We start from the raw sequence: 227899 nt of genomic DNA, 5'->3' as shown, positions 1-227899 counted from the left end.
GTCATGGAAGGTCCACACTCGGAAATGAAGGTGGATCGTTACAAGCTTGATTATGAGATCAAGCCCAAATATTCCAAATGGCTGAACCTGGAAGCCAGCTTGTGGCATACCAAAACAAATGGGTCTCGATATCAGACGGGGATTTCTCCATACATGCTTGATATGGATGACGATACCTACGCTCGCCTCAATATGGTTGATCTGATGTCGAACGATCCGAATTTCGACCCTAGTATGCTGCCCCCAGGGTTTACCGACCATGATGGAACCATTGTTGCCAGAGGGCGACAATGGACCAGCCATGATCGTACCGGCCTGGATTTGAGCAACCAAATCAAGCTGGCGGATAATATGCAGTTGGTGGTGGGCATCAATTACCAGCGTGAAAAACTGGATGACCGGATACAAGACACCAAAATTTCCATGGCAAGCGGCGGCCTGGGGATTGATGGCAGCACGGTACACGCCAGCACCGATTTCTTTGGTCCGCGCTCTGGCGAACGCAAGGAATATTCAGCCACCATGAACATGAGCTACCAGCCAGCCGCCTGGTTGACGCTGACGGCGGGCACCCGTTATATGCGCTACACCGGCAAGGATACGGGTAAGGCCAAATATTCAGGTGCGGTGCGAAAGAAATCAGGCATGGCTCTGGAATATGGCGAAGCGGTCAATGCTGCAGATTTGGCAAAAATTATTGATTTAAGGGAAAAGCAAACTAATGCAATGAGCGCGCTCACACAAGCTGACCATGACGCCTTCATGAATGGCGTGACAACCCCTGTCATGCAGGCGGTTCAGGATGCTGGCAAAGCCTATGCTGCTTTTATGGGAGGGCGTCAAACGTGGAGTCCCAGTGTGGAAGAGAATCAAACAGAATACTGGGTAAATACCGCCTACCTGCCATTGGTGAATGGAAAGCCGGATTCTTCCAAGAATCCATTTGCCCAGGGGGAAATGGATGTGCATGAATCTGTGGATGGCACGCTATGGCAGCAAGCAGCCCTTTCTGGAAAAAAAGTCCCCAAAATAATTCCTATCAGCCAAGAGGATGTGTATGAACAACTGGATGCCGGCCAATCCTGGGAAAATTCCGGTGACCAATCCGGCCATGCATGGAGTCCAGTTTTAAGCGCTACAGCCAGAATCGGTAAGTTCGGTACCGGATTTGTGCGCTATGCGCAGACCACCCGTTTTCCTAGTATTTATGAGCTGTCCAGCAGCTCCGTCATTGACGGCGCTGGCACGCTGGGCACGCTGGCGGTGAATGGGGCCAGCAAGCCCGAACGGAGCACCAATTTTGAAATTGGCTATGCCCACAACCTGACGCATATTTTCCCCGGCCTGGTAATGGCGGATGCACGCATCAGTTATTACAACACCGAGATCAAGGATTTCATTGACCGTACCGGGTATATGGACACCATCCAGTTCGACAAGAAGAAAACCAGCGGGATCGAATTGCAATCGGGTTTCGACAGTGGATCCATTTATGGTGGCCTGGGCGGCACTTACCGCTTGAAGCAGGAAATATGCGACAAGGACTATGCCAGCAGCATGGACCCTTTCTACAACCGGATTCCAAGCTGTATGGAGGGCGGGTTTCCTGGCAGCTATAGCGGCATGAGCTTGCAGCCCAAATACTCCCTCAATATGGAGCTGGGAGCGCGGATGTTGGGTGGACGCCTGCAAGTTGGCTGGCGCGGTACTTACCACACCGGGGCGGAAAACAAACAGCTGAACGGTTTATTGTCGAACGCAGATATCCAGAAAGTCTGGTTCCGGGGCGGGCGGGACGCGCTGTATTGGAAATCGGTCATGCTGCATGATTTGTACGCGCATTTCCAGGTGGATAAAAAGGTGGCGCTCAACCTGAATATCATCAATTTGACCGATCAATACTATATGGACCCCATGTCCAAGAATGTGATGCCTGGGCCAGGCCGCACCATTACGGTGGGTATGACCATCAAGTTCTGAGTTTTTTCTTGTTTTTTTAAAAACAAGTTTTTCCAACCTTAAATGAAAAGGGTCTTGATATGACGAAATCCATGATCGCTGTGGCCGCAATGGCGTTGCTGGGCAGTGGCGCAGCCATGGCTGCATCGGGGGGCAGCTCCAATGCAGCCAATGTGGCAGTCGGTAACTCCAACCATGCGTTGTTTGGCGGTGGAAATGCCGGCCTGAAATTCGAGAACAGCCTTCTGGGCTTTATCGATATCGCCAAAGGTCCGGTCAATGGCTCCAACACAGCCATTGCCAGCAAGGGGCAAGGCGCCATCATGACCGGTGCAGACGCGGGAGCGCCTGTGTCCATGGATATTGCCCAGGTGTGGAATGCTTCGGCTACCCAGGGCACATCCAAGTTCATGGTCAATAGCGTGCGCCAAGTCAACACCTTCTTCCTGGCACCGCAGTTTGGCGGACTGGTCATCGGCCAGGTGGCCGATGCCGCTGGCAAGCCCTTGGCCGTTGGCAGCGGTGTGTACTTTGGCGAGTGGGCACCCCGCGCCGCCGGCACGCCGCCTGCCAACAGCACCAACCTGAACATGGCCAGCAGCAGTCGCACCGTGTGGTATGCGGGGGACAACCCCACCACGGCCATGCCCACGCTGGTTGGTGCCACCTACAACGTGATTGGCATCCAGGGGGTGGGTACGGCCGCTGACAACCTGCCGACGGCACCCAAGCTGTATGGCGGCACTTTGACGGCCAACTACGTGCCCGGCGGCGGTGCTGGCAACACGCTGACTGGCTCCATTGCCAACGGCACCAATACCCTGACCTTTATGGGCACGACCATTGGCTCGAACGGCAAGTTTTCCAACGCTACTGGGATTGAAGGCCAGTTCTACAACAACGCATCCGCGCTGGCTGGCATCTACAAGGGCGGAACCGCTGCCTCCAGCATTGCTTTCGGTGGCAGCCGCAGCAACTAATGCCTGAACTCAGCAAATAAGTCCCAAATGAAATGGAGGCCGGTTCCGCCGACCTCCATTTTTGTTGCCCTGCACTGCGCGCGCTGATATGGCCGCCGATGCTGGGGCTGTTTTGTCGGGAATGGGGGCGCAAGAGGAACGTGATGCCGTACCAAAGATTGAACCGTTTGCACCTGCTGGCCTTGCTGTTGGCGTTGATGCTGTTCATGCCAACCGCACGGGCGGATGAGGAGGACACCCGTTTTTTGCTGCACCAGCAGTCGCGCCAGGCGGCGGAGCGCATGGCCGGACCGGAAGATGGCCTGGTGTTGCAAGCCCCGCCGGGGACGTTGCTGTATGAGGGCAAGGTACACACTGTGCCTTCCACCCGGCAGGCGCTGGAGCCGGCGATCTACATCGCCATCAACAGTGGTCAGTGGGAGCGGCTGGCCGAATTTGTCAGCCGCTACCGTCTGCTGCAAGGCCACCGGCCTGCCTTGGTGCAGATGGCCCAGGCTTTGCTGGCCCGCCAGCAGGGCGATGTGGCGCAGGCACTGCAGCTGATGCAGGCCGCCCAGTCCGCAGAGCCGCACGATGCCCGCATTGCCCTGGAGCTGGCGCGGCTGCTGTTCGAGGACAACCGGGATACCGAGGCCCGTGCAGTCTTCGCCCAGGCGCAGCAGGCCGGGCTGCCGAAGGAGGTGCAAGCGCTGGTGCAGCAGTACCAGCAGGTATTGCTGGCACGTGGCGACTGGCACGGGAGCATGGCTGTGGGCCTGGGGCACAACAGCAATATCAACCAGGCCAGCGGGGACGTGACCTGCTTCCTGGAGTTGGGCGGGGTGTGCGCGTTCGAGCGCCGCATGCCCCAGGCCATTCGTTCGGGCTTGCTCAATTACGAGCTGGCCTTGCAACGGCGCTGGCATTTGGGCGGCAACCACAACCTGCAATTGCGCCCGGTGAGCTATGGCAGCTATTACCAGCGCCAGGGAGAAAGTGGCAGCGCGTCCATCAGCGACTATGGCAATGCCACCAGCGTGCTGTATCTCGGCTACCAGTGGCTGGATGCCAGACGCACCTTGAATGTGACGCCGTATGTGGAGCATTTCTACCGCAACCGCCATACCGACTATGTGGCGCACGGCCTGCAGGTGGAAGGGCAGTTCATGGCCGGCAGCCGCTGGCGGCTGGGGGCCAGTGCCGATACCAAGCGTTATGTCCATACCGACCAGGGGCGGCGCGTGAGCGGCAGCGACTACACGCAGCACCAGGCGGGGCTGTCGGCCAGCTATGCACTTTCGCCCCGCTTCACGGTCTACGGCGGGGCGGACATGGTCCGAAAGAAATACGCCGTGGACCAGGCAAGCACACGTGACAAGGTGCTGCGGGCTGGCGTTTATTACGGGTTTGAGGGCGCGGCCGGGCTGTTCGTGAACGCTACAGGCATCTGGCGCAACAGCCGCAGCGATGCGTTCGATGGCTTTCTGGGAGCACGCCGCCATGACAGGCAGCAGGTGTTCATTGCCAGCATAGGTGCGAACCAGTGGAAGCTGGCGGGTCTGGCTCCTGAGTTGCGCGTGCGCTATAGCCGCAACCGGAGCAATGTGGACTGGGCTTTTGGCTTTGAACAGACCGAGGTGAGCGTGATGCTGCGCCGCAATTTTTAAGAGACGCGCTGTGCCTGCGGCCCTGTCAGGCCGGGTAGGGTAGTGAGGCATGTGGTGGCGCGGAGTACACCAAGGAGGTGAATGATGAACCAGAAGGACTGCTTGGTTTTGCCCCCAGGCGCACAGGCGTACAAGCAAACGCCTGTGTTTACGCAGGACACGGTGCCTGCAGGCCTGCTACGCGATCATGTGACGAGAGAAGGCACGTGGGCGCTGCTCCATGTGCTGGAAGGGGAGTTGCTCTACCGCATTCCTGGATTGGATATGGAGCAGGTTTTGCACCCCGCCGCTGCACCGGGGGTGGTGCTGCCGCAGGTGCCGCACAGCGTGCAGCCTGTGGGAAGCGTCCGTTTCTTTGTGGAGTTTTATGCGCTGCAACCGCAGGAACAAGCGAGCCGGCCAGGGCTGCCCAGTACGGGACTGGTGGAATGAGGCGCGCGCATGGTTCCAAGTTTGTCATCCAGAAAAGCAGCACCAAGCAGTGCTGCACGGAGTTTTGAATTGAAGAGTGCGTACCTTCCGTCTTCGCGTCGTGGCTGGCTCAGCAGTGTCTGTGCCTCTGCCTGGATGCTTGCCTCGCCGCTGCACGCGGCGCAAGCGGCCAAGCGGCCCCGCCTGCGACTGGCAGGGCCCATGGCGACGGTGTCATTTCCGCTGATGCGGCTGGTGGACAGCGGGGTGTTGACGGGTCTGGCCGAGAAAGTGGAGTTTGTGTCCTGGACGAATCCCGACCAGTTGCGTGCCCTGGTGCTGGGAGGGGAGTTGGATTTTGTGGCTGCGCCCAGCAACGTGGCCGCCAACCTGTACAACCGCGGGGCTCCGCTGCGGCTGCTGGATGTGTCGGTCTGGGGCATGCTGTGGCTGGTGTCGCGCAATGCACAGTGGAAAACACTGGACCAGTTCAAGGGGCAAGAAATTGCCATGCCATTTCGTGCCGACATGCCGGACATCTTGTTTCAGCTGCTGGCACGCCAACAGGGCCTGGACCCTGCGCGTGATTTCAAGCTGCGCTATGTCGCATCGCCGCTGGAGGCCATGCAACTGCTCCTCACGCGCCGTGTGGACCATGCCCTGCTGGCCGAACCAGCGATTGCCATGGCACTGCGCAAAACGCAGTCGTTTCCGGTGTCGGTCGTGGCGCCACAGCTGTTTCGCAGCGTGAACTTGCAGCAGGAATGGGCGCGGGTGTTTCAGCGTGCACCGGAGATTGCACAGGCCGGCGTGGCGGCCGTGGGGGCGCTGCGGCAGGATGCCGCGCTCTTGCAGCAGGTGCGCGCCGCGCTGGCCGAGGCGCATGCCTGGTGCTGGGCCAATCCGAAGGCCTGCGGCGAGATGGCAAGCCGCTATGCGCCCATGCTGCAAGCCGATGCGGTTGCAGATTCTCTGTCGGTTACGCCGGCGGTCTGGCGCTCGGCGCGGGATGCCCGCCCGGATTTGGAGTTCTTCTTCGGGCACTTGATGCAGCACCAGCCTGGGGTGATCGGCGGAAAGTTGCCCGATGATGGGTTTTATTTCTGAGGCACTTTCCATGCGGAGAAAGGAGCGGCAATGAAAAATACCACGATGGGATTCCGCCTGGCGCATCGATCGCAGCGTGTGCTGGCTGCTGTGTTGGGCTACTTGTGGAGTGGCTGGGGCGCGATCGCAAGCCTGCTGCTGTTTTGCGCGCTGTGGGAGTGGGGGGCTCAGCGCTATGGGGAGCTGCTGCTGCCAGGCCCGCAAGCCACCATGCTGCAGTTGCTCCAGATGCTGCGCGACGGTGTTGCGCTGGAGCCGCTGCAGATTTCGGCGCGGCGTGCGCTGTATGGGCTGGCGGCTGCGGTGCTGGCCGGAAGCTTGCTGGGCATGCTGGCGGGGCGCTCTATGACCGCCGCCATGGCGGCACGTCCCTTGGTGACGCTGCTGTTGGGTATGCCTCCCATTGCCTGGCTGGTGCTTGCCATGCTGTGGTTTGGCATGGGCGATGCCACACCGGTTTTCACCGTGTTCATTGCCTGTTTCCCTTTGGTCTTTGCGGCGGCCATGCAAGGGGCTCGTACGCTGGACCACCAACTGCGCGATGTAGCGCATGTGCTGCGGCTGCCTTGGTGGATGAGCCTGACGGACATTTACCTGCCACACATGCTGTCTTACTTGTTTCCCGCCTGGATCACTGCGCTGGGCAGTTCCTGGAAAGTGGTGGTGATGGCCGAGCTGCTGGCCACGGCAGACGGGGTGGGGGCTGCACTGGCTGTCTCACGCGCGCAATTGGACAGCTCGGCATCACTGGCGTGGATCCTGGCAGTGCTGGCGCTGCTGCTGGCGGCGGAATATCTGGTCCTGGAGCCTATCAAGCGTCTGGCTGAACGCTGGCGGCAGTGACAAGCCGGGGTCACAAAAAATCCATGAAAAAACGATGAGAACATTCCATGCAATTGCAGATAAGGCATTTGACGCACCGCTACGCCCTCGCGGATGTATTGCAGAACGTGAGCTTGGACTTGCATGCGGGTGAGACGCTGGCGCTGGTAGGGCCGTCCGGCTGTGGGAAAAGTACCTTGCTGCACATTGTGGCGGGCTTGCTCACGCCTGCAGAAGGTGAGCTGCAGTCCGGCTTTCGCGGATTGGGCTGCATGTTCCAGCAACCACGGCTGATGCCCTGGAAGGACACGCTGGACAACATCGCACTGGGGCTGAAGGCGCTGGGCGTGCCCAGGCGCAGCCGCCGTGCCCAGGCGGCGCAACTGGCGCAGCGACTGGGACTGGCTGAGCAGGACTGGAGCAAGTATCCGCATGAGTTATCGGGCGGCATGCAAAGCCGCGTGGCGTTGGCACGGGCGCTGGTCACACAGCCAGATCTGCTGCTGATGGACGAGCCATTTGCCGCATTGGATGTGGGGCTCAAGCACGAGTTGTATGGCTTGCTGACGGAACAGGTCGCGCAGCGCGGTACAGCGGTGCTGATGATCACCCACGATTTGATGGAGGCGGTGCGCTTGGCGGACCGCATTGTCGTGATGACATCGCAGCCTGGCCGCGTGCTGCGGGCGTTCAGAGTGGCCTTGCCACAAGCACAGCGCAGCGAAGCATGGATTTACGATCGCACGGCCCATCTGATGCAGATGCCGGACGTGCGCGCAAGCTTTGGCATGCCGCCTTTGCCTCCAACCGAGGAGGCTGCCGCAACCTCTTCTGCTGCCATCCGTTGCGGCAAGAAAGGCGGGGATGAGGGGTTGGTGCTCACTACAGGAAGCTGCAGTGCCTCTGACGCATTGCCACGCCAAGGAGGCTGTACCGTATGAAGAAGCTTGCTGCATGGCCCTTGTTTATGTGCGGTTTTCGCCCATTTTTTCTGGCAGCTGGCGCGTTGGCATGTGTGCTGATGGCTGCGTGGTTGCTGATGCTGGGCGGAGGGTGGCCGGCGTTGTCGCGGTGGTCACCGCCCGGAGGAATTGCACTCTGGCACGCCTATGAGCTGGTCCTGGGCTTTGGCAGCGCTGCAGTAGCGGGTTTCTTGCTCACGGCAGTTCCGGAGTTCACGCAAACAGCTCCGGCGGCAGCGAAGCGCTTGGCACCCCTCGCCTTGCTGTGGCTGTGTGGGCGACTGGCCTGGGTGATCGCCGCAGGGTTGCCTGCACCTTTTGATGTGCTCGCCGTGGCACTGCCGCATCTGGTCTTTACCGCCAGCCTGCTTCTGCTGCTGCTGCCGTCTTTGGGCCGCGATGCACGTGCCCGACGCCACTTCAGCTTTGCGCTGGCCTTGATGGCCCTGCTGCTGGTGCAACTGGGATTCTTTGCGGATCTGCTTTGGCGGTGGAACGATCCCCTGGCCTGGGTGCGGCTGGCCGTGGGCTTGATGATGGTGCTGATCATCCTGGCGGGGAGCCGCATTTCCATGAATGTGGTGAACCGTCTGGTCGAGCTTGGCAAGCCCGGTCTGGCCGAACACGATACCGTGGGCTACCTGGCCCGCCCACCTCGGCGAAATCTGGCGATTTTTTGCATATGTTTGTGCAGCGCCGTCGAGTTCTGGAAGGGGTATGACCTCGTGACGGCATGGCTGGCACTCGCTGCGGCCGCGGCCATGCTGAACTTGCTCAACGACTGGCATGTCGGCAAAGCACTGTTTTACCGTTGGGCGCTGATCTTGTATGCCAGCTATTGGCTGCTGGCATTGGGTTATGCGGCGATGGGCATGTCCATTCTGGGAGCGCCTTGGTTGCCGTCGGCAGGGCGCCATTTGCTGACAGTCGGAGCCATGGGCTCGTCCACCTTTGCCGTGATGAATGTGGCTGGCCGCATTCATGCAGGCCAGTGGCTGGATGGGAGCCGCTGGGTTCCGCTGGCCATGGCGGCCCTGGTCGGGGCTGCGCTTTTGCGCTTCATGGCCGGAAGTTTCGGCTTTGCACACTGGTCGCTGGAGCTGACCGTGGCTGCCGGCCTGTTGTGGATCACAGGCTTTGCTGTTTATCTGGGGCGCAACGCCCGCATGCTGGTGGTCCAGCGAGACGATGGCCTGCCAGGCTGCTCAGAGCCACGGGGACAGGAGGAGGGGCCGGGCCAGCAGTCGGCAGGGCACCGGCATTGATCGCGGTGACCAAATTTTGCTTGGCCACCCCGACCGCATGGGGATTGTGTATTTGTTGATACGTTACATTGAGAATGATTCTTATTAAATTTGCGGAGGGGTTACGTCCATGGGGTACCTAGGCTTTGTGGTGAGAGCGCTCATATGACGGTAAGTAAAGAGTCTCTGGAGCTTGCTCTTTCAAGATCTCAGATCTTTGCCAAAGCGGACACTTCCTTGTTGGCAGAACTGGTGCAGCATGCGCGACCCGTCAGATTGCAGCCGCAGCAGCATCTCTTTTTGGCGGGCGATGAGGCCAGGCATTTTTATTGGATAGAGACCGGGACCATCACCCTGTACAGCCCCAGTCTGACTGGCGAGGAAAAGATCTTCAGGGTCTTGGGATCAGGCACTTTGCTGGCAGAAACCATGATGTATGCCCAGCCATCCCTGTACCCGCTTTCGGCCCAGGCAACGGAAGACAGTTTGGTCTATCGCATGCCGAGAGAGGAGCTGCTTGCGCTGACCCGGCAGTCGGCGGAATTCGCTTTTTCGCTGGTCGAAATCCTGGCGTCCAGAATCACCCAGGCGGTCAATCGCATCGACCTGCTGACAATGAGCAATTCGCTGCAACGTCTGGTCAGCTATCTGATGGACATGCATGTCCAGCAAGGCACTGCGTGGCTGCGGCTGCCAGCGAGCCACCACATCATCGCCAGGCAGCTCAACATCACCCCTGAAACCTTCTCTCGGCACCTGGCCCAATTGAAGCGTCGCGGCCTTATCGGGCATTGCCGTAATCGTGAGCTTGTGCTGCTGAATACAGAAGGTCTCTGCCAAGAGGCCGGCTTGCCAGTACCCAGCTTTGATTTTCTGCAAAGCCGTCCGCTCACCAATCTCAATGGCAGTATGTTTGAGTGCTGCAATCTGCTGTAAGCGCAGCCAGCGGTCTTGAATCGTTTTCGTTGCCAGGCCGGCCCGTCACCGCTGTGCAACGCACGGTCCACCGTTTCTCGGTGGGTTGAGCCAGGGCGACCGTGAGGGGCCGTCCTGTCATCCGCCGGCCATGCCACGGGCAGGGCCGCAACGGGTCGGTAGCGGCACTTCCAGAAACGCAAAAGCTGTCACTCGAGCCTGGCATATGCCCAGCGACCGAGTGACAGCTTGGAGGTGTGAAGCCGCCCTGAAAGGCGGTCTCAGTTCAATGGCGGTTGTTTTGGCGGGGGGAGCCGCAGTCACTGGCTGTGCGCCGGTGGCACATGGCAGCCGGCCTGTGAACGCTTACTCTGCTGAAAAAAATCAGCTGTGCAGCAGGAAAACGGTCTAGTCGATCAGCTTGCCATTGCTATCCCAGAACGGGTGTGGGCCATCAAAGGCGCCGCTGTATGCGGTGTGACTGACCATCCGCCCTGACGCCGGCAGCGCATGCAGCATGAACCCGGGAGGCTCCAGCGTCCAGGCGGACAGCGCATCCTCCGACAGGTCCAGACACACCTGGTGTGCAGGTGCCGGCGAAGTCATGGCGACCGTGCCCCCGAATGCCACCTGGATGCTGCGGTGCAAGTGGCCGCATATGACACGCTCCACATTGGGGTGGCGGCTGACGATGGCCTCCAGCTCCGGGGCGCCTTGCAGCAAGCCAATGCGGTCCATGTGCCCAATCAGTGTCTGAAATGGCGGATGGTGCATGGCAATCACCACCGGGCGACCTTGGGAGGATGCCAGTTCATTCTCCAGCCATGCCAGGCGCTGGGCGCACAGGCTGCCCTCGCTTTTTCCTGGCGTGACCGTATCCAGTGCCAGCAGCCGCAGATCACCGATGTCCACCGCGTATTGCAGAAACTCCCCATCCGATGGCAGATAGGCAAATTCTGGAAATGCATCACGCAGGCCGTGGCGCTCGTCGTGGTTGCCGGCCAGCAGGTAGATAGGTAAGGACCCCAGCGGGCTGAGCAGTTCACGCAGGTGCGCGTACTCCGCCGCTCTGCCAAAGTCCGTGAGATCGCCTGTGATCACCATGGCGTGCGGCTTCTGGGGCAATCGCAAGATCGCCTGGATCGTGTTGCGCAGATAGTCCGCCGTGTCAATGCGCCGATAGGTGAGCCTGCCTGGTTCGCGGATATGCAGGTCGGTGATTTGTAGCAGCAAAGTTGTCATGTCCAACATCCCCATCAAACGCGGCTGGCCATCCAGTGGTGGTAGGCGATCTGGATGCCGACCAGGTCGCCAGCGTTGGCGGCATGGTCACGGCCCACATCGGCAATCAAGGGGTTTTGCCCGCCAACGTACAGCGTCAGCTGGACGCGATCGCCCAGAAACACACGGCGAGACACCGCACAGGTGACGGCGCCAGCGGCGCCTGCAGCGCAGACTTCGATGTCCTCCGGGCGCAGCAGCACCTGCGCAGCCCCTGCACAGGAATCCGGGCAGTGCAGCACCACATCACCCAGCATGATCTGGTTGTGGGCAAGCAATTCGCCACTGCGCTCCAGCTGATTCACACGTCCCAGGAACGTGGCCACAAAGGGATGGGAGGGGTTGCGGTAGAGGCTTTCCCCATCGCCGATCTGCAGAATCTGTCCTGCTTTCATCACCGCCATCCGGTCTGCAATGGCCATCGCTTCTTGCTGATCGTGGGTAACGTGCACTGCCGTGATGCGCAACTGCCGCAGCAGCTGGGCCAGTTCATCGCGCAGTGTTTCCTTCAGCTTGGCATCCAAAGCCGTCAGCGGCTCGTCCAGCAGCAGCACACGGGGCTTGGAAGCCACCGCCCGCGCCAGTGCCACACGCTGGCGCTGACCGCCGGATAGCTCTGCGGGGCGCTTGTGTTCCAGGCCGTTCAGACGCACCAGATCCACCAGCTCGCCGACGGTGCGGCGCTGCTCTTCGGCGGAGGCGCCACGAATGCGCAAGCCATAGCCGATGTTGGCCTGGACGCTCATCTGCGGGAACAGGGCATAGTGCTGAAACACCATGCCGACCTCACGCTGCTCGATCGGCATGTGCGTGACGTCCTGGCTGCCAAAGCCGATGTAGCTGCCTGCATCCGCGCTCTCCAGGCCGGCAATGATGCGCAGCAAGGTCGTCTTGCCGCATCCCGAAGGCCCGAGCAGCGCGAGCACTTCTCCAGGCTCCACATGCAGGTCGGTGGGTTGCAGCCCGCGCGTTCCGTCGGCGTAGGTTTTGGCGCATTGGCGAATGTCAATGCTGGTGCTTTTATTTTCCATAGTGCTTTTCAATAACGTGACCGATCGCTTGCAGAGCCCACATCACAGGCAGGATGACGATCAGAAAAATGATGGTGTAGGCCGAGCCAATCTCGAGGCGCATGGAGGCATAGCTGTCCGCCAGACCCACGGGCAAGGTGCGCGTCAACGGGGTGTGCAACATCCAGGTCAGGTTGAATTCACCGACGGACAAGGTGAAAACCATGAGGCACGCGGCAACGATGGCCGGAAGCACGGCTGGAATGAGGATGCCGACAAAGCGCTGGCAGAAGGACGCCCCCAGCGAACGAGCCGCTTCTTCCAGCGAAACAAGCTCCTGCCTGCGAAAAGCAGAGCCCACCATGCGCACCATGAAGGGCAGAGTGAAGATCACATGGCCCACCAGAATGAACGCAAAGCTCTGGCGAAAGTGGGTGACGCTGCCGTAGGCCAGCAACAGTGCCAAGGCGCTTGCCAAACCTGGAATGGCCACAGGCAGCGTCAACAGCTCTTCAAAATGGCGGGCCCAGGGCGAGCGGCTGCGCGCCAGGGCATAGGCACACGGAACGCCCAGAACCAATGCGAGCACCACGCAGGCGCATGCAATGAACAAGGACATGAGTACCGTATTGCCATAGCCTGTCCAGACTTCAAGCAACCAGCGCGTCGTGAAGCCGCTGGAGATACCCTGGCTGTAATTGACTACCACGCCCGCTAGAATGGACAGCAGCATGGGTGCCAGCATGAAGGCGGTGACGATCAGTGTCACGGCCCACATGAACGGTGGCATTTTTTGAGAAGTGCGGTGCATGGTCAGACCCCCGATGCATTCGGCCCGGCACAGCGTCGGGCCAGCCAGAGCACCAGCCAGGTAATCAGCCCCAGGCTGATGGACAAGCTGGCTGCCAGTGCGAAATTGGCGTAGTTGGTGAATTCGTTGTAGATGCTGATGGGCAGCACCTCAAACTTGCTGGACAAGGTGAAGGCCGTGCCAAAAGCCCCGATGGCCGTGGCAAACACGATGGCGCTGCAAGCCATGGTGGTGGGCATCAGCTGCGGCCACCACACATCACGTGCAACGGCCCAGCCGCGGGCACCCAAGGAGCGGGCGGCTTCCTCCAGGTGGGCATCCATGGCTTCTGCCGCGGCCGTATACGAAGCGATGGCGCGTGGCAGCGAGAAATACAGATAGCCCAGAAACAATCCCCAGAAGCCATAGGCAAAGGTGATGCGCTCCATGCCCAGGGCGGCGGAGAGATCGGCCACCACACCTTGCCGGCCCCCCACCAAAATGATGAAGAAGCCGATGATCACGCCGGGGAACGACAGGGGCAGCGTCAGCAATGACAGCAGCAGGCCCCGTCCTGTAAAGCGGCTGCGGGCCATGGCAATGCCCATGATGGCCCCGATAAGCAAGGTGGCCAACGTGACCAGCAGGGACAGCCCGACGGTCTGCAACAGGCTTTGCAGATACAGCACATCGGTGAACGTGGCGAAATAGGTCTTCCAGCCCTCCTTGGCAGGCAGGGCAATCAACATCACGGCGGGAAGCAGCCAGAATGCGGCAAAGAACGCCACAGCAGGGGCACTGCAGGCAATCAAAAGGAAACGGGGAGAGACAGAGCCCGAAATACTGTGGCGCGTCATGAATCAGCCTCGTGTTCCTTAGCGAACTTCACGCAGGTAGCGTGTGGAGAAGCTCTTTTGCACCTCGGCCATCTTGCGGTAGTCGACGGACTTGGCGCGTGCATATTCCGATGCAGGCAGGAAGTGGCTGGCCACTTCCTTGGGCATCTTCACATTGCGAACGGGGCGAAGGTAGGCATTGGCCCACAGCGACTGCCCTTTGTCCGAGAGCACGTAGTCCAGAACCTTCTTGCCGTTTTCAGCGTTGGGAGAGTTCTTGACCAGGCTCATGACATAGGGCATGACCACGGTGCCCTCTTGGGGAATGACAAATTCCACATTGGCGTGGTCTTTGTATTTGGCCCGGTAGGCGTTGAAGTCATAGTCCAGCAAGATGCCAAACTCTCCCGACAGCAGCCGCGCGTACGAGGTCTGCTTGGGAACAATTGGCTCGTTCTTCTGGAGCTGCTTGAAATAGTTCAAGGCGGGGGTGAAGTTGTCCATGCTTCCGCCCATGGCCTCATTCACGGCGACTGCGCCCACATAGCCCACGAAAGCAGACGAAGGGTCCAGGTAGGCAATCAGCCCTTTGTATTCAGGCTTGAGCAAGTCCGCCCAGGACTTGGGCACAGGCTTGTTGCCCAAGGCGGCCTTGTTGACCATGAAGCCCAGGGTACCGGAGTGGATGGTGAACCATTCTCCCTTGGGGTCCTTCAGGCCATCCGGAATCTCGTTCCATGTGGCGGGCTTGTAGGCCGTCACCACACCATCCTTTTGCGCCTGGATGGCAAACGTCACGCCCACATAGGTGACGTCTGCCACCGGGCTGGATTTCTCGGCCACCAGCTGCGCCAGCGACTGGCCGGAGTTCTTGTTGTCCGGCGGGACGGTAATGCCCGTATCTGCCTTGATGGCCTTGATCTGGCTGCCCCAGTCCGCCCACTCAGGAGGGCAGTTGTAGCAAATGGCGTTTTGGGCCAGTACGGCACCGCACATCGTGGTGGCAGCCGCCATCACGGCCAGGCCACGAAAGTTCGCTTTAGGCAAAGACATCAGATTTCCTCGGTTGGTAAAAGTAAAAGCACCGCCTCACAGCGGTAAAGGTGAACAAGATTCCCCGGCACGCCAGCCGTATGGCAGCTGCACGCTGTGCGAAGGCAGAAGCGGAATGCCATCCGTCAGTGCGTTGCACAGAAGCGCCACGCACTGCTGACCGATGGCCTCATTGGGTTGTGTGATGGATGCGAGCGAGGGGGTGAGGTCGCGGCCCAGGCCAATGCCGTCAAACCCCACGACGCACAGATCCTGGGGAACGCGCAATCCGGCCAACGTGGCTGCGCGGATGCTGCGAATGGCAATCACGTCATTGCTGCACACCAGGGCCGTCGGCTTGGTGGTCTTCATCAGGTCCTGCTGCAGGTGCTCCAGCGCCTGTTCGGCAAATGGCAGCTCCCAGACGGGCAATGGCGACAGGTTCTGCGCCTGCATGCCCTCCACATAGCCTTTGCAGCGCTGTTGGGCGCGGTCAGACGCACGCAACTGGCCCGTGACCATGCCAATGCGCTCGTGGCCGGCGGCATGCAGGCGCTCAATCAGCTGGAAAATCGCACCATGGTTGTCGACGGAGATGCAGGTGTGCTCTTGCGCCTGGTTGTACGCCAGCACATAAGGCAATTTCGTTTGCTGGGTGCGTTGCAGAACCTGGGAGGTGGCTGGGTTGGACACCACCAGGATCAGCCCTTCCACCCCGGCATTCAGCAACCGCTCCGCTGCTGCGGCCTCCCGCTCCGGGCTGTATTCCGTCGTCGTCAGAACAATGGCATACCCACGTGTTTCCGCTTCTTCCGCAATGCCTTGCAGGCACTGTGCAAACACGGGGTTGGCCAAGGTGGGCAGCATGACCCCCAGCACCTTGTTGCGGCGGGTCCGCAAGGTGCGGGCGCTGCTGTTGGGCACATAGCCCAGCTCATGCGCTGCACGCAGAACATTGCTGCAGGTCTGCGTATTGACAATGCCCGGGTTGTTGAAAACCCGCGATACCGTTGCGACCGATGTCCCCGCACGCCGTGCCACTTCTGCAATGCTCATGAATGAAATCGTTTTCTGTAAACGTTTTCATTTCACCCGTCGCACATGACATGGGGGTGATGTTTCCAAGAAGCTTTTGTGACACAACCTCGATTGCGTCTGCCCACTGTTGCTGCACAGTGACGCGACGACAGTGGCTGGAGACTGGTTGGATGCAGGCGCCTGGCCCTTGGCGCAAAGTCATGGACGCCGCGCTCACCGGCTGGAGCAGGGCAGTCCACCTTGCAGCGGGAGGTGCCGATGACGTAGATGGCGTCGATGGCAGCTTGGCGCGCACCACGGCTTCTTGCGCCTTCCCCGCTGAGCGCCAGCCGCCGGCCTGAAGCGTTCGCGAGTCAGGCCGCCATGGCGGAGATGCCTGTTTTCAGGCTAGTTCAGGCCAAGTCAGCCAACCGTGCCAACCGCGCCAGCTGGGGGGCGGTTGGAGCCCGCCTTCAGCGGGGCCTATTCCATGCCTTCACAGGGCTGTGCTCATGGGGCCAGGGTGCCCAGCCGTATCAATGCGTCAGAGGACAGCTCCACGATGCCTTGTGCGGCAGGAACGCTGCGCACCAGCGCCAAAGCAACGGCCCGTGCATGCACGGGCCGGTAGGTGCTCGGCAGAATGGGTGCGAGCAGCTTGGCCACCGGAATCGCAATCCGCTCGCCCAGCCGTGCCGGCTGATCCAGGTGCTCTCGTGTGTCGAGCAGCACAGAAGGGCGCGCAATCACCAAGCCCTCAAGGCCCAAGGTCTTGAGCGCATCTTCCAGCTCACCTTTTGTGCGGTTGTAGAACACGGACGATGTGGAATCCGCACCGGCCGCACTGACCACACCCACGCGGCGCGCACCGGCGGCCACCGCTGCCACCGCCACCGCAAGATTGGCATCCAAGTCGACGGCGCGGAATGCGGCCTGGCTGCCTGCCACCTTGATCGTTGTTCCCAGTGCCAAGTACACCTCGTCCACCTGCGGCAGCGCTGGTAGCTTCTGAAAGTCGACGATATGCACGCAGAGCTTGGCGTGGCTGATACGCAGCGCCCTGCGGCTCAAGGCATGCACCGTCGTGACCTGCGGGTCGGCCAACAGTGCCTCGATCATCAGGCCACCGACCAGGCCCGTAGCCCCTGCCAGCAGTACGGTTCGTTGTGTGTGCATACGGTTTCCCTCAGTTCAGGCGCATGGACTGGCGTGCGCCGCCGGGTGTCTGCCCGGCCCAGTCATGGAACGTGCGATAGAAGGATCATTGTCACTTGTTGGCGGCAGGGCTTTTGCCTGTGGCGTTTGAACAGACCTTCGCGACGTCCGCTAGCGACCCTGAGCCGACATTCAGATAAACGCCGCAAAGATGTCATTCAGCAAGAGGCAGTAGCTCCCTAAACAACTAGCTCTATTCTCAGAACCTCAACGTCCTCCTGTCGAGCCATTGAAATCTTCGGTCCACCTCTAGCTCTGGCGCTGCTTGCAGGATGCGGTCAAGGGTTTCGGCAATGTTGAATCCTTCGGCAAAGCTTTCACTGAGAACTACCCAAAGCAGATCAAGCACCTTATGGGGAAACTCTTCAGGATGCTTGCTATCCATAAAAAGGAAATGCGAATCCAGTGTTTCCAGGGGCACGAGATAGGGTCTAACATAATCGAGCGCTTCTGGGAAAGCGTCACCTGAGCAGATTACCAAGCGTACAAGATGACGAGTAGTTTGCTGCGTTTTGAACACCTTCTCTTTTGGCCAAACTTCCTCCAGTAATGGTCGAACTAGCGTACGCCATGTGACCTCGGGAGCCCCTTCAAATGTTGAATTCCACTTCACAAGTACTCCGGCCGCAGCGGCATGAATTTCCGGCATGGAGTTTCGTAGTGTCAAAGCTGCGTCAGCAGAGGAAATACCCCAGGCTTCTGCTGTCGATGTCTTGCGTAAAATGGATAGTGCCGGCGCCAAAATCTTTGCTGCAGCGTTTTGTGCTTCGTTTCCTGTGGCCTCACACTCCATGACTCCTTGGAGAACGTGTGCGTGAAATGCGTGGGAAACACGCTCTGAAACCGCTGCGTTACAGACCAATATTTTGCGCAGAAACTTCCCTTCTTGACTTTCGGATGACAGTGCTAAGCAAAGTCGTTTTTTCACTCTAGGGAAGTTGAGCGATGTTACAAAGTGCGAATGTCGTACAAGCACAGCTCGCGCAAAGCTACCCTGGATACCCAATCCGTTGGCGCAGGCGTAGAGTGCTGTGCCTAATCTAGGCGCAATTTTTACACCGTCTTCTCGGGCTTTTTCGATGTCCTGAAGTACAACGGTTGCAAGTCGTCCGCCCGAACTGTTGATTGCAGAGAAGTAGAAATCGTCTGGAGCTTCAATAAGCTCGACTTCACTCGAAATGGCTAGGGAAAAGAGTCTCTGCCACCATCCCCGGAGCGAAGGAGTTTGGTCACGAGGTGAGAGCTCGTAAAGACTGCATAGAGCGCGAACAAATGTACTCAGGAACTCATCTGTTGCCTGCTTAAGAATTTTGAAGACCTCGACGACCAAATCCGTGCGAATATTCTTGCCTCCTGCATCTGGGATGCTCAATGCCGAGACATAGCTTTCCCAAAGTGGTGCGTTAGCAATATCCAGCGGGGCGCCCCGGAGCGTCTGGAATGCGCCATCGGGGTCGAGATTGCAGTACGCCCTCCAGCCGTGGCGCTGCTCTATGTCCTGACTTAGCTGTGAAGCCTTTGCGACCTCAAGACGATTTAATTCCGGTGCATCGATGAGCGGCTGCGCATCTCCACGGACCACTTGCACTCCAGAGGAATAGGAGCTGAAGAAGTCACTCTCTTCCACTGGCCTATTAAGGTAGGGCCTTCGCTTTTTTATTTGGGCAAGCTCGTGTGTTCCCCGTTCGGAGATTCTGTGCGCAGCATCAAGCATGTTCAGCCTTAGCCATACCCCCGCATCTTGTGCCTGGGCTCTCCAGTCGACTTGCCCCGTTTCAATCTCGAATGCTTGGAAGTATTTCTCAGCGTCATTGAGAATTCGCTGCTCAAGCGCTGAAACAGCGGAATCATTTGCCTCAGGAGCCCTTTCTTTAATCAACAGCGGTACCTCGCGGTCCGTATTCCAAAAGACGTTGTCTGAAGCATCAAGTAAACAAGCCAGTGCCTCATCGGCAGTGAAGAGCTCGGCATTTCTCTGAGCATTAAGCCAGAGCCTAGTACCTAAGAGACCAGGCGCAGTCCTCCATGTGCTTGCTGCACTCAGCGCGGCATTTCGGTTTCGCTGCGCTGCTTTTGGAAGGACACTTGTTAGCAACTGTGCGAGGAGTACCAAGCCTCCGTGACAATCGTTCTGTGCGTGGAACTCGACTGATGGAACATCATGGTTAGTTCGATCGTAATCGTCCTCAATGGCCCCTATGTCGACTGCAAGACGGACGCTCTCGTGGAACTTCTCTGTTGCAATGTTAAGTATGGAGTCTGCATTTCCGTGGTTTGAGAGTACATTTGAGAGTTCAGAAAGTTCTCCCTCATGCGGAATTGAAAGTCTGGCCCACACGATTTCATGAAGGCTCTTTGGCTCCCCGGCCGGCGGTTGCGCATATGCAGAAAAAAAGCTGGCTCTGAGCTTCAGCTTAGGGGACAGCATTTCGATAGCGAGCTGCAAGTCACTATTGAGCACAACATCAGTATTTAGTCGACGAACTACGGCGTAAGGTTGATTTACCCAGTCTGCTCTGGAAGACAGCTTCAAATGAGACATCAGGCGCCACGCTCGCTTCCAAGTGCTAGGAAGCTCTTCTTTTCGAATTACCAGTTGAAAAACTCGGTCAACAAAGTGTTTACCTAGCTTCTCTAACCAGTCTATTGCGACTTGATACCTGTCGATCGACTGCAGGTCACTTGCAATCCATCCCGTGATGATGACCGTAGCATCCTCATCGGACCAGATGCCTTCATCATGGAAAAACTTGAACCAAGCCTTGTCCGTAATGGTCTTGATGGCAACTAAATTCAAGTCTCGTTGTCCTTTGAAAAGCCAACGAATACTCTGCCGTTCAAATTTATCGATGCTCTCCAGTGGCTTGGCTAGGACAGCGCTCGCCATTTCCCTTCTGCGTATCCTTGGGCGCTCAATAATATCGGCCAGATGCGCTAGGTCACGCCAAAGTGCTGCATGGCCTTTATTGCCGGTTGAAGGTTCCACCTCCTTCTGATAGACGAGAGGGACGACGCCTAGAGCCTCCCACCCAGGAGATGGCTTATTCGGCTCTGGCTCAGAATCAAGGGCGTAAACCTTATGCAGGTCGGAAAAGCGCTCACGGTCTGCCTCCAGAACGTTCAGGAAATACCTGACTGGGGCATCACTCGCGCTATAACCTACCAGAACAATCGTCTTGCAGCGACATAGATCAAACAGAAACCGTGAGGCCCAGCCAGAACGCATGTAGGCATCGCCATACTCCGAGCTAGTAACAATCAATGGAGTCTGTGACAGACCAAGCTGATTATCAGAGAGTCGTCCATGCAAATGGATGATTCCGCTGAACTCAGCGGTTCCTGGTCGCGGTATTTCTTGGCCGGCTAAGCTTTGGGCTTGGGTATCAGTTTTACTCTTGGACTTTTTGAAATATGCCTTCTCTAAAAGAATGTCAAAGTTGGTTGTGACAACACATGGCCGGTTGTTCAGGTCCCTCGACAGCCTCAAAATAGTCGCGTGATTGGAGAGGTTTGGCTTTGCGGGCGCAGTCAATTGCTGAGCGATTGTTCGGGTGAAGAGTGCAGGCTCCGCTAAGCGTCGCTCCAGTGACCCAAGCACCTCTTCATATCGACCGGCGTGCAGTGCCGCCTGTTCCGCCAAGGTGTGCTCCACATTCAGTTTCTCAAAGCACTTAGTGACCAATGCCCAGAACCCCGGAAGCATCGGCGCACTGATACCAGCGCCACATAGAAATACAACCTTACCCTCCAGCATGGCATCGACAAGTGCAAAGGGGAAACCAGGTCCTGTTTCGGAGAAGCGAAGTTCCATAGAGAAGATTTGTCTTTTAGCTGCCGCGGACAACCACATCGATGAAGGCAGGCATGTAGGGCTTACCTCGATGCATGTCTATCAAGCAAAGTGTCCTTGGAGCGAATTATGTGGCCCCCCCGTTCTCCAAAGGGGACAGTGGATCAATGCCCTGAGTTCCTGTTGCACAAACCTGTGCCGTGTGAGTAACCAGATTTCACATCATCGTAAGTTATATTTTGCTCGGCGCATGCCTGCATCGATTTTGCGATTTTTATACTTGAATTTTTGCAATTTAAGGCGGTTGCATACCCCGGGTTGAAGTCTCTGAGCGTGTGAGGCCGACGCTCAACGAGGGGTTCCAAGGGATGCTCGGAGACAAAAGCGCCGTTACGCACACCTGAAAGTTGAGGGGCGGTTCTGTCTAATGGTTATTGCCTGCTCTTGGCCGGGAACAGACCTTCGCGACGTCCGCTAGCGACCCTGAGCTGCCACCCCGCTAAAGGCTCGAAAGCCGTCACTCATTGGCCAATATGCCCTGAAAAACCTCAACTTTCTGCAGCCCCATGTCTCGCGACGCTGCAAACCGTGCCATTGCACAAACAGTCGTACCCATTGCAGGTAGGCATGCTCCGTGCGTAGGATATAGTGCTTGTTACAAATTCGCTCGCGGATCTGATTCAGCAACCGCGTAGTGCGTAACACAGGAGAGGCGACGGGTTCATAGCTAAATTCAGTGCTGAATTTTCATACAAAACACCTGCCACCGAGTCAGGCGACAAGTCTCTTGCGGCTCTTTTTGCATGCCAATTTAGACCGCAAGCGTCAGACTGAATTTCGTTCTTCTATCAATCAACAATAGTTTTGCTGCTCCTTCGAAACAGCGGCTATCCATGAATGCGCCCTGACCATTCATTCCAGCGGGCCGCCTCCGGCGGCCGCTGAATTCAAATCCTAGGCGTAAAGAACATGCCAACCCAACCACCCAAGCTCATCGCTATCAACCACGACGACTACGCAGCGGCATTCGTTGGCCAAACGGCAGACGGTCGTCAGTTCTTCCTGACGACACCGTTTGAGCCTGCAATCAGAGGGAAAGCGGGGGAAGAATTCGTTGCGCTCTACCTGTTCGACAAGAAAGGGGCGCTTGTCGAAGCCAAGATCGACAGTTTCGGCCCTCGCGATGCCATGGATGAAGCTGCGCGCCAAGCGTCTCACAAGAAGCTTTTGTCCGAGATAGAGCCGGTGAAGTACCAAAGAATCAGCGTGGCACCGTTCTCGGTCGACAGGTTCGGCACCACCTTTGGCTTGGTTCTTCGCACACCCGAAGATGAAGAGGATGACTGGGCCGTTGAGGCGCAACCGGGCAACTACATGGCGTTCTTCGAGCCTTGGGACAGTGGTGACTATGACACCTGACCCGCACGTGACGCCTAACCCTGCCATTGAGCACACTCGCCCAAGGCAGGCCGCTCATGTCAAGCGTTGGATGTCTGCTTGTTGATTCCATCGGCGACGGCTCATGACCGTAGCCATAGCGGTCCCCACCGGCCGGATGGCCTCCGCCAGAACCGGTACTGCAGATAGAGGTGACGGCATGCCCGGCATGTCCTTGAACTGCGTGGCCGGGCTCCACTGGCCTCTGGCCATGTGCGCGGCCGGAAAGCGGGGGTACCCGCTCGCCTTATGTCTGAGGCAGTGATTCCCCGCGCACAAAAGCCACCACGGTCGGCAGTATCGGGGCCAACCAGCCCAGGGGGCGGGCCAGGGCTGCGACGGTCGTCACGTGGCCTATGTGGTCAAAGATTCGCATCTCCACCTCGGTACCCCCAACCCGCAGCCGGTTCGCCAGGCCGACGGTGTTGCGCTGCGCATCTACCACGGTATCGTTGCGCGCGGCCAGCAGCAAGGTGCGGGGAGCTTTGGCGTTGGCGTGGAAGATGGGCTGGGAGTTGGCCGGGGTGTGCGGCCAGCCGAAAGCAAGCTGTACCTCGGGGTCGACAATCGGTAAAAAATCGTACGGCCCGGCCAGGCCAATCCAGCCGGCCAGGCGATCAGGCGTCAAGCCCAAAGGCGCCAGCCAACGCGGGTCCAGCGCAAGCATGGCAGCGTTGTAAGCCCCGGCGGAATGGCCCATCACCATCACCCGCCCAGGGTTGCCTCCCAGGCTGGCGGCATGCGACAAGGTCCATTGCAGGGCCAAAGCACAATCACCCAGAAAGCCGTCGTAGTGCACCTGGGGACTCAGCCGATAGTCGGCCACCACAGCGATGATGCCGTTGGCTGCCAGGGCTTCGCCCACGAAGCGATACATGGCCCGCTCGCCGCTCGTCCAGTTGCCGCCGTATAAAAACAGCACCACCGGTGCATTGCCGGGCACGGTATCCGTGGCTGGCTGTGGCTGGTACACATCCAGCAGATGGCGCGGATCGGGCCCGTAGGACACGCCGGTGGGGCCGTGGTAGGTGTCATGGGGCACCAGATGGTCAAGCACCTGGGCACCAGAACAGCCTGACACCAAAGCCGCGATGGCGGACCCGATGCCCATGAGGCCTATGCGACGGCTCATTGGTGTGGAAAGCTTGGAAAAGATAGGCATGCAGTCCATACGCCATTTAACGGCTTTTGGATTCACACGTGTACTTCAACGTGGAGCTAGTGCTGAAACCGAAACATCAACCAATCACTAAGAGCCGCTCTCTGCGACACATTGCTGACCGGCACCTTTCTCCACAGCCCAGAGACTTCGGCCAGTCGTACCACAACACCACCCCATGACACTCCCCGGCCGCTCAAGCCTGCGCGCAGGATCTCTGCGGGGGAGTGCGCTCACACCTTGGCGAGGAAGGCTGCCGCATCACCCGCTTCACACTTCCAGTCTGCAAAGACCCCCACCAGATTGCATTCCACGCAGTGGCAAGCGATGTAGTACCAGCGCACGTCATGTGTGCCCTCGTACACGGAGACGCCGGACACCAGCTCGAACACCTCGTTCTCGCACACGCACTCGTGCGCTTCGGGGGCGGCCTCTTCAATGTGGTCCGCGCTGTCGCCCATCAGGTGTTCCTGCCCGCAGTCGGTGCAGGTGCGGATTGCCACGCCGGCTTCCTCATCCGTCTGCAGCGCAAAAGTCCGGCTCCCGCAATTGCATTTGGACGAGGCAAACCGGACGGCCTCGTAGCCGTTCGCAACGCTGTAGCTGCGCAGCTCGGCTTGGGTGTCGCCGGACGTCGTCCCGTACCAGAACTCGCCCTTCTTCGTCAGTGCCATTGATGTTGTTCCATTCTTCAAGGTGGGCTTCCCGGCAGACCTGACGCCAAGCTTGCCCCGATCCTCTGGATTTTGCCTGAAGGCACGGTGAATCGTCGCCAAGGGGCCGGGGCAGGGCCAACAAGGGCTAAGGGCTGCGGAAATCCTGGAATGCCGGTTCTGGGAGACTGCAGCCAGAGTCCATCCAGTTCGGCTGTTGATCGCCGCCGACATTCGGTGTTGAAGTCCCTGCGTCAGCGCTCAGCTGGAAGCATTCGGCCAAGCAGCCTGCGCGAACGGCTGTTCCTGGCCGAGAAAAGACCTCCGCGGCGTCCGTTAGCGACCCAAGGCCGTCCTTTAACTACCGCGAAAGCGGGCGTTCAATAGGAGGGGCTATATGGCATTGGCCACTTACTCAAGCCTTCCTTGCCGTACTCGCTCAATGCTGAATTACCTTGCCCCGCAAAGTGTTCAAGAACTTGACGGGATTCCAGTGTTCCGATGCGTGCAAGGGCATATGCGCACTTGCGTTGAAATGGGTGGAGGGTCCATTCCCCTGCATCTGCGATGTAGGTGGGAGGTGCCTCCGCTACTTTCGCAATCGCGGGGATGGCCGTTGGGTCTCCGAGTAGCCCAAGGTCAAACACGATGTCTTCATGACGGTCGTGGCCGTCAAGCAGCAATAGCTCGAGCAACAAAGGCACTCGCGACCTATCGTCCTCGGGTAAGGAATCCAACGTAGCCTCAATTGAAGCGAGATCTTTACAGCTAGTCATACGTTCCTCTCGATGTCCGGTTTTGTCCGAAACCAGGCAGGCCGGCTCACCACCGTCACTGAACCGCCTGGTGGAGGGCGCTCCACACGCCGTGATGGCTTGCCGGCGCAAGCGGGGAGCCTTCGGTCGTCGCGCTGCTGGCGCAGCATCGGTCCCGGTGCTGGCTTCAGGCGGCCAGAACAGCCCATCCAGACAGACTGCCACTACACGTACTCTACCCGGGCTGCCAGTGCGGGGTACTGCTGCTGCATGCGCTCCAGGCATTGCTGCAGCACGCGGGCATCGCGGGGGAGGTGTGCCTCCAGTGCCTGCCATCCTTCCAGCCGCAGCGTGTGGGGCATCTCCACCAGCCCGGTGATGGCGTCCCAGAAGGCATCCCAGTTGCGGCCGTAGAAGCCCGGAAATGCCAGCGCCGTCATCAGGCGTTGATGCAGCTCCTCTATCTTGAAAACATCGCCGACAGTGACCACCACCTGCTGCGCGCGTGCCATGTGTGCAGAACTCCTTTGGAGAAAATTTTGCCAGTTGCGCAAAAAAGACCCGGCATGTGGCTGGGTCCTCTGCGGTGCCCATGCCGCTCAGGAGGCCGGCACCGCATCGGCACCATGGCTGGAAGGCTCCAGGGCGCGCAGCAAATGGGACAGCTGTGCATCCAGGTCGCGCAGCACATCCGCAGGCAACACCGACAGCATCGTGCGTTCGTTGTCCACATGCGCCTCCACCGCGCGTTCGATCAGCGCCAGCCCTTCTGCGGTGAGCTGCACCAGGGTGCTGCGCGCATCCTGGGCGTTGGGCACGCGTGCCACCCACCCCCGGGCCTCCAGGCGCTTGAGTCTGTGGGTCATCGTGCCCGAGGTGACCATGAGGGTGGAGAACAGCTCCGTGGGGCTGAGGCAGTAAGGGACGCCAGACCGCCGCAGGGCGGCCAGCATGTCGAACTCCCACACGCTCAGGTCGAACTCCGCAAAGCCGGCTTCCAGCTGCTGCTCCAGCAGCGCCGCACAACGTTTGATGCGCCCGATGGGGCCCATGGGGCTCACATCCAGATCGGGGCGTTCGCGCCGCCACTGGGCCAGGATGGTGTCCACGGCATCGCGCGGCGGAGAAAGCGTATGGTCTTTCATTTGTCTTGACTTCAAGATAACTGACTTGCACAATGAATTGTCTTGATTTGAAGATAACACATGCCTGCCGACATTTCTCCCCACCCCTGGCGCGACGCCTTGCTGACCGCGGGCGCCCCTGTCATCTGGGGCTCCACCTACATCGTGACGTCCGAGTTTCTGCCGCCGGACCGGCCCTTCACCGCCGCGCTGATCCGGGCGTTGCCCGCCGGCCTGTTGCTGCTGCTGATCACGCGGCAGCTGCCGCACAGGCAGCACTGGTGGCGGCTGTGGGTGTTGAGCGCGCTGAACATCGGGGTGTTCCAGGCGCTGTTGTTTGTGGCGGCCTACCGTCTGCCCGGTGGCCTGGCGGCGGTGCTGGGGGCGATTCAACCGCTGCTGGTCATGCTGCTGGCCTGGGCTGTCGATCGCCGTGCGCCGGGCGTGGTGGCGGTGTGCTGCGCTGCGGCCGGTGTGTTTGGCATGGCCGTGCTGCTGCTGGCGCCGCAGACCGTATTTGAGCCGATTGGCATGGCTGCGGCCTTGCTGGGGGCTGTGTCCATGGCCACGGGGGTCTGGCTGACCCGGCGCTGGCAGATCGGCTTGCCTGTGCTGTCCATGACCGGGTGGCAGCTGGTGCTGGGGGGGCTGATGCTGGCGCCGGTGGCGTGGCTGGCAGACGCCCCGCTGCCCACGCTGACCGGGGCGCAATGGGCCGCCTATGCCTACCTGAGCGGAGCGGGTGCACTCGTCGCCTATGTGCTGTGGTTTCGCGGTGTGGCCCGTCTGCCTTCGGTGGCCGTGGCATCGCTGGGCCTGCTGAGCCCGCTGACCGCCGTGGTGCTGGGCTGGGCCTTGCTGTCGCAGTCCATGACCGGGGCCTCGCTGCTGGGGCTGCTGGTCGTGCTGGCCAGTGTCTTTGGCGTGCAATGGGCCTCCAGCCGCAAGCCCTAGAGCGGCTGGCAGTGCCGCGGCCAACTTTTCTCCCTGGATTCGTCCACCTTCGCGATCACTTCCTCGATCACTTTTCCCCGATCACTTTCCCGATCACTTCGATCATTTTTTCTCGACCCCTTGTTTTCAGTAACTTCTATGACCCTGTCCGTCCAAGCTACCATCGCATCCCGTATTTCCGTCAACAGCTTCCAGCCCGACCGTCCTTTGGACGATGCCACCATCGCGTCGCTGGTCGACCTGGCCACCAAGGCACCGTCGGCCTACAACCTGCAGAACTGGCGCTTTGTGGTGGCCCGCTCGCCAGAGGCGAAGGCCCGCCTGCAGGCGGCGGCCTATGGGCAGCAGAAGATTGCCGATGCCTCGGCCGCCTTCCTGGTCTGCGGAACGCTGGAGGCGCACACCCAACTGGCATCGGCCCTGGCGCCCAGCGTGCAGGCGGGATTCATGCCTGTTGCCATGGCCGAAGCCTGGCAGTCGCAGGCGCAGCGCAGCCATGCGGGCAATGGCACGCTGCAGCGGGATGAGGCCGTGCGCTCCGCATCCCTGGCGGGCATGACCCTGATGCTTGCGGCCGAAAGCATGGGCCTGGGTTCGTGTGCCATGAGCGGCTTTGACGCCGCGCAGGTCGCGCAGGCCTTGGGTTTGGCAAGCACGGAGCTGCCGGTGCTGATCGTGGTGGTGGGCCATCCAGAGCCGGGCAACTGGCCCCAGAAGCCCCGCAAACCGGTGGCTGATGTGCTGACCATCGTCTGACGGGGCACGCGCAGCGCGACCAGAGGGGCGCCAGCGAGGCGCTGGCGGGGGTGGGGCAGGAGAAGGCAGAGTGGCCGCTGCCTTGGCTTTCTGCCCCAATCCTGGCCCTGCGGAGGGGCCGCCCCGTCAGAGCACGGTCACGCCCAGAGAGGCGACGATGGCCGCCGCCTGGTCCGTGGACATGATGGCGCCTTTGAAGTGGTGCTGCAGGTCCCCGACCTGGACTTTGCCAAGCTCCACATCCCGCACATCGGCCGAGGTGAAGTTGGCATTCCGCAGGTTGGCATCCCGCAGGCTGCCGCCCGCAAACACGGCCTGGGAGAAGTCGCAGCCGCCCAGGTCGGCGCCCGCGAAGTTCAGGCCTTCCAGGCGCAGCTTGCGAAACGACATGCCCCGCAAGTCCGCATTCACCAGCAGGCAGCGCTGGAGGGTCAGCCCCAGAGACTGCACCTGGTAGAACTTCGCGCCGGTCAGTTTGACCTCGCTGAACGTGGCGGCCGCCAGGCGCGCGCGCGTCCATGACGCATTGTTGAAGTCGCCCCCGTCGAACCGGGCTTCGGTCAGGTTGGCCATGTCGAACTGGGCAAAGGCCGCACGGCAGCGGCTCCAGGTGGTGCGGGACAGGTCGGCCTTTTCAAGCTGGGCCCCGGAGAACGTGCACTCGTTGAACTGCATCCCGCTCAGGTCCAGGCCCGACAGGTCTGCATCGTCCAATTCGCAACCCTCCAGGCGAACGCCCTGGCCGCCGCGGGTGCGCTGCAGCGCTTGCAGGTCAGTGCGGTCCAGTGGGCCGCCTTTCAATGTCAGCAGATCGGTCATATCGTGTGTTCAGGCTGGGCCGGTGAGGTTACCGCGTCGCTGGCGGGTTGGTGTGCCATCGTGCGCCAGCGCGCGCCATCGCAAAAAGACCCGGCGCGTGGCCGGGTCCCCTGCGGTGTTTCAGAAGGCCGCCAGAAGGCCGCCGCTTGTATGCAGCAGGCTGCATGGATGGGTCTGTGGGGCAGTAGGGGAGTGGGGCAGGGCGCTGCCCTACGCCCACCCCCATCCCGCCCCGTGCAGCGGTGTGCTGCACCGCCATCAGCTGTTCCCGGCATCCGCCTTGGGGGCGGCCGACCAGCTACCGCCCAGGGCACGGAACAGGCTCACCAGGGCCGTCTGGCGCTGGGTCGTCACCTCGATCAGCGCCACCTGGTTGGTGTAGTTGCTGCGCTGCGCATCCAGGTAGCGCAGGTGGCTGTCCACCCCGGCGCGGTAGCGCGCCTCGGACAGGCGCATGGTCTCGGCACTGCTGGCGGCCAGGGCCTGGCGGGCGGATTCTTCCCGGCGCAAGGTGTCCGTGGCGGCCAGTGCGTCCGCCACTTCCCGGAACGCCGTCTGGATGGTGGCTTCATACTTGGCCACCGCCATGTCCTTGCGGACCTTGGCTACGTCCAGATTGGCGCGGTTGCGGCCGCCATCGAAGATGGGCAAGTTCAGCTGCGGGGCAAAGGACCAGGCCTGCTGCCCGCCTTCAAACAGGCGTGACAGGTCTGCGCTGGAGCTGCCGAAGAAACCCGTCAGCGAGATGCTGGGGAAGAAGGCCGCCCGCGCAGCGCCGATATTGGCGTTGCGCGCCTGCAGCTGGTGCTCTGCCGCCAGAATGTCCGGTCGGCGGGTCAGCAAGGCGGCCGGCATGTCCGGCACCAGCTGCTGCAGCACCAGCGGACCGGTGGCCACTGATCCTGGCAGTGCAGCGACGGCCTGGTGGTCGCCCACCAGCAGCGCCAGCGCATTGGTGGCCTGGCTGAACTCGCGCGCATTGCGCTCGAAGTCGGCCCGGGCCTGCTCGGTCAGGCCCAGGGCCTCCTGGTAGTCCACCGCGCTGGAGGCGCCGTTGCGGCGGCGCTGTTCGATCAGTTCCAGCGAACGTTCCCGGGCCGCCAGCGTCAGCTGCGTCAGCTCCAGCCGGCGCTGGGCGCTGTCGCGGGTCAGGTAGGCCTGCACCACCTCGGCCACCAGGCTGAGCTGGGCGGCGCGCCCGGCTTCTTCGGTCGCCAGATAGTCCTGCAGCGCAGCGTCTGACAGGCTTTTCACGCGGCCAAACAGGTCCAGCTCGAACGAGGTGATGCCCACCCCGGCCTGGATGGTGTTGCCGATGCTGGCCGCACCACCGGCCGACAGATCGGCAGGGGTGCGCTGGCGGGTGCCGCCGGCCTGGGCGTTGAGGCCCGGCAGGCGGTCGGCCCGCTGGATGCGGTACTGGGCGCGCGCCACTTCGATGTTCAGCAGCGTCTGCCGCAGATCGCGGTTGTTGTGCAGCGCCTGCTCCACCAGCTTGCGCACCGTGGGGTCGGTCACAAAGTCCTGCCAGTCCACGGCGGCGCTGGCCGCAGCGGTGGGCACGTTGCCGGCCCATTGCGTGGGAATGGGGGCTTCGGGCGTCTGCAGGGTCGGGGCCAGGGAGCAGCCCCCCAAGGCCAGTGTCAGCGCCAGTGCCAGGGCCCCGAGGGGCATAGATTGAAATGTCCGTTGCTTGTTCATTGCCTAGTTACTCCGCTGCCGCAGGGGCAGTTTGTCCGTCGGCTGCATCAGCCTGCTGCTTCTTGCCCTTGCGGTCGCCCAGCAGGGACAGCACCCACACGAAGAAGACCGGAACGAACACCACACCCAGCAAGGTGGCGCTCAGCATGCCGCCGATCACCCCTGTACCCAGCGAACGCTGGCTGGCAGCGCCTGCACCGGTGGCAATCACCAGCGGCACCACGCCCAGGATGAAGGCCAGCGAGGTCATCACAATCGGGCGGAAGCGCAGGCGCGCGGCCGTGACGGCAGCTTCCACCAGGGAGAGCCCTTGCTCGCGCAGCGCCTTGGCGAATTCGACGATCAGGATGGCGTTCTTCGCCGCCAGGCCGATCACGGTGATCAGCCCCACCTTGAAGTACACATCGTTGGTCAGCCCGGCCACCGTGACGGCCAGCACCGAGCCCAGGGCACCGATGGGGACGATCAGCATGACGGAGGCGGGGATCGCCCAGCTCTCATACAGCGCCACCAGCAGCAGGAACACCACCAGAATGGCTAGGGCAAACAGAATGGGTGCTTGGGCCCCGGCAAAGCGTTCCTGGTAGGACAGGCCGGTCCACTCGTAGCCAATGCCTTCGGGCAGCTCTTTCATGATGCGTTCCAGCTCGGCCATGGCCTCGCCGGTGCTGTAGCCCGGGCGGGCATCGCCGCCGATCTTGAAGGCCTGGTAACCGTTGTAGCGCGAGATCTGGACCGGGCCGTTCTCCCACTGCGCGGTCACAAACGCGCTCAGCGGCACCTGGTCGCCGGCCCGGTTGGGCACGTGCAGGGTGAGGATGCTCTCCGGGGTGGCGCGGTCGCGCACATCAGCCTGCACCACCACCCGCTGCAGGCGGCCGGCGTTGGCAAAGTCGTTCACGGTGGCAGAGCCAAAGGCCGTCGACAAGGCGGTGCTGATGGTGTCAAAGCCCACGCCCAGCGCCTGCGCCTTGGCGCGGTCCACATCCAGGCGCAGCTGGGGCGCGTCGGCCAGGCCTTCCATCATCGCGTAGGCAATGACCGGGGAGGTGTTGGCCTTGTACAGCAGCGTGCCCAGGGCCTGGGTCAGCACCTCACGGCCCACGCCGCCCCGGTCCTGCAGGCGCAGCGAAAAGCCGCCCGCATTGCCCAGGCCTTCAATGGGCGGCGGGGTCACCGCCATCACCGTGCCGTCGGGGTTGCCCGCAAAGCGGGCGTTCAGCGCGCCGGCCTCGTCGGCCGCAGACTCGCCCGCACCCTTGCGCTCGGACCAGTCCTTGAAGGTCGGGAAACCCAGCGCCGCGTTCTGCCCGGTACCCGAGAAGCTGAAGCCCAGCACCGAGAAGGACGACGACAGCGTCTTGCGCTCTGCCAGGTACTGCTCCACGTCCTTGACCAGTGCTTCCGTGCGGGCGTAGCTGGCGCCAGGGGGCAGCTGCATGTCCACAATCATGTAGCCTTGGTCTTCCGAAGGCACAAACGACTCGGGCACGCGCACATACATCCAGCCCAGCACGCCCACCAGGGCGGCGTAGATCACCATGTAGCGGCCGGTGCGGCGCAGCAGGCGGTGGTTCAGCGCTTCAAAGCGGCCGGTCAGGCGTTCAAAGCTGCGGTTGAACCAGCCAAAGAAGCCGCGCTTGGTGTCGTGGTGGCCCATGGCCACCGGCTTGAGCAGGGTGGCGCACAGCGCGGGCGTGAACGTCAGCGCCAGGAAGCCCGAGAACAGAATGGACACCGCCAGCGACAGCGAGAACTGCTGGTAGATCACGCCCACGGAGCCGCTCATGAACGCCAGCGGCAGGAACACGGCGGCCAGCACCAGGGTGATGCCGACGATGGCACCGCTGACCTGGGACATGGCCTTCACCGTGGCCGCGGCCGGAGACAGGCCTTCCTCGGTCATGATGCGCTCGACGTTTTCCACCACCACAATGGCGTCGTCCACCAGAATGCCGATGGCCAGCACCATGCCGAACATGGTCATCATGTTGACGGAAAAGCCCAGCAGCGACATCACGGCGAAGGTGCCCATCAGGCATACCGGCACCACGATGGTCGGGATCAGGGTGTAGCGCAGGTTCTGCAGGAACAGCAGCATCACCAGGAACACCAGCACCATGGCTTCCAGCAGGGTGTAGATGACCTTCTCGATGGCCACCTTCACGAACAGCGAGGTGTCGTAGGCGATGGAATGCTCGATGTCGGCGGGGAAGGCGGCCGACAGCTCGTTCAACCGGGCCTTGACCGCATCGGCAGTCTGCAGCGCGTTGGCGCCCGGCGCCAGCTGCACGGCAGCGGCCACGGCCTTGCGGCCGTCCTGGCGGCTTTCCACGCTGTAGTCCTGGCGGCCGATCTCCAGGCGCGCCACGTCGCCCAGGCGCACGGCGGAGCCGTCGGTGTTGGCACGCAGCACAATGCGGCCAAATTCCTCTGGCGACTCCAGCATGCCCTTGACCGCCAGGGTGGCCGTCAGCTCCTGCTCGGCCGTGCCGGGACGGCTGCCAAAGCTGCCCGCTGGCACCTGCACGTTCTGCGCCGCAATGGCGCTGTTGACGTCGGCAATGGACAGGCCGTAGCCCAGCAGCTTCTGCGGATCCACCCACACGCGCATGGCGGCTTCGGAGCTGAAGAACTGCAGCTTGCCCACGCCGGGGATGCGGCGGATTTCGTTGTTGATGCGGCGCGCCGCGTAGTCAGCCAGCTCGACCACGTCCTTGCTGCTGTCCTCGGCCTTGTAGCGCAGCGAATAGATCAGCAGAAAGCCGGCATTGGCCTGCTCCACCTGCAGACCCTGCTGGGTCACGGCGGACGGCAGGCGTGCTTCGGCCTTCTTCAGACGGTTCTGCACGTCCACCTGGGCCAGGTCGGCGTCCAGACCCGGCTTGAAGGTGACCGTGATTTCGGCCGAGCCATTGGAGCTGGACGACTCGAAGTACAGCATGCCCTTGGCACCGTTGATTTCCTCTTCGAGGATGCTGGTCACCGATTCGGACACGTCCTTGGCCGAAGCGCCAGGGTAGGTGGCCGCCACGGTGATCTGCGGCGGGGCCACCACCGGGAACTGTGACACCGGTAGCGACGGAATGGACAACACGCCAGCCAGCGTGATGAAGATTGCGACAACCCAGGCAAAGTTGGGCCGTCCAATGAAAAATTTGGACATGGATGCTCAGTGCTTGAAAGCGCCCGCAGGCGCGTGCCCCGGAAACCCGGGGACTGGGTCACGACTCAGGTGCCGGCAGATCCTTTGGCATCGGCCTGTGCCGCAGGCGCACCGGCGGCGGTGGCCGCATCGCCGGGGTTGACCGGGGCACCGCCCACAATCACCTGCTCGCCGCCCTGCAGGCCGGTGGTGATGTGCCAGTCCGGGCCCACCATGCGGCCGGTCTCCACCGGCATTGCCGCCACCTTGCCGTCCTGGCCCAGCACCATCACCAGCGGCTTGCCGTCGGCAGCACGCTTCACGGCGCGCTGGGGCACCATCACCGCCTGGGTCGGTTCGGCGTTGGCCATCTTCACGCGCACATACATGCCGGGCAGCAGCAGGCCGTCGGGGTTGGCGAACTCGCCGCGCAGCGCAATCTGGCCCGTGGTCTTGTCGACCGAGGCATTGGCAAACAGCAGCTTGCCGTCGCGCGTCTGGTCGGTGCCTTCAATGGTGACCGACAGGCGCGTGGCCGCCGTACCGGCGCCCTGTGCCCGGGCCTTCATCACCTCGGCAGCGGCCTGGGTGAAGTCCACATAGACGGGATTCAGCTGCTGGATCACGGCCATGGCCGTGGCCTCGTTCTGCCCCACCAGCGCGCCTTCGGTCACCAGCCCCCGGCCAATGCGCCCGGCAATGGGGGCCACCACGCTGGTGTAGTCCAGGTTCAGCTGCGCCGTGTCCACATCGGCCGCCGCAGACTGGCGCGCCGCCTGGGCGCTCTTGAGCGTGGCCTGGGCGGTGTCGAACTCTTGCTGGCTCACGGCCTCCAGCTTGGCCAGCGGGCTGTAGCGCCGCACCACGGCATCGGCATCGGCCACAGCGGCTTCCGCTTTTGCCAGCTCGGCCTTGGCGCGCGCCAGCGCCGTCCGGTAGGGGGCGGGGTCGATCTTGAACAGCAGCTGCCCGGCCTTGACGTCCGAGCCTTCCACAAAGTTCTTGCTTAGCACAATGCCGGCCACCCGGGCGCGCACCTCGGCCACACGCGTTGCTTCCACGCGGCCGGGCAGTTCCTCCCCCAGGGACAAGGCGCGCTTGCCCGCAGCCTGTACCTCCACCACGGCCGGGCCGCCCGGTGGGCCTCCGGCTTCCGTATGCCCCTGGCTGCAAGCCGTCAAAAAGCCCGCCACCGCCATTGCTGCCATCGCCACCGGCAACCGCCGTTCATTCCACGCCATCTTCTTCCCTCATGCTGTTCTGTGCAGGACCCGTGAATCGGGTAGGGAAAAATTATCACTCATTTGCATCAAATGAATCAAATGTGATTCACATGATTCTTTGTAAGGTCATTGCGGGTGCGAGGGCGTAAAATTGAACCCGTGTGTGCAAAGTTGGGGGCGCAGATCCCCTGTTGCCGCGACTTTTCCCTCCACCACCTTGGAACTTTGAGATGACCGTGTCCGCACCGGATGACAACCGTTTGCTCGCCGCCCTGGCGTTGGCGCTGGTGCAGAAGCCCCGCGCTTCGCTGCAGGAACTGGCCAAGGCGGTGGGCATCAGCAAGGCCACGCTCTACCGCTTCTGCCGCACGCGGGAGGAACTGATCGACCGGCTGATGGCACACGGCACGGCGCTGCTGCACGCCACGGCCGATCTGGTGGAGATTGAAGAGGGCTCGCCCATCCAGGTGCTGCCCAAGCTCATTGCGGCGCAGCTGGAACACCGCGAGCTGATGGCGTTCATGATCTTTTACTGGCGGCCCGATGCGCTGGACAATCCGGCCCAGGCCGCGCAGTGGGATGAGTTCACCCACCGCATGGACGCCTTCTTCCTGCGCGGCCAGCGCGAAGGGGTGTTTCGCATCGACATCTCGGCCGCCGCCCTGAGCGAGGCCTTTGGCGGCCTGTTCTGCGGCCTGGTCGACGCTGAACGCAATGGCCGCGTGGCCCGCACCAGCATTGCGCCCACGCTGGAAGCTCTGTTCCTCAAGGGCGCGTCGGCGTAAAACTCCGGCTAGTTTGGGTTTTCGCCACATCGCGGTGACCCAACGGGTGAGCTTTTGAGGGAGCTTTACCGGTCCAGGGTGGGGCGTTGCAGCCCTTAGCGTGCCGTCGTCCTAGGTCTGTTTTGTAGCGGTTACTGCTGCTCATGGTTGCACCATGACCTACTGGTTCAGCTACATAGCGGCCACCGGAGCACCAAGGCTGGCAGCGGCCCAGCGATGGGTTTCAGATGAGTAGCCGACAGGGGCCATCAGGGCAAGCCGATGGGCTGCTAGAAGTTCGCTATAGCCGCTCAAGAATAGACGCTGCCGGGCCGTTGTGAATCCAGCTTAAGTAAATACTTAATCACACGGGCTTAACTGAGACATAAGGCGGCAGCGTGTGAATAGCTGCCCTTGTCGATGGCACAAACCAGACTTGATGCATCGATTTACCGAGCCCGTCAAAACGGAGCTAAAGCAACGTTCCATCGGAGAGCGTGAATTGGTAGGTTCATTCTTGCTCGAAGCTGATAACCATATTTCTCCCCCTGAAAGCTGCACTGACAAGTCATTTGTCTTGCCGTTGGAACCTTGGTTAGCGTTTCCTATCTGATATTCAGTGGGCAGTGTTAACCCGCGCTCTTCAGACTTAATCAAACAGGGTGTTGAGCCTTCTCAAGACCCGGAGCGATTCACCGCGTAAAAGGTCCGCATAAACAGGGTGCTAAGAACCCCAAAAAACCGGGGCGACATCAAAGGGAGGGAGACATACCATGTGTATTCAACGGAGGATAGTCGAGCATTGCTCAGTGTCTCGATGCTGTGCATCAGAGAATAGGTGAGGACATCGCGCCTAATTTCACCCCGCGCGAACTTGATGTGCTCGAAGCGATGGCAACAGGCCTCAGTTGTAAAGACATCGCCCAGATGCTCGGTATCAGCGAGCACACGGTACGCAAGCACCGCAGCAACATGTGCAGCCGATTGGGTCTGCGAAATGCTGTTGAGCTCGTTACTCATGCACGAGAGCATGGCTGGCTGAAGTTGCCTAGAGCACCTCCAGCCCCTTCCTCTTTCTCCTCGTGAAAAAGAGGTAATGGCGTACGTGCTTGCTGGTCGCACTAGCAAGGAAATTGCACGTGCGCTGTATCTCAGCGACCTCACTGTGCGCAAGCATCGCGAAAATATTCTGCGCAAGCTGGGTCTGAAAAGCACGGTTCAATTGCAGGCCCTCGCAATTCCGGTATCCAATGGCGACGGAGCTGCTGGATGAATTACGGTTTCTCAGTCGGTAGGATTTAGGCATAAGTCAAACCCGCTGCCGCACTACGGATCAAAAGCAATTCAAAGCATCGCTCAAAGCATGAGGTGACTGGATAAGCGCATCTCTTGGCCTGTCGCTGGAAGCGGTAAACGCGGACGTAGCCCGAAGTTCTCGGATGCGGCCATTCAGTTTTGCTTGATGCTCAAGAACTTGTTTGGCCTAGCGCTTCGGCAAGTGACATGAATTTTGCAATCGATGCTGCAATTGTCAGGGCTTGCTGGCCAGCACGAGACTTCAACACTTTGTGTCTGCGCAAATTGGGACTGAATGTTCAAGAGCCTTACACACGCAGCCAAAGTGGATTGCTCCTGTTGCTGGATTCGGCGGGGATTGCGCTCCTGGGCAAAGGTGGGTGGAAGTGCCAGCAACAGGGGGCTGAACGTCGCTGCCAATGGCGCAAGCTGCACATCGGTATTGATGCCTAGACGCTACAGATTATTGCTATCCGCGTGACCTCGAATAATGGAAGTGATGCTGCAGTCGTACCTGACTTTTTGCAGTAGTTACTTGCAGGTGTAGTGCTGAAGGGGCTGACAGGCCAGGGTGCTTATGTCACGCAGTCAGTCTATGAGGCGGCCCAGTTTTTTGTCCTCGCAAGAACTTCCGAATACGCCAATGCAATGCCTTTTGCAGCGCAATGCAGCCATCGTTGCATAAACGCAGGCGGTGAGGTCGAAAGACCTGGAAGCACTGGGTGGCGACCTCCGGTGAGGTTTGTTGGAAACCAAGATGTGCTGCATCACGCGACAGGGCGAACGCCTGATGTCCAAAACCCTTGAGCGCCCAATCAACGAGCTGCAAATTCGTGCAGCCATATGGCCTTAATTCACTGAAATCGATCGTCCTGAGGCACCAACCGTGGCATAGCCACGGCTGGTGCCAGGGCTAAACCGCCTCAAACTTGATTTGCACAAAAAGCCGTGGTGACGCCAGCACCTGATGTCCAAACCTACGTGTTTCACAGGCGTGTACTCAATAAATACGACATTGGAAGTATTCCGTCCTCCTGGTGGTGCTGGGCATCATGAGTCCAACGAATCGCGGACTCTGAGATCTGCGGAATTAAATCAACAGGAGGGCTCCATCGTGTCGAAAAAAGCCTTATCGCAAATCACATCAAAGTTTCTATATCCAGCTATCCCGAGCAGGGAGGCAATGGATGATGAATTGATGTTTTTTCGCCCGGTGTATCTCACCGATGGAGCCCGATCTGTACTGCCTGACTGTGCTCATGCCGAAGTACAGAACGCCCTAATCAATATCACTCCGATTGCCACGACCTGCAGCTGCTCTTCTGTGGTTCGCAATACGTGCACATGACGGTGCCCATTACTTTCATTGTCGGTGACTTAAGCAGTCTGGTGCCCGTGAGCACTTTGGCTCTGCACTCCCTGCACGTGCGCTGAATACCCCTGATGTCACGGTTTTCGCCTCCACGGCTTACGCCTGCCGAGGCATTTCACCGACGCCTTCGCGTCGGATCTTTGTCCGCACCTCTATGGAGTGCATTGCTATGAGTCATTCGCCACGTTCCCCACCTGTTCTCGCTCAAAACCTGCAATCGCGTAGACCCGCGGCCGATAGGCCGGTCTTATAGATCAAGGCGAGCGTTCATTACTTCACTTATCCATGTCGCTCACCGTCCATTCAATTTCAGGAGCTTCAACTATGTCAGATCAAACTATGTTCAGCCAGTTGTACAACGCCCTCGTAGGGAATCTAGGCACACCGAATTTTCAGTTGCTTGGGAATCCCAAGGATTTTAGCTGGAGCACTGCCCCGACCGGGCAATGGGATCCGGCTGCTTATCAGGTCATCAGCGGCATGCCGCAATGGTCTCCGGTTGGTCAGTCCGGTAGCCTCGACTCGACGCTGTTCGATGCAGTCCGCCAGATTTTTGGTCACGTGACCTTCAAGGTCAGTCCGGAGCAGCAAGCCAGCCTGAACGCTCTAGCCGACGCATGCGTTCAGAAAAGCAATGCGATGGTCAAGGCCAACAGCGACATGAATCAGGTCTACCTGTCCTCCAAGCAGAACGGTGGTCTGATCTTCGCAGCGCGTTACCCAGACATCAACGCGTGGATCGACAAAGCGCCGGAGGCTGCGGCCTACGTTCAGACCATTCAGGCTGCCACCGACGCCTATAACCAGGCCGTCAAGATGAAGCTCGAGCTGGAACGAGCAAGCATGCCTAGCGACCTGCAGCGTGCCATCGACATGATGCAGATGCCCTCGGGCAACCCCGCCACGGACAGTGCGCCGGCTGGGTGGACCAAAGTCCCAGACGGTTCGGGCATCTTGCGCTGGCAGCCGGACTTCCGCATCGACACCACGGGTACAGACTGGCGTGCGGCGCTCAGCAATGGCAATGCTGGCGCATTCTCGATCACCATGAATTCGTCCGAATCGAGCAGCGACTTCAAGTCCTCGTTCGCGAAGGGTTCGGCCAGCGTTGGCAACTGGTTCTGGAGCGCCAATGCTTCCGGAGGTTGGAGCAAGTCTGATCTGTTCAATCAGGATTCGAGTTCGTCAGTGACGATCAGCTGCGAGTCCTCCACGCGTGTGAAGGTTAATCCCGGTGATTGGTACCCCGGTGGGTTCATGAGCGAGCTGGCCAAAGCTCAGCAGGGAGCAAGTGGCCAGGGCTACACCATCGTCGCCCCGTGGGTGGCAAACGGTGGTCCAGGCACGAGCTCACTGTTTGGTCCCAACGGCATTGTTGCTGCACGCGTATCAGAGCTGCTGGTTGTTTACAAGCCTTCGTTCGAGATCACGATGAGCGCCAACAGCTATCAGCAGAACAAGCAGGCCTTTGAGGCCAGCGCGGGCGTGCGCATCGGGCCCTTCACCTTTGGTGGATCGGGCGGGCATGAGTCTGAGTACACAAAGACCACTGCAAAGGCCAATACGTTCAGTGGAGGCAGTACCTCGGAGAACCCCCAAATCATCGGCGTGATTGTCGATTTCCCAGGCATCAATTGATCTGAAGACCACCGGGCGGGCGGACCGTTGAAGTGAGTCCAGCCCGCCCGTTAACTGGAGACAGTGAACATGAGTGTGATTAATCAGTTCCTCGGAGGCCTAGGCAGCATGATGCCTCCTTCCACAAGCGTATCAAGTCAGTTGAAAACCTGCGCGGTGTTGAAGCAATCGGTTGCTGCTTCGGCTCCGTTGGTGCGGGGGCAGATGTTGATGCCGGTGACCGCGTGGAACTGGCCGGATCCGGTGACTGGCACGATGGCCAACTCACAGTTCAGCTTCGCAGACACGGTGCCCCAATCCGCTGACAACGGTAACCTGTATCAACCATCAGGTCGCAGCTTTTCACAGGGATATATGACCTTCCTGCAGGTACTCGAGACCTGCAAATTTCCCTATCCGGCGATGCTTGCGAGCGCGATGCAAAACATTGCCCGCCCTGTGGGCGACCCTGCAACCTCTCCCACCCCCGCAGGATGGACCAAAGTGAACGATGCCGGCTACTTGCGGTGGCGGCCCATCTGGACCCTGCCTGAGAGCTCGACGGATTGGCGGGCTGCAGTGGCCGCTGGCACGATTGCAAACCCAGGAACTTTGCGACTGAATCTCAACGACACATCTGGATCAGGACAGCAGTCTCCGGCTTCTTTACGGGCCTTTGATGCTGATGGGCAGGATCTTTCGCTGCCGGCGACTCCGTTGGAGACGGTCACGATCACTGCTGAGTGCTGGGACCAAGTGTCCATTTTCCCCGGTAGTTGGTACGACGCGTCGATGGTGGCACTCGGTCGTGGCTTGGTGCCCGATGCAAATATGTTTTTCGGCCCCAGTGGCCTCATGGCCTGCCGAGTCTCATCTTTCTATGTAGCTTTGAAGCCTAGCTTCGACTTCACGGCTGCGGCGCCTATCCCCCTCTCACTGCGTCAAACGCTAGACGACGCTGACACTGTGCAAGCAATGGGTGTGCCTGTCCGCCGATCACGCCTCGACGGAGGAACGAGTCAGCTACTGCGCCTTGAGAACACCGATCCTGCGCCGGTCATTGTCGCTGTGAGTCTCGAAACCTTGGCGTGATTAGTCATGTGCGCGACGCGTCACGCTGTGTGCGTTGGGCTGTCTAAGGGTAACGAGGCTCGGGCAATTGGCCATGGAGCAAATGAGTACACCGCAGACCGAAAGCCGACCAATACCCAAAAGGGTACGCAGACCACTAGACATGATTGGCGATGGCAGCATCAGAGTCGCAGTACGCCAATTATTCCGATACTACCTTCGCAAGCTGGGCTTAAGCACGGCTGCAAGAAATTCGAGCAAAGCGGACGTCTAAGCCGGTTTTGCGAATGTGTGTCCACTCATTCACATGCGGATTGTGAAGAACCGCCCTAGTTTTTTCTGTCACCAGGCAAGCACCAGCGACGCCAATCCCTCGTGTCGCTAGACATTGTGGAACGCCAAGCGCTTTCCTCGCAGATTTTTCTTATTTCGGTGGTGCGCGCACAGTTAGACAGCAGGTGTACGTGCCACACCCCATTCACATCAGTAACGGAGAACATTATGCCAAGTCTCGTCAATATCAGTCCCCAAGGTCCTAGCCAGGTCGGCATCTGGGGGTTTCACGATGCAATCAGCGTCCAGCATGTCGCGGCAGCGGTCAAACAGATCGGTGGACAACTCCACGGCCGCGGCCACACTATTCACATCATGTCGGGTACCCATGGGTACTGCTCAGGAAAAATTGGTCAAGTGGCGTCCCGCGAGGAGAAGTTCGCAGACGAGGATCGGCGTCTCGCAGCACCACAAACCGCAGACAAACAGTCCGTCACTCTGATCGTCCACGATTTCAATAACAAGGTTCCTACAGAGCCAGACCCGCAGACAGCAGTGATGGCTAAGCTAAACAGCACCATTCGAAGCCTTGTCCCCAAAGGTAAGGAGGGGTACCACACCTTTTTGCTGGCTTATTGCTGTAGCGCGGGCACGCGATAACACTGCACTGGTGCGGTGAGAAAAGGTGCCGAGGCATTGTTTCCCCAAGCATAACCCTCGGCACCAATCTACGCTGCCATCTTTCTCTCCTTCAAGTGAATCGACCAGAGCGTTCCAGATTAATCACGGATTGATTGCGCTATCTGCCCATTGTCCGAACCTGCACCTTTTATGACCGCCACATGTAGATGGGCTACGCTGATGTCAAGCCACCAATCATCCAGTCGTAAGCATTCAGTGTTGTATCAAACAGGAATTGCACATAGCGATTAGCGTGAATTCATGTTGGGTATCACGCGACATGCTCTTTTCGAGCACTGCAATTGGTGCTCGCGATTGCTGCGCGATGACACACCTGAGACCGGCGCGCAATGACGCGCTGATATAAGCGTGCCTTTCCCCGAAATGGTGGCACTCAGACCGGCCGTGACCGTCGGACTCCTGAGCACAGCGGCTTTCCTTGGCTGAATTAGCTCGAGGTCTGGTATCAGAATCTGCTGCAACTCATTCCCAAAACCTGAAGGGCAGAAATCAGTCTGTATCAGTCACAGGAGAAGAAGCGGCAAAGGGCTGCTTAAGGTCGATGGGCGATTACCGAAGGTCGCCCCGCACGCGGTTTTCGCATCAACCCGGGGCAGCCCAACAAACGCTGCACGTAGCGCCGTGGGCTGGTTCGACTCAGCATGCCCAACCACAGGCCGCCCAGCGGCCTGCGTCCCAAAGCTATGGGCGTTGCCCTGCCCAAAACTCAGGGCACAGCCCTCGGCTGGGGCCCTTCATAGGTCCACAGATATTCGCGCGGGATCGGGCCTTTGTTGCGGCCGCCTTGTCCGGTCTGCTCCCAGGCATGGGAGAGGATGCCGACCGAGCGTGACAGGCAGAACAGGCCGCGCGCCAGGGGGGCGGGAAAGCCCAGCTCGGCATAGATGACGGCGGTGGCGCCGTCGATGTTCATGGGGATGCGACGGCCGTCCTTGCGGCGGGCCAGCTCGGCTTCGACCGCGCGGCCGATGGCGGCGAACTTGCCGTCCACCACGCCGGCCTGGGCGGCTTCGTCCACCAGCTGCAGCAGGCGCGGCGCGCGCGGGTCAACCGGGTGAAAGCGGTGGCCAAAGCCGGACACGAACTTGCCGTGGCGCGCGATGGCGCTGTCCAGGCCCAGGCGCGTGGCGGCCTCCAGGTCTGCCCCTGCCGCCTGGTGCGCCGCAATCTCCTGGTACATCTCCACCGCCTGCTCGCCGGCGCCGCCGTGCACATCGCCCAGCACGTTCACGGCCGAGGCCATGGCGTTGTTCAGGCCCACGCCGCAGGTGGTGGCCATGCGGGCAATGGCAATGCTGGGCGCTTGCGGGCCGTGGTCCACGGCCGACATCAGCGCGGCATCCAGCAACCGGCCCTGGCCTTCGCTGGGCAGCTCGCCCCGGGTCATCAGCCAGATCATCTGCGCAAAGTTCACGCGGCCGATCAGGTCTTCGATGGCGTAGCCGCTGTAGCGGATCACGCCGGGTTGCATGTCGATGATGGAGGTGCGCCACCAATCGCTGACGCGGGGGTCTTGCGTGCTCATACCACTTTCTCCTTTACCAGGGTGTCAATGTCGGTCTGGGAATAGCCCAGTTCGGCCAGGATGTCGGCCGTGTGCTGGCCCAGTTGCGGGGGCGGGGTGTCCACGGTCGGCGCTTCGCCGTTGAGCTTGAAGCCCGTGCGCAGCACCCGGATGTCGCGGCCCACACCGGGCACATCCTCGAACGTGCCGATCATTCCGCGCTCGGCAATCTGGGGAATGTCCAGTGCCTGGGGCACGGTGTAGACCGGCCCGGCGGGGACCCCCGCCGCGTTCAGCAAGGCCCACCAGGCGTTGGCGGACTGGCTGGCCAGCGCGCCTTCCATCAGTTCCTTGAGCTGCGCGCGGTGCTGCAAACGGCCCTGGCGTGCGGCAAAGCGCGCATCGCTGATCCACTCCGGGTGGCCCAGCACCTGGCAGACGGCTTCAAACTGTTCCTGCTTGTTGGCGGCAATGTTCAGCAGCCCGTCCCCGGTGCGGAACGTGCCGGAGGGGCTGGCGGTCACGTTGTCATTGCCCAGCGGCTGGGGTTCGCGCCCGGCGATCAGGTGGTTGGAGACGGCCCAACCCATGGTAGCCATGGCCGCTTCCAGCATGGACACGTCGATGAACACCCCCTGGGTGCGGTGGCGGTCGGCCAGGGCGCTGGCCACGGCAAAGGCCGCGGTGATGCCGCCGATGGTGTCTGCCACCGGGTAGCCCACGCGGTAGGGCGCGTTCTCTGGGGCGCCGGTGATGCTCATCATGCCGGACATGCCCTGGATGATCTGGTCATAGGCGGGCAGGTCCCGCAAGGGCCCGTCCTGGCCGAACCCCGAGATGGCGCAGTAGATCAGCTTGGGGTTCTCTTTCAGCAGGTCTTCGTAGCCCAGTTCCAGGCGCTGCATCACGCCCGGGCGGTAGTTTTCCACCAGCACATCGGCCGTGCGCACCAGGCGCCGCAGCGCCTCTTTGCCCTGCGGGTGCTTGAGGTTCAGCGTGATGGAACGCTTGCCAGGGTTTTGGGCCAGAAAGGAGACCCCCATGTGGACCTGGTTCAACGCGGGGTCCGCGCCCAGCTGCCGGGCCAGGTCGCCGCCCTGGCAGGCTTCGACCTTGATGACATCGGCGCCCATGTGGGCGAGCTGATGGCATGCGAACGGGCCGGCCAGTACGTTGGTCAGGTCCAGCACGCGGATGCCGTGCAGGGGTTTGATAGCCATGGTGGGATTCCTTATTCCGCCTTGATGCCGGCAGCCTTGATGACGGCTGCCCAGCGTTGCATTTCTGACGCGGCCAGCTGGCCTGCCTGCGCAGGGGTGTTGGCCACCGGCGTCAGTCCTTGTTCCGCCAGCCGCCGCTTGCCGTCCGCCGAGGTGAGGGTGGCTGCAATCGCGTGGTTCAACTGGTCGATGATGGGCGCCGGCGTGCCGGCGCGCACCGCAAAGCCCACCCAGAAATCCATCACAAAGCTGGGCAGGTTGGCCTCTTTGGCGGACGGCACATCGGGCAGCAGCGGTGAGCGCGTGTCGCTGGTCACCACCAGGGCCCGCAGCTTGCCGGACTTGATGTGCGGCAGCGCCGTGGGCAGCGATGTCACCAGCGCCTGCACCTGGCCGGCCATCAGGTCGGTCAGCACCTGGCCGGCGCCCTTGTAGGGCACGTGCACCAGCTCCACCCCGGCGGCGCTTTTGAACAGCTCCCCGCCCAGGTGGGTGTTGGTGCCGTTGCCGCCAGATCCGTAGTTCATGCTGCCGGGCTTGGCCTTGGCCAGCGCCACAAACTCCTGCACGTTCTTGGCGGGCACATTGGGGTTGATGACCAGCACGTGCGGCGCCGCGGCGGCGGTGATGACATGGGCGAAATCCTTGCGTCCATCGAACGGCAGCTTGGGGAACAGGCCCGGGGCAATGGTGAAGGACATCTCCGTGGTCAGCAGGGTGTAGCCGTCCGGGGCCGAGCGCGCGGCCGCACTCCAGCCGATCTGGCCGCCGCCGCCCACGCGGTTGTCGGCGATCAGCGATTGCCCCAGGCTGTTGCCCAGCTGGGTGGTGACCAGGCGGGCCACGATGTCCGTGGTGCCGCCCACGGAATAGGGGACGATGACCGTGATGGGTTTGGCCGGGTAGGTGGGGGTCTGGGCAACGGCCGCTGCAGACACGGTCAGCGCGGTGACGGCGGTGGCGACAGTGGCTGCCGCCGCCAGGGCACGGGTGAAGATCATGGTGTTCTCCTGGGTGGCGGGGCGTTCAGTCGAGCTTGGCGTTGCTTTCGCGGACCACGGCGGTCCAGCGCTTCTGCTCCGCCGCCAGCAGCTTGGCGGCTTCCTGCGAACTGCCGCCCATGGGCGTGCTGCCTTCGGCCTGCAAGGTGCTGATGGTGTCCGGGCGGGCCAGGGCCTTGGCCACTTCGGCCTGCAGCTTGGTCAGGATGGCGGGCGGGGTGCCTGCCGGGGCGACCAGCATCTTCCAGTCGCTGGTCTGGAAGTCCTTGTACCCGCCTTCGGCCACGGTGGGCACTTCCGGCAGGGCGGGCAGGCGCGCCGACGAGCTGACGGCCAGGGCGCGCAGCTTGCCGGCCTTCAGAAACGCCAGCACCGTCTGCGGCGTGGCAAAGTAGTAATCCACCTGGCCGCCCAGCAGGTCATTGGCGGCGGGGCCTGCGCCCTTGTAGGGCACGTGCAGGGTCTTGATGCCGGCCTGGCGTGTGAACACTTCCCCGGTCAAATGCCCCACCGTGCCGTTGCCTGCTGATGCCATGGTCAGCGTTTCCGGCTTGGCCTTGGCGGCGCTGACCAGGTCGGCCAGCGTCTTGTATTTGGAGTTGCTGTTGACCACCAGTACCACGGGCTGGCCGGCCACCGTGGCCACCGGCGCGAACGCCTTGGCGGCGTCGTAGGGCATCTTGGCGTAGAGCGAGGGGTTGATGGCCAGGTTGGCGGTTTGCCCCATGCCCAGGGTGTAGCCGTCGGGCTGCGCCTTGGCCACCCCGTCCATTCCGATGTTGCCGCCGGCGCCCGGCCGGTTTTCCACAATCAGGTTCCAGCCGGTGGACAGGCGGATTTTTTCCAGCACCATGCGCGTCACGATGTCGGTGCCACCCGCCGGCGGAAACGGCACGATGACCTTGATGGGCTGGTTGGGGTAGGCCGGCTGGGCATGGGCTGCCAGCGCCAGGGTGGCGAGCGCGCACGCCCCTGCAATGCGGGAAAGAATGGCCATGGTTTTGTCTCCTTCGTTGATGTAGTTGCCGCGGCTACCGGCCCAGCCCGTACACGCGGCTTGCCGTGCCTTCAAAAAGCTGCTGTCGCTCTGCGGGCGAAAAATCCTGGCTCAGCCTTTTGAATGCGTTCCATCCGTTGACAAAGCTGTAGGAGCCCTTGTCTACGGGGAAATTGCTCTCGAACATGCAGCGCTCGGGACCGAAAAGGTCGATGCACGTCCGCATCCAGGGCGCCCAGTGCTCTGCCAGCTGCTGGGAAGAGGGGGGCAGGGCGCCTTTGTGGAAACCGAAGCCGTTGATGCGCATGCCCAGGCCGCCCAGCTTCACGTACACATTGGGCCGGCGTGCCAGCGCCTGCATGGCTTGGCGCCAGTGGTGAAAGACCTCCGGGCCCCGGTCCGTATAGGCCCCGATGCGCACGATGCCGCCGCAGTGGTTCACGATGATCGGCAGGTCCGGAAAGGCGTCGGCCACCTCGGCCAGTTCGGCCAGCTGGGGCCAGAACAGCCAGGCGTCGTACGACAGCTGGCGCTGTGCCAACTGCGCCAGACCGGCGCGGTAGCTGGCATCCCGCAGCAGGTGGGGCGGTGCGGCGGTCAAGGGGTTGGCCAGGGTGGCATCGGCATCCCAGGTGACCAGATGGCGCACACCGCGCAGGCGGCCCTGGCCGGCCAGCTCGTGCGCCTCCAGCACGGCGGCCACTTCGCTGCCCAGGCGCAGATCCGCGTAGCCCACGATGGCCTGGGCGATTTGCGGTTCGGCGGATTGCGCCGGGTCAGTGGGATCAACGGGATCAGCCGGCGTGGAGGCCACCACAAATTCGGTCTCGCCCACCGGCCGCAGTGCTTCAGGCCCACCGGGGCGGTAGCGCGTCAGGGCCTGCATGTAGACCGAGGCGCGGATGTGGTGCCCCGACGTTGCATCGGCCAGGTAGTCGTCCTTCAGGTACGACCAGCCCGGGCGGTCGTAAAAGTGGTGGTGGGCGTCGACGATGGGCAGCTGCGGCTCCAGGGCGGTTTCCGCCCCCAGCGCCAGCCAGTCTGCGCGCACGGGAAGGTAGTTGGTGCTCATGGGTGCAGCCCTCCTGCGGCGGCCGGCAGCACCGCCGTGCCCAGCCGCCATGTGCCGGCCGGTGCCAGGCGGGTGGCGCCATGGCTCACCGTGCTGGCGGCCGCATCCGGCGACGCGGTTGCGCAAACACGGCCACAGGCCATGGGCTCCGGTGCCAGTGCCACCACGGCGGCCATTTGCTGCGCCAGGGTCCGCACCGTGTGGGTGATGACCGTGCCGTAGCCGGGTGCAAGCAACATTCCTGTCTCCACTTTCAACTGCCTGAAATCCAGCCAGCGCATCTGCAGGGTGCAGTGTGCTGGTTGTTTGTTCTATCTGATAGAACTATGTTCTGTGTAGAAGAACTATAAAACCAAGAAAGCCCAATCGATTCAGGGTAAGTACCTAATCTGGGATCAAATCGAAATCATGTTCTACTAGGCAGAACAGCCCCCAGAACCGCACACCGAGCCCTTTGCATGCCCAGTGAACCCCCCATGACCGCACCGGACACCGCTGAATCCAGCAGTGGCGTGGCCGTGCTCGACCGAGCGTTTGCCATCCTGGGGGCCTTCAGCCCCACGGACGACCGCCTGACCCTGACCGAGCTGTCCAAGCGCACGGGGCTGTACAAAAGCACGGTGCTGCGCCTGCTGGTGGCGCTGGAACATGGCGGCTTCATCCGCAAACTGGAGGACGGCCTGTACGCCGTGGGCCCCCAACCCATGCGCCTGGCCGCGATCTACCAGCGGTCGTTCCGGGTGGACTCCGTGATCGAGCCTTTGTTGGCCGAGCTGAGCGCCGCCTTGAACGAGACCGCGTCCTTCTATGTACGTGCCGGCGAGCGGCGCCTGGTGGTCAGCCGCGTGGAGCCTGCGCGGGCGGTGCGGGTCTCCATCCGTGTGGGGGAAGACTTCGACATCCGGCACGGTGCGGCAGGCAAGGTGCTGCTGGCCTTCACCGAAAGCGAGTTGCAGCCTGACATGGTGGCGGTGCGCGAGCGCCTGTGGGCCACCTCCTATGGCGAACGCGATGCAGAGTCCTGCGCCGCATCGGTGCCAGTGTTTGGTGCCCTGGGTGAACTCAAGGGGGCGTTGACCGTGTCGGGGCCGCTGTCCCGCCTGGGCGTGCCGCAGGCCATGCATGCGGCCGTGGGTGCGCTGCTGGACATGGCCGTGCGCGCCACGATTGCCTTCGGCGGAAATCCGGCCCGTTTGCTGGTTGCGGGTAAGAACCTTCAGCTAGACAGCGTCAGCGCAGCAAGGCCAGACTGAGCCTGCCGCATGGGCTGCAGACGGGGTGTTGATGGTCGAAAGCGATGATCCGTTTTGCAGGGTGGATGGCTGATGGCCGTCGCCACTTGAAAATATAGACTAACCAGTCTATATTTGCCGCATGCAAACCGACCCACTCCTGAAACCCCGGCGCGGCAGGCCGCCAAGGCCCCGGGTCGAGGACGTTGACACGCGCGAACTGCTGCTGCGTGCAGGTCTGGAGACGCTCACCGAAAAAGGGTTCGCCACCGCCGGAATCGATGAAATCCTGGCCCGGGTGCGGGTGCCGAAAGGTTCGTTCTACCACTACTTCCCCAGCAAGGAAGCCTTTGGCCTGGCGCTGATTGAACGCTACGCCCACTACTTTGCCTACAAGCTGGACAGCCACTTTGGCAATGAGGCGCTTGCGCCGCTGGCAAGGTTGGATGCCTTCGTCGCGGATGCCGTGGCCGGTATGGAGCGGTACGACTTCAAGCGGGGCTGCCTGATCGGCAACCTGGGGCAGGAAATGAACGGCCTGCCCGAGTCCTTCCGGGAGCGGCTGACCGAGGTTTTCAGCGACTGGGAGGGGCGCACCGCCGCTTGCCTGGACGCCGCCAAGGCCCAAGGCCAGCTTGCCCCTGACGCGGATACGGCCCAGCTGGCCTGTGCATTCTGGATTGGATGGGAAGGGGCGGTGCTGCGCGCCAAGCTGGAGCGCAGCGCCCAGCCGCTGCACACCTTTGCCCGTTTTTTTGTTGCGGGCCTGCCCAGGGCCTGATTTTTTGGCCTTTTTATAGACGATCAGTCTAAATGTGAAGGAGTGGCGATGTTCAGTGGAATCTTGATCGGCAAAGACGACGGCGGCTACCACGCGAAGCTACAGCGCATCGACGAGTCGCTGCTGCCGGAGGGTGACGTGCTGGTGCGCGTCTCCCATTCGACGATCAACTACAAGGATGCGCTCGCCATCACCGGCCAGGGGCCCGTGGTGCGCAAGTTCCCCATGGTGCCGGGGGTGGACCTGGTCGGTCAGGTGGAGCATTCGTCCCATACCGCTTTCAAGCAGGGGGACTGGGTCTTGCTCAACGGCTGGGGGGTGGGTGAAACCCACTGGGGCGGCCTGGCGCAGATGGCGCGCCTGAATGGGGACTGGCTGATTCCTTTGCCCGCCGGTTTCACTCCCCAGCAGGCCATGTCCCTGGGCACGGCGGGCTACACGGCCATGCTCTGTGTCATGGCCCTGGAGCGCCACGGTGTGAAACCCGGCGATGGCGAGATTGTGGTGACCGGGGCCGCCGGCGGCGTGGGCAGCGTGGCCATCGCCATCCTGTCCCGGCTGGGCTATGCCGTGGTGGCGGTGACCGGGCGCACCGATGAAACCGACTACCTGGTCGGCCTGGGGGCCAAAGAGGTGCTGCCACGCGCGCAGTTTTCGCAACCCGGCAAGCCGCTGGGCAAGGAACGCTGGGCCGGGGCGGTGGACGTGGTGGGCAGCCATACCCTGGCCAATCTGTGCGCCACCACCCGCTACGGCGGCGTGGTGACGGCCTGCGGGCTTGCCGCCGGCATGGACTTCCCGTCCACGGTGGCGCCTTTCATTCTGCGGGGCGTGACGCTGGCGGGCATCGACAGCGTCATGCGGCCCACAGCCGACCGGCTCGAAGCGTGGTCGCGGCTTGCGGTGGACCTGGATCTGAAGCAACTGGGCACCATCGGCCGCGAGGTGCCTTTGACCGAGGTGATTCCGCTGGCGACGGAACTCCTGCAAGGGCGGGTCAAGGGCCGCATCGTTGTTGATGTGAACCGCTGACCCGTTCCCCCACAACGCCTGACAACCACTGGAGACAAGCCATGACCATGACCCCAACCCATGCTGGCGCAATCAGCCGCTTTCCTGTGCCCCTGCTGGAAGACATGCCCGCAGACATCCGCGAGCGGCTGGTGGCGGTGCAGGATAAATCAGGGTTCATTCCCAACGTCTTTCTCACCCTGGCCTACCGTCCCGACGAGTTCCGCGCCTTCTTTGCCTACCACGATGCGCTGATGGAACGTGCCAGCAACCTCACCAAGGCCGAGCGCGAAATGATCGTGGTGGCCACCAGCGCAGTGAACCAGTGCCAGTATTGCGTGATCGCCCATGGGGCCATCTTGCGCATCCGCGCCAAGAACCCTTTGATTGCCGATCAGGTCGCTACCAACTATCGCAAGGCCGACATCACGGACCGCCAGAAGGCGATGCTGGATTTCGCCATGAAGGTGTCGGCCACGGCACACCTGGTCGGTGAGGCGGATTTCGACGCCCTGAAGCGGCACGGTTTCACCGAAGACGACATCTGGGACATCGCCGGCGTATCGGCGTTCTTCGGCATGTCCAACCGCCTGGCCAACGTCACCAGCATGCGTCCCAATAAGGAGTTCTACGCCATGGGGCGGGGCTGAGGAGGGAAGGGGCAGGTTCCGCGACTGGAGTGCGTATCTGCAGACGGGCCGCAAGGCGGGAGCGGCCTTGCACAAGGCCAATCCCAAGATGGTGGCCGGATTCCAGGCCCTGAGCGCCGGGCAGAACGGCAACGGCGCCCTGGATGCCAAGACGAAAGAGCTGATCGCTCTGGCAGTGGCCGTGACCACGCGCTGCGACAGCTGTATTGCGGCCCATGCGCAAGCTGCCCGGCGCGCAGACGTGTTCACGGCGAGCTGGCCGTGAAGGTGACCTGGCCCGTGTAGGTGCCTGCCGTGCGGCTGGCCAGGTTGGCGTAGGAAAAGGTCCAGTTGGCGGTGCGCACCGTCACGAGGTTGGTGAAGGCCGTGCCTACCACGTTGACGGCCGTGCCCGTGCCGGTATTGGGAATGGTGGGGGCGGGCAGGTTGCTGTCGCTGCTGGCGACGAGGATTTCGGACAAGGGGATGGTGTTGGCACCGCTGGCCAGCGCCGTCGTGGCCGTTGCGCGCAGCGTGACCTGCCCGGCGTTGCTGCGCACCTCGACCGGCAGCACGTTGCCGCTGGACGCTACCGTGAATGCGGGCGCGCCGCCACTCCAGGCCACGGCGGTGTTGTTGCCCGCCGCAGGTGTGGTGGGCACGGCGGGAATCGAGGGCGTGAGCACGAAGCCCACGCTGCTGACCGCGCTGCTTAGCGTGGGCCACGCGCTATCGCCGATGCGAAAGAAGAGGAACTTGTCGATGGCGATGGCAAAGTCCAGGGTCACGCTGGCGGTCAGCGGGGCGGCGGCGCTGGGGACGGCAGCGCTGGGGCCGGCGGTGCTGGATGCCGCATGTGCCGCTGACAGGGGGATGCAGGCCAGGCACAGCAGGGGCAGGCGCGCCGCGGCGCTGGCATGCATCATTTCAGTTCCACATCCACCTTGAAGCTGCCCCTGTCCCAGTCCAGCACGCCGCGGGCCTTGACCGGATAGGCGGGCGCCGGAGCGGGCTGGCCGTCCTCCGCCTTGGGCAGCAATGCCAGCGTGCGGGTCTGGCCCGGCAGGATGGGCGTGCCCTCGGGCACGAGTTCAAAGCTTTTTCCCCGGTTGTCGGTGGCGTCCAGGCTGCCGTCGAGACGGCCATGCGCATCGCCCGTGTTGGTCACGGTCACCAGGGCGCGGCGCATGCCCTGGTCCTCGCCCATGGAGATTTGCCGTATGTCCAGCCGGGGCTGGGCGCCGCCGAGGGTCACGTAGACGGCGACGGCGATGCGGCCCGTGACAGGCAGGGTCAGGCTGGTGCCGCCGCTGCGGATGAAGGTCTGCTGGGCGGGCTCCATGCCTTCTATGGCGATCATGAAGCGGCATTCGCCGCGTGCCGCATCGGCGGGCGGCTCGATCTGGAAGCGGAAGGATTTCCTGCTGCGCGCGGGCAGGGACACGCTGCGCCGCTCCAGCACCACCCAGGGCCGGCAACTGCCGGGCAGCAGCTCATCGTGGTAGGTGATGTCGCCGGAGTCCGAGTAGCTCCAGTCGATGGTGCGCATGGCGACTTCGGTCGTTGCCGACGCAAGATTTTGCAGCTCCAGCGCCTGGCCGATCCGGGATCCGGGCTTGCCCGACAGCTCGAAGCGGGATGGGCTGATGGCCAGCTCGAAGGGGGCGCTGGCGCAAGTGCCGCAGGCCAGCAGCAGCGCGAAGCAGGAGACGATGGCTTTCATGGCAGGGTCTCGATTTCGAAAAAGGACTCGAAGCTCAGTGCGCTGCCTCTGGACAGCCGGAACTGGCGCGGATCGATGCGCAGGTTCAAGTCCAGCGTCTCGATCATCCATGGGGTCTGCACGAGGCCGTTCCAGACCTGGACCCGGTCACCCGGGCGGCCTGCGCCTGCCGTGAAGCTGCCGTTGCCGCGCCATTGCACCTGCAGGCCTGCCGGTGAGAGCATTCCTGCAACGGACAGGGGAATCACGTGGAAAATCCTGGCGCGCTGGCCCAGGTAGGGCGCCGTGGCCAGCCGGTATTCGACGCGGCCGAACGGCAGCTCCAGCACGCCGCCGTCGATGACCCGGGCATGGCGCGTGTCCACCTGAACATGGGGCCGGGGCGATGTGGAATCGTCGAGCCGGGCGACCAGTGCATGGCCCGGGGCGGACCAGGCCGGCGCAGCGCAGGCCCACAGCGTGATGGCCAGGGCCCGGCACGCACGCAAAGCAAGGACGGGGCCTGGCATCGTGCTCATTCCATCGTCGCGGTGAAGCGCACCGTGCCTCTGTAGTTGCCGGCCGGGTAAACGACGTCGTTGGCGTAGATGAACTGCAGGCGCGTGGCGCTGATGCCAGAGGACTGGTAGTTGCAGACGACGAGGATGCAGGTCGTGGCATTGGCATTGAAGCCCGCGGCCGGGCTGGTGATGTATTGCATCGGGTTCGTCGGATTGAAGGTGCCGCTTTGTATGTCGCCGCTGCCTGCCGCGCCGTTGTTGCTGGCGGTCCAGGAAATCTTGCTGAATGGAATCACCGTGGTGCCGCATCCGCCGGACTGGCAGGCCAGCCCCGTCGAGGAGTCCACCCGCAGCTTGATCGGCCGCACTTCCCCGACCATCAACAGGTTGACGGGGCGCAGGGGCGTGACCCAGACATCGATGGGCGCCGTCGCCGCGACGGCCGTGGGCGTCAGCCCTGCATTGTTGCCGGTGACGTTGAACTGCACGGTGTCCACGCCGCTGGCCGCGCCCACGCGCAAGGTCAGGCTGTAGGAGCTGCCCGTGTCGGTGACCGCCAGGATCACGGCCGCCGCAGGGCCCGGCAGGCCGGCGGCCAGCACCGCCGCGGCCAGCATGCACGCGCGCCGGTGCGGTGTCCGTGCGGAACCGGGTTGTGGCAGGGCGGTCCCCATCAGATGCCTTGTGCGGTGTAGGTGATGGTGTTGGTATAGGTGTTCGCCGTCCAGCTGGCCGGCGTGCCGCCCAGGGTGTAGGCCCAGGTCCCGGTGGCGACCACGTTGGAGGGAAAGCCCACGGAGGCGCATGCGCCCAGGTTGGCGCCGGGGTGGGGCAGCGTGCCCGTGGCCACGATGGTGAAGTTGGCATTCGTCGGGCCACCCGTGGCGTTCCAGGCGCCCATGGAGCAGTTGATGGTGCCGGCCCCGGCATTGGTCCAGGCATAGACCGTCAGCGTGTTGGCTGCGGATGTGGTGGTCACCGTGGGCGCGCCGCCGCTCCAGTCCACATCGGTGTTGTTCACCGAGGCCAGCGGTGTGGTCGGCACGCTCGGAATGCTCAGTGTCGAAGTCCAGGTCACGGTATCTATCGTCGTGTTGGTGGAGCCCACGCGCAGCAGGATCAGCTTGGGCACGGTCACGCTGAGATTGACCCGTGCCTGGGCCGTGATCGTGCCCGTGCCGGAGCCGTACTGGCTTTCGGCCAGCGCTGGTCCTGCCGCGAGGCTGGCGCTGGCGATCGACACGGCCAGCAGGTGGCGGGCAAGAAGGGGGCGGTTCATGGCATCTCCTTGGGTTGGGCGCGAGGCAGGGCGGTGCGGGTCATTCGCCCACCTTGACCACGGCAATTGCCGCCACGGCATGGCCGCGCAGCGGGACATGGATGGCGACCCCGTTGTCGCCCGCTGCGCCCCAGGGCAGGGGCACGCTCTCGAGCGTGAGGGACAGGCGGTGGTGGCCCGTGGTCACCATAGGGAACTCGAAACGGCCGTCTCGGTCTGTGAGCGTGCGGTAGCGGCCATCCAGCAGCACTTCGACACCGGCCACACCCCCTTCTCCGGCCTGTTGCTCGCCGTCGCGGTTGGCGTCGTAGAACACGCGGCCCGACAGGCTGCCGCCGCCTGCGCCTGCGCCTTCACCGGGCACGCCGGCCGTGGCAAAGGCGGTGCCGGCGCTGCCTTCCCAGCGCAGGTAGACATAGGCCGCCTTCTCGTTGCTGCGGTAGACGTTGGGCAGCGCGGAGGGCGTGGGCAGCAGCGAGGCCCGTGCCTGGTTGAAAAGGGCCGAAAAGCCTATGCGCCAGCCCTGGCCGAGCGACTTCTCCGCCGTCAGCGACCCCGAAAGGCCCCGGCTGGTGTACAGGCCGCCGCTTTGCGAGGTATAGCGCAGGTTGCCGGCCAGATGTGTGCCGCTGTCCATCCAGTAGCGCCACTGCAGGCCTGCGGTGGGGTAGCGGCGCGACGTTCCTCCGCTGCGGTCGCGCGCGTAGCCGATGGTGGACGTGAGTTCGGGCCGCATGGTTTCATAGCGGCCGCCGATCCAGTCCTGCTCCCACTGCAGTTCCTGGCCGGTGGCCGCACTGTCGCCCAGCACGATGAGTTCGTTGCGCTGCAGCGTCAGTGACAGGCGGCTGCGCGGTGCCTCGAAGAAGCGTGTCTGGTAGAAGGCCGTGGCCCACAGGCTGCGCCCGTTGGCGCTGCTGCCCCCCGCGCCTGCGCCGTCATAGCGGGTCTGGTGCACGCTCAGGCTGCCGCCCACCGAGCTGCGGCGGTCGAACAGGTACTGGAGGTTGCCGCTGGCGCCGGTGCGTTCGTACCCCGACAGTCCGAAATCTCCACCCGGGCGCGCCCGTTCGTAGTCCAGGCCGGCTCCCCAGGCCAGGCGGCTGGCGCTGCGGTCCACGCGCCAATAGGCGCCGCGCGATGCCGTGGCCAGTCCGTAGTCGCCGAAGTAAAGGCGGGGGCGTGTGACGTAGGTGCCGAATTCATGGCGGTAGGCGCCGGCGCGCACTCCCGCTTCCACGAACAGCCCTTGCGAGCTGCCGCTGTCGCCCGGCATCGATGAGCGCGACTGGCTGCCCAGCACGGTGGCGCGTAGCTTGAAGTCCCCCTCGCGCAGCAGTTCGCGGCCGCGGCCCAGCGATGCGGCCCAGCTCGAGACATTCCTTCGGCCGATGCCCTGCGCCGTCAAGGGGTCGTAGTAATAGGCGGGGATGGCCTGTGCCTGATTGATCTGCAAGGCCGCGAACCAGGGACCCTGCAGGCGCAGGGTGCCACCGAGCCAGGCCAGCGTTCCCTGGCTTTTCTCGAAACCTGGATAGGGGCCGCCCGTGAGATTGCCACGCTGTCCCAGGCCCGCGCGAACGTCCCACCCGGAGGAGTAAAGCCGCAGCGAGGCGCCGCGCACCGGCGTCGAGCCGAACGACAGCCGGTAGTTGCGCGTCAGCCCGTCCGTCAGTTCGCTGAAGACGTCGCCCACGGCCGTGTCGGCGAAGCTGCGGGGCGTGAGCGGAAACGCGAGGTTGCGCAGCGTGAACCGTGCGCTGCTGGCGTCGCGCGCATAGCCCAGAGTGCCCATGCCCAGGCCGCTGGAGGAGTTGTCCCCGCTCAGGTGGCGAGCGTCGAGCTGCAGCGCGAACTCGCCATGGCTGAGCGTTTCATGGCGGTACTCCAGGCGCTGGCCGAACTCGGCCGCACGCTGGCGCCCATAGCCCGTGGCCGAAGAATCTCCCAGGCCGACGCGGCTTTCCAGCAGCCAGGCGCGCAGGCCCTGTGGCTGTTCGGCTTCGGGAATGGCCTCGACCTGCGTGGCCAGCACATCCAGGTCCATGAAGCGGTCCTGGTAGACCGGTGGCGCGGAGTCGAGCTGCATCCTCAACCGCAGCTGCTCGGCCTGGGCTGGATCGAGGGATTCGATGCGCGCGTCAGCCATGGCCTGGGCCTGGGCGCCGGTCGGACCCGCCAGGCAGATTGCCATGCCCCAAAGCCATGCAGTGCACCAGATGCCAGGCAGGGTCTGCGGCGGCATTCGAATCATCAACCCGTATTCCTGTCCTATTCATTGGGATCACAGCCCGCGGGCCGGAGCAAAGGAATGGGTGGCAAGGATTTATTGCCTTGAGTTTCTGTGTCAAGGCAATGGGGGCATGCATGGCGAAAAACATCAAATCCAGTGGAGGGGTGCATAGGCGTGTCATCGTCTTATTCAAATACCCGGTCCGCTGCCCCAGCCCTGATTCAGCGGGAGCGCACGCCATGCCGCACTGCTGCCCGAGAAATCGCCGATGGGGCCCTGTGGTGCATTGGGCCGGTAATCGGTAAATCAATCGCCGCCAAGGCCATCGGTTACCACCATGACAGATTTTTCTCGTAAAACGTTGACCGATGATCGGATAATGCAGTGCGATAGCACTATCAATATCTTCAAACCGTTTGTTCATTTATTCATTTATTCATTTGTCCATTTATTGCAGTCCAGTTGCGAGAGCGGCCCGCGTGCGGGCTATGGCGGCTACCAGCGCAGGCGTGGCAGCAAGGTGCGCATGGCCGTGGATACGTTGGGCTGCCTGCTCGCCGTGCATGTCACGCCAGCTGACGAGCAAGAGCGTGCCCAGGTGCGCAGGTTGTGTGAGCAAGTGCAGTACAGGCCACCGGCCACACGATGGAGCTGGCCTGGGCTGACCAAGGCTATACGGGTGGACAGGCCGCGCCAGGCGGCTCAGGACAACGGGATTGATCTATAGACCGTGAAGTTGCCCGAGGCGAGGAAAAGCTTGGTATTGCTGCCCAAGCGCGGGGTGGGGGAGCGCAGCTTCGGGTGGCCGGCAAGATTTCGCCGTCTGTCGCATGGCTATGAGCGGCTGCCACAGGTTCTGAGTGGCTTGTACTTTGTGGTCTTTGCCGTGCTCATGCGACCGGCCGCGGCTCAGATATTGGCTTCGACGGGAAGTTCATCACACGCTCTGGAGGGTGTGGCCTTGGACTGCAGAGGCACAGAAAACAGAAAGCGGCCTCAGTGGCCGCTTTTTTGGGCGCCCGGCCATCCTCCAGGGCGGCCGTTCCTGCCCGCGCTGCGGCGGCGGTCACACCGCGTCGGAGGGAAAGGCGATGAACTCTGGTGGGACCGCTGTGGTGAGCCAGACGCCATTCTCGGCGCGCCAGAAGACCTGTCCGCTGGCGTGCATGGCCTGCGCGTCCACCCACAGCACGCAGGGCTTGCCGTGGCGTCGGCCTACGGTTTCTGCCGTCTGCGCGTTGGTCGACAGGTGCACATGCTGCCGCTCCATCGGCTGCAGGCCCGTGCGGCGAATGGACTCCAGGAACCGGGATGCAGTGCCATGAAACAGGCGTGCTGGCGGCTCCTGCAGCGGCAGCGCAAGCTGCACTGGAACAGAGTGGCCTTGGTTGGCGCGAATGCGTTCCCCGTCGTCGCTGAAGGCAAACCGTTGTTTGTCGCTGCCGGCCACCATCTGGCTCAGCGATGCGCGGTCGAGTGCCACGCCGTGGGCATTCGCGCGTTCCAGAAGATCGTCAACCTGCGCCCACCCCGTACTGTCCAATGCCAGCCCGATGGTCTGTGGTGCATGGCGAAGGACCAGGCTCAAAAACTTGCTCTTTTCCACCACGCTGCCCATGCCCATCGCTCCAACGCCATCGCTTCAACGCCATCGCTCCAAGGTTCTTCTATTCCAGCCACTCACGGCTCTCCGGAACCATGTGTTCCGTTCGCCAGGCTTCAAGGCCGGGAAAGATGGCGGTCGCTGGCCATGGCGGTGTTTGCTGCCCTTGCCAGACCAGATGGACCAGGGCCACCCGGCCGGTACCGTCCAGCAGCGCGAACAGTGCATCGTCCCCATTGCCGCGGCCGATGAGCTGGACGGGAACCCCGTGCAGTGCATGGCCCGGACTGGTTTCGCGCGCCAGCTGCTCGGCGAACGTGCGCAGGTAGCGGTCCCTTGCGCCAGCGGTCGAGGTCCAGGGTTCCAGCCAATCCGTTTCTTGCATCTTGGGATTCTATTTCCCATGTGCCCATGCTCCCTTGTGCGGCCCCCAACTGCACGCGGGGCGGGCGGACTGGGCGCCCTGGGCCAAGATCAGCTTCGGGCCTCCTGCCGCCTTTATCGTTCCCCCGACATTGCAGACAAGGCAGACGACCGTCGTGGCGGGAGCTTCGTGCCCACCATGCCAGGGAGTGGCGGTGGGCTCTGCGGTCACATCAAAGTCAGCAGGCCAGCGTTGCGTCAGCCACCGGCAGCCCATTCAGGAATGCGGCCACCTGCCGGTTGCCGCGCAGGTGCACCACGGGCACCTGGGGGCCTTGGGCCAGACGCATGGCTTCAATGCCCGGGCGGTTGGCGTTGTCGTAGTGCCAGACGTATTTCAGAAAGGTCAGGAACGCGCGGTTGTGCTGCTCCTGGCAGCCAGCGGCCAGGTCGGTGCGGGGCCGCTTGCTGAAGCTGCGCGCAATCACGCGGCGCAGGCAGGTCCAACGCGGGGTGTCCAGCCAGATGACCAGATCGGCGCGGGGCAGGCGCAGATCGAAGGTGCGGCGGGCGTAGTTGCCCTCGCAGACCCAGGTGTCGGGCGCCACCGCGTGGCGCACCCGTTCGCGGAAGACTTCGGCATCGGCCTCCACCCAGCCTGGCTCCCAGAACAGCGTATCCAGGTGCACCACCGGCAGGCCCAGGCGCGCACCCAGGGCGCGCGCCAGTGTGGATTTGCCGCTGCCTGCATTTCCCAAAATCACAATCCTCTGCATGAACGGCTTCCCATCGTCAAAAGGGTGGCGATTCTGCGGATTGCGGGCCGCCTGTCAACAGCTCAGTGCAAATAAATGGGCCTGTGCACGCCCGCAGACCGCCAGCCTCAAGCGCCCGGATTGAACCGCTGGGCCACCTGGGACACCCGCGCTCCGTAGCCGCGTGCCGTGGCGATGTCCCCGTCGGGAATGGCGGCGGCGTCGGCATCCGACGGGGCTTGCACCAGCAGGCCCACGGAGCCGCCCAGGTTGTTCACATCGTTGCGGGTGGCCGCCAGGGTGTTGGAGGGAGGCACGCCCAGGCTGACCCAGATGCCGCCATGCTGGGAGGCCAGTGTCTGCATGCCGATCAAGGTCACCTGCTTGTCGCCGTTGAGGCTGGCGCTCACGGAAAAGCCTCCGAAGACCTTGTCCTGCCAGGCGCGGGTGAACCACGCCTTGGAGCTGGCATCGGCAAACTTCTTGAACTGCCAGGGCGCGGAGCCCATGTAGGTGGGGGCGCCCAGCACAATGGCGTCGGCCTGGGCCAGCGCGTCCCAGGCTTCGTCGCTGAGGTTGCCTTCGGGGTCGATGCGCAGCAGTTGCGCCTGCGCACCCTGTGCCACGGCCTCAGCGATGCGTTGCGTGTGGCCGTAGCCGGAAAAATAGACCACTACAGTTTTTGCCATATGTCCTCCTGCGGATTGGCGGTAAAGATGGGGGTGGGCTGGGGAAAGCGGCTGCGCCGGGTGCACGCCGGGGTGCCCGGCTCAGGGGATTTGCACCAGGCTGCCCTTGCGGCGGGATGCGGTTCCATCGGGCAGAAAAATGTTGGTGTAGGCCACACCGTTGCGGAAGTCGTCCACATGGACCACGTGCTGCCCTGCGCGGCGCGACCAATAGATCATGTAGACGCCGTCCCCCACCGGCGTGACCGTGATGGGCACGTTGGCGGTGTTCTTGCCATCGGGAGAGGTGAACACCATCTCCCGGGCCGACTTGAAATCCAGGCGGAATTTCTGGTCGCCGAAGTCCACCAAGTAGGACTTGCCGGCGGCAATAAACTCGCTGTCCGAGGCGATGGCGACGGCATGGGAATCGGCAGCGGGCGCTTGGGCGCCGGCCCAGGGGGCCGACAGCAGCGCTGCAGTGCCCAGGATCAGGGAAGCAGCGGTGGGGGAAAAAAAGGTCATGGGACAGATTCCAGAATGGCGATTCAAAGGCCGCATCGGCGTTGCGCAACGCGGCCTTCACCCGTAGTGCTGCCCTTGAACCTGGCCCATCCAGTCGCGATGTGCCCGCCACTTGTGTGGCGGGGCGCACGTCCGGCTTCTGGGCACGCAAACCCGTCGGTGGCGGGCTGTCTTGGGCATCGGTTCAAAGGTATTCAGCAGATACTTGGTATATTTTTCATCGTTGTCTGTGCATGCCCAAGAACGCACCTGGAGGGCACCAGATACCCTGGAGGAAACCTATGACCGATGACGCACTGCGGCTGCATGCAGGCCGCTATGCCTACAACGTCTACGAAGACCAATGCCCGACCCGCCAGGTACTGGAGCGGCTGGCGGACAAGTGGGCGCTGCTGATCCTGGACCGTCTGGAAACCGGCCCGCAGCGCTTCAATGGGCTCAAACGCGAGATCAAGCAGATCACGCAAAAGGTGCTGACCCAGACCCTGCGCAAGCTGGAGCGCGATGGCCTGGTCACCCGCACGGTGTATGCCACCAAGCCCGTCACCGTCGAATATGCGCTGACGGCCCTGGGTGCCACCTTGACGCAAACCGTGGCCGCGTTGGCGCACTGGGCTGAGCAGAACATGGATGCGGTGGCCGCGGCACAGGCCGCCTATGACGCGGAAGAGGCCCGCCAGGCCGAGCTGCAAAAGCGCGTGCACAGGCTCTGAGCGCAACGGGAAAGGCACGGCTGCAGAAGGCTGCAGGGCAGATGACGGCGTTGGGAAGACCCAGGCCAGGCGCGGTCTGCCGAAGGTGGTGGGTGCCACCAGGCTGCGTGCCGCCCATGCAGCTGGCGTGCTGCAACCGTGGCATAGTGTTTTGGCTCAATGGAGGATCCCATGGCTAAATTGCAGTGTGTTCCCGGTATTTCCACTGCGCTGCTGGCGCTGGCCTGTGGCGTCTCGTACGCGCAGACACCTCCCGATGTGGAAGATCTGGTCGGCGCGCGAGCGGCTGGCGGAGAAACCCAGCTGCAAGCCCGCGGCTATGTCTTTGTGCGTGCCAACCGCGTGAGGGACCAATCGTGGACTTTCTGGTGGAGCGATGTGCAGAAGGCGTGTGTGGCCGTGGCAACGGCCGATGGCCGCTATGCCAGTCTGCAGCGAGTACCCGTTCAGAACTGCCGCCCTGGTGGCGCGGCCAGCGGTGCTGACCCGGTGGTCTCCGCACCCCCGCGGGCCGAAGCGCTCACCCTGGTTTGTTACGGCCAGGGGCAACACGCCACCTATTCCTCCCACTATGGGTACGAGTGGAACAACGACTCCAAGCGCTATGTGCCCATGCAACGCATGGAGTCCGGCAACGAGCAGTTCAACTCGGGCGTGCAGTTCGACTTCCGTGACGGTACCGGGCGCGTGCACCTGACCGGCAAGCCGGTACCCCCGCTGAACTCTGGCGGCACGGATGGCTGGTGGCCCCTGGAAGACATTCAGATGACGCCGGACCGCATCAGCGCGCGTTACCGCCTCAACGCTTTGAGCCATCCCACGGTCTCCATCGACCGCCACAACGGGCTGGTCGAAATCAAAGGCTCGCCAGGGTTCAGTGGCAAATGCGATTCCGGGGACTGGGGGGCGGAACGCCGTTTCTGAGCCAGGGCCTGGACTTGGACTTGGACTGCCGACGCATCACGCAGTCGGCATTGCTGCCGTTGCCTGTGCGCCAGAGAGGCCCGAAAGTGCCTGGCGGGGGGCCGGCATCGCCGGGCTGTTTCGGGTCGACTGTGCCTGTCGCAGACCGATCCTCCGCAGTGGTCTGGTGCGGCGGCGGTGACACCGGACCGTACGCCTGGAATCCAGCGACAATGGCCGGCATGACCGACCACCATGCCGATGAACGCCCCGTCTACCAGGCTGCGTGCCACTGCGGGACGGTGCGCTTTTCCCTGCGTCTGACCGATGGACTGCGCACGGTCCGCCGATGCAACTGCTCGTACTGCCGCATGCGGGGAGCCGTGGCGGTGTCCGCCAATCTGAGTGACCTTGCCGTGACGCAGGGGCGGGATGCCCTCACGCTGTACCAGTTCAACACTGGCGAGGCCAAGCACTATTTCTGTTCGCGCTGCGGCATCTATACCTTCCACCAACGCCGTTCTTCGCCGGAACAGTACGGGATCAATGTGGCCTGCATCGAAGGCATGAGCCCCTTTGACTTCGACAAGGTGCCGGTGAGCGAGGGCCGGGTGCACCCCAAGGACCGGCCGGGTGGTACGTCGAACGTTGCCGGCTGGGTGCTGTACCAGGCCAACCCCGAAGCCGCCGGAAACTGATGGCGTGAATGGGGCAGGTCGCAGCAGTGCGGCCTGCAGGGTCCCCACGGGTGAGGAGGGGCTCACGGCCCGTGGCTTGGAGAGCGGCTGTCAACTTCCCTGGTTTACGGCTGGGCCCGCAGGCCGCGCAGCAGCAGTGCCAGGGCGGCGCTGGCATGCTGCAAGCGTTGGTCGCTGTCGCTCTCGTGGTGCTCACTGTCCGCAATCCAGAACGCCGCTTCGGCCAGGCTGCCGTAGATCAGCGACGCCAGCGCCTGGGCATCGGCCTGGGCCACCGTGCCTTGCTGGATCAGGGTTTCCAGCTGGCGCTGCATGGACTCCACGCAGTGGCGCTGGGACTCTGGCGATGCACCGCCCAGCACGGCCTTGGCGTCGCGCAGCACGATCCGCTGGTACTCGGGCTCCATGGCCATCTCCAGGTAGGCGCGGCAGCGGTTGCCAAAGCCTTCCCACAGGTCCTGCGCCGATTCGGAAATGGCCACCAGGCGCGCATCCATCTCTGCATCGATCTGCGCCACCACCGCCGCCAGCAGGCCTTGCTTGTCACCGAAGTGGTGGTAGAGCGCGCCGCGCGTGAGGCCGGCCTGGGCGGTGAGATCGTCCATCGAGGTGGCGGCATAGCCGCATTCGCTGAACACTTTGCGGGCGGTGGCCAGCAAGGTGGCGCGTGTTTCTTCCATCTCGGCGCGGGTGCGGCGGGCCATCGGCCTTCTCCTTACATACGGGTTGCATGATTGTTTACATACGTGACGTATGTATATATGATTTTATTCATACGCCTTGTATGTATTTTCTGCGCACCGCGCCCGCGTGGCAAGCGTGTGCCTTTCTGGAGAGCGAGATGAATCCCTACCGAGAGCTGTTGCGTGCGCCGCAGGCCAGGGCCTTGGTGCTGGCAGGTCTGCTGGCCCGGCTGGCATTGCCCATGACGGGCATCGGCACCATCACCATGCTGTCCCAGCTGCGGGACGGCTACGCCCTGGCCGGGGCGGTGGCTGCCACGGTGGTGCTGACGTACGCGCTGCTATCGCCCCAGGTCTCCCGCCTGGTGGACCGCTACGGCCAGCGCCGGGTGCTGCCCGGGGCTGCGGCCCTGAGCGCCGTCGGCATGCTGTGCCTGCTGGCGGCCACCTGGCAGCAGGCCCCGGACTGGACGCTGTTTGCCAGCGCGGTGCTGATGGGCTGCATGCCCAGCATGTCGGCCATGGTGCGTGCGCGCTGGGCGTTTCTGTACCCGGGGCAGCCGCGCCTGCAGACGGCCGGTGCGCTGGAAACCGTGCTGGACGAGGTCAGCTTCATCGTCGGGCCGCCCCTGTCCGTCGGGCTGGCCGTGGCGGCGTTTCCCCAGGCCGGGGTGCTGGCCGCCGCCGTGCTGCTGCTGGCGGGCATGGGGGCCCTGGTGGCGCAGCGCAGCACGGAACCACCGGTGCCGGTGCAGGCTGCCAGCCGCCAGGGTGCGGCGCCATCGGTGATGCGCACTCCGCAGATGCGGCTGCTGGCCGCGATGGTGCTGGCCATGGGGGTCATCGTGGGCACGGTGGATGTGGTCAGTGTGGCCTTTGCCACGGCGCTGGGGCAGCCCGTGATGGCCAGCCTGGTGCTATCGGCCTACGCCATCGGCTCCTGCGCCGCCGGGCTGTTCTTTGGGGCCCGGCCGCCGCAGGTGCCGCTGCACCGCCTGCTGTGCTGGGGCGGGGCTGCCACGGCGGCCACCACCATCCCCTTGCTGGGCGTGGGCCACATTGCCGCGCTGGCCGGCGCCGTGCTGCTGGCCGGGCTGTGCTTCGCCCCAACCCTGATTGTGGCCATGTCCCTGGTCGAGCAGCTGGTGCCGGCGCAGCGCTTGACGGAGGGCATGACCTGGCTGCTGGCCAGCCTGAATGCCGGGGTGGCGCTGGGCGCGGCCGCATCCGGCCATGTGGTGGATGGCGGTGGCCCCCGCGCTGGATTTGCGGTCGCCTGCGGTGCCGGCCTGGTGGTGGCTGCGGCTGCGCTGTGGAGCTCCCGGCGCCTGGCGGCCCGTGCGGTGCCCATGTCCGCCGCCGCGTGAGTTGCGGCGCGCTGTTCTCTGATTGGCTTCTGTAAGGAACCACTGCCGATGTCTGTTTTGAACCCTTCCCCTGGCGCTGCTGTCCGGCGCCCCTGGCTGGCCGTCACTGCGGCCGCCCTTGCCACCTTCTCGGTGGTGACCACGGAAATGCTGCCCGTGGGCCTGCTGACGGCGATGGCCGCCGATTTGGGCAGCGCCACCGGCAGCACCGGCCTGGTGATCTCGCTGCCCGCCTTGCTGGCGGCCCTGTTTGCGCCGCTGGTGGTGCTGGCCGCCGGCGGCATTGACCGGCGCCGGCTGCTGTGCGGCTTGCTGGCCCTGCTGGTGGTGGCCAACATCGCGTCGGCGCTGGCGCCGGGTCTGGCGTGGATGCTGGCCGCGCGCGTGCTGGTGGGCCTGTGCATGGGGGGCATCTGGGCGGTGGCGGGCGGCCTGGCCGCGCGGTTGGTGCCTGCGGCATCGGTGGGGCTGGCCACGTCCCTGATCTTTGGCGGGGTGGCCGCGGCTTCGGTGCTGGGCGTGCCGCTAGGCGCCTGGGTCGGGGAGATGCTGGGCTGGCGCTGGGCTTTTGGCGGCATGGCCGCCCTGAGCGGCGCCGTGTGGCTGCTGCTCATAGTGGCGCTGCCGCCGCTGCCGACCCACCATGTGGTCCGCCTGCGCCAGTTTGGCGCGCTGCTGGCGTTGCGCCCGCTGCAGTTGGGGTGGGGGCTGACCTTGCTGCTGGTGGCCGGGCACTTTGCGGCGTTCACCTTTGTGCGGCCGCTGCTGCAGTCGGTGTCGGGCTTTGGGGCGCAGTGGATAGGCCCCTTGCTGTTCGGCTACGGCATGGCCGGCATTGCCGGTAATTTTCTGGTGGGCATGGTGGCGGCGCGCCATACCTGGCGGGCCCTGGCGGTGATTGCGGCCGGCCTGCTGCTGGTGCCGCTGCTGTTTCTGGCGGTGGGCACATCGCCCGTGGGCGGGGGCGCCGCGCTGCTGGTCTGGGGGCTGGCCTACGGTGGTGTCTCCGTGGGGCTGATGACCTGGGTGATGAAGGCGGCCCCGCAGGCGGTGGAAGCGGCCACGGCACTGTATGTGGCCCTGTTCAACATCGGCATCGGGCTGGGGGCCTGGCTGGGAGGGCAGGTCATCGACCGCGCGGGCCTGACCGCGAACCTGTGGTGTGCGGCAGCGCTGGCGGGCGGTGCCGGTCTGCTGGTGCTGGGCATGGCGCCTGCGATACCGCGGCCTACTAAACTCGAAAATCGCTAAGTCCTTGATTGACAGCGGGGAAGCTGCGGTTTCTGGAGAGGCGGCCTCGCCGGCCGCATCCAGAGATAAACGGCCAGCACCCAAGACCCGGCTACGCCGTGCCCGGCAGGCCCGGCAACACCTTCCCCGGATTGAGCAGATGCTTCGGATCGAGCGCACGCTTGACCTGCCACATCAGTTCAAGCTCCACGGACGACTTGCAGTCGAGCAAGTCGTCGCGTTTGGCCACGCCTATGCCGTGTTCGGCGGAGATCGAACCATTCTGGCGCGTTGCCAGACCGTCGACGGCGTGAGAGACGCGCGCATAGTTCTCGGCGAGAAAGAGCGCAGGCGTCACGTCCTTGGGGCGTAGCGGGTTGAAGTGCACATTACCGTCGCCCATGTGGCCGTAGATCACCATGCGTGCATCGGGCGCGAGCGCAAGCACCTGGGCCGACGCGACGGCGATGAAGTCGGCGATCTTCGACAGCGGAATCGAGATGTCGCACTTGATGCTGCCACCGGCGCGCGTCTGTGCATCGGAGATTTCCTCGCGCAGCATCCAGAACGCGCGCGCGTCGGCAAGGCTGGCGGCCACGGCCGCATCGGTCACGAGGCCACGCTCCATGCCCTGCTCGAGAATGCCCATCAGCATCGCGTCCAGGCTTTCGGCATCACCTCCCGAAGTCAGCTCGATCAGCACCATCCAGTCGTGCGCGGCGGGCAGCGGCGCGCTCAGTTGCGGCATCGATTCGAGCACCAGCGTCAGCGCCGGACCCGAAATCAGCTCGAATGCGGTCACGGCCTGGCCAGCGACGCGCTTGGCTTCGGTGAGCAGTTCCACCGCGGCATGCGGGTTGTCCACGGCAACCCACGCTACGGCGCTCGCCGTGGGGAGGGGCATCAGCTTGAGCACGGCCGCGGTGATGATGCCCAGCGTGCCTTCGGAGCCGATGAACAGTTGCTTGAGGTCATAGCCCGTGTTGTCCTTGCGCAGACCACGCAGCGACGAATAGATGCGCCCATCGGGCAGCACGGCTTCAATGCCCAGTGTGAGATCGCGCATATTGCCGTAGCGCAGCACCGCCGTGCCGCCTGCGTTCGTCGACAGATTGCCGCCGATCTGGCACGAGCCCTCGGAGCCGATGCGCAGCGGGAACAGCCGTCCGGCGTCTTCCGCCGCGGCGCGCGCGGCCTGCAGCGTGACACCGGCCTGCAGGGTCATGGTGTCGTTGAGGAGGTCGATCTCCTGCACCTGGTTCATGCGGCGCAGGTTCAGCACCACGGCATTGCCCGCGCCGTCGGGCACAGCGCCGCCCATGAGCGAGGTATTGCCGCCTTGCGGCACCACGGGAATGTTGTGCTCGAAGCACAGCGCGAGCACGGCGCTGACCTGCTGCGTGTCGGCCGGCAGCACCACGGCCAGGGCCTTGCCATGGTAGAGCTTGCGGTAGTCGGTCGTGAACGGCTGCATGTCGCTGGCGACTTCAATGCAGGCTTTCTCGCCGACGATGGCGCGCAGGCCTTCCAGTACGCACGCATCGGAAGCCTGGAGAAGGGGAGATGTCACGGACATGGTCAATAGGCTCCGCGGGTATCGACATCGGCATCGGCAGCCGCGCCGCTATCGGCGGGCTTGCCGAGGAAATCGCCCGCCAGGCTGCGCGCGGCCTTGGCGTAGAGCAGGATATCGACGCCAACGGCCACAAACGTGCAGCCCAGATCCAGGTAGCGCCGCGCCAGGGTAGGGTCGGAGGTGAGGGTACCGGCCGCCTTGCCTGACGCGATGATGGTGCGCATCGCACCTTCGATCGCGGCCTGCACTTCGGGGTGGCCGGGGCGGCCGCGAAAGCCCATGGACGCAGCGAGATCCGCCGGGCCGATGAACACACCGTGCACGCCGTCGACCTTGCAGATGGCTTCAAGGTTGGCGAGCGCGGTCACGGTCTCGACCTGCACCAGCAGGCAGACTTCCTCATCGGCGACATCCAGATAGTCGGTGCGCGCGCTCCATTGCGAAGCGCGTGCGACCGCGCTGCCCACGCCGCGAATGCCCAGCGGCGGATAGCGCGTGGCCGAGACCAGCGCGTGCGCCTGTTCGGCGGTATCCACCATGGGCACGAGCAGCGTCTTGGCTCCAATGTCGAGCAGCTGCTTGATGAGGGCCGTATCGCCCTGCACCGCGCGCACCACGGGCTGGGCCGCATGCGGCGCGACGGCCTGCAGCGCGCCCAAGGTCGATTGCAGATCGTTGGGCGCGTGTTCGCCGTCGATCAGCAGCCAGTCGAAGCCCGTGCTCGCACTGACTTCGGCCATGTAGGGGTCGGCCATGGACAGCCACAGACCCACCTGGGGCTGCTTGGCGGCCAGCGCGGCCTTGAAGGGATTATGAGAAGGCATGGGGGTGTTTCCAATCAATCCAGATCAATCCAGTTGTCCCTGGCAGACGTACTTGGTGTGCAGGTAATCATCGAGCCCGTGCACCGAGCCTTCGCGGCCATAGCCCGAGTCCTTGACGCCGCCGAACGGCGCGGCTTCGGCTGCAAGTGCGCCTTCATTGACACCGACGATGCCGGTTTCCAGCGCATCGGCCACGCGCGTGACGCGGCGCAGGTCATTGGTATAGAAATACGCGGCCAGGCCGAACGGCGTGTCGTTGGCCTGGGCGATGACTTCGGCTTCATCGGTGAAGCGCGTCAGCGGCGCGACCGGGCCGAAGGTCTCCTCGCAGGCGCAGGCCATGGTCGCATCGGCATCGACCAGCACCGTGGGTGCGAAGTAGTTGGCGCCCAGCGCCGTGAGGCGCACACCGCCGGTCACCACGCGTGCGCCGCGCGCCACGGCGTCCTGCACATGGCGCTCGATCTTCTCGACCGCACGGTCGTTGATCATCGGGCCGATCTGCGACGCCGGGTCGCTTGCCGGGCCCACCTGCAGCGCGGCGACGCGCGCCACCAGCAGCTCAGCGAAGCGATCATGCACGGAGGCATGCACGAACACGCGGTTGGGGCATACGCAGGTCTGGCCGCCGTTGCGGAACTTGGCCTGCATCAGGCCTTCGACGGCGGCTTCGAGGTCGGCGTCTTCAAACACGATGAATGGCGCATTGCCGCCGAGTTCCAGCGACAGCTTCTTGAGCGTGTCGGCCGAACGGCGTGCGAGGTGCTTGCCCACGGGCGTCGATCCCGTGAACGTGATCTTGCGCACGCGTGCGTCGTCCAGCCACACATCGACCACTTCGGGCGTGCGTTCGCGCGATGCACTGATGATGTTCAGCACGCCCGGCGGCACGCCGGCTTCATGCGCCAGCGCGACCAGTGCCAGCGAAGTCAGCGGCGTGTCTTCGGCGGGCTTGCAGACCACGGTGCAGCCTGCCGCCAGCGCGGGCGCGATCTTGCGCGCGATCATGGCTGCGGGAAAGTTCCAGGGCGTGATCGCGGCCACGACACCGACGGGTTCGCGCAGTGCGTACATGCGCCGGCCGGGCACCGGTGCGGGAATCACTTCGCCGTTGGCACGCGTGGCCTCTTCGGCAAACCATTCGATGTAACTCGCCGCATAGGCGACTTCGCCGCGGCCTTCGGCCAGCGGCTTGCCCTGCTCGCGCGAGATCAGCCGACCCAGGTCTTCCTGGTGGGCCAGCACCAGATCGTTCCAGCGCTTAAGAATCTGCGCGCGCTGCTTGGCCGGCGTCTTGCGCCAGGCCGGAAACGCCGCCTGCGCGGCGTCCACGGCGGCGCGCGCATCGGCGGCGTTCGAGTCGGGCACGGCGGCGATCACGGCGCCGGTCGCCGGGTCGGTCACGTCGAGACGGCGGCCGGCTTCAGGCTGCAGCCATTCGCCGGCGATGAAGTTGCCCGTGCGTTGCAGCTCGGGCCGGGAAAGATTCAGAGACATGAGGGATCGGGAAAAAGAGGAAAAAGAGAAAAAAAAAGACTGCCTGTCAGCTCACGATGCCCAGATGCCACGGCACGAACTCGTGGTCGCCCAGACCCAGCAGCTCGCTCTTGGTGGGCTCACCCGAAGCGTGCCAGAGGATCTGCGCGAAAATGCGCTCGCCGAGTTCTGGCACAGAAAGCTCGCCGTCGATCACCACGCCACAGTTGATGTCCATGTCTTCCTCGAGGCGGCGGAACATCGGTGTATTGCTGGCGAGCTTGATCGTCGGTGCGGGCTTGCTGCCGAACATCGATCCACGCCCCGTGGTGAAGCAGATCAGCTGCGCGCCGCTGGCGATCTGTCCGGTCGCGGCCACGGGGTCGTAGCCCGGCGAGTCCATGAACACGAAGCCGGGCTCCGTGATCGGCTCGGCGTATTCATAGACCGCGCGCAGTGGTGTGGTGCCGCCTTTCATGGCCGAACCGAGCGACTTCTCGAAGATGTTCGCCAGGCCGCCGGCCTGGTTGCCGTGGCCCACGACGCCGTTGAACTGCGCATTCTGGCCGGCGGCATAGCGCTCCCACCACGCGAGGCGGTCGAGCAGCTTCTGGCCGACTGCGGGCGTGATCGCACGCCGAGTGAGCATGAACTCCACACCGTGGATTTCAGGCGTCTCCGACAGGATCGCGGTGCCACCGTGGCGTACCAGGATGTCCATTGCTGCGCCCAGCGCGGGATTGGCGGTGATCGCGGAGAAGCCGTCTGAGCCGCCGCATTCCAGCCCGATCTTGAGGTGGGCGGCGCTCACGCGGGTACGTTGCGCCGCATTGGCTTCGGGCAGCATGTCCTCAATCGCACGGATGCCGGCTTCGATCGTATGGCGGGTGCCGCCCACGTCCTGCATCACGAGGGTGCGCATCAACCGGCCCGATGTGAGGCCCTGCGAATCGACCAGCGCATTGACCTGATTGCGCTCGCAGCCCAGGCCCACGATCAGCACGCCTGCCAGGTTGGGGTGGCGCGCATAGCCCGCGAGTGTGCGCCGCAACACATCGAAATGCTCGCTGGGCGAGGACATGCCGCAGCCGCTGGTCTGCGCGAACGCCACGACGCCGTCGACATTGGGGTATGCGGCCAGACGCTCGGGTGTGAAATGCGCAGCAATGCGCTTGATGACCGTGGCCGAACAGTTCACCGACGACAACAAGCCGATGAAATTGCGCGTGCCCACGCCGCCACCCGCGCGCTCGAAGCCCAGAAAGGTCGCGCGCTCGGCTTCGGGCACGAAGTCCACCGGGCGCACGTCCTGGCAGAACCCAGGATCGCGGTAGCTGTCGACCAGCGTCAGATTGTGGCTGTGCACATAGTCACCGGCCTCGAGGTCGCGCGATGCGACCCCGATCACGGTGTCGTACTTGAGCACCTGCTCGCCCGCAGCGATGGCGCGCGCAGCGATCTTGTGGCCGGCGGGAATCTGCGCCCGGGCGCGTACGTCGAATTCGGGGATCGCCTCGCCCAGGGCAATGGCGTTCTTCGCGACCAGCACATTGTCGTTCGGGTGCAGGCGCAACAGGGGACTGTGGTTCATGGCAAAACGAGGCCGACGGTCTGGGGCTTCAACCCCGGGCCATCAGTTCCTTGAGGTTGAGCTTGCGGATCAGGTCGGTTTCTTGCTGGTAGATCGACCGGATGTACTTCTGGTAGTCGGGTGCATCCAGGTACATGACCGGGGCATCGATGCTTTGCGCGACCTGGCGGAACTCGTCGCTGTTGACGGCCACGCGGAACGCGTCACGCAAGCGTTTCTCGATCGCCGGCGGAAGGCCCTTGGGCGCGCCGATGCCGTTGGGCGCTTCGACGACCACGTCGAAACCAAGCTCCTTCAGCGTGGGCACGTCCTTGAAACGCGGCGTACGCGCTTCGCCCCACGTCGCAAGCAGGCGCATCTTGCCGGCTTCGACATGCGGTGCCCAGGAGCTGCTGTCGGCCAGCAGTTCGACCTGCCCGCCGAGCACGTCCTGCAGTGCGGCAGAGCCACCCTTGTAGGCAATCGCGTTGAACTTGATCCCTGCGGCCTGGGCGAACTGTTCCATGCCCACATGCGTAGCGCCGCCAATGCCCGCGTGGGCATAGGTCACCTTGCCGGGCTGGGCCTTGGCGCGCGCAACGACATCGGCAATCGTCTTGAACGGCGAGTTCTCGGACACCGCAATGCCGAAGGTCTGGCCCGACGTGCGTGCGATGTAGGTGAAGTCCTTGAGCGGGTCGATCTGCACCGAGCCGAGCTGCGAGAAGCGGGTCACCGAAATCGGGATCTGGCCGATGGTGTAGCCATCGGGGCGGGCCGAGGACAGCGCCTTGGTGCCAATCATGCCGGATGCGCCCGCGCGGTTCTCGAGCGCGATGGGCTGGCCCAGCTCACGCGATGCGATCTGGCAGATGATGCGCATCGACCGGTCGGCCGTGCCGCCCGCAGGCCAGGGGCAGATGAACGTGATCGGACGCTCGGGGTAGGTGGATGCGAGAACGCGTGCAGGCGCTGCGGCTATGGCAGCCGCACCGAGGCCTCCGAGCACGAACTGGCGCCGTGCCATGGAACGGGATGTCTTCATCGTTGTCTCCGTGTGGTTGTTATGGAATCCGTTCAACCGATTATTCGAGAGATGAAGATTGCTATCCAATGAAATAGCAGACTGGCTTCATAATTAAACAGTTATGAATAACCGCAGCCGCCGACGCCCTACACCATGAGCCAGATCGACCGCGTTCTTCGCTCCAACCTGAAGCTGCGCCACCTGCAATTGCTGGTCGCGCTCGACGAGTTCCGCCACATCGGACGCGTTTCCGAATTCCTGTCGATCACCCAGCCCGCTGTCTCCAAGATGCTGGCGGAAATCGAGAAGATGTTCGAGCTGCAGTTGTTCGTGCGCTCGACGCGCGGCACCGAGCCCACGGCCCATGGCCGTAGCGTGGTGCGCTTCGCGCGCTCGGTGCTGGCCGACTACCAGCGCACGCGCGACGAGATCAGCGCGGCCGAAAGCGGCGGCGTGGGTCGCACCAGTGTGGGCGCGATGGTTGTCGCACTGCCCAGCCTGCTGATGCCGGCGATACTGCGGCTCAAGCAGCGTTCGCGCTTGACCACCGTCATGGTCGAGGAAGGCGATCTGACGCGGCTGTTGCCGCGGCTGCGCGTGGGCGAGCTGGATCTCATCGTCGGCCGGCTCGAGCCCGGCTATGCATCACCCGACCTCGAAACCGAATCGCTCTACGACGAGCAGATGTGCATCGTCGTGAGTCCCGATCACCCGCTCGCGCACACCGCCCAGCCGAGCTGGGCCATGCTCGCCGAGCTGCCCTGGGTCGTACCGCCGCCCTGGGCCTCGTCGCGCTCCAAGCTCGCGCAGATGTTCCACAAGCACTTTCTCGAGCCTCCCGCGGACATCATCGAAACCTCGTCGTTTCTGGTCACGCTGTCGGGCATGCAGCAGCGGCCGGCGATCGGCTTTCTGGCGCGCAGCGTCGCCGAACATTTCGAGCACCAGGGGCTGGTTCGCATCCTCAAGCTCAAGGTGCCGATTGAGCTGCCCCATGTGGGCATCATCACGCTGCGCGGGCGCGCACGCACGCAGGCGAGCGAACTGTTGATGGAGAGCCTGCGCGCCACTGCGGCCGCACGGACGTAGTTGCTTCTCGCCGGTGTCGCATGAAACTCACACCGCTGCGCCGCGCCTTCCGCTTGCAGTCATGCAGTCGTGCAGTCATGTCGCCACAACACTGGCCGTGTGCTGCGGGCGCCGCCGTGTCTGGAGGCCCGGAGCTGAACGCAGCCCGGGGCAGTGGCAGCGGGTATGACCGCACCCGGCCGGTCTGCGTTGGTGGCGGGCCGGCCGGGGCTGTCGTGCAGGGGGGTGCCCTGCGAGCCTACGCTTGCGCGGCCCACTCGGCCGCTCTGCGGGCCCGGCGCTTGCGCACCCAGATCACCACGCCGGTCACGCTGAGCATGGCCACCAGCACGCCCATGGCCGACATCGCCACGCGCCCCGGTGTGCCCAGGATGCGGCCGGAGTGCAGGGGCAGCTGGGCCTGCATGAAGACATCGCCCGCACTGCCGTGGCCGGGCACCTTGTCGCCGACGATGGCGCCGGTATCCCCGTCCAGGTAGAGCACCTCGTTGCCCATGCCGTTGTCATCCCGGTCATTGTCCGGCGTGAAGAAGGCCACGCCGTAGATGCCGAAGCGCTGGGCATAGAACAGGGAGCCTGCGGGCGCGCTCCAGCCGCGGCGGCGGCCTTCGGCTTCGGCCGCGGCAATGGCCTGTTCCCGGTTCAGCAGCGGATCGGCCCGTTCCCGTTCGCGGCTGCCTGCGCGCATCTGGAAGGGGGGGGGCGTCAGCGGCGAGAACACCGACACCAGCGGGCGCATCACCTGGTTGCCCAGGTTCAGCGACACCGAGGTCACGGCCAGCATCAGCAGCAGCCCCCAGACCCACACGCCGCCGGAGCGGTGCAGGTCGAAGTTCAGCTTGGCGCCGCCCTGGCGCAGCCGGAAAGCGAACGACTTGCGCCAGCTGCGTGCATGGGGGAACGAGATCCACAGCGCCACCAGGCAGTCGACGATCCACACCGCCGACACCACCCCCATCAGCCACACGCCCCATTCAATGTCCCAGGCTTTGGGGATGTGCATGGTGTAGTGCAGCTTGTAGAGGAAGGGCAGCAGGTGCTCGCGCGACAGCGAGATGCGCCCCCACTGCCGCCAGCCCTGGGCCAGGCCGGTGGCAGGGTCCATGGCCAGCTGGTTGAAGCCGAGCGGGTAGGGCGCGCCGGTTGCGGGGTCGATGCGCGCGGCCACGCCCAGCATGGCCGTGTGGCCGGGCTCCAGCGCCAGCGGCACAAAGCTGACCCGCAGGCGCGGGTCGGCCGCTTCGGCCCGGCGCGCCAGCTCCAGCGGCGCCAGCGGGGTCTGCGTCACGCCGGAGGCGGCCTGGAACAGCTGGGGGTTGACCCATTCGTCCAGCTCGTGGTCCCAGGCGATCACGGCGCCGGTCAGGCCGGCGACGAACAGGAACCCGGCAATGAACAGGCCGCACCAGCGGTGCAGCACCACCAGTGCGCCGCGCATGCTGCCGCGCTTCAAAACTGGTAGCGCGCGGACAGCATCACGTTGCGCGGCTCACCATAGACGTTGCTGGGGAAGCTGGCGCTGCCGGACAGCGCGTTGTAGTACTTCTGGTCGAAGAGGTTGTTGATGTTGAGCCGCAGATCCAGCTGGGGCGTGGCCTGCCAGCCCACCACCAGGTCGGCCACGGCGTAGGCCTTCTGCGTGATGTTGAAGGGCACGCCGCTGGTGGTGCCCTTGTTGTAGATGAAGCCCTGGCGGTAGACCGAGCCTCCGATGCGCCAGCGCTGCAGGTCACCGGGCAGGCGGTACATGGTGGACAGCTTGAACAGGTGCCGCGGCGTGTCGGTGTCAAACAGCGCACCCACATTGCTGGCGGTCGCATCCTTGCGGTAGCGCGCAATGGCCACCGTGTAGCCGGCGCCCACCTGCCAGTTCGGCGTGATGGCGCCTTGCAGCTCCAGCTCCACACCTTCGCTGCGGACCTCGCCCGCGGCCGAATAGCAGGTGACGGTGGGGTAGCCGCCGCACTGGGTCTGGTCCGTGCTGCGGAAGGCGCGGTTCTTCTGGTCCATGCGGAACACGGCGGCCGACGCATTCAGCGCGCCGTCAAAGTACTCGCCCTTCAGACCGATTTCGTAGTTGCGGCCCACCACGGGGTCCAGCAGCTTGCTGCTGGCGTCCAGGTAGTTCTGGGGCTTGAAGATGTCGGTGTAGCTGGCGTAGAGGGCATGCTGGTCGTTCAGATCGAACACCAGGCCGGCGTACTTCGTCAGGTGGGTGTCCACGCTGTAGCGGTTGTGGACGCTGACGGAAGGCGTGTTGGCAGCAAAGTTCGGGTAGGTGTTGACGGTGTCCTTGTAGTCGAACCAGTCCAGCCGCCCGCCCAGGATCAGCTTCAGCCGGTCGGCCAGGTTCAGGCGCGTGGTGGCGTAGATGCTTTGCTGGGTGATCTTGGCGTCCATCCAGTCGCGCAGGGGGATGTGGGGGTTGGCCACGGCGCTGGGGTTGAAGCTGTACAGGTTCAGGTTGCTGTTGAGCGCCAGGCCCTGGCGGCTGTTGCCGTCAAAGTCGATGTTCCGGTAGCTGGCACCCAGCACCAGCTCATGCTTGCGGCCCAGCAGCTGGAAGGGGCCGTTGGCATACAGGTTGACGCTGGCCTGCTTTTCCTCGTGGGCGTTGCGCGCCCCCAGCTGGCTGTAGGTGCCGGTGGTGACGTTGTGGCTGAGGTAGTGGCCCTGCATGTCCACTTCGGCCTGGGCGTAATAGGCCGACAGGTGCACCCGCCAGTCGTTGTCGAAGCGGTGGTCTAGCCCTACGAAGGCCGAATTGGTGGTCTTGTTCCAGTGCTCCCAGTCGTTGGCGTAGGAGGTGGAGCGGGACAGTCCCAGGTCGCTGCCATCGCGGGCCACCGGCAGGCCGGTGAAGCCGTTGCCCTGGAGCCTACTTTCCTGGTGCAAGGCGCTGAAGGTGAGGGTGGTGGCGGCGCCCAGGTCTTTTTCCAGAATGCCGTACAGCGTCTGGCCCTTGCTGCTTTCGCCGCGCTTGTAGCTGCCGTAGTCCTGGGTGGCGATGACGGTGCGGCCGCGCAGGCTGCCGTCTTCCGACAGCGGGCCCGAGGCATCCAGCTCCGTGCGGTAGCGGTCCCAACTGCCGGCGTTCACGGCCACGGACACCTGCGGCACCTTGGTTGGGCGCTTGCGCACCAGGTTGATGGCGGCCGAGGGGTTGCCCGCGCCCTGGGACAGGCCGGTGGCGCCGCGCACGATTTCCACCCGGTCGTAGATGGCCATGTCGGTGGCCAGCAGGTCCTGCGACAGGTTGGAGCTGTCCAGGCTGACCGGCAGTCCGTCGTACATGATGTTGTCGACATACATGCCGCGCGCATAGAAGGAGGCGCGCTCCGGCCCGAAGCGGCGGAAGGTCAGACCCGGTGCAGTCTGCACCACATCGTTCACGGTGGCCAGGCCCTGGTCCTGGATGCGTTCACGGGTGATGACGGTGACGGCCTGCGGCGTATCGCGGATGGACAGGTTGAGCCGGGTGGCCGTGCTCATGCTGCCTGTGGTGTAGGAGTGCGTGCCTTCGGTGGTGCCGCTGGCCGCCGCAGCGCCGGTCACGGTGACTGCGGGCAGGGTGGCGGCAGCGCCCGCGCCGGCCGCCGGGGCAGCGGCTGCGGAAGGGCTGTCGGCGCGCAGCACAAAGGCACCGTTGTCCAGTTGCACGGCGCGCAGGCCGGTGCCGTGCAGCAGCACGGCCAGGGCACTGGCGACAGACTGGCGCCCGCTGACACCGGCCGTGTGCTTGCCGTCGCTTTGCTGCGCGGTGAAGCTCAGGATGATGTTGGCCGTGCTGGCCAGCTCGCGCAGCGCCGGGGCCAGGGGGCCGGCGGGGATGCGGAAGTCGGCGACGGTGGCGCCGGCGGCCTGCGCAGCGCTCTGTGCGCGTGCGAGCGATGGCGCACCGCCCATGAAGCCCAGGGCCAGTGCCAGGATGGCGAGCGCGACGGGAGATGGCTGGGGACGCTCCACAGAGCGGGTGCGTTGCAAATTCGACATGGTGTTCCTCTGGATGGGACCTCTGGAAATTCCGGTCCCTCATGAGGTAGGTGCCGCGAGACAGTGGATCGGGCAGTCCGTGCGCAAAAATAATTGAAAAATAATGCAGCGGGCCCGCTACGCCGCCACCACCGTCACCCAGTACCGGGTGCGCCACTGCACGCGCACCGGCAGCACGCTGGGCAGGGTGGCCAGGATGCGGTCGGTGTCCGCCAGGGGGAAGACGCCGGACAGGCGCAGATCCGCCACCTGCGGATCGACCCGCAGCATGCCCGGCCGGTAGCGGCCCAGCTCGGCCAGGAAGTCGCCCAGGCGCTGTTCGTCCGCCAGCAACTGGCCCCGCGTCCAGGCAGCGGTCTGTTCACCGGCCGTACCGGGGGTGTCGATGGCGTCGCGGCTGAACCGGGTCTGCTCGCCCGCGTGCAGCACGCGCGCCTGGCCGGGGGCGCCCCAGGGCGCAATCTCCACGGCGCTTTCCTGCACCGCCACGTCGGTGTGCTCGGTGTGCTCGGGGTGCTGGCGCACGGTGAAGCGGGTGCCCAGCGAACGGATGCTGCCTTCGGCCGTCTCCACCCACAGCGGCCGGGGATCGGCGGGCACGCCCGGCCCGTGGCGGGTGGCGACCATGATTTCGCCTTCCACCAGCAGGATGCGGCGTTCGCTGGCATTGAAGCGCAGGTTCACCGCACTGCCGGTGTTGAGCAGCAGCTGCGTGCCGTCCTCCAGCGCAAAGCGGCGCTGTTCGCCGGTGGCACTGCGGCAATCGGCCAGCCTGGCATGCCAGGTGTTGGTACGGGACGCCAGCAGCCCGGTGCCGGTGGCCAGACCGCCCCACAGCAGCACCTGCACGGCCCGCCGGCGGGCCGCGGAAGCAGGGCGGCCACCTGTGCCATAGGAGGACAGGGTCGTGTACGCCGGTTGGGGACCAAACGACTTCATGCGCCCGGTGACGGACTCCACATGCTGCCAGGCGGCTTCATGATCGGCATGCGCCTTGCGCCACTGGCTCCACTGCTTTTGCTGCTCCGCACTGGCCTCGCCGGACATCAGCAGGGTGAGCCAGTCCGCGGCGGCGTCTGCCGTGGCCCGGCTGATCACCTGCCCGCCGGGCAAGGTCAGGGTATCGCTGTGCGCGGCCACGGTGTCAGAACGCCATGGCGAACAGGCATTCGCGGTTGGCCCGGGTCAGGTACTGCTTGACGGAGCTGGCGGAGACTTCCAGGCGCTGCGCGATCTCGGCATAGCTCAGCTCGGCCAGGTGTGCCAGCAAAAAGGCTTCGCGCACCTTGGGGGGCAGGCCGTCCAGCACGCGGTCGATTTCCTGCAGGCTCTGCACCGCCATCAGCTGGGTCTCCGGCGACGGGGCGGTTTCCTCGGGCAGGCAGGCAATGGCTTCGAGGTAGGCGGTTTCCAGCAGCTGCCGGCGGTGGCGGTGGGCCAGCAGCCGGTTGGCCACCGTCGCCAGAAAAGGGCGTGGCTCCCGGATCTGCTCGGCCGCGGTCTTGCGGTCCAGCAGGCTCAGGAACGTGTCCTGCGCCAGATCGGCCGCCGCAAACGTATCGCCCATGCGCCTGCGCAGCCAGCCTTGGAGCCATGTGCTGTGTTCGGCATACAGGCCGGACAGGTCATCAGCGAATGGGGGATCCTGGGCAGGCATCGGGGCAGGAAAGCAATGGGTTATAAATGAGAATTAATCTCATTTTAAACCGTCAGTCCGGTGTTCGCAAGCCAAAGGGCCATGGCCCGGGCCCCGGCACCCTCGGCAACCCGGGGCATTTCAGGCGGTGGGGAGGCATGCCCCGGGGGCGCGCCCCTTTCAACTGCTGCGGCGGGCAGTGGCCAGCACGATGCCCAGCAAGACCATGGTCCCGCCTGCCAGGCGGTTCAACAGCCGGGCGCGCGCAGCCCGTGCCGTGCTGGAGGCCAGCAGACGGGCAGCACCGAACACCGCCAGCACATCCACCAGGGTGTTCAAGGCCACACACATGCTCCCCAGCAGCACCAGTTGCAGCGCCAGCGGCGAGCCGGTCGTTGTGAACTGTGGCAGGAACGCCAGAAAGAACAGGGCTGTCTTGACGTTGAGGGCCTCGACCAGAATGCCTTCACGGAAGGCGCGCCGTGCGCCCTGTGCCTGGACCGTGGGCAGCGCATCCACCGGGCTGCGGCGCACCAGCATGCGCACGCCCAGATAGACCAGGTAGGCGGCGCCCACGTACTTCACCAGGGTGAAGGTCCACGCGGATTGCGCGATGAGCAGCGACAGGCCCAACGCGGCGGCCAGCACATGGACCAGGCCGCCCAGCGCGGTGCCCAGGCAGGAGGCCATCCCTTCCGGGCGGCCGCCGGCCACGGTGCGGGCGACGACATAGGCAATGCCCGGGCCCGGCGTGATGGCCAGCACCAGGGCGGCAAAGAGAAAAGCAAGCAACGACATGGAGGATGATCAAGGATGGTGTGAGGGGGCTGCGGGAGCTGTCCCAGCTGCTTCAACTGCCACAGCTGCCCCTGAAAGCGGGTGGGCAATGCCGCCATCACCGTGGGCGCGAAGCACCTGGGCGATGACGACGTGGTAGCCCTTGATCCACTGCGCCTGCCGCTGCTTGGCGGCCAGGTGGGCGGGGTGCTGCATGAGCTGCTGCAAGGCTTCCAGGCTCTCCCAGTAGTAGACCGTGGAGACCAGGCCTGCCGCAGGGTTCTCCCACGCTTCCTCACCCAGATAGCCCGGGATACCCCTGGCCACGTCGGCGATGATGGCGTCGAGCCGGTGGAACGCGTCGTCGTAGTCGCCCGGGGCGAAGGTGAAGGTGGCGCTGTACATCTCACCCTCCGTCCGGTGCATGGGCGCGGCGGCCCAGGCCGCCACCAGGCGGGTCAGGCAGGTGCAGGGCCCTCATGGCTGGGGCGCGGTGTTTTGCATGGCCTGCGCCAGGCCATGGTTGCCCACGGATTCCAGCCCCCGGATGGCGCCTTCACGGTCCTGCACCTGGTGGTGCTGGTTGAGCTTGCGCTTGCATTCCAGCCGGCTCAGCCGGATTTCGATGCCCACGATGTGCTGCAACTGCTGGGCCATGTAGTCCGAAGGTGCGTCCCCCATCTTCCAGGGCACGGGCTGGTCGGCCTCGTGCTGCCGCGTCAGGCGGCCAACCACTCCCCGCACGAACTTCTCGTCATCGCGGACGTGGATGGTGCCGTGGGCATGCACCACCTCGTAGTTCCATGTGGGCACGCGCCGGTGGGTTTCCTGCTTGCCGGGATACCAGTTGGGGGAGATATAGCCTTGCCCCCCCCGAAACACCACCAGCACCTGCTCATCGTCGCAAACCTCCTGCCAGAGCGGGTTGGCCCGCGCCACATGGGCCAGCAGCACACCGGCGCCGCCGCCACTGGTGTCCAGCAGAAAGGGCAGGTGGTTCGCCTCCAGGCCGCTGGCGGTGTGGGTCACCAGCATGCCCAGAGCGTTGTCGCGCACGATGCGGTGAAGCTCCTCGGTTCGAGGCTCGGTGAATTGCGTGGGAAGGTACATGGCGCTTGATGGCGTGTGCAGCGGGCAGCGCCCGCGAAGCCACCACTGTGCCGCCATTGCGGCTGGTGGAAAATAGCCAGTTTGGAGCAATTCAACCAGACCAGTTGACCGCCATGGCCATGCACAACGAGCGACGGACCGGACTGAGCCGGGCCCTCTACGAGGAATTTCGCGCACGCATCGCGGACGGCACCTACGCCGCGGGGACGGTGCTGCCCTCCACCCGGGCGCTGGCCGCGGAGCGCGGGCTGTCGCGGGCGACCGTGACCCTGGTGTACGAGCAGATGGCCGCCGACGGGTTGATTGACAGCCGTGCAGGGGCCGCAAGCCGGGTGGCCGCCGGTGCTGCGGCTCCGGCCCCGCCCAGGCGGACACGTGCCGCCGCCACATCCGCCGCAACGGTCACCGCCACGGCGGCGGGCGGGCTGGCCGGAAGACTCTCGCGCATCGGCCAGCACATGCAGGCCTTGCAGCTGGCAGATCCCTGGCCCACGCAGCCTGCAGAGATCGATTTTGTCTACGGGCCGCTGGCGGGCCGCGATTTCCCGACATCGACCTGGATGAAGGCCCTGCGTGCCGTGGAACGCCAGCGCATGCCGAGGCTGGAGTACGAAGACCCGCGCGGCAACCTGGAACTGCGCCGTGCGCTGCAAAAGCACCTCAGCCAGTCCCGGGGGCTGACCTGCGCGGTGGAGCAGATCCTCATCGTCAACGGCTCGCAGCAGGCATTGGATCTGTGCGCGCGCCTGCTCATCAATCCCGGTGACCCGGTGATCGTGGAGAACCCGGGGTACCGGATGGCCCACCACGCATTCGAAGCCTACGGGGCCCGGCTGTGGTCTGCCCCCATCGATGCGCAGGGGCTGGTCACGCAGCGGCTGGCCGCAGCGGGCGACGCGAAGCTGGCCTATGTGACGCCCACCCACCAGTTCCCGCTGGGCGCCTTCTTGCCTATGGCACGCCGCCGGCAGCTGCTGGACTGGGCGGCCCGGCACCATGCCTGGATCATCGAGGACGACTACGACAGCGAGTACCGCTACACCGTGCGCCCCGAGGCCACCCTGCAGTCGCTGGACGCGTACGGCTGTGTGATCCACGTCGGCACCTTCTCCAAGACGTTGTCGCCGCAGTTGCGGCTGGGCTATATGGTGCTGCCGCCGGCGCTGGCCGAGACCTTTGCGGCTGCCAGGCGCGTGAGCGACCGGCACGGTGCCACCGGCATGCAGCGTGCCTTGGCGCGGATCCTGGAGGACGGCAGCTACGACCGGCATGTGCGCCGCATCCGGCGCCTGCAACAGGCACGGCAGCATGCCCTGGTGCAGGCGTTGGAGCGCCATCTGGGCCCGCAGGTCACGGTGCAGGGCGCTGCCAGCGGCCTGCACCTGGTGGTGTGGTTCAAGGACGTGCCTGCGGCCATGGAGCCGGCGCTGGTGGACGCCGCGCGCGCATCCGGTGTCCGTGTCTACCCCATCAGCCCGCTGTATCTCCCGGGCACGGACGAGCGCCGGGCGAACCCTGCCGCCGGACTGGTGATGGGCTATGCCTTGCTGGAGCCGGACACCATCGCGGAAGGCATTCAGCGCCTGGCCGAGGCCGTGGTGCGCATCCAGCCCCACCAAGGCCGGTGAGCGCTCTGCGCCCGCGCAGCACGTACTGCGCAGCCGTTGCCGCACAGCCTTTGCATGCACTGGCCGTAATGGCCGCAAGCCCATGGACGCGCATGCGGCGGGGCAGGCCATGGCAGAACGCAGTGCGCGCGTTGAAGAGGGGATGGGGTGATGGGGGCCATGTGGGGTGATGCAGATCACAGGCCTTGGCGGCGGGCTGGCTACCATGGTCGGGCACCTGGGTGCATCGCATCCACGCCGCAAGCGCTCCGGTACGGTCAACAGTCCGGCGCGGTCAGGCCCACACAGAAAGCCCTATGCAACCCCTCTACCTCCTTCTTTGCCTGGCGGGCGCAGCCTTGCCCCTTTCGCAGTTCGTGCCCTGGCTGGCCGCGCACGGCCTGGATCTGCCGCTGCTGCTGCAACAGGCCAGCGCCAGCCCCATCGCTGCGTTTGCCTGGGCGGATGTGTTGGTTTCGGGCATTGCAGTCGCCGTGTTCGTGGTGGTGGAAGGGCGAAGGCTGGCCATCCCCCGGTGGTGGCTGCCGCTGTGCTGCCTGGCCGTCGGGCCTTCGCTGGCATTACCGCTGTTCCTGCTGCTGCGGGAGCGGTATCTGGCAGCGGGCAGGCTGCGCGCGGGTGTGGCGTGATGGCGGCGCTTGGCGTCCACGGACGGTGCATGGGCGAACTGCGGTTGTTGCAATCTGGCTTCGGGCAGGCTTTCAGGTCGTGGCACCAGCATGCGTCAGTTCGGGGATTGGCGCGGTAGCAATTTGCTTGCATGAGGTCCCGGGGCATCTTTGACCGGCGTTCTGCTCCGGGTTGAACGGCATGCTTGTACTGCCCCTTGACAGCAGCCGACCCGCAGCAGACTTCGTGGGCAAGCGCCCTAAAGCAGCCAGCTAGGTCGACTCTGTTACATTTCGTGCAAATCAACCTATGGCCCAGAGTGAGTAGTGCCCCAAGCAGGTAACGGTTTTATGAAGGATTTTATGTTCTATTTTCAATAGCGTAATAGGCATGGAATCATATAATTGTGAATTTTGTGGATCTATTTGAGTCGTATAGTTAGCGCCTGAGATTCATATCTGATAAATAAAATTAGAGACGCTAAAGCGCGTCGGTTATTTCAAGCATAGATCCCGGTCCCATGAAATATTTGTCACTGTTCCGTATGCCAACCCCAATAAAAATCACGGGGCGCTCTTCGAGTATTACGAACGCATTCATCAACTCGATAATTCCGGTTGTACCACCCAGTGCGGAAGAGGTAAAGCAGGCATTGGAAATACTTGGGATGACACCTGAAACATTTCAGTGCGCATACTGTGGCGGTGTGGCCTCGGAGTGGGATCACCTCCGCCCGCTCGTCAAAGACAAGAAACCAACGGGCTACATTTCAGAAATCCACAATCTTGTTCCATCTTGTGGAAAATGTAATCAATCCAAAGGGAACAGGGATTGGAAAACATGGATGCTAAGCACTGCAAAAATGTCGCCCACTACACGTAATATCCAAGATGTCCCAAAGAGAATCAAGCGTCTGGAGGCATATGAAAATATCAAGGCTCCAACAAAAATGGATTTTGCAGCGATTGTCGGTTTCGATGTGTGGGCTGAGCATCAAAATAATCTAGAGCGAGTGCAGTCAATTATGCGTGAATCGCAGCCTCTTGCTACAAAGATTAATATCGCGGTTGCCGATGCATACAAAGCGCTCTAAATAGGCGGTCAAGAAGGATAGTCAAAAACTGCGCTTTTTTATTCCTTCAGCGATTCGCTTTTATGCCACAGAGGCTCAGAATTAAGCTCAATGTCGTCGCCATTTGAGTCACGCCCGGAGCGTTCATCGTACCTCTGATTTTTCCAGCGTTCTTGGTCCGATGTTTGTTGAAAATCCGCGAGACTGAGTTCAAGGGCTCGCGGTTTGAAGCCTAATATGCACTGGTGTATGGCATCAGTTCCGGCACGAATGAGAGGGCGTCATGAAGCTCACTCGGCGGCTGCTCTTGGCAGAACTCGGCCGGTCATAACCAGCAGCCTAGTCAAGCGAAACCGGCACAGGTGGTCAATTCAACCGGAATACGCAGGTTCGCTCAGCGCAAACTGCTGTTCACCTAAGCGACTGACCACCACTGCGTCCGAATCGGGAAAATAAGGCAACTTGCTTCTCAGCCCTTCCTGCTGCCAGAGGTTATGCTCGTCATGCATGACGCATTCGAAGCTATAGCCCGGGTCACGTGCGATCCAGTAGTTCGGAGCGCTATCTCCTGCAGGGAAGCTAATTGAATACACCCGCAGCGGGTGCTGGGGTGTTGTGGCCTTGTCCCAAGCATTCCAAAACGCAGGATGCTTTGCCCGAAACCACGGCTCGGCAAAGGCGATGGCATGCTGAGAGTCATCCCAGACTTGCTGAATGATTAACTGAGCAGCCTGTAGAGCGGGTACATGGCTTGTCTCCTTGAGATGCTCTACATAAATCAATCGCTCCCCACACTGAAACTCGCACTGGTTTTTCGAACCATCGATGTCCCAGTGACCGAGCAGGGGTGCATTTAGCAAGTCGATGAGCATGGGCAAATTCCTCGGTCGGGATGGAGACGACATCTCTGCATGAACTTCCGCCTCTGACGGAAAGCACGAAGGCATGCCATAAGCTGCTGGACTATCTGGAAAACAGACACCGTGGTGGTCGTATTCGAGTCCGCGCAAGAGCGCAGGCTGGCGATCCGCGCGCTGTGGCGCCGCGGTGCAGCCCGGCGAAATCTTTTAGGCGGGGATGCCCGGAGCCGGGTCGTTCTGCACAGGGTTCTGGACCCGGTAACGCAACTCCGCCATGCCGCTTCCCATCTGCTGCACGGACATCAGCTTGAGCGCGGGGTAAAGAGCCTGCCGGGGGAACAACGGCTTGCCCTTGCCAAGGGTGGCCGAGCCGATCTGCACGATGATTTCATCCAGCAGCCCGGCATCAAAGAACTGGCCGGCCAGGTCGCCGCCGCCCACAATCCACAGGTTCCGAGCGCCCGCTGCCGCGCGCATGGCTGCGTGGACGGTGCGCACATCGCCGCTGGCGAATTGAATGTTGGCCCCGTCGATGGCGGGCAGGATGCGGCTGGTGAACACCCAGGTGGGCTGGGTGTAGGGCCATGGAGAACCTGTTTCGGCTGCCACCTTGTCAGCATTGCGCAGCATCCATTCATAAGTGGCGGAGCCCATGACCAGGGCCCCGACGCCGGAGATGAATTCCGGATAGCTGGACTCATTCAGCTCGCCCAGGGAGAACAGCCAGTCCAGGGAGTCGTCCTCGGTGGCCAGAAAGCCGTCCAGGCTGGTGGCGGTGTAGTAGGTGGTCTTCATCCACCAAATTGTAGGCAGCGGTTGCGTTCAGAGCCTGCGGGCAGCGTCCCGCAGCGCCTCTTTTTTCACAGCCGGATACCAAGCCTCGAACTTGCTGCGCCAACCTTCCGGAGGTTCCCGCAAAGGCCTGTGGGGGGCTTCACTCAGCGCATACGCCATGCCTTCGGTAAACCACTCTGGCGCGAAGAGCAGGGCGTGAAAGCTTCCGATGTGCTCCCTCTGAACGTGGTGTATGACCTCGTTTCGTACGAAAAACGGCTTTGAGAACAGCGGAACGTTTCGCGCAGCGTATGGCAGGTGTGGCTCGCAGACCTCAGGGCTTAACAAGGAACGTGCTGCTCATTCGGAATTCACACAACTGACACACCTGCTACATGTATCAGCTGACGGTAGCGTCTTATCAGATTGGCACAACGAATCCATGACGGAATACCCATGGCCGGTGAAAAACGCTGCCAAGCCGGCAGGCTGGCAGCACCACTGATGCAAGCCCGCCACATGTCGTCAGCCAATGGGGATGAACCAGATTGCTTTTTTGTGACTGTCACAATCGAATGCGATATTGCCGAAGTTATTAGTTACGAAAACCGATAGGATTTTCCATGCAGTTCACGCTTCGGACACGCCTCATTGCACTGAGTGTCGCAATTGTCACCGTGGCCATGCTGGCTTTGGCGGCGGCCAATTTTCTGACAATGCAGCGCCATGTCCAGTCGACCGTGGACGCACAGAGCCGCCAATTGGTTGCCGCCCAGGCGCGTGCACTGGGCGACTGGGTCGAGTCCAAACGCTTGCTGACCCATACGCTGACGCTGGCCATCGACCAGACAGACCCGCGCGGCGTGGTCCAGGCGCTGCGCGACGGGGGTGGGTTTTCAGATGCCTATGTGGGCTTTCCGGACAAGCGAACGATCTTCCTGAACCCCATGCCGGACACCTACGACGTGACCTCGCGTCCCTGGTACAAGCAGGCCGTGCAGGAGGGCAAGCCGATAGTGACTGCACCCTATCTGTTCACTTCGCCGCCCGAGGTGGGTGTGACCTTCGCCGAACCGATCGGCCCCAAGGGCAATCCCACCGCCGTGGTGGGCTCCGACGTGCTGCTGACCACCGTGGTGCGCACCGTGGCCTCCATCCGCCCGACGCCTGACAGCTTCGCGTTTCTGGCCAACCAGGCCGGAGCCATCGTGACACATCCCGACACCGCTCTGACGCTCAAGCCCGTGTCCACGCTTTCGCCCAGCCTCCAGCCGCAAGCCATGCAAGCACTGGAGCAGTCCACGAGCGGCATGCGCACGCAGATCAACGGCACCGACTATCTGCTGTACAGCCACGCCGTGCCAGGCACCGACTGGCAGCTCGTGACCGCCGTGCACCGGGGCCAGGCGCTGGCATCCCTTGGCACCCTGCTGCAGGTGTCTGCCGTCACGGTGATCGTCTCGCTGGCCGTAGCCATCCTGCTGCTCGGTGCGGTCATCGCGCGTTCGCTGCGCCGTCTGGCCGTGGTGCGCGATGCGCTGGAAGACATCGCCTCGGGGGAGGGCGACCTGACGCGCCGCCTCTCCACGCATGGCAATGACGAACTCACGCAGATCGCGCGCGCCTTCAACCACTTCGTGGACAAGATCGCGGCCGTGCTGGTACGCATCCGGGAGTCGTCGGAATCCGTGCGCGTGGCCACCACAGAAATTGCCAGCGGCAATCAGGACCTGTCGGCCCGCACCGAGCAACAGGCCAGCTCGCTGGAAGAGACTGCGGCGGCCATGGAACAGCTCACCTCCACCGTGCAACAGAACGCCGAGAACGCACGCCAGGCCAATCAACTGGCCTGCAGTGCCTCCGACGTTGCCACGCACGGCGGCAGCGTTGTGGGCCAGGTGGTGCAGACCATGGGCGGCATCGAGACCTCGTCGCGCAAGATCGCCGACATCATTGGCGTGATCGACGGCATCGCCTTCCAGACCAACATCCTGGCCCTGAACGCAGCCGTGGAAGCCGCCCGCGCAGGCGAGCAGGGCCGCGGCTTCGCTGTGGTGGCCAGCGAGGTGCGTACGCTGGCGCAGCGCAGCGCCACGGCAGCCAAGGAAATCAAGGCCCTGATCGATGCATCTGTGGAACAGGTCAACGTCGGCAGCCAACTGGTGCACGACGCCGGCGTCACCATGAACCAAGTGGTGGAAAGCGTGCGCCAGGTGACGACCATCGTGGCCGAGATCAGCAACGCCAGCCAGGAACAGAGCACGGGTATTTCCGAGATCGGCGGCGCCGTGACCCAAATGGACCAGGCCACGCAGCAGAACGCCGCGCTGGTGGAAGAAGCGAGCGCCGCCGCGCAGTCGCTGCAGCAGCAAGCCGCGCAATTGGCGGATGCGGTGGCCGGGTTCAAACTGGATGCACCAGCTTCTGTTCGGATTCGGTGACGCTGCCTGCCCCCTCCGATGTCCGCTTTGGGGCGATTGCCAGCCGACAGGAACGAGTGCTGATGGACACCTCAGATTGGTCGACCAGCCCCATCAAGGCTGACGACTGACCGCTTGAGTCTGCCGCAGCCCGCCCGAAGGTGCACTGCTGCCTGCGCTGATTGCGGCATATGGCAGCCTGTGCACTGCCAGCGTCCATATCGATCTGGATGAGGCCGGCCGCCTGGGCGGCGAACTGCTGCTGGAGCGCAGCGTGCAAGCCGTGCAAGACATCGCTGACGTGTCCGCCACCACCATGGACATGGCCACAGTGGCCGTGGCGACCAGTGAGCGAACGCGCGGCCGCGCTTGCCGTGCAGCGTTATTTCAAGCCTTCGGCATCCAGAGCTTTTCTCACGGCAGGCCGCTCGCGCATGCGCAGGTACCAGGCCTTGAGGTGTTCGAGACCATCGAAGCGGATATTGGCCTGGTAGGTGGGAACCAGCCATTCGGCCTGTCCCCATTGGGTGAGTGCATAGAGGTAGCTGTCGGCCACGGTGTAGTGCCCCATCAGATAGTCCTTGCCTGCAAGCTGCGCGTCGATCCAGGCGTAGCGCTGCGCCAGCTTGGGCGTGGCGGACTCGGTGGCATACCTGCCGGCCTGCACCGGGTAGAGCAGGGGGATGAAGCCCTTGTGGATTTCAGAGGTCAGGAAATTGAGCCACTCCTGCAGCCGGTAACGTGCCATGGTGGTGTACGCGGGGGCAAGTTGCGCGCCGGGCTGGAGGTCTGCCAGGTACTGCAAGATGGCCGGGCCTTCGCGCAGCAGGCTGCCATCGTCCAGCTCCAGCAGCGGGGCATATCCCAAAGGGTTGAGGTCCAGGAAATTGCGCCCATCCGCGGTCCTGTGTGTTTTGTAGTTCACCTGGATGGGGGTGAAGTCCAGTGCCAGTTCGTGGAGCACGATATGGGGGGACAAAGAGCAGGCTGCAGGGATGTAGTACAGCTTCATGGAAGGCTTCCGATCGTTGACGTACGCCGTGACATACGGCGCTGCCGCGAGTTTTCACCGGCAGGTATCAAACTGGAAGAAGGCAAAAAAACTGCAGATAGGTTAAAAAACGATACCTAGAAGATCGCCTGGAAAGTTGTGCTATGAAAGTGAGTGTCAGTGGCTGCTCTGTGGAAGATGCCATGCGGCTGCTGGGAGGGCGGTGGCGCCTGCTGATCGTTTCCTACCTGGTGGATGGGCCCAAGCGGTTCAACGCATTGCGCCGGGACATGCCCGGCATTTCGCAGCGCTCGCTGACCCTGGACCTGCGCGCCCTGGAGGAATCGGGCCTGGTGCAACGCACGGTGTGGCCCACGGCACCCGTTCGGGTGGATTACGCGCTCACGCAAGACGGCGAACGTCTGAAACCCGTGGTCGCTGTGATGAAAGAGTTCGGGCTGTGGCTGAAGGAACGGGGCTAGCACCTCGGCTTTGCAGGCGGCTGGCGCCGGATTGGCACCGCCGCCCGCTTGACCGAGGCGGCACCAGCAGCCCTTAAGATGCTGCGCTGTCTTCGATTGCCCTGGCGCCATGCTCACTTCTGCTCTGCACCCCTTGGTGCGCGTTCGCACTGTCACTGCCTTCCTCACGCTCGGCCCTGAACCCGGCAGCTGGCCCGCTGCGCTGGCCCAGGCCAAGCGCCAATGTGATTGCCTGGCGACGGCGCTGGAGGAGCAGGCAGGCTATGCGGTGCAGTCCATCCGCATTGTCAGCAACCCGTTTGGCGAGTACCTGGACACCCGCAGCGCCGCCAGCGCGCAGGCCGGGCTGGCCCACATTACCGAGCTGCTGGCCCAGCTGAACACCGGCAGCCGCCGCATCCGTTTTGCGATCGGCGAGGCGTGCACCACCGCTGAAGTCGCGCTGCTGCCCGCGCTGATTGCCGCGTATGGCGACCTGTGCAATGCCTGCGTCAACATCGATCTGGACGAGGCCGGCTACCTGGGCGGCGAGCTGCTGGAGCGCAGCGTGCAAGCCGTGCAGGAGATTGCCGCGTGCACGCCACGCGGCGAGGGTAATTTCAACTTCACCGTCAATTTCAACTGCGCCAGCGGCATTCCCTATTTCCCTGCGGGCTATCACCGTGGCGAGCTGGATGGCTGCCTGGTGCTGGGCCTGGAGACGCCGGACCTGCTGGTCGATGTGCTGCACACGCTGCAGCCAGAACGCCAGAGCCTGCCCCATGCCGCATGGATGGCCCGCGCCGCGCAGGCTCTGGGCGATGCGCTGTCCAGCCATGTGGAGCGCATCAACGCCTGTGTGAACGCCACCGCGCTGGATGCCGGCTGGCGCGTCATCGGCATGGACACCTCGGCCGCGCCCTCCAAATCCTGCGCCTCCATGGTGCAGGTCTATGAACTGCTGGGGGTGCCGTTCTTCGGGGCCTCCGGCACGGTGGAGGCATCGGCCTTGCTGACTCGCGTGTTCAAGTCCGTGCAGCACATGCCGCAGATCGGCTTCAGTGGCCTGATGCTGGCCGTGACGGAAGACACCGGTCTGGCGCAAGGCACGCAAAACGGCCATTTCGACATTCGCGCACTGCTGACCTACAGCAGCGTCTGCGGCATCGGGCTGGATACCGTGCCCGTGCCGGGCGATACCAGCGCCAGCCAGATCGCCGCCGTCATGCGCGACACCGGCACCATGGCGTTTCGCCTGAACAAGCCGCTGACCGTGCGCCTGTTCCCGGTGCCCGGCCTGCAGGCCGGTGAGCTGACCGCTTTTGAGAGCGCGGACCTCTGCAACTGCGCGGTGCTGGCCCTGCCTTAAGGCGGCCACACCGCCGTGCCTGGCCCGGTACGGCATAGCGCAGCAGATTGGCGGGCTGAACAAGGGCTAACGCCCCGGCCGTGCATCTTGGTTCGACCCAGCAGGGCAACGATGTAGCGAGGGGTGGTGTGGGCGGCGCAGGGTCCCTGCCTAGGGCTCGGTTAGCTCTACCGTATCGGTAAGCCCCAGCGCCTCATCGATGAGGCACCGCAACGCCACGGCCGCCACCGTGCGGTCCACCAGGTGGTCAACAAAATAGAAGCCGTCCGGTTCTATGGCGTACTGGTAGCTGTCGCCCTGGGCCGCGCTGTGAATCGGGCTAGGCAACTTCTGCTGCAGTGCGGTGGCGTCGTAGTTGCCGGGCACGGCAAATTTGATTTTGTACTCTCGTCCCATGGGGGGCAGTGGATCTTCGGCCTGGGTGAATTCTTGAGATTGTGTAGCGGTCCAAAGCGGCCAACAAGGAGCTCTGGGCCGATAGAAAAATTCGGCGAACGTAGGCTTCTAATCCAAAGTAGTGAGTATGGGATGGTACTGGTGCCATTACATTGGACAGCCATGAGACACCTCTTTGAGTATGAGCGCCCATTGGTCCAACACCTGTTCACTCAAGCCGGGGCATCTCTTGAAATCAGCGCACTTATTGTTCGACCTATGTCGGGAGGAATGGGCAGCCTCTCCATCGCACCATTTAACATATCTCGCAAGCTAGGCGCATCGCCAGCGGAGTGTCATTTCTACGATGCAGATGGCACCCCCGTCTCCGTGGTGCTCAATCTCGATCAGGACGGCAAACCGTTTGAGATCGACATCTGGCGTGTGGACTTTCAGGCAGTGATGAGCTGGCCTTTGGAGAGACAGATCCTGCCAGGATTTCCTGATCGTTGATTCCACACAGGAGTCCCGTAGCCTCATCCTTTAAACCGAAGGCACACATACGGCGATCCGGAAAAAGGGGAATGGAGCCCCTTCTCATATTCCACACTGCCCACGAGCGAATAGTGCCAGCCAGATTGCCGCTGTCATGCGGGACATCGGCACTATGGCTTTTCGCTTGAACAAGCCGCTGACCGTGCACCTGGTACGGCCTGTCAGGGCGACGACGTAGTGCTCGTCAGCGTTTACGTGGCTCGACTCCTTGACGCAACAGCAAGAGCAAGATGCGTTTCACCAAGCCGCACTTATATCAATTTTCCTTGGGGATTGTTGTTGCACAATCTTTCTAAAAACGAGATTCAAGACAGGAGGGCAGAGCGCTCATGAATGCAAGTTGCGCCTTGATTAAGGTCAAATATCAGCAGTCGACCGGCAGGCGATTTACGCAGGTGATCGGGTGAGGTACGCCCCTCGGGCTATGCAGTCCAGATACCGTTTACTTCCGGATGGCCACATTGTCGTGACCGGAGCAGCCGGGGACTTTGCGTTTTTTGATAGCGAGGAATTTGATCAATTTCGCACATCCCCGCAAAGGCTCGACCTGCGAAAACAAGCCGACTTGCGTGCCCGTTTTTTGCTTACCGATGGGACTATGTCAAAGGGCATGCAACGCTTACTGGCTTCGCGTGTTGCAGCGAAACGGGAGACCGTTACCGCAGGTCCGTCGCTTCATATCATCGTGCCCACTCTGCAATGCGCTCACTCCTGTAAGTATTGCCAGGTAAGCAGGTCCCTTGACGACGAGGGACATACGATGTCGCTCTCTAACCTGAATGCTGCATGCGACACCATTCTCGAAAGCAAATCCGATCAGCTCACCGTCGAGTTTCAAGGGGGCGATCCGTTGCTGCGCTTCGATCTGGTCAAACATGCCATCCTGCGTATCCGCGAGGGAGCATCGGCGAATCGTCGAATTCGATTTGTAGTCGCTTCAACGCTTCATCAGCTTGACGACGCGATGTGTGCTTTTTTCAAGGAACACAGCGTATACATGTCGACCAGCTTGGATGGGCCTCGCGCTCTACATAACGTCAATCGACCGATCCCAGGCCGAAATGCTTACGAACGTACCCTTGCTGGCATCCAATTGGCACGAGAAAAAATTGGAGCTGATGCTGTCGCCGCCTTGATGACGACCACCAAAGCATCTCTGGCTTTCCCCGAGGAAATCGTGGATGAATATGTCCGTCAGGGGTTTCGGGAGATCTTCTTGCGACCGCTCAGCAGCTATGGGTTCGCCAAACGCAATCAAAACCTGCTTGGTTATTCTGTCGAGGATTTCCTGAACTTCTACCGGCGCGGCCTGGATCGCATCATGTATTGGAACCAGCGCGGGGTGGAGCTGAGAGAGGTGTACGCATCGATCTTGTTGAACAAGATGCTTTCCACCTTTGATGCGGGCTACGTGGATCTTCAAAGTCCAACAGGTGCTGGCTCTAGCGTCCTGGTCTACAACTACGATGGGTTCGTTTATCCCAGCGATGAAGCGCGAATGCTTGCAGAGACAGAGGATCAATCGTTGCGAATGGGGCGTATTGGTGAATCTTTGGGCCAGCTATTGAACTCCTCAGTGCGGCAGCAATTGGTGGAGGCCAGCGACGTTCGATCCATGAACGACTGCCGCGACTGCGCCTACAGTTTGTACTGTTCGCCCAATCCCGTAGATGCCCAAGCTCAACATGGAACAATGAATGTCGCTGCAGGGGAAACTGAGCACTGCCAGCGGCATATGGCTCTCTTTGATGCCATGTTCTCGACCCTGCGCGCTGCTGACGAGGATACGTCTTCGCGGATGCACGAGTGGGCGCAAGTGCGGGAGGCGTGCGCTGATGCGTAAAGTGTCTGCTGACCTCGACGAGAGATGCGGTCTGCGCGTACGCAGGGTGGTGGATTTCGAGGGCTTTGCGGCCCAGTGGGAGCCGTCTCTCTATTTCTTGGTACGAGTCCAGAGTCCGGAAGAAAGGCGCTCCATCGAGGGCTTGCAGCGTGCAGGCCTCGACAACCTCGCATGGACCGTAAGCGATCAACTGGAGATTGGGGACATCGTCGTTGCGCGCCCATCCAAGGGAGAGCTGATAGTCCTGCTACGTGCAACTGACATCCATCACGCGCTGTTTCTCACAAATCGATGCAACAGCAATTGTTTGATGTGCTCCCAACCGCCGACCAAAGAAGACGACGGGTGGCTCGTTGAGGAAGCGCTGGAGGCCATCCGGCATTTGAACTGGCATCCTCGGGCTGTTGGTCTCACTGGTGGCGAGCCATTGCTGCTAGGCACAGGTCTACGGAGGATTCTGGACGCCATAGATTGCCATCTTCCACAAACGGCAGTGGAAGTTCTGACTAATGGCCGGTTGTTTGCAGATGCATCAGTCGTCGAGAAGGTCCTATCCGGGCTCAGAACAAAGGTCCGTTGGTTGGTACCTCTGTACGGCCATGCCAACTTCATGCATGACTTTGTGGTGCAGGCTCCCGGAGCTTTTGATGAAACCATTGATGGATTGCTCACGCTCCAGGAGCACCAACAAGAGATTCAGTTGCGCTCCGTTTTGATTTCTCCAGTCTTGGAGGTACTACCGGAGATGGCTCTATTCGTCGCCCGAAACCTCCCATTCATCCGAGAGTGGGCATTGATGGGGTGCGAGCCAATCGGGTTTGCTCTTGCGAATCGAGACGCATGCGAAGTGGACCTAGTCGCTTGGGCCCCAACACTAGAGCAAACCCGCGCAGTGCTTCGCACCTACCGGATTCCACATGTCTGGATGAACACGCCATTGTGCGCATTGCCTCAGTCTCTTTGGCCTCAGGCACAGAAGAGCATCTCAGATTGGAAGAACGTCTTTGCACCTGAATGTGAGGGGTGTGCAGCAAAGGGGAACTGCTCTGGACTGTTTGCCTGGCATGAGCGGGGCTGGAAACCTGCCCCCCTAAGAACATTGGAGACCATCGAGGTCAATTTATGAGTAAGTTCGTTCGAAATCTCTCTCTTTTCGTGGCTGGGTTGCCTTTACTGGTCACGAAGAGCCTGTCAGCGGCTCCCGCACCTAGAGCAGAGATGGAGCCGCTCGACACAACCGGCGCCGTGCCGTTGCGTCCATTGAACTTGGAATCAGACAACCTGTTTGCAGGACATCGTTCGCACTCCAGTCACAGATCGCATTCAAGCCACAGCTCTCATTACTCGGGATCCAGTGGAAGCTCAAGCTACCGGGCGCCTGCGTATGTAGCGCCAAGTCCTGCTCCCGCCTACGTGGCACCATCTCCTGCTCCCGCATCTCCTCCTGCCACGAGCCGCTATGCGCCCGAGCCTGTGCCGGCACCGGGAGCACCTCGACAGTTTCTGGGTTCGAACAACGCATCGGGTTCCAGTACCTCAGCAAACAATGGCGTGTCTCAGTCATTGCAACCTGGAAAGCAGACTAACGCGTCAGATGTGCTGACTCACTCAGAGAAACTGCGGCTGCAGATCATGCGAGTTCAGATCAAGCTTCGCAGCCTGGGCCTTTACGAAGGACCGGTTGATGGGGTGATGAATGACGGCCTGCGTGAGGCACTGAAGCACTTTCAAGAGCTGAAGGGATTTCGGAAGACCGGGACTATGACAACGCCTACGCTCAATGCACTTGGCATACCTGCCGTCAACTGATGGCGCACGCGGAAGGGTTCATTGGTGAACGGCTGTTAGCCATGACGATTGCGGCCAGGATGTGGCCATCTGAGTTGCAGCGAATGTCCGATGCTGGCCCCGGCTGGCGTCTAGCCTATCGGAAACGAGTGACTGCTCTCAGCCTAAAGCAGCCAACAAAAAAACTGCCTGGCTGCTTCTCGCCGAAAGCAGTCATGAACTTATGCTGTATCACGGTCCGCAACGGCATGCATCGACGTTTGGGGCTTGAAGCCGAAAAAGGGGACGACCAAGCATTCCCAAGATTGGGGTGCATGCCTCTCAGATAGCAGCCCAACAGAATAAGTCCGTGGTGCGAGTCGATCACATAGTCCGCTGGAATGCGGCACAGCAGTTGCCTATCGACTTCCAGCGGACTCACCCCGCGCCAGGCGAGGCCTGTTCAACCCACGCCCAGCAAACTATCCACCAGCTCCTGAACGCTGGGAATGGACTGGATGATGTCGATGCCGGTGTTCACGGAAATGATGCCTTCGTCCATCTGGCCCAGCAGCATGCCGGGCCGGAGGCCGCCGAGTTGGCGGATTTCATCGTCCAGGTCGAGGGCGTTGTGCCGGTCCTGGAGCAAGGTAGCCAGGTGGTCGGCCGTGCGTGTGCGGATGGAACGCTGCACGGGAGAGACAAAGGCCATGTCGTCATAGCCTGAAGACACGATCCTGTCCTTGACGCTCTGGGCCGCCGGGGACTCCTGGGTCACGATGAAGCGCGTGCCGATGTAGACCCCTTCGGCGCCCAGGGCGAAAGCAGCCTGCACGCCGCGCCGGTCGTTGATGCCGCCGGTGGCCATGACGGGGACACGGACCGCATCCACCATGGTCGGCACGATGGTGAAGGTGCCCCAGGCGCTGGCTGGAATATGGCCGCCTTCGTCGTGCCCGGTGGCCACTAGCACATCGGCGCCCAGGGCTTCGGCCTGGCGCATATTGGCCACTGTGGGGGTCAATGGGCGGTGGATGAGTGTGGCGCCTTGCTGCTTCATCAGGCGGAAGGCGCTTTCGGTGGCGTTGCCGACCGAGACAAAGTGCGTCACCCCTTCTTCAAGGGCCATGATGATCCATGCGGTGTTGAACGCATCCGGGGCTTCGCTGCCCGCCAGGATCACATTCAGACCGAAGGGCTTGTCGGTCATGCCGCGTGTCTTGCGGATTTCCGCGCGCATGCGTTCGACAGTCTCTTCCGTGCTGCTTGGCGTGGTGGTGTGGCCGGCATGCGGGCCGAGGACGCCCAGGCCCCCGGCATTGGACACTGCGGCGACCAGGCGCGCATTGGTGACCCAGGACATGGGCGCTTGAACCAGGGGATACCGGGTGCCGAGAAGTTGGGTGAGGCGTGAAGTGGGATATGGCATAGGTGGGTACGTGCGGGTGCACGGGTGTAGGAGGGGATGGGTGAGCGATGGACAGCGCGGCGATGTCTTTGCGTTGGGGTAGTGGCGGGACAAAGTTGGGGCAGGGCTTCACCGGCCCCGAGGGCGTTGCGTGGCGCCTGGTGGCAGCGGGTGGGCAGGGCTGCGACGGTGGGCGGCCGTGGTGCGGTAGCCTGTCGGCCGGCTTCAGGCGGCCTTCAATTGGTTTTGCTTGCTTGCCGGGGCGGCGCAGGGTGCAGGCGGTTGACGGTCGCTGATGGACTCCACGTGCCACCCCGTGCGACCGGCTACAGCCCATTGGCGCTGGCCGACCCGGGCTGGCGTGCGGCTACCTGTTCAAGAGGGGGAGGGTACGCAGGGCCTTGGCCAATTGGATGGCGTCCCATGGCAGGTATTCGGCAATGGCCAGGCCCACGACCTCCGCCACTTCGTTGGCCTGCTGGAGGATGCGTGCGATGTCCTCCAACCGCATGCGGCCTTGCGCGACACCGTCCCAGGTGCCGGCCGCAGCTGCGGGGTCGTTGAAGAGCAGAAAGCTGTACCGGGCGGCATCCAGCACGTCCAGGTCAAAGTGCACGGCCACCTTGGTGGCGCCGGTCTGGCGCAGCCAGGACGCCACGGCATCGGGGGACTGGGCAATCTGTTCCGGGCTCAGCCGCTGCATCTGGCGCTGGTCCAGAAATTCCGTCTCATGAGGGGTGGTTTCCGTCAAGCCCACATACAGCACCTGCTGGGGGCGGATGGGGCGCTTCACCAGCCGGCCAAAGTCAGGATCGCCTTCGCCCATGAGCATGCCCAGTACATGGGCGTGCGCGTTGCGCATCGGGGCGGCGCCCATGATGTCCGGGTGTGCATCCACCCACAGGATGGCCAGGTCGTCGCCGTACTGTTCGTTCAGATAGGCCATGGGGGCCAGGTCCACCAGGCAGTCGCCGCCCAGGGTGACGATGGCTTGGGGCTGGTGCTGGCGGATGGCGGCCATGGCACGTTCTGCGATGGCCAGCAGCTCGGCCTTGGACGCGATGCCATCTTCGACGGGGCGCACGGCGGCGGCCGAGGGCGGCACATCGATGGTGACTTCAGGGCCGGACGCTACCGGGGCCAGGGCGGCCAACACGCGGCCCCCGATCAGGTAGTCGGGACGGTCGCTGCCCTGCCATTGGGCGATGTTCAGGCGCAGGGTGCGGGACGGTGAAATAGGCATGTCTGCAATGGATCTGGAACAGGAAAGAAGGGACCACAAGGCACACGAAGGCACATGACGGCCCCAAAAGAGCGCGACACAAGCGCAAAAAAGCGCCAGTGCTGGGCCGCACCCGGCCAGCGGAGAGGGGCTGTGGGGCGCATGAAAGGAATGTAGGGATCCCGCTGCCATTGCAGAAGATCGATATAGTGAATCGTTTTGTTATCAATATGGATAACAAAATGGATCGCTCCAAATCTGCCAATCCGGCTCCTTCAACCTCTCCAACCTCCTCAATACCCGCGCCCATGGACTTCATCGACAAACTGCGTGTCTTCACGGCGGTGGCTGACCACCAGAGCTTTGCGCGCGCATCCGAGGCGCTGGCGATGTACCGGCCGCGCGTGACCAATGCGGTCACCGAGCTGGAGAAAGAGGTGGGCGCCCGGCTGCTGCACCGAACCACCCGCAAGACCACGCTGACCCGTGAAGGAACGGCCTTCTACGACCAGGCGCGCGCCACGCTGACCGCGGTGGGCGATGCCCGAGGCTTCTTTGACGGCGGCAACGCGATCCCGAAGGGCCGGGTGCGTGCGGACATGAGCAACTCCATCGCCCGCTCGACCATCATTCCCCGGCTGCATGAGTTCCAGGCGGCGTATCCGGAGATCGACGTGGTGCTGGGCGTGAGCGACCAGCAGGTGGACCTGATTGCCGAAGGCGTGGACTGCGTGCTCCGGCTGGGGCAGCAGGGCAACACCAGCATGGTGAGCCGCATCCTGAGCAAGGTGCCCAGGATGGTGTGCGCTTCGCCCGCCTACCTGGCCCGCCACGGCACGCCGCGCACCGTGGAAGAGCTCAAGACCCACAAGGCGGTGACGTACTTCTACGGCCGGGACCAGCGGGTCAGGGAGTGGCAGTATTTTGTGGAGGGGGAAGCCGTGGCGCTGCGGCTGCCTGCTGCCGTGCAGGTGAACGACCATGAGGGCTATGTGAGCTGTGCCCTGCACGGACTGGGGGTGGCGCAGCTGCAGGAGATCGGCATACGCGAGCAGCTGAAAGCGGGCACCCTGGTCCAGATCCTGGACACGGTGGACTGGGGAACCATGCCGCTCACGCTGATGTACCCGGCCCGCGCCCATGTGCCGCTGCAGGTGCGCGTGTTCATGGACTGGACCGTCTCGCTGTTCGAGTCTGCGCCGGCTGCGCGCCCTGCACGCGGGGGCGCCGCACCATGCCGCTAGGGGAGGGGGCCAGCCTCAACACGCTGCCAACTGCAAGGCCAGGGCTATCGAGCCGATACCGATAGCCCTGCAGCACCTGCGAAAGACCGATCCGTGCATCCCTGCGCATCCCCGCATGTCTGCACAGGCCCGCGCAATTGCTGCTTTATGCGGTTTAGGCGCTTCATGCGCTGTATGCAAGGACGCAGGATCGGGGGCGTCAGCAGTTAAAAGGTTTCCCAATCATCGTCATGGGTCGTGGTGGCTGCAGGCGCAGCTTTGGCAATGGGGGCGGGGGCGATCGCAGCCGGAGACTTTTTTGCCAAGGCAGCAGGCTTTCCAGTGGGGCGTGGTGCAGGAGCTGCTTTCGGCGCTGGGGTGCGGGTGGGCATGGGCACTGCAGCGGCGCCCAAGGCCTGGCGCTGAGCGGTGCGGCTCTCCCCATCGCCCAGCTTGAATACGGACACCACTTGCACCAGGTCCTGGGACTGGGATTTGAGGCTGTTGGCTGCAGCGGCCATCTGCTCCACCAGCGCCGCATTCTGCTGGGTGACTTGATCCATTTGCATGACTGCTTCGCCGACTTGCGAGACTCCGGCGCTTTGCTCGGTGCTGGCGGCACTGATTTCACTCATGATGTCGGTGACGCGGCGTATGGATTGCACCACCTCTGTCATCGTCTCTCCCGCCTTGTCGACCAGGGTGGTACCTTGTTCCACACGCTCCACGCTGGCGCCGATCAGTGTCTTGATCTCTTTGGCTGCTTCGGCCGATCGCCCGGCCAGGGAACGCACCTCGCTGGCCACCACCGCAAAACCGCGTCCCTGCTCGCCAGCCCGTGCGGCTTCCACTGCGGCGTTGAGGGCCAGGATGTTGGTCTGGAAGGCGATGCTGTCGATCACGCCAATGATGTCGCTGATCTTGCGGCTGGACTCGTTGATGCCCTTCATGGTTTCAACCACTTGCCCCACCACCTCGCCACCCTGCGCCGCGACCTGGCTGGCATTCCCGGCCAACTGGTTGGCCTGGCGGGCGGACTCGGCATTTTGCTTGACCGTGGAGTCCAGCTCTTCCATGGACGCTGCGGTTTCCTCCAGCGCGCTGGCCTGGTTTTCGGTGCGTGCCGAGAGATCGTGGTTGCCCTGGGCGATTTCAGAACTCGCCGTGGCAACGCCATCGGCGCCCTGGCGCACGCTGGACACCACTTTGATCAGGCTGTCACGCATGGCCACCAGGGTATGCAGCAGGCCCGCCACCTCGTCCTTGCCGGTGATTGCCACCGGCGTGCTCAGGTCCCCGGCTTCAATCGCGCGAGAAAGGTTCTCGGCCTGCTTCAGCGAACGCAAAAGCCCGGTAATGAGGAAATAGCCGACGCTGGCGGCAAACAGCAGTCCGAGCACGATGGACAGGGTGGAATACATGCGCACCGAACCGTAATGCGCCACTGCTCCGTCGTATTCCGACTTGGCGACATCAAGCTGCAACTGGATCAGCGCATCAACCTGCTCTTTGGCAGGCGCATACAAGGCCGGCAGCACCTTGGTAGACAGGCGATGGCTTTCCTGCATATCGGCTGAGCGCAACGCTGCCAGAGCGGGCCTCAATCCTTCCCTGACATACTTGCCACGGGCTTCGGCAAACTTCTTGGCAATCCCAGCCTCATCCGCCGTGAGGAAGGTGGTCATGTACTCATCCCAGCCCTTGGTGATCGTGCCGATATTGGCTTCGACCGAAGCGGTGAGCTGACTCACCACCTCCGGGCTCGCATCCAGCGTGGCCGCACTGACCAAATAGGCATTGGTCATCATCAGACTCTGGATCTGCCCCAGCTTCCCCAAGGCCACTGTCCGATCTTCGTACACGGTTTTCAGCCCGTCATTGCTGGCCCCCATCCCACGCAGGCCAAGCAGACCGACGCCCAGGAGCAGCATGGACATGGCGCCCACCAGCAAGATCAATCGCGTTGAAATTTTCATTCTTGAGCCCCTTGCACTGAAAAATACATTCTGTGGTCACCAGGCAGCGCCATGTCCCTGCGCAGTGCGTTTTTGCAAATTTTTTTGCTGATGCTCAAGCAGGTTGGATGGGGTGCTGTGCGCTTGGCGAACACCTGACGGGCTGCGACTGGACAGACCACTTGACGCCCGCCTGGGGCCGAAAGCAGATCCAGCGCAGGCCGGCACTGCGGCAGCCACGCCGGCGGTGGCCCTAAGCTGGGCAGTCCTGCGGAACCCTTGTGCCCTTGTGCCCTTGTGCAGCAGGCGATCAGCTGCTGCGCTTTTTCGCGGCAGGCATGGGTGTCTTGGGCTTGAAGTCGCAGTAGGGCGTGACCAGGCATTCCCAGCATTTGGGCGTGCGGGCCTGGCAGACATAGCGGCCCAGCAGGATCAGCCAGTGGTGGGAGTCGACCGCGAATTCCGCGGGAACGCGCTTGAGCAGCTGCTTTTCCACTTCCAGCGGGTTCTTGCCCGGTGCCAGGCCGGTGCGGTTGCTGACGCGGAAGATGTGCGTGTCCACCGCCATCGTGGGCTGGCCGAAGGCCACGTTCAGCACCACATTGGCGGTCTTGCGGCCCACGCCGGGCAGGGATTCCAGCTCTTCGCGCGTCTGGGGGACCTGGCCGCCGAAGCGCTCCACCAGAATCTGGCAGGCCTCCATCAGGTGCTTGGCCTTGCTGCGGTACAGGCCGATGGTCTTGATATAGCTTTCCAGCCCTTCCAGGCCCAGATCCAGAATGGCCTGCGGGGTATTGGCCACGGGAAAGAGCTTGCGGGTGGCCTTGTTCACGCCCACATCGGTGGCCTGGGCGGACAGCAGCACGGCGGCCAGCAGCTCGAAGTCGCTGCTGTATTCCAGCTCGGTTTCCGGGTGCGGGTTGGCCGCTTGCAGGGTTTGGAAGAAGGGGACGATCTGCGTGGTTTTCATGCTGGTGCGCATTGTCGCGCAGCATGGGAGGCGGCGCACGGGGTGGGACACCGGGCTGCTTTTACTTCTGCTGCTGCCAGGGCTGACCCTGGCGCTGGTCTTGGCGCTGGCCGTGGCCTGCTTCAGCGATTTCCAACTCCAGGCCGGCGCACACCCATGTCCGTGACTACCGGCCAATGCCCGCCAAGGTCCGCATGGACTGCCCTGGCGGGCCATGTCCCGGCGATAGGGCTGTCCCAGTTATCCAGCTACCCCGTTACCCAGTGACCCAGTTGCCCCGCTGCTCAGGTACTGGCAGCCTGGAGCAGGGTGTGCTTGAGCCCGGCCGGAAAGAGCGCCGGGCCGCCGGGCAGGTCCAGCTCTGACAGCGCAAACCAGCGCGCGGTGCAGGGTGTGCCGTTGTCTTCGTGGAACTCAATGCAGGTGAGGTGGGCAAAACAGTCCGTGCTGAACTGCACTTCGCCAATGAACTGCACTTCGCCAATGAACAGCACCTCGTGGCCGGTTGCGCCATGGTGGGTGTAGATGTTCTCCATCACCAGCGGTGCGCCGGTGAGCTGCACGTCCACGCCCAGCTCTTCCTTGAATTCGCGCACTAGCGCGGCCTGCCAGCGCTCGCCAAACTCCACACCGCCGCCCAGCGGGCGCACGCCGACCAGGCGGCCCTGGTCGTCAAATACTTCCGCCGCCAGCAGCTTGCCGTCGCGCCAGTGCAGTCCCAGTGCCTTGACCTTGACGTGCTGGGGTGGTCTCCATGGGGTCACTGCCATTGCATGCCCCCGTTCCTACAGATTTGGTTGCTTGTTGCCATGGCGCGCATTGTCAGGCGGCGGCGCACTGGTGGGCAGCAACATCAGCACAAGATTTTGTGTTCCAGGGCGCTTGGATGGCCGGGCTGGCAGTTGTGCGCGCCTGCTTTGGAGGCTTGCCGCCATGCGGCCGTGCGATGTGGCCGTATCAGACCGCTAGGTCCAGCCGGTAGCCCACCCCGTAGACCGAGCGGATGGGGTCTTCCTGGCCGCCGGTTTCCGTCAGCTTGCGCCGCAGGTTCTTGATGTGGCTGTCGACCGTGCGGTCGATGACGACGCGGTGGTCGGGGTACAGGTGGTTCAGCAGCTGTTCGCGTGGCCAGATGCGCACAGGGCTGGAGGCCAATGCGCAGAGCAGGCGGAACTCCACCGGCGTGAGGTCCAGCTCCCGCCCGTGCAGCTGGGCGCGGAAGTTGGGTTCGTCAATCTGCAGCGGCTGCGCCCGGGGCGCCGGGGTCTGGCGGTAGCGGCGCAGCACGGTGCCCACGCGGGCAATGACCTCCCGGGGGCTGAAGGGCTTGCACACATAGTCGTCGGCACCGATCTGCAGGCCCAGCAGGCGGTCCACTTCGTCGACACGCGCGGTGACCATGATGATGGGCACCTGGCTGTGCGTACGCAGTTCCTGGCACAGGCTGATGCCGTCGCGGTGGGGCAGCATCACGTCCAGCAGGATGAGGTCGTGCTGGCGCTGGGCATAGGCGGACATGACCTGGGCGCCGTCGGCAATCCATTCGCAGCGGTAGCCGCTGGCGCGCAGGTAGTCGCAGAGCACGGCGGCCAGCCGGGGCTCGTCTTCCACGACCAGGACCAGGGCGTCGGTGGCGGCCGGGGTGGGGGAGGTGGGGGTATTCATGGCGACACCAGGGCGGGCAGGCGGACCACGATGCGCAGACCGCCCAGAGGGGACGGTTCGGCCGCAATCTCTCCGCCATGGGATTCGACGATGTTGCGGCAGATAGCAAGGCCCAGCCCGCTGCCGCCGCTGCTGCGGTTGCGCGAGGCATCCACGCGGTAGAAGCGCTCGAACAGGTGCGGGCGCGCGGCTTCGTCCACGCCGGGGGCGGAGTCTTCGATGCTGAGCTCGGCCATGCCGGTGCTGCCTGCGGTTCCGGCACTGCTGGCCAGCGCCAGCCGGATCTGCCCACCGGGGTGGGTGTAGCGGATGGAATTCTCCAGCAGGTTGGACAGCAACTGCTGCAGGCGTGATTCGTCCCCCTGGATGAACAGGGGCTGGCCGTTGCTGGAGAAGCTCAGGCTCAGGCCGCTGTCCTTTGCGCGGGCCTGGATGGTCATGGCGCAGTGCTGGGCGATGCGGTGCAGGTCCAGCGCTTCAAAGGTGTAGCGGAACTCGCCGGTCTGGGTGACGGCCAGCTCATGCAGGTCGTCCACCAGCTTGTTCAGCTGGGTCACTTCGCTTTGCAGCGGCGCCAGTGTGTCCAGGCGCAGCGGGCGTATGCCGTCCTGTATGGCTTCCAGCTCGGCCTTGAGCACGGCCAGGGGCGTGCGCAGCTCGTGCGAGATGTCGGCCATGAAGGCGCGGCGGTTGTGTTCGATGTTCTCCAGCTTGCCGGCCAGCTGCGAGATGTCGCTGGCCAGCTGGTCCAGCTCGTCCCGGTCGCGCATGGGCAGGCGCTGGGAATAGTCGCCCAGGGCCAGGCGGTGCACAAACTGGGCAATCACCTTCAGCCGCCGCAGCAGCGTGCCGGTCAGCAGCCAGGCCAGCAGCGCGGCGACCACGACCGAGGCCGCGCCATTGAGCCAGCGGGCGCGCAGCTGCGCTTCGTAAAAGCGCACATCGCCGGCCGCAATGGCGTTCTCGAACGGCACCATGGCCAGCCAGCCGACCCGCTCGCCCTGGGCGGTCTGCAGCGGCAGGCGTATGGCGTCGGCCGCCGCCGCGTTGGCATTGCCGATGACGATGTGGCCATCCCGGTCCAGCAGGGCAAAGCGCAGGATGGCGCCGGTCTGGTCAGACACCGGGGGCACGATATTGGTGAACTCCTGGCCCATGGCGGGCGGGCGCATCAGCGCAAACCAGGCCTCCGGGTTCTGGCGGGCAAATTCCCAGCTGTTGCCGTGGCTGGCGTAGGCGGCATTGATGCGGGGGATCACCTCGTGCATGCGGGCCACGCCCTGCTCGTTGAGGTAGCCCATGAAGTCGCGCACAAAGGAGATGCGTACAAAGACGGCGTTGACCACCAGCACCAGCACGCAGGCCGCCAGAATGGCCAGAAACAGCTTGAAGGACAGCCTGAGCTTGATGCGCATGGGACAAATAAGGACGCGGAAGGTGGTGGGGCAGGGCTGTGGCGATGGGTGCAGAGGCCGGGACCGCCATTGGGCGCCATCCCCGGAGCAGCGTCAACCGGCGTGACTGGTGCGGGCAGCGGCGCCGGGTCTTCCATATTTCCTGCACATTTGCGGGCGAGCATGGGGCATCTGCATTGATGTCTTATCTCCCATGGCTTTGTCTGCATCCACTTTTTCGCCCCAGCGGTCCTGGTGCCGCCTGTCTGTTGTTTCCATTGCGCTGGCCAGCGCGGGCTGGCTGTCCGGCTGCCAGCCCCAGCAGCAGGGCCTGCCGCCCCAGGGCGAGGCCGTGGTCGGGGTGCAGGTCATCCAGGCGCAGTCGCTGGTGATGGAGCAGTTGCTGGCAGGGCGTTCCGCCGCGCACATGGTGTCTGAGGTGCGCCCGCAGGTGGGGGGCATCATCCTCAAGCGCCTGTTCGACGAGGGCCAGCAGGTCAAGGCCGGGCAGGTGCTCTACCAGATCGACCCGCGCACCTATGAGGCCAGCCTGGAGAGCGCCAAGGCCCAGTTGGCCCAGGCCGAGGCCGCCGTGCTGGCGGCCAAGCCCAAGGCCGAGCGCTACCAGAACCTGGTGGGCATAGACGCCATCAGCAAGCAGGATGGTGACGATGCCCTGGCCACGCTGCGCCAGAACGAGGCCGCCGTGGTGGCGGCGCGCGCGGCGGTGAAGACGGCGCAGATCAATCTGGACTACACCAAGGTCACCGCGCCCATCAGCGGGCGCATCGGCACCTCCACCTACACCCCCGGCGCCCTGGTGACGGCCGGCCAGACGGCCGCGCTGACCACCATCCAGCAGCTGAACCCGATCTATGTGGACGTGACCCAGACCAGCGCCCAGCTGCTGGCGCTGCGCAAGCAGATTGCCAGCGGGGCGCTGAAGGCCGTCAACGGCAAGGTGGCGGTGCGCATCATTCTGGAAGACGGCAGCGAACTGGCCGACAGCGGCACGCTGGAGTTTGTGGGCACTTCGGTGGACACCGGCACCGGCAATGTGTCGCTGCGCGCCGTGGTACCCAACCCCGACGGACTGCTGCTGCCCGGCACCTATGTGAAGGCGGTGGTGCCCGCAGCGGTGAACGAGCAGGCCATTCTGGTGTCGCAAAGCGCGGTGACCCGCAATACGAAGGGGGAACCGGTGGTCAAGCTGGTGGGCCAGGACGGCAAGGTGGAAGAGCGCCGGATTGAAACCGGCGATGCGATCAAGGACCAGTGGGTGGTCACCAACGGGCTGAAGGCGGGTGAGCAACTGATCACCAGCGGGGCCACCAAGGTGCGCGGCGGGCAGCAGGTGAAGACCGCGCCGGCGGAGCAGGCAGCGCAGGCCGCCGCTGCAGCGGGCGCGCCCACTGCGCCCACGGCAGCTGCCGCACCCGCCGCATCCACCGGCACGCCGCAATAAGAAGGAGCTTCCATGTCACGCTTCTTCATCGACAGGCCGATTTTTGCCTGGGTGATTGCCATTGTCATCACGCTGTCGGGTCTGCTGTCCATCACCACCTTGCCGGTGGAGCAATACCCCGACATCGCCCCACCTTCGGTCACCATCCGCGCCACCTACACCGGTGCGTCGGCGCAGACCACGGAAAACTCGGTCACGCAGGTGATCGAGCAGAACATGACCGGGCTGGACAACCTGCTGTACATGAATTCCAGCAGCACCTCCTCGGGCTCGGCCCAGGTCACGCTGACCTTTGCCTCCGGCACCGACCCGGACATTGCCCAGGTGCAGGTGCAGAACAAGCTGCAGCAGGCACAGTCCAAGCTGCCGGACACGGTGCAGTCCACCGGGGTGACGGTGACCAAGTCCTCGGGCAGCATCTCCATGGTGCTGGCCTTCTATTCCGAAGACGGCAGCATGGACGGCACCGACATTGCCGACTACATGTCGTCCTCCATCAAGGACCCCATCAGCCGCCTCAACGGCGTGGGCAATGTGCAGATCATGGGAGCCGAGTATGCGATGCGCATCTGGCTGGACCCCGAGAAAATGCGCACCTATGCGCTGATGCCGTCGGATGTGACCGCCGCGCTGCAGGCGCAGAACGCCGATGTGTCTTCCGGCTCGCTGGGTGAGGTGCCGGCGGTGGACGGCCAGGCGCTGAACGCCACGGTCAAGTCCCGCAACCGCCTGCAGACGCCTGAGGAGTTCAAGAACATTGTGGTCAAGTCCGACAGCCGGGGCGCCGTGGTGCGCCTGTCGGACGTGGCGCGGGTGGAGCTGGGCAGCCAGTCCTATGCCACGGTGGGCAAGTTCAACGGCAAGCCCGCCGCCGCCCTGGGGGTGGAGCTGGCATCGGGTGCCAACGCCATGAAGGTGTCGGAACTGGTGGACGCCAAGCTCAAGGAACTGCAACCGTATTTCCCCAGCGGCCTGCACTACGAGGTGGCGCACAGCACCACGCCGTTTGTGAAGATCTCCATCCAGGAAGTGGTGCAGACGCTGGTGGAAGCCATTGTGCTGGTGGTGGCCATCATGTACCTGTTCCTGCAGAACTGGCGCGTGACGCTGATCCCGGCCATTGCCGTTCCAGTGGTGCTGATGGGCACCTTCGGCGTGCTGGCCAGTCTGGGGTATTCGATCAACACCCTGTCCATGTTCGCCATGGTGCTGGCCATCGGCCTGCTGGTGGACGATGCGATTGTGGTGGTGGAAAACGTGGAGCGGGTGATGAGCGAGGAGGGCCTGTCCCCCTATGAGGCCACGCGCAAGTCCATGGGCCAGATCACGGGCGCGCTGGTGGGCATTGCGCTGGTGCTGACGGCGGTGTTCCTGCCCATGGCGTTCTTTGGCGGCTCCACCGGGGCCATCTACCGCCAGTTCTCCATCACCATCGCCTCGGCCATGCTGCTGTCGGTGCTGGTTGCGATGACGCTGACCCCCGCGCTGTGCGCCAGCATGCTCAAGCCGATTGAAAAGGGCGGCCATGTCACGCAGCGCGGCCCGCTGGGGCGCTTCTTTGCCTGGTTCAACACCCGCTTTGACGGCCTGTCGCACAGCTATGCGCGCGGCGTGGCCGTGCTGACCCGGCGCCGCTGGGCCGGGATGGCGGTGTTCGCCGTGGTGCTGGGCGTGATGGCCGTGCTGTTCATGCGCCTGCCCACATCCTTCCTGCCGGAAGAAGACCAGGGCGCGCTGTTTGTGCAGGTGAAGCTGCCTTCCGGATCCACCCAGCAGCAGACGCTGAAGGTGATGGACGAGGTGTCCGCCTATGTGCGCCAGCAGCCCGAGGTGGATTCGACCATGGCGGTGTCCGGCTTCAGCTTCAGCGGCGCCGGACAGAACGCGGGCATGGCCTTTGTGCGGCTGAAGGACTGGAGCCAGCGCCAGGCCGATGCCACGTCCATCGGCAACCGCATCACCATGGCCATGATGCAGAAGTACAGCGACGCGCAGATCTTTGCCATGGCGCCTTCGGGCATTCCGGGGCTGGGGCAGAGCGCGGGCTTCACCCTGCAGCTGCTGGACCAGGGCGGCGCTGGCCACGAGGCCCTGGTGGCCGCACGCCAGCAGCTGCTGGCGCTGGCCGCCAAGAGCGACAAGGTGCAGTCGGTGCGCTACGGTAGCCTGGAAGACGCGCCCACCTTCGATGTGCAGATTGACGATGCCAAGGCCGGTGCGCTGAGCCTGTCGCAAAGCAATATCAACAGCACCTTGGCCACGGCGCTGGGCAGCACCTATGTGAACGACTTTGTGAACCGGGGCCGCATCAAGAAGGTCTATGTGCAGGGCGAGGCGGATGCCCGCATGCTGCCCGGGGACCTGGGGCGCTGGTCGGTGCGCAACAACAACGGGGACATGGTGCCGTTCTCGGCCTTCTCCACCACCAGCTGGAGCAGTGCCCCGGCGGCGCTGGCGCGCTTCAACGGCACATCGGCCATGGAAATCAGCGGCCAGGCCGCCCCGGGCGTGAGTTCGGGCGAGGCCATGCTGGAGATGGCGCGCCTGGTGCAGGAAGTGCCGGGCGGCTTTGGCCTGGCGTGGTCCGGCCTGTCCTACCAGGAGCAGCAATCGGGTTCACAGGCGCCGCTGCTGTATGCCATCTCGCTGCTGTTCGTCTTTCTGTGCCTGGCCGCGCTGTATGAGAGCTGGTCCATCCCGTTCTCGGTGATGCTGGCGGTGCCCATCGGCGTGGTCGGGGCCTTGCTGTTCACGGCGGTGCGCGGGCTGTCCAACGACGTGTACTTCCAGGTGGGGTTGCTGGCCACCATCGGCCTGGCGGCCAAGAACGGCATCCTGATTGTGGAGTTTGCCAAGGAGCTGCAGGACAAGCATGGCATGCCCCTGGTGCAGGCCACGCTGCAGGCGGCGCAGCAGCGGCTGCGCCCGATTGTGATGACCTCGCTGGCCTTCATGCTGGGGGTGCTGCCCCTGGTGGTCAGCTTGGGGGCGGGCTCGGGCGGGCGCCATTCGCTGGGCACGGGCGTGCTGGGCGGCACCTTGGCCTCGACCCTGTTCGGCATCTTCTTTGTGCCGCTGTTCTATGTGATTGTGCGCAGCCTGATGCCGGGCCAGCGCAAGGCGGCCCGGCAGCAAGCTGACGGCACGCAGACGGGAGTGAACCCATGAAAGTGAATGCAAACCCCATGCCCCGGCGTGCGCTGCAGGCCGTGGCCTGCGCCGCGCTGCTGGCGCTGGCCGGTTGCGCCAGCATGGCGCCGGTCTATGAACGCCCGGCCTTGCCGGTGCAGCCCAGCCTGGGCGGCGAGGCGGGAGGCGGCGTTACTGGCAGTGGCGCTGCGGGTGGTGCCCAGGCACAGGAGCAGGCCGCCGCACTGGCCGCGCTGCAGTGGCAGCAGGTCTTTACCGACCCGCGGCTGCAGCAGGTGATCGATGCCGCGCTGGCCAACAGCCGGGACCTGCGGGTGAGCCTGCTGAATGTGGAAAAGGCCCAGGCCCAGTACCGCATCCAGTCGGCCAGCCTGTTCCCCAGCGTGGCGGCCAGCGCCAGCCAGACCAATGCGCGCAGCGCCGTGGTGGCCGGGGGCGAGGCGCAGGGCCAGACCAGCCGCAGCGGCGGTCTGAGCGTGGGCTTTACCAGCTGGGAGCTGGACCTGTTCGGCCGCGTGCGCAGCCTGAAGGACGAGGCGTTGGAGAACTACCTGTCCCTGGCCCAGACTGGGCGCAGCACCCGCATCAGCCTGATCGCCCAGGTGGCGAGCAACTGGCTGAATGTGGGCGCCTACGGACAGCGCCTGGAGCTGGCCCGCGAGACCCTGGCCAGCCAGCGCAAGACGCTGGAGCTGACGCAGGCCAAGCACCAGTTTGGCGTGGCTTCCGCCGTGGATGTGAGCCAGGTGCAGACCAGCGTGGAAAGCGCCCGCGCCGATGTGGCCAGCTACACCACCGCGCTGGAGCAGGCGCGCCATGCACTGGACCTGGCCGTGGGCTCACACGTGGCCGATGCGCTGCTGCCGCGCACCACCAGCACCGGCGATGTGGCGCTGGCGCGCCTGCCCGATGCGCTGTCGTCCGAAGTGCTGCTGCAGCGCCCGGATGTGATGGCGGCCGAGCATGCGCTGAAAGCCGCCAACGCCGACATCGGCGCGGCGCGCGCGGCCTTCTTCCCCAAGGTGTCGCTGTCGGCATCGGCGGGCTACGGCAGTGACACCCTGGGGAATCTGTTCGATGCCGGCACGCGTACCTGGTCGTTTGTGCCCAGCATCTCGCTGCCCATCTTCAATGCGGGATCGCTCAAGGCCTCGCTGGATGTGGCGCAGATCCAGAAGAACATCTATGTGGCGCAGTACGAGAAAAGCATCCAGAGCGCCTTCGGCGAAGTGGCCGACGCGCTGAGCGCTCGCCGCCACATGGCCGAGCAGCTGGATGCGCAGCAGGCACTGGTACAGGCCGCACAGACCAACTACGACCTGTCCGACGCGCGCTGGCGCAACGGCGTCAACAGCTACCTGCAGGCGCTGGATGCCCAGCGCTCGCTCTACAGCGCACGCCAGTCGCTGATCAGCCTGCAGCTCAGCGATCTGGTCAACCGGGTCACCCTCTACAAGGTGCTGGGCGCGGTGTGAGCTGGGGGCAGGCACCGCAGGGTGACGCAGAGGGGGCATGGGAGTGGCTGCTGGCTTGCAGCCTTTGGCACGCTCACGCTGCGCATCCGCGGTGAACGCCGGCAGGGTATCCACACAGCGCTGCGGGAGGGGGCGGCAGCCATCCTCTGCGCACGCTGTGTGGACCGGCCGAGTTCGATCCCCCCAGCCAGAGCCGGCTGCAAAGGTGGTTCGTGTCTAATACGCCGGATTACTTTGAGGGGGCTTGTCGATGCGAATGCTGGTGGGAGCTGTGTGGCTCACGATCTCGTCTCTGTCTCTGGCGCAACAGGCGCCCATGCTGAATCAGCCCCTGCTGCGGGAGGCGATGGAAAATCTGGTGGAGAACCCATCGAGCGCCGCATTCGACTATGTGACTTACAAGCGCAACAAAGATGCTGACGACTGGACCATGTGTGGCCGCGTCAGCTTGAAAACCGCACACGGAAGTGATGCGGGCACCGAGTACTTCATCGGCATGGTTGCTGCGGGCGAGGACAGGCCCTACTACTATGTTTTTAGCGTGGGCGGCCTCTCCGACAAGTTGTGCCAATTGGAAGGGCTGTGACGCCCCCCGACTTTTCCGTCGGCGCTCCTGAAAATCGGGGCAGTCCTGCTCCGCGCCATGCAGGCCTTCCCGGCGCGGAGGTAGCTGCGAGGACAAGGCACGCGCCCTCGGGCCGGCCTCAGGCAGCAGCTGCGTCCAGCATGTGCCGCACCGTCCTGCCGGTCCCGTAAGATCGGCGGGATATATAGCGCTGGGGCCTGATGCATGAGCGGATTTGATTGTCGAACCTGTGGGCAACACCACGCCGAAATGCCGATGTGCCTGGGCGCAGACGCGCCGGCCCTGTGGTATGCGCTGCCTGAAGGGGAGCGTGCTGAACGCGCCTTTCTGTCCTCCGATGAATGCGTCATCGACGACGAGCATTTCTTTGTGCGCGGCCGCGTGGTGCTTCCCGTCGACGGCGGTGCGGATTTTTTTGTCTGGCTGGTGTGGGTATCGCTGAGTGCAGCCAACTTCCAGAGAATGGGGGAGCTGTGGGAGACGGAAGGGCGTGAATCCGAGCCGCCGTACTTTGGCTGGCTGCAAAGTGCTTTGCCCTATGACGAATCCACGCTCAGCTTGAAAACCGCCGTGCACACCATGCCGCTGGGCGAGCGGCCTGAGATTGAAATCCAATCGGAAGGGCACCAACTGGCGCTGGAGCAGGCCCACGGCATCTCCATGGCAAGGGCCCAGGAAATCGTGGAGCGCGCGCTGCATGGATAAAGATGGGACGCCTTAAGGGGAGGACAGGCAGCTGTTATGTGGCAACCAATGCAGCTGCTCCGACTGCAGCTGTGCGACGTTCAGTTGGAGATCTTATGGGTCGTGCTGCGGTGTCAGGTGGGACACAATCGACTGGGAGATCTTCGCTCCGTCGTATTCGTTGCGAATAGCTGCTGCTGGTCGATAAAAAATCTCAGCGGGCATCGGCTCTGAGGCATGGCTGCCAATCAAACAGACAATATTCTCATCTATCGGCAGCCGTTCAATATCCGTGCTGGCAATGCTGGCGACGGGCAGAAGCGGGACCGCCCCTCTAGTCGTGCTTCATTGCACGCTGGCTCTTTTGAGTGAGAACTTGCCCCAGCGGTTCATCGGGACACTTGCGCCACTCTCGCGGCTTGGTAGAGCGAACTTCGTTTTCAATTGCGTCCAACTGATCCTCATCTTTTGCTGTGGTGAATTTTGCCAAAGTCGACTCTTGCGCACGACGTTCAGCCCGAATATCCAGAGCCTTGGATAGAGGAATGTTCTTGCGCGAAGACTTGCTGTTCTCGCCGTAGGTGTTGCGGCGATCCTTCGCGTAGCTCAGCTGCTTTTTCTGTTGAGGAGTCATGGGGTTCAGCTTACACAAACGGGTGGTAGATGCCGCAAGTGCTTACCGTTTGCCTTGAATAGATGGAGCTTGTGCATCAGCCCCTGAAACCTGCGATTCGGGAGCAACTGCAATTGGCTGAAAGCCGACTGCAGTGAATGGCCGCTCCGATCAGCGCCAGAAAGCAACGCAGCCATTTCCCTCCGAGTGGACTGATTCAAAATGGGACATGCGCATCGCACTTATCTCCGACATTCACGGAAACCTTGCAGCCTTGGAAGCGGTTGCGGGTGACCTCCGGCATCGTGGTGTGGACCAGGTCGTGAACCTGGGTGACAGTGTGTCTGGGCCTTTGCTGCCACTTGAGACCGCGCAGTACATCATGGCGCAAGGCTGGTGGAGCCTGGCGGGAAACCATGAGCGGCAAATCCTCAACCATGGTCCTGAGCGCAGAAGTGCGTCTGATGAATACGCCCATTCCCAGCTCACTGCCAAAGAGTTTGCCTGGCTCCAATCGCTTCCGCCGAGCATTTCGCTGACAGCGGAAGTGTTTTTGTGCCATGGCACGCCGTCCAGCGATACGGCGTACTTTCTGGAAACAGTAGAGGTCGGCGGTGTCAGGGCCGCCAGCCCTGAAGAAATAGAACTCCGACTTGGGCGACAGCGTGCGCCACTTGTTGCCTGCGGCCACACACATATTGCGCGCACCGTTCGCACCAGACAGGGACAACTCGTTGTCAACCCAGGCAGCGTGGGCCTTCCTGCATACGATGACGCGCATCCGTTTCCGCATGTGGTCGAGACGGGCTCTCCGGATGCGCGCTATGCCATCGTTGAAAAATCACGCCATGGGTGGGGCGTGCTGCAACTCTCCGTTTCCTACGACCACCAGTCCATGGCTGAGTTGGCGCGGCGAAGAGGTCGGGCCGACTGGGAGCATGCCTTGCGGACGGGCTATATGCCGTGACGCATGGCATGCGCACCTGGGGTCGTTTGTGCCCTGCATCTCGCTGCCGTATCGTAAACGCGGGATAGCTCAAGATGTCGCTGGATGTGGAGCAATACCAGAAAAGCATCCAGAGCGCGCTCCGCTATACAGCCGACAAGCTGGACGCGCGGTCAGCGCTGGGCGACCAACGCTTACTTTACGTCGAGCAGCAGTCGCTGATCAGTCCGTTGCTCTGCAATCTGGTCAAGCGGATCACGCTCTACAAGTTGCTGGCGCAGGGCTTGCTGCATCTGTGTGGGAGGGATGGGCAGCCAATCACCAGCAGACTGATCAGTCACAACTGGTATAAATGGTCAGCTCAATTGAATTTTTAGCAACTTAAGCAGCGGACCCGCAAGATGTGCATGAGCCCTAGCAAAAAAAGAAAATTTTTTAGCTCTAGCGCGGTCGACAGAAAAGAGGCGGACTTCTAACCTTAGTTACGTTGCCACTTTGTGCAACGTCTATCAAGGAATGGAATAACTCAATGCCTAAAAAAAATGATTCTAAATCGACTCCAATGACCTCGGCGGCGCTCTCTCGTATTCATTCATCAGAAGCCAAGTCCGGTGGGGGTCAAGTCTCAAAGAGGTCCTTTACTTCGCGTGTACAACGCACACTTGCATCTAATCAAGAAAATTTAAAAGGTGGATCTAAGTAAGTAGGGGTGCGAAGGACTCGATCTTATACAAGGTTGAGTCCTCATCCTATGCGCTATAGCAAAGATCTATGCATTTAAGCTTTGGTGAATCAGTTAGTCACCAGCGGTTGGAAATTCAGCACAGAGAAAAAACAGAAAATTTCATGCACCATATGGCAAGATAGTTTCCTTGCCAAGAGTGCCTATTAATAGCCATGCACACCTGATTTTCAGACGAAATATTAAACGCATTTCATTGGTATGAAACCAAACCTTCCTCCGTACCCTAGACTTGGTGAGTGTATTCGTGCGCTCATAGCAGCTTTCGATATTTCAAAAATCAGCTCAGATGTCGGCCGCCTTGCACGCGAAGGTGATTTCGATTGGGCGAAAATTGATTCCATTTTCGAGGAAACATTAAATGCATCGAAAAAAATTGGCGGTGATCGGTTTGGGGATATTTTTGGAAAATGGATTTTTGAAATAAAGGATAGCTATACCAACCTCATCCTTGGTATATCGCTTGATAATTTGGATCGCAGCGACAGTCTGCCAATTCTAATTTCTGATTTCTTGCCTCCACATATTGCACGGCTATTGATGGATATGGAGGCGGCAATCCCAGGACCTGGTGTTTTAAATCTTCTAAATCCTGATGCGAACCCTGTTGATGTAGTGCTTTTATGGATTGATGAAACTTTAAACGTTCCTGCTGTAACTCTAATTTTCCCCGAAAGCACTAGTTCGCATAGGGTAGAAAAGGAAAAAATAAGAAAATGGAAAAATGGTGTCGATGAGCCATCAAGTCAGAGCATCTTGCTGTTTAGCTCTGCATTAAAAAGCGTTGCTGCGAATAAATTAATTACAGACACGGATTTTGTTTCGGAAAAATTATTAGGAGATGGGATTTCTGCATGGCTTTTAATTGCAGCAGCACTTGCTCGGCTAGAAAAAAAATCTCAGATCATAGTGCGTCCGCTAATAAAGAAGTGCCTAGAAGAAAATTTTTTTGCTGACGATACGTCATTTAAGCTTGCAAAAAAGGTGCAAGAGGTCGGTGAGTCTTGGCCAGAATTGCGGGAGCTGGGAGTGCAAGTCTGGAATGAGCTCTGGCGTACTACTGAGAAAAAAATAGGGGCTCAAAAGCGAACTTACGCTGCGATCGAGAGGCTGCAAACATTGGCTGAGCAACAAGACCCGAATGGAAAAACTGTCTACCACTACTTTTGGATGAGAGCTCGTTGGAGTGTACTTTCGGGTCAATATGAAGAAGCATTGGCTTTATACAAGCAGGCCTTTGATCTTGCGACATATCGCGCTGGAGCACAGACAAAGGAAATTATCCAGGAAGCAGTTTGCTTGGCTGGATTATTCGAAAAGAAAACGTTTCTAAAACAACTCAAAAATGTAGGTATTGCCGTTGGTCTTTTTCACAAAAATAAAGGAGAGCAAGCGTTTGAAGACTGGGAGTCAGAACAATTTTCCGAGCAACTTCTATACATATTTCCGATAACAGGACGCTTTCCAGAATCAATTCCCTCCTTGCTTAGAGATAAAGCCGATACGCATGAAATATGCCCGTTAAATGAACCTGATACGCTTAAGCCAGACCTTAAAAGACCTGATAGAGTGCGTGCTATAAATTATGCAGATGGTTCTGTATGCCGTTGGCCGCAGTTACGATTTTTTGTTGCGCAGAACAATTACGAAGCAGTTAATTCACTTATCACCGCTGGCGCCGACGTTAACCAGTTAGACAACAAAGGAGCTACAGCATTACTCGTGGCTATAAAACTGGCATTAAAAACGGGTGACCGAAGGGTATTAGATCGCTTACTCGTTCCTCCATATAAAAGTGAATCGCTGAATACCCCTACGCCACGGCAAAGAATAACACCTCTTTATAGAGCCATCGAATTAGGGGAGCCTGATGTAGTTCGGTGTCTTTTGCTTAAAGGTGCAAATCCTGATTGCCATTTTTTGCCTGATAAGCAAACGGCTCTTTATTATGCGGTTAGCTTGTTGTGGCGACTCACATATCCTAAGAGGCTGCATAAGCAATTACTTCAAAGAATGTTGGAATGCCCAGACCTTATGCAAAAAGACGTGCTGCGGCGTCATGGCGTCAACTCTGCTGGAATCTATGGAGAAAACCAAAAATTTCTTTATGAAAATTCAGAGCTACTTAATGAAGTTGTGAAAACCATTTTGGAGGATGAGTTAGGCCGGCATTCCAAGCCTAACATGATGCAAATTATTAGATGGCTTTTGATCGCTGGAGCAAATCCAAATGCAGGACATCAATATCCAGTTCCGGGGCGTACTCCACTTATGCTTGCTGCAGAGAGTAATCTGGTTCAAGTGTTCGCTTTGATGGTCGAAAAATTCGAAGGAAATCCATTGCAAAGAGATGCTGATGGTCAAGACAGCTATGATATTGCTAGGTCTTTTAATGCTTTGGATATAATGGCATATATGGGATGAAGCAATATTTATTCAATAGTTACTGAAGCTATATTAAGTTATGCATCCAGCTTGCCGGCCTGCGGCTCTGCGAACGGGTCAGCCTGGTCTCGCTCTACGAGGCGTGGGGAGCGGTGTGAGCAGGGGGCGGGAGTGGCTGGGACTGTGAAAATCGGCTGATTGTGGGGCAGCCATGCATCAGCGCGAGCCACTGGCCAGTCCCAGCAGGGCCCCAAAAACGATCAAGAGTCCGCCAAAGGCCCGGTCAATCCAGTGGCGCACGCCCAGCAGACGGGCACGCATGGCCCCGGACGAGAAACACAGCGCCAGCAAGGCAAACCACGCGATGTGCGCCACCGAAATGAAAATCCCGTAGCCAATTTGTACGCCCATCGGCGTGTCGGGCCGCACCACCTGCAGGAACAGACTCACGATAAACACCGTGGTCTTGGGGTTCATGGCGTTGGTCAGAAACCCGGTGCGCAAGGCCGCAAGGTCTGACATGGGCACCGCCTGCGTACCGTTCAGCTCGCCTGCAGGGCTGGATCTGAGCATCTTGACGCCAAGGTAGACCAGATAGGCCGCGCCCAGCAACTTGATGGCATTGAACAGCCACAGAGACTGCAGGATCAGCAGGCCCACACCCACCAGGGTGTAGGTGACATGGACCAGCACGCCCAGCCCGATTCCCAGCGCTGTCAGCACACCGGCACGCCGGGACAGCAGCAGGCTGTTGCGGGTGACCATTGCAAAGTCGGGCCCAGGGCTCACCACGGCGAGCAAGGTGATGGTGATCACAGCTATCAGTTCAGTCATTCCAGTTATATCCGCAGAATTGAAGATATAACCAATGCTATGGATACTTGAACTGAATGAATAACGATGTTTTCTGACAAGGATGGTGAGTCTGAATCACCATTGAGCGATGCGCGACTGCCTTCGCTGCTGGCACTGCGCTGCTTTGAAGCGGCAGCACGCCTGGAGCATTTCAGCCGTGCTGCCGATGAGCTGCATTTGACGCACGGGGCGGTCAGCCGTGCCGTGCGCCTGCTGGAAGAGGAATTGGGCGTGGCCCTGTTTGAACGGCGTGCCCGGCGGGTGTATCTGACCGGCGCGGGGCGTACCCTCGCGCAAGCGGTCAGCGGCGGCTTCACCCTCATGCGGAATGCGGTGGGCGAATTGCGCGCCAGCGCACGGCAGGAAAGACGCTGGGTGCTTTCCTGCGAGCCCACGCTGCTGATGCGCTGGCTCATTCCGCGTTGGCCGGACTTTCAGTCACGCCATCCGGAAATCGATGTCCATTTGGTGGCAGGCGGCGGTCCAGTCTCGTTTGCCAACGGTATTGACCTTGCCATACGCCGTGACGATTTCGCCTGGCCTGCGAGCTACCACGCGGCCCCGCTTTTTGCGGAAAGGGTCGGTCCGGTCTGCCGCCCTGATAAGGTGGCGACGTGGTGCACCACCAAGGGCAAAAAAGCGGCACTGGGCCCCAAAGCGCATCTGCTGCACACGCGCACCCGGCCGGGTGCGTGGCAGGACTGGGCCGCTGCCACCGGGCGGACCTTGGCTGCTGGAACGGGACAAAGCTTCGAGCATTTTTACTTCAGCCTGCAGGCAGCGGTTGCAGGCCTTGGGGTTGCCATCGGTTCCTGGCACATGGTGCGGGACGATATCGACAACGGTTTGCTGGCTGCGCCACTGGGCTTTGTGGAAGACGGTTCGCACTACTGCCTGCTTTCGCCGCATGCTCTGGATGCGCACAGCCCCCAGGCGTCGCTGCTGGAATGGCTGAGGCACATGGCGTGACCAGCGCACCCCGCAATACCGGGGCCGGCAAGCCCGCAAATGCAGATATGGCGCCCCATGGCCGAACGCAGTCGGCCACCCAACCGATGTCGGTAGGCATAGGCAGCACCTCAAGCGGTGTGCCACCCCGCCATGGCTCAAACCGCCGCTGTCAAAACGCTGCGCCGGATGGATGACAGGATTCTTTGGCGGATCAGCCCGCTGACGGGCCGGATCAGATACCAGTAGGGTGCGAATTTCTTGTGCGCGGCACCGCTCAGGCAGTGGACCCGGGTTTCGGTGGTGAGCCGGGTGCGGTCGTCGCCCAGCTGTTCCAGCTGGAAGCCGACGGTCAATTTGGCGAAGTCGGGCTGGTCAAACGCCAGGAACTCGGCGGCGGTGGTGAAAGGGTGCTGGCCGTAGTCCAGTTGCCAGAACTTGCCGATCAGACCGAACACCAGTTCCTCGTCGCCTTGCTGTTCCAGCACGGTGAAGTTCTGCATGCCAAAGCTGCTCGGGTTGACCTTCTTGCCTGACAGCGCGCCCAGCGCGCGCATGGGCAGTTCGCGCAGGGCAATCATCTGGCGGAAAAACGGGTCGCTGCCAGCGTCGTAGCTGCGCACGGCGGGCATCACTGCATGGGGAGGGGCGGGTATGTCCAGGGCGTGCCGCTCGCTGAATTGGTAGCTGCCGAGATAGTGGTCCATCAGTCTCACCAGAGCGCTCTCCCATGCGTTTCGAAAGCGCAAATCTTACAAGCGATGTGGGCCGGCCTTCCCGGTCGTGCAGCTCTGTCTGGCCTGGATGGGACCTTCGCGGGTTGCCGGGGCTGGGATTTTTGATCCAGGTCGTGGCCGGAGGAGGGCGGTGGCTGCGTGCCTGGGGCTGCCTGCTAGAGTGGGCCGCATTACAAGGACAGGGAGGCAGGCACATGACCCAGGCAGACGGCAGCCAGGACCGGCTGTATGCACTCGACAACCTGCGCGCCGCGATGATGTGGCTGGGCATCGTGCTGCATGTGGCGGTGATCCACATGGCCGGGGCGCAGCTGCTGCCCTGGCGCGACAACCAGACCACGCCGGCGGCCGATCTGCTGGTGGCCTTTATCCATGCGTTCCGCATGCCGGTGTTCTTTGTTCTGGCCGGGTTCTTTGTGGCCCTGCTGCTGGCCCAGCGTGGCGCAGCCGCCACCGTGCGGCACCGGCTGCGCCGGCTGGCCTTGCCGTTTGCGCTGTTCTGGCCGCCGCTGTTTGCTGCCTGCGCGGTGCTGGCCATGCTGTTCATGCACCGCATGGCGCGCGGCACCTGGGGGCTGGACCCGGGGCTGGCGCCCGCCGCCGAGGGCATGGCGGCGCACACCGGGCCCAATACCTTGCACCTGTGGTTTCTGTGGCTGCTGCTCTGGCTGAGCTTGCTCACCCCGCTGGTGCAGAAGGTGCTGCAGCGCTGGGCGCCCAATGTCGCCCCCGCGCTGGGGTGGTGGCTGGCTGCCATGGGGCGCACGCCCTGGGGTGTGGCCGTGCTGACCACGCTGCTGGCGGGCATAGGGGTGCAGTATGGCGCGGGGCTGGTCAGTCCCGGCAATGCGTTTGTGCCGCCCTGGATGGAGTGGGCGCACAACGACCTGTTCTATGTGTTCGGCCTGGCGCTGTATGCCCACCGACAGGTGCTGCTGGCGCACTATGTGCGGCGCTGGCCCTGGTATGGCGTGGCCGGGCTGCTGTGTTTTCTGGCGTCCGGCGGGGTGCTGGAGCAGGTGCCTGCCGATGCCCGCCAGACCCTGCCCATGGGCGTGCGCTGGGCGTTTTCCTGGGCGTACAACGCGGCGGCATGGTGCTGGAGCTTTGCGCTCATCGGCCTGTTCACGGCCCATCTGGGGCGGCACAGCCTGGCCATGCGCTACCTGGCCGATAGCTCCTACTGGGTGTACCTGGTGCACATGCCCATGACCATCGGCTTTGGGGCGTTGCTGTTTGGCCTGCCGTGGCCGGCCGGCGTGAAGATGCTGCTGAATATTGCGGCCACCACGGCGCTGAGCCTGGCCAGCTACCACTGGCTGGTGCGCTCCACCGCCGTGGGCCTGCTGTTGAACGGCAAGCGCCATGGGCGCGCTCCAGGCCCTGGTGCAGCATTGCCCACGGCCTGAGCCGGAGGGTGGCGGGGATGGGGATGGGCATGGGCGGGCGTGGGCCTGCACCGGCCGCTACGGGCCGCCCCTGCATCGCCGCTGGCGACGCGCGGGGTGCTGAACAGCGGGTACGGCCGGGCGTGGATATGTCGCCGTTCTGCGCGCAGTGGCGGCAGAAAGGCCGACAATGGTGTCCGTTGCCTGTGGCGGCGGGGGATGCCCGTTGCGCAGTGCGCCCCCATTCTTTTCCCCTTACCGACCCTCTTTTGACTGGAAGTCTGTCCCCATGCAATTCGCCGAGCGTCTGAATAACGTCGAAACCTCTGCCATCCGCGAGCTGTTCAAGCTGTTGGGCAAGCCGGGCATTGTCAGCTTTGCCGGAGGCTTTCCCGATGCGGCGCTGTTCGATGTGGAGGGCATGAAGGTCGCCGCCCAGGCAGCGCTGACCGAAGAGCCCGGTGCTGCCCTGCAGTACGGTGCCACCGAAGGCTACCAGCCGCTGCGCGAGCAGCTGGCCGGCTTCATGCACAGCAAGGGCGTGGCCGATGTGGCGGCCGATCAGCTGATCGTCACCACCGGCAGCCAGCAGGCGCTGGACCTGCTGGGCAAGACCATGATCTCCCCGGGCGACAAGGTGATTGTGGAAGGCCCCACCTTCCTGGCCACCATCCAGTGCTTCCGCCTGTATGGTGCGGAAGTCATCAGCGCGCCGGTGGATGCGCAGGGCGTGCAGGTGGATGTGCTGGAACGCCTGATCGTGGAGCACCGCCCCAAGCTGGTGTACCTGATCCCCACCTTCGGCAACCCCAGCGGTGCCACCTTGAGCCTGGAGCGCCGCAAGCGCGTGCTGGAGCTGGCGGCCCAGTACCAGGTGTTGGTGGTGGAAGACGATCCCTACGGCGATCTGTACTTTGACGCGGCGCCGCCCGCCAGCCTGCTGGCCCTGTCCAAGGATGTGCCGGGCAGCCGCGAATGGCTGGCGCATTGCGGGTCGCTGTCCAAGGTGCTGAGCCCCGGCCTGCGCATTGGCTGGCTGATTGCCAACTCCGAGCTGCTGTCCCGTGCCGTGATGTGCAAACAGTTCAGCGATGCGCACACCAGCACCTTTGCCCAGGCCACGGCGGCCCAGTACCTGAAGGCCGGCCACATGCCGGCGGCGCTGGCCAAGGTGCGCAAGGTGTATGCCGCCCGCGCCCAGGCGATGATGGATGCGCTGCGCAGCGAGCTGGGCGATGCGGTGGAATTCACGCCGCCCGCTGGCGGCCTGTTCCTGTGGCTGCGCCTGACCGGCGAGGGTGCGGACGCCGGTGCGCTGGCCAAGCAGGCGATCGAGCAGGGCGTGGCCTTTGTGCCCGGCGCGCCGTTCTTCAGCCAGAACCCGGATACGGCCACGCTGCGCCTGTCGTTTGCGACGGCCGATGAAGCCCGCATCCGCGAAGGGGTGCAGCGCCTCAAGCGCGCGCTGGAGGCCGTGCATGCCTGAGCAGGACCAGAACGCCGAGGACGCGCGTCTGATGGAGCTGGAGATCAAGCTCAGCTACATGGAAGACCTGGTGGAGCAGCTGAATGTGAGCGTCTACCGCCAGCAGCAAGCGATTGATGTGCTGGTGGAGGAGGTGCGCAATCTGCGCCGCCAGACCGCCCCGGCCGAAGGCGCCACGCACATGGCCAATCTGCGCGACGAGCTGCCGCCGCATTACTGACAGCCGACCTGGCAGCCAGCTCTGCTGGCCGCCTGCATCCCTGCTTGCGGGCGGGCTCGCTGGCAGAGGGTGAGCGGGCGAACCAAGCAGGGGGCTGCCGGTACCCACTGCCTGCGCACTCCCAAACCAGGAGCGGCTGTGGCACATGCACAACGGATGGCCGCTGTTTTTGTATCTGAAAGTCAGGTGCAGGGCGCGCAGACGGGGTGTGGTGGCGCTGCCGTCATGGCATGCCGCACCAGCAGTCTGCTGGCGGAATAGAAAAAGGCCCCGAGGGGCCTTTTTTTCATGGGCGCGGGATACGCCTGTGCAGGGCGTATCCGAGGGGGCTCAGTTGCCTCCGGCGTGGCCCGTATGGCCGGAAAGGGCCTGCAGGCGCGCATACAGGCCGCCGGCGGCCAGCAGTTCGGCGTGGGTGCCTTGTTCGGCCACGCGGCCGCGTTCCATCACCACCACGCGGTCGGCGTGTTCGATGGTGGACAGGCGGTGGGCAATGACCAGGGTGGTGCGGCCTTGCATCAGGTTCTGCAGGGCCTGCTGGACCAGGCGTTCGGATTCGGTGTCCAGCGCCGAGGTGGCTTCGTCCAGGATCAGGATGGGCGCGTTCTTGTACAGCGCGCGTGCAATCGCCAGGCGCTGGCGCTGGCCGCCCGACAGCTGGGCCGCGTTGTGGCCCACATTGGTGTGGATGCCTTCGGGCATGGCGCGCACATGGTCGCCCAGGTTGGCGGCTTCCAGGCTGGCCCAGATGCGGGCTTCATCCACCGTGGTGCCCAGGGCCACGTTGGCGGCAATGGTGTCGTTGAACATCACCACATCCTGGCTGACCATGGCGAACTGGCTGCGCAGATAGGCCAGGTCCCAGTCCTGGATGGGGTGGCCGTCCAGCAGGATCTGGCCTTGCGTGGGCTGCAGAAAACGCGGCAGCAGATTGACCAGCGTGGTCTTGCCGGCGCCCGAGGGGCCGACCAGCGCCACGATCTCGCCGGGTTGCACGGTGAGGTTGACGCCGTCCAGCGCAGGCGCCTTGTCCGGGCCGAAGCTGACGCCCACGTTCTGCACTTCAAAGTGGCCGGTGACGGGGGCCGGGCGCAGCGTGCCACCGCTTTCGGGCTGGCTCTGGTCCAGCAGGCCCAGGCCGCGTTCCAGCGCGGCCACGCCGCGGGTGATGGGGTTGGCCACGTTGGCCATGCGGCGCAGCGGGGCGATGAGCATCAGCATGGCGCTGATGAAGGCCACAAAGCTGCCCACGGTCACGTCCTGGCTGCCGGCGCCGCCGGTGCGGCCCTGCCACAGCGCGATGCAGATCACGGCGGACAGGGCGAAGGCGGCCAGCAGCTGGGTCAGCGGTGTCATGGCAGCCGAGGCGATGGTGGACTTGATGGCCATGCCGCGCAGCCGGCGGCTGAGGTCGAAGAAGCGGTTGAACTGCGCGGTCTGGGCGCCGTGCAGGCGCACCATGCGGTGGGCCAGCACGTTTTCTTCCACCACATAGGCCAGGGAATCGGTGGCTTCCTGGCTGTTCTTGGTGATGCGGTACAGGCGCTTGGACAGGGTCTTCATGATCCAGGCCACGCCGGGCACCACAAAGGCCACGGCCAGGGTGAGCTGCCAGTTCAGGTACAGCAGATAGCCCAGCAGGGCGATCAAGGTGAAGCCGTCGCGCGAAATGCTGAGGAAGGCGTTCACCAGCTGGGTGGCGCCGGTCTGCACCTCATACACCACGGTGTTGGACAGTGCGCTGGACGACTGGCGCGCGAACAGCGACATATCGGCCGACTGCACGCGCTGGAACAGCACTTCGCGCAGGCGCAGCATGCCGTCATTGGCAATCTGCGACAGCGCGTACTGGCCCACGAACTGGGCGATGCCGCGGATCAGGAACACGCCGATGATGGCCACGGGCACCATCCACAGCGACAAGGTGCCGTCGGTAAACCCGTTGTCCAGCAGGGGTTTGAGCAGGGCCGGAATCAGCGGCTCGGTGCCCGCGCCCACGAGGGTGGCCAGAATGGCCAAAACCCATGCAAGACGTTGGTTTCCAAAATAAGGTGCGATGCGGCGTAGCCGCTGGGTGAGCGTCAAATCGGTGGGGACTGACATTTTGGTGTGATCGGGTGTCTGCATGTGAGGGCGGATTCTACGGGGCCGTACTATGATGGCGGGATACACATGGACACAGGCATTTCCGTCTTCACTTCCATGCTCTGTGTGTAACATCACAATCTGGATGGCCGGGATGACCCTGGCACTTGATGGCTGACAATGACTATTGAACGTACACCAACCACCCCCTCTTTGACAGCGGCGGTGCCGCTGGCGTCACGCCGCAGCGTTCTGGCTGCCATGGCTTCTGTTTCTGCACTGCCAGCATTCGCCCAATTCCGCGTGGAAGTGACCGGGGTGGGCCTGACCCAACTGCCTATTGCGCTGCCCGCGTTCCGCGGCGAAGACACTGCGCCCCAAAAGATTGCCGCCATCATCAAGGCGGACCTGGAGCGCAGCGGCCTGTTCCGCAGCGTGGATGCCGCCGGCGTGCAGCTGGACGAAACCACCCGCCCGGACGTGGGCGTGTGGCGCCAGAAGGGCGCAGATTCGCTGGCCGGTGGCTCCATCACCCGCCTGGCCGATGGCCGCTATGACGTGCGTTTCCGCCTGTGGGATGTGGTCAAGGGCCAGGACCTGGGCGGCCAGGGCTATGCCGTGACGCAGGCCGATCTGCGCCTGGTGGCCCACCGCATTGCCGACTACATCTATGAAAAGCTGACCGGCGAGAAGGGCGTTTTCTCGACCCGCATCGCTTATGTGACCAAGGCCGGCAAGCGCTATGTGCTGTGGGTGGCAGATGCCGATGGCGAGAACGCCCAGTCGGCGCTGTCGAGCAACGAGCCCATCATCTCGCCCGCCTGGTCGCCCAACGGCAGCCAGCTGGCGTATGTGTCGTTCGAGTCGCGCAAGCCGGTGGTCTATGTGCACGACATCGCCTCGGGCCGCCGCCGCCTGATCGCCAATTTCCGCGGCTCCAACAGCGCGCCGGCCTGGTCGCCCGATGGCAGTTCGCTGGCGGTGACCTTGACGCGCGACGGCTCGTCGCAGCTCTACACCATCTCCGCCCAGGGCGGAGAACCGCGCCGCCTGATGCAAAGCAGCGGCATCGATACCGAGCCCGCTTTCTCCAGCGACGGCCGCACGATTTACTTTGTCAGCGACCGGGGCGGTGCGCCCCAGGTCTACAAGGTGGCCGCATCCGGAGGCGGCGCGCAGCGCGTGACCTTCAGCGGCAACTACAACATCTCTCCCAGTGTCAGCGCAGACGGCAAATGGCTGGCCTACATTTCGCGTGTGGGAGGAGGCTTCAAACTGCATGTGATGGATCTGGCATCCGGATCCGTGACGGCAGTGACCGATACGTCGGAAGATGAAAGCCCAAGTTTTGCCCCGAATAGCCGACTCATTGTCTACGCCACCAAGCAGGGCGGTCGTGAAGCACTCATGACTACAACGCTCGACGGAAAGATCAAGGCGCGACTGGCGGGTCAGAGTGGAGACATACGGGAACCCGACTGGGGTCCGTACCAAAAATACTGAGATCAGTACCTTTTTTCGCAACCTAAAACAAACCACTATTTGGAGAAAATCCAATGATCGATTTCAAACGTCTTTCCCTCGCAATGGCCGTCGTGGCCCTGATGGCTGGCTGCAGCTCCGGCGTGAAGCTGGATGACTCGGCCAACAAGGACGGCACGCTGGCTTCCGGCGGCGCCAACGGTGCTGGCACCGGTCAAAGCAGCGTGGCTGGCGTGGACCTGTCCGGTTCCGCTGCCAACGGCCAAGGCCCCGTGGGCGTGAGCCGCATCGTGTACTTCGACTTTGACAGCTACAGCATCAAGTCGGACGCACAAGCCCAGATCGAAGCCCACGCACGCTTCATGAAGGAAAGCGGCAACCGCAAGGTCGTGATCGAAGGTCACACCGACGAACGCGGCGGCCGTGAGTACAACCTGGCCCTGGGCCAAAAGCGTGCCGAAGCCGTGCGCCGTGCACTGGGCGTGCTGGGTGTGAACGACAGCCAGATGGAAGCTGTGAGCTTCGGTAAGGAAAAGCCTGCCGCCACCGGCAACACCGAAGACGCCTTCGCCCAAAACCGTCGCGCTGAGCTGTCCTACCGTTGATGATGTCTGCTAGCTCCGAACTCCGTCTGCCGCGCCTGCGTGGTGTGTGTGCCGCCGCTTTGCTGGCGATCACTGCAACCGCATCCCAGGCTGCCCTTTTTTCCGACGACGAAGCGCGCCGTGCCATCCTGGAGGTGCGCCAGCGCGTGGACGCCATGCAGCAGCGCCACAGCGACGAAATGTCGCAGGTGCGCCGCAGCGTGCTGGATCTGCAGCAGCAGATCGAGTCCTTGCGCTCGGACGTCGCACGTCTGACCGGTCAGAACGAGCAGTTGGTGCGTGAGGCGTCGGAGCTGCAGCGCAAGCAAAAGGACATGGCGCAAGGGGTCGATGACCGCCTGCGCCAGTTCGAGCCGGTTCAGGTGACGGTGGATGGTCAGCAGTTCACTGCCGACCCGGCCGAGAAACGGGACTTCGACGCCGCTCTGGCGCAGTTCCGTGGCGGCCAGTTTCCTGAAGCGCGCAAGGCGTTTGCCGCCTTCGTGAACGCCTACCCCAAGAGCGGCTACGTGCCCTCGGCCCGTTTCTGGCTGGGGAACACGCAGTACGCCGGGCGTGACTACAAGGAGGCGATTGCCAACTTCCGCTCCATGCTGGCAGCGGTTCCCAACCACGAGCGTGCGCCCGAAGCCACGCTGTCGATTGCGAACTGCCAGATCGAGATGAAGGACACCAAGGCCGCGCGCAAGACACTGGAAGACCTGCTGAAGGCCTATCCGAATTCGGAAGCCGCCGTGGCGGCCAAAGACCGTCTGGCGCGACTGAAGTAATGGGCGACAACCTCGCACAAGCGCTGCCGTCTTCGGCGGCGCTTTCTTTTTCCGAGACCCCGGAGGATGCCGATCTCCAGCGCCGCTTTGGCGGGCTGGAGCGGCTGTACGGGGTAGAGGGCGCTGCGCGCATTCGCGCCGCCCATGTGGTGGTGGTCGGCATCGGCGGCGTGGGTTCCTGGACGGCGGAAGCGCTGGCCCGCAGCGGCGTGGGCACCCTGACGCTGATCGACCTGGACAATGTGGCGGAGTCGAACATCAACCGCCAGATCCATGCGCTGACATCCACCGTGGGCATGGCCAAGGTGGACGCCATGCGCCAGCGGATTGCACAGATCAACCCGCACTGCGTGGTGCACTGTGTGGAAGATTTCGTGACGCCCGAGAACTGGCTGGAGCTGCTGCCCGCAGGCGCCCATGCCGTGATCGATGCCTGCGACCAGGTCAAGGCCAAGCTGGCCATGGCGGTGCATGCACGCAAGCGCCGCTACCCCTTCATTGCGGTGGGGGCCGCTGGCGGCAAGCGCCTGGCGCACAAGGTGGATGTGGACGATGTGTCCGCCACCACGCACGACCCCCTGCTGGCACAGCTGCGCTACCGCCTGCGCAAGGAATATGGCGCGCCGCGCGACGGCAAGAAGATGGGCGTGACCTGCGTGTTCAGCCGCGAGGCCGTGGCACCGCCCGATGCATCGTGCCAGCTGTCGCAGGGTGACGGCAGCCTGAACTGCCATGGCTATGGTTCCGTGGTGGCCGTGACCGCCACGTTCGGTCAGTGTGCGGCGGGCTGGGTGCTGGAGCAACTTTCTGCCGGATCTTCCAAGACCACCTAAATCTTCATGCTACAATCGAATTCTTCGCTGAACAAGACAACCTCTTGATTTGCAAGGCGTGTGGGTCTTTAGCTCAGTCGGTAGAGCAGCGGACTTTTAATCCGTTGGTCGCGAGTTCGAATCTCGCAGGACCCACCACAAATAGCAAGCCGCTACAGCTCTCAAAGTTGTAGCGGCTTTTCTATTTTATTCCCACGGTGGGAATATGCGTCACTTCAAAGAAGACCGCTTCACGACCTTGGAGCGGTCATAGACCCGGGCCGTCTTGGCCGAGTTCGCATGCAGCTCTGGCATGTCGTCTTTTCTTTGCGCTGTGTCGTGTAGTAGGCGCGCAGGTCGTGGAGGGTGAACCGTTTGGTGATTCGCCTTTCTTGATTGCCTGCCAGCATCAAATCGGTGGCGGGAACGCGGCTCCAGTCGGCCTGGTGCAGATCCCGGCACAGGTGGTCCGCAGCTGGATGATTGGCTGCGTGGTACTGCACAGCCACTAGCCAGTGGTTTGCAGCCCAGACAACCTGGGCGCCGGCCATGGCGGCACCGGTGCTGAATCCACCGGCACCGGCAAAGAGGTCGATTGCTTTCATGGGGCCCCAAAAAAGACAAAGCCCGCGCGGCTTGGGCCGGGCGGGCTGGGGTTCAGGGAAATCAGGACAGGCGCAAGGCCTGTGCTCATGCTCCTGGTGGGGACAGTGTCGCCCCGGCCGAAGCCAGGGCGACTGGTTTAGGGCTTGAAGTCCAAGCCGTTGTGCACAGCATCACGCATACGCTGGTCCCGCACATCACCGGGAACCGGCTTGCTGTTGCGATCCTCGATGCTGGCGCTGGACTCCGTGAAGGCCGGGACCTGGCTGCGCTGCACCGTGCCCTTGGGGGCATACGACGGCTGGGCCATGTTGTAGATGGCCGCCAGGGCCAAGGCGGCCAGGAAGATCCAAACCTTGCGCAGCTTGATGCCCAGCAACAGGCCGGCGGCCACCACAAGGTAGGGCAGAAGGTTCAGCAGCAGGATCATTTCAGCTTGACCATGGGGGTGGAGTCGCCCAGGGTGGTGGTGGGCAACTGACCATTCCACTTATCGATCCAGGCGCGCTGGTTCTCCAGCTTGCGCAGCTCCAGCACGCGGCCGTCCACCGACTGGGCCAGGACGGCTTGAGCCATGGCTTCAGTTTCCGCCTTCTCTTTTTCGATGGCGCGGTTCAGGCGGGCTTCCTGCAGCTCGCGCTCTAATTGGGCCTTGCTGATGGCCAGCTGAGCCTCTTCCTTCTGGATGGCTTCGCGGCGCTCGGCTGCAGACTCCTGGGCGTCGGTGATGATCTTGGGGTACTTGAAGTTCGTGATGCCCACATAGCGCACCGAGAACGGGGTGCGCGCCTCGATCACTTTACCCAGTTGCAGGCGCAGGTCAGCGTTGATCTTCTCGTTGCTCGAGGCAATTTCGCTGATGCTGAACTTGCTCAGGTACTCGCGCACCTCGGCCTGGATGATCTGGCTGGCGTAGGTGCGGTACACCTGCTCATTGCCAATCACAGAGATATCGCCATCATTGCCTTCAGGGCTGATCGCGTTGAACAGCTCGCCCGTCTTGGCCGGGTTGATGCTCAGCGTGGCGCGCACCGCGACGTCCAGGTTCAACTTGTCCTCGGGAATGAAGATGGACAGAGCTTCCTGGTAGGCCTTGTCCGAGACGTCCAGTAGGACGAGGCGGTCGCAGTAGGCCCAGCACGCGGAGAGGCGGAATTTGGACGTTGGGATCAGGGCCTCCTGGTAGCCGTCCTTGGTCATGATTTTGCCCACATGGGCGGGCGGCACTTCGACCTTGCTGCCGCAGGCGGCCAGGGTCGCCAGGGCAGCAACAGCCAAGAACAGTTTGAGCTTGCGCATAGTTCGCCGCCTCCTTCGCGGCATGAAAAAACCCGCTCGCTGCGGGTGATAAGGGGAACGGCGGCCGGTGTTATGCGGCCGCGGTGATCAGATAGGCCTCGCGGTCCTGACCACGAATCCACACTGGCTCCTTGCCGCGCCCGGTCCAGGTATCACCGGTTTCCGGGTTGCGGTACTTGGCCGGCACGCTGCCAACGGCGCGGGGCTTGTCCTTGCTGGCGCTGGGCGCCAGGTCGGCGGCGGTGATCCCGTGCTCGGCGCACAGCTCACGCACGGGTGGCCAGGGCCGTAGGCCGCGCGGCGGCGCGCTCGGTTTCGATCTTCTTGTCCAACTCGGCGCGCTGGGCCAGCAGTGTAAGGTAGGTGTTCATGGAGTTTCCAGGGTGGTGGTTAATCGGTTCCGCCGCCTTCGGTGTCGTCGGCGCGTTTGCGCTCGAAGGGGGGTAGGGTGCGGCCGTGGCCGGAGCCCCATTTGGGGCCAAGCGCAGCAATAGGGCTGCGCGAATCAGGCGCAGGGCATCTGCGGGGTAGATGCGTGCGGTGCGCAGCGGCTTGGCCGCCTCAGGCGGCAGGCCCTCGCAGACGGCCCGGTTATCCAGGGGCTGGAAACCCAGTTCCGCCAGCTGGGCCGCGTTGACGGTAGCGAAGTGCAGGGCCTCGTTGATCTGGCCCAGGGTGATGATGGCTGTGTGGTGCATTGGTGGTCAGGTGGGCTGTGCCCGGATGGCAAGGCCGGCCCAGGGGGAGGTGGTGGCCACGTGCGGCACGCCGGAAAGCTCGCGATAGGTCCGGTTCTGCCGGCAGGCGTGCACAACGCTGAAATTCCGTCCCAGCTCCCGCGCCGAGGTGTCTGTTTCGGTTTTGATGCGCAGCGCCTCTTCGTCGGTCAGCACCCGCAGGCCGCTGGCCTTTTTCTTTGCCAGGATGCGGTCTTTGCGCAGGGCATTGAGCACCGGGTTCATTTCGGCCATGGTCCGGGTCATGAGGGCAGAACGCGGCAGGTAGCGTGCGCAGTCGGGGCAAACGCAGGCACCGTTGCGGCAGGTGGCCGTCACAACCACCGTGCGGGGCGTGGTGCCGGCCGGTGGGCGCTTGTGCGTGCACAGCTCCAGCAGCAGGGTGCGCACGCGGATGTGACTGGGGGCCTGGCTACCAAGGCCAAACCGGCGATAAGGCATGGCCATCACCGGGCTGCCCGCGTCGATGGCGCCCTGCCAGGGCAACTTGGTAGGGCCGGTTTCTATGTGGAAAGCCCTGTAGGCGGGCAATGACGGAGCGCAGTGATTCTGGATACAGCACCCCCAGATCCGGGCTGCTGGCCAGTGCTGCAGGCCCAGGTAGTGTCGGCAGGGGCATGGTTGCCATGCGGTCTTCCACAAGAAAAACCCCGCAGTGGCGGGGTTGGGGAAGGGGTGAAAGCGGTGAACGGTGCGACGTGTGTATGCTGGATTGGGTCATCCACCCAATGAGTACCATGCGCACAAAAAGTCATTCACGTTTGCTTCCAGGCTATCTTTTGGGAGGCCATTCGCTGCGGACTGTGTTCTGGGGCGGTGTGGGTGGTTTCGCCGTCTGGCTTGCCGCCATGTACATCGCGGCCACCATGGTTCCGTTTCTCAAAGCCATGCTCTGGGGGTATTTCTTCGTCTTCATGTTCGCATGGTGGGCTGCGACCTGGAAGGCTGCCGACAGATACGCGGGCCCGGTGGTATGGCAGCGAAGCGCAAAGACCGTAGTGGTTGCGAAAGCACTGCTTTTGGCGTCACTGGTTCTGTACGGCGGCTTGGTGGGGCGTTAGCAGGCACACAGGGCCCCAGACCCGATAGCATGCTGCAGCACTGGATGGATGTGGCTGCTGGGATTGTTGGGGCGTGGCGTGGCCACGGGGCAGAAACAGAAATCCCCGCAAGTGGTGGGACTGGCGGAGCGGTGGTGTGGGAGGGCGTTCAGTGAGACTGCATGGCCTGTATCAGCCTGGTGGTCTCTGCGTCTATGTCTGCCTGGCTTTTGGCCCGTTGGGCCTTGGACAGCTGACGGGCCAGTTCCGCATCGCTGATGCCGATGGCTGCCGCGATACCTTCGCGAATCCTGGATGCGTCACGCTGGCTCAAAGCCAGCCCCTGTTTGGTCACGGGGCCCAAGGCGCGTATGAAGTCGGCCGAGTCGGCGTGGACGTTGTGAGGCGTGTCTCCGGTCATGTAACGAAGTCTCCATGTAGGCCGGCAAATCCCAGTATGGGTTTCCTTTTTAAAATGGGTCTGTGGGGCGGTGGGCCGGGGTTGTGCGGTCAGCCGGGGTGTCGGTTGTCAGCAAGGCCGATGTGTGGCCTGCAGCTTCGCTCAGGGCTGGTCTGATTTCGGTGTCTGTCTGGATACGCTGCTTTTGGTCAGCATGGGAATCACGCTCAGGATCAGGAGCGCAAAGATGGTGCTGATGACGGCGGTGGCCTCTTCACCCAGTCCTGCGCAGACGCCGATGGCGGCGGTGAGCCACAGTCCGGCGGCAGTGGTCAGGCCTTTGACATGGGGGGCTGCATTCTCGCCATCGGATTTCAGGATCGCTCCGGCACCGAGAAAGCCGACGCCCGTAATGACCCCTTGTACGACGCGTGCCGCATTCGCGGTATCCACCCCGGACTGCAGCGACACCAGCACGATCAATGACGATCCCATGGCCACCAGCATATGGGTGCGCAATCCGGCGGCTTTGCCGTTGGCCTCCCGTTGCCAGCCAAGCAGCCCGCCCAAGACGGCGGCCAGGAACAGGCGCACCACGATTCTGGTGGCCTGGGCAGCGTCTGGTACATCGGAAAACTCACTGGCAATGGTGCTGGTGATGGCGTTGAGCGTGTCATTCATGGATGGGTCCTTGGATGGGCGCACAAGCGACCTTGAAGCAAGGTGCTGGCAAGCAGTCCAAGCCATTTTGGTTGCGCTGTAGACATGGTGGGGTAGGCCTAGGGCGCCAAAAGACAAAGCCCGCGCGGCGCGGGCCGGGCGGGCTGGTGGACAGCGGGGCACAAGGGCACAGACTGATTCCCGTCGCGCAGGGGTGTGCCGACTGCCCATTGCAGGCAGATCCGGATGGCGGCGCCGTACGGCCTGGCCAGCAGGCTTTGGGCGGTGGGGCGGCCTCTGCGTCTTATTTAAAGACGCGCAATGGCATGTGTATCTGCATCTGCATCTGCATCTGCATTTGCATGCGCCCTGGAGTGATCTTGAGCGCGGCAGGGGACTTGCGAGCCTTGGCGCTGGTCAGCGGCGTCCGTGGTCCCAGCCACCGCGGTGCAGCATCCAGCGGCCATCCGGGCCGTGCGTCCAGCCTGGTTGCCGGTAAATGAAGCCTGGGCGTGGCCGTTCATAGTGGCCAGGGCGCCATACATGGCGTCCACCCGACCAATCCCAGAAGCCGCCAATCCAGATGGCACCCGCAAACGGGGCGATGGGAATGCTCTCCACATAGGGGGATGGCGGCGCCACATCGGCGAACACTGCGCCGTCGTCGTAGTAGCCGGTGGCATAGGCAGGCCGCGCGGGGGCCACGACGCATCCGCTGAGGGCTGACACTCCCAGCACTGCCGCTGTGAGCCAAGGTACAGATCGCCGATGGGCTCTGGTAACAATTGCATCGCCTTGCATGGTCGACTCCTTCCTGTGCATACGCTTGATGCAGAACGCTTCTGCAGCTGTATTGGGCGTTTGCCAGACTTAGGAAAGACTTAAATCCGCCCGGCTTCACAGAACGGTGACCTGGCTTTACCTGCCAGCCATATTCATGCGTTGGGCCCTGCCTAGACTGCGCCCACAGCCTCATTGGAGATACGCATGGAGCTCAAGCGCAAAGCACTGTTGTTAGGCTTGGTCCTGTTAAGCCTTTTGTTGAGCCTGCTGTTCAAGGACCTGGTGGTTCCGGCCGAGTTTCTTGAAGAGTGGTTGGGCCGTTGGTGGCGGCGTTAGGCCGGATCGGTCGTGCGATCCGGCGGCGCGCCGGGCGCCCATGGGCCATGTGTGAGCGCCCCATCGCCCGGCATGGGCTGCACATGCAAAAGATCTTGTGGGGGCTTTGGTTCGATGCGCAGACCGGCTTCAGCGATTCACCGCTTCCCGTGCGCGCTTGGCCGCGATCACGCTGCGGCGCCAGGCCGCAAGACCGTGGGTGTACCACAGCGTGTAGCCCGCAAACAGGCCCAAGGCGCCCAGCGACAGCGGGCTGCTGACAAATTCGCGTGCGCTGCGATGTACCTCGGGTGCCAGCCAGAAAACCTCGACCAGTCGATAAGCCAGCCGGGCCAGAAAAAGCATCGCAAGACCGAGTGCGATGGGTTTGTAGGGGGTGTACGTCAGCAAGCCAGGCTTGGCCTCAAACCGGGTCTGGCGCAGTGCCACCGCTGCCAGGGCGGCGCCTGCTGCCATGAACCCCAGCAGCTCGGCAATCAGCACCGGCCGGGGAGCCAGTGCCCAGAGGACCGCGAGGAGGAGCGGTCCGTAGATGGCAAACGTGAGTGGAGCCCGGTAGCGCGAGAGCCGCTGGGGGCCTATCGCACGCTTGAAGCGGGTGAACACACGCCACAGGACGAGCAGGCCGAGTGCGGTGTAGCCAAGAAGTGGTGAGATGGGTGCAGCCACGGTTTGCCACCTGGTTCAGAAAGCGACGCAACCTAGTGTAGCGAGATGGACTGCCTCTGGTTCGGCAGAAGTACGGTGGACTCTTGCTTGCCCGCCAAACCCCATGCGCAAGCGGTTCTCGACAACGCATTCTTCCGGCATTTTTCGGGGGGCACAGTGGCTTTGCCTGCCAAGGCAGCGGTGCTTGGCATGGGGCTGCCCGCCCCACCCGCTCCGTCCAGGTCAGGCGCTGCCACAGGCCCCGCCATTTCCCATTACGCCGCTGCCGATGAGGAGGGGAGTGCTGCAGGGCAGGGTGGCGTCACTCTTCTTTCAATTCGCACTTGGCGTATTTGACAGCGTCCTCCGCGTAGGTGTGGGCGGCCTTGTGCGCCTGCTGTACATAGCGCTTGAGCTCTTCCACGTAGTTCTCCATCTCGCGCTGGTATTTGTCCACCTCCCATTGCAGGCAGGTCTTGATGGCGGCGCAGTACGGCTTGAAGGGTCTGGATGGCGGCGAGGGCTCTGAATAGGAGCTCATCGATGGCTTGTAGCAGGACGCCTGCGCCGACAGCGGCGCCAGCAGCAGGGAAGAGATCAGCGTCAGCAGCAAGGGCCAGGGCAATGGTGGGGTGGGGCGCATCGTGTTTCTCGGGTTGGGCATGCAATCCATACAAGCTATACAAGTCATACAGGCAGAGCAAGCAGAGCAAAAGCGGCCGGGGTGGAGGCATGGTGCCCGATCTGCGCTCTGCGAGCATGCCGCTTGCATGTGTTGGGCGCAGATTCCCCGTATCTCCCAGTGCGCAGAACCCCGCAAAGCATACAAGCCGCTGCAGCCACGCCGTGGCTTTTTATTTGGCTTGATGTGCCTGTGCGTGCATGCGTGTGTGCGGGGGACATGCGCAGTGGTGGCAGTGCCCATTGCGGCCATGGGATGCGGGACAGGATAGGGCAGAGCGGTCGCTGGCAGCATGCCCTGGGTCAACAAGGAAACACCCATGAATGCCGGTAGAAGCCGGCAAGCCTGGAAGCTGGGCGTGTTGCTGGTGCTGGCCGTAGTGAAGGGCAGCAGCGCGGCATCCGCACTGCAGTCACTCGCGGCGTCCAGTGTGCCGGTGGTGGCGGTGCGGGCGTGGTAGGGCGCATGTCGGTCTGGTCAAACAGCGCGATACGGAGGGTTTCGCCTTGATAGGCCCGCCGAGCGCGGGTCGCTATTTGCCGAGTGGCCCAGAACGCACCCGAGGTGCTGGATGTTGCCGGGATGCTGTGAGTGAGCGGCAGCAGGCCTGCTGGCTCGCAGCAACGCCACATTCAGCGCGCAAAAAATACCTAAGTTTAGGTATATACACCGTTGTAAGTGGTTGTTACTTTCAGTCCGTTGTGAATGACCAGAGTCCGTGTCCAAGCGGTCTTGGGTGCACATGCCGACAGCAATACACACTGACTGAAAGTTTTTCGTTCGTATGAACCACATTTACCGCTCTATCTGGAATGCAACCCTGGGCTGCTGGGTGGCAGCGCCTGAAAATGCCCGCGCTGGCGGCAAGGCCAGCCGCAGCACGCGGTGCGCCCGCACCACCGTTGGCGAGAAAAGCCGCGCGGTGTTTGCCGTCATCCCTCTGGTTGTGGCTTGTTCTTTGGCATGGCCGGTGCTGGGTCATAGCGGGGCGCTCACTTCGGTGACAGGCGAGGAGACCGTTGCACAAGGTGACACGCTTTCGTATTCAACCAGCAGCGATGCGTGGATTGGTGGCACGGGGGGGACAGGGGGCACTGGGGGGGCGGGTGCTTACTCTGCCCCGACTTTCCCAGGCACACCTGGCTCCGCTGGCATGGTGGGGGTCAATGGTGTCTTGAATGTGTTGGGGACCGCAAATTTGGACCCAGGCTCCTGGACCGTCGGCGGTACAGGCGGTACAGGCGGTACAGGTGGTGCCGGTGGTCAGGGTGGAAGTTACATATTGCCAAGTGCTGGAGGGCCTGGTGGCTCAGGTGGGGTTGGAGGCACAGGTGGTAGCGGCACATTGAACATAGCAAGCGGTGGCGTCGTCAATGTGGTCACCGGGGCTGCCTTGGCGCTGGGCGGTAGTGCGGGTAGCACGGGTAGCGGGGGGAGTGCGGGTAGTGCTGGAAGTAGTGGCACATTGCCGGGCTGCATTGGAACTTGCCCGACCATTTCTGGTGGTTCTGGTGGTAGCGGCGGGCAGGGGGGGCAGGGTGGTGCAGGCGGCAGCGGTACGCTGAATCTGTCGGGCCATCTGCAATTTCAGGTTGACAGTAGCTTCACCATCCACAGCAATGGAACGCTGAACATAGGCAATGCCCTGGTAAATGACGCCGTGGCCGGAAGCATTACCGGGCTGGCGTCCATCACCAACAATGGACTGATTCAATTTAACCAGTCCGACGCTGCTTATACCTTGGACACCGCCATCACGGGCGTGGGCCGGGTTGTCCATAACAGCAGCGGCGTCACCACCCTGGCTGGAGTCAACACCTACAGCGGCGGCACCACGGTCACTGCTGGCACGTTGTCGGTCAGCAGCGACAGCAACCTGGGGGACGCCTCCGGTGCGCTCACCCTGAATGGCGGCATTGTGCAAGTCACTGGCACGGCTTTTACCGGCAATGGCAGCCGCAGCTGGGTGCTTGGCAGCGCGGGTGGCGGTATCGACATTGCCGATGCCACAAACAGCTTTACCCTGGGCAGCGCTTTGGCTGGCGCCGGCCACTTGAAAAAAACCGGCGCGGGCACATTGGCATTGACGGGAGCCAATACCTACAGCGGCGGCACCACACTCAACGCTGGCGGACTCGTACTGGGCAATAACGCGGCACTGGGCACGGGGGCGTTGGTCGTGGGGGGCGCCGCCACGCTGGATGCCAGCACGGCCATCACCTTGGCCAACAACGTGACGCTGAATGCCGGGCTGACTGTGCAAGGGAGTAACGCCCTGAACCTGGCGGGCGTGATATCGGGCACTGGCGGCTTGTCTAAAAACGGCGCGGCCACTCTGACGTTGACGAGAGCCAACACCTACACCGGAGGCTCCACCATTAATGCGGGCACGTTGGCCATTGGTGCAGGCGGCAGCTTGGCGGCCGCCGGAGCGGTGAATCTTGCCGGTGCCGGTACGCTGGACATCTCCGGTGGCGGTGGCAACCAGAGCATCGGTTCGCTGGCCGGCGTGGCCGGCAGCAGCGTGGCGCTGGGCGGTAACTCGCTGACCTTGGGCGGCGCCACCGACAGCAGTTACAGCGGTGTGATCAACGGCAGCGGCGGGTTGACCAAAAATGGCGGCGGCGTGCAGACGCTGAACGGAGCCAATACCTTCAGTGGCGGTGTCACCCTCAACGCCGGCGGCTTGGTGGTCGGCAACGATGGGGCCCTGGGCATTGGTGCCTTGACGGTGGACGGCGCTTCCACACTGGATAGCACCCAGACCGTCACACTGGCCAACAACATGGTGCTGAATGCCGGGCTGACGGTGCTGGGCAGCAACAAGCTCACCCTCAATGGCAATCTGTCCGGCCCTGGCAGCCTGACCAAGGAAGGCGCCGCAACGCTGACCTTGAACGGCACCAACACCTACACCGGCGACACGACCATCCACGCCGGCACGCTGGCCCTGGGCGCAGGCGCCAGCCTGCATGCAAGCGGCATCGTCAACCTGGCCAGTGGAGCGACCTTCGACCTGTCGGCCGGCAACGGCACGCAGATGTTCGGCACCTTGATCGGCAGCGGTACGGTGAACATGGGTGCTAACACGCTGACCATCGGTGATGCCACCAATGGCACCTTCAGCGGTGCTGTCGCCGGCAGCGGCAGCCTGATTAAGGAAGGCACCGGCACCCAGACCCTGACCGGGGCCAGCACCTTCACCGGCGGCACCACCATCAATGCAGGTACGCTGGCCATTGGCGCAGGTGGCAGCCTGGCCGACACAGGGGTGGTGAATCTGGCTGGCGTAGACACAGGCTTTGATATTTCAGCGGGCGGTAACCAAAGCATTGGCACCCTGGCAGGGGTGGCGGGGGCCACTGTAGCCTTGGGCGGCAACACGCTCACCTTGGGTGGTGTGGGCAATACCAGTTTTTCCGGGGTGATTGACGGCGCAGGGGGCCTGGTCAAGAACGGCACTGGCGTGCAGACGCTGAATGGTGGCAATACCTATGAGGGTGGCACCCAGGTCAACAGCGGTACCCTGAAGGTGAATGGCAGCCTGGCCAGCAGCCAGGTTACGGTGGCCAGCGGTGCTGCTTTGAGCGGCAGCGGCACTATCGCTGGAGATGTCACGATCAGCGACGGCGGTCATCTGGGCTTGGGCACCGGATCGGTGCTGAGTGTGGGTACGTTGAGCTTGAGCGCCGACTCCCGCATTGATGCCGCTCTGGGCGTGGCCAGCACCACGGCGCTGGCCAACGTTACTGGTGATCTGGTGCTGAACGGGTCTCTCAATATCACCGATGCCGGTGGCTTCGGGCTGGGGGTTTACCGTCTGTTTGACTACGCTGGCAGCTTGACCGACGGCGGCCTGGAGCTGGGCACTTTGCCCACAGGGGTGGAATCCAGCGACTTGCAGGTACAGACCAGTGTGACCAAACAGGTCAACCTGGTGGTGGGCAGCGGCGCCAATGTGCGCTTCTGGGACGGTGTTGCCACAGCCAGCGATGGCGCCATCGCGGGCGGAACCGGGGTGTGGAACAGCAGCAACACGAACTGGACAACAAGCAGCGGGAACCTGAACGGCGCATGGAATGATAGTTTTGCCGTGTTCCAAGGCACAGCGGGCACGGTGACGGTAGAAGGAATACAGCGCGCCACGGGCTTGCAGTTTGTCAGTAATGGTTACCACCTGGTGGCTGACTCCGGCACCGCCGGTGGACAGGTGGAGCTGGTCGGCAACAGCAATGGCGATGCGTTCATCCGCGTAGACCCCGGCGCGACAGCGACGCTGGATGTGGCACTGAGCGGCAGCGCCACCCTGGTCAAGGTGGACAGCGGCACCCTGGTGCTCAATGGCGATAACAGCTACAGCGGCGGCACCCGCCTGAATGGTGGCACGCTGGAGGTGGGCCACCACCATGCGCTGGGTTCGGAGGCTCTGCTGGTCAACGGCGCCGGTACGCTGCAAAGCAATACTGATGTCACGCTGGGTAATTCGGTCACGCTGGGCGCGGATCTGACGCTGGGTGGCAGCCACGATATGACCTTGAGTGGTAATGTCAGTGGCAGCGGCAACCTTATCAAGGACGGTACAGGCACGGTCACCTTGACTGGTGCGAACAGCGCTACCGGTGGAACGTTGATCACAGCGGGGCGCCTGGTGGCTTCTGCGGCCAATCTGGCCAGCGGTGCCATCACCAACAATGCGGACCTGGAGCTGCACCAGATCAGCGATGCCACCTTGGCCCAGGCCATCAGTGGCAGCGGCACCTTCACCAAGACCGGTACGGGCAAGCTGACTGTGACAGGCGCCAACACCTCGACCGGTGAGACGATCATCAGCGCCGGCAGCCTGGTGGCATCGGCAGCCAATCTGGCCAGCGGCGCCATCACCAACAACGCGGTGCTGGAGCTGAACCAAACCAGCGATGACACCATGGCCCAGAAAATCAGCGGGAGCGGCAGCCTGACCAAGACAGGCGCCGGCGTATTGACGCTGACGGGCAACAGCAGCAACTACACCGGCAGCACCCTGGTTGCCAATGGCGGCCTGCTGCTGGGCAGCACCGGCAAGCTGGGTGGTACCGTGACGGTGGCCAGCGGCGCCACGCTGGCAGGTACGGGCAACGTGGGCAGCACAGGCTCGGTGGTGACCGTGCAAAGCGGGGCCACCATTGCGGCGGGGGATGCGTCTTCTGCCTACGGTACCTTGCGTGTCGCGGGCGATCTGGTGCTGGAGCAAGGTGCCTTGTACCAGGTGCAGGCAGATCCCAATTCTTCTGCCAGCAGCCTGCTCAAAGTGGCAGGCAAGGCCACACTGGCTGGCAGTGTGCTGCATGTGGGCAATGAGTCCAATGCCGCCACCGACTTCCAGGTAGGCAAGACCTACGCCATTCTGCAAGCCAGCCAGATCGAGGGGACGTTTGGCTCCGCCATCTCCAACTTTGCCTATCTGGACACCAGCCTGGGTTACTCCGCCAACGAAGTGACACTGCAACTGCAGCGCAAGGGCAGCAGCACCGGCGGCGGCAACATGGGCTTTGCCGAGCTGGCTGAAACGCGCAATCAGTCTTCCGCTGCCAATGCCATCAGCAGCCTGCCCAGCAGCAGTGCGCTCTACCAGTTTGTGGAGAAGCTGCCAGCAGGCACACCGGCAGCCGCATTCAACAGCCTCTCGGGTGATACCCATGCCACCGTGGGCGGCAGCCTGGCGGGCCTGGGCGCTTTTGCTCCGGGCCTGAGCAGCAAGCACCTGCTGGGCAATCTGACTGCTGGCATGCACCCCGGCGCCGCTGTGGCGCAAAGCGATGGCGCCTTGCCGGCATCGGCCTGGCCGTCGTCCAAGGCGCTGCCCGCCTGGGCTGAGGTCGTGGGCCACTGGCAGCGTTATGACGGTGACGGCAATGCCGCGCAGCTGAAGCAACGCACCACCGGTCTGTTCCTGGGCATGGACCAGGAAGTGGGCACCAGCGGATGGCGCCTGGGTGGCTCTGTGGGCTACACCAACGCCGACGGCAGGGTGGCAGACCGCTCCTCTGAATCGGACGTGAACAGCTACAGCGCAGCCGTCTATGGTGGCAAGAGCTTTGGCACGGGTACCGGCCCACGCATCAATGTGCTGGGTGGTCTGGCTTACACCTGGCATGACATCGAGACCACACGCCGCGTGACCAGCCTGGGCCAGACCCTGAAGGCCGACTACAGCGCCCACACCGCGCAGCTGTTTGCCGAAGTGGGCTATGCCATTGGCCAGTACGACAAGGTGGGGTTTGAGCCCTTTGCGGCAGTGAGCCTGGGCCAGCAGCGCACCGGCAGCTTCCAGGAGCACGGCGGTTTTGCAGCCCTGAAGGGCCGCAGCAGCACCGACGACCTGGCCAGCACCACCTTGGGCCTGCGCGTGCACAGCGACTTCCAACTGGCCGGCAAGGAAGGCCGCCTGCGTGCCACCGTGGGCTGGCGCCATGCCTTTGGTGATGTGACGGGCAAGAAGACCATGGCGTTTGAAGGCAGCCAGAACTTCACCGTGGCCGGCACCCCGCTGGCGCGCAACACCGCCGTGCTGGGCCTGGAGGCCGATGTGGCACTCAGCCGCACTGCAGCGCTGGTACTGGGCTACCAGGGCGAGATGGGCAGCGGCCAGCGCGACCACTCTGCCAGCGTGAAGCTGCGCTGGGCTTTCTAAGCGCGGAGCGCATTGCCTGCCAACCCCTCTGCCGGTGCAAACCGTCAGGGGTTTTTCATGGGCGAGGATACGGGCGAGGACATGGGCGCCGAGAGGAATGAGAGAGAAACGCGATACGGCATGCGCCCTAGCTGGGCGGCAACTGTTTCGTATGTGTCTGGTTTGTTGTGCGCGCGCAGCGGTGGGGCTTTCCGGTCATACGACCGTGGGTGCAGTACTGGTGGGCTGGGGGTGAAGGCTCAAAGCAATCTGGTTCGGCAGTGACTGCTTACGACACCCATGATGGATTGGCGGCGCTTATAAAAATACCCAAATTCAGGTATTTGCACTCGGATACATCTGCGCTAGATTGCAAACATTTGTAATTTTCTATTGCATGTTTCATTCTCATAGAGGTGCTGACGGTTCCCGTCACCCTGGCTATGGGACACCACAACAAGCGCATTGAGGGACTGTCAGCATGAATCGCATTTACCGGAGCATTTGGAACGCCACACTGGGAGCCTGGGTGGCAGCACCTGAGACGGCGCGCACGGGCGGCAGCGCCGCTGCCAGCACCGTGGAAGGGCATAGTGTGTCGTCGGCCGACCGGCTGCTGGTGAGCTGGCGCGGTATTGCGAGCGCAATTGCCGTAGTCTGCGGGGGCGTAGCAGCAACGCCCGCCCATGCAGTGTGCACAACAGTTGTACCTACCGTCTCCTGCACTGGTGTGACGATCGGCTTGGTCTCCTCGACCAGCAACCTGACGGTCAACGTGCAGAACGGCGCGCAGATCTATCCCGGCGTTGTCGACGTAGTCAACGCGGTGTCGCTCACCGGTACCGGCATCACCGTGAACAACGCCGGGCGTATCGACCCTTCGCTGCTGCCGGGCCTGGCTTCCCTGGCTTCCGGTCTGAATCTCAGCAACGCAGCCGGCAGCACGGTGACGGTCAACAACCTGGCCTCGGGCCAGATCATGGGCACGTCCTCGCAGCTTGGAGTCAACCTGCTGGGGCTTGGCGGCATTGGCTTGGTGGTGCAGAACGGCGCAGGTGGTGTCACCACCGTTACCAACACCGGGCTGATCAGCGGCACGGCCATACTGAGTGCGCCAGTGTTGGCCGAAGACATTCCTGTGATGGCACTGCGCGGCGGCGCAAAGAATGTGGTGACCAACAACGGCACCATCATTGGCCGGGTGGCCATGCAGGCGTCCTCCGCTGGGAACGTCTTCACCAATGTCGGCACGGTCAACGGCAGTATCCACCTGGGTGCGGGCAGTGGGGCCAACACGTTCAATGCGGTCACGGGGTCGTCGGTCAGTGCGGGGGCCGGAGTAGGTGTGGACCTCGGCGTTCTGGGTGGGCTGGGCATTGCCTATGCACCAGCTGGCGTGGTCAACGCCGGTACCCTCAACAACGGCAATACCCTGAACCTGGTGAATGCCATTGGCGGTGGCTCAGGAACCGCCGGTTCGGGAGTCATCGACGGTAGCAAGTACATCAACTTCAACAAACTGAACGTCCAAAGCGGTACTTGGACGATGACCAATCAGTTGTTCGCGGGTGGTAGCTCAAGCACAGAGGTTCAGCTCAATGGTGGTGTCCTGAACGTCGACGCCAACGCGCTGAATGGTGCTGCCACAGTGACCGCCAACGGCGGTGGTCTGGGCGCTGCCAGCAGCAACGTGACCATCGGTAAACCCATCACCCTCGACACCAACGGCCTGACGGTGACCGGTTCCAGCAATGCCCTGACTCTGTCCGGTGAGCTCAGTGGCAGCGGCGGCCTGACCAAGACCGGTAGCGGCAATGTGACGCTCAGTGGCGCCAACACCTACACCGGCACCACCACCCTGGCAGCCGGCACCCTGACTCTGGGCAATGCGGCAGCCCTTAGCGCGCAAGCCCTGAGCGTGACCGGTGCCAGCACGCTGAGCACCACCTCGGCAATGACCGTGGGCAATGGCATCTCGCTCAATGGCGCCAACCTGACTGTCAACAGCAACTCGGCTCTGACCCTGAGCGGTGCGGTCAGCGGTACCGGTTCGCTGACCAAGACCGGCAGCGCGGACCTGACCCTGAGCGGCGCCAACAACTTTGGCGGTGGCCTGAATATCAACGGCGGCAAGCTGATTCTGGGCAACGCTGGCGCGGCTGGCGCAGGGACTATCACCGCCGGTGTCGGCGGTCCGGCGGCTCTGGATACCGCCACTGCCCAGACCCTGAACAACCTGGTCCAGCTCAACGGCAACCTGACGCTGACTGGTACCAACAACCTGACACTGCAAGGGAAGATCAGTGGTACCGGCGGCCTGATCAAGACGGGTGCCAATACCCTGACCCTGAGCGGTGCCAACGACTTCACCGGCAACTCGACCCTGGCCGGCGGCACCCTGGTGCTGCAGAACAATACGGCCCTGGGTACCGGGCAGCTGACGCTGACCTCCAACTCCACTCTGGATGCCAGCGGGCTCAGTATTGCTAACGCCATCAACGTGGGCACCCGCACCCTGACGCTGAGCAATACCGCGGCCACCACCTTCAGCGGTGCGCTCAGCGGTACCGGCGCCATCATCAAGAACGGCGCCGGCGACCTGACGCTGAGCGGGTCGAACACCTTTGCTGGGGTTCTGTCCCTGGCCAGCGGCAAGGTGATCGTTGGCAGCAATACCGCGCTGGGCAACGGCAGCCTGCAGGCCGGCGCCAACACCACGCTGGACGCCGACGCTGCGCGCAGCGTCAGCACCAATGTGGTCCTGCTCGGCAACCTGAATATCGCAGGCAGCAATGACCTGGCCCTCAACGGCCAAATTTCCGGCGCCAACGGCAGCCTGACCAAGAATGGCGCGTCAACCCTGACCCTGGGTAGCGACAACCTGTTCCAGAACGGTGTATTGCTCAACGCCGGCACCCTGGTCGTGGGTAGCAACTTTGCAATGGGCACCGGCACGCTTTCCACCGCCGCCAATACGACCCTGGATGCCAACACCGCGGCAACCCTGGGTAACGCGGTCACCCTGGCGGGCAACCTGTTCATTGGCGGTACTTCCGCCCTGGCCCTCAATGGCGTCATCAGCGGTACCGGCGACTTGATCAAGAACGGCACTGCCGACCTGATCCTCAACGGCAACAACACGTTTACTGGCGATATCGCGCTGAATGCCGGCAGGCTGGTGCTGGGTGGAGACTTCGCCCTCAACGGTGCGCATCTGACCGCGGCTGCGGGCAGCACCCTGGACAGCAACACGGCCGTCGGCGTCGGCAACCGCATCACCATCAATGGTCTTGTGAACATCGGTGGTACCGCCGATCTGACCCTGATCGGGGACGTCGACGGCACGGGCGGCCTGGTCAAGAACGGCGCCGCCAATCTGACCTTGTATGGCGCCAAGACCTACCAGGGTGGCACCACCCTCAATGGCGGGACACTGAGCCTTTGGCAAGCCGAGTCCTTGGGTGGCGGAGCGGTCACCGTGGGTGGTGATGCCACGCTTCTCAATCAAAATTCCTTCGCACTGGGTCAAAACGTTGCGCTGCAGCGGAATCTGACTGTCGCCGCCGATTACGACCTGGACCTGCAGGGCACCATCAGCGGAACGGGTGGACTGACCAAAGCCGGTATTGCCGAGTTGACCTTGTCCGGCAACAACAGTTTCAGCGGGAAGGTCGATGTCGCTGCAGGCACCCTGAATGCCGCTGTGGGTGGGGCACTCGGCCACGCCACGTCCGTCAACGTGGCATCTGGCGCGGCGCTCAAGCTGGGCACCAGTACCGTCTTGGACACGCTGACTGGCGGCGGCGCTGTGCAACTGGCTTCCGGTGCCGACATCACCCTGGGCACAGGCAACCACAACAGTGTGTTTGCTGGCAACCTCATGGGCAGCGGCAACCTAGTCAAGATGGGCAGCGGCGAACTGGCACTGACCGGCGTCAACCTGTTGAGCGGCCATACTGACGTTCAAAGCGGTACGCTGAAGGTCAGCGGCTCGCTGGCCAGCGACCTGGTGCAGGTCCATGGTGGGGCCACCCTGGCTGCCAGGGGCGCGCTGACCGGTGCCGTGCAGGTGGCGGATGGTGGACACCTGGCCGTCAACACGGCCCATTCCGTCAGCCTGGGTTCGCTGACGATGGCGCCCAACGCCAACCTGGATGTGGACATCAGCACGCAGGGCAATACGCCGCGTGCGGCCATCACGGTCAATGGCGATGTTTCGCTGGATGGCAAGCTCAACGTCAACCAAACCGCAGGTTTTGCCACCGGCGTCTACCGGCTGGTGAACTACGCAGGCACGCTCAGTGGCAACGGCCTGCAAATCGGCACGGTGACAGGAGGCTTGGCAGCCAGCGACCTGGATCTGCAGACGGCCGTGGGCTCCCAGGTCAACCTGGTGGTGGGCGGCTCCAACGTGCTGTTCTGGAACGGGACGCAGACGACAAGTGACGGCACCATCCAGGGTGGCTCCGGAACCTGGGATGCAGCGGGCAGCAACTGGACCACGCTCAATGGCGCCGACAGCCACAACTGGGCCGACAAATTCGCCGTGTTCCAAGGCACGGCGGGCACGGTGACAGTCAACGGGAACCTGTCTGTCAACGGCATGCAGTTCCTCACGAACGGCTACAGCATTATTGGAGCCAGTACCGGGAACAATACATTGAATTTGGCTGGCAGCTCTACGCCGGTGCGCGTGGACCCCGGTGTCACTGCGACGTTGGGTGTCACGCTGGCGGGTAGCGGCGAGTTGCACAAGATGGATGCTGGCACCTTGGTGCTGAACGGCGCCAACACCTACAGCGGTGGTACCACGCTCAACGGCGGTACTGTGGTGCTGGGTAACAACAGCTCGCTCGGTACCGGCGCGGTCACCGCCAATGCAGCAACCACCTTGCGTGCCAACCAGGCACGTGACCTGACCAACGATATTGCGGTCAACGGCGAACTGACCCTGGAAACCAACGCACCCATCGTTTCCTTCGGCAAGATCAGCGGCAGCGGCACCCTCAACAAGACGGGCAATGATGAACTGCTGCTGATCGGCAACAATGCTTTCGACGGCAAGCTGAACCTGCTGGGGGGTTATGTCACGACGGTAGGGACCAGTTCGCTGGGTAGCTTGGCTTCGGCCAGTCTGGCGTCAGGTACGGTGCTGAACATCGGCGGCAATCTGGCGATTGGCAGTCTGACCGGCCCCGGCATCGCCAATCTGTCCGTCAATACCGTGTTGTCGCTTGGCGGCGACAACAGCGATAGTCTGTTTGCCGGCCAGATCACCGGGATCGGCGGTCTGAACAAGGTTGGCAGTGGTGTGCTGGAGCTGACTGGCAATAGCACCAACAGCGCCTTGAACCAGGTCACGGCTGGTACCCTCAAGGTCACTGGTACCCTGGGCCCGACCAGCGGTGGCGCCGGCTTGAACGTCGCATCCGGCGCAACACTCACGGGGTCCGGCACCGTCAAGGGCACCACCACCATCGCCGACGGCGGGCACCTGGTGGGTGCCACCGGCCAGGTGCTGAACATGAGCTCGCTGGTGCTGTCGGCCAATAGCAATATTGATGTCCACCTGGGCTCGCCGCTTGCGTTGTCTGACGCAATGTTCAACGTGTCCGGCAACCTGACGCTTGCTGGCACGCTGAACGTCTATGACGCAGGGGCCTACGGCAACGGCGTCTACCGCCTGTTCAACTATGGAAATTCTTTGGTCAATAATGGGATCACCTTTGGCCATGTACCGAATGGTGCCACTGCCGCCAACATGACCCTCAATGCCGCAAACGGCCAGGTCAATGTGGCGATCTACTCGCCAGACCTGATCATGCAGTTCTGGGACGGCACCGATACGACCGATAACGGCCTGGTTGAAGGCGGCAACGGGGTGTGGAATTCGACCTCCAACAACTGGGTCGAGTTTGACGGATTTACTAACGACACTTGGAAAAACCAGTTCGCGGTTTTCCAGGGGGACACAGGCACTGTTACCGTAGAGGGCAAGCAAACCGTTACCGGCATGCAGTTCATGACCGATGGCTACCAGCTGGTCGCAGGAACCAATGGCTCGCTGAACATTGAAAACCGCAATGGCACCGCCTTTGCTGTGCGCACCGATGCGGGCGTTACGGCGACCCTGGACTTGCCGCTGACCGGCACCGGTACCCTGAACAAGCTGGATGTGGGCACCCTGGTCCTCAACGGCAACAATAGCTACACCGGCGGAACGCAGCTCAACGGTGGCACCCTGGTGCTGGGCAATGACAGCGCCCTGGGCACAGGCGGCCTGACCACCGCGACCGGCACCACCCTGGACAGCAACCAAGCGGTCACTCTTGGCAACGCGGTCGCTGTGAACGGCGCGCTGAAGTTGGCAGGCAGCAACGACCTGACCCTGAACGGCGTGGTCAGCGGCAATGGCAGTCTGGTCAAGAATGGCAACGGCTTCCTGACTCTGGGCAACGTGAATACCTTCGAGGGTGGGGTTGCGCTCAATGCGGGTCGCCTGATTCTGGGTGTCGACGGTTCGCTGGGATCGGGTGCCCTGACTGCTGGCAACGGTACTTCGCTGGGCACCCTGGGCGCGGTGGCACTGGGCAATACCGTCAATCTGGCGGGCACCCTGGCCGTGGTCGGCAGCAACGACCTGACCCTGAACGGCCAGGTCAGCGGTGCCGGCAGTCTGCTCAAGCAAAGCAACGGCACGCTGGCCCTGAACAGCGCCAACAGCTTCAGCGGCGGCGTAACTCTTCAGGCCGGCACACTGAACCTGGGCAATGCCGATGCGCTGGGCAGCGGCACCTTGACCGTGAGCGGACTCTCTTCATTGGATGTGAGCAGCGCACTGACGGTTGTCAACAAGGTTCTGCTTGATGCTGATTTGGCGGTGGAAGGCAGCCATGCCTTGTTCCTGGAGGGGAAGATCAGCGGCGCAAAGGGCCTGACCAAGAACGGCGACGCCAGCCTGGTGCTGAATGCCGCCAACGACTTCTCCGGCGGTGTCACGGTCAACGCCGGTAGCGTGAAGCTTGGCAATGCCAAGGCATTGGGCTCTGGCACGTTGGCCATCAACGGGAATGCAGAGATAGATGGCACCACCGCCTTGAATATTGCCAACGACATCGCTGTGGGCGGCACATTGTCCTTGGCGGGCGACAAGGACCTGACGCTGTCCGGTACCGTCAGCGGCCAGGGCAGCCTGGTGAAGAATGGTGTGAGTACCCATACCCTGGCGGGCGTCAACAGCTACCTGGGGGATACCGATATCAATGCCGGTACGCTCCACTTCTCGGGTGCCAACAGCAACCTGGGCGGCAGTGTCAACGTGGCCGGGAATGCCCACCTGAGTGTGGCCTCCAGCGCCGTGGTGAACATAGGGGATGCGCTTGTGCTGGACAACGCCTCTGAACTGTCCATCAGCGCGCATGCCACCGGTGCCAGCCTGCATGCTGCCAGTGCGCAGATTGGTAGCGGCGTGGGCTTCAATCTGACGGGGATCAGTTCGCCCAATCAGCTGAATCAGGTGCTGATTTCCACGGACAACGGCATCAGCGGTGATTTCAGCACCGTGTCCGTTGGCGGCTTTGCGGGGCCGGTGGACTATCTGACGCTCAATACGCGCAAGTCTGCCGACAACACGCAGTATCTGGCCACCTATGACCTGAGCTGGACGGCCAAGAACAACCTGGCCCACGGTGGCTTCACGCTGGCGGGTGCTACCGAGCAGTTTGAAGTGGCTGTGGCCCTGGGCGATGAAGCGGCAAACCCCAGTACCCACTGGGATGGCAAGTCCTTGACCAAGAACGGCGACGGCACGCTGGTGCTTTCCGGAGCGAACAGCTACACCGGCACCACGACCATCAACGGCGGTACGCTGCAGATCGGCAATGGGGGCACCAGCGGCAATCTGGGCACTGGCGCCGTGGTCAACAACGGAACCCTGGCCTTCAACCGCAGCGACGCTGTCAGCGTGGCCAACCTCATCAGCGGCAGCGGTGCGGTGAGCCAAACCGGGGCCGGTGTGCTGACCCTGTCTGGCGCCAACAGCTACAGCGGTGGTACCAGCATCAACGCCGGCACGCTGGTGGCGGCCCACAACAGCGCACTGGGCACGGGCAACGTCACCGTGGGCAATGCCGCTGCTTTGGAGGTGGCCAGTGGCACCACCTTGGCGGTGGGTAGCCTGGACTTCCAGGCCGGCTCGACCTACCGGGTGAATGTGGACCCCAGCTCGGGCGCCAGCAGCCGTATTGATGTGGCAGGTACTGCCAATCTGGCAGGCAATGTGCTGCATGTGGGCACGGTGTCCAATGCCGCCACCGACTTCCAGGTGGGCAAGACCTACACCATCCTGCATGCGGGCCAGGTCAACGGCACCTTCAGTGCTGCTGAATCCAACTATGCCTACCTGAATGTGGGGCTGGACTATCTGAAGACCAACGAGGTCACCACCGATGTGACGCTGACCTTGGCACGCAAGGGCAGCAGCACCGGTGGCGGCAATATGGGCTTTGCCGAGCTGGCCGACACGCGCAACCAGTCTGCTGCGGCCAACGCCATCAGCAGCCTGCCCAGCAGCAGCGCGCTCTACCAGTTTGTGGAGAAGCTGCCAGCAGGCACGCCTGCTGCCGTGCTGGCCAGCCTGTCCGGCGAAGTGCAGGCCAGCGTGGGCAGCAGCCTGGTGGGCCTGGGCGCTTTTGCCCCCGGCATCAGCGGCCAGCATCTGCGCAACAACATGACGGCCGGCTTCCGTGCCGGTGCACCTGTGGCGCAGAGCGATGGTCCGCTGCCGGCATCGGCCTGGCCGTCGTCCAAGGCGCTGCCCGCATGGGCTGAGGTGGTGGGTCACTGGCAGCGTTATGACGGTGACGGCAATGCCGCACAGCTGAAGCAACGCACCACCGGCCTGTTCCTGGGCATGGACGAGGAAGTGGGCACCAGCGGATGGCGCCTGGGTGGCTCTGTGGGCTACACCAATGCCGACGGCAGGGTGGCAGACCGTTCCTCCGAGTCGGATGTGAATAGCTACAGCGCGGCGGTCTACGGCGGCAAGAGCTTTGGCACCGGCACGGGTCCGCGCATCAATGTGCTGGGTGGCCTGGCTTACACCTGGCACGACATCGAGACCACACGCCGCGTGACCAGCCTGGGCCAGACCCTGAAGGCCGACTACAGCGCCCACACGGCGCAGCTGTTTGCTGAAGTGGGTTACGCCATCGGCCAGTACGACAAGGTGGGGTTTGAGCCCTTTGCGGGCGTAAGCCTGGGCCAGCAACGCACCGGCAGTTTCCAGGAGCACGGCGGCTTTGCTGCGCTGAAGGGCCGCAGCAGCACCGACGACCTGGCCAGCACCACCTTGGGCCTGCGCGTGCACAGCGACTTCCAGCTGGCCGGCAAGGAAGGCCGCCTGCGTGCCACCGTGGGCTGGCGCCATGCCTTTGGCGATGTGACGGGCAAGAAGACCATGGCGTTTGAAGGCAGCCAGAACTTCACCGTGGCCGGCACCCCGCTGGCACGCAACACCGCCGTGCTGGGCCTGGAGGCGGATGTGGCGCTGTCGCGCAGCGCCGCTCTGGTGCTGGGCTACCAGGGCGAGATGGGCAGCGGCCAGCGCGACCACTCTGCCAGCGTGAAGCTGCGCTGGTCGTTCTAAGCGCAGCGGACACACCCTGGTACGCCGAGGCTTGGCCTTGTCGTACGGGGGTGCGCCGCCAGCGGCTTCACGCCCGGTCTTGGCCGCGAATCTGCGGTTCACCCCGGGCGTGTGGGCTGCGCCAAAGCGCAGTACATCGCCTGAACCGATGACCCCTGTTGGTGCACGCCGGCAGGGGTTTTCTCATGGGCGAGGCAGAAAAAAGACGTGGGTGCAGTCCTTGCACGCCATGGTGTGCAGGGCTGGAGGGAAGGGTGTGAAGGCTGGAGAGGTGTTGGTTTAGAAGTGACTGCTTGCAATGGGCCACGGATGGGCGGCGATTTTCAAAATACCCAAGTTCAGGTATTTGCGGCAGGTCATATTTGCGTTAGATTGCAAATATTTGTAATTTTCTATTACATATACCCATTCCATAGGCGTGCATGACGGTGTGCGTCACAGCGCGTGTCGCCGGGCCTATGGGACACCACAACAAGCGTATTGAGGGACAGTCAGCATGAATCGCATTTACCGGAGCATTTGGAACGCCACGTTGGGGGCCTGGGTGGCTGCACCCGAGACGGCGCGCATGGGCGGTGGTAGCGGTCGTTCGACCGTGGGAAGTGAAGCCGGTGGCGGCGCAGCTGCGTCGACCCGTATGCTTTCCGGCTGGCACGGCATTGCCGGCGCGATTGCCGTGGCCTGGGGGCTGATGGCAGCAACGCCTGCGTACGCCGCATGCGTCCTGGTTTTTCCGAACGTTAACTGCAGTGCTGCGACCATCGGCAACCAGTCCTTCGCGAACAGCAACCTGACCTTCACCGTAGCGACCGGTGGGACCATCACGCCCACAAGTTCGGTTACCCCGGTGGTCAACCTCACCGGGACCGGGGTCACGGTCAACAACAACGGCCGTATCGATCCGGCCCTGTTGGCCAACCTTTCGGCGGTGACCACTGGCGTTCGAATCAGCAATGCCGCAGGCAGCACGGTCACGGTCAGGAACAACCTGACAGGCGTGTTGATGGGCTCAACCCTGACGCTGCCCGGTGGTCTGCTGAGCAGCCTGGACGGCAATGCGCTGGCCCTCGAGAACGGTGCCGGCGGCACGTCGACCCTGCTGAATGATGGAACTATTGGCGGGAATGTCCTGCTGGGGCTGCCTGTGCAGCTCGAAGACGTCCCGGTGATTGCGATGCGCGGCGGCGCACGGAACATTGTGACCAATACCGGCACCATCACCGGCCGGGTGGCACTGCAGGCCGTTTCCATAGGCGCCACCGGCAACACCTTTACCAACAGCGGCACCATCAATGGCAGCGTCAACCTGGGGGCCGGCGGCTATTCCAACAGTTTCTACGCCAGCACCGGGTCGTCGGTGAACAAGGGCAGCGGCGTCGCCCTGGACCTGCCGGGCATCATCAGCCTGGGCATTACCTATGCCGCCACGGGCTTTGTCGACGGCGGTACCCTGAACAACAGCACCAACGGCGGCAACACCCTGTACCTGCAGCTGAACCCGGACGGTACCAAGCCCACCACCGGCAGCATCAACGGCAGCCAGTATCTCAACTTCAACAATCTGGTGGTCACTGGCGGCACCTGGTCGCTGACCAACCAGCTGTTCAGCAACAGCGCCACCACCCGTAACGTCCTGCTCTCTGGCGGTCAGCTCAACGTCGACTCCGCCGCACTGACCGGCGCCAGCATCACCGCCAACGGTGGTGCCCTGGGCGCTGCAACCACCGGTGCGGTGGTGGCCAGTGGCATCACCCTTGGCACCCTTGGCCTGACGGTCAACAACAGCACCAACGACCTGACCCTGAATGGCTTGATCACCGGCAGCGGTGCCTTGACCAAGACCGGCACGGGCACCCTGACCCTCGGTGCTGCCAACGACTTCACCAGCACCACCACCCTGGCTGGCGGCACCATCAATCTCGGCAACGCCGCAGGCCTGAGCAACCAGGCTCTCAACGTCACCGGTGCCAGTACCCTGGCGACCACGGGCGCGATGACGGTGGCCAACGCCATTGGCCTCAACGGTGCCAACCTGACCGTGGACAACACCGGGGCTACGACCCTGAGCGGCGTGATCAGTGGTACTGGTTCGCTGACCAAGTCCTCCAGCAGCGGGGACCTGACACTGAGCAACGCCAACAGCTTTGGCGGCGGCCTGATCAGCAACGGCGGCAAGCTGACCTTGAGCGGTGCCAATACCATCGCCGGTGGGCTGGCCATCAACGCTGGCAACGTCACCCTGGAGGCAGACAACGATGTCAGCGGGGGGGTGTTCATCAACGGCGGCAAGCTGACCCTGGGCGATCAGGGCAGCATCGGTGCCGGCAATACCATCACCACCGGTGTTGCAGGCACGGCGGCCCTGGATACCACCTCTGATCAGACCCTAGGCAGCCAGATCCAGCTCAATGGCAACCTGACCCTGGCGGGCAGCAGCGACCTGACCTTGCAAGGGAAGGTCAGTGGGCCTGGCGGTCTGATCAAGAACGGCACCGCTACCCTGACCTTGAGTGGAGCCAATGATTTCACCGGTTCGGTGGATGTCAATGGGGGCCGTCTGGTCAGCACTGTCGCCACCGGTCTGGGCGCGTCGGGCCAGGTCAACATTGCTTCGGGAGCGACGGTGGAGCTGCAAGACGGCGGCACCATCGGCAGGCTCAACGGCTACGGCGATGTTGATCTGGTGGCCGGTACTTTGAAGCTTGCCGGCGGCAGCTTCCATGGGATCTTGAGTGGAGACGGCCACCTGGACAAGGTGGACACCGGTACCTTGCGGCTCACGGGCAACAACAACAGCCTCGCTGGCAATACATCGGTCAGCGACGGCACCCTGCGCGTGGACGGCAGCCTTGGCAGCGGCAATGTGACGGTGCATAGCGGCGGGACCCTGGCTGGCGGTGGTGTGCTGGGGGGCGCAGTGACTGTGGAGGATGGCGGCCACCTGAGCCTGTCCTCTGGCTCGGGGCTGAGCCTGTTTTCCATTTCGCCGCTGAGCGTGTCTTACGGCTCTACGCTGCACATGGCCGCGTTGACATTGAACGCCAACTCCCATGTGGATGCCGAGCTGGGTGTGGCTAGCACCACGGCGCTGGCCAATGTCACCGGCAATCTGGTGCTGGACGGGTCTCTCAACATCACCGATGCCGGTGGCTTTGGCCTGGGGGTTTACCGCCTGTTTGATTACGGCGGCAGCTTGACCGACAACGGCCTGGAGTTGGGCAATTTGCCCGCAGGCGTGGATCTTGTCGATCTGGAGGTCCAGACCAGCGTGGACAAACAGGTCAACCTGGTGGTGGGCGGTACCTCCACGGTGCGCTTCTGGGACGGAGCAGGTAGCACCAACGATGGCTCCATCGCAGGTGGGAGTGGGGTGTGGAACAGCAACAACACGAACTGGTCCATTGCCAGCGGGAACTTCAACGGCGCATGGAATGAGAGTTTTGCCGTGTTCCAAGGCACTGCGGGCACAGTGACGGTGGAAGGCACACAGCGTGTCACGGGCTTGCAGTTCGTCAGTGATGGTTACCAGCTGGTGGGGGGATCAGGCAGCCCAGGGGGGCAACTGGAGCTGGTCGGTAACGTCAGCGGCGACGCAATCATCCGCGTAGACCCTGGCGTGACGGCGACGCTGGATGTGGCGCTGAGCGGCAGCGCCACCCTGGCCAAGGTGGACAGCGGCACCCTGGTGCTCAATGGCAACAACAGCTACACCGGTGGCACCCGCCTGGATGGTGGCACGCTGGAGGTGGGCCACAACAGCGCGCTGGGTTCGGGCGCTCTGCAGGTCCACGGCGCTGGCACGCTGCAAAGCAATACTGATGTCACGCTGGGCAATGCCGTGGCGCTGGATGCGGATCTGACGCTGGCGGGCAGCCACGATCTGACCCTGGGTGGCGCGATCAGCGGCGCGGGCAATCTCATCAAGAGCGGCACGGGCACGGTCACCTTGACCGGTGCGAACAGCGCTACGGGTGGAACGCTGATCACAGCGGGGCGCTTGGTGGCTTCTTCCGGGAGCCTGAGCCGCGGTGCCATCATCAACAATGCCGCGCTGGAACTGCACCAGACCAGTGATGGCACCTTGGCCCAGGCCATCAGCGGCAGTGGCAGCTTCACCAAGACCGGTGCGGGCACGCTGACCTTGGCAGGTGTGAATACCTCGACCGGTGACACCACCATCAGCGCCGGTAGCCTGGTGGCCTCCGTCGCCAATCTGGCCAGTGGGGCCATCACCAACAACGCTGCGCTGGAGCTGAAGCAGGCCAGCGATGCCACTTTGGCACAGACCATCAGCGGCAGCGGCACGGTCAGCAAGACCGGCGCCGGTGTGCTGACGCTGTCTGCAACCAACACCTACAGCGGTGGTACCAGCATCAACGCCGGTACGCTGGTGGCCGCCAATAACAGTGCACTGGGTACAGGCCATGTGACCGTGGGCAATGCCGCTGCTTTGGAGGTGGCCAGTGGCACCACCTTGGCAGTGGGAAGCCTGGACTTCCAGGCCGGCTCGACCTACCGGGTCAATGTGGACCCTGACTCGGGCGCCAGCGGCCGTATCGATGTGGCGGGTACCGCCACCTTGGCGGGGAGTGTGTTGCATGTGGGCACGGTGTCCGATGCCACCACCGACTTCCAGGTGGGCAAGACCTACACCATCCTGCATGCCGGCCAGGTGGATGGCACCTTCAGCGCTGCAGCATCCAACTATGCCTACCTGGATGTGGGGCTGGGCTATCTGAAGACCAATGAGGTCACCACCGATGTGACGCTGACCCTGGAGCGCAACGACACCGCATTTGCCAGCCTGGCACAGACGCCGAACCAGGCGTCTGCGGCGCGGGGTATCGAAAGCCTTCCGCGCACCCACCAGCTGTATCAGTACGTGCAAAAGCTGGCCAATGGAGCCCCGGCCGCTGTGTTTGCCAGCCTGTCCGGCGAAGTGCAGGCCAGCGTGGGCAGCAGCCTGGTGGGCCTGGGCACTTATGCGCCCAGCGTCAGCGGCCAGCATCTGCGCAACAACATGACGGCCGGCTTCCGTGCCGGTGCACCTGTGGCGCAGAGCGATGGTCCGCTGCCGGCATCGGCCTGGCCTTCGTCCAAGGCGCTGCCCGCATGGGCCGAGGTGGTGGGCCACTGGCAGCGTTATGACGGTGACGGCAATGCCGCCCAGCTGAAGCAGCGTACCACCGGCCTGTTCCTGGGTATGGACCAGGAAGTGGGCACCAGCGGCTGGCGCCTGGGTGGCTCTGTGGGCTACACCAATGCCGACGGCAGGGTGGCAGACCGTTCCTCCGAGTCGGATGTGAACAGCTACAGCGCAGCCGTCTACGGCGGCAAGAGCTTTGGCACCGGCACGGGCCCCCGCATCAATGTGCTGGGTGGTCTGGCCTATACCTGGCACGACATTGAAACCACGCGCCGCGTGAGCAGCCTGGGCCAGACCCTGAAGGCGGACTACAGCGCCCACACGGCGCAGCTGTTTGCCGAAGTGGGTTATGCCATCGGCCAGTACGACAAGGTGGGTTTTGAGCCCTTTGCGGGCGTGAGCCTGGGCCAGCAGCGCACCGGCAGCTTCCAGGAACGCGGCGGCTTTGCCGCGCTGAAGGGCCGCAGCAGCACCGACGACCTGGCCAGCACCACCTTGGGCATGCGTGTGCACAGCGACTTCCAGCTGGCCGGCAAGGAAGGCCGCCTGCGCGCTACGGTGGGCTGGCGCCATGCGTTTGGCGATGTGACGGCCAAGAAGACCATGGCGTTTGAAGGCGGCCAGAACTTCACCGTGGCCGGCACGCCGCTGGCACGCAACACCGCCGTGCTGGGCCTGGAGGCCGATGTGGCCCTCAGCCGTACAGCCGCCCTGGTGCTGGGCTACCAGGGTGAGCTGGGCAGCGGCCAGCGCGACCACTCTGCCAGCGTGAAGCTGCGCTGGGCTTTCTAAATCGACTGCGCGCTGCGCAGCGCGCCATGCTCCAACCCCTGCCGGTTTGCGCCGGCAGGGGTTTTTTATGGGCGGGCAGAAGAGGGGGGCAGTGCCTTGGCCTGCTTGGGGTGCCGTCGCAGTGCGGGGGGCTGGGTTTGGGGCTTTATGGGGCGGCGATCGAACCGCAGCGGCCTAGGCGATGCCTGTGCGGGCATGGAGGGTGTGGGTGAGGTGCTGCCAGGGCGCTGCCGGGGCATGGTGCGGGTGCCGATCAGCTGTGGCCCAAGACGATGGCGGCGGCCGCGGCCAGCGCGAAGGCGCTGATGGACAGCCACAGCAGCAGGGCCAGAAAAAGAGAAGCCCGCAAGGCTGCGGGCGGGCGGTGGGGACGGGGTGCGGTGTGGGGTGGTGATGGGGTGGTGTTCACGCGGTGCCTTGTATGCCGACGGTGGTGATGCCTGCCATGACGCTGCCGGCGTGCAGCAGGCCGGCGGTGTAGGCCGCGTTGCGGGTGCCGAAGGTGCTGGGGCTGGGCTGGCCGTTGATGATGTAGATGAAACGTGTGAGGTGCACGGGGTGCTCCTGGGTGCGGCCGATACAGCCGTCGATGCGCTGCTGCGCTGCCTGGCCGTACGGGGCGTGGTGGATGTGCGGAATGTCCTGAGCGTGCTGCCTGCGGCGGCACGCCTGGTTGCGATGGCGAATCTGCGGCTGGCGGGCCGTGTTGGTGGAGGGAGCTTTAAAGGCGGTGCGCTTTACAGCTGGGTGGCCGCCAGCACGGCGGCGATGAGCAGGGCCAGAAACAGCAAAGCCCGCGTGAGGGCGGGCTTCTTCTTGCGGCGCGGCAGGCGCTGGAGCTGGATGGGGGGGGCCATGGCGGTCTCCAATAAAAAACCGCCTCGGTGGGCGGTTCGTGGTGCGGGGGAGTGCTCAGAAGGCGTCGACGCTGTATTCGCCGAAGGGTGACTCCTGTGCCAGCAGGCTCATGACTTCTTCCGGGGGGCGCGGTTCAGGCATCTCGGGGATGACCTGTTGGGGCTGGAGGTGCTCGTAGAGGGCGGCGGAAAAATGCGTCATGCTGGGCTCCTAAGGTTGGTATCAATATCTGGGTCGTGTTTATCGAACGTCTCCGGTCCGTATATGGTTGACGAGATATTTGAACGAACCATGACAGTTAACGAAGAGTTACTTTTGGCGACGGGCGGGCGGGTGGAATCGGCGAGATCCGCAGGTACCTGGGCCTTGCTCGGTGCTTGCCAGTTGTCGGTTGCCTGTTGTCTGTAGCTGCATGCGGTGTGGCGTTGCACCCAGGGTGTGGGTGCAGCGCTGCGCGTGGGAGGGCGCGGGGTGCATGGCATGCCGCGCGCACAGCACGGCAGACATCGCCACACACCACACACCACACACCGCAGGCACAGGTGGTGGCCTTGTGCCGATCCCTGGCGTGCGCCGCGCTGCGGTGGCCGGCGTGGTGTGGCAGTGGTGGACGGCGTCGCGGCACCAAGCCTCCAACGACTCCCAAGCCGCATGCACCACGCCGCTGCTGCCGTGGAATTCGGAGCCTAGCGCGTTGCACTGGGGCGGGTCGGGCCGAGGCCCACCAGTGCAGGGTGGCGGGCTGGCGGCGGCAGGTCAGCCGAATCAGTGCCGGTGGCCGGGCTGTTGTGTGCGGGCAGTGCCGTCCTATCCCGCACGGCCCGCCAGGGGCGCCGCCGTGCAGGCTGCACGGAGGCTGGTGTGCGCGGTGGCGTGTGGCGGGCGTGCGCAGACTCCTGCGGTGGGGCCGGGATTCAGCGCAGCGCAGCGGTGTTGCCGCAGTCGCAGTCCCAGTCGCAGTGTTGCGGCTCAGGCCACCAGGGCGGCGCTGGTGGCGTGGTGTTCCACCTTGGCGGTGCCGTCGCGCAGGGCGCGGGTGTTGATGTAGCGCGGCAGCAGGCGGGCGGCCTGGCGCAGGAATTCGTATTCCGAATCGTCCAGGCTCAGGCACTGGGCGTCGAAGTGGCAGAGGGTGCCGAACAGCTCGCCGTAATTGTCCAGAATGGGCAGGCCGTGGTAGGAGCCCAGGGCGCCCTGGAAGCGCAGGCCGTCGAGGCGGCGGTCGCGCAAGGTGTTGGAGGTGGAGAAGCCGTCTTCGCGCAGCACGAACTGGCAGAAGCTGTCTTGCAGCGGCACTTCGATGATGTCGGCCGGGATGTGCTGGCCCTGTTTGTCGAACAGGTAGAGGTTGCGCAGCATGCCGTCCTTGAGCTGGTACACGCCCGTGTAGCGGTGGGGCACACGCTTGTTGAGGAAGGCAAGGCCGGCAGGCCCATCCGCCTTCAGGATATTGGTGTAGATCTCAAGCGCATCGTTCGCGGTAGCGGCGTTCGTCATGGTCAACCTCCTGTTGGTCCTAAAATTCTGCGCGTTGCTGCGCTGCAGTCTGGTTGCCGTTCGGCGTGGACACGGGCGGATCCGACCTGCGGTGTAGGCCGGCACCGCTTGACAGCCGCGTGTCTGATCGCTCCTGCGCGGATGGGCGTGGGTGGGTGCGGCATGTTGCGGGTAGGTGCGGCTGGGTTCCTTATGGCGGGATGGCCTGCGAGTGCCTGTGGGTAAAAGGCCCTTGCAAGGGAGGGCGAATGGGTGGGCAAGCGGTGTGCGGGAGAGGCTGGCTCAGTCGCTGAAGCCGGCGTGGCGTTCCACCAGGGCGTCCTGGCGCAGGGCCTGGCGGTGCACGTCGTAGGCGTTGAGGATGGCCTCGTCGATGCCGGGCTCCAGCAGCGGCGCGATGTTCACGCCGCGGTGCCAGATGGCGGGGACCGAGAGGTCAAAGTCGTCGCCGTAGTGGACCAGGGTGTCCAGCGTGACGCCTTCGACCGTGACCCGAAAGCGCACGGTGTCGGGTTCGTAGGGCGGCAGGCCATCTGCAGCGGAGGGGATGGCGCGCAGCGGCAGTCGTGCGTGCATGAGGGCTCCTGTGGTGAAGACAAAGTCCGCCCGGCGCGTGCGGGGCAGGTGTGGGTGTGAGTAGGTCTAGGCCGGTTACATGCAGCGGCCGTGTGCGCAAGAGCGCCTTGCCTTGCGGCATGCAGGCGGATGCGAAAGGCAAGGGCTGGATGTGTCCCCGGCAGGGGGACGGTTGCAGCTGCAGTCGCCTGCGTCTGTCCCAGGTTGCTGGGCCAGCTTGCCGTGCCGGTGTGGTGGGGCGGGCGAGCGATGGATTTCGCCGAGCGGCCCTTAATCACCGGGTTTACATGATTTACAAGCCGCACATTTACGTGCTTGCGGGTGAAGCAGAAGCTGACCGCCCCCTCTCATGTGAAAGGACTGTCAGATGTGTAACTACTGCTTATGGGCACGTGCCGGGATCGCGGTGGCCGTGCTGGCATTGACGGGGTGCGTGTCGCCCCCAGCGGGAAGCCAGGATGGCAATGCCACCCTGGTCTCCATGAGCGATCGGCCGGTGGACCGGGGTTGGGATTGGCTGGAGAGCCGTCCGGGTAGCGAAGGGCCACGCCGTTGAGCCAGGGAGCCCAGGTCACAGCACTGGCTGTGCGGGCGATCACTCCTTTTTTATGGTCTTGGTGGCGCGCCGCATGAAGGGGCTGCGCGCCACGCGTCTTCCAGAGATGCGTCTGCATGTAAGAGCGTATTTGTTACATGCTCTGTTCCCGGCGCCGGCCAGACTGTCGGGTTGACTGGGTAGGGCCCGCGCAGGGTTGCGACGGCGATTGCATCGCATGGCGTCACGCAATGTGACGCGACCGAACGTGGTGCTGTGCCGCAGCCGCAGTGGCTGGGATTTGGCGTGCAATGCCACCGCTGCCTGCCCGGTGGGGGCGCAATCGCAGCGCATTGGCGATGCCGGACCGTTCAGGGTACCGCGATACGGGGTGCGAAAAGGGTGATGGAATCAAGCGGCGCATTGCCTGGGTGCAGGCCTGGGGGGCAGAGCCGGTCCGGCTGCTGTTGCTGCTGCTTCTGCTTCTGCTTCTGTTGTCATTCGGGCAGACCGTGTACAAGGGTTCGTGCCTGCGCACTGCGGCCGGCAGAATCCAGACCCGTATCCGCACACCATGGACATAAAAAAGCCCGCCGGGCCGAAGCGGGGCGGGCTAACTTACTTCGGATGAAGCAAGGAGGGAGAGTGTTCAGGCGTCCTGAGCATGGGCGTGTCCGGTGTTGTAGCGCAGCCAATGCCGGTGTGGACTGCCACTAGGCAACCTGGCGGCAGCCGTCTATCTTTGATGCCGGATTGCAGCTGTTTCACCAAAGGAGCATCCAGGATGCCAGCCAAAGAGCATTTGAGGGCCCGGTTGGACGTTGGCGCCGTGGGGGCGCTGGACGCCAGCGCCAGGAAGGTCACGGAGCACATTGCCCACCGCAAGCACATCTCGCGCAATGTGGCGCGGGAGCTGGAGCTGCCGTCGCCCAGCCTGGGCCAGCGCGCTGCGGATGCGGTGGCGGCGTTTGGCGGTTCTTGGACGTTTGTGCTGCTGTTTGTGCTGACGATGCTGGTGTGGATGGGCGTGAACGTCGCCTTGCTGGCTTTGTGGGGGAAGACCTTCGATCCCTATCCCTTCATTTTGCTGAACCTGGTGCTGTCGATGCTGGCAGCGATCCAGGCGCCCATCATTCTGATGTCGCAGAACCGGCAGTCCGAGAAGGACCGCATCCGGGGCGAGCACGACTATGAGGTCAACCTCAAGGCGGAGCTGGAGATCATGCTGTTGCATGAAAAACTGGACGACCTGCAGCAAAAGCAGTGGAACGAGCTGATCGGCCTGCAGCGTGAGCAGCTGCGGCTGCTGACCGTACTGGCCGAGCAGAAAGATCGCCGCTGAAGGCCGCACCATCAAGCAAGCCGCAGGGCTTGCGTGATGGCCCCGCTTTACCCTGCGGGAGCGGGTGCGTGCGCAGGCAGCACGCTAGCCAGGGGCTGTCATTTTGAAATCTCCATGGAAGGAAAGCCCCGCCGGCCACGGCGTGCGGAGCGTTGTCTGTGTGCGATGCGGCACAGGGAGCACCCGCCATGGCCAAAAAGAAGCCCGCACAGGGCGGGCTCGGGTTCTTTGACTGGCGGCACTAACTTTGTTGCTTCTCTCTCACTCCGGGTTCTTGTTCTCTGTCGCCCTGTTGCCGTTCGGGCTCTTTGTCGTTAACGGGGTAGCCAGGGCGTGGCGGAAGCGATGGATGCGGCTGTGTTTGGGGCGTGGCCAGTGGCGGCGGCCACGCCGTTTCGGTTGCGGTAGTCATAGCGCTGATTCCTTGCCTGCCTGCCCGGGCAGCCGCGGTCAATAGTCTTCCTCTGCCGTCCTGCGCCGGTGGGGAACCCTGGCGTCCTGCACCAGTTCCTGCGGGTGCCTGCTGAACTCCGGGGGCTCCAGCGATGCCTCTTTGTCAGGACGGTAGGTGAAATGATCGCCCGTGTACTTGTCGTCGTCTGTGTCTGGGCGCTGTGTGCTGGGGTTGCCGAGGAAAGCAACGATTCTGTTGAGGATCGACATATGCACCTCCGGTCCTGCAGAGGCAATCGGGATCAATTGCCTCCTCACACAGTACTCCTTTTCATGTCCCAAAACCGTCCTGAAGGAAACTCTTACATCCGTGTTCGGCAAACCGCAGCGCTCTCGGGGGAAAGCGCTCTGGTTTGTCCGTATCGCGTGACGGATGGCACTGCAGGTTCTTCCGGCCGCTGCAGGCCTCCACCCCCGGCCTGGAGAAGGCGCAGACCTTGGCGGCTGCTCAGCTACGGGATTCCTTCGCTGCTCTCGTCATTGGCTTGATCGCGTCTGCAACCCCCTGCTGCGCTCCTTTGGGAGCTGTCCCCGCCTTGGCGTTCTGTCGGCTGCGGCCGCGTATCACCGGGTCTGGGGTGTGGTGCAGTGGGTTGCTGCGATGGATGAAGTATAGAAATGCTAGTCTTTCAATGTCAAGTAAAAATAGCCTGAAAGTAAAATATTTCTATCCTTTTCGTTTTGAGGCCCAGGCTGACGCCAGAGCAACCGAGGTGGCGCTATACCTGCGGCAGGAGGTACATCCCATGGCCACAACACCCAAAGACCCCAGCAAAGACCAGGACCCGAAGCCCGAGCCGATTGATCCGCCGGACGATGCCCCACCGGTGGAGTTGCCGGGCGACCCCATGGACAAGCCAAACGTGTAGACGCCCACTGCGCGCGGTGGTGCGCGTGTGCCGTCCAGAGCGATCAAGGGCGATCAAACGCGATAAAGGGCCGTGCAGGGCGGGGGCTGCGTCCGCATGGCACGGGGCCGGGATGGAGCGGCGCGGCCGCTGCCATGGGCCCTTGCGCATGTGCGCGCCGGTGGTGCAGACCACTGGGGCGGCGGCGGTGGCGGGCCCGCATGCGGCAGCCCAGGCCATGGGCAAGCACCGGGCTGCTGCGTTTGTGTGATGTGTTTGTCTGAGGCGTTGGGCGGGCGGGCCTGCGGTGCGGCAGCCAGCGCAGCGGATGCCGCCGCCGGGGGGGGGCAGCAGGTGTGCGGGAAGTGTGTGGTGGGCATGCGCCGCACACCAGGGGCGGTCACACAGGTGCGGGGCGGGATGGTGGCGCAGTGGTGGCCTGGTGCGTGGGTGCGTTGGCCTGCTGGACGCGCGAACCGCGGGCCGATTGCGCCATGGGGCGGGGCCCAGTGTGCTGACATTGGCGCATGGATCCCCTGGCCGTGTACACTGGTCCCACTCGCTGTCCTGTCTTTCGCCCCAGCAGCGCCTGTCTGACATCCACGCCGCCCACTGGCCGCTGGAATCCGCCCCTTCATTGACGAAGCCCGCGGTGGTCACGCTCCCTCTGGCGAATCCCCTGCAGATCCCGCACCCTGTTTTGGATCTGCCCCCCTCGTGTGCCCCTTGCCGGGCATCTCTTCCCCTTTTGCTGGTGGCATGCGCCCGTTCGCGTGCCATCCCCTGCATGCTGCATAAAAAAACCAAAGAGCAGATTGGCCACTACCTGGTCACCCCGTTTCCCATTGCCACCGAAGGCGGTGGCTTTGTCGGCGCGGTGTCCATACGCCGCGGCAAATACGACCGCGTTTTCCGCTTTATTCCCCAGTTCGCCACTGAATCGCTTGCCTCCAGTTACGCGCTGTCCGAAGGACGGAGCATGGTGCAGAGCCATCGGCTGAATTAGGACCCTCCGCTACGCCACATCCAAAGGAGATACATGGCCAAAGAAGAACTGATCGAAATGCTGGGCCGGGTGGTCGAAGTGCTGCCCGACTCGCGTTTCCGTGTCACGTTGGAAAACGGTCATCAACTGATTGCCTACACCGGCGGAAAGATGCGCAAGTTCCGCATCCGCGTCCTTGCCGGCGACAAGGTCACGCTGGAGATGTCTCCCTATGACCTGAACAAGGGGCGGGTGACGTTCCGCCATATCGAGACGCGCTCGGGCTCCAATGGCCCACGCCCTCCACAGAAACCCCGTCGATAGATTTTTGTCGAATTTTTACAGGCCTGCTTCCAAGCAGACCGTCACTGAAAGAACACCATGCAATCCAATCTGTACGTTACCAATCTGGCCTACACCATCACCGACGACGCACTGCGCGCGCACTTTGAAAGCTGCGGGCATGTCAACTCGGCACAGGTCATTGTCGAGCGGGATACAGGTCGCGCACGCGGCTTTGGCTTTGTCGAAATGGGCTCCGACTCCGAAGCGCAAGAAGCCATCCAGAAGCTCCATGAGCAGCCCCTGGGTGGGCGCATGATCGGCGTGGCGCTTGCCCGCGCCCGCAAGTAAGCCCGGCTGTCTTCTCAAAGGCTCGCACACCGCAAGGGGGCGAGCCTTTTGCACGTATGCACATCCCCGGGGGTGTGCAGCCGCGCAGCCCGGCGACTCGCGAGCCGAGGGGCTGCCCTGGTGTCCGCACTGCCTTCTTGCGGCAACGCGCTGAAGGCATACAAGGCATGCACGGACCTTCAATCTGAGTGAAAGCGATATTCTTATGGGCAAAAAAAAAGATAGCACCGTCGCTCGCATCGTGGCGCCGAAGGAATGGGAGCTCAAGCGCGCGCAAGAACGCATCACCTATCCACCCGGGTATGCGGGGCCGATCCAGATGGACTGGCGCGTGCGTGAAACGTACTCCGCCAAGGACCTGGATTACCGCGGCCGGTCCAAGACCGAGTGACTGCGCGCAGCGGGCTGCAGTGTCCGCGCGTTGGTGACGAGGCCCTGCGTCGGCTGGCGGCAGGGCAGGGAGACCAGTGGCCGTTCTGCCCGGCTGGGAAGCCGGCCTGACCGCCTGTGTCCGATTGGCCGTGCAGCGGTCAGTACAGCGGCCACGCATTGGCTGGCCTGAAGCGCTTGCCTGCACATTGACGTGCCATGGGCGGTGCGAGGGCGCGGCACCACGCCGCGCTGCAACAGGGCGGTGCGTCCTCCGGCCAGGACGCCGGCAGGTGCGGGCGGTGCTGTGGACATGAAAAAGCCCGCGCAAGGCGGGCTGTGCGGGCCTATAAGGCTTGTGTGGCCGCCGGGCCTGGGGTGGCACAGGACTGCCGCACGCATGGCAGGGGCCCCTGACTGTGGGTGCTGCGCACAGGCCTGTCCATTCAGGGGCCAGCCATTCGGCGCCCATCCACTCGGCGTGCAATCCCCTTTAAAACACCATCGAGTCCGGCCCCACCGAACCGGCGACGCGGCAGATGCATTCCACCTCTTCGCGGGAGATGGTCATGGGCGCATAGCCGTTGTTGATGCTCAGCAGCTGCACCTCGTCGCCGCGCATCCAGTTGAGCTGCTTGAGCAGGCATTTGCCGTTGGTGAGCTTGACCACCACGTCGCGGCCTGGCTGGGCTTCGATGCTGGGCGTGACCACCACAAATTCCCCGGCGCGGTAGCGCGGGTGCATGGAGTCGCCCTTGATGCGCAGCGCATACGCCTGGGGGTCGCCCGTCCAATATTCCACAAAGCCATCCGGCACCGGGTCCTGCACCAGATACCCGTCGTCTCCACCTTTCACACTCCCTGTCACCGGCACCATCCTTGATTTTTTTAGTTCTAGAGCCGGCTCCACGTTCGATTCCACACCCCCCAGGGCGGGGGGCGGGAAGCCGGTTTCCCTGGATATGGCCTCAATCAGGTCGAGCTTGGGCTCGTGCTTGCCGGTTTCCCAATGGCCGACGTTGGCCTTGGTGCGGCCCACGGCCTCACCCAGCTGCTGCTGCGTCCAGCCTTTGTGGCTACGGGCAGCCTTGATCCAGTCTTTGATATCCATGGCGCGATAGTAAAGATTTTCTATACTTCATGGGCTAGTAATGCTTGTCTTTGTTGGCTAGTAATGCTAGCCTTGTGCGCATGAAGCATCCCATCGAGAAGGCGGCCGAAGTCGCCGGTTCAGAAAAAGCCCTGGCTGACTGCCTGGGCGTGACCAAGGCCGCGGTCTGGCAGTGGAAGCAGCCCGGGCGCAAAACGCCGATCGAGCACTGCGCGGCGATCGAGCGGCTGTGCGGCCATGCCGTCACGCGCCGGGAGCTGCGCCCGGATGACTGGCAGGCGATCTGGCCGGAGCTGGCCGAGCCCGGCAGCGTGCCTGCCAGCGGGCCGGCCACCAGCCAGGCCGCAAGCCCGGTCCCGGGATCGGCGGGGCAGGGGGCGGCCATGCCGACGGCAGATTGCCCCGCCACAGAACAGGCGCGCAGTACCCGGACGCAAGGAGGGCGGCCATGAATTACTACCCCTTTCATATCGGTGACTACCGCAGCGCGACCATGCACCTGAGCAATGCGGAGGACCTGGCCTACCGCCGCGCGCTGGACTGGTACTACGACACCGAGCAGCCCCTGCCGCTGGACACCCAGTGGGCGGCCCGGCGCCTGCGCGTGGAAGCCCGGGACCTGGACACGGTGCTGCAGGACTTTTTTGTGCGCACGGGCGAAGGCTGGGTGCATGAACGTTGCGGCCAGGAGATTGCCCAGTTCCAGCAGATGCTGGCCAAGAACCGCGCCAACGGTGCCAAGGGCGGGCGGCCCAAGAAGGCCGTGGAAACCGACCCCCAACCGGTGGGTTGGCCGCCGGTGGGCGCCGGGGTGGCGGCGGCAACCCAGCCCCAAGGCAACCAGGAACCAAGAACCAGAAACCAGGAACCAGAACACCCCCTTGCCCCCGACGGGGCGGCGGGTGGGGGCGCATTGCCCAAGACGGCTGCTGCGGCCCCGCGCCATCCTGCCCATCCTGCCCATGCGAACCGCCCGAGCGGACGTGCCGACCCGGCCGATCTGCCCGCACCGCATGCGCTGCCACGCGCTACGGGCGACAACAGCCACCCGCTGGCCGCCACGGTGTGCCAGCTGATGAAGCGCCTGGGCGTGGGGCTGGTCAACCCGGGCAACGCCAAGCTCAACGCCCTGCTGAACGCCGGGGTGGGGGTGGGCCAGTTCGAGGATGCGGCGCACAAGGCCCTGGCCGCTGGCAAGAGCTTCAGCTATGCGCTGGGGATTGTAGAGCGCGAGGAGCGGGAGGCGCGGGCGCTGGGCGCCCAGCTGCAAAAGCCCCGGGTGGCGGCGCAGCCGGTGAACCGGCAGGAAGCACTGGAGGCGCGCAACCGCGCCGTGGGGGATGCGTGGCTGCAGAAGATGCAGGCCCAAGCCCAGGCGCAAACACCGACGCAGACGCAGACGCAGACGCAGGCACAGGGGGCAGGCCATGCGCGCTGACGAAATGCCGGCATTCAAGGACCTGCTGACGGACGCCATGGCCTACTACGGCAAGGACTGCAGCGCATTCACGCTGACCGTGTGGTGGGGGGCTTTGCAGGGCTGCGAGCTGGAGCAGGTGGCCACCGCGCTGCAGCGCCATGCCATGGACCCGGAGCGCGGCCAGTTTGCCCCCAAGGTGGCGGACCTGGTGCGCGTGCTGCAGGGCACCAGCACCGACCGGGCCGCGCTGGCCTGGGGCAAGGTGCACGAGGCCATGAGCGCCGTGGGCGCCTACCGCGATGTGGTGTTTGACGACCCGGCCATCCACGCCGTGGTGGAAGACCTGGGCGGCTGGCCCAAGGTGTGCCGCACCGACACCAGGGAGCTGTCCTATCTGCAGCACCGCTTTCAGGAAGCCCACCGCGCCTACACCGCGCGCGGGCAGTGTGACTACCAGCGCCGCCTGGCGGGCGACCGCTCGCCCGACCACGAGTACAGCAGCCGGGGCATCCCGCTGCCGCGCCCGGCGCTGGTGGGCGACCCGCAGCGGGCCATGGCGGTGATCCAGCACGGCAGCGTGGCAGGCAAGACACGGATTTCCACCTTGCCCGCCCAGGCCATGCGCCTGCTGGCCGGCGCTTCCCTGCAGGAGGTGCGGGCATGAGCGGCGCTGTGACCTTGGCGCAGATCCATGCGCGCTGCCGCGCCGATGGCGGCTGCTGGATCTGGCAGGGCGCGCTGATCCGCCAGCGCCCATATCTGAGCGTGCACGAGGGCAGGGTGCGCTTCAACCGCCGGGTGCAAAAACAGGTACTGGAGCTGACGGGCGCGGTGGTGCCCGCGCAGGCCCGCATCACCCAGCGCTGCGGCAACCCGCTGTGCTGCGCACCGGCGCACCAGCAAGTTCAGGCGCCGCGGGGGCAGGCAGCTTTTCTACAGGCCCTGCAGGGCAACCCCTGGGCGCCTTTGCTGTGGAGGGCGGCCCATGTCTGAGCAACTGGAGATCGATCTGTTCAGTCGCCGGCAGGCCTGGGTGGCCATCCGGGCGCAGCTGTTCCCGTTTCTGGCTCAGGCGTTCCAGGGTTCCGGCCGCTGGGTGCTGACCGTGGCGCGCTGCAAGCGCAGCCGGGCCCAGAACCGGCGCTACTGGGGCCAGGGCGTGCTGGCGCAGATTGCGCAGCAGGCCGTGGTCAACGGCCGCCAGTACGACGCGCAGACCTGGCACGAGCTGCTGAAGCGCCGCTTCATCGGCGTGGTGGAACTGCCCGACGGCGCCGTGGTGGGCGCCAGCTCCAAGCGCCTGAGCCCCGCCGAATTTGCCGCGTTCTGCGCCCGGGTGGAGGCCTATGCCGCATCCGAACTGGGCGTGACGTTTTACGACCTGTGGGAGGGCGGATGAGCGGGCGACGTGCGTTGTGTACGCCGCCTGCTCCCAGAAACCCCACCCGACCCGCCCTGATCCCCGACCAAATCCAAGCCAATCCAACCCGATAGTTCAAGCGACTGAAAGAAAGAGAAGACAGCCCATGCAGACCACAACCCCCAGCTATGTGGACTACCAGCACATTGCACCCGAACATGCCGCCATCCACGAGCGGCTGCAGAACTGGCGCCGCTGGGTGTCCGGCAAAGGTGCCTCCTGGACCGCACACCCCATGTGGCGGCACCTGAAGGAAAAAGAGGAGCGCGAACGCGGCACCATCACCCTGGCGGTGGACGCCATCGACGGGCACCTGATGGAGAAGGCGGTGTATGCGCTGCCGGAGCGACACCGCTTTGCAATCCGCTGGTGGTATGTGTACAGCGGCAATCCAGCGAAAGCGGCCCGCCAGGCGGCGGTGAGCAAGGCGCGCCTGGCCGAGCTGGTGAAAGAGGGCCGCGCCATGCTGTGCAACCGCCTGCGGGTGGTTGACGGCAGGGAGGATTTCAGATAACGTACGCGCATCGTTAGCACTAGCACGGAACGAACCCGGTTTGCGCCGGGTTGGCTGCGACCCCGGTTACATCCCATACAAAAGCCCGCCAGGTGTGCCTGCGGGCTTTTTGTTTGGGGTGGGGGTAGGGCCTGTGGTGCGGCGATTCAACGCGTGCAGCGGCGGTGGCCAACCGCCCGTCGTCTTCTAGACAAACGTCGATTGGACGGTATGTTAATTAGTGTAAATTTTGTCTTTAAATTAACGACCGCGACGGCCTTGCATCCCTGGGCTGGAGTTTCCGATATCTGCGTTGAGGCCGGCGGCTTTCCAAGGTGTTCGCTGCAAGAGGGGTCACCATGTTGTTTGTCATTGGCGCCAGCATTCTCCTGTGTGTGTATGCCGTCAGCTGGGGCTGGCTGGAACGCAATGACTGGCAATTGGCCGTTCCTTCGCACCGCAGCGCGTTGGCCATCCTCCTGGTGGTGACGGCTTATTTTTCCGGGGTGGCCTGTTTGCTGACCACGGTGCTGAAGTCTTTTCTGCGGTTCTTCTAGCGGGCCCAGCTTGAACCTGGGGCGCTGCAGGCATTGCCCACCACCCATACCAAAGCCCCGGCAGATCTGCCGGGGCTTTTTTGTGGCCGCTGCCAGCGTACGGGGGTCATGGCGCCTGTGCTGGGGGTGGGGTTGCCGCCGCCACGGCCCGCAGGTGGGGTGTGCATCTGGCCTGCTGCAGCCCCCCGTGGGGCAGTCGCGGGCCGCCTGCACATTTTGTTTGCGATGGCTTGCGAAGCTGAAAAAACTGTGGTAACGTACGTCCATCGTTAGCAACAGCACAGAACGAACCCGGTTTGCGCCGGGTTGGCTGCGACCGGATTCGCTGACGCCACAAAGCCCGCAAGGATTGCCTGCGGGCTTTGTTGTTTGCGGATGTGGTGCTATTCAAATGATAGAATCACGGCACGGATTGCGAGCAGCATTGGTGACTGCAGCGGACTGTAAATCCGCCGCCCGCAAGGCAACTAGGTTCGATTCCCAGGCAATCCACCAGCACACACAGCCCTGACCAGCGATGGTCGGGGCTTTTTTCTTGCCGGCACTGCCATGAAGTTGTCACACAGCAACGGCAAGATGCAGTGGCTGGGAACAGGTTGGGCCGCTGAAACGCTGCTTTGCCCCTGGCGCTAATTCCAAAGCCCTGGCCTTACGCGCCAGGGCTTTTCTGTTTCTGCTGCCGCCTGGTGTGGCAGGTCGGGCGGCGCATTCCGGTGGCGCGGCTCAGCGTGCGCCGGCACGGGCACCCAGAGCATGGGCGCGCTGGATCCAGCGGGCGCGCGTGGCGTCGCTGGAACGGATTACCGGGCCAAAGCTGTGCACGTGCACCGGCTGGATACCGCTGAATTCCAGAATGGTCTGCTTCATTTGCCGGTGGCCCGGTTGGCGCTGCACCCAGCGGTAGTACCAGGGCGGGGAGTCCATGGTTGCCAGCAGCTCTGCGCTGCGGCCCGCCAGCAGGCGGTCCCACAGTGCGGAGTTAGGGCGGTATTTGAAGGCGAAGCCGGGCAGGAAGATGCGGTCCAGAAAGCCCTTGAGCAGGGCAGGCAGGCCTCCCCACCAGATGGGGTAGACCCACACCAGGTGCTGTGCCCAGGTGATGTCGGCCTGTGCGGCCTGCAGGTCAGGCTCCAGCGGCTGAATGCGCTGGTACCCGTGGTACAGGATGGGGTCGAAGGCCATGTCACCCAGTTGCAGCAGGCGCACTTCGGCGCCCGATTGGCGTGCCGCATCGGCATAGGTCTGGGCCAAGGCCGCACACAGGCTGCTGGAAGAGGGTTGTCCGAGGATGACGAGGATGCGGCGGGACATGGAGGGTGGAAGCGGGCTGAGTGGACAAGCCGCCAGCATCACCTTGTCCCGTGGGGCAGAGTCAAGCGCTGCGTCGGATACCGAGTTGATCTGGCGCAGGGCATGCGCTGGCTGCGTCGCAAGTGCTCAGTTCCTGCGCCAAAGCGGCCAGGGCGCAGTCGGCCGCTTGCAGACGCTGCAGCTCATCCGCGATGGCGTGCCGTCGGTTCTGCAGCAAGGCCAGCACGGCAGCGGCGCCGGCCGGGGTGTCCATGGTGCGCAGCGGCTGCAGCGCGGCCAGGCGGAAGCCCAGCGCCAAGGCCTGGCGTATCCATTGCACGCGCTGCACATCTTCCGGCCCGTAGTGGCGGTAGCTGCCCTGGCGCACCACGGTGCCCAGCAAGCCATGCGCTTCATACAGCCGCAGCGCCTTGGGCGTGCACCCTGTCAGGGCTGCGAGTTCACCGATGCGCATGGAGGGCATCCGCATGGTGGCAGGGGACGGCGAAGTAGGTGGGTGGGTGAAGGTGCATGCGTGAAGGAAACTGTTTGACTGTAGTGTGGAAGTGTTGTGGTTTGGTGGCAGCAGATCGGGGGCGGAAATCATGGGTCGTAAACAATCCTTGGCCAGCGGTTGCTAGCGATCGTCAGGTGTTCGCGATTGCAGGCTGATTCAATAAAAAGATTAATCTCAATCCAGCTTGCTGAGAGCATTGCAGACAATAGTCAATATTGTGGATGGTCTGCCAAAGGCTATTAGTGGTAACGTTACAGTAGTAACAGGCCCCGTGTGTGTCGCCCAAGTCGGCAGAGCGGATGCCCGACTTCTGCAATTTTTTCACGCTACAGGGATTCCATGGTACGAACTAATAGCCCATCCAATAAAGGTGGGCCTGCGGCAAGACAAGGCTTCAAGTATCAGGACCACGTAGCTGTGAGCTTCATTTTCAAGATGCTCAGCGATAGCTGCTACTCTCAGGTGGAGTGCGAAACTGCGGACGATATAGTTGCCGTGTTTCACAGCTCAGAAGGTCGCGTCAACGAGTACATCCAAGTAAAAACAACCGAAGGTGACACCAAATGGAATTGGCAAGAGGTAGTCGAGCTTGATGCTACTAAGGTCGGCTCTTCCCTTCTGCAAAAGTCACTGAAATGCGATGTACGACCAGGTCTCGCCCGCTTCCGAATCGTGACCAAGCGTGATGTCGCAAAGATTCTTGAAGGCTTCAAAATAGAGTTGGACAGGCGGGTTCTTCCCGACGCCACCACGGCTCGCGGTGCGGCTCTGCTCAAGACGTTTAAGACGTTCGTATCCCCGAATAAACGAGATTTCGCCTATTGGGCAAAAAATTTTGTCTGGCAAGTATATGGTGACGTCGAGGCGCTGGAAGCGGTCAACATCAAGGCACTGTCCAAGCTTGCGGAGGGGCTGGGGAATCGACCCAACTTCACACAGCTGCAGGCAATTTACAACGAATTCCTAGAGATGGCCGACAAGGCTGCCACGGCGAACGTGAAGACAGCTTCTGAGTCGAAGATCATTCACCGTGAGCAGTCGCTGGCTTACTTAAGGACGTTATTGGATGAGGCCGATGACAAGTCAACGGCTTCATCCAAACCTTACAAAAAGCGTCCAGATCCATTTTTGGTTGAGTTTCATGCCAGCACAGAAGAGGAACTATTGCAGTCATTTTCTGGTTTTGACGTACGATATGCTCTAAAGAAATGGCGACACGAAAATTTTGCAAGGCATCTCATCGAATGGCTTCCTGAGTTTTCTCTCAAAGCCAGCGAGATCGTGAATATCCTTGCGCACAACGCCGAAGCAATTCTGGCACGATCAATTAGTGCCTTCAGCGACAGCGAGATCCCTCGCGACAGGCTCATCGCGGAACTAATTCTCCATGCAATTATGCGTAGCCGCCAAAACAGTGAGCCTGTTGCATGCAAAGTTTTCTATAAATCCGCCGGAAAGCTGTCGGAATTTGGCAATGCTCATATCGTTCAGGTACCAGGCCAGGAGGATCAGTTATGGCTTGGCCTTGCTCGCCTGATAAAAGCAGATGACATGGATGCAACACTGGCGCAGATCTGTGATGTCCTAGAACAAACGATCTCAGAGGCGGTGCTTTCGGCTGAGCGAGAAATCATTATTTCTTTGCGGGAACCGCTGCACCATCAGCCGAAAGCAGATGCCTTTAATCAAGTCCTGCATCGTAACTCGCCGATCGACGATATGCTAAATGTTCTCTGTTTCCCCATCCTGCTGACCTACGACAGTGAAGCGTTATCGTCAGGATGGCTTGCTGATTACGTAAATAACCTCAAGATGGAGATCGAAGCTCACTTCAGCAAGTTTACTACGCAACTGCCAGAGAACATAAAACAGGTTAAGGTGATGGCCTTTCTAGTGCCAATGGAAAGTATTGAGCAGTTGATCAAGGCTTTCAACGCTCGCTGCGAGAAGCTGAAAGTGTTGCAGGCATGAGCTGATACCTGTTCTTCGGTTTGCATTGTAGAAGGTGCAAGAGAGGGAAGATACGCCACGCGGATCTCTTTGCCTCGGAGATCTCAAGGAACGATGCAGTAATGAAATACGAAACGATCAAGAATAAGCTTGCAGAACTCGGTGATGATGGCGCATCGACAATCGATGTTCTGCTCGCCATCAACACCATCGTTAATAGAAGCAACTCAGAGTGGGAGAGCCGCGATTTGGTGATCCGAGCACTCGACAAATTCACGCTTTTCGACGCTGTTGAACAGTCGCTGCTACTCAACATGGTGCGAGCAGTCGGACTATTCCCTTACATCACGCCTCACCTCAGCAACATGGCGCTTTCTGATCGCCTGGCATACGAGGCTCACAGAGTTGAAGGCGTGGAACAGGGGATGGTATTTCATCATCTGCAGGCGCACGTTTTTAGCTTGATTATGCAAGGCCGAAATGTGGTGCTTAGTGCTTCCACAAGCGTTGGAAAAAGCTTGGTCATAGATGCTGTGCTGGCACAGCGTCGATTTAAAAAGGTGGTCGTGATCGTTCCGACCATTGCATTGATCGACGAAACCCGCCGTCGCTTGGTCAAGCGCTTCAAGGAATTCAACCTAATCACGCATCCCAGCCAGGAAGCAGTGCCAGATGCAACCAACGTCTACCTCCTCACCCAAGAGCGCGTCATACAGCGTCCTGACCTTGCTGATGTAGATTTCTTCGTCTTGGATGAGTTCTACAAAATCGACTTGGCGAACGATACAGACGAAAGCACCAGAGCGATTGATCTGAGCTTGGCCTTCCACAAGCTCGCCAAGACTGGTGCTCAGTTTTACATGCTTGGCCCACACATCCAGAAGATCTCTGGTTTGGAAGGTTACGAGTACCACTTCATTCCGTCCGACTACAGCACTGTCGCGGTCGACATTCAGAATTTCAATTTGGGGGCGCGCTCCGAAGAGCGAAAGGAAAAACTGCTGGAGTTGGTCACAACCCTGGATTCGCCCACGCTGATCTACTGCCAAGCACCACCCAGTGCAAACAGGGTCGCCGAGTATTTGATCAAGGAAGCCGGGTTATCCCCAGTGCCGGAGACACAGGAAATCGCCGCTTGGATTTCCAAGCACTACCATCCGGAGTGGAACGTTGCAAAGGCTATCTCTCTGGGAATTGGGATTCACCATGGAGGGGTTCCACGCGCACTGCAGCAGTACATCGTCAAGCTATTCAACGAGGGCATCATCAAACGAATCATCTGCACGTCGACGATGATCGAAGGTGTCAATACGTCGGCAGAGAACGTGATCATTTATGACCGTCGGTTGAATACCTCGACCTTAGACTACTTTACGTACAAGAATATTTCCGGCCGTGCAGGCCGAATGAAAAAGTACTTTATTGGCAAGGTTTTCATGCTCGAAGCCCCTGTTCTTGAGCAAGGCCTAACCGTCGAGTATCCCATCGGTCTCCAAGATGAAAGTTCTCCGATGGGGCTGCTCATGCAACTGGAAAACGAGTATCTGACAGATGTTTCACGTGACCGACTCCAAGAAGCGTACGCTAACCCGGTACTTTCGGCGAAGACCTTGATCGATAACCGGCATATACCAATTGAGCGGCAAGTCGAAGTGGCGGAGACGATTATTCGTGGCCTACCGCACAGTCACAAACTGCTGGAGTGGAGGGGGATACCTGAGCCGAATCAGATAAACTACCTATGTGAGCTGATTTATAGCTTGGAGGGTGGTAATCTGATGGACTACGGGATATCGTCCAATGCGCAATTGGCGTGGCACATCAATGAGCTCCGAAATCAGAAAAACCTGCCGGCTTACCTAAGAGATGCGGTAGCTAGTCGGCGACAGGAGCACACACCCAGCGAAGCGATCAACCTACGCCTGAAATTCATCAGGAATATGGTGTGCTTTCGATTGCCTCGGGACATTATGGCAATTAACAAGATTCAGGCCGACGTGCTGGCGAAGAGAGGCATCGAACCGGGTGATTTCAGCTTCTTTGCTGAGCAGCTTGAAAATATGTTCCTCGACCCACTGCTCACTGCATTGGACGAATACGGTATTCCCACTCAAATCTCGACCCAGATTAAGAAGCTCATTTTGCCATCGGAGCACCTCAACGAACTTCTAGCGAAACTTCGGGCACTGGCTCCAAGAGTAGAGCGTCTCCCGCTGACCGGCTTTGAGAAAACCTTAATGCGTTGGGCCGTCGCCGAAATGTAGTGTGCTTGGTTGTGCGCAAAGTGAGCAATTGGTGACAGACCACGATGCCGCCAGCAGGACGGTCTGCCTATTGGCAATGACTAATACTTGGCGCCGCACGAGCCAACGATGGAGCACCAACCCGAGCTAGCCGCGCAATTTCACAAACGGCAGCGCCCATGGGCTTTGCCGCGACACCACCACAGCCACCTTCGGGTGGCTTTTTTATTGGAAAAAACACATGGAACTGACCCCAAAGCAGGCGCGCTTTGTGGCCGAGTACCTGATTGACCTGAACGCGACTCAGGCCGCGATCAGGGCCGGCTATAGCGCCAAGACCGCCGCGTCCCAGGGGGCGCGGCTTTTGAAGCAGGGCGGGGTGGCCCGGGCCGTCCAGGCCGCGCAGCAGGCGCGGGCGGTGCGCACCGAGATCACCCAGGACCGGGTGCTGCAGGAGCTGGCGCGGATTGCCTTTTTTGACATCCGCAGGCTGTACCGCGCGAACGGGAGCATGAAGGACCCTTGCGAGCTGGACGCCGACACGGCGGCGGCGCTGGCCAGCATTGAGGTGAAGGAGGAGCTGGAGCGCGGCGGCGGGGAGGATGCGCTGCAGGAGCCGCCGGCCGCTGCAGCCGTCTCTGCAACTGTCTCCGCAGCCGGCTCTGCCGCCCACGGCGGCGCACCCCGGCGCAGGCGTGGCGAGCAGGTGGCGGGCTACACCATCAAGACGCGGGTGTTCGACAAGGTGGCCACGCTGCAGCTGGCCATGCGCCACCTGGGCATGCTGAACGACAAGCTGGGCCTGTCTGCCCCGGGCGGCGGCCCCATTGAAACGGTGGCGCATGTGACGCGCACCATCATCGATCCCCAGGCATGAGAACGCTGAATCTGAAGACGGCGCGCGTGTTTGCGCCGCTGCTGGAGCCTGCGCGCTACAAGGGCGCGCATGGGGGGCGGGGGTCTGGCAAAAGCCATTTCTTTGCCGAGATGCTGCTGGAGGACTGCCTGTACGAGCCCGGCGCCATGGGGGGCGAGGGCCTGCGGGCGGTGTGCATACGCGAGGTACAGAAGGACCTGAGCCAGTCGAGCAAGGCGTTGCTGGAGTCCAAGCTGTCCGCACTGGGGCTGGGGCAGGCCGATGGCTTTCGGGTCTACAAGGATGTGATCACCACGCCGGGGGACGGGCTGGTGATCTTCAAAGGCATGAACGATTACACGGCCGACAGCGTGAAATCGCTGGAGGGCTTCAAGCGTGCCTGGTGGGAAGAGGCGCAGACGGCCACCCAGCGCAGCCTGGACCTGCTGAAGCCGACGATGCGCGCGGCGGGGTCGCAGCTGTGGTTTGGCTGGAACCCACGCTTTGCCAAGGACCCGGTGGACCGCATGCTGCGCGCCGAGGGCTTGCCCACCGGCGCCCGGGTGGTGCAGGCCAACTGGCGCGACAACCCCTGGTTCACGGCCGAGCTGGAGCAGGAGCGCCAGGACTGCCTGCGCCTGCAGCCCGACAAGTACGACCACATCTGGGAAGGCGGCTACGAGACGGTGAACGAGGGCGCGTACTTTGCGCGCCAGCTGGCCGACACCCGGGCCCAGGGCCGCATTGGCGCGGTGGCGGCAGACCCGCTGATGACGCTGCGCGCCTTTGTGGACATTGGCGGTACGGGCCAGAACGCCGACAGCTTTGCGATGTGGATCGTGCAGTTTGTGGGCATGCAGGTGCGGGTGCTGGATTACTACGAGGCCCAGGGCCAGCCCATGGCGGCCCATGTGCAGTGGCTGCGCGACCAGGGCTATACGCCGGAGCGACTGCAGATCTGGCTGCCGCACGACGGCGAGAAGGCCGACACGGTGCACGCGGTGACGCCCAAGAGCGCGCTGCAGTCGCTGGGCTACCGCGTGACGGTGGTGCCCAACCAGGGCAAGGGGGCGGCGATGAAGCGGGTGGAAGCCGCGCGCCGGCTGTTCCCCAGCATCTGGTTCAACGAGACGAGCACGGAAGGCGGCCGCGCCGCACTGGGCTGGTACCACGAGAAGCGCGACGAGGCCCGGGGCATTGGCCTGGGGCCGGCGCACGACTGGGCCAGCCACGGTGCGGATGCCTTCGGGCTGATGTGCTGCGTGTGGGAGCCGCCCCGGCAGGGGCAGCCCCTTCAACTGCCCAACATAGGGATTGTGTGATGGCAACAATGAACAGTGACACGTTCCGCAATGTGCTGGAGCGTGAGATCGAGGATGCGCACAGCTGGCTGGCCAGCGGCATCCGGGGTGAGCAGCAGCGCAATCTGCAGTACTACCTGGGCCTGCCGCTGGGCAACGAGGTGGACGGCCGCTCCCAGGTGGTGAGCTGGGATGTGTTCGAGACCATTGAAGGCGCGCTGCCGAATTTTCTGGAGCCGTTTTTCAGTGGCGACCACATCGGCGAGTTTCTGCCGCGCGGGCCGGAGGATGCGGCCTATGCCGAGCAGGCCACCGAGCTGGTGAACTATGTGATCCGGGACGACAACCCCGGATTTCTGCTGTTCAGCGACTGGTTCAAAGATGCGCTGCTGTCCAAGCTGGGGGTGGTGCGCGCCAAGTGGGTGCAGCCGGACCCGGTGCGCGAAGAGTTCAAGGGCCTGAGCGAGGAGCAGCTGGTGCTGCTGACCCAGGATCCAGCCGTGCGCGTGCTGGAAGCCTCGCCGAGCGAGCTGCTGCAGCCCGAAGTGGCCCAGGCCGCCGGGCTGCAGCAGCCCCTGCTGTGGGATGTGACGCTGCAGCGCCGCCAGCGCGGCAAGGTGGAGCTGCGCAATGTGGCGCCGGGGGACTTTCTGGTCAACCGTTCGGCCAAGCGCCTGGAAGACGCCCGCCTGGTGGGAGAGTGGGTGACCTACACCCGCTCGCAGCTGACGGAGATGGGCTTTGCCGATGTGGCCGCGATCCAGAGCTTTGAGGGCAGCGGTGCCCAGGAGCCGGACGATCTGCGCGACCAGCTGGCGGAGAGTGCGGACCGGTCGCTGGAGGAGGTGCGGCTGTTTGAGGGCTTTGTGCGCTGCGACTACAACGGTGACGGTGTGGCCGAGTGGCGCCGGGTGCTGGTGTCGGGCAACGGCGAGCTGGAGAACGAGGAGGTGCAGGGCCATGAGTATGCGGTGCTGACACCCATCAAGTTGCCGCACCGCGTGATCGGCATGGCGCTGGCGGACCCGGTGGTGGAGCTGCAGCGACTGAACAGCGGGCTGACGCGCCAGTATGTGGACAGCCTGTACCTGGCCAACAACCCGCGCACCTATGTGAACCTGGCGGCGCGGGTGAATATTGAGGATGTGATCAGCAACCGCATTGGCGGCATCATCCGCGGCGAGGGTGCGGCGGGAGATGCCGTGGTGCCGATCAAGACCGCGCTGGTGGCGACGGAGAGCCTGGCCGGCATCGAGATGGTGCAGGGCATGCGCGAGCGCCGCACCGGGGTGACCCGCTACAACCAGGGCCTGGATGCGGACAGCCTGAACAAGACGGCCACGGGCATTGCCAAGATTGCCAACATGGCGGACAAGCGCATGCTGCTGATTCTGCGCACTTTTGCGGAGACGGGCGTCAAGCAGCTGTTCAAGCTGGTGCTGCGGCTGCTGACCCAGTACCAGGACATTCCGACCACGGTCCGCCTGCGCGGCCGGTTTGTGCAGTTTGACCTGCGCATGTGGTCGCCCGACATGGATGTGAGCACCGATGTGGGCCTGGGCACGGGCGACAAGGCCGAAACCCTGATGCTGCTGCAGCAGTTCGGCCAGTTCATGCAGCAGGCGGCGCAGGCCGGGCTGGTGGGGCCGCCGCAAATCTATGAATTTGGCAAGGCGCTGGCCAAGCACGCCAAGCTCAAGGGAGCGGGGGAGAAGTTCATGCTGGCGCCGGACCAGATTCCGCCCAAGCCGCCGCAGCCGGACCCGGTGCAGGTACAGGCGCAGATGCAGGCACAGATCCAGTCCCGGCTGGAGCAGATGAAGCTGCAGGGCCAGCAGCAGTTGCAGGCCATGCGTCTGCAGGCCGAGGCGGCCGAGGGCGACAAGAAGCGCGCGGCGGGCTTGCAGATCAAGCAGATGGAGCTGCAGCAGCGCGACAGGGACCGGCTGCTGGAGCTGGCCGCCGGCTACCTGGCGGCCAATGCCCGCGAGGCCGGCACCATGGGCCAGCCCACCAACATCATTGCCGGCTCCATGCTGGACCAGAACATCCAGGTGCCCGGCGTCACGGCCGAGGACCTGCAGCAGGCGGCCCAGAGCATTGAGGGCATGGCCCGGCAGTTTCAGGAAGGACAAGCATGAGTGCAGCCCAGTACCGCGCCGAGCGGGCCCAGCGCCTGCTGGAAGACCCGCTGCTGCAGGAGGCCCGGCAGACGGTGATCCAGGCGCTGCAGAGTGAAGTGCTGTCCCTGCCCCTGGGCGAGCGCGAACGCCGCGAGGCGGCCGTGGCCATGCTGAAGGGGGCAGAGCAGTTTTTCCGGGTGTTCGAGCTGGTGATGGACGGCTACAAGCTCGAACGTGCCGAGTTGACCAACGCGGCCCAGATCCAGGCTCGTCACCACGCAATCGAGGAGCGCATGCGCAATGGCTAGACCCCGTAAATCCCCGGCAGAGCAGAAAGCGGCCGAACCCCAATCACAGAACCTGCAGCAGGAGCAGCAGGCCCAGGCTCTGCAGGAGCAGGCTCTGCAGGAGCAGGCACCGCCGGTGCAGGCCCAGTGGCCTGTGCCGACACACCCGACCGGTGCGGATGCGCCGGCCATGGCCTCAGTGCCGATGGCGCCGTCGGAACCCGAGTCCGAGCCACTGGAGGCCTTTTTGCGCCGCGTGGAGCGCCTGCACATTGGGCGCGATGTGGTGGCCACGGCGGCCACCCACCCGCACGCGACGCAGCGGGTGTGGCCCGGCACCTATGGCGGCATCCGCCTGGAGGCGGGGCCGCAGTCCGTGACCTTCAGCGACGGCAGCACGGCGTAGGCGGTTTTCGGCTTTCTTTCGTTCTGCCTTCCGCCTTTTTCATTCACCTTTTTCACCTTTTCTTCAACCCGCCCGGGCACGGTATGCCCGACCGACCAGTCTAGGAACAACCCAGCGAGGGGCTGCATGCGACGGCATGCGGCCCCTTTTTGCGTGGACTCACACCTGGCCGGAACCACACAGCAACAACCATGGACGACGATCACATCACGACCGTAGACGATCTGGCGGCGGCGCTGGATGCCGGCGAGGGACAAGCCCCGGAAGCCCCCGATGCCGAGCTGCAGGCAGCCGCTTACCAGAACGAAGGCGATCCCCTGGCGTATGCCGAGCTGGAGGCCGAACAGGCCGATGGCGACGCGGACGCCGCCACACAGGACGCTGGACAAGCTGCACAAGCCCCAGACGATGACCTGGTGGTGCGGTGGAGCGCCCCCGACGGTAGCGCCATCGAGGCCCCGATTGCCGAGCTCAAGGCCGGCTACCTGCGCCATGCGGACTACACGCAGAAGGCGCAGCAGCTGGGCGAGGAGCGCCGGCAGGCGGCCGAGCAGGTGTCCCAGCAGTTTCAGCAGGCGCAGCAGCTCACGCGTGAACACGCGTGGCTGATGCAAATGGCGGAGCAGCTGGAGCTGTACCAGAAGGCCGACTGGGATGCGCTGTACCAGCGCGACCCGACGGAGGCCAGCCGCCTGCAGGCCCAGTGGCGCCAGACTGAGGCCCAGGCCACGCAACTGGCCCACAGCCTGCAGGCGGCGGTGCAGCAGCAGGAGCAGATGGCGGTGCAGCGGCACGAGCATGCATCGCAGCAGGCCCTGGTGGCCTTGCAGGCGGCGGTGCCCGGCTTTGGCCGGGACCACCTGATGGCCATGCGCCACACCGGCCTGGCCCACGGGTTCACCGAGGCCGAGCTGTCCCAGGTGTCCGATGCACGCACCCTCAAGGTACTGCTTGAGGCAGCCCAGTGGCGCGCGCTGCAGGCGCGCAGGCCCGGCGTCCAGCAACAAGTGCGGGCAGCACCACCTAAGGCTTCCAAGCCTGGTGCTGCCGGCGTTCCTCCCTCCAAGATCGACGCGGCCTGGAAGCAGCTCAATGCCCGCCGCGACGTGAATTCATTGGCCGCCTTGCTGGCGGCGCAGGAGTAAATATGGCTCAACAAACGAATACCTTTGCCACTTTCAATGCCGTGGGCAACCGCGAGGAACTGGCGGATGCGATCTACCGCATCTCGCCCGAAGAGACGCCTTTTGTGTCGTCCATCGGCAAGGACAAGTGCAGCTCGGTCAGCCCGGAGTGGCAGACCGATGCGCTGTCTGCCGCCGTGAACAACAAGGTGGAGCAGGGCAACAACGCTGCGGTGAAGGCGATCACGCCTTCGGTGCGCGTGGGCAACCGCACCCAGATCTCTGAAAAGACCTTCGGCGTGACGGGCACCCAGGAGGTGGTGGACAAGGCCGGCCGCAAGTCCGAGAAGGCCTACCAGGAGGCCAAGAAGATCCTGGAGCTCAAGCGCGACATCGAGTTCGCCGCCATCAACAACGGCACGGCGGTGGCCGCCGCCGAAGGTGTGGCGCCCCAGGCGCGCGGCCTGTCGGGCTGGCTCAAGACCAACAGCCTGCAGGGTGCGACCGGCGTGGCGCCGGACCCCATTGCCAACACCGCGCCCACGGACGGCACGCTGCGCACCTTCACCGAGGCGCTGCTGAAGCAGGCCATGCAAAAGGCCTGGGAAGAGGGCGGCAACCCCAGCCTGCTGTTTGTGCCTTCGGCGCTGCGGGCCACGGTGTCGGCCTTCACCGGCGCGGCCACCAAGTTCGAGAAGGTGGAGAGCAAGACCACCACGGCGACGGTGGAGGTGTATGTGGGCGACTTCGGCCGCCTGAAGATTGTGAACAGCCGCTACAACCGCGCACGCGATGTGTTCGGGATCGAGCCGGAACGCTTCAAGCTGCTGCGCCTGCGCGGGGTGAAGACCACGCCACTGGCCAAGACCGGCGATGCCGAGAACTACATGGTCAACACCGAATGGACGCTCAAGTGCGAGCAGGAAGCGGCGAACTTTGCGCTGCGCGACCTGCAGGCCACCTGAGCGCCGTCAACTTTTACACACCGCCCTTCGGGGCGGTTTTTGTTTATGCATTCTCGAATTCTTCAGGCCGCAGCGGGTTCGCGCACGGTGCTGCACTGCCATGGCGACGGCTCCGCCACCCTGCAGAAGGTGGACGACGTGAGCGATGCCGTGGAGCGCGCCCAGGCGCTGGATCGCCAGGGCGCGCACACCACGGGCATGGGGGACAAGCATGCGGCGTCCATCCCGATTCCGGTGCTGACGCAGTGGGCGGCGCAGCGCGGCAAGACCTTTGCCGACTGCATGCAGGATGACGCACTGCTCAAGCAGTTTCTGCAGGACCCGGACAACCGGGTGTTCCGGATCTGGAAGGGGGCGCTATGACGCTGGTGGTTCCTGTAGCGGCTTCGCCCAGTGCGGCGGCGGTCGCCAACTTTGCGGGCTTGTCTGCCTCGGTGGCGCGCTGGCTCAACCGCACGGACCTGGGGGGCGTGATTCCGGACTTTGTGCGCATGGCGGAGGCCGAGTTCTCCCGTGACACACGGCTGCGCTCGTCGTTCCAGCTGGTGGACACCAGCGGCTACACGCCGGCCGGGGAGATTCCGCTGCCGGTGGACATGCTGGAACTGCGCGAGCTGAGCGCGGGCGGAACGGTGCTGCGCGAGCTGCCCTACGAGGACTGGCGCCAGCGCAGCGACGGTCCGTACTTTGCCCGGGTGGGTGAGGTGGCGCACCTCACCGGCAAGCCGGCCACGGCCTATGGCCTGAAGTACCTGCAGAAGCTGCCGGCGCTGGTGTTCCAGTCCGACAGCAACTGGCTGCTGCGCGAGCACTACGACGTGTACCTGTGGAAGTGCTGCGAGATGGGCAGCGCCTGGATGCGCGACCCCGAGGCGGTGGCCAGCTACAGCGCCAAGTACGAGGGGGCCGTGCAGCAGCTGCTGTCGGCCAACAACGCGCACCGCTGGGCCGGTGCATCAGTGGCCGTGATGGCCCCGGGGGTGGTATGAACAAAGTGCTGGGTTTTGCCCCGGATGCCGATCCGACCACGCCGGGCCTGCTGCTGGATTGCGAGAACCTGCTGCCGTCCGAGCTGGGCATGCGGCCCGGGCCGGCTGTGGCGCCGGTGGGCGTGGCCGCGCTGACCGAGGATGTGCGCGGCGCGCTGGCGGCCATTGACCTGAGCGGCAACCGCCTGGCCATCTGCGGCACGACGCAACGGCTGTACAGCCTGGCGGGCAGTGCCTGGGCCGATGTGTCTGGCGACGGTGCACCGTTTGCGCTGGGCCAGGACGAGCGCTGGAGCCTGGCGCAGTTTGCCAACAGCACGGTGGCGAGCTGCCGGTCCATGGGCATGCGCATGGCCACCGGCGGGCCGTTTGCGCCCATTGCGGGCGCGCCCAAGGCCAAGATTCTGGCCAGCCTGAAGGGCTTTGTGATGGCCTTCAACACCCAGGATGCCACCTACGGCGACAGCCCGGACCGGTGGTGGTGTTCGGCTTCGCTGAACGCGCAGGACTGGGTGCCCAATGTGGCCACCCTGTGCACCACGGGGCGCCTGGTGGAGTCCGGCGGCGAGATCACGGCCGCGCACCGGCTGGGCGACGACATCATTGTCTACAAGCGCCGCAGCACGTTCGTGGGGCGCTTCACCGGGCCGGCCGAGGTGTGGAATTTCACCCAGGTGGACTCGGACGTGGGCTGCGTGGGCATGGATGCCGTGTGCGACACCGGCAAGGCGCATTACTTCATTGGGGACGATGACCTGTATGTGTTTGATGGCGTGCAGGTGCAGCCGATTGGCCGGGGCATGTTGCGCGACTGGTTTGTGGAGGTGCGCGACCCCAAGCAGATGCACAAGTCGCAGGCGTTCTGGGACAAGCAGAACCAGCTGGCCTGGTTCTTTTTCCCCTCGGTCAAAGGCGGGGGGGAGCTGGATTACGGCCTGGTCTACCACCCGGGCACCAACAAATGGGGGCGTGCCAACCACGCCATCCGCGCGCTGGTGCGGTATGCATCGCCGGCGGCCACCTACGACGGGGGATCGGAGCTGGTGACCACCTACGACAGCGGCCCGGCGATCGACTTTGACAGCCCGTTCTGGGTGGAAGCCCAGGAGCTGATGGCGGGGTTTGACACCCGCAACCGGCTGGTGACGTTTGCCGGTGCGCCGGACGCCAGCAGCCTGACCACCGGCGATGTGGGCGATGACGACCAGATGACCCTGTGCGACCGGCTGGTGCTGCGCTTCAAGAAGGCGCCGGCAGCGGCGGCGGCGACCGGGTTCACCAAGGACGACGGCGGCCAGGAGGCGCGGCAGGCGTCGGCGGCGATCCGTGACGATGCGGCCTTCGACTTGCGCCAGCGCGGGCGCTGGCATGCGTTCCGGGTGGACTGCCAGGGCGACTATGCGCTGATCGGCTTTGCGCCACGGCTCAAACCAGCGGGGTTCCGATGAGATTGCAGACCGATAACTACCGTTTTGGCAGCGATCTGCCGGCCCTGGTGAAAACGCTGGCGCAGATTTTTCCGCGCTTTGCGGTGCAGCTGAACCACCTGTCGGAAGGGCGCATCTGCGGCAGCCACAACGCGGCCGAGGCGCCGCCGGCCGCCGGGCTGTACCAGGCGGGCGACTACCTGCGCAACAGCGCGCCGGCGGTGCAGGGGGCGGCCGGCGGGCGCTATGTGACCAAGGGTTGGATCTGTGTGCACAGCGGCGAACCCGGGACCTGGGTGGAAGACCGCGGCCTGACCGGGGAGTGAGGGGCACATGAACTACCAACTGCACATTGTGCCGGCGGCCTTTGTGGGCCGGGCCTGGGCCGATGGTGCCCACCAGCTGGGGCGGGCCTGCGCTACATCGGGCGGGGAGATCACGGGCGAGCAGCTGAAGCTGCTGCTGTCACGCGGCGAGCGCGACCTGATCCGCATTGACCTGGACGGCCAGGCCGTGGGCTGGGCCGTGACCCGCATTGACCAGCTGCCCAACGTGCGCGCGCTGCATGTGTGCGAGCTGTACGCACCGGGCGGCCACTGGCTGGCCTGCAGCGCGCAACTGGCCGCCATGGCGCGAGCCAACGGCTGCACGGAGCTGCGCTGCAGCGCCGGGCCCGCCCAACAACGCCTGTACCAGCGGCATCTGCCCTGGGAACCGATTTACACAACCATGAGGATGCCTTTATGAACCCGTTTCATGAGAAAGCCCGTGCCCAGGGCCGGCTGCGGCCAGCCAAGGGGGGCGGCGGCAGCAGCACATCGAACTCCAGCATTCAGTACCCCGACGAGATCAAGCCCCTGCTGTCCAACGTGGCGCAGCTGAGCACGGACATCTACAACAAGGGCTGGCAGGGCTATGACGGCCAGCGCTACAGCGAGCTGAACGACACCCAGCAGCAGGCGCTGCAAGGCATGCAGGAGCGCGCGGGCGGCGGATCGGAGCTGTGGAAGCAGGCCCAGTCCGGCCTGCAGCAGATGATGGGCGACCAGCAGAACCCGTACCTGGACCAGCAGGTGGCCAATGCGCAGAAAAGCGTGGTGGACAGCTACAACCTGACAGCCAAGCCGCAGATGGAGTCGGCCATGGTGGGGTCGGGATCGTTCGGCAATTCGGGCCTGCAGCAGATGCAGCAGCAAAGCCAGAGCCAGCTGCAGCAGAACCTGGGCAATGTGGCGAGCGAGATGTATGGCAACGCCTACAACACCAACCAGTCCAACAAGCTGGCGGCGTTAGGCATGGCGCAGGGCTTTGCCAACCAGGACTACACCGACCTGAACCAGATGCTGAACGCCGGCAATGCCTACCAGGACCAGGCGCAGAACAACGCCGACTTCAACTACGAGCAGTGGCAGCAGCAGCAGGATGACCCCTACAAGAAGCTGCAGGCCATGACGGGGGTGATGAGCGGCACCGCGGGCAGCAGCACCACCACCAAGCAAAGCGGCGGGGGCAAGTGATGTTCTGGATACCGATGGCAATCGGGGCCGTGGCCGGGGCCCTGTCGAACAAGGACAACCCCCTGAAAGGCGCTGCGATTGGCGGCACCCTGGGGGCGGTCACCGGCGGTCTGGGCGGGGCGGCGGCTGGCGGCCTGGGTGGCGCCAGTGCCAGTACGGCCATCACCAGCGCGGCAGCGCCGACGGTGGCTGGCACCACGACGGTCAGCGGCGCGATATCGGGTGCGGCTGCGGGGTCGGGTTCCGGCCTGGGGCTGTCCATGGCGGGGGCCGGGTCTTCCAACCTGGCTGCCATGGGCGGTGGGCAGGGTCTGCTGGCCAGCCAGGGGCTGGCGGCATCCGGCATGGGGGGCGGGCAGGGCCTGCTGGCCGGTGGTGTGGGCGCGGGCTACGCCAGCGGGGCGGGGAGCGGCTTGCTGTCCGCATCGAACCTGAGAACGGCGAACGACCTGGCCATGCTGGCGCAGACAACCGGGGTGCTGGGCAGCAACCCGGCGCCGCCCCAGGCCCAGTCTGCCGGCATTCCTGCGCGGCACGCGGATTTCTCCGGCCTGCTGGCAGCGGGCAAGGGCCAGCAACGGTCCGGCGCGGAACGGCTGATCGCGCAGCGCGCGGCACGAAGGGGGTAAGGCATGGGGATTCTGGATTTTGAACTGTTCAACGCGGGGCACATGGCCCAGCAGGCCTTGAAGAACCCGGACCAGATGCTGCTGGGCGCAGCCGACCCGTTGGGCGCCAAGGTCTGGAGCGGCATCACGGGCAAGGACTACGAGCCCATCGTGAACCAGTGGGGCGGCGCTTCGGACGGCGCCTACGAGGCTGCGGAGGCCAAAGGCATCAACACCGGATCGGCCAGGGGCGCCCACCAGGTGGCACAGACCATTGCGGGCATTTTTGCCGGCGGTGCGCTGGGCGGGGCCATGGGCGGCGGCGCAGGGGCCACGTCCGGCGGAACGGCTGCTTCTGGCGCGGGCGGGCTGGCCGTGGATGCGGGCTACCTGGGGGGCGCCAGCAGCATGGGCAGCATGCCGGCAGGGCTGTCGGTGGGGGCAGGGTATTCCGGCGCGGCGGCTGGCGGTGGCAGCGGCGGGCTGCTGCCATCGTCCAACCTCAAGTCTGCGAACGACCTAGCCAGCCTGGCGGCCAGAACCGGGGTGCTGGGCAGCAACCCGGCGCCGCCCCAGGCCCAGTCTGCCGGCATTCCTGCGCGGCAGGCGGATTTCACGGGCCTGCTGTCGGCAGGCCGCACCAATCAACTTTCCGGCGCTGAAAAGCTGATGGCACAGCGCGCGGCACGACGGGGGTAAGCAATGGACAACCAAGCAAGCTACGAGGCCATGCAACAGGCCTGGGGGCAACAAGAACCGAGTGGCCTGATGGGGCTGCTGAATTCACCCATGGGCCAGGCCCTGCTGGGAGCGGGCCTGGGCGCGCTGTCCAGTTCGGGCTCCACGGCGCAGGCCATTGGCCGCGGCGGGCTGCTGGGCCTGTCTGCCTTTTCGCAGGCCCAGGACAAGCAGGAAAACCGGCTGCTGCAGATGGCCCAGGCCAAGATGCGGGATGAGGCGTTGGCGAGCCTGAGTCCCCGCGAGGGGGGCGGCTACACGGGAGATATCTCGAAGCTGCTGAGGTATATGACGCCCGACCAAGTGCAGTCCACCTTCAACCTGGGCCGCAACAAGCACCGCCAAATGCAGGAGGTGACCAACGCCGATGGTTCCAAGAGCATCTATGCGATCGACGACTACGGCGATACCCGGGATACGGGGCTGAAGCAGGCGCCGGAGATCACGAAGCAGGACCTGGGTGGCCGGGTGGTGGGCTTGAATGCATACACGGGCCAGCAGGTGTGGGGCGCTGACAAGACGCTACCTCGACCCCAATCACTGCCGCAACCGCAACCGCAACCGCAACCGCAGCCGCAGCCGCAGCCGCAATTTCAGCAGCGCGGGCTGTCGTTCCCGCAGCTCCGCCCCACCGCCAGCTCCGGCTGGAATATTCAGAAAGTGAATTGAGATGGCAACCTTACGCATGACAGTGCCGGAGGGCGCGGCCCCGGAGGGTATTACACAAGAAGAGCTGCGTGACTATCTCAAGGCCAGTTACGCCCAGGCAGGCCCGCCGACTTTACGCATTGCAGCACCAGATGGCGCGGACTATGACGTGCTGGCCCCCTACGCTGTTACAGAAGATTTGCGTTCCTACTTGAAGACCCCCAGCGTCAAGGCAGGCCAGTCGGCTGCGCCTCAGCGTCTTGCGCCGGGAACTGGCCATGAAATCGGCCTTCTGACGCGCCGTGGTGTCGAGGCGGCCGGCGGTGCGATGGATGCGCCGGCCGACCCATTTCGCCGCTCGGGGCCGTGGACCGCAGGCCGCCAAACCCCTTCTGTCGTGGCACGCAACTTCGCAGACGACGTTGGTGTGCCTCAATCAGAGAGTACGCGACTTGCGCAGCCAGTACAGACAACGCCCGCGCCGCAGCGTTCCGTATGGGATTCGTTGGGCAGACAAGCCAGTTTGTTCGCCAGACATGCAATTGTGGGGCCAGCGCAGACCGTGGAGTTGTTTACATCGCCAGTCCGTTTGGCACTCCAGCTCGCAGGCCTCCAGACTACTCCTGAATCTGTTATGGCGGCCCAACTTGCCGACCGGCTTGGGCTTGCCAAGCCTGAGACGAGGATGGAGCGCCTCACTGGCGATGTCGTAGGGGCTGTCATTGGTGGCGGTGTGCAGACGGCTGCGGCTCGAAAGCTGCTGCAGTTTGCTAAGGACCCGATTGTCAACGCTGCGGTTCGCCACTTTGCAGACGAACCTGCAATGCAACTAGTAGGTGCAGCAGGGGACGGCTTTGCCACTGGTATTGCGCGGGAAGTGGGCGCGACTGACTTGGGCCAGAAGATATCGGGTTTTCTTGGGGGGGCAGTGGCGAGCTCTGGAGCCAAGGCGGCCATAGGTGCTGCCGGCAAAGCCTTTGAGCGTGTAGCACAACGCCATCGAGGGGGTGCGCCGGTGATGACGTCACCACATGGTGATACCCCGGAGATCCCCACGCAAGTTGCAAGCGCAAAGACACTGACCAAGGATGGCGAGCGCAGCAGTGCAATGGCTAATCCGCGCGTCGTAGATGTGAGGGATGCCAACCACAGGCAAGTGACACCGAGGCTGGAAGGCCTGGAGGTTCGCACCGAAGGCGATGTGGTGGCCGCAGGACGCGAGCTGGCCCACGAGGCTACACGCAAGCGCGGTGGATTGCACAGCGCCGATGCACTCGATAGATCTCCTTCGCAGGCGCTGAATTCGGCTGTCAGCCGTGTGGGTCTGGAAAAAAGGGGATCGTCTTTTTCGCCTGAGGATATCCAGCTGTTGGAGAGAATTGGAGGGGTTGCCAGCCACCCCGCTGCTCTGCCAGCTAAAACGGCCGTCGCTGGGAATAACTACCCTCTTGAGGCAGTCGATTTAATCAAGGGCGCCACCCATAATAAGAGCGGGTTCAAGATTCCAGAGAGGAATGTCTGGTTCACCAATGATGCCCAGAAAGCCCGGAAGGGACTGCTGTCACAGCAGGTATTGGAGGAGGTATTACTCTCCAATACCCCCAAAGGAGAATTTATGGGAGGGCTGCTTACGAGTCCGAAATATACAGGTCGTTCCCAGAGCGGCAGGAATCAGTAAAAAGACGAGGCGCTTAGACCTGATTGCAGGCTCAGACGATGGCTTCAGCTATCAGGCCAGGGAGCGCAGAAGTGGCGTTGCAAATAACGGAGGAAACTGTCTTGTCGCGCCTTTGTGGCCGTATTGACGCGATTTCCTCTGTGAGCACCGTGGCCCAAAACCGGCTGGAGCAGGTTTTTTAGGCCGCGGTGTTGGTTGTTTTAAGCAATATGGGCGGCAGGCGGATGTTGTTTGGATATACCGCCTGCTTTGCCGGGCCAGGTGCATTGGTTCAACGCCGCCGGGCCTGGGTTGGTACGGCGGCTTGAACCGTTATTCGCCTTCGCGAGGCCAGGGCTTGTAGGCAAAGATCCAGAGGGAAATCCAGTTCACGCCCGGGATCAACGCCAGCACGGCCAGCCATTTCGAATGGCCGGTTCTTGTCAGGATTCGTGCAATGGGCCATGCCACTGCAAGCCAGACAACGAGCCCGAATATGAACATAGTGAACCAGTGCCAGATGCTGAAGCTTCCCATTGCAGTGTTCTCCCTTGAGGTGGTGTTTGTATCGTTATCGTAACAAATTCCGACGATAAAGGCTTTTCTCATGGCAGCGAGCGTCAAGGACGGGTGGGCCGCCGGTACGGGCCCAGGCTGCGCGAAGCCACCGGGGCGGGGTGCATGGGTGGCGTGTCCGTCGGAGCATCAGGGGCCAATATTGCAGCACGATCAAGAAAATTATGCTCAGGACCGCCATGGCAATGATAGAGACATGGGTGGAGGGAGCGAATCCTGATTGGGCCAGCCACCTGCTGATGAATTGGGTGAAGGTTTCAAGGCTGAGTTGGCGCAAGGTATCCGGAATTCCGGCGATGGCTTGAATGAACTGATGGAATAAGTGGGGAATCTTGCCGACGGACTGAATGAACTGATGGAATAAGTCGGTAATCTTGTCGATGGACCGGATGGTCAGATCAGAAATTTTGGCTATGAGGCGGGGAAAGTCACTTCGAAGGCCTGTGGGTCTGATAACCCATCTGAAAAAAAGAAAAAACCCACTGATCAAAAGGCCAATTCCAAGAGCATAGTAGATAAATACAGCTGCGAACATCAGAAGCAGATCGGAGCCTTTGTCCACGATGTAAAAGAATTTTCTCCAGCCCTTCATGCTTCTTCCTTGAACCGCCTGTAGCGGGTTTTTATTCAACAGCCTCCCTTGTGGAGGCTTTTTTATGGGCAATCCATGCCAGTACCCAACAGCATAGACGAGCTTTCGCCGAATTCGGCGGAGAACTATCCCGCCGGCACGGAGCCGGTTTTTCCGAACCTGGACAACTACATCCGGTTCCACGCGGCCTGTATTGCCCAGTTGCGCGATGAGGTGGCCGCCGCTGGCATGCCCCTTGGCGGATCGATGTGGTGGGGCGGGGCGCGTTCCAGGATCAAAGCCAATTTCAAGCCGGAGGATGGGGATCTGCTGCTGCGCGCGGATTACCCGGCGCTGTGGCAGTTTGTGTCGACCGGTGGCTATCCGCTGGTGGCGGAAGCGGACTGGTGGGCGGACAAGGCCAAGCGTGCCAGCTTTTCCAGTGGAGACGGGGCCACCACCTTCCGCCTGCCGGACAACAACGGCAAGCAGAAGGACAGTTTTGGCGCTGCCGTCAAACGCGGTGACGGGGCTTTGTCTGCGGGTGCGCCGGGGCTGATCCAGGACAGCCAGAACAAGGAGCACGACCACGCGGCAGCCGCCACCCAGGCGGGTGCGCATTCGCACACCGTCAGTGGCAGCACCGGTCAGGCCGGAAGCCACAACCACGGCTATACCGGCAACGAGGGGCAGGGCAACCCGGACGGGGCCACCGACACCTATGGCGCCATTGGCACCAACCGCAGCTATGTGCGCTATTCCAAGCTGCAGGACGCAGGCGCGCATGCGCACGACGTGAGCGGTACGGCGGCGGCAGCGGGATCGCACACGCACGAGGTGTCGGTGACCAAGCAGGGCGGCACCGAAGCGCGCGGTATTGCTACCACCGGCTGCCATGTGATGCGCGTGAAATAAGGAAGGGCAGATGCAAAAGTACAAATCCAATATCACCAGCACCACGGGCGCGGCGATCCGCAATGTGCCCGTGACGGTGCTGAACGAGGCCGGTGAGCTGGCCAGCCTGTTTCTGGACCGCGCCGGTGCCATTGCCGCGCCGAATCCGCTGGCCACCGACAGCTCGGGCAACTTCTATTTCTACGCGGTGAACGGGCGCTATAGCCTGCGCACCACGGTGGAGGGGGTCACGATCACCGATGACGATGTGGTGCTGCTGCAGGACCCCGTGGAGATCACGGTGGCAGGCCCCATTGCCGAGGCGATTGCCGCGGCCCAGGCGGCAGCCCGGCAGGCGCAGGATGTGGTGGATTCGTCCGGTATCCCGGACATGGTTGCGGCAGCACAGAACGCGGTGATCGATTCCAACCAGGCGCTGCAGGAGGCACGCGGCGCTTCGCTGGCATCCGCAGAGGCCAAGCAGGCGGCAGAGAGTGCCAAGAGCGCCGCAGAACTGGCCAAAGGCGATGCGCAAGCCGCATCGTCTACGGCGAATGCTGCGGCACAGAGTGCTGCGCAGTCGGCAGCCTCCATCGACCCGACCGCTATCTACCAAGCTATTGGGAAAAAAGTTGATGCCCAGCCCAACGCGGGGCTGATGACGGACGTGGAGCGGCAGAAGCTTGGGGGGATCGTCGGGGGTGCTACCAAGGTCGAATCTCGCGTAATCGACTGCATTGATTTAAAAGATTTCTTTACGCAATGTCTTGCTTTGGGCTCTGGCTTCTACCGTGCAAACGAAGGGGCCATGCCAGAAGAACTGCGCTATGCCCACGGGTATTTTAGTTATTCGAATACGGGGACATGGTCGTTTACTGCAAATGCCTATTCATCGGCAAAACCCATGTTTTACGCCGGTTTGACCGCAGACATTGCGGCCGGAACGTGGAAGCAATACACCCCGATGGCCCGCGCAAACCATACGGGCGTGCAAGCTATTTCCACGGTGGACGGGCTGCAAACATGGATGAACGCCCCATCCATAAATAGCTTGAATAGTGGCCCACTTGCGGGGCGCCGTAACAAAATTCACAATGGAACTATGCGGGTGAATCAGCGCGGCCTTACTGCTGTGAATCCCGGCCCTGCTGGGCCTGACCGTTGGGGCTATGCTGGGGCGCATGACGGCGCACTAGCTATTAGCGTTATTAATGTAGCAGCCGATCTAGCATCGTCCGGCATTGTAACGGCAATGCGGGCCACCGTTAATACTGCCGACACAAGTATCGGTGCGTCACAGGCGGCATTCCTAACGCATCGCATTGAAGGTTACGACATATCCGCGTTGATAGGTAATGCTTGGACTTTTTCCTGCTGGGTGCGGACTAGCTTTGCCGGAACCTATTGCCTGTCTTTTGTAAATGGTGGCGGTGACCGTTCGTGGGTAACCGCAATTGGTCTATTGGCAAACACTTGGACTAAAGTAAAGGTTACACTACCCGGTGGACTACCAACTGCGGGAACATGGAACTATACCAATGGTGTTGGTATGTCCATATCCTGGGGGCTTGCAGTTGGTACGGCACTACAAACTGATACATCAAACGCGTGGGTTACTGGCAATGTTATTGCTACTGCGGCTCAAGTTAATTTTTTGGGTGCCACTGCACGGACTTTTGATTTAACAGGCGTGCAACTTGAGTTAGGCTCTGTGGCTACGCCGTACGAACAAATCTCGTACGCCGAAGAACTAGCTATATGCAAACGGTATTATTTGAATTTCAGTAATACCATGACTCTAGTTACTTCATCCGCTGCAAATGCTAATCAGAAAATATTTCCTGTGGAGATGCGTCAGCTTCCAACTGTAAATCAGAGCACGCCATCCGGCACAGGGGCGCTATGGGTTGCAACAAGTAGCCGAACATTTGCGCAAGGGGGTAGCCATAGCATAGACGCGGGTACAGCCGTTCTTGAATTCAATGCAGAACTATGAAATACACATACACAATTCTTCCTTGCACGTTTAACGGCTTAACCTATATAAAGAGGGTTGAAGCTGGTAGCCAAATTGAAACGGTTATACCGTCCGACCCTACTAATAAAGACTATATTGAATATATAGCTTGGCTGTCTGCGGGTAACACCCCGGAACCAGCAGAGGTGCAAGTAACGTACACCCGCTACACCGGAAAAGCCAAATTCGATTTGTTCACGCCTGAAGAACAGCGCGCGATAGCTGGCGCGGCTATGACGGACGTGGAGGTGAAACTGTTTTACGACCGTTTCACCATCGCGGACTACATCACATACGGCGACCCCGAGATGGTGCGGGGCCTGGAATTCATGGAGCAGCGCGGATTTCTGACGCCGGAACGTCACACTGCAGTCATTGCTGAAATGACACGCTGAACAGCACGCAAACCACAGAACCCGCTTCGGCGGGTTTTTTTACGCCCGGGGAGGGGTGATGGACGACTTTGGAAACGAACTGCCGGCGCTGACTAGGCAGCAGATCAATCAGCGTTTTGACACGGGGAGCGAGCGTATGGCGGCCATCGAGAGTGAATTGAGCAAGACACGCCAGGAACTGGGTGAGCTCAAGCAGCAACTGGCTGATCTGCTGGAGTTTTTCACTGCCATGAAAGGTGCATTCAAGGTACTGAACTGGCTGGGCAAGCTGGCACGGCCTGCGGCGACCATCGTGGGTCTAGGGGTGGCTCTTGCCGCAGCCTGGAATGCAGTCCGGGGGATCTATCCGAAATGAATTACAAGCAAAAACTGATCGCGGCCATTGGCGCTGCTGCTGCCGCAGTGGTGGTGCCCTTTGTGGCCACGCATGAGGGCACGGTGCTGCGCTCCTACCGTGACCCCATCGGCATCGTGACTGCGTGCACCGGCCACACAGGCCCGGAGCTGCGCATGGGGCAGACCTTCACGCGTGAGCAGTGCGAAGCCATGCTGTACCAGGACCTGGCCCAACATGCCGATGCCCTGGGCTGTATCCGCCAGCGGCTGACCGATGGCCAGCGCGCAGCCTTCCTGTCGTTCGCCTTCAATGTGGGGGAGGGGGCTTTCTGCGGTTCCACCCTGGTGCGCAAGGCCAATGCCGGGGATATGGGGGGCGCCTGTGCGGAGCTGAGCCGCTGGACCTATGCCGGCGGCAAGCAACTGCCCGGCCTGGTGCGCCGCCGGGCGGCTGAGCGCCAGCTCTGCGAAGGGGGCATTGCATGACGGGCCGGGGCAAAACCATGCAGGCCGCCTTGGCGCTGGCCGGGGCCTTTGCTGCGGGCTGGACCGCCCAGGGCTGGCGGGCGGATGCTGCCGCGGCCCGGGTGCAGGCCGTGCAGTCAGAAAAGGACGTGGCGCAGGCGCAGCAGTCGCAGGCGGCCACGGAAAACAAAGCGGGAGCGCTGCTGCAGCATGCCCACGACCAACAGGACAACATCCATGACTACACGCACAAACTGGCGCAGTTGGAGGCTGGCCGCGCTGCTGACACTGCCCGCATTGCAAGCCTGCAGCACGCCGTCAGCGCTGCTGCCACCCGCAGCGCACAGCTTGCCGGTAACGCCGCTGCCTGCCGAGATCTCGCAGATCAGCACCAGCGACTCGCAGCCCTGGCTGGAGAAGGCGGCGCTGTGGTTGCAGGCCTTGCAAGCCTGGTCCGCCAACGGGATGCCGAATTAGGGCTGCTGGCGGGGCAGATCAGTGTTGACAGAGGGTTGATTGGGCAACTGCCATAGCGAGGCGCCTTTGCCAATAGCTCTCGGTGATGTTGCTGTGTTGTCTGGCTGTGTTGCTCGTGCTGTCATGCGCCGTAGCGCAACGGCCAAGCGCAGGTCGACTGTGGCACTCCCTCACTGGGTATCTGTGGGTGGCCCGCTGGAACTATTGGCGTCACCGGTGCAGTTTGCTGGCGATGTATTGCAGCGCCCTTTGGTACACACCATGCCATTGCGCGGTGGGCCGCTGCGACAGCGGATGCCAGAAGAACCGGAAGTCGTGGCCGCCATCGTCCCCGGTGCGGTGGGTCCAGGAGTCGAGCGGGCTGTGCACCTCGCACAGATGAAATGCCCAGATCTGATCGGCATGGCCGGATGCCCACAGGCCCAGATCTGCTGTGATTCGGGAGGTATGCAGCCCGCTTTCTTCGCGCAACTCACGCAGGGCTGCCGCTGCGGAGGTCTCGCCCGGCTCGATGGTGCCTTTGACCAGTTGCAGGCCTGCCAGGGGGTGCTCAAAAGCCAGGATTTCGATGGGGCCCTGGCCGCGGATGACCACCGGGCATGCCTTGCCGGGTGGCGATGAAGTGACGGATTGCATGGCGGCGATTTTCATCCAGGGCAAGGCTTCGACGGAGAGCGGCGCACACGACCCGGCGCACTGCGGTGTGCGGCCGGGATAGGGTTTGAGGTCGGTCGCAGGCCGTGAACCTGGTGCGACAGGGAAGGGCAACGACGTATCGAGGGCGGTGTCAGCGGCGCTGCATGTGGATGCATGCCGGTTGCATATAGCACTAGCCTTGCAGGGGTGGCAGCCCCTGCAAGGCTATGCATCTGGATGCCTCGTGCGCAACGGCTACCTGCTATCTGTAGCCTGCTGCCTGCGCGGGTAAAATGGCCACTCATTTTGCGCAGACCCGCGCAGCGTCCCCGGTGTGCTGTGGTTGCATCCTGCAGCCCGCCACACATAACAAGCACTGCAGCTGACACGCTGTGGCGCTTTTTTCATTTTCCCCTGTGTGAATGGATGGGCGCTGTGTGCGCGCATGGCCATGTACAACACCCACGATCCCCGAGTTCTTCCTGTGCGCGCTGGCATCAAGCCCAGCTGTGTGGTGCTGCCTTCGCGCGGGGATGGCGTGGTGCTGGAGTATCTGGAGCAGCGCCTGCCGGCGGTGGCGCGTGCGGACTGGTTGCGGCGTATGGCGCAGGGCGAGGTGGTGAGCGAGTTCGGGCAGCGGATCGATGCCCGAACGCCTTTTCTGCCGGGTGTGCGCATCTACTACTACCGCGAAGTGGACACCGAGCCGCAGGTGCCGTTCGAGGCGCAGGTGCTGTACCAGGATGCGCACATCGTGGTGGCGGACAAGCCGCATTTTCTGCCGGTGATGCCGGGCGGGCACTATCTGCAGAACACCTTGCTGGTGCGCCTGAAGCGGGAGCTGAATCTGCCCGATCTGTCGCCGGTGCACCGCATCGACCGGGACACTGCGGGTTTGGTGCTTTTTTCCGTGCAGCGCGCGGACCGGGGCGCCTACCAGGCGCTGTTTCGCGACCGGTTGGTGCACAAGACCTATGAGGCCGTGGCGCCCTGGCGCAGCGAGGTGACCTTCCCGCGCGAGCATGCCAGCCGCATGGTGGAGAGCGGGGATTTCATCCGCATGCACGAGGTGCCGGGGGAGGCCAACAGCCGCACGCAGATGGAACTGCTGGAGTGCCATGGCGCCTGGGCGCGCTACCGCCTGTCTCCCATCAGCGGCAAGCGCCACCAGCTGCGCGTGCACATGGCGGCATTGGGGCTGGGGCTGTGGGGGGATGCGCTGTACCCCGTGGTGAACGATGCCGAGCCGGGGGACTTCTCCCGGCCGTTGCAGTTGCTGGCGCGCAGCCTGGAGTTTGTGGATCCGGTCACCGGGGAGCCGCGCCGCTTTGAAAGCCGGCGCAGCCTGCGGCCCCTGCCGGATGCGTGAGGCCGCAAGAAAAAATCACGCCGGCGCGTTCTGGCCGCGTTGCCCATGCCTATAATCCGCAGCGCTGCGGGTGTCGTTCAATGGTAGGACTCTTGCTTCCCAAGCAAATAACGTGGGTTCGATTCCCATCACCCGCTCCAGCATTTCTGTATTCCACAAGGCCCGACAAGGGCCTTTGTTTTTTTCTGGGGTGCGGCAGGGAGGTTTCCTCCGATGAAGCGCTCGCACTTCTCCTGCATTAAATCCCCGGCCATCGTCCTGCCACTTCGCGTCGACGTTGAGGAACATCTCAACGGGGTGCCCCAGTTGCGGAGCTCCATGGGCCGCTGCCGAGGTGCTGCGAGTTAAGGCGCCGTCGACCCACCAGAAACCCGCAGCGGTGCTTAGTGCAGAGGCGGCTCCCATGGCGGCCGCTTGGAGAAAGGTGTCGCCGAAACGGGCAACCCACTAGGTGACGGATGCGGGGAGGACGTGCAGTGGGGTGACGCCATCCGTGGACAGGGCCTGGAGCGTATGGATGGGCTGTGCCCAATCATGCGCGGGATCCTGGTCGGTCCACACCTTGATATGGGGAGGCTCGCTGACCACGCCGCCAAAAATGGTGGCAAAAGCGACATCGGCGGCATCGCGCCCCGTGGCCAGCCGCATCATGCCCATGGGGACCGCCGTACCCGAAGGGTCAAACAGATACCAGCGATCGCCCAGGTACACCTCGACGTAGGCGTGGAAGTCGGGCGGGCCAAGCGCCGGGTCGGCGCCGTAGTCGGTTCCGGTGACGAAACGTGCCGGCAGGTTGATGGCGCGGCACAGCGCAATCATCAAATGGGCAAAGTCGCGGCACACGCCGACGCGTTCGATCAGCGTGTCCACCGCCGATGTGGTGCCGCTGGAGCTGTTGGATCGGAACGTGACATGCCGGCGTACCCAGTCGCAAATCGCCTGGGCGCGCAGATACCCCTGTGGCAGCTGGCCGAACAGACCTACTGCGTAGTTCGACAGGCGATCGGACTGGCAATAGCGGCTGGGGTAGATGAAGTGCAGCACTTCCAGCGGCAGCAGGTGCACGGGAACCTCGGCAATGTGCAGCGGGTCACCCAGATGGTGGGAGATCTCCACCGTGGCCTGGTACTGCACGCGCAGTGGGCCGGGCAGCGCATGCAGGCGCAGACAGCGCTGGCCCACGTTCTGGCTTTGCTGCACATCCCATGTGGCGCCGCTCTGGCTGATGGTGAGGTTTTCATACGGCACCACCTGGTGGGCGGTGCGCGCCGCATGGATGTAGAAGAAAAAGTCGGCACCCGGTGGCAGCACCGTGTAGGCCAATTCAAGTTGCAGCTGGAGTCTGATCATGGTCGTCCCCGGCAACCTGTCATGCAGAAGGATTCCTGTCGCTGGCGACATGCGCCGAGTTGCGCAGGGTTGTGCCGAGCAGGCTGGATTGCCATCAGTGACCTGCGCCGGCACCAGTATGTGCGCATTGCCGATCGGCGCCCCTTCGCAAAGACCATGTGTTGCGGTGTGGGGCCCGAAGTGTGAGGCCGTTGTGTGCCGGCCGGCGTGTCGCCATCCTCTGCAGCAGGGCGGTCCCTGTGCTGCGTGGCAGGCACAACAAAGCCCCTCGCAAGGGGCTGGGTGAATCGGCCAGGGGCGTCACTTCTTTCCTCCGCCCTGGGGCGGGTTGTTGCCGCGACCACCACCGGAGGGGGCGCCCGTTTTGCTGGGCCAGCTGGGATTGGGAGTCTGTCCACTCATAGGCAAGCCTTGCACGCGTCAGGGAGGCCCCATGGTCTGCCTGTGCGCGGTACAAGGCAATGGCCGCCCCCACTGCTGAAATGGATAGTGCGCGCGACCTGTAGTGCGTTTTTTTGCGCTTTTTTGGGGCGTGGCGCGAGGTTTTTTCTCTCGTAACCCTTCGTTTCGTCCTACAGGCCTGCCCCTGCGGGAGCGCTGCCAGGGTTCCCACACGCGGTAGGCACACCCCCACAGCCATGGGCCCCCCTGCCCGACGAGGGCTGCGGTTTCGGTTTTTTAGAGTAGGGCTTCCCCCTACCGCACCGGTAGATGCCATCAACTTCGACGGGGAGCCACTCTCCGTCCAACCCAAGAAGAGGCCATATGAACGAAGACCGTATTGCAGGCAATTGGAAGCAGTTCAAAGGGAAGATCAAGGAACAGTGGGGCAAGCTCACCGACGATGACTTCGACGTCATTGCCGGCAAGCGCGATCAGTTCCTGGGCAAGCTCCAGGAGCGCCAGGGCATTGCCAAGGAGGTGGCTGAGCAGCAGCTGACCGACTGGCAAAAGCGCAACCCCGACTTCCGCTGGGACGAATAAGCGTCCGATCTTGCGGGGGCTGCCAGGCAAGCCGGCAGCCCCTCCCACTCCCACAAGGAGACCGACTATGCAGAAATTTCCCCAACTCCTGGCCACCTGCGTGGCGGCCGTGATGGCCACCTCGGCATTCGCACTGACCCCTGCCGAGCAGAAGGCCGAAAAAGACCGCATCAGCGCTGACTACAAAGCCGCCGTGGCGCATTGCAAAACCATGAATGGCAATGCCAAGGATGTGTGCGAAAAGGAAGCCAAGGGCCACGAGAAGGTGGCGCTGGCCGAGCTGGATTACAAAAAGGATGCCAGCGAGAGCAACCGCTACAAGGCGGCCAAGGCCCGGGCGGATGCCGGCTATGACGTAGCCACCGAGAAATGTGACGACCAGTCCGGCAATGCCAAGGACGTCTGCAAGAAAGACGCCAAGGCCGCCCATGTGAAGGCGCTGGAGGCGGCCAAGGTGGCCGAGGTGCGCAACGAGCCCAACGCCAACCCGGCCTCCAAGGCCGCCGATGTGTCTGCGGTACGCCGCGAGGCCGACAAGAACGTGCGCGAAGCGGACTACAAGGCAGCGGCCGAGCGGTGCGATGCCCTGTCCGGCGATGCCAAGGACAAGTGTGTGGCGGACGCCAAGCGCCGGTTTGGCCAGTAAGCGCGCAACCACAGGTTTTCAGGGCCACCGCGGTGGCCTTTTTTTCTGCCTGTGCCTTTGCCTGCGCTGCAGCGACCCCGGAAGTCTTACGCTGCGCCGCCCATCTCTAGGGTAGTAGTGGGGTGTGACAGGCGGCAGGTGCGCGGGTTGGAGGCCTGTGCCATTGGGTCCACCACCCATGGCATGGCCGTGCCGGAGGGGGTTGTGGACAGCTGGGGACAGGGCGCGAAGGCTCTAAGAGCGTGTTCAAAGTCTCTGCGCAGGCGCGGTGGAGCGCAATCGGGATGAGTTCGAGTCAATGGGTCGCAGCTTGCACTCGTGTGCAAGCAAGCCACAGCGCGAAGAAATCGCCCGATTTCGCTCCAACCCTTCGGGCCCGTGGCTTTGCGGGCGGTCTACTGTGTTACGAATCCTCGCAATAGCGCGGCTATTGCTGCGGTATCGCGCCTTGTAGCCCATCCCGCAAAGACACTGGCGCGTCGCGAGGAGACTTTGAACACGTTCTAAGGCGTGATCGCAAAAACCGAAGCAGCTACGGCTTTGCCATGCAACTGCAGGCGATTCTTGGCGATGCATTCAAACTCGGCTCCACAGCGGCGTGCAACGGCCTCGCTGGGCAGATTTCCCTGGGCCACCACAATCTCTACGCGCTGCATATTCAGCGTGTCGAATGCGTAGGGCAGCAGAGCATGCACCGTCCTGCTTGCCACGCTTTGCCCTTGTGCGCTCTCGCGCACCCAGTAGCCAGATTGCACAGCAGATTCTGGTGGTTGATGGTATTGAGGCCGGCATCACCCAAGAGCTGACCGGTTTCTGGGGCAAACACGCCAAACTCATAGGCACTTTGTGCTGCAAGGCTTGACTGGCATTGTGCAAACCAGTTCAGCGCATTGCGCTCGGCGAACGCAGGCGTGCACCAAGACATCCAGCGGCCCACGGTGTGGATGGACTCCCGGGCCGCATGGACCAACTCCTGCGCGTCGTCGTCGCAAAAAGCGCGCAAGACCAGGCCTTGGAAAAAAAGAGGCTGCATAGCAAATGGATAGTGGGAGGAGGAGGCGCGCACGCGGTCGGGCGGCCTGGCTGAGACGGATGTTATCCCCGCCCCACAAACGGCATCTTGGTCGCCATCACCGTGTGAAACAGCACATTGGCCTCCAGGGGCAAATTGGCCATATACAGCACGGACTGGGCCACGGTGGCCACATCGATCATGGGCTCCACGGCAATCTCGCCATTCGCCTGGGGCACGCCGGTGGCCATGCGGGCGGCCAGTTCGGTGACGGCGTTGCCCACATCGATCTGGCCCACGGCAATATTCCAGGCGCGGCCGTCCAGGGCGGCGGTCTTGGTCAGGCCCATGACCGCATGCTTGGTGGCGGTGTAGGCCGCAGAGTTGGGGCGCGGTGTGTGGGCCGAGATGCTGCCGTTGTTGATGATGCGCCCGCCCTGGGGGGATTGCTCACGCATTACGCGAAAGGCTTGCTGCAGGCAGTAAAACATGCCCTTGAGGTTGGTGTTGACCACGTCCTGCCAGTCTGTGGCCGACTAGTCCAGGAAGGAGCCTGCCGGGTTGCCACGGCCGGCGTTGTTGAACAAGGTCCACGCGGCTAAAGTGTGCAACGGTGCGGGCAAACAGCTGCTGCACGGCTGCGGCATCCGTCACATCGATGGGCAGGGCCAGCACGCGGTCCGCGGCCTGGTGGCGCTCTTGCGCCAGTTGGCGAACCTCATCGAGCGGCTGGGCGCGGCGGCCGGCCAGCACCACCTGCCAGCCATCTGCAACCAGGGCCAGGGCCGTGGCCTTGCCAATACCGGAGTCTGCGCCGGTGACGACGGCGACTTTGCCTGTCTGCATGGGTTGCATGGGTGTTTCCTTCGGGGAGTGATAGAGCTGCCAGGCTTTGTAGAAAGCGGCGGTTGTCCACGCTGTCACCACCATGGCTGTGGTTTATGCTCGCCGCCATGAACGAGATCGCAACTTTCATTCACGCCGCCCGGGAGGGGCTGGCCCAGCAAACCGCAGCCCATGGCGCCACCTGGCATTTGGGAGAAGAGTCCAACTGGTCCGCAGACCTGGATGCCGGCAGCATCGCCTTTGACTTTGCCGATGGCACTGTGGCCACGGCCGCGATTCAGGTGGTGGGCACCTACAACCAGGCCGATGGCAGCTTTCTATGGGGCTGGGATCACCCCTCGGTGCCCGAGGCCCTGCGCGTCCATGCACAACTGGCCAGGGAGTGGGGCGAGCAGCAGGGCGCTACAGACTTTACCGAGCGCAAGCTGCTGTGCAGCGAAGACGATGCCTGGAGTCTTGCATCCGTGGCCAATCGGCTGGCCGAGGCCAACGGGGTGTACCGTGGCAAGGCGGGCAGCACCTTGATCTTTATGACCTTCGGGTCTGTTCGTTTGCAGAAAAGCACCCCTTGAATCGCTGACGCGCCTTCACCCCTCTCTCGCTGCGCGGGACGGCGCCAGTGCGGCAGGGCGGCCCTTGCGCGGTGCCCTGGCATGTTCTCAGAGACAGTGGGTAATGCCGGGCAGTATGGAGACTGAAAATGCGGACGAACAGGACCGTTCCATGAGGCAGAAAAAGCAGCGGGTTTCGCTGCATGCGTTTTTGCAGACCGGCCAACTGGGCGCACTGCTGCCGCGCCGTGATCTGTCGCTGCAGGCACTGACGGCTGTGCTGGGCCAACCCGATGTCTTGGAAACCCAAGGCAGTGTGGATTACGCAGCGGATGATGCGGCCTGCTTTCCCGTCATCGCCAGCTATGGCAGCGTGGAATTCCACTTCGACACCAGCCAGACCCTGTACTGCGTCTTCGCCGATGCGCCCAGCGCAGGCTTTCCCTTCAGCGGGCGGCAGCTGCGTTTGATAGACAGTGCCCTGCTGCGCTTTGGCCGCTCCATGGCAGAGTTTGTGCGCCTGGCCCGGGGACGGGGCCTGGCAGTACAGCCCTGCGAGCGCCCCGGCCTGCTGCCTTATGCCCGGGTGCTGCGCACGGCTGGCGGCGTGGAGCTGGGGTTTGAGGTGGATGACCTAAATGACACCAGCGAGCAGCCCACACTGCGTTGGTGGAGTTTGACGCTCCAGGCTTGATTCCCGAGGTGTTTTGCCTGTGGCGGGCACTGACGCATTGCGAGCGCATCGCCTTTTTCCTGACTTGAAGCAAGCCCTGTTTTTTTGCTCCGGGCTGTAATTGACTTGCGTCATGCCCTTGCCCACAAGGCGGACAGGGCGCAGGCAATGTGCAATTTCAAGAAGGAGTTCCCATGGACCGCGTCATTCAATCCCCCGGCAAATATGTACAAGGGGCCGATGCCCTGCAACGGCTGGGTGACTACCTCAAGCCGCTGGCAAACAGCTGGCTGGTGATCGCCGACAAGTTCGTGCTGGGCTTTGCCGAAGACACCATACGCCAGAGCCTGGCCAAGGCCGGGCTGGAGATGGACATCGTGGCCTTCAACGGCGAGTGCTCGCAGGGTGAGGTGGATCGCCTGTGCCAGCTGGCCACGCAAAACGGGCGCAGCGCCATCGTCGGCATTGGCGGCGGCAAGACGCTGGACACCGCCAAGGCCGTGGCTTTTTTCCAGAATGTGCCCGTGGCCGTGGCGCCTACCATTGCCTCCACCGACGCGCCCTGTAGCGCGCTGTCGGTGCTCTACACCGATGAAGGTGAGTTCGACCGCTATCTGATGCTGCCCACCAACCCGGCCCTGGTGGTGGTGGACACGGCCATCGTTGCCCGCGCGCCGGCACGGCTGCTGGCGGCTGGCATTGGTGACGCCCTGGCCGCCTGGTTCGAGGCACGCGCCGCATCGCGCAGCAGCGCCACCACCATGGCCGGCGGCCCGGCCACGCAGACCGCGCTGAACCTGGCCAGGTTCTGCTACGACACCCTGCTGGAAGAGGGCGAAAAAGCCATGCTGGCCGTGCAGGCTCAGGTGGTGACGCCGGCGCTGGAGCGCATCGTCGAGGCCAACACCTATCTGAGTGGCGTGGGCTTTGAAAGCGGTGGCCTGGCCGCAGCCCACGCGGTGCACAACGGCCTGACCGCCGTGGCCGAAACACACCACTTCTACCATGGTGAAAAAGTGGCGTTTGGTGTGCTGGTGCAGCTGGCGCTGGAAAACGCCTCCAACGCGGAAATGCAGGAAGTGATGTCGCTGTGCCACGCCGTGGACCTACCCATCACGCTGGCGCAGCTGGACATTACTGAAGACATTCCTGCCAAGATGCGCGCCGTGGCCGAGTTGGCCTGCGCCGAAGGCGAGACCATCCACAATATGCCCGGCGGCGTGACGGTGGAGCAGGTCTATGGTGCGCTGCTGGTGGCGGACCAGCTGGGGCAGCATTTTCTGCAGTGCTGACATCAAGCGCTGAGCGTCCCGGGCTCTAAGAGCGTGTTCAAAGTCTCTGCGCAGGCGCGGTGGAGCGCAATCGGGATGAGTTCGAGTCGATGGGTCGCAGCTTGCACTCGTGTGCAAGCAAGCCACAGCGCGAAGAAATCGCCCGATTTCGCTCTAACCCTTCGGGCCCGTGGCTTTGCGGGCGGTCTACTGTGTTACGAATCCTCGCAATATCGCGGCTATTGCTGCGGTATCGCGCCTTGTAGCCCATCCCGCAAAGACACTGGCGCGTCGCGAGGAGACTTTGAACACGTTGTTCTAAGGCCTGCATGCTTGATCCTGGTCACAGACCGTTCTCGCACTGCGGCAGTCGGGCAGAAACTCTGGGTTTCAATGGTTGGCAGTCACTGCCGACGCGGTTCGCCATAGCCGCCAGGGCGTGCCGTTGATCCTGTGCGGGCCTGCCCGTGGGGCGGCAGCACGCGCCATGGAGGGCATGTCCCTAAGATGGCGGCAGGGCTGCCCAGATCCGAACGGAGGTCATGCATGAAGCGCATCCAGTTTGCTCTTGTCGCCATCTTGCTGGTGCTGACCGCGCTGTGGCTGGCCGCCGATACGCTGCGCCCCGAGGCGTTCAGCTATTTCTCGTTTCGTACCGTGTTCGTGCAGTACAGCGGGGTGCTGGCCATCGGGCTGATGAGCGTGGCCATGCTGCTGGCATTGCGGCCGAAGTGGCTGGAGCCGCACCTGGACGGGCTGGACAAGATGTACCGCCTGCACAAATGGCTGGGCATCACCGCGCTGGTGTGTGCGGTGCTGCACTGGTGGTGGGCTAGGGGAACCAAGTGGATGGTGGGCTGGGGCTGGCTGGAAAGGCCGGCCCGCAAGGCCCATGCCGCCGAGGCGATGGGCAGCATCGAAGCCTGGCTGCGCGGCCAGCGGGGCCTTGCGGAATCGGTGGGCGAGTGGACCTTCTACCTGGCCGCCGTGCTGATCGTCCTGGCCCTGGTGCACCGCTTTCCCTACCACCTGTTCGTCAAGACCCACAAAGTGCTGGCGCTGGCCTATCTGGCCCTGGCCTACCACTCCGTGGTGCTCACCAAGTCCGAGTACTGGACGCAGCCGGTCGGCATAGTCCTGGCCCTCTTGCTGCTGGGCGGCAGTGTGGCTGCGGTGCTGGCCCTGGCAGGGCAGATCGGTGCCGGCCGCAAGGTGCGGGGCCGGATCGAGACCCTGACCGAGTACCCGGCGCTGCGCGTGCTGCAAACCACGGTCGCGCTGGAGGCCGGCTGGCCCGGCCATGCGGCGGGGCAGTTTGCCTTTGTCACCTCGGACCGGGCCGAAGGCGCACACCCCTACACCATTGCCTCGGCCTGGAACCCGGCAGAGGGCCGGCTCACGTTCATCACCAAAGCGCTGGGTGACCACACCAGCCGCCTGCGGGACAGGCTGAAGCCCGGCATGCCGGTCACGGTGGAAGGCCCTTATGGCTGTTTCACGTTTGAGGATGGGCTGCAGCACCATATCTGGATCGGTGCGGGCATCGGCATCACGCCCTTTGTGGCCCGCTTGCAGCACCGCGCCGCCCACCCGCACACCCGGACAGTGGATCTGTTCCACCCCACGGCCGACTACGAGCAGGCCGCGATAGACCAGCTGACGGCCGATGCTGCGGCCGCGGAGGTGCGCCTGCACCTGCTGGTCGACGGCCAGGATGGCCGCCTGAATGGCGAACGCATCCGGGCGGCGGTGCCGCAGTGGCGGTCCGCCAGCATCTGGTTCTGCGGCCCCGCAGGGTTTGGCCAGGCGCTGCGCGAAGACTTCTGCACCCATGGCCTGCCGCCCGAACGCTTTCACCAGGAGCTGTTTCAGATGCGCTGAGTCCCCGGCGGTGCTACCCCGCCGACGCGGAAGCGGGCATGGCGCGGCGTGTACGCACCCACAGCGGTATGCGCGATGCGCCGGCAGGCCCGTGAGAGGGGCGTAGGCCGTAATGGGATTGCCACAGGCGGGCAAGCAGGAAAAAGAGGGGGAGGGCGCGCGAAGCGGCGCGGCAGGGGAGGTGCGCTGGCGCTGGAGAGACGGAGTCGGTCGTGCTTTGAAAAAAGTGCTTGGCTAACCGGGCGAACCGCTGGCTAGCAAAAACGCTTTGCAGACCCGAAGGCCTGCGAGGCGCCCCACGATGAAACTCGCGAGCAGCAGTAGAGGTTGCCGCTCGTTGGAATGAATCATACAAGATAACAAGAATCATTCGCAATAAACCCTGCGCCAAGCAGGGATGTCAGCGCATTCGCATGGCGCAGACGCTAGGCAGTACGGGCCACGATGCCGCTGTTGGATGGTCTGCTGGCTGCACGGTGGGCGTCAAGGGAGGCAGAGGAAGGCCTCGCCGCCTTGTCGCCACGGCCATGCCGCAGCGTGCAGGGGTATGGGGGCCCCGGGGTGCTTCAGGGGGAGTGGCCCCAGGCACCGCCTGCCACGCGCAGCGTGCGTGCCATGTCCGCCACACGCGGCACACCCGCCGCACCCGGTGTGCCGCTGCGCACTGCGGTGGGCACGCGGCAGTGGACCTCTCCAGTGCTTCGGTTGGGGGGCCATCTGCGTTTACGTGGCGTGGCCGGGCGGCCTGCAACGGTGGCAGTGGTGTAATCGCCCAGCGAAACAGTCTCTACCGTCCGTCCGCTTTGTCGGGCGGCCTCTCTAGAATCCTCCCCGCACGTCCCGTCGCTATAACTAAGGAGATCCCCTGTCATGCGTTTTTCCCGTCGCACTCTGGTGGCCAGTTCGGCTGCAGCTTTGCTGGGCCTGTCCAGCCTGACCGCTGCCGCTGCCGGCAAGGAAGTCAAGATCGGCTATGCCCTGGCCCAGGCTTCGCACTTTGGCGCGGCCGCCCAAGGCTGGTCCGGCTATGTGGAAAAGGCCACCAACAACGCCTTCCAGTTCAAGCACTTCCCCTCCAGCGCCCTGGGCGGCGAGCGTGAGCTGATCGAAGGCCTGCAACTGGGCACCGTGGAAGCGGCTGTGGTCTCCACCGGCGCCCTGAGCAACTTTGTGGCCGACGTGGGCGTGGTGGACATTCCCTTTCTGTTCCGCGACCTGGGCCACGCCCGCAATGTGCTGGACGGCAAGTTCGGCACCGACCTGCTGGCCAAGTTCCAGCAGCGCGGCCTGATCGCGCTGGCCTGGGGTGAGCAGGGCTTCCGCCACCTGAGCAACAACAAGCACGCCGTGAAGAACGTGGCCGACATGAAGGGCCTGAAGATCCGCGTGACGGAGAACCCGGTGCACATCACCGCCTTCCGTGCGCTGGGCGCTTCGCCCACGCCCATGTCCTGGCCGGAAGTGGTCAGCGCACTGCAGCAGGGCACCATCGACGGCCAGGAGAACCCGATCTCCGTGCTGACCTCGGCCAAGCTGTGGGAAGTGCAAAAGCACCTGTCGCTGACGGCCCACGTCTACGCCCCCATGGTGCTGCTGGTCTCGCCCAGCTTCTGGAATGGCCTGAACGCCCAGCAGAAGGCGGCCTTCACCGACGGTGCCAAGATCGGCGGCAAGGCGTCGCGCACCTTTGTGGACGAAGTGGAGAAGAAGGGCGTGGAAGAGGCCCGCAAGCACGGCATGGCCGTGGTGGACAACGTGGACCGCGCCGCGTTCCGCAAGGCGCTGGACAAGCCCTACGAGCAGTTCGCCAAGAAGTTCGGTCAGAAGACGCTGGACGATATCGCTGCCACCAAGTGAGGGGCGCAGCCGCAGTGCGCGCAGAGCGTGCGCTGCCTGGCTGCCAGCGCTGTTTCCATCCGGGCCTGCCGCGTGCAGGCCATTTTTGCGCCCGGTGTGTATCAAAAAAGATATTTCGAATTCCTTTGGATGTTTATGGCATTCAAAGTCGGTATCTTTTTCGAGATTATCATGTTGCCTTAGCAACCCCTGTCGGGTCGCGCACTGTGCGCACCCTCTCTCTCCCCATGGAATTGCAGACTTTCCAGCCGCTGGCGACGCAGCTGTTCGCCGACATCCGTTCCCTGACTTTCGACGGCGTGGGGGTCACCCGCGCCAGCTACGGGCCTGGTGAAGACCTGGCGGCCCAGTACCTGGAGACCTTCGCCCGGGGCGAAGGCCTGGAGGTGGCACGCGACCGCGCGGGCAACCTCGTCTTCAGCGAGCCGGCGGACAGCCGGAACGTGCCGGCCGTGTGGGTGGGCTCGCACATGGATTCCGTGCCGCAGGGCGGCAACTACGACGGCCTGGCCGGCATCGTGGCCGGCCTGCTGGTGCAGGTGGCCTCGCGCCGCGATGGCGTGCAGCTGCCGGTGCCGCTGAAGGTGGTGGGCTTTCGCGGCGAGGAAAGTGCCTGGTTCGGCAAGGCCTATATGGGCTCGGGCGCGCTGTGGGGCAAGCTGGCGGCGTCCGATCTGGAGCTGCAGCGCCGGGGCGACGGCAAGACCTTGCGCGAATGCATGCAGGCCAGCGGCGCCGATGTGGAGGCCATTGCCCGGCAGGAAAAGCTGCTGAACCCGAGCGACATCCGCGCCTATGTGGAGCTGCACATCGAGCAGGGCCCGGTGATGGTGGCGCGCAAGATCCCGCTGGGCGTGGTCAGCGGCATCCGTGGCAATGTGCGCCACAACCTGATCGGCTGCGTGGGCGAGGCCCAGCACAGCGGTGTGGTGCCGCGCTGGCTGCGCCATGACGCGGTGTTTGCCGTGGCCGACCTGATCATGCGCCTGGACACCCACTGGCGTGCGCTGCTGGAGCGCGGCACCGACCTGGTGGTGACCTGCGGCGTGCTGCAGACCAACCCGGCCGAGCATTCCATCTCCCGCGTGCCGGGCTATGCCAGCTTCAGCCTGGAGGCGCGCAGCAAGAGCATCGACACGCTGGAAGCCTTCTACCAGCTGGTGCAGGCGGAGATGCGTTCCATCGAACGTGAACGCGGCGTGCAGTTCCAGCCCGACCGCCGCCTGCTCAGCGACCCGGCGGTCACCGATGGCCAGCTGTCCGAGCTGCTGTCCCGCGCCTGCGCCGCACGCGGCATTGCCCACGAGAGCATTCCCAGCGGCGCCGGCCACGATGCCGCGCTGTTTGCCAACGGCGGCGTGCCCAGTGCCATGCTGTTTGTGCGCAACCAGAACGGCTCGCACAACCCGCACGAAGCCATGGAGATGGACGACTTCATGCAGGGCGTGCAGGTGCTGGCCGATATGTTGGAGGCACTGCCCGCCTGAACGCACTGCACCGCATGCCGCACGCTGCGCATCGCACGCCACGCATCGTTATAGTGCGCGCCAGCCCGTGACTTGCTGCACCTTCCATGACCGCCACCGTCCTCCCTTCTTCCGCTGACAGTCTCCGCCCGGCCATCGACTATGCCGGTCTGGGTGACCGTCTGCGTGCCTACCGCATCGGCGCCGGCCTGCAGGCCGACGATGTGGCGGCGCAGCTGGGGGTGTCGCGTGCGGTGGTCTACCGCATGGAAAAGGGCGAGATCGTCAAGATCGACACGCTGGAGCGCCTGGCCGCTTTGCTGGGCACCAGCATGGCCTCGCTGCTGGGCGTGGAGACCGAGTACTACGCCAGCGCGCTGGCGCTGTTCGAGCGCATGCGCCAGCTGGAAGAGAAGTCCGACCGCATCCTGGCGCATTTCGAGCCGATCTCGCTGCTGCTCACCTCTGACGCCTATCTGGGCCACCTGGGGCAGATGCTGTACGAAGGCCTGCCCGCCACGCTGCTGGCGGATGAGGCGGCCCTGCGCCGCCGGGAAATCGCCCGCATGCTGGAAGTGCTGCAGGAGCGCCGGCGCGACTTTGCGCTGCGCAAGCCGCAGATCGTCAGCCTGGTGGGCCTGCGCGAGCTGGAGCGCTTTGTGCTGACCGGCCTGGTCGGCCGCGTCGATCTGCCCGCTGCCGTGCGCGCCCAGCGCGTGCAGGCGGCGTGCGACGAGGTGCTGCGCATGGCCGACCTGATGGACAGCGAGCCCTGGCAGGTGCAGGTGGGCCTGGTGGACGACGCCATGCCGTCCGCCACCTACCAGCTGCTGCGGGGGCCGCAGCACCATGTGCTGCTGCACAGCCCGTTCCGCCTGGGGGAGCTGCCCAATGTGCGCAACGGCATTGCCATGGTCACCACCTCGCCCGAAGCTGTGCGCCTGCACGAAAACATGACCCAAACCCTGTGGAACGCCGCCTGCAAGGGCCGCGAAGGGGCCCGTCGCCTGCGCGCCCTGGTGGCGCGCATGGCCAGCACCTTGCCCCCGCCACCGGCCACTGCTTACCCTGATACACCATGAACACCTCGATCTCCGCTGCTTCCTCTCCTCTGACCAACCAGCAGTTTCTGCGCCGCCAGGCCGCCGGCTGGCTGCTGGATGCCGGCTGCGTGGACGCCCGCACCACCGACCCGTTCCGCCTGCCTTCGGGCTGGACCACCCCGGTCTATATGGACGGCAGCCGCCTGATTTCCTTTCCCACCATCCGCCGCGAGCTGATGAAGCAAGGCCTGCAGCGCCTGCTGGACGCGGGCGCGCTGCAGGGGCTCAGCGGTGTGGCCGGCGGCGAATCCAGCGGCATCGCCTTTGCGGCCTGGCTGGCCGAGAAGATGGACCTGCCGCTGCAGTACGTGCGCAAGCGTGCCGTGGGGGTGCGCCAGATCGAAGGCGTGGTGGAGCAGGGCGGCAAGGTGCTGCTGGTGGACGATATGGTGTCCGCCGGCCAGTACAAGCTGAGCTTCATCGATGCGCTGCGCGCCGAAGGCGCCCGCGTGGAAGACCTGTTTGTGGTGTTCGACTACGGCTGCCTGGGTGCCGCCCCGGTGCTGCAGCAGCACGGCGTGCGCGTGCACGCCCTGTGCGACTGGCGCGATGTGCTGGAACAGGCCCGCGCCCGCGGCCAGTTCAGCGACGCGGCCCTGCAGACTTGGGAAGAGTTTCTGCAGGCGCCGGCCGAATGGTCGATCGCCCATGGCGGCGTGGGGCAGTAAGCGCCACCACGGAGATAAGGGGCTATCGGCCCCTGTGACCCACTGCCGGCGGTGAGGCCGCGTTCCACCCGGGAGCGGGTGGCCGCATGTTCCGGGCAAGTTCCGGGCGCAGGCCCTGTGCCCACCCCTCGGCCAACCCACGGCCCTGCTGCCCGCAGTCCTTGGTGCCTGAGGTCCGACGGACGGGCTGCATGGGACAGAATCCCTCCCTACCAAGAGAGGGAGTGAGATGTTTGTTCTGTCCAAATTGCTGTCGGCCATCACCCAGCCGGCGTTCTGGCTGCTGCTGCTGTGGCTGCTGAGCTTGCTGTTGCCGGTGCGCCTTCAACGTCTGGCGCGCAGGCTCCAGTGGATGGGGCTGGCGGCGCTGGCGCTGCTGGGCTTTCTGGCGCTGCCCGATGCCCTGGTGCGCCCGCTGGAAAACCGCTATCCGGTGCCTTCCGAGGCGCAACTGGCCCAGGCGGCCGGCGTGATTGTGCTGGGCGGCTCCTTCGAGCGGTCGGCGATTGCGCTGGACCACCAGCAGGTGCCGCTGACACACAGCGCCGAGCGCATGACCGTGCCGGCGGGCTGGATGCACCGCAACCCCCAGCTGCAGCTGGTGTTTTCCGGCGGTGAAGGGCGCTTGCTGACCACCGGGGTGACCGAGGCCGAGATGGCCGGGCAGTTCTACACCGAGCAGGGCCTGGACATGGGCCGCGTGCAACTGGAAAACGGCGCCCGCACCACCCGCGAGAACGCCCAGCGCGTGGCCGCCTTGCTGGGTGCGCGCTGCCAGCAGCCCTGGCTGCTGGTGACATCGGCCTGGCACATGCCGCGCGCCATGGAAGAGTTTGCCGCCACCGGCTGCCAGATCACCCCGTACCCGGTGGATTTTCTGACCGCGCAGACCACGCCGTGGACCGAGTATTCGCTGGCCTACGGCCTGCTGCGCTGGCAGACCGCGCTGCACGAATGGCTGGGACTGCTGGCTTACCGCGTGACGCGCTGAAGGGCCTGCCCGCCGGGCGGCCGGGCAGGGCGGTGCGGTCGATGCCGTCGATGTCCCTCCGTCCCAGCAACCCGTTCCGCCCCGGCAGCCGCACATCAGGGCGTGCACCCCGGTGTCATGGCGGTGCCATGGTGTCCGGAAAGGCCCTGGCGCGCAGGCACAAAAAAGCCCCGCAGAGCGGGGCTGGAAAAAGGCGCGGTCTCGTCACAAGGGCGCCGGGAGCACAAACGTGCGGTGCATCAGGCGGCGACGGCCTCTTCGGCGGTGGTCACGCTCTGCACGTCCTTGGTGGCGCTGGCAAAGGCGGCGGCCACGGCATCGGGGCCCATGCCCAGGCCTTCGGCGCGGACGATGCGCACATCGGTGATGCCGAAGAAGCCCAGCACCACCTTCAGGTAGCTTTCCTGGTGTTCCATGGCTTCAGCGGCAGCGCTGGTGGAGTACATGCCGCCACGCGAGGAGGCGATGATCACGGTCTTGCCCTTGGCCAGGCCTTCGGGGCCGTTGGCGGTGTAGCGGAAGGTGCGGCCGGGCTGGGCCAGGCGGTCGATCCAGGCCTTCAGCTGGGTGGGGATGCTGAAGTTGTAGAACGGGGCACCGATCACCACCACGTCGGCAGCCAGGAATTGCTGCACCAGGCGTTCGGACACGGCGTTTTCCGTGACTTGCTCGGCGCTCAGGCCTTCGGACTGGCCGGTGCGGGGGGCCATGGCGGCGGAGGTGAAGTGATTGGGGGCCTCGGCCACCAGGTCCAGGTAGCTGACCTGGGTGTCAGCGTGCTTGGCCTTCCAGGCGTCGACGATCTGGGCCGTCAGCTTGCGCGAAGCAGAGTTGTTACCGTTGATGGAGGAGTCAATGTGCAGCAGTTGCATGGTGTTCCTTGGTATCCAGTGGTGTGTGAAGCACTTTGTGTGCGATGGATAGAGTGTGATTGCAGACACTATCTTTGATAAGCCTGCATTTTTGCGATAGATTGTTTCGTATTTGGAACAATCAGCCGGAGCCTTGCTGTGAATGACCTCAATGACATGCTGTACTTTGCCGAGGTGGTGGAGCGCGGCGGCTTTGCTGCGGCGGGCCGGGCGCTGAACATCCCGAAGTCCCGGCTGTCGCGCCGCATCTCGGAGCTGGAAGCCCGGCTGGGCGTGCGCCTGATGCAGCGCACCACGCGGCGGCTGGCGCTGACCGAGATCGGCGAGGCCTATCTGCGCCACTGCCAGGCCATGCGCGACGCGGCCGAGGCGGCGGCCGACACCGTGGCCCAGGTGCAGACCGAGCCGCGCGGCACGGTGCGCGTGAGCTGCCCGGTGACGCTGATGCAGACCGTGCTGGCCGAACGCGTGCCGCAGTTTCTGCGCCTGTACCCGCGCGTGCGGCTGGAAGTGCGCGTGGCCAACCACCCGGTCAATCTGCTGGAAGAGGGTATCGATGTGGCGCTGCGCGTGCGGGACACGGTGGAGGACAGCGGCTCCATGGTGGTCAAGCGCCTGGATGTGGCGCGCAGCATCCTGGTAGCCGCGCCTTCGGTGCTGCAGGGCCAGGCCGTGCCCCAGGACCCCCAGGATCTGCAGGACCTGCCGGCGATTGCCATGTCGGCCCAGGAAGGCCTGTGCACCTGGAGCCTGGTGGGCCCGCGCGGCCAGAGCGAGCAGGTGCAGCACCCGGTGCGCTATGTGGCCGACGATCTGCTGTCGCTGAAGATGGCCGCGCTACAGGGCGTGGGCATGTGCGTGATTCCGGACTATATGTGCACCGATGCGCTGCACGATGGCCGCCTGGTGCGGCTGCTGCCGCAGTGGAGCCAGCACCCCGGCATCGTGCATGCGGTGTTCCCGTCGCGGCGCGGGCTGTCGCCGGCGGTGCGCAGCTTTCTGGATTTTCTGGGGGAGATCATGCCCGGCACCAGCGCGCCGCAGGCCGAGGACGGGGCCTTCATCTAGGGCACCGGCGGTCTGCCGCCGCGCGGCGAACGCGGCCTTGGACCCGGCCACTGACCCGGCCATTGACCTGCGATTGGCCTGCGTATTGGCCCGGTTTCAGGGGCGGCCTGGGCGCCCCGATCGCCGTGGCAGATGCTTATGCCTATATGGAAAGAAAAAATCCGTCGTTGGATTTGTGCGCCGTGCTGCCGACAATGCGCCCCAAGGAGCACACGCTATGGCGCAGCACACACGCATCATCATCGTCCCGGGCTGGCGGGATTCCGGCCCCGGCCACTGGCAGACCCTGTGGCAGGAGCAACTGCCGCAGGCCGAGCGCGTGGTGCAGGACGACTGGCTCACGCCCCGGCGGGATGCCTGGGTGCAGGCCCTGGAGCGGCTGATCCTGTCGCGGCCCGAACCGGTGGTCATTGCCGCCCACAGCCTGGGCTGCATCACCACCGCCCACCTGGGCGAAGAGGCCACCGCCCGGGTGCAGGGCGCGCTGCTGGTGGCGCCTGCCGACCCCGAGCGCCGTGGCGCCCTGGCCGACTTTGCCCCCGTGCCCTATGCGCAGCTGCCCTACCGCAGCATCCTGGTGGCCAGCAATACCGACCCGTACTGTCCGGTGCGCCTGGCCGGAGCCTATGCCCGTGCCTGGGGCAGCGAATTTGTGCGCCTGCAGAACGCCGGCCACATCAACGTGGAATCGGGCCACGGCCACTGGCCGCTGGGCTGGGGCCTGCTGCAGTCGCTGCTGGAAGATGCCCGCGTGGCGGCAGAAGGCCTGCAGTCGGCGGTGCTGGCGCCGCTGAGCTTGTCGGCCCGGGCCTGAGCGCAGGCGATAGAAGGGCTGCGGGGGAGGGGCGCCACGTCACCCCACCCATCACCTCATCGTCCTATTTCCCTATTACCCTGTGCCGCTGAAGACCGGCACCACCTGCAACACCGGCGCTGCACGCCAGCGCACGCGGGCCGGAGTGCAGAACGCAAAAAAGGCCTCCATGCGGACATGGAGGCCTTGGCGCCAGCCCTAGCCGCTGCCGGGCGTGCTCAGCCCAGCAGGGCCAGTACGGACTGGGGCCGCTGGTTGGCCTGGGCCACCATGGCGGTTCCGACCTTCTGCAGGATCAGCGTGCGCGACAGCGCCGCCGTTTCCTGGGCGTAGTCCGCATCCACAATCCGCCCCCGGCTGGCCGAGAGGTGCTCGGTGCTGGTCTGCAGATGGGCCACGATGCTGTCGAAGCGCGACATCTGTGCGCCGATCTTGGTCCGCTGGCCGTTGGCGTAGTCCAGCGCCTGGTCGATGCGGCGCAAGGCCTTGGTGGCGCCCGCCGCCGTGCTGATGTCCAGGTCCTCCAGCCCCATGGCCCCCAGGTTCATGCTGCCGACCTTGGCGTAGACATAGTCACCGGAGTTGGCACCCACCTGGAAGCCCAGCGTGCGGCCGTAGTCGCCACGGCTGCCCTTCACGGCATCGCCCCAGTCCTCGACAAAACCCGCCAGTGCGTCTTCACCGCTGTGCGTGCCGACGCTGTTGACGACGTTCTCCGCGCTCATGGCCGGGCCGCCATCGACGTCTGCGCCGCCGATGGCGCCCACATCGGTGTTGGTCAGGTCGAAGCTGGCAATGAACGCGGCCTTGTCGGCGTTGTACTTGCTGTAGAAGTCCGCACGGTCGGCAAAGGCACCATGGCTGTACGAGGCGAGTGCGGCATCCAGGGTCAGGCCGGGCGTGGTTTGCAGGGCCTGCAGCACGTCCTTGATCCCGGCGCCGCCGGCGGCCTTGATCTGCTCGTGCATGTACCGCACAGCGGCGTAGCCGGAGGCATAGTCCAGGCTGCTGGAGCCCCAGGCCGTGAGGTCGTCGTTGACGATGTCGTTGATGTCGTGGGCGGCAATGCGCTCATCGCCGCCATGGATGAATTCGGCCGCGCCTTCGATGAACCACAGGTTGCTGGTGTCGGAGCGCAGCTCCCCCCAGCTTTGCCCGGTGGCCATGATGGCGTGCGTCATCTCGTGCGCGATGATGCGGTCGTAGTAGACCGGGCCGCTGCCGCCGTCCAGCGTGGTGCTGCTGGTGAAGTCCGCCATGTCCAGCTCCATGCGGATGTCCGATCCCGGCCCGCTGGCGCCCACCGATGACCAGACCCGTGCCGCCACGCCGCCCGGGCCATCGATGCTGTCGGTGAACTCGAACTTGATGGTCTGACCGGTGGCCTCAATACCGAAGTACTGCTTGATCATGGCTTCGGCATTTTCCAGCCAGCCGCCTTGCAGCCCGTCGATCGCCGCTTCGATGCTGGGGTCACCGGAGCCGACGACCTTGGTGCGGCTGGGCGCGAAGATGTATTCGCCGTTGAACTGGCTGCTGATGCCGATGCGGTCGATCTCGCGCTTGAGCTGGGCCACCTCGCCTTGCAAGGCCTGGCGGTCCTGGTCGCTGTTGGTGAAGTTGATGGACTGTACCGCCAGTTCGCGCATGCGCTGCAGCATGTCGCCGACCTTGCTGATGGAGCCTTCTGCCGTCTGCAGCATGGAGATGCCGTCGTTGGCATTGCGCGCGGCCTGCTGCATGCCACGCACCTGGCTGAACATCCGTTCGGAAATGGCCAGGCCGGCGGCGTCGTCCTTGGCGCTGTTGACCCGCAGCCCGCTGGACAGGCGCTGCATGGTGGTCGACAGCCCCGCCTGGTTGTGGCTGAGACTGCGCTGTGCGTTCAGTGACGCGATGTTGGTGGAAATGCTCAGGGCCATACATCTCCCTGTTTACGGCGCAGGGCCGGTGTGCGGCAGGGCGCAGCCCTTCCGTACCGCGTGCCGCAAGGGAGGAAAAACAACACAGACATCAACCGGATCCTTTCAGGGTTCACCGTAACAAGTCGTAAAGACGTTTGTACGGGTTTCGACATGTCTATAAAAAAATTGAGACATATAGAGAAAAACGATGAGGAAAGGGACGTGGCTGCGGCCCGCACGGCGGGCGTATCTGGTTCTTTATTCCAAAATTCGATAAATTTAAAAGAATATATTCTTTTGAGTTTTAAACAGGCGTCTTCACAATGGCTGTATCCATAAACAAAACGACACGTTCGTTCTTGCAGGCAGACACCATGACCTCTTTGAAGCTCAAGACCCTTTTGGCCACTCTCGCTCTGGCAGCCAGCGGCGTGGCGTCGGCACAGGACCAGTTGCTGAACGTCTCGTACGACGTGGCCCGTGAGTTCTACAAGGACTACAACCAGGCTTTCGCGGCCCACTACAAGAAGACCACCGGCAAGGACATCAAGATCGACCAGTCGCACGGCGGCTCCAGCGCCCAGGCGCGTGCCGTGAACGACGGTCTGGCGGCCGATGTGGTGACCTTCAACACCACCACCGACGTCGACTTCCTGGCCGCCAACGGTGTGGTGGCCAAGGACTGGGCCAAGAAATTCCCCAACGACGCGTCGCCCACCACCTCGACCATGCTGTTCCTGGTGCGCAACGGCAACCCCAAGAACATCAAGGACTGGAAAGACCTGACCCGCCCCGACGTGAAGGTGGTGGTGGTCAACCCCAAGACCGGTGGCAATGGCCGCTACGCCTATCTGGCAGCCTGGGGTTCGGTGCGTGAAGCCGGCGGCACGGATGCGCAGGCGCAGGAATTCGTCAAGCAGCTCTACAAGAACGTGCCCGTGCTGGGCAAGGGCGGCCGCGACGCGACCAGCATCTTCCTGCAACGCAACATCGGCGATGTGCTGATCACTTTCGAGTCCGAAGTGATCTCGGTGGACCGCGAATTCGGCCAGGGCAAGGTGGATGCGGTCTACCCCTCGTCTTCCATCGTGGCGGAGAACCCCGTGGCCGTGGTCGAGCGCACCGCTGCCAAGAAGGGCTCGGGCCAGCTGGCCAAGGCCTATCTGGACTATCTGTACTCGGATGAAGCCCAGGAAATCGCGGCCAAGCATGCGCTGCGTCCCCGCTCGGAAGCGGTGCTCAAGAAGCACGCCGCCGTGTTCAAGCCGCTCAAGCAGTTCACGGTGGGCAAGTACTTCGGCTCGCTGACCGAGGCACAGAAGGTGCACTTCAACGACGGCGGCAAGTTCGACGAGATCTACACCCCCGGTAAGTAAGCGCCGGACCCGCCTGCCACCGCCGGTGGCCGGTGGGCACTGCCAGCGCCGAGAGCATGCTGTGGGCACTGCGCGACCGATAACTACAACGATTCTTCTGGCTGTTTGGGAACCTTCATGTCCGCTGCGATTCCTTCCAGCCCAGCGCCTGGCGCCACCACCTCCGCACCTTCCGGGGCGCGACGGGGTGGGGGCGCCAAGCGCGTTCTGCCCGGCTTCGGGCTGACGCTGGGCTATACGCTGTTTTACCTGAGCATCATTGTGCTGATCCCGCTGTCAGCCCTGTTGTTCAAGACCTTTGCACTCACCTGGCCGCAGTTCTGGGATGCCGTGACCGCCCCGCGCGTGCTGGCCTCCTACCGGCTGACCTTTGGTGCCAGCTTTCTGGCCGCGCTGGTGAACCTGGTGTTCGGTCTGCTGGTGGCCTGGGTGCTGGTGCGCTACCAGTTCCCCGGCAAGAAGATTGTCGATGCGCTGGTGGACCTGCCGTTTGCGCTGCCCACCGCCGTGGCCGGCATTTCGCTGACCGCCTTGCTGGCCGGCAACGGCTGGGTGGGCCAGTACCTGGAGCCGCTGGGCATCCAGCTGGCGTTCAACCCCAACGGGGTGGTGATTGCGCTGATCTTCATCGGCCTGCCGTTTGTGGTGCGCACGGTGCAGCCGGTGCTCGAAGACTCCGAGAAAGAGCTGGAAGAGGCGGCCACCAGCCTGGGCGCCTCGCGCTGGCAGATCTTCTACAAGGTGATCCTGCCCGCCATCACACCGGCCTTGCTGACCGGCTTTGCCATGGCCTTTGCACGCGCCCTGGGTGAGTACGGCTCGGTGATCTTCATCGCCGGCAACATGCCCATGGTCTCCGAAATCACGCCGCTGATCATCATCGGCAAGCTCGAACAGTACGACTACACCGGTGCCACCGCCGTGGCCGTGGTGATGCTGGTCTTCTCCTTTGCCATGCTGCTGGTCATCAATGCCCTGCAGGCCTGGCAGCGCCGCCATTCGGGAGCACCCGCATGAATCTGAATTTCAACGAACAGCACTATTTCCTGTTCCAGGTGCTGGGCGCCATCCTGGTGGCGGTGCTGCTGGCCTATCGTCTGACGGCCCCCAAGAAAGGGGCCAAGCCCGAGAAGCTGACGACCACCGAGTCGCGCGCCGTGCGCTGGATCCTGACTGGCATTGCGCTGGCCTTCATCGCCCTGTTCCTGGTGCTGCCGCTGGCCGCCGTGTTCACCGAGGCGCTGCGCAAGGGCTGGAGTGCCTACCTGGACGGTCTGCGCGAGCCCGATGCCTGGTCGGCCATCAAGCTGACCCTTATCACGGCTGTCATTGCCGTGCCGCTGAACCTGGTGTTCGGCGTGGCGGCGGCCTGGTGCATTGCCAAGTACGAGTTCAAGGGCAAGGCCTTTCTGACCACGCTGATCGATCTGCCGTTCTCCATCTCGCCCGTGGTGGCGGGCCTGATGTACGTGCTGGTGTTTGGTGCCCATGGCTGGTTCGGCCCCTGGCTGCAGGCGCATGACATCAAGATCATCTTTGCCGTGCCCGGCATCGTGCTGGCGACCGTGTTCGTGACCTTCCCCTTCATCGCCCGGGAGCTGATCCCGCTGATGCAGGCGCAGGGCAATGACGAAGAGCAGGCCGCCATCGTGCTGGGTGCCAGCGGCTGGCAGACCTTCTGGCATGTGACGCTGCCCAACATCAAGTGGGGCCTGCTGTACGGGGTGATCCTGTGTAACGCCCGTGCCATGGGTGAGTTCGGTGCGGTGTCGGTGGTCTCCGGCCACATCCGCGGCCAGACCAACACCATCCCGCTGCATGTCGAAATTCTCTACAACGAATACCAGTCCGTCGCCGCATTTGCTGCTGCCTCGCTGCTGGCGCTGCTGGCCCTGGTGACTCTGCTCATCAAGACCGTGGCCGAGTGGAAAGCCGAACAACAGCGCAAGGCCGCCTCCGAGCTGCCGCCCGAGCGCCCGACCCCCGTGACCGCCCAGCCCTGAAGGCCGGCGCTGCAACCGAATCCGAGAACACCATGAGCATCGAAATCCGCAATGTCAGCAAGCAGTTTGGCGACTTCCAGGCCCTGCGCGATGTCAGCCTCGATATCAAGTCGGGCGAACTGATCGCGCTGCTGGGCCCGTCCGGCTGCGGCAAGACCACGCTGCTGCGCATCATCGCCGGGCTGGAAACGCCCGATGTGGGCAGCATCCATTTCAGCGGCGCTGACACCACCGACGTGCATGTGCGCGACCGCAACGTGGGCTTTGTCTTCCAGCACTACGCGCTGTTCCGCCACATGACCGTGTTCGAGAACGTGGCCTTCGGCCTGCGCGTGAAGCCGCGCAGCGAACGCCCCAGCGAGGCCCAGATCAAGGAGAAGGTGATGAACCTGCTCAAGCTGGTGCAGCTGGACTGGATTGCCGACCGCTTCCCCTCGCAGCTGTCCGGCGGCCAGCGCCAACGTATCGCCCTGGCGCGTGCGCTGGCGGTGGAGCCCAAGGTGCTGCTGCTGGACGAGCCGTTCGGCGCGCTGGACGCCAAGGTGCGCAAGGAACTGCGCCGCTGGCTGCGCCGCCTGCACGACGAGCTGCATGTGACCTCCATCTTCGTGACCCATGACCAGGAAGAGGCGCTGGAAGTGGCCGACCGCGTGGTCGTGATCAACAAGGGCAAGATCGAGCAGGAAGGCACGCCGCAGCAGGTGTGGGACAACCCGGCCAGCCCGTTTGTCTACGGCTTCCTGGGTGATGTGAACCTGTTCAAGGGCCGCGCCAGCGATGGCCGCGTCTACCTGGACGAGGGCCTGCAGCTGGAGAGTGCCGAGGCCAATGGCGCCTCCAACTCCAACGCCTTTGCCTATGTGCGCCCGCACGACCTGGATGTGGAGCGCTATTCGTCCGGGCAGAATGTGGACCTGCAGGGCCGCCCCACCGGCATTGTGGTGCAGCTGGCGCGCGCGATTGTGGTGGGCCCCATCGCACGCCTGGAACTTATTCCCGCCGATGGCACCCAAGCAGCGGACAATGGTGGCGAAGATCAGCTGATCGAAGCCCAGATTCCCGCACAGCAGTTCCATGAGATGGCGCTGCGCGAAGGGGAGACCCTGGTGGTCACCCCGCGCCGCGCCAAGGTGTTCGTGGACGCCGCTGCCGGTATCTGAGGGTAGGCATCCTGCATGGGGCAGGGCGCCTGCCCGGCCCCGGGCCTTGAGTTGGCCAGACAAGGATGGACATGCAGTTTGTAAATACCCTCAGCCAGGCCCCGCGCCGCGTGCTGGCCCTGATCAGCCTGGCCTGTGTGGCCCTGCTGGCGTTTGGCATGTACCTGCAGCATGTGCAGGGGCTGGAGCCGTGCCCCATGTGCATCGTGCAGCGCTATGCGCTGGTGCTGGTGGCGGTGCTGACCGGCCTGGCCAGCCTGCGCCCGAACAAGGGCTGGTGGATGGGCTGGGGCGTGCTGGCGCTGCTGGCCAGCGGCTTTGGCGCCTTTGTGGCCGCGCGCCAGAGCTGGCTGCAGTGGTACCCGCCGGAATTCGCCAGCTGCGGCCGCGATTTCTACGGCATGATCGAAAACTATTCCCTCAGCCGCGCCATCCCGATGATCTTCCGGGGCTCGGGCGACTGCACGGCGATCGACTGGACCTTCCTGGGTGGCTCGATTGCCAACTGGTCCTTTGTCTGCTTTGTGCTGTTCTTCGGGGTGATTGCCACCTTGCTGGTGCGCCGCCGCTGAGCACGGACTGCAACGCTGCACAGCCCCGGCATGCCGGGGCTTTTTTGTGGCCGCTGGCAGCGGGCCCACTTGGCGCGACAATCTCCACCCCATGCCCCAGTACATCCTTTTCCACAAGCCCTATGGCGTGCTGTCCCAGTTCACGCCGGAGGACGGTGCCCGTTCGCTGGCCGAGTTCGATCTGCCGCCCGGCGTCTACCCGGCGGGGCGGCTGGACAAGGATTCCGAGGGCCTGCTGCTGCTGACCGATGACGGGCCGCTGATCGAGCAGCTGCTCAACCCGCGCAATCAAAAGCCCAAGACCTACTGGGTGCTGGTGGAGCGCCTGCCCGATGCGGCGGCGCTGGACACCATGCGGGCCGGTCTGCGCATCGAGGACTACACCACCTTGCCCTGCGAGGTGCAGCTGCTGGACCCCCAGCCCGCAGTGGCGCCGCGCGACCCGCCGGTGCGGGTGCGCAAGAGCGTGCAGGACTGGTGGCTGGCCATCACCGTGGTGGAAGGCAAGAACCGCCAGGTGCGCAAGATGACGGCCGCCATCGGCCACCCCACGCTGCGCCTGCAGCGCCGCAGCATTGCCAACCTGGAGCTGGGCGATCTGGCGCCGGGGCAGTGGAAGTCCATAGCGCGTGCCGACATCCACTGGGGAACGGACGCGGCGGGCACGCCGGTGGACCGCACGACGGCCGGCGGTGTGGCCGTGCGCTACCGCAGCCCGGGCGAGCGCCCGCGCGACGTGCCGCGCAGTGCCGACCGCCGCAGTGCCGATCGCCGCGGTGCAGCCAGTGCCGGTCGCAACGATGCAGGCAGTGCGCAGGCGGGGGATGGAAAGCGCAATGAGAAGGGCAAGGGCAGCGGCAATGGCGGCCGTAGCCGCAATGCCGCGCCGACCCGCCAGCCGGGCAGCTGGTTCACATCCAAGAAGTGAGCGCAGGGGCGCAGGGCCTGCGCCGGCGCGTGAGGGGGCAGGCCGTCGCCAGGGCGTAGTCAGCAGAGGGCCGGGCGGTCGCAGCCTGGCCCGGGACGCTCAGTCCGATTCCACGCTGGCCGCGCTGAACAGCGGGCCGGTGGTGCCGGCCACCCAGCCGGGGTAGGTTTCCATCACTTCGGCAAACAGGGCCGAATCGATCCAGCGCTGCAGCCAGTCCTGCAGATGGGGCCAGGGCTGTTCGGCCCACTGGGCCTCGTCGATGCGGGCGAACTGGCGCACAAAGGGGCGCAGCGCCATATCGGCCAGGCTGGGGTTCAGGCCGAACAGGTAGCCGGTGTCGGCCAGATGATCGTCCAGCGCGGCCAGCCAGGTGATGGCGTCGGCCTGGGCCTGGTTCACTTCCTCGGCGCTGTAGCGCTCGGGGTATTTGCAGCGGTCCAGGGCCTGCTTGAAGAAACCGTCGTTGCGGGCGATCAGCTCCAGCATGTCGTCCAGGCTGCCGGCGGTGGGGGCCAGCCAGGCATCGGGGTCGTTGCTGCGCAGGGCGTGCAGCATGACTTCCAGGCTCTGGTCGATCACCGTGCCATCGGCCAGCACCAGCACCGGCACCGTGCCCTTGGGCGAGGCATCCAGCAGCGCCTGGGGCTTGGCTCGCAGATTCACTTCCCGCAGTTCGCAGGCCAGCCCGGCATGTGCCAGCGCCAGACGGGCGCGGATGGCGTAGGGGCAGCGGCGGAAGGAATACAGAACGGGCAAGGTGGTGGACATGGAGGAGCCAGGGAGGGCACAGGGCCCGAGTCAGGAAGCGGGGGATGATAGCCGGTTGGCGCAGGGCCCGTGGGGCGCTGCGTTTTGGCGGGAGCTCCGGCGCGGGCGGCCGCACGTTGCCAGCCCACCGAAAGCTCACCGAAAGTGCTTGGGCGCCATGGACAGCGATGGCCCCGGGCACCCCCCAGCTGGCGGTGGGGAGGTGCGCCCGGGGCAGGCCGGTCAGGCGGCTTTCCAGAAAATATAGTCGGCCTGGTAGGGCACCACCTGCTTGCTGCCCAGGTTGGCGGCGCTGCAGGCCATGGCCGGTGCGACCCCGCCCTTGGTGGCCACGCGCTGGATGTAGGTCACCCCCTGCATGGCGCCCATGCCCATGGCCGGGTTGGCCTTGACCAGCTGCAGCGGGATGTTGCCCATGCCGGCAGGGGCCACGGCCACCTGGGTGGCGGTGACCTTGGAGCCGTCGTTGTTCTCCCAGGTGGCGGGCGGGCCCCAGTATTTGCCGATGACCGATCCGCTGCGGGTCTGCAGCTTGGCATCGGGGCCGACAAACACCCATTCGTGCTCGGAGGCCATGTCCTTCTTGGCGCGGCATTCATAGGTGATCTGGCCGATGCCCACGGTTTCCATG

General features: G+C 63.3%; 213 protein-coding genes, 3 tRNA genes and 5 pseudogenes (2 of these 221 cut by a window edge). 129 read left to right on the top strand and 92 right to left on the bottom strand.

Features of this window, described 5'->3' with window-relative positions; genetic code table 11:
* The 9 genes from QM470_RS02965 to QM470_RS02925 all read left to right on the top strand — a co-directional run.
* Positions 1-1980 carry the 3' portion of a TonB-dependent receptor domain-containing protein gene (locus QM470_RS02965; protein WP_283338112.1) on the top strand. The gene continues 1284 nt to the left of window position 1, outside the view, so only the last 1980 of its 3264 coding nucleotides appear in the window; its start codon lies off the left edge, out of view; its stop codon occupies positions 1978-1980.
* 59 nt (positions 1981-2039) lie between these two features.
* A complete protein-coding gene (locus tag QM470_RS02960; RefSeq protein WP_283338111.1) occupies positions 2040-2939 on the top strand; it encodes a HupA family protein in 900 nt (299 codons plus the stop codon).
* 143 nt (positions 2940-3082) lie between these two features.
* Complete coding sequence (locus tag QM470_RS02955) at positions 3083-4585, top strand: surface lipoprotein assembly modifier (RefSeq protein ID WP_283338110.1); 1503 nt, start codon at positions 3083-3085, stop codon at positions 4583-4585.
* 84 nt (positions 4586-4669) lie between these two features.
* Positions 4670-5017 (top strand): TehB family protein, encoded by a 348-nt coding sequence (locus QM470_RS02950; RefSeq protein ID WP_283338109.1) that lies wholly within the window; start codon positions 4670-4672, stop codon positions 5015-5017.
* Positions 5018-5218: 201 nt separating this feature from the next.
* On the top strand, positions 5219-6103 hold the full coding sequence (locus QM470_RS02945) for an ABC transporter substrate-binding protein (protein ID WP_283338108.1): 885 nt from the start codon (positions 5219-5221) through the stop codon (positions 6101-6103).
* Between the two features lie 30 nt (positions 6104-6133).
* The gene (locus QM470_RS02940; RefSeq protein WP_283338107.1) at positions 6134-6946 is read left to right on the top strand and encodes an ABC transporter permease; all 813 of its coding nucleotides are present in this window, start codon (positions 6134-6136) and stop codon (positions 6944-6946) included.
* Between the two features lie 47 nt (positions 6947-6993).
* Complete coding sequence (locus QM470_RS02935) at positions 6994-7866, top strand: ABC transporter ATP-binding protein (RefSeq protein ID WP_283338106.1); 873 nt, start codon at positions 6994-6996, stop codon at positions 7864-7866.
* Entirely contained in the window at positions 7863-9152 is a 1290-nt protein-coding gene (locus tag QM470_RS02930; RefSeq protein ID WP_283338105.1) for an NnrS family protein, read from the top strand. Before QM470_RS02935 ends, QM470_RS02930 begins: the two co-directional genes overlap by 4 nt.
* A 216-nt stretch (positions 9153-9368) precedes the next feature.
* Positions 9369-10067: a Crp/Fnr family transcriptional regulator gene (locus QM470_RS02925; RefSeq protein ID WP_283338104.1), complete on the top strand. Its 699-nt coding sequence runs from the start codon at positions 9369-9371 to the stop codon at positions 10065-10067.
* Between the two features lie 387 nt (positions 10068-10454).
* Here the strand turns inward: QM470_RS02925 and QM470_RS02920 are convergent, their stop codons facing one another.
* From QM470_RS02920 to QM470_RS02885, 8 genes are all read right to left on the bottom strand, one after another.
* On the bottom strand, positions 10455-11288 hold the full coding sequence (locus tag QM470_RS02920) for a phosphodiesterase (RefSeq protein WP_283338103.1): 834 nt from the start codon (positions 11286-11288) through the stop codon (positions 10455-10457).
* Between the two features lie 14 nt (positions 11289-11302).
* Entirely contained in the window at positions 11303-12358 is a 1056-nt protein-coding gene (locus QM470_RS02915) for an ABC transporter ATP-binding protein (protein ID WP_283338102.1), read from the bottom strand.
* Entirely contained in the window at positions 12348-13148 is an 801-nt protein-coding gene (locus QM470_RS02910; RefSeq protein ID WP_502846793.1) for an ABC transporter permease, read from the bottom strand. Before QM470_RS02910 ends, QM470_RS02915 begins: the two co-directional genes overlap by 11 nt.
* A 2-nt stretch (positions 13149-13150) precedes the next feature.
* A complete protein-coding gene (locus QM470_RS02905) occupies positions 13151-13984 on the bottom strand; it encodes an ABC transporter permease (RefSeq protein WP_283338100.1) in 834 nt (277 codons plus the stop codon).
* An 18-nt stretch (positions 13985-14002) separates the two neighbouring features.
* A complete protein-coding gene (locus tag QM470_RS02900) occupies positions 14003-15016 on the bottom strand; it encodes an ABC transporter substrate-binding protein (RefSeq protein ID WP_283338098.1) in 1014 nt (337 codons plus the stop codon).
* Between the two features lie 36 nt (positions 15017-15052).
* Positions 15053-16051, bottom strand: a complete 999-nt coding sequence (locus QM470_RS02895; RefSeq protein ID WP_283338097.1) for a LacI family DNA-binding transcriptional regulator — start codon at positions 16049-16051, stop codon at positions 15053-15055.
* A gap of 471 nt (positions 16052-16522) precedes the next feature.
* Positions 16523-17188: an NAD(P)H-binding protein gene (locus tag QM470_RS02890; protein ID WP_283338096.1), complete on the bottom strand. Its 666-nt coding sequence runs from the start codon at positions 17186-17188 to the stop codon at positions 16523-16525.
* A gap of 238 nt (positions 17189-17426) precedes the next feature.
* Entirely contained in the window at positions 17427-21038 is a 3612-nt protein-coding gene (locus tag QM470_RS02885; RefSeq protein ID WP_283338095.1) for an SIR2 family protein, read from the bottom strand.
* Positions 21039-21986: 948 nt separating this feature from the next.
* Between QM470_RS02885 and QM470_RS02880 the strand changes: the two genes are divergently transcribed.
* Entirely contained in the window at positions 21987-22436 is a 450-nt protein-coding gene (locus tag QM470_RS02880; RefSeq protein WP_218331819.1) for a hypothetical protein, read from the top strand.
* A 265-nt stretch (positions 22437-22701) separates the two neighbouring features.
* On the opposite strand, the gene QM470_RS02875 is transcribed toward QM470_RS02880, so the two are convergent.
* The 4 genes from QM470_RS02875 to QM470_RS02860 form a co-directional block, all read right to left on the bottom strand.
* On the bottom strand, positions 22702-23652 hold the full coding sequence (locus QM470_RS02875; RefSeq protein WP_283338094.1) for an alpha/beta hydrolase: 951 nt from the start codon (positions 23650-23652) through the stop codon (positions 22702-22704).
* Between the two features lie 194 nt (positions 23653-23846).
* A complete protein-coding gene (locus tag QM470_RS02870) occupies positions 23847-24287 on the bottom strand; it encodes a hypothetical protein (protein ID WP_280012030.1) in 441 nt (146 codons plus the stop codon).
* Positions 24288-25245: 958 nt separating this feature from the next.
* Positions 25246-25533, bottom strand: coding sequence for a barstar family protein (locus tag QM470_RS02865; RefSeq protein ID WP_283338093.1), 288 nt, complete (start codon positions 25531-25533; stop codon positions 25246-25248).
* 87 nt (positions 25534-25620) lie between these two features.
* Positions 25621-26166: a MarR family winged helix-turn-helix transcriptional regulator gene (locus tag QM470_RS02860; RefSeq protein WP_283338091.1), complete on the bottom strand. Its 546-nt coding sequence runs from the start codon at positions 26164-26166 to the stop codon at positions 25621-25623.
* 60 nt (positions 26167-26226) lie between these two features.
* On the opposite strand from QM470_RS02860, the gene QM470_RS02855 reads away from it, so the two are divergent.
* Both QM470_RS02855 and QM470_RS02850 read left to right on the top strand, forming a co-directional pair.
* A complete protein-coding gene (locus tag QM470_RS02855) occupies positions 26227-27099 on the top strand; it encodes an EamA family transporter (protein ID WP_283338090.1) in 873 nt (290 codons plus the stop codon).
* Positions 27100-27237: 138 nt separating this feature from the next.
* Positions 27238-27855 (top strand): nitroreductase family protein, encoded by a 618-nt coding sequence (locus tag QM470_RS02850; protein WP_283338089.1) that lies wholly within the window; start codon positions 27238-27240, stop codon positions 27853-27855.
* Between the two features lie 126 nt (positions 27856-27981).
* Here QM470_RS02850 and QM470_RS02845 read toward each other — a convergent pair whose 3' ends face one another.
* The 4 genes from QM470_RS02845 to QM470_RS02830 form a co-directional block, all read right to left on the bottom strand.
* The gene (locus QM470_RS02845; RefSeq protein ID WP_283338088.1) at positions 27982-28674 is read right to left on the bottom strand and encodes a pentapeptide repeat-containing protein; all 693 of its coding nucleotides are present in this window, start codon (positions 28672-28674) and stop codon (positions 27982-27984) included.
* Between the two features lie 258 nt (positions 28675-28932).
* Complete coding sequence (locus QM470_RS02840) at positions 28933-30348, bottom strand: efflux transporter outer membrane subunit (RefSeq protein WP_283338087.1); 1416 nt, start codon at positions 30346-30348, stop codon at positions 28933-28935.
* Between the two features lie 34 nt (positions 30349-30382).
* Complete coding sequence (locus tag QM470_RS02835; protein WP_283338086.1) at positions 30383-33541, bottom strand: multidrug efflux RND transporter permease subunit; 3159 nt, start codon at positions 33539-33541, stop codon at positions 30383-30385.
* A 65-nt stretch (positions 33542-33606) separates the two neighbouring features.
* Positions 33607-34761, bottom strand: coding sequence for an efflux RND transporter periplasmic adaptor subunit (locus tag QM470_RS02830; protein ID WP_283338085.1), 1155 nt, complete (start codon positions 34759-34761; stop codon positions 33607-33609).
* Positions 34762-34973: 212 nt separating this feature from the next.
* On the opposite strand from QM470_RS02830, the gene QM470_RS02825 reads away from it, so the two are divergent.
* The 8 genes and pseudogenes from QM470_RS02825 (at position 34974) to QM470_RS02795 (ending at position 41796) form a co-directional block, all read left to right on the top strand.
* A complete protein-coding gene (locus tag QM470_RS02825) occupies positions 34974-35528 on the top strand; it encodes a TetR/AcrR family transcriptional regulator (protein WP_280011997.1) in 555 nt (184 codons plus the stop codon).
* Between the two features lie 870 nt (positions 35529-36398).
* Complete coding sequence (locus QM470_RS02820) at positions 36399-36593, top strand: response regulator transcription factor (RefSeq protein ID WP_283338084.1); 195 nt, start codon at positions 36399-36401, stop codon at positions 36591-36593.
* Positions 36594-36603: 10 nt separating this feature from the next.
* Complete coding sequence (locus tag QM470_RS02815) at positions 36604-36780, top strand: response regulator transcription factor (protein WP_283338083.1); 177 nt, start codon at positions 36604-36606, stop codon at positions 36778-36780.
* A 99-nt stretch (positions 36781-36879) separates the two neighbouring features.
* Entirely contained in the window at positions 36880-37014 is a 135-nt protein-coding gene (locus QM470_RS21435; protein ID WP_502846797.1) for a transposase, read from the top strand.
* Between the two features lie 107 nt (positions 37015-37121).
* A pseudogene (locus QM470_RS21430) lies at positions 37122-37328 on the top strand (transposase); the annotation flags it as partial.
* A gap of 1171 nt (positions 37329-38499) precedes the next feature.
* Entirely contained in the window at positions 38500-39813 is a 1314-nt protein-coding gene (locus QM470_RS02805; RefSeq protein ID WP_283338082.1) for a hypothetical protein, read from the top strand.
* A gap of 69 nt (positions 39814-39882) precedes the next feature.
* Positions 39883-40884, top strand: a complete 1002-nt coding sequence (locus QM470_RS02800; RefSeq protein WP_283338081.1) for a hypothetical protein — start codon at positions 39883-39885, stop codon at positions 40882-40884.
* Between the two features lie 480 nt (positions 40885-41364).
* Complete coding sequence (locus QM470_RS02795; RefSeq protein ID WP_283338080.1) at positions 41365-41796, top strand: hypothetical protein; 432 nt, start codon at positions 41365-41367, stop codon at positions 41794-41796.
* Positions 41797-42544: 748 nt separating this feature from the next.
* On the opposite strand, the gene QM470_RS02790 is transcribed toward QM470_RS02795, so the two are convergent.
* From QM470_RS02790 to QM470_RS02765, 6 genes are read right to left on the bottom strand one after another with little or no spacing between them, the layout of a single operon-like run.
* Positions 42545-43363 carry a citryl-CoA lyase gene (locus tag QM470_RS02790; protein WP_218331845.1) on the bottom strand — a complete coding sequence of 273 codons (819 nt, stop codon included), beginning with the start codon at positions 43361-43363 and terminating at the stop codon, positions 42545-42547.
* Entirely contained in the window at positions 43360-44562 is a 1203-nt protein-coding gene (locus QM470_RS02785; protein ID WP_283338079.1) for a CaiB/BaiF CoA transferase family protein, read from the bottom strand. The genes QM470_RS02790 and QM470_RS02785 overlap by 4 nt, the downstream gene beginning before the upstream one ends.
* An 11-nt stretch (positions 44563-44573) precedes the next feature.
* Positions 44574-45563 (bottom strand): Bug family tripartite tricarboxylate transporter substrate binding protein, encoded by a 990-nt coding sequence (locus QM470_RS02780; RefSeq protein WP_283338078.1) that lies wholly within the window; start codon positions 45561-45563, stop codon positions 44574-44576.
* 25 nt (positions 45564-45588) lie between these two features.
* Positions 45589-46560, bottom strand: a complete 972-nt coding sequence (locus QM470_RS02775; protein ID WP_283338077.1) for a Bug family tripartite tricarboxylate transporter substrate binding protein — start codon at positions 46558-46560, stop codon at positions 45589-45591.
* A 34-nt stretch (positions 46561-46594) separates the two neighbouring features.
* Positions 46595-47683, bottom strand: coding sequence for an amidohydrolase family protein (locus tag QM470_RS02770; protein ID WP_283338076.1), 1089 nt, complete (start codon positions 47681-47683; stop codon positions 46595-46597).
* A complete protein-coding gene (locus tag QM470_RS02765; RefSeq protein WP_283338075.1) occupies positions 47629-47871 on the bottom strand; it encodes a hypothetical protein in 243 nt (80 codons plus the stop codon). The genes QM470_RS02770 and QM470_RS02765 overlap by 55 nt, the downstream gene beginning before the upstream one ends.
* A gap of 219 nt (positions 47872-48090) precedes the next feature.
* Between QM470_RS02765 and QM470_RS02760 the strand changes: the two genes are divergently transcribed.
* The 5 genes from QM470_RS02760 to QM470_RS02740 all read left to right on the top strand — a co-directional run bounded on the left by QM470_RS02760 (position 48091) and on the right by QM470_RS02740 (position 51571).
* Complete coding sequence (locus QM470_RS02760; protein ID WP_502846792.1) at positions 48091-48885, top strand: IclR family transcriptional regulator; 795 nt, start codon at positions 48091-48093, stop codon at positions 48883-48885.
* Between the two features lie 121 nt (positions 48886-49006).
* Positions 49007-49645 (top strand): acrylate utilization transcriptional regulator AcuR, encoded by a 639-nt coding sequence (gene acuR, locus QM470_RS02755; protein WP_283338073.1) that lies wholly within the window; start codon positions 49007-49009, stop codon positions 49643-49645.
* Positions 49646-49693: 48 nt separating this feature from the next.
* The gene (gene acuI, locus QM470_RS02750; protein WP_283338072.1) at positions 49694-50677 is read left to right on the top strand and encodes an acrylyl-CoA reductase (NADPH); all 984 of its coding nucleotides are present in this window, start codon (positions 49694-49696) and stop codon (positions 50675-50677) included.
* 41 nt (positions 50678-50718) lie between these two features.
* On the top strand, positions 50719-51306 hold the full coding sequence (locus tag QM470_RS02745) for a peroxidase-related enzyme (RefSeq protein ID WP_502846791.1): 588 nt from the start codon (positions 50719-50721) through the stop codon (positions 51304-51306).
* Positions 51307-51373: 67 nt separating this feature from the next.
* The gene (locus tag QM470_RS02740) at positions 51374-51571 is read left to right on the top strand and encodes a carboxymuconolactone decarboxylase family protein (RefSeq protein ID WP_376750859.1); all 198 of its coding nucleotides are present in this window, start codon (positions 51374-51376) and stop codon (positions 51569-51571) included.
* On the opposite strand, the gene QM470_RS02735 is transcribed toward QM470_RS02740, so the two are convergent.
* The 6 genes from QM470_RS02735 to QM470_RS02710 are packed head-to-tail and all read right to left on the bottom strand — an operon-like array spanning position 51552 to position 56981.
* The gene (locus tag QM470_RS02735; protein ID WP_283338071.1) at positions 51552-52211 is read right to left on the bottom strand and encodes a hypothetical protein; all 660 of its coding nucleotides are present in this window, start codon (positions 52209-52211) and stop codon (positions 51552-51554) included. The two genes, QM470_RS02740 and QM470_RS02735, sit on opposite strands and share 20 nt — an antisense overlap.
* A complete protein-coding gene (locus QM470_RS02730; RefSeq protein WP_283338070.1) occupies positions 52208-53008 on the bottom strand; it encodes a COG1470 family protein in 801 nt (266 codons plus the stop codon). Before QM470_RS02730 ends, QM470_RS02735 begins: the two co-directional genes overlap by 4 nt.
* Positions 53005-53517 carry a hypothetical protein gene (locus tag QM470_RS02725; protein WP_283338069.1) on the bottom strand — a complete coding sequence of 171 codons (513 nt, stop codon included), beginning with the start codon at positions 53515-53517 and terminating at the stop codon, positions 53005-53007. The genes QM470_RS02730 and QM470_RS02725 overlap by 4 nt, the downstream gene beginning before the upstream one ends.
* A gap of 5 nt (positions 53518-53522) precedes the next feature.
* The gene (locus QM470_RS02720; RefSeq protein WP_283338068.1) at positions 53523-54125 is read right to left on the bottom strand and encodes a hypothetical protein; all 603 of its coding nucleotides are present in this window, start codon (positions 54123-54125) and stop codon (positions 53523-53525) included.
* Between the two features lie 56 nt (positions 54126-54181).
* Positions 54182-54787, bottom strand: a complete 606-nt coding sequence (locus QM470_RS02715) for a hypothetical protein (RefSeq protein WP_279998746.1) — start codon at positions 54785-54787, stop codon at positions 54182-54184.
* A 40-nt stretch (positions 54788-54827) separates the two neighbouring features.
* Positions 54828-56981, bottom strand: coding sequence for an SdrD B-like domain-containing protein (locus QM470_RS02710; protein ID WP_283338067.1), 2154 nt, complete (start codon positions 56979-56981; stop codon positions 54828-54830).
* A 490-nt stretch (positions 56982-57471) separates the two neighbouring features.
* On the opposite strand from QM470_RS02710, the pseudogene QM470_RS02705 reads away from it, so the two are divergent.
* Positions 57472-57957: pseudogene (locus QM470_RS02705) on the top strand (transposase); the annotation flags it as partial.
* A 129-nt stretch (positions 57958-58086) separates the two neighbouring features.
* Here the strand turns inward: QM470_RS02705 and QM470_RS02700 are convergent.
* The 5 genes from QM470_RS02700 to QM470_RS02680 form a co-directional block, all read right to left on the bottom strand.
* On the bottom strand, positions 58087-58638 hold the full coding sequence (locus QM470_RS02700) for an RNA 2'-phosphotransferase (protein ID WP_283338066.1): 552 nt from the start codon (positions 58636-58638) through the stop codon (positions 58087-58089).
* Between the two features lie 49 nt (positions 58639-58687).
* The gene (locus QM470_RS02695) at positions 58688-59008 is read right to left on the bottom strand and encodes a hypothetical protein (RefSeq protein ID WP_283338065.1); all 321 of its coding nucleotides are present in this window, start codon (positions 59006-59008) and stop codon (positions 58688-58690) included.
* A gap of 217 nt (positions 59009-59225) precedes the next feature.
* Positions 59226-59750 (bottom strand): P-loop NTPase family protein, encoded by a 525-nt coding sequence (locus QM470_RS02690; RefSeq protein WP_283338064.1) that lies wholly within the window; start codon positions 59748-59750, stop codon positions 59226-59228.
* A 119-nt stretch (positions 59751-59869) separates the two neighbouring features.
* Entirely contained in the window at positions 59870-60430 is a 561-nt protein-coding gene (locus QM470_RS02685; RefSeq protein WP_283338063.1) for a flavodoxin family protein, read from the bottom strand.
* 81 nt (positions 60431-60511) lie between these two features.
* Complete coding sequence (locus QM470_RS02680) at positions 60512-60934, bottom strand: MoaF-related domain-containing protein (protein WP_283338062.1); 423 nt, start codon at positions 60932-60934, stop codon at positions 60512-60514.
* A gap of 233 nt (positions 60935-61167) precedes the next feature.
* Between QM470_RS02680 and QM470_RS02675 the strand changes: the two genes are divergently transcribed.
* From QM470_RS02675 to QM470_RS02665, 3 genes are all read left to right on the top strand, one after another.
* Complete coding sequence (locus QM470_RS02675) at positions 61168-61647, top strand: winged helix-turn-helix transcriptional regulator (protein ID WP_283338061.1); 480 nt, start codon at positions 61168-61170, stop codon at positions 61645-61647.
* Positions 61648-61818: 171 nt separating this feature from the next.
* The gene (locus QM470_RS02670; protein WP_283338060.1) at positions 61819-62571 is read left to right on the top strand and encodes a hypothetical protein; all 753 of its coding nucleotides are present in this window, start codon (positions 61819-61821) and stop codon (positions 62569-62571) included.
* Between the two features lie 221 nt (positions 62572-62792).
* The gene (locus tag QM470_RS02665) at positions 62793-63248 is read left to right on the top strand and encodes a GFA family protein (protein ID WP_283338059.1); all 456 of its coding nucleotides are present in this window, start codon (positions 62793-62795) and stop codon (positions 63246-63248) included.
* 104 nt (positions 63249-63352) lie between these two features.
* Here the strand turns inward: QM470_RS02665 and QM470_RS02660 are convergent, their stop codons facing one another.
* On the bottom strand, positions 63353-63952 hold the full coding sequence (locus QM470_RS02660; RefSeq protein WP_283338058.1) for a TetR/AcrR family transcriptional regulator: 600 nt from the start codon (positions 63950-63952) through the stop codon (positions 63353-63355).
* Positions 63953-64089: 137 nt separating this feature from the next.
* On the opposite strand from QM470_RS02660, the gene QM470_RS02655 reads away from it, so the two are divergent.
* Positions 64090-65298, top strand: a complete 1209-nt coding sequence (locus tag QM470_RS02655) for an MFS transporter (RefSeq protein ID WP_283338057.1) — start codon at positions 64090-64092, stop codon at positions 65296-65298.
* Between the two features lie 48 nt (positions 65299-65346).
* Positions 65347-66549, top strand: coding sequence for an MFS transporter (locus QM470_RS02650; protein WP_283338056.1), 1203 nt, complete (start codon positions 65347-65349; stop codon positions 66547-66549).
* Between the two features lie 91 nt (positions 66550-66640).
* On the opposite strand, the gene QM470_RS02645 is transcribed toward QM470_RS02650, so the two are convergent.
* The 5 genes from QM470_RS02645 to QM470_RS02625 are packed head-to-tail and all read right to left on the bottom strand — an operon-like array spanning position 66641 to position 73019.
* The gene (locus QM470_RS02645; RefSeq protein WP_283338055.1) at positions 66641-68104 is read right to left on the bottom strand and encodes an FAD-binding oxidoreductase; all 1464 of its coding nucleotides are present in this window, start codon (positions 68102-68104) and stop codon (positions 66641-66643) included.
* Between the two features lie 2 nt (positions 68105-68106).
* Complete coding sequence (gene hpaI / locus QM470_RS02640; protein WP_283338054.1) at positions 68107-68928, bottom strand: 4-hydroxy-2-oxoheptanedioate aldolase; 822 nt, start codon at positions 68926-68928, stop codon at positions 68107-68109.
* Between the two features lie 24 nt (positions 68929-68952).
* A complete protein-coding gene (locus QM470_RS02635; RefSeq protein ID WP_283338053.1) occupies positions 68953-70425 on the bottom strand; it encodes an NAD-dependent succinate-semialdehyde dehydrogenase in 1473 nt (490 codons plus the stop codon).
* A gap of 46 nt (positions 70426-70471) precedes the next feature.
* The gene (locus tag QM470_RS02630; protein WP_283338052.1) at positions 70472-71995 is read right to left on the bottom strand and encodes a UxaA family hydrolase; all 1524 of its coding nucleotides are present in this window, start codon (positions 71993-71995) and stop codon (positions 70472-70474) included.
* Between the two features lie 28 nt (positions 71996-72023).
* The gene (locus QM470_RS02625) at positions 72024-73019 is read right to left on the bottom strand and encodes a tripartite tricarboxylate transporter substrate binding protein (RefSeq protein ID WP_283338051.1); all 996 of its coding nucleotides are present in this window, start codon (positions 73017-73019) and stop codon (positions 72024-72026) included.
* A 135-nt stretch (positions 73020-73154) separates the two neighbouring features.
* Here QM470_RS02625 and QM470_RS02620 point away from each other — a divergent pair, with 135 nt between their 5' ends.
* Positions 73155-74090 (top strand): LysR family transcriptional regulator, encoded by a 936-nt coding sequence (locus tag QM470_RS02620; protein WP_283338050.1) that lies wholly within the window; start codon positions 73155-73157, stop codon positions 74088-74090.
* A gap of 238 nt (positions 74091-74328) precedes the next feature.
* Here QM470_RS02620 and QM470_RS02615 read toward each other — a convergent pair whose 3' ends face one another.
* The 7 genes from QM470_RS02615 to QM470_RS02585 form a co-directional block, all read right to left on the bottom strand.
* Positions 74329-75528, bottom strand: coding sequence for a PepSY-associated TM helix domain-containing protein (locus QM470_RS02615; protein ID WP_283338049.1), 1200 nt, complete (start codon positions 75526-75528; stop codon positions 74329-74331).
* Between the two features lie 11 nt (positions 75529-75539).
* Positions 75540-78083 (bottom strand): TonB-dependent siderophore receptor, encoded by a 2544-nt coding sequence (locus tag QM470_RS02610; protein WP_283338048.1) that lies wholly within the window; start codon positions 78081-78083, stop codon positions 75540-75542.
* 117 nt (positions 78084-78200) lie between these two features.
* Entirely contained in the window at positions 78201-79223 is a 1023-nt protein-coding gene (locus QM470_RS02605) for a FecR domain-containing protein (RefSeq protein ID WP_283338047.1), read from the bottom strand.
* A gap of 4 nt (positions 79224-79227) precedes the next feature.
* The gene (locus QM470_RS02600) at positions 79228-79740 is read right to left on the bottom strand and encodes a sigma-70 family RNA polymerase sigma factor (protein ID WP_283338046.1); all 513 of its coding nucleotides are present in this window, start codon (positions 79738-79740) and stop codon (positions 79228-79230) included.
* 159 nt (positions 79741-79899) lie between these two features.
* Positions 79900-80517 carry a LysE family translocator gene (locus QM470_RS02595; protein WP_283338045.1) on the bottom strand — a complete coding sequence of 206 codons (618 nt, stop codon included), beginning with the start codon at positions 80515-80517 and terminating at the stop codon, positions 79900-79902.
* A 9-nt stretch (positions 80518-80526) separates the two neighbouring features.
* Complete coding sequence (locus QM470_RS02590) at positions 80527-80901, bottom strand: antibiotic biosynthesis monooxygenase family protein (RefSeq protein WP_283338044.1); 375 nt, start codon at positions 80899-80901, stop codon at positions 80527-80529.
* 72 nt (positions 80902-80973) lie between these two features.
* Entirely contained in the window at positions 80974-81606 is a 633-nt protein-coding gene (locus tag QM470_RS02585; RefSeq protein WP_283338043.1) for an FMN-binding negative transcriptional regulator, read from the bottom strand.
* Positions 81607-81719: 113 nt separating this feature from the next.
* Here QM470_RS02585 and pdxR point away from each other — a divergent pair, with 113 nt between their 5' ends.
* From pdxR to QM470_RS02570, 3 genes are all read left to right on the top strand, one after another.
* Positions 81720-83234, top strand: a complete 1515-nt coding sequence (gene pdxR / locus QM470_RS02580) for a MocR-like pyridoxine biosynthesis transcription factor PdxR (RefSeq protein ID WP_283338042.1) — start codon at positions 81720-81722, stop codon at positions 83232-83234.
* A gap of 296 nt (positions 83235-83530) precedes the next feature.
* The gene (locus QM470_RS02575) at positions 83531-83863 is read left to right on the top strand and encodes a DUF2834 domain-containing protein (RefSeq protein ID WP_283338041.1); all 333 of its coding nucleotides are present in this window, start codon (positions 83531-83533) and stop codon (positions 83861-83863) included.
* A gap of 500 nt (positions 83864-84363) precedes the next feature.
* Positions 84364-84936, top strand: a complete 573-nt coding sequence (locus QM470_RS02570; RefSeq protein ID WP_283338040.1) for an HNH endonuclease — start codon at positions 84364-84366, stop codon at positions 84934-84936.
* A gap of 350 nt (positions 84937-85286) precedes the next feature.
* On the opposite strand, the gene QM470_RS02565 is transcribed toward QM470_RS02570, so the two are convergent.
* Both QM470_RS02565 and QM470_RS02560 read right to left on the bottom strand, forming a co-directional pair.
* Positions 85287-85787: a hypothetical protein gene (locus QM470_RS02565; protein WP_283338039.1), complete on the bottom strand. Its 501-nt coding sequence runs from the start codon at positions 85785-85787 to the stop codon at positions 85287-85289.
* A 195-nt stretch (positions 85788-85982) separates the two neighbouring features.
* The gene (locus QM470_RS02560; protein ID WP_283338038.1) at positions 85983-86570 is read right to left on the bottom strand and encodes a dihydrofolate reductase family protein; all 588 of its coding nucleotides are present in this window, start codon (positions 86568-86570) and stop codon (positions 85983-85985) included.
* Between the two features lie 602 nt (positions 86571-87172).
* Between QM470_RS02560 and QM470_RS02555 the strand changes: the two genes are divergently transcribed.
* Positions 87173-88990, top strand: a complete 1818-nt coding sequence (locus tag QM470_RS02555) for a methyl-accepting chemotaxis protein (protein WP_283338037.1) — start codon at positions 87173-87175, stop codon at positions 88988-88990.
* 361 nt (positions 88991-89351) lie between these two features.
* Here QM470_RS02555 and gstA read toward each other — a convergent pair whose 3' ends face one another.
* A complete protein-coding gene (gene gstA, locus QM470_RS02550; protein ID WP_283338036.1) occupies positions 89352-89981 on the bottom strand; it encodes a glutathione transferase GstA in 630 nt (209 codons plus the stop codon).
* A gap of 143 nt (positions 89982-90124) precedes the next feature.
* Here gstA and QM470_RS02545 point away from each other — a divergent pair, with 143 nt between their 5' ends.
* Positions 90125-90442, top strand: coding sequence for a winged helix-turn-helix transcriptional regulator (locus tag QM470_RS02545; protein WP_283338035.1), 318 nt, complete (start codon positions 90125-90127; stop codon positions 90440-90442).
* 109 nt (positions 90443-90551) lie between these two features.
* Positions 90552-91790, top strand: a complete 1239-nt coding sequence (locus tag QM470_RS02540; RefSeq protein WP_283338034.1) for a DUF711 family protein — start codon at positions 90552-90554, stop codon at positions 91788-91790.
* A gap of 150 nt (positions 91791-91940) precedes the next feature.
* Here QM470_RS02540 and QM470_RS02535 read toward each other — a convergent pair whose 3' ends face one another.
* On the bottom strand, positions 91941-92186 hold the full coding sequence (locus QM470_RS02535; RefSeq protein ID WP_283338033.1) for a hypothetical protein: 246 nt from the start codon (positions 92184-92186) through the stop codon (positions 91941-91943).
* A 162-nt stretch (positions 92187-92348) separates the two neighbouring features.
* Between QM470_RS02535 and QM470_RS02530 the strand changes: the two genes are divergently transcribed.
* The 4 genes from QM470_RS02530 (at position 92349) to hxsA (ending at position 96372) form a co-directional block, all read left to right on the top strand.
* Complete coding sequence (locus QM470_RS02530) at positions 92349-92678, top strand: DUF6984 family protein (RefSeq protein ID WP_283338032.1); 330 nt, start codon at positions 92349-92351, stop codon at positions 92676-92678.
* A 466-nt stretch (positions 92679-93144) separates the two neighbouring features.
* Positions 93145-94563, top strand: a complete 1419-nt coding sequence (gene hxsB / locus QM470_RS02525; protein WP_283338031.1) for a His-Xaa-Ser system radical SAM maturase HxsB — start codon at positions 93145-93147, stop codon at positions 94561-94563.
* Complete coding sequence (gene hxsC, locus QM470_RS02520; protein WP_283338030.1) at positions 94556-95689, top strand: His-Xaa-Ser system radical SAM maturase HxsC; 1134 nt, start codon at positions 94556-94558, stop codon at positions 95687-95689. Before hxsB ends, hxsC begins: the two co-directional genes overlap by 8 nt.
* A complete protein-coding gene (gene hxsA / locus QM470_RS02515; RefSeq protein WP_283338029.1) occupies positions 95686-96372 on the top strand; it encodes a His-Xaa-Ser repeat protein HxsA in 687 nt (228 codons plus the stop codon). Before hxsC ends, hxsA begins: the two co-directional genes overlap by 4 nt.
* A gap of 421 nt (positions 96373-96793) precedes the next feature.
* Here the strand turns inward: hxsA and QM470_RS02510 are convergent, their stop codons facing one another.
* Positions 96794-97759: a nitronate monooxygenase gene (locus QM470_RS02510; RefSeq protein ID WP_283338028.1), complete on the bottom strand. Its 966-nt coding sequence runs from the start codon at positions 97757-97759 to the stop codon at positions 96794-96796.
* Between the two features lie 346 nt (positions 97760-98105).
* Positions 98106-98981: an arginase family protein gene (locus QM470_RS02505; protein WP_283338027.1), complete on the bottom strand. Its 876-nt coding sequence runs from the start codon at positions 98979-98981 to the stop codon at positions 98106-98108.
* Between the two features lie 287 nt (positions 98982-99268).
* Between QM470_RS02505 and QM470_RS02500 the strand changes: the two genes are divergently transcribed.
* Positions 99269-100204, top strand: coding sequence for a LysR family transcriptional regulator (locus tag QM470_RS02500; RefSeq protein ID WP_283338026.1), 936 nt, complete (start codon positions 99269-99271; stop codon positions 100202-100204).
* A gap of 206 nt (positions 100205-100410) precedes the next feature.
* Here QM470_RS02500 and QM470_RS02495 read toward each other — a convergent pair whose 3' ends face one another.
* Together QM470_RS02495 and nth are read right to left on the bottom strand one after the other, a co-directional pair.
* Positions 100411-102159: a methyl-accepting chemotaxis protein gene (locus QM470_RS02495; protein WP_283338025.1), complete on the bottom strand. Its 1749-nt coding sequence runs from the start codon at positions 102157-102159 to the stop codon at positions 100411-100413.
* Positions 102160-102448: 289 nt separating this feature from the next.
* Positions 102449-103108: an endonuclease III gene (gene nth, locus QM470_RS02490; protein ID WP_066533352.1), complete on the bottom strand. Its 660-nt coding sequence runs from the start codon at positions 103106-103108 to the stop codon at positions 102449-102451.
* Between nth and QM470_RS02485 the strand changes: the two genes are divergently transcribed.
* Positions 103107-103274: a hypothetical protein gene (locus QM470_RS02485; RefSeq protein WP_283338024.1), complete on the top strand. Its 168-nt coding sequence runs from the start codon at positions 103107-103109 to the stop codon at positions 103272-103274. The two genes, nth and QM470_RS02485, sit on opposite strands and share 2 nt — an antisense overlap.
* 118 nt (positions 103275-103392) lie before the next feature.
* On the opposite strand, the gene QM470_RS02480 is transcribed toward QM470_RS02485, so the two are convergent.
* From QM470_RS02480 to QM470_RS02470, 3 genes are all read right to left on the bottom strand, one after another.
* The gene (locus QM470_RS02480; protein WP_283338023.1) at positions 103393-103878 is read right to left on the bottom strand and encodes an NUDIX hydrolase; all 486 of its coding nucleotides are present in this window, start codon (positions 103876-103878) and stop codon (positions 103393-103395) included.
* Between the two features lie 187 nt (positions 103879-104065).
* On the bottom strand, positions 104066-104773 hold the full coding sequence (locus tag QM470_RS02475) for a response regulator (protein ID WP_283338022.1): 708 nt from the start codon (positions 104771-104773) through the stop codon (positions 104066-104068).
* A complete protein-coding gene (locus tag QM470_RS02470) occupies positions 104770-106188 on the bottom strand; it encodes an ATP-binding protein (RefSeq protein WP_283338021.1) in 1419 nt (472 codons plus the stop codon). The genes QM470_RS02475 and QM470_RS02470 overlap by 4 nt, the downstream gene beginning before the upstream one ends.
* A gap of 193 nt (positions 106189-106381) precedes the next feature.
* Here QM470_RS02470 and QM470_RS02465 point away from each other — a divergent pair, with 193 nt between their 5' ends.
* The 5 genes from QM470_RS02465 (at position 106382) to QM470_RS02440 (ending at position 113548) form a co-directional block, all read left to right on the top strand.
* Positions 106382-107632: an efflux RND transporter periplasmic adaptor subunit gene (locus QM470_RS02465; RefSeq protein WP_283338020.1), complete on the top strand. Its 1251-nt coding sequence runs from the start codon at positions 106382-106384 to the stop codon at positions 107630-107632.
* A gap of 12 nt (positions 107633-107644) precedes the next feature.
* A complete protein-coding gene (locus QM470_RS02460; protein ID WP_283338019.1) occupies positions 107645-110800 on the top strand; it encodes an efflux RND transporter permease subunit in 3156 nt (1051 codons plus the stop codon).
* Complete coding sequence (locus QM470_RS02455; protein WP_283338018.1) at positions 110797-112257, top strand: efflux transporter outer membrane subunit; 1461 nt, start codon at positions 110797-110799, stop codon at positions 112255-112257. Before QM470_RS02460 ends, QM470_RS02455 begins: the two co-directional genes overlap by 4 nt.
* Positions 112258-112573: 316 nt before the next feature.
* Positions 112574-112843: a hypothetical protein gene (locus QM470_RS02445; RefSeq protein WP_283338017.1), complete on the top strand. Its 270-nt coding sequence runs from the start codon at positions 112574-112576 to the stop codon at positions 112841-112843.
* Positions 112844-113047: 204 nt separating this feature from the next.
* Positions 113048-113548 (top strand): DUF2199 domain-containing protein, encoded by a 501-nt coding sequence (locus QM470_RS02440; protein WP_283338016.1) that lies wholly within the window; start codon positions 113048-113050, stop codon positions 113546-113548.
* Positions 113549-113861: 313 nt separating this feature from the next.
* Here the strand turns inward: QM470_RS02440 and QM470_RS02435 are convergent, their stop codons facing one another.
* Positions 113862-114161: a hypothetical protein gene (locus tag QM470_RS02435; protein ID WP_280025441.1), complete on the bottom strand. Its 300-nt coding sequence runs from the start codon at positions 114159-114161 to the stop codon at positions 113862-113864.
* A 208-nt stretch (positions 114162-114369) separates the two neighbouring features.
* Between QM470_RS02435 and QM470_RS02430 the strand changes: the two genes are divergently transcribed.
* The 3 genes from QM470_RS02430 to QM470_RS02420 all read left to right on the top strand — a co-directional run bounded on the left by QM470_RS02430 (position 114370) and on the right by QM470_RS02420 (position 118252).
* On the top strand, positions 114370-115107 hold the full coding sequence (locus QM470_RS02430) for a metallophosphoesterase family protein (protein WP_283338015.1): 738 nt from the start codon (positions 114370-114372) through the stop codon (positions 115105-115107).
* Positions 115108-115181: 74 nt separating this feature from the next.
* The gene (locus QM470_RS02425) at positions 115182-115463 is read left to right on the top strand and encodes a hypothetical protein (RefSeq protein WP_280025443.1); all 282 of its coding nucleotides are present in this window, start codon (positions 115182-115184) and stop codon (positions 115461-115463) included.
* A 566-nt stretch (positions 115464-116029) separates the two neighbouring features.
* Entirely contained in the window at positions 116030-118252 is a 2223-nt protein-coding gene (locus QM470_RS02420) for an ankyrin repeat domain-containing protein (RefSeq protein ID WP_283338014.1), read from the top strand.
* 177 nt (positions 118253-118429) lie between these two features.
* On the opposite strand, the gene QM470_RS02415 is transcribed toward QM470_RS02420, so the two are convergent.
* Complete coding sequence (locus QM470_RS02415) at positions 118430-119047, bottom strand: LysE family transporter (RefSeq protein ID WP_283338013.1); 618 nt, start codon at positions 119045-119047, stop codon at positions 118430-118432.
* Between the two features lie 66 nt (positions 119048-119113).
* Here QM470_RS02415 and QM470_RS02410 point away from each other — a divergent pair, with 66 nt between their 5' ends.
* Complete coding sequence (locus QM470_RS02410) at positions 119114-120037, top strand: LysR family transcriptional regulator (protein WP_283338012.1); 924 nt, start codon at positions 119114-119116, stop codon at positions 120035-120037.
* A gap of 137 nt (positions 120038-120174) precedes the next feature.
* On the opposite strand, the gene QM470_RS02405 is transcribed toward QM470_RS02410, so the two are convergent.
* Positions 120175-120723, bottom strand: coding sequence for a hypothetical protein (locus tag QM470_RS02405; protein WP_283338011.1), 549 nt, complete (start codon positions 120721-120723; stop codon positions 120175-120177).
* Positions 120724-120947: 224 nt separating this feature from the next.
* On the opposite strand from QM470_RS02405, the gene QM470_RS02400 reads away from it, so the two are divergent.
* The 3 genes from QM470_RS02400 (at position 120948) to QM470_RS02390 (ending at position 123847) form a co-directional block, all read left to right on the top strand.
* The gene (locus tag QM470_RS02400; protein ID WP_283338010.1) at positions 120948-122162 is read left to right on the top strand and encodes an acyltransferase family protein; all 1215 of its coding nucleotides are present in this window, start codon (positions 120948-120950) and stop codon (positions 122160-122162) included.
* 268 nt (positions 122163-122430) lie between these two features.
* Positions 122431-123627, top strand: a complete 1197-nt coding sequence (locus QM470_RS02395) for an aminotransferase-like domain-containing protein (RefSeq protein ID WP_283338009.1) — start codon at positions 122431-122433, stop codon at positions 123625-123627.
* Positions 123620-123847, top strand: a complete 228-nt coding sequence (locus QM470_RS02390) for a SlyX family protein (protein ID WP_283338008.1) — start codon at positions 123620-123622, stop codon at positions 123845-123847. Before QM470_RS02395 ends, QM470_RS02390 begins: the two co-directional genes overlap by 8 nt.
* A gap of 330 nt (positions 123848-124177) precedes the next feature.
* Here QM470_RS02390 and msbA read toward each other — a convergent pair whose 3' ends face one another.
* Positions 124178-125974, bottom strand: coding sequence for a lipid A export permease/ATP-binding protein MsbA (msbA, locus tag QM470_RS02385; RefSeq protein WP_283338007.1), 1797 nt, complete (start codon positions 125972-125974; stop codon positions 124178-124180).
* Positions 125975-126112: 138 nt separating this feature from the next.
* Between msbA and tolB the strand changes: the two genes are divergently transcribed.
* The 5 genes from tolB (at position 126113) to QM470_RS02360 (ending at position 129760) form a co-directional block, all read left to right on the top strand.
* On the top strand, positions 126113-127435 hold the full coding sequence (gene tolB / locus QM470_RS02380) for a Tol-Pal system beta propeller repeat protein TolB (protein WP_283338006.1): 1323 nt from the start codon (positions 126113-126115) through the stop codon (positions 127433-127435).
* A 53-nt stretch (positions 127436-127488) separates the two neighbouring features.
* Complete coding sequence (gene pal / locus QM470_RS02375; RefSeq protein ID WP_280011111.1) at positions 127489-128019, top strand: peptidoglycan-associated lipoprotein Pal; 531 nt, start codon at positions 127489-127491, stop codon at positions 128017-128019.
* Between the two features lie 2 nt (positions 128020-128021).
* The gene (gene ybgF, locus QM470_RS02370; protein ID WP_283338005.1) at positions 128022-128789 is read left to right on the top strand and encodes a tol-pal system protein YbgF; all 768 of its coding nucleotides are present in this window, start codon (positions 128022-128024) and stop codon (positions 128787-128789) included.
* Positions 128789-129622, top strand: coding sequence for a tRNA threonylcarbamoyladenosine dehydratase (locus QM470_RS02365; protein ID WP_066532980.1), 834 nt, complete (start codon positions 128789-128791; stop codon positions 129620-129622). Before ybgF ends, QM470_RS02365 begins: the two co-directional genes overlap by 1 nt.
* A 62-nt stretch (positions 129623-129684) precedes the next feature.
* A tRNA-Lys gene (locus QM470_RS02360) sits at positions 129685-129760 on the top strand.
* 92 nt (positions 129761-129852) lie between these two features.
* Here QM470_RS02360 and QM470_RS02355 read toward each other — a convergent pair.
* The 6 genes from QM470_RS02355 to QM470_RS02330 form a co-directional block, all read right to left on the bottom strand.
* Positions 129853-130206: a DNA cytosine methyltransferase gene (locus QM470_RS02355; RefSeq protein ID WP_283338004.1), complete on the bottom strand. Its 354-nt coding sequence runs from the start codon at positions 130204-130206 to the stop codon at positions 129853-129855.
* A gap of 137 nt (positions 130207-130343) precedes the next feature.
* Positions 130344-130634 carry a hypothetical protein gene (locus tag QM470_RS02350; protein ID WP_283338003.1) on the bottom strand — a complete coding sequence of 97 codons (291 nt, stop codon included), beginning with the start codon at positions 130632-130634 and terminating at the stop codon, positions 130344-130346.
* Complete coding sequence (locus tag QM470_RS02345) at positions 130631-131503, bottom strand: SPFH domain-containing protein (RefSeq protein ID WP_280011106.1); 873 nt, start codon at positions 131501-131503, stop codon at positions 130631-130633. Before QM470_RS02345 ends, QM470_RS02350 begins: the two co-directional genes overlap by 4 nt.
* Before the next feature lie 70 nt (positions 131504-131573).
* Positions 131574-131777 carry an H-NS histone family protein gene (locus QM470_RS02340; RefSeq protein WP_283338002.1) on the bottom strand — a complete coding sequence of 68 codons (204 nt, stop codon included), beginning with the start codon at positions 131775-131777 and terminating at the stop codon, positions 131574-131576.
* Positions 131770-132201 (bottom strand): hypothetical protein, encoded by a 432-nt coding sequence (locus QM470_RS02335; RefSeq protein ID WP_283338001.1) that lies wholly within the window; start codon positions 132199-132201, stop codon positions 131770-131772. The genes QM470_RS02340 and QM470_RS02335 overlap by 8 nt, the downstream gene beginning before the upstream one ends.
* A gap of 6 nt (positions 132202-132207) precedes the next feature.
* Positions 132208-132630, bottom strand: a complete 423-nt coding sequence (locus tag QM470_RS02330) for a hypothetical protein (protein WP_283338000.1) — start codon at positions 132628-132630, stop codon at positions 132208-132210.
* Positions 132631-132944: 314 nt separating this feature from the next.
* Here QM470_RS02330 and QM470_RS02325 point away from each other — a divergent pair, with 314 nt between their 5' ends.
* On the top strand, positions 132945-133301 hold the full coding sequence (locus QM470_RS02325; RefSeq protein WP_283337999.1) for a hypothetical protein: 357 nt from the start codon (positions 132945-132947) through the stop codon (positions 133299-133301).
* 148 nt (positions 133302-133449) lie between these two features.
* Here the strand turns inward: QM470_RS02325 and QM470_RS02320 are convergent, their stop codons facing one another.
* The 3 genes from QM470_RS02320 to QM470_RS02310 form a co-directional block, all read right to left on the bottom strand.
* Entirely contained in the window at positions 133450-133701 is a 252-nt protein-coding gene (locus tag QM470_RS02320) for a hypothetical protein (protein WP_283337998.1), read from the bottom strand.
* A gap of 141 nt (positions 133702-133842) precedes the next feature.
* Positions 133843-134361 (bottom strand): MgtC/SapB family protein, encoded by a 519-nt coding sequence (locus tag QM470_RS02315; protein WP_283337997.1) that lies wholly within the window; start codon positions 134359-134361, stop codon positions 133843-133845.
* 396 nt (positions 134362-134757) lie between these two features.
* Positions 134758-135045, bottom strand: a complete 288-nt coding sequence (locus QM470_RS02310) for a hypothetical protein (protein WP_283337996.1) — start codon at positions 135043-135045, stop codon at positions 134758-134760.
* A 282-nt stretch (positions 135046-135327) separates the two neighbouring features.
* Between QM470_RS02310 and QM470_RS02305 the strand changes: the two genes are divergently transcribed.
* Entirely contained in the window at positions 135328-135459 is a 132-nt protein-coding gene (locus QM470_RS02305; protein WP_283337995.1) for a hypothetical protein, read from the top strand.
* 129 nt (positions 135460-135588) lie between these two features.
* Here QM470_RS02305 and QM470_RS02300 read toward each other — a convergent pair whose 3' ends face one another.
* Both QM470_RS02300 and QM470_RS02295 read right to left on the bottom strand, forming a co-directional pair.
* Positions 135589-136128, bottom strand: a complete 540-nt coding sequence (locus QM470_RS02300; RefSeq protein ID WP_283337994.1) for a CcdC protein domain-containing protein — start codon at positions 136126-136128, stop codon at positions 135589-135591.
* A gap of 301 nt (positions 136129-136429) precedes the next feature.
* Entirely contained in the window at positions 136430-136750 is a 321-nt protein-coding gene (locus QM470_RS02295) for a hypothetical protein (protein ID WP_283337993.1), read from the bottom strand.
* Positions 136751-137108: 358 nt separating this feature from the next.
* Between QM470_RS02295 and QM470_RS02290 the strand changes: the two genes are divergently transcribed.
* The 6 genes and pseudogenes from QM470_RS02290 to QM470_RS02275 all read left to right on the top strand — a co-directional run bounded on the left by QM470_RS02290 (position 137109) and on the right by QM470_RS02275 (position 159022).
* Positions 137109-137249 carry a hypothetical protein gene (locus QM470_RS02290; protein WP_283337992.1) on the top strand — a complete coding sequence of 47 codons (141 nt, stop codon included), beginning with the start codon at positions 137109-137111 and terminating at the stop codon, positions 137247-137249.
* Between the two features lie 324 nt (positions 137250-137573).
* Positions 137574-137705, top strand: a pseudogene (locus QM470_RS21425) (ESPR domain-containing protein); the annotation flags it as partial.
* A 744-nt stretch (positions 137706-138449) separates the two neighbouring features.
* On the top strand, positions 138450-143459 hold the full coding sequence (locus QM470_RS02285) for an autotransporter-associated beta strand repeat-containing protein (protein ID WP_283337991.1): 5010 nt from the start codon (positions 138450-138452) through the stop codon (positions 143457-143459).
* A 460-nt stretch (positions 143460-143919) separates the two neighbouring features.
* Positions 143920-144048: pseudogene (locus QM470_RS21420) on the top strand (ESPR domain-containing protein); the annotation flags it as partial.
* A 120-nt stretch (positions 144049-144168) separates the two neighbouring features.
* Positions 144169-153084, top strand: a complete 8916-nt coding sequence (locus QM470_RS02280) for an autotransporter-associated beta strand repeat-containing protein (protein WP_283337990.1) — start codon at positions 144169-144171, stop codon at positions 153082-153084.
* Between the two features lie 496 nt (positions 153085-153580).
* On the top strand, positions 153581-159022 hold the full coding sequence (locus tag QM470_RS02275) for an autotransporter domain-containing protein (RefSeq protein WP_283337989.1): 5442 nt from the start codon (positions 153581-153583) through the stop codon (positions 159020-159022).
* A gap of 253 nt (positions 159023-159275) precedes the next feature.
* Here the strand turns inward: QM470_RS02275 and QM470_RS02270 are convergent, their stop codons facing one another.
* From QM470_RS02270 to QM470_RS02250, 5 genes are all read right to left on the bottom strand, one after another.
* Positions 159276-159431, bottom strand: a complete 156-nt coding sequence (locus tag QM470_RS02270) for a hypothetical protein (protein ID WP_283337988.1) — start codon at positions 159429-159431, stop codon at positions 159276-159278.
* On the bottom strand, positions 159428-159577 hold the full coding sequence (locus tag QM470_RS02265; RefSeq protein WP_283337987.1) for a hypothetical protein: 150 nt from the start codon (positions 159575-159577) through the stop codon (positions 159428-159430). Before QM470_RS02265 ends, QM470_RS02270 begins: the two co-directional genes overlap by 4 nt.
* 357 nt (positions 159578-159934) lie before the next feature.
* A complete protein-coding gene (locus QM470_RS02260) occupies positions 159935-160081 on the bottom strand; it encodes a hypothetical protein (RefSeq protein ID WP_283337986.1) in 147 nt (48 codons plus the stop codon).
* 768 nt (positions 160082-160849) lie between these two features.
* Positions 160850-161377 carry a guanylate cyclase gene (locus QM470_RS02255; protein ID WP_283337985.1) on the bottom strand — a complete coding sequence of 176 codons (528 nt, stop codon included), beginning with the start codon at positions 161375-161377 and terminating at the stop codon, positions 160850-160852.
* Positions 161378-161659: 282 nt separating this feature from the next.
* Complete coding sequence (locus tag QM470_RS02250) at positions 161660-161953, bottom strand: hypothetical protein (protein WP_283337984.1); 294 nt, start codon at positions 161951-161953, stop codon at positions 161660-161662.
* 1319 nt (positions 161954-163272) lie between these two features.
* Here QM470_RS02250 and QM470_RS02245 point away from each other — a divergent pair.
* Entirely contained in the window at positions 163273-163830 is a 558-nt protein-coding gene (locus QM470_RS02245) for a DUF1003 domain-containing protein (RefSeq protein WP_283337983.1), read from the top strand.
* A 450-nt stretch (positions 163831-164280) separates the two neighbouring features.
* Here the strand turns inward: QM470_RS02245 and QM470_RS02240 are convergent, their stop codons facing one another.
* The gene (locus QM470_RS02240) at positions 164281-164493 is read right to left on the bottom strand and encodes a hypothetical protein (protein ID WP_280011092.1); all 213 of its coding nucleotides are present in this window, start codon (positions 164491-164493) and stop codon (positions 164281-164283) included.
* 536 nt (positions 164494-165029) lie between these two features.
* Between QM470_RS02240 and QM470_RS02235 the strand changes: the two genes are divergently transcribed.
* The 5 genes from QM470_RS02235 (at position 165030) to QM470_RS02215 (ending at position 167140) form a co-directional block, all read left to right on the top strand.
* The gene (locus tag QM470_RS02235) at positions 165030-165152 is read left to right on the top strand and encodes a hypothetical protein (protein WP_255503299.1); all 123 of its coding nucleotides are present in this window, start codon (positions 165030-165032) and stop codon (positions 165150-165152) included.
* A 766-nt stretch (positions 165153-165918) separates the two neighbouring features.
* Entirely contained in the window at positions 165919-166137 is a 219-nt protein-coding gene (locus tag QM470_RS02230) for a hypothetical protein (protein ID WP_066533348.1), read from the top strand.
* A 33-nt stretch (positions 166138-166170) separates the two neighbouring features.
* Positions 166171-166440 carry a translation initiation factor IF-1 gene (gene infA, locus QM470_RS02225; RefSeq protein ID WP_066532953.1) on the top strand — a complete coding sequence of 90 codons (270 nt, stop codon included), beginning with the start codon at positions 166171-166173 and terminating at the stop codon, positions 166438-166440.
* Positions 166441-166497: 57 nt separating this feature from the next.
* Positions 166498-166749, top strand: coding sequence for an RNA recognition motif domain-containing protein (locus tag QM470_RS02220; protein ID WP_066532949.1), 252 nt, complete (start codon positions 166498-166500; stop codon positions 166747-166749).
* A 205-nt stretch (positions 166750-166954) separates the two neighbouring features.
* Positions 166955-167140: a hypothetical protein gene (locus tag QM470_RS02215; protein WP_280011091.1), complete on the top strand. Its 186-nt coding sequence runs from the start codon at positions 166955-166957 to the stop codon at positions 167138-167140.
* Positions 167141-167611: 471 nt separating this feature from the next.
* Here QM470_RS02215 and QM470_RS02210 read toward each other — a convergent pair whose 3' ends face one another.
* A complete protein-coding gene (locus QM470_RS02210; protein ID WP_066532947.1) occupies positions 167612-168229 on the bottom strand; it encodes a LexA family protein in 618 nt (205 codons plus the stop codon).
* Positions 168230-168309: 80 nt separating this feature from the next.
* On the opposite strand from QM470_RS02210, the gene QM470_RS02205 reads away from it, so the two are divergent.
* The 8 genes from QM470_RS02205 (at position 168310) to QM470_RS02170 (ending at position 172614) form a co-directional block, all read left to right on the top strand.
* Positions 168310-168681, top strand: a complete 372-nt coding sequence (locus QM470_RS02205) for a transcriptional regulator (RefSeq protein ID WP_283337982.1) — start codon at positions 168310-168312, stop codon at positions 168679-168681.
* Positions 168678-169667: a YdaU family protein gene (locus QM470_RS02200; protein ID WP_283337981.1), complete on the top strand. Its 990-nt coding sequence runs from the start codon at positions 168678-168680 to the stop codon at positions 169665-169667. The genes QM470_RS02205 and QM470_RS02200 overlap by 4 nt, the downstream gene beginning before the upstream one ends.
* Positions 169657-170313: a DUF6475 domain-containing protein gene (locus QM470_RS02195; RefSeq protein ID WP_283337980.1), complete on the top strand. Its 657-nt coding sequence runs from the start codon at positions 169657-169659 to the stop codon at positions 170311-170313. The genes QM470_RS02200 and QM470_RS02195 overlap by 11 nt, the downstream gene beginning before the upstream one ends.
* Positions 170310-170642, top strand: coding sequence for a hypothetical protein (locus QM470_RS02190; protein ID WP_283337979.1), 333 nt, complete (start codon positions 170310-170312; stop codon positions 170640-170642). The genes QM470_RS02195 and QM470_RS02190 overlap by 4 nt, the downstream gene beginning before the upstream one ends.
* The gene (locus tag QM470_RS02185) at positions 170635-171048 is read left to right on the top strand and encodes a recombination protein NinB (RefSeq protein WP_283337978.1); all 414 of its coding nucleotides are present in this window, start codon (positions 170635-170637) and stop codon (positions 171046-171048) included. The genes QM470_RS02190 and QM470_RS02185 overlap by 8 nt, the downstream gene beginning before the upstream one ends.
* A gap of 127 nt (positions 171049-171175) precedes the next feature.
* The gene (locus tag QM470_RS02180; protein ID WP_283337977.1) at positions 171176-171583 is read left to right on the top strand and encodes a hypothetical protein; all 408 of its coding nucleotides are present in this window, start codon (positions 171176-171178) and stop codon (positions 171581-171583) included.
* 338 nt (positions 171584-171921) lie between these two features.
* Entirely contained in the window at positions 171922-172119 is a 198-nt protein-coding gene (locus tag QM470_RS02175) for a hypothetical protein (RefSeq protein ID WP_283337976.1), read from the top strand.
* 409 nt (positions 172120-172528) lie between these two features.
* A tRNA-Tyr gene (locus tag QM470_RS02170) sits at positions 172529-172614 on the top strand.
* Positions 172615-172842: 228 nt separating this feature from the next.
* On the opposite strand, the gene QM470_RS02165 is transcribed toward QM470_RS02170, so the two are convergent.
* Together QM470_RS02165 and QM470_RS02160 are read right to left on the bottom strand one after the other, a co-directional pair.
* A complete protein-coding gene (locus tag QM470_RS02165; protein ID WP_283337975.1) occupies positions 172843-173430 on the bottom strand; it encodes an NAD(P)H-dependent oxidoreductase in 588 nt (195 codons plus the stop codon).
* A gap of 61 nt (positions 173431-173491) precedes the next feature.
* A complete protein-coding gene (locus tag QM470_RS02160) occupies positions 173492-173884 on the bottom strand; it encodes a MerR family transcriptional regulator (protein ID WP_349307058.1) in 393 nt (130 codons plus the stop codon).
* 381 nt (positions 173885-174265) lie between these two features.
* Here QM470_RS02160 and QM470_RS02155 point away from each other — a divergent pair, with 381 nt between their 5' ends.
* The 19 genes from QM470_RS02155 (at position 174266) to QM470_RS02065 (ending at position 192786) form a co-directional block, all read left to right on the top strand.
* A complete protein-coding gene (locus QM470_RS02155; protein ID WP_283337973.1) occupies positions 174266-175897 on the top strand; it encodes a HamA C-terminal domain-containing protein in 1632 nt (543 codons plus the stop codon).
* A 101-nt stretch (positions 175898-175998) separates the two neighbouring features.
* Positions 175999-178140 (top strand): DEAD/DEAH box helicase, encoded by a 2142-nt coding sequence (locus tag QM470_RS02150; protein WP_283337972.1) that lies wholly within the window; start codon positions 175999-176001, stop codon positions 178138-178140.
* Positions 178141-178360: 220 nt separating this feature from the next.
* Entirely contained in the window at positions 178361-178996 is a 636-nt protein-coding gene (locus tag QM470_RS02145; protein WP_283337971.1) for a terminase small subunit, read from the top strand.
* Positions 178993-180297 (top strand): PBSX family phage terminase large subunit, encoded by a 1305-nt coding sequence (locus QM470_RS02140; RefSeq protein WP_283337970.1) that lies wholly within the window; start codon positions 178993-178995, stop codon positions 180295-180297. The genes QM470_RS02145 and QM470_RS02140 overlap by 4 nt, the downstream gene beginning before the upstream one ends.
* A complete protein-coding gene (locus tag QM470_RS02135) occupies positions 180297-182417 on the top strand; it encodes a portal protein (protein WP_283337969.1) in 2121 nt (706 codons plus the stop codon). The genes QM470_RS02140 and QM470_RS02135 overlap by 1 nt, the downstream gene beginning before the upstream one ends.
* Positions 182414-182707 carry a hypothetical protein gene (locus QM470_RS02130; RefSeq protein ID WP_066532928.1) on the top strand — a complete coding sequence of 98 codons (294 nt, stop codon included), beginning with the start codon at positions 182414-182416 and terminating at the stop codon, positions 182705-182707. Before QM470_RS02135 ends, QM470_RS02130 begins: the two co-directional genes overlap by 4 nt.
* The gene (locus tag QM470_RS02125) at positions 182700-183092 is read left to right on the top strand and encodes a hypothetical protein (protein WP_283337968.1); all 393 of its coding nucleotides are present in this window, start codon (positions 182700-182702) and stop codon (positions 183090-183092) included. The genes QM470_RS02130 and QM470_RS02125 overlap by 8 nt, the downstream gene beginning before the upstream one ends.
* A gap of 191 nt (positions 183093-183283) precedes the next feature.
* Positions 183284-184237: a hypothetical protein gene (locus tag QM470_RS02120; protein WP_192333868.1), complete on the top strand. Its 954-nt coding sequence runs from the start codon at positions 183284-183286 to the stop codon at positions 184235-184237.
* A 2-nt stretch (positions 184238-184239) separates the two neighbouring features.
* Positions 184240-185181 carry a DUF5309 domain-containing protein gene (locus QM470_RS02115; protein ID WP_066532923.1) on the top strand — a complete coding sequence of 314 codons (942 nt, stop codon included), beginning with the start codon at positions 184240-184242 and terminating at the stop codon, positions 185179-185181.
* Between the two features lie 45 nt (positions 185182-185226).
* A complete protein-coding gene (locus QM470_RS02110) occupies positions 185227-185544 on the top strand; it encodes a hypothetical protein (RefSeq protein ID WP_127446224.1) in 318 nt (105 codons plus the stop codon).
* Complete coding sequence (locus QM470_RS02105; RefSeq protein ID WP_283337967.1) at positions 185541-186170, top strand: phage adaptor protein; 630 nt, start codon at positions 185541-185543, stop codon at positions 186168-186170. The genes QM470_RS02110 and QM470_RS02105 overlap by 4 nt, the downstream gene beginning before the upstream one ends.
* The gene (locus QM470_RS02100) at positions 186167-187618 is read left to right on the top strand and encodes a hypothetical protein (protein WP_280011070.1); all 1452 of its coding nucleotides are present in this window, start codon (positions 186167-186169) and stop codon (positions 187616-187618) included. Before QM470_RS02105 ends, QM470_RS02100 begins: the two co-directional genes overlap by 4 nt.
* Positions 187615-187923 carry a hypothetical protein gene (locus QM470_RS02095; RefSeq protein WP_127446223.1) on the top strand — a complete coding sequence of 103 codons (309 nt, stop codon included), beginning with the start codon at positions 187615-187617 and terminating at the stop codon, positions 187921-187923. The genes QM470_RS02100 and QM470_RS02095 overlap by 4 nt, the downstream gene beginning before the upstream one ends.
* Before the next feature lie 7 nt (positions 187924-187930).
* Positions 187931-188344, top strand: coding sequence for a hypothetical protein (locus QM470_RS02090; RefSeq protein WP_066532915.1), 414 nt, complete (start codon positions 187931-187933; stop codon positions 188342-188344).
* Positions 188341-189114 (top strand): hypothetical protein, encoded by a 774-nt coding sequence (locus tag QM470_RS02085; RefSeq protein WP_272972132.1) that lies wholly within the window; start codon positions 188341-188343, stop codon positions 189112-189114. Before QM470_RS02090 ends, QM470_RS02085 begins: the two co-directional genes overlap by 4 nt.
* Before the next feature lie 14 nt (positions 189115-189128).
* Positions 189129-189743, top strand: a complete 615-nt coding sequence (locus tag QM470_RS02080) for a hypothetical protein (protein ID WP_283337966.1) — start codon at positions 189129-189131, stop codon at positions 189741-189743.
* Between the two features lie 3 nt (positions 189744-189746).
* A complete protein-coding gene (locus QM470_RS02075) occupies positions 189747-190421 on the top strand; it encodes a hypothetical protein (RefSeq protein WP_283337965.1) in 675 nt (224 codons plus the stop codon).
* Positions 190422-190451: 30 nt separating this feature from the next.
* Positions 190452-191129 (top strand): hypothetical protein, encoded by a 678-nt coding sequence (locus tag QM470_RS02070; protein WP_283337964.1) that lies wholly within the window; start codon positions 190452-190454, stop codon positions 191127-191129.
* A gap of 1 nt (position 191130) precedes the next feature.
* Complete coding sequence (locus QM470_RS02065) at positions 191131-192786, top strand: hypothetical protein (RefSeq protein ID WP_283337963.1); 1656 nt, start codon at positions 191131-191133, stop codon at positions 192784-192786.
* 312 nt (positions 192787-193098) lie between these two features.
* Here QM470_RS02065 and QM470_RS02060 read toward each other — a convergent pair whose 3' ends face one another.
* Together QM470_RS02060 and QM470_RS02055 are read right to left on the bottom strand one after the other, a co-directional pair.
* Positions 193099-193374, bottom strand: coding sequence for a DUF4349 domain-containing protein (locus QM470_RS02060; protein ID WP_218568114.1), 276 nt, complete (start codon positions 193372-193374; stop codon positions 193099-193101).
* Positions 193337-193933, bottom strand: a complete 597-nt coding sequence (locus QM470_RS02055) for a hypothetical protein (protein WP_283337962.1) — start codon at positions 193931-193933, stop codon at positions 193337-193339. The genes QM470_RS02060 and QM470_RS02055 overlap by 38 nt, the downstream gene beginning before the upstream one ends.
* A gap of 75 nt (positions 193934-194008) precedes the next feature.
* Here QM470_RS02055 and QM470_RS02050 point away from each other — a divergent pair, with 75 nt between their 5' ends.
* From QM470_RS02050 to QM470_RS02025, 6 genes are read left to right on the top strand one after another with little or no spacing between them, the layout of a single operon-like run.
* The gene (locus tag QM470_RS02050; RefSeq protein WP_283337961.1) at positions 194009-194827 is read left to right on the top strand and encodes a hypothetical protein; all 819 of its coding nucleotides are present in this window, start codon (positions 194009-194011) and stop codon (positions 194825-194827) included.
* Positions 194828-194837: 10 nt separating this feature from the next.
* Complete coding sequence (locus QM470_RS02045; RefSeq protein WP_283337960.1) at positions 194838-196802, top strand: hypothetical protein; 1965 nt, start codon at positions 194838-194840, stop codon at positions 196800-196802.
* Entirely contained in the window at positions 196799-197218 is a 420-nt protein-coding gene (locus tag QM470_RS02040; protein WP_283337959.1) for a hypothetical protein, read from the top strand. The genes QM470_RS02045 and QM470_RS02040 overlap by 4 nt, the downstream gene beginning before the upstream one ends.
* 58 nt (positions 197219-197276) lie before the next feature.
* Positions 197277-197573 (top strand): hypothetical protein, encoded by a 297-nt coding sequence (locus tag QM470_RS02035; protein WP_283337958.1) that lies wholly within the window; start codon positions 197277-197279, stop codon positions 197571-197573.
* Positions 197570-198040, top strand: coding sequence for a lysozyme (locus tag QM470_RS02030; protein WP_283337957.1), 471 nt, complete (start codon positions 197570-197572; stop codon positions 198038-198040). Before QM470_RS02035 ends, QM470_RS02030 begins: the two co-directional genes overlap by 4 nt.
* 17 nt (positions 198041-198057) lie before the next feature.
* Positions 198058-198552, top strand: a complete 495-nt coding sequence (locus tag QM470_RS02025) for a hypothetical protein (protein WP_283337956.1) — start codon at positions 198058-198060, stop codon at positions 198550-198552.
* 154 nt (positions 198553-198706) lie between these two features.
* On the opposite strand, the gene QM470_RS02020 is transcribed toward QM470_RS02025, so the two are convergent.
* The gene (locus tag QM470_RS02020) at positions 198707-199090 is read right to left on the bottom strand and encodes an NUDIX hydrolase (protein ID WP_283337955.1); all 384 of its coding nucleotides are present in this window, start codon (positions 199088-199090) and stop codon (positions 198707-198709) included.
* 493 nt (positions 199091-199583) lie between these two features.
* Here QM470_RS02020 and QM470_RS02015 point away from each other — a divergent pair, with 493 nt between their 5' ends.
* Positions 199584-200501 carry a pseudouridine synthase gene (locus QM470_RS02015; RefSeq protein ID WP_283338200.1) on the top strand — a complete coding sequence of 306 codons (918 nt, stop codon included), beginning with the start codon at positions 199584-199586 and terminating at the stop codon, positions 200499-200501.
* Positions 200502-200567: 66 nt separating this feature from the next.
* Positions 200568-200641: transfer RNA gene (locus tag QM470_RS02010), tRNA-Gly, on the top strand.
* A 307-nt stretch (positions 200642-200948) separates the two neighbouring features.
* On the opposite strand, the gene QM470_RS02005 is transcribed toward QM470_RS02010, so the two are convergent.
* Positions 200949-201851, bottom strand: a complete 903-nt coding sequence (locus QM470_RS02005) for a transglutaminase-like domain-containing protein (protein ID WP_283337954.1) — start codon at positions 201849-201851, stop codon at positions 200949-200951.
* Between the two features lie 765 nt (positions 201852-202616).
* On the opposite strand from QM470_RS02005, the gene QM470_RS02000 reads away from it, so the two are divergent.
* Positions 202617-202835: a CsbD family protein gene (locus QM470_RS02000; protein WP_066532883.1), complete on the top strand. Its 219-nt coding sequence runs from the start codon at positions 202617-202619 to the stop codon at positions 202833-202835.
* A gap of 67 nt (positions 202836-202902) precedes the next feature.
* Entirely contained in the window at positions 202903-203481 is a 579-nt protein-coding gene (locus QM470_RS01995; protein WP_283337953.1) for a hypothetical protein, read from the top strand.
* A 503-nt stretch (positions 203482-203984) separates the two neighbouring features.
* On the opposite strand, the gene QM470_RS01990 is transcribed toward QM470_RS01995, so the two are convergent.
* The 3 genes and pseudogenes from QM470_RS01990 to QM470_RS01980 form a co-directional block, all read right to left on the bottom strand.
* Positions 203985-204218 carry a GNAT family N-acetyltransferase gene (locus QM470_RS01990; RefSeq protein ID WP_283337952.1) on the bottom strand — a complete coding sequence of 78 codons (234 nt, stop codon included), beginning with the start codon at positions 204216-204218 and terminating at the stop codon, positions 203985-203987.
* Positions 204140-204514 (bottom strand): GNAT family N-acetyltransferase, encoded by a 375-nt coding sequence (locus tag QM470_RS01985; protein WP_283337951.1) that lies wholly within the window; start codon positions 204512-204514, stop codon positions 204140-204142. Before QM470_RS01985 ends, QM470_RS01990 begins: the two co-directional genes overlap by 79 nt.
* Before the next feature lie 62 nt (positions 204515-204576).
* A pseudogene (locus tag QM470_RS01980) lies at positions 204577-205339 on the bottom strand (SDR family oxidoreductase).
* 107 nt (positions 205340-205446) lie between these two features.
* Here QM470_RS01980 and QM470_RS01975 point away from each other — a divergent pair.
* From QM470_RS01975 to QM470_RS01935, 9 genes are all read left to right on the top strand, one after another.
* Positions 205447-205911, top strand: a complete 465-nt coding sequence (locus tag QM470_RS01975; RefSeq protein WP_283337950.1) for a DUF6882 domain-containing protein — start codon at positions 205447-205449, stop codon at positions 205909-205911.
* 151 nt (positions 205912-206062) lie between these two features.
* On the top strand, positions 206063-206584 hold the full coding sequence (locus QM470_RS01970; protein WP_283337949.1) for a hypothetical protein: 522 nt from the start codon (positions 206063-206065) through the stop codon (positions 206582-206584).
* A 173-nt stretch (positions 206585-206757) separates the two neighbouring features.
* Complete coding sequence (gene gldA / locus QM470_RS01965) at positions 206758-207855, top strand: bifunctional L-1,2-propanediol dehydrogenase/glycerol dehydrogenase (protein WP_283337948.1); 1098 nt, start codon at positions 206758-206760, stop codon at positions 207853-207855.
* A gap of 525 nt (positions 207856-208380) precedes the next feature.
* Positions 208381-209715 (top strand): ferredoxin reductase family protein, encoded by a 1335-nt coding sequence (locus QM470_RS01960; RefSeq protein ID WP_283337947.1) that lies wholly within the window; start codon positions 208381-208383, stop codon positions 209713-209715.
* An 870-nt stretch (positions 209716-210585) separates the two neighbouring features.
* Positions 210586-211572 (top strand): TRAP transporter substrate-binding protein, encoded by a 987-nt coding sequence (locus QM470_RS01955; protein ID WP_192333885.1) that lies wholly within the window; start codon positions 210586-210588, stop codon positions 211570-211572.
* A gap of 227 nt (positions 211573-211799) precedes the next feature.
* A complete protein-coding gene (locus tag QM470_RS01950; protein ID WP_283337946.1) occupies positions 211800-213059 on the top strand; it encodes a hydantoinase/carbamoylase family amidase in 1260 nt (419 codons plus the stop codon).
* 86 nt (positions 213060-213145) lie between these two features.
* Positions 213146-214120 carry a helix-turn-helix domain-containing protein gene (locus QM470_RS01945; protein ID WP_283337945.1) on the top strand — a complete coding sequence of 325 codons (975 nt, stop codon included), beginning with the start codon at positions 213146-213148 and terminating at the stop codon, positions 214118-214120.
* Positions 214117-214809 (top strand): orotate phosphoribosyltransferase, encoded by a 693-nt coding sequence (locus tag QM470_RS01940; protein ID WP_192333892.1) that lies wholly within the window; start codon positions 214117-214119, stop codon positions 214807-214809. Before QM470_RS01945 ends, QM470_RS01940 begins: the two co-directional genes overlap by 4 nt.
* 229 nt (positions 214810-215038) lie before the next feature.
* Positions 215039-215800 carry a YdcF family protein gene (locus QM470_RS01935; RefSeq protein WP_283337944.1) on the top strand — a complete coding sequence of 254 codons (762 nt, stop codon included), beginning with the start codon at positions 215039-215041 and terminating at the stop codon, positions 215798-215800.
* A 239-nt stretch (positions 215801-216039) separates the two neighbouring features.
* Here the strand turns inward: QM470_RS01935 and QM470_RS01930 are convergent, their stop codons facing one another.
* Positions 216040-216672, bottom strand: a complete 633-nt coding sequence (locus QM470_RS01930; protein ID WP_066532867.1) for an FMN-dependent NADH-azoreductase — start codon at positions 216670-216672, stop codon at positions 216040-216042.
* 138 nt (positions 216673-216810) lie between these two features.
* On the opposite strand from QM470_RS01930, the gene QM470_RS01925 reads away from it, so the two are divergent.
* Together QM470_RS01925 and QM470_RS01920 are read left to right on the top strand one after the other, a co-directional pair.
* Positions 216811-217740, top strand: coding sequence for a LysR family transcriptional regulator (locus tag QM470_RS01925; RefSeq protein ID WP_066532863.1), 930 nt, complete (start codon positions 216811-216813; stop codon positions 217738-217740).
* Positions 217741-217957: 217 nt separating this feature from the next.
* Positions 217958-218554 (top strand): RBBP9/YdeN family alpha/beta hydrolase, encoded by a 597-nt coding sequence (locus QM470_RS01920; RefSeq protein WP_283337943.1) that lies wholly within the window; start codon positions 217958-217960, stop codon positions 218552-218554.
* 218 nt (positions 218555-218772) lie between these two features.
* Here QM470_RS01920 and QM470_RS01915 read toward each other — a convergent pair whose 3' ends face one another.
* A complete protein-coding gene (locus QM470_RS01915; RefSeq protein WP_283337942.1) occupies positions 218773-220476 on the bottom strand; it encodes a flagellinolysin in 1704 nt (567 codons plus the stop codon).
* A gap of 356 nt (positions 220477-220832) precedes the next feature.
* Here QM470_RS01915 and QM470_RS01910 point away from each other — a divergent pair, with 356 nt between their 5' ends.
* The 6 genes from QM470_RS01910 to QM470_RS01885 all read left to right on the top strand — a co-directional run bounded on the left by QM470_RS01910 (position 220833) and on the right by QM470_RS01885 (position 226497).
* Entirely contained in the window at positions 220833-221834 is a 1002-nt protein-coding gene (locus QM470_RS01910) for a sulfate ABC transporter substrate-binding protein (RefSeq protein ID WP_066532858.1), read from the top strand.
* A 117-nt stretch (positions 221835-221951) separates the two neighbouring features.
* Entirely contained in the window at positions 221952-222851 is a 900-nt protein-coding gene (gene cysT, locus QM470_RS01905) for a sulfate ABC transporter permease subunit CysT (RefSeq protein ID WP_280011044.1), read from the top strand.
* Positions 222848-223837: a sulfate ABC transporter permease subunit CysW gene (gene cysW / locus QM470_RS01900; RefSeq protein ID WP_283337941.1), complete on the top strand. Its 990-nt coding sequence runs from the start codon at positions 222848-222850 to the stop codon at positions 223835-223837. Before cysT ends, cysW begins: the two co-directional genes overlap by 4 nt.
* A gap of 32 nt (positions 223838-223869) precedes the next feature.
* Positions 223870-224997: a sulfate/molybdate ABC transporter ATP-binding protein gene (locus tag QM470_RS01895; RefSeq protein ID WP_066532854.1), complete on the top strand. Its 1128-nt coding sequence runs from the start codon at positions 223870-223872 to the stop codon at positions 224995-224997.
* 71 nt (positions 224998-225068) lie between these two features.
* A complete protein-coding gene (locus QM470_RS01890) occupies positions 225069-225569 on the top strand; it encodes a disulfide bond formation protein B (RefSeq protein ID WP_098066403.1) in 501 nt (166 codons plus the stop codon).
* Positions 225570-225660: 91 nt separating this feature from the next.
* Positions 225661-226497 (top strand): pseudouridine synthase, encoded by an 837-nt coding sequence (locus QM470_RS01885; protein ID WP_283337940.1) that lies wholly within the window; start codon positions 225661-225663, stop codon positions 226495-226497.
* Between the two features lie 99 nt (positions 226498-226596).
* Here the strand turns inward: QM470_RS01885 and QM470_RS01880 are convergent, their stop codons facing one another.
* Together QM470_RS01880 and QM470_RS01875 are read right to left on the bottom strand one after the other, a co-directional pair.
* Positions 226597-227268 carry a glutathione S-transferase gene (locus tag QM470_RS01880; RefSeq protein ID WP_283337939.1) on the bottom strand — a complete coding sequence of 224 codons (672 nt, stop codon included), beginning with the start codon at positions 227266-227268 and terminating at the stop codon, positions 226597-226599.
* Between the two features lie 222 nt (positions 227269-227490).
* A protein-coding gene (locus QM470_RS01875) for a DUF3455 domain-containing protein (protein ID WP_272972108.1) crosses the window boundary here: on the bottom strand, positions 227491-227899 show its 3' portion. The gene runs 146 nt beyond the window's last position; only the last 409 of its 555 coding nucleotides appear in the window; its start codon lies beyond the right edge, outside the window; its stop codon occupies positions 227491-227493.

The sequence above is a fragment of the Comamonas sp. 17RB genome (assembly GCF_030056555.1).
GTDB classification, from domain to species: Bacteria; Pseudomonadota; Gammaproteobacteria; order Burkholderiales; family Burkholderiaceae_C; genus Comamonas; species Comamonas terrigena.
Note: the sequence above shows the minus strand (reverse complement) of the source record. Positions and strands in the feature narration are given on the sequence as shown.

Coding starts and splice junctions, on each gene's coding strand:
- QM470_RS02960 (WP_283338111.1), top strand. CDS start 2,040: ATGACGAAATCCATGATCGCTGTGGCCGCAATGGCGTTGCTGGGCAGT.
- QM470_RS02955 (WP_283338110.1), top strand. CDS start 3,083: ATGCCGTACCAAAGATTGAACCGTTTGCACCTGCTGGCCTTGCTGTTG.
- QM470_RS02950 (WP_283338109.1), top strand. CDS start 4,670: ATGAACCAGAAGGACTGCTTGGTTTTGCCCCCAGGCGCACAGGCGTAC.
- QM470_RS02945 (WP_283338108.1), top strand. CDS start 5,219: ATGGCGACGGTGTCATTTCCGCTGATGCGGCTGGTGGACAGCGGGGTG.
- QM470_RS02940 (WP_283338107.1), top strand. CDS start 6,134: ATGAAAAATACCACGATGGGATTCCGCCTGGCGCATCGATCGCAGCGT.
- QM470_RS02935 (WP_283338106.1), top strand. CDS start 6,994: ATGCAATTGCAGATAAGGCATTTGACGCACCGCTACGCCCTCGCGGAT.
- QM470_RS02930 (WP_283338105.1), top strand. CDS start 7,863: ATGAAGAAGCTTGCTGCATGGCCCTTGTTTATGTGCGGTTTTCGCCCA.
- QM470_RS02920 (WP_283338103.1), bottom strand. CDS start 11,288: ATGACAACTTTGCTGCTACAAATCACCGACCTGCATATCCGCGAACCA.
- QM470_RS02915 (WP_283338102.1), bottom strand. CDS start 12,358: ATGGAAAATAAAAGCACCAGCATTGACATTCGCCAATGCGCCAAAACC.
- QM470_RS02910 (WP_502846793.1), bottom strand. CDS start 13,148: ATGCACCGCACTTCTCAAAAAATGCCACCGTTCATGTGGGCCGTGACA.
- QM470_RS02905 (WP_283338100.1), bottom strand. CDS start 13,984: ATGACGCGCCACAGTATTTCGGGCTCTGTCTCTCCCCGTTTCCTTTTG.
- QM470_RS02900 (WP_283338098.1), bottom strand. CDS start 15,016: ATGTCTTTGCCTAAAGCGAACTTTCGTGGCCTGGCCGTGATGGCGGCT.
- QM470_RS02895 (WP_283338097.1), bottom strand. CDS start 16,051: ATGAGCATTGCAGAAGTGGCACGGCGTGCGGGGACATCGGTCGCAACG.
- QM470_RS02890 (WP_283338096.1), bottom strand. CDS start 17,188: ATGCACACACAACGAACCGTACTGCTGGCAGGGGCTACGGGCCTGGTC.
- QM470_RS02885 (WP_283338095.1), bottom strand. CDS start 21,038: ATGGAACTTCGCTTCTCCGAAACAGGACCTGGTTTCCCCTTTGCACTT.
- QM470_RS02880 (WP_218331819.1), top strand. CDS start 21,987: ATGCCAACCCAACCACCCAAGCTCATCGCTATCAACCACGACGACTAC.
- QM470_RS02870 (WP_280012030.1), bottom strand. CDS start 24,287: ATGGCACTGACGAAGAAGGGCGAGTTCTGGTACGGGACGACGTCCGGC.
- QM470_RS02865 (WP_283338093.1), bottom strand. CDS start 25,533: ATGGCACGCGCGCAGCAGGTGGTGGTCACTGTCGGCGATGTTTTCAAG.
- QM470_RS02860 (WP_283338091.1), bottom strand. CDS start 26,166: ATGAAAGACCATACGCTTTCTCCGCCGCGCGATGCCGTGGACACCATC.
- QM470_RS02855 (WP_283338090.1), top strand. CDS start 26,227: ATGCCTGCCGACATTTCTCCCCACCCCTGGCGCGACGCCTTGCTGACC.
- QM470_RS02850 (WP_283338089.1), top strand. CDS start 27,238: ATGACCCTGTCCGTCCAAGCTACCATCGCATCCCGTATTTCCGTCAAC.
- QM470_RS02845 (WP_283338088.1), bottom strand. CDS start 28,674: ATGACCGATCTGCTGACATTGAAAGGCGGCCCACTGGACCGCACTGAC.
- QM470_RS02840 (WP_283338087.1), bottom strand. CDS start 30,348: ATGCCCCTCGGGGCCCTGGCACTGGCGCTGACACTGGCCTTGGGGGGC.
- QM470_RS02835 (WP_283338086.1), bottom strand. CDS start 33,541: ATGTCCAAATTTTTCATTGGACGGCCCAACTTTGCCTGGGTTGTCGCA.
- QM470_RS02830 (WP_283338085.1), bottom strand. CDS start 34,761: ATGGCGTGGAATGAACGGCGGTTGCCGGTGGCGATGGCAGCAATGGCG.
- QM470_RS02825 (WP_280011997.1), top strand. CDS start 34,974: ATGACCGTGTCCGCACCGGATGACAACCGTTTGCTCGCCGCCCTGGCG.
- QM470_RS02820 (WP_283338084.1), top strand. CDS start 36,399: ATGGCAACAGGCCTCAGTTGTAAAGACATCGCCCAGATGCTCGGTATC.
- QM470_RS02815 (WP_283338083.1), top strand. CDS start 36,604: ATGGCGTACGTGCTTGCTGGTCGCACTAGCAAGGAAATTGCACGTGCG.
- QM470_RS02805 (WP_283338082.1), top strand. CDS start 38,500: ATGTCAGATCAAACTATGTTCAGCCAGTTGTACAACGCCCTCGTAGGG.
- QM470_RS02800 (WP_283338081.1), top strand. CDS start 39,883: ATGAGTGTGATTAATCAGTTCCTCGGAGGCCTAGGCAGCATGATGCCT.
- QM470_RS02795 (WP_283338080.1), top strand. CDS start 41,365: ATGCCAAGTCTCGTCAATATCAGTCCCCAAGGTCCTAGCCAGGTCGGC.
- QM470_RS02790 (WP_218331845.1), bottom strand. CDS start 43,363: ATGAGCACGCAAGACCCCCGCGTCAGCGATTGGTGGCGCACCTCCATC.
- QM470_RS02785 (WP_283338079.1), bottom strand. CDS start 44,562: ATGGCTATCAAACCCCTGCACGGCATCCGCGTGCTGGACCTGACCAAC.
- QM470_RS02780 (WP_283338078.1), bottom strand. CDS start 45,563: ATGATCTTCACCCGTGCCCTGGCGGCGGCAGCCACTGTCGCCACCGCC.
- QM470_RS02775 (WP_283338077.1), bottom strand. CDS start 46,560: ATGGCCATTCTTTCCCGCATTGCAGGGGCGTGCGCGCTCGCCACCCTG.
- QM470_RS02770 (WP_283338076.1), bottom strand. CDS start 47,683: ATGGCGGCTGGGCACGGCGGTGCTGCCGGCCGCCGCAGGAGGGCTGCA.
- QM470_RS02765 (WP_283338075.1), bottom strand. CDS start 47,871: ATGTTGCTTGCACCCGGCTACGGCACGGTCATCACCCACACGGTGCGG.
- QM470_RS02760 (WP_502846792.1), top strand. CDS start 48,091: ATGCCCAGTGAACCCCCCATGACCGCACCGGACACCGCTGAATCCAGC.
- acuR (WP_283338073.1), top strand. CDS start 49,007: ATGCAAACCGACCCACTCCTGAAACCCCGGCGCGGCAGGCCGCCAAGG.
- acuI (WP_283338072.1), top strand. CDS start 49,694: ATGTTCAGTGGAATCTTGATCGGCAAAGACGACGGCGGCTACCACGCG.
- QM470_RS02745 (WP_502846791.1), top strand. CDS start 50,719: ATGACCATGACCCCAACCCATGCTGGCGCAATCAGCCGCTTTCCTGTG.
- QM470_RS02735 (WP_283338071.1), bottom strand. CDS start 52,211: ATGATGCATGCCAGCGCCGCGGCGCGCCTGCCCCTGCTGTGCCTGGCC.
- QM470_RS02730 (WP_283338070.1), bottom strand. CDS start 53,008: ATGAAAGCCATCGTCTCCTGCTTCGCGCTGCTGCTGGCCTGCGGCACT.
- QM470_RS02725 (WP_283338069.1), bottom strand. CDS start 53,517: ATGCCAGGCCCCGTCCTTGCTTTGCGTGCGTGCCGGGCCCTGGCCATC.
- QM470_RS02720 (WP_283338068.1), bottom strand. CDS start 54,125: ATGCTGGCCGCGGCGGTGCTGGCCGCCGGCCTGCCGGGCCCTGCGGCG.
- QM470_RS02715 (WP_279998746.1), bottom strand. CDS start 54,787: ATGAACCGCCCCCTTCTTGCCCGCCACCTGCTGGCCGTGTCGATCGCC.
- QM470_RS02710 (WP_283338067.1), bottom strand. CDS start 56,981: ATGGCAATCTGCCTGGCGGGTCCGACCGGCGCCCAGGCCCAGGCCATG.
- QM470_RS02700 (WP_283338066.1), bottom strand. CDS start 58,638: ATGGGCAGCGTGGTGGAAAAGAGCAAGTTTTTGAGCCTGGTCCTTCGC.
- QM470_RS02695 (WP_283338065.1), bottom strand. CDS start 59,008: ATGCAAGAAACGGATTGGCTGGAACCCTGGACCTCGACCGCTGGCGCA.
- QM470_RS02685 (WP_283338063.1), bottom strand. CDS start 60,430: ATGGCAAAAACTGTAGTGGTCTATTTTTCCGGCTACGGCCACACGCAA.
- QM470_RS02680 (WP_283338062.1), bottom strand. CDS start 60,934: ATGACCTTTTTTTCCCCCACCGCTGCTTCCCTGATCCTGGGCACTGCA.
- QM470_RS02675 (WP_283338061.1), top strand. CDS start 61,168: ATGCCCAAGAACGCACCTGGAGGGCACCAGATACCCTGGAGGAAACCT.
- QM470_RS02670 (WP_283338060.1), top strand. CDS start 61,819: ATGGCTAAATTGCAGTGTGTTCCCGGTATTTCCACTGCGCTGCTGGCG.
- QM470_RS02665 (WP_283338059.1), top strand. CDS start 62,793: ATGACCGACCACCATGCCGATGAACGCCCCGTCTACCAGGCTGCGTGC.
- QM470_RS02660 (WP_283338058.1), bottom strand. CDS start 63,952: ATGGCCCGCCGCACCCGCGCCGAGATGGAAGAAACACGCGCCACCTTG.
- QM470_RS02655 (WP_283338057.1), top strand. CDS start 64,090: ATGAATCCCTACCGAGAGCTGTTGCGTGCGCCGCAGGCCAGGGCCTTG.
- QM470_RS02650 (WP_283338056.1), top strand. CDS start 65,347: ATGTCTGTTTTGAACCCTTCCCCTGGCGCTGCTGTCCGGCGCCCCTGG.
- QM470_RS02645 (WP_283338055.1), bottom strand. CDS start 68,104: ATGTCCGTGACATCTCCCCTTCTCCAGGCTTCCGATGCGTGCGTACTG.
- hpaI (WP_283338054.1), bottom strand. CDS start 68,928: ATGCCTTCTCATAATCCCTTCAAGGCCGCGCTGGCCGCCAAGCAGCCC.
- QM470_RS02635 (WP_283338053.1), bottom strand. CDS start 70,425: ATGTCTCTGAATCTTTCCCGGCCCGAGCTGCAACGCACGGGCAACTTC.
- QM470_RS02630 (WP_283338052.1), bottom strand. CDS start 71,995: ATGAACCACAGTCCCCTGTTGCGCCTGCACCCGAACGACAATGTGCTG.
- QM470_RS02625 (WP_283338051.1), bottom strand. CDS start 73,019: ATGAAGACATCCCGTTCCATGGCACGGCGCCAGTTCGTGCTCGGAGGC.
- QM470_RS02620 (WP_283338050.1), top strand. CDS start 73,155: ATGAGCCAGATCGACCGCGTTCTTCGCTCCAACCTGAAGCTGCGCCAC.
- QM470_RS02615 (WP_283338049.1), bottom strand. CDS start 75,528: ATGCGCGGCGCACTGGTGGTGCTGCACCGCTGGTGCGGCCTGTTCATT.
- QM470_RS02610 (WP_283338048.1), bottom strand. CDS start 78,083: ATGTCGAATTTGCAACGCACCCGCTCTGTGGAGCGTCCCCAGCCATCT.
- QM470_RS02600 (WP_283338046.1), bottom strand. CDS start 79,740: ATGCCTGCCCAGGATCCCCCATTCGCTGATGACCTGTCCGGCCTGTAT.
- QM470_RS02595 (WP_283338045.1), bottom strand. CDS start 80,517: ATGTCGTTGCTTGCTTTTCTCTTTGCCGCCCTGGTGCTGGCCATCACG.
- QM470_RS02590 (WP_283338044.1), bottom strand. CDS start 80,901: ATGTACAGCGCCACCTTCACCTTCGCCCCGGGCGACTACGACGACGCG.
- QM470_RS02585 (WP_283338043.1), bottom strand. CDS start 81,606: ATGTACCTTCCCACGCAATTCACCGAGCCTCGAACCGAGGAGCTTCAC.
- pdxR (WP_283338042.1), top strand. CDS start 81,720: ATGGCCATGCACAACGAGCGACGGACCGGACTGAGCCGGGCCCTCTAC.
- QM470_RS02575 (WP_283338041.1), top strand. CDS start 83,531: ATGCAACCCCTCTACCTCCTTCTTTGCCTGGCGGGCGCAGCCTTGCCC.
- QM470_RS02570 (WP_283338040.1), top strand. CDS start 84,364: ATGAAATATTTGTCACTGTTCCGTATGCCAACCCCAATAAAAATCACG.
- QM470_RS02565 (WP_283338039.1), bottom strand. CDS start 85,787: ATGCTCATCGACTTGCTAAATGCACCCCTGCTCGGTCACTGGGACATC.
- QM470_RS02560 (WP_283338038.1), bottom strand. CDS start 86,570: ATGAAGACCACCTACTACACCGCCACCAGCCTGGACGGCTTTCTGGCC.
- QM470_RS02555 (WP_283338037.1), top strand. CDS start 87,173: ATGCAGTTCACGCTTCGGACACGCCTCATTGCACTGAGTGTCGCAATT.
- gstA (WP_283338036.1), bottom strand. CDS start 89,981: ATGAAGCTGTACTACATCCCTGCAGCCTGCTCTTTGTCCCCCCATATC.
- QM470_RS02545 (WP_283338035.1), top strand. CDS start 90,125: ATGAAAGTGAGTGTCAGTGGCTGCTCTGTGGAAGATGCCATGCGGCTG.
- QM470_RS02540 (WP_283338034.1), top strand. CDS start 90,552: ATGCTCACTTCTGCTCTGCACCCCTTGGTGCGCGTTCGCACTGTCACT.
- QM470_RS02535 (WP_283338033.1), bottom strand. CDS start 92,186: ATGGGACGAGAGTACAAAATCAAATTTGCCGTGCCCGGCAACTACGAC.
- QM470_RS02530 (WP_283338032.1), top strand. CDS start 92,349: ATGAGACACCTCTTTGAGTATGAGCGCCCATTGGTCCAACACCTGTTC.
- hxsB (WP_283338031.1), top strand. CDS start 93,145: ATGCAGTCCAGATACCGTTTACTTCCGGATGGCCACATTGTCGTGACC.
- hxsC (WP_283338030.1), top strand. CDS start 94,556: ATGCGTAAAGTGTCTGCTGACCTCGACGAGAGATGCGGTCTGCGCGTA.
- hxsA (WP_283338029.1), top strand. CDS start 95,686: ATGAGTAAGTTCGTTCGAAATCTCTCTCTTTTCGTGGCTGGGTTGCCT.
- QM470_RS02510 (WP_283338028.1), bottom strand. CDS start 97,759: ATGCCATATCCCACTTCACGCCTCACCCAACTTCTCGGCACCCGGTAT.
- QM470_RS02505 (WP_283338027.1), bottom strand. CDS start 98,981: ATGCCTATTTCACCGTCCCGCACCCTGCGCCTGAACATCGCCCAATGG.
- QM470_RS02500 (WP_283338026.1), top strand. CDS start 99,269: ATGGACTTCATCGACAAACTGCGTGTCTTCACGGCGGTGGCTGACCAC.
- QM470_RS02495 (WP_283338025.1), bottom strand. CDS start 102,159: ATGAAAATTTCAACGCGATTGATCTTGCTGGTGGGCGCCATGTCCATG.
- QM470_RS02485 (WP_283338024.1), top strand. CDS start 103,107: ATGCTGGTGCGCATTGTCGCGCAGCATGGGAGGCGGCGCACGGGGTGG.
- nth (WP_066533352.1), bottom strand. CDS start 103,108: ATGAAAACCACGCAGATCGTCCCCTTCTTCCAAACCCTGCAAGCGGCC.
- QM470_RS02480 (WP_283338023.1), bottom strand. CDS start 103,878: ATGGCAGTGACCCCATGGAGACCACCCCAGCACGTCAAGGTCAAGGCA.
- QM470_RS02475 (WP_283338022.1), bottom strand. CDS start 104,773: ATGAATACCCCCACCTCCCCCACCCCGGCCGCCACCGACGCCCTGGTC.
- QM470_RS02470 (WP_283338021.1), bottom strand. CDS start 106,188: ATGCGCATCAAGCTCAGGCTGTCCTTCAAGCTGTTTCTGGCCATTCTG.
- QM470_RS02465 (WP_283338020.1), top strand. CDS start 106,382: ATGGCTTTGTCTGCATCCACTTTTTCGCCCCAGCGGTCCTGGTGCCGC.
- QM470_RS02460 (WP_283338019.1), top strand. CDS start 107,645: ATGTCACGCTTCTTCATCGACAGGCCGATTTTTGCCTGGGTGATTGCC.
- QM470_RS02455 (WP_283338018.1), top strand. CDS start 110,797: ATGAAAGTGAATGCAAACCCCATGCCCCGGCGTGCGCTGCAGGCCGTG.
- QM470_RS02445 (WP_283338017.1), top strand. CDS start 112,574: ATGCTGAATCAGCCCCTGCTGCGGGAGGCGATGGAAAATCTGGTGGAG.
- QM470_RS02440 (WP_283338016.1), top strand. CDS start 113,048: ATGAGCGGATTTGATTGTCGAACCTGTGGGCAACACCACGCCGAAATG.
- QM470_RS02435 (WP_280025441.1), bottom strand. CDS start 114,161: ATGACTCCTCAACAGAAAAAGCAGCTGAGCTACGCGAAGGATCGCCGC.
- QM470_RS02430 (WP_283338015.1), top strand. CDS start 114,370: ATGCGCATCGCACTTATCTCCGACATTCACGGAAACCTTGCAGCCTTG.
- QM470_RS02425 (WP_280025443.1), top strand. CDS start 115,182: ATGTCGCTGGATGTGGAGCAATACCAGAAAAGCATCCAGAGCGCGCTC.
- QM470_RS02420 (WP_283338014.1), top strand. CDS start 116,030: ATGAAACCAAACCTTCCTCCGTACCCTAGACTTGGTGAGTGTATTCGT.
- QM470_RS02415 (WP_283338013.1), bottom strand. CDS start 119,047: ATGACTGAACTGATAGCTGTGATCACCATCACCTTGCTCGCCGTGGTG.
- QM470_RS02410 (WP_283338012.1), top strand. CDS start 119,114: ATGTTTTCTGACAAGGATGGTGAGTCTGAATCACCATTGAGCGATGCG.
- QM470_RS02405 (WP_283338011.1), bottom strand. CDS start 120,723: ATGGACCACTATCTCGGCAGCTACCAATTCAGCGAGCGGCACGCCCTG.
- QM470_RS02400 (WP_283338010.1), top strand. CDS start 120,948: ATGACCCAGGCAGACGGCAGCCAGGACCGGCTGTATGCACTCGACAAC.
- QM470_RS02395 (WP_283338009.1), top strand. CDS start 122,431: ATGCAATTCGCCGAGCGTCTGAATAACGTCGAAACCTCTGCCATCCGC.
- QM470_RS02390 (WP_283338008.1), top strand. CDS start 123,620: ATGCCTGAGCAGGACCAGAACGCCGAGGACGCGCGTCTGATGGAGCTG.
- msbA (WP_283338007.1), bottom strand. CDS start 125,974: ATGCAGACACCCGATCACACCAAAATGTCAGTCCCCACCGATTTGACG.
- tolB (WP_283338006.1), top strand. CDS start 126,113: ATGACTATTGAACGTACACCAACCACCCCCTCTTTGACAGCGGCGGTG.
- pal (WP_280011111.1), top strand. CDS start 127,489: ATGATCGATTTCAAACGTCTTTCCCTCGCAATGGCCGTCGTGGCCCTG.
- ybgF (WP_283338005.1), top strand. CDS start 128,022: ATGTCTGCTAGCTCCGAACTCCGTCTGCCGCGCCTGCGTGGTGTGTGT.
- QM470_RS02365 (WP_066532980.1), top strand. CDS start 128,789: ATGGGCGACAACCTCGCACAAGCGCTGCCGTCTTCGGCGGCGCTTTCT.
- QM470_RS02355 (WP_283338004.1), bottom strand. CDS start 130,206: ATGAAAGCAATCGACCTCTTTGCCGGTGCCGGTGGATTCAGCACCGGT.
- QM470_RS02350 (WP_283338003.1), bottom strand. CDS start 130,634: ATGATCCTGCTGCTGAACCTTCTGCCCTACCTTGTGGTGGCCGCCGGC.
- QM470_RS02345 (WP_280011106.1), bottom strand. CDS start 131,503: ATGCGCAAGCTCAAACTGTTCTTGGCTGTTGCTGCCCTGGCGACCCTG.
- QM470_RS02335 (WP_283338001.1), bottom strand. CDS start 132,201: ATGCACCACACAGCCATCATCACCCTGGGCCAGATCAACGAGGCCCTG.
- QM470_RS02325 (WP_283337999.1), top strand. CDS start 132,945: ATGCTGGATTGGGTCATCCACCCAATGAGTACCATGCGCACAAAAAGT.
- QM470_RS02320 (WP_283337998.1), bottom strand. CDS start 133,701: ATGACCGGAGACACGCCTCACAACGTCCACGCCGACTCGGCCGACTTC.
- QM470_RS02315 (WP_283337997.1), bottom strand. CDS start 134,361: ATGAATGACACGCTCAACGCCATCACCAGCACCATTGCCAGTGAGTTT.
- QM470_RS02305 (WP_283337995.1), top strand. CDS start 135,328: ATGGAGCTCAAGCGCAAAGCACTGTTGTTAGGCTTGGTCCTGTTAAGC.
- QM470_RS02295 (WP_283337993.1), bottom strand. CDS start 136,750: ATGCGCCCCACCCCACCATTGCCCTGGCCCTTGCTGCTGACGCTGATC.
- QM470_RS02290 (WP_283337992.1), top strand. CDS start 137,109: ATGAATGCCGGTAGAAGCCGGCAAGCCTGGAAGCTGGGCGTGTTGCTG.
- QM470_RS02275 (WP_283337989.1), top strand. CDS start 153,581: ATGAATCGCATTTACCGGAGCATTTGGAACGCCACGTTGGGGGCCTGG.
- QM470_RS02260 (WP_283337986.1), bottom strand. CDS start 160,081: ATGACGCATTTTTCCGCCGCCCTCTACGAGCACCTCCAGCCCCAACAG.
- QM470_RS02255 (WP_283337985.1), bottom strand. CDS start 161,377: ATGACGAACGCCGCTACCGCGAACGATGCGCTTGAGATCTACACCAAT.
- QM470_RS02250 (WP_283337984.1), bottom strand. CDS start 161,953: ATGCACGCACGACTGCCGCTGCGCGCCATCCCCTCCGCTGCAGATGGC.
- QM470_RS02245 (WP_283337983.1), top strand. CDS start 163,273: ATGCCAGCCAAAGAGCATTTGAGGGCCCGGTTGGACGTTGGCGCCGTG.
- QM470_RS02240 (WP_280011092.1), bottom strand. CDS start 164,493: ATGTCGATCCTCAACAGAATCGTTGCTTTCCTCGGCAACCCCAGCACA.
- QM470_RS02235 (WP_255503299.1), top strand. CDS start 165,030: ATGGCCACAACACCCAAAGACCCCAGCAAAGACCAGGACCCGAAGCCC.
- QM470_RS02230 (WP_066533348.1), top strand. CDS start 165,919: ATGCTGCATAAAAAAACCAAAGAGCAGATTGGCCACTACCTGGTCACC.
- infA (WP_066532953.1), top strand. CDS start 166,171: ATGGCCAAAGAAGAACTGATCGAAATGCTGGGCCGGGTGGTCGAAGTG.
- QM470_RS02220 (WP_066532949.1), top strand. CDS start 166,498: ATGCAATCCAATCTGTACGTTACCAATCTGGCCTACACCATCACCGAC.
- QM470_RS02215 (WP_280011091.1), top strand. CDS start 166,955: ATGGGCAAAAAAAAAGATAGCACCGTCGCTCGCATCGTGGCGCCGAAG.
- QM470_RS02210 (WP_066532947.1), bottom strand. CDS start 168,229: ATGGATATCAAAGACTGGATCAAGGCTGCCCGTAGCCACAAAGGCTGG.
- QM470_RS02205 (WP_283337982.1), top strand. CDS start 168,310: ATGAAGCATCCCATCGAGAAGGCGGCCGAAGTCGCCGGTTCAGAAAAA.
- QM470_RS02200 (WP_283337981.1), top strand. CDS start 168,678: ATGAATTACTACCCCTTTCATATCGGTGACTACCGCAGCGCGACCATG.
- QM470_RS02195 (WP_283337980.1), top strand. CDS start 169,657: ATGCGCGCTGACGAAATGCCGGCATTCAAGGACCTGCTGACGGACGCC.
- QM470_RS02190 (WP_283337979.1), top strand. CDS start 170,310: ATGAGCGGCGCTGTGACCTTGGCGCAGATCCATGCGCGCTGCCGCGCC.
- QM470_RS02185 (WP_283337978.1), top strand. CDS start 170,635: ATGTCTGAGCAACTGGAGATCGATCTGTTCAGTCGCCGGCAGGCCTGG.
- QM470_RS02180 (WP_283337977.1), top strand. CDS start 171,176: ATGCAGACCACAACCCCCAGCTATGTGGACTACCAGCACATTGCACCC.
- QM470_RS02175 (WP_283337976.1), top strand. CDS start 171,922: ATGTTGTTTGTCATTGGCGCCAGCATTCTCCTGTGTGTGTATGCCGTC.
- QM470_RS02165 (WP_283337975.1), bottom strand. CDS start 173,430: ATGTCCCGCCGCATCCTCGTCATCCTCGGACAACCCTCTTCCAGCAGC.
- QM470_RS02160 (WP_349307058.1), bottom strand. CDS start 173,884: ATGCGCATCGGTGAACTCGCAGCCCTGACAGGGTGCACGCCCAAGGCG.
- QM470_RS02155 (WP_283337973.1), top strand. CDS start 174,266: ATGGTACGAACTAATAGCCCATCCAATAAAGGTGGGCCTGCGGCAAGA.
- QM470_RS02150 (WP_283337972.1), top strand. CDS start 175,999: ATGAAATACGAAACGATCAAGAATAAGCTTGCAGAACTCGGTGATGAT.
- QM470_RS02145 (WP_283337971.1), top strand. CDS start 178,361: ATGGAACTGACCCCAAAGCAGGCGCGCTTTGTGGCCGAGTACCTGATT.
- QM470_RS02140 (WP_283337970.1), top strand. CDS start 178,993: ATGAGAACGCTGAATCTGAAGACGGCGCGCGTGTTTGCGCCGCTGCTG.
- QM470_RS02135 (WP_283337969.1), top strand. CDS start 180,297: ATGGCAACAATGAACAGTGACACGTTCCGCAATGTGCTGGAGCGTGAG.
- QM470_RS02130 (WP_066532928.1), top strand. CDS start 182,414: ATGAGTGCAGCCCAGTACCGCGCCGAGCGGGCCCAGCGCCTGCTGGAA.
- QM470_RS02125 (WP_283337968.1), top strand. CDS start 182,700: ATGGCTAGACCCCGTAAATCCCCGGCAGAGCAGAAAGCGGCCGAACCC.
- QM470_RS02120 (WP_192333868.1), top strand. CDS start 183,284: ATGGACGACGATCACATCACGACCGTAGACGATCTGGCGGCGGCGCTG.
- QM470_RS02115 (WP_066532923.1), top strand. CDS start 184,240: ATGGCTCAACAAACGAATACCTTTGCCACTTTCAATGCCGTGGGCAAC.
- QM470_RS02110 (WP_127446224.1), top strand. CDS start 185,227: ATGCATTCTCGAATTCTTCAGGCCGCAGCGGGTTCGCGCACGGTGCTG.
- QM470_RS02105 (WP_283337967.1), top strand. CDS start 185,541: ATGACGCTGGTGGTTCCTGTAGCGGCTTCGCCCAGTGCGGCGGCGGTC.
- QM470_RS02100 (WP_280011070.1), top strand. CDS start 186,167: ATGAACAAAGTGCTGGGTTTTGCCCCGGATGCCGATCCGACCACGCCG.
- QM470_RS02095 (WP_127446223.1), top strand. CDS start 187,615: ATGAGATTGCAGACCGATAACTACCGTTTTGGCAGCGATCTGCCGGCC.
- QM470_RS02090 (WP_066532915.1), top strand. CDS start 187,931: ATGAACTACCAACTGCACATTGTGCCGGCGGCCTTTGTGGGCCGGGCC.
- QM470_RS02085 (WP_272972132.1), top strand. CDS start 188,341: ATGAACCCGTTTCATGAGAAAGCCCGTGCCCAGGGCCGGCTGCGGCCA.
- QM470_RS02080 (WP_283337966.1), top strand. CDS start 189,129: ATGGCAATCGGGGCCGTGGCCGGGGCCCTGTCGAACAAGGACAACCCC.
- QM470_RS02075 (WP_283337965.1), top strand. CDS start 189,747: ATGGGGATTCTGGATTTTGAACTGTTCAACGCGGGGCACATGGCCCAG.
- QM470_RS02070 (WP_283337964.1), top strand. CDS start 190,452: ATGCAACAGGCCTGGGGGCAACAAGAACCGAGTGGCCTGATGGGGCTG.
- QM470_RS02065 (WP_283337963.1), top strand. CDS start 191,131: ATGGCAACCTTACGCATGACAGTGCCGGAGGGCGCGGCCCCGGAGGGT.
- QM470_RS02060 (WP_218568114.1), bottom strand. CDS start 193,374: ATGAGAAAAGCCTTTATCGTCGGAATTTGTTACGATAACGATACAAAC.
- QM470_RS02055 (WP_283337962.1), bottom strand. CDS start 193,933: ATGAAGGGCTGGAGAAAATTCTTTTACATCGTGGACAAAGGCTCCGAT.
- QM470_RS02050 (WP_283337961.1), top strand. CDS start 194,009: ATGCCAGTACCCAACAGCATAGACGAGCTTTCGCCGAATTCGGCGGAG.
- QM470_RS02045 (WP_283337960.1), top strand. CDS start 194,838: ATGCAAAAGTACAAATCCAATATCACCAGCACCACGGGCGCGGCGATC.
- QM470_RS02040 (WP_283337959.1), top strand. CDS start 196,799: ATGAAATACACATACACAATTCTTCCTTGCACGTTTAACGGCTTAACC.
- QM470_RS02035 (WP_283337958.1), top strand. CDS start 197,277: ATGGACGACTTTGGAAACGAACTGCCGGCGCTGACTAGGCAGCAGATC.
- QM470_RS02030 (WP_283337957.1), top strand. CDS start 197,570: ATGAATTACAAGCAAAAACTGATCGCGGCCATTGGCGCTGCTGCTGCC.
- QM470_RS02025 (WP_283337956.1), top strand. CDS start 198,058: ATGCAGGCCGCCTTGGCGCTGGCCGGGGCCTTTGCTGCGGGCTGGACC.
- QM470_RS02015 (WP_283338200.1), top strand. CDS start 199,584: ATGTACAACACCCACGATCCCCGAGTTCTTCCTGTGCGCGCTGGCATC.
- QM470_RS02005 (WP_283337954.1), bottom strand. CDS start 201,851: ATGATCAGACTCCAGCTGCAACTTGAATTGGCCTACACGGTGCTGCCA.
- QM470_RS02000 (WP_066532883.1), top strand. CDS start 202,617: ATGAACGAAGACCGTATTGCAGGCAATTGGAAGCAGTTCAAAGGGAAG.
- QM470_RS01995 (WP_283337953.1), top strand. CDS start 202,903: ATGCAGAAATTTCCCCAACTCCTGGCCACCTGCGTGGCGGCCGTGATG.
- QM470_RS01985 (WP_283337951.1), bottom strand. CDS start 204,514: ATGCAGCCTCTTTTTTTCCAAGGCCTGGTCTTGCGCGCTTTTTGCGAC.
- QM470_RS01975 (WP_283337950.1), top strand. CDS start 205,447: ATGAACGAGATCGCAACTTTCATTCACGCCGCCCGGGAGGGGCTGGCC.
- QM470_RS01970 (WP_283337949.1), top strand. CDS start 206,063: ATGAGGCAGAAAAAGCAGCGGGTTTCGCTGCATGCGTTTTTGCAGACC.
- gldA (WP_283337948.1), top strand. CDS start 206,758: ATGGACCGCGTCATTCAATCCCCCGGCAAATATGTACAAGGGGCCGAT.
- QM470_RS01960 (WP_283337947.1), top strand. CDS start 208,381: ATGAAGCGCATCCAGTTTGCTCTTGTCGCCATCTTGCTGGTGCTGACC.
- QM470_RS01955 (WP_192333885.1), top strand. CDS start 210,586: ATGCGTTTTTCCCGTCGCACTCTGGTGGCCAGTTCGGCTGCAGCTTTG.
- QM470_RS01950 (WP_283337946.1), top strand. CDS start 211,800: ATGGAATTGCAGACTTTCCAGCCGCTGGCGACGCAGCTGTTCGCCGAC.
- QM470_RS01945 (WP_283337945.1), top strand. CDS start 213,146: ATGACCGCCACCGTCCTCCCTTCTTCCGCTGACAGTCTCCGCCCGGCC.
- QM470_RS01940 (WP_192333892.1), top strand. CDS start 214,117: ATGAACACCTCGATCTCCGCTGCTTCCTCTCCTCTGACCAACCAGCAG.
- QM470_RS01935 (WP_283337944.1), top strand. CDS start 215,039: ATGTTTGTTCTGTCCAAATTGCTGTCGGCCATCACCCAGCCGGCGTTC.
- QM470_RS01930 (WP_066532867.1), bottom strand. CDS start 216,672: ATGCAACTGCTGCACATTGACTCCTCCATCAACGGTAACAACTCTGCT.
- QM470_RS01920 (WP_283337943.1), top strand. CDS start 217,958: ATGGCGCAGCACACACGCATCATCATCGTCCCGGGCTGGCGGGATTCC.
- QM470_RS01915 (WP_283337942.1), bottom strand. CDS start 220,476: ATGGCCCTGAGCATTTCCACCAACATCGCGTCACTGAACGCACAGCGC.
- QM470_RS01910 (WP_066532858.1), top strand. CDS start 220,833: ATGACCTCTTTGAAGCTCAAGACCCTTTTGGCCACTCTCGCTCTGGCA.
- cysT (WP_280011044.1), top strand. CDS start 221,952: ATGTCCGCTGCGATTCCTTCCAGCCCAGCGCCTGGCGCCACCACCTCC.
- cysW (WP_283337941.1), top strand. CDS start 222,848: ATGAATCTGAATTTCAACGAACAGCACTATTTCCTGTTCCAGGTGCTG.
- QM470_RS01895 (WP_066532854.1), top strand. CDS start 223,870: ATGAGCATCGAAATCCGCAATGTCAGCAAGCAGTTTGGCGACTTCCAG.
- QM470_RS01890 (WP_098066403.1), top strand. CDS start 225,069: ATGCAGTTTGTAAATACCCTCAGCCAGGCCCCGCGCCGCGTGCTGGCC.
- QM470_RS01885 (WP_283337940.1), top strand. CDS start 225,661: ATGCCCCAGTACATCCTTTTCCACAAGCCCTATGGCGTGCTGTCCCAG.
- QM470_RS01880 (WP_283337939.1), bottom strand. CDS start 227,268: ATGTCCACCACCTTGCCCGTTCTGTATTCCTTCCGCCGCTGCCCCTAC.